The sequence below is a fragment of the Bradyrhizobium sp. 44 genome, from assembly GCF_023073095.1.
Taxonomy (GTDB): Bacteria; Pseudomonadota; Alphaproteobacteria; order Rhizobiales; family Xanthobacteraceae; genus Bradyrhizobium.
On sequence record NZ_JADPIY010000008.1, the window covers coordinates 570,350 to 762,500 of the forward strand.

Here is a 192,151-nt window from a genome sequence, read left to right on the forward strand (position 1 = left end):
CGGGTCCCTCCTGATCAACAACAGCCGCGGCACCGTCGTCGATCTCGATGCGCTGGCGGGAGCTCTGCGCGACGGTCACCTCGCGGGCGCCGCCATCGACGTGTTTCCGGTCGAGCCGTCCTCGAACTCCGATCGCTTCAAGAGCCCGGTGCAGGGCCTCGGCAATGTCATCCTCACCCCGCATATCGGCGGTTCGACTGAGGAGGCGCAGGAGCGCATCGGCGGCGAGGTAGCGCGCAAGCTGGTCGACTTCTTCATCACCGGCTCGACCACGGGGGCGGTGAATTTTCCGGAGGTGCAGCTGCATCTGCGCCCCTCCGGCGCGCGCTTCAGTCACGTCCATCGCAACGTGCCCGGCATGCTGCGCCGGCTCAACGAAGTGTTCCTGCAGCGCGACATCAATATCGCCGCGCAATATCTGGAGACCTCCGGCGACCTCGGTTACGTCGTGCTCGACGCCGACCTCGGCGGCCAGGATTCAGGCGCGCTGCTGCAGCAGATCCGCAGCCTCGAGGGCACCGTCGGCGCGCGGCTGGTGTTTGAGCACTAGCGTCATTGACGGCCGGTCGGAAGGCGCCTTGAATACGGCCTGCTGGCGGAACGAACGAGAACAGAAAGTGCAGGGGGAAACGATGGCGCAAGGGCGTGCGAAGCTGTGTGTATTGCTCGTGGGCGCAGTGACTGCACTGGGCGCGAACTCCGCTGCAGCGGTGACGCTGGCCGAGGATGCGGACGCCGTCTGCAAGGGCCTGGTCGGCGGCACTGACGCCGTGAAGATCGATTCGGCGACGTTGCTGGCGCCGTCGCAACTGGCCGTCGCCGAACGCGGCCCGACGCCGTCGGGGCGCGTCACGCCCGCCAATCCCGGCTTCTGCAAGGTGCTCGGCCATATCGATCCCACCGATCCCAAGGCGCCGCCGATCAGATTTCAGGTTAATTTGCCCGTCGAATGGAACGGCCGCTCGCTGCAATTTGGCGGGGGCGGATTCAACGGCGTGCTGATCACGGGCCTGACGCTGCCGCCGGCCTATCCCTTCGACAAGCCGTCGCCGCTCGCGCGCGGGTTCGTCACCTACGGCACCGATTCCGGTCATGAGTCCAAGCCAGGCGAACCGCCGCAGCTGTTCGCGCTCAACGACGAAGCCTTCGAGAATTTCGCCCATCGCGCCTACAAGAAGGTACGCGATGCCGCCGTCGCGCTGATGCAGCGCGCCTACGGCAAGAGGCCTGAGAAAATGTACTTCATGGGGTCGTCCGAAGGCGGCCGCGAAGGCCTCACCATGGCACAGCGCTATCCCGATGATTTCGACGGCATCTTTGCCCGCGTGCCCGTCATCAACTGGGTCGGCCTGCAGCATGCCGGCACCCGCTCGGGTCTCGTGACCATGGGCGATGGCTGGATCAATCCGGCGCAGGTGAAGCTCGTCGGCGACGCCGTGCGCGCGGCTTGCGACAAGGCCGACGGCTCCGACGACGCGCTGGTGCAAGATCCCGTGTCCTGCAAGGCGGCGTTCAAGGCGGAGACGCTGCGTTGCGCGAGCGGCAAGACGGGCGATCAGTGCCTCACCGACGCGCAGATCAAGGCGATCGACACCCTGCATTCGACCTACAAATTCCCGTTCCCGCTCGCCAACGGTCTCGATGATTATCCGGGCTGGGGCGTGTCGGGCGAGGACACGCCGGCGGTTGGCCCGACCGGCGGCTGGGTCGCATGGTGGCTCGGCACGGCGTCTCCTGCGCAGCCGCCTGCGCCCAATAACGGCATCGCCTGGATCTACGGTGCCGGCGGCATCCAATATGTGTTCGCGCGCGATCCCAAGCTCGACGTGACGACCTATAAGCCCGAAGAGCACAAGGCGCGGCTGCTCGAGGTCTCCAGCCTGATGGATTCCACCGACCCCGACCTCAGCCGCTTCCGCGCTCGCGGCGGCCGGCTGATCATGCTCGAACATATGGCGGACTACGCGCAGAGCCCCTATGCCGGCATCCGCTATTTCGAGAGCGTCGAACGCAAGCTCGGCAAGGCCGAGACGGCCGAATTCGCGCGGCTCTACACCGCGCCCGGGGTCGACCATGTCGGCTCCGGCGCGCCGGCCAATGTCGACATGCTGAGCGCGCTGGTCGACTGGGTCGAAAAGGGCAAGGCGCCCGGCGACCTCGAAGTCGCCGAGCAGAAGGTCGAGGCGCCGTCGTTCGCGACGCTTCGCGCGCTGCCGCTGTGCCGCTGGCCGGCCTGGCCCCACTACAAGAGCGGTCCGGTGACGGCGGCGTCGAGCTTCACCTGCGCGCCGTAGCCGGCGCGCCACTTCGGAGCGTCACCCCGCGGCCATTGCCTGCGCGCCGCCGAGCAGCTGCGCGTTGAGCCGGCCGCCGGAGAACAGCATGTCGTCAAGGGCTTCGTCGATATCGGCGGAGATCACGGTGTTGCCGCCGTCCCGTGCGATGCTTCCTTGCGCCAGCCGCCGCATCAGCTCCTTGATGAAGGCGCAACTGGTGCCCTCGCTGCGTCGGGCAGCCTCCGCAATCACCGCCCCCTCGAGCGGCAATCCCCTGCCGTAGAGCCGGACCAGCTTGCCGCGGCCGGTCTCGTCGGGCAGCGGCACTTCGATGGCTTGATCGATGCGGCCGGGGCGACCCGCGAGAGCTCCCTCGAGGTCCTCCGGCCGGTTGGTGGTCAGGACGAACAGGATGTCGGCGTCTTCCTTCAGCCCGTCCATCTCGTTGAGCAGCTTGTTCAGCATGGATTCCTCACACGGCCCCATGTCATCGCGGTCGCGGGCGATGAGATCGACATCCTCAATCACCACCATCGACGGCTGGAGCAGGCGTGCCAGGCTCATATAGGCGCCGAGCAGACCGATCTGCTCGGCCGTGATGATCAGCGTCGTATGCCCGGGCAAATGCGTTGCGAGATAGCGGATCGTGTGGGTCTTGCCAGTGCCCGGCGGCCCGTACAGCAAGATGCCTTTGCGTGTCGATTGACCCAGCCGGCGCAATTGGTCTCGGGTGTTGACGAAGGTCAGAACGTTGCGATCGAGCAGCCGCAGGGTCTGCTCCGGCAGGATCACCTCGTCGCGCGCGACCTGCGGCAAGCGATGCACCGTGATGCCGCGCGAGCGACCGCGATAGTCGGAGTCGGCATCGAGCGACAGGATCTTGCCGCGATAGGTCCGCGCAGTCTGTACGGCTTCTTCCAATTCATTGAAGCATCGCTGGACGAGAGCCGCGCCTGCGGAACCTGAAGGCACCAGGATCTCGATCCGAATTCCGGGCTCGCGACTGTATTCGCGGTGTGCGCAGAGCAAAACCGCATAGCGGAGATGATCCTGCTCACACAGCCATAGTCCGTTATCCAGACACTTGACCGGGCTCTTCTCGCCTACATCGACGTCGGAATATTGCAGCGGGGCAATCGCGATCGCATAGCGGCCCTCCTTGAGCAGTCGTGGGATCGACAGCGTTTCGTAGCGCTGCTCCTCGTTCAGTCCCACTAGCCGGATGGCCTTGCCGAAGAGCCGGTCGACCGCGGCTTGAAGATCGACCCGCATGTGGCCGGGAAATTGGCGGATCGTGGTCACGAGTTTGCTGCGCGCGGTGCTGGCAAGGTGCCAATCGAGAACGTCGCAAGCAAAGTCGAAATCTTCCTCTTGTTCGTTCGAGGGTTCATCCGCCGCACGCATGCAGTCGCTGCACAGCCAGACCGTTCGGTCGCCGATACGAACGTCGGTCTGTCCCTCAGGCTTGCCACAGAGTTCGCAAGGAGTCTTGACCGCCTCTAGCGTGACCTGCAGTTGGTGGCCGGCCAATTCGATGGATTGTTGCGCAGATTTGAAAAGGGCTTCGGCAACCGATTGCGGGTAAGGCCCGCAAACCGCTTTTTCCTTCTGCTCGATCTGGGTGATGAGCGCGGTCGCTTCACGGTCTGATTTGCCGAAAACCTGCCGAAGCAGATCCATCACGAATTGGTCCGGCGTATCATCGTCATTATGAATTACGAGCTGGGTCGGCTGGTTTTCGCCACGCATACTGTTCATCACGAAAGGTCTCCGGGACAATCTATGATTGAATAGAACGAATAGGGAACACAAAAAGAAGCAACCGTCAAGCTGGGCGGCGGCGAGTAATTGCGATTGGTGGGTGAGGTTCTGGTGCGCCGGTGCGGCCCTGTTGCTCGACGATGCCGCGGCACATCGATCCAGCTGCCGTCCTTTGACATCCCGGGCCGCCTCGACTATATATTTCGCATGCGAAATAAAGCGGCCGGCTCGGGGCATCATCGGCTGATCTACCTGTTGAGCGTGGCCCAACGCCGCGTGCAGCGCTGGATGGCGGGGCAGCCTTCGAGCGAGGTCACGCCGGCGCAGGCAGGACTCCTGTTCATCCTCGGCAAGCAGGACGGCGTCCTGATGGGCGAGGCCGGCGCGGCGCTCGACATGGGGCCGGCCGGCATCTCGGGGCTGGTCGACCGTACGGCGGCGGCTAAACTGGTCGAGCGGCGCGCGGATCACGAGGATGGTCGCGCCTGGCGCGTCTGGCTGACGCCGAAGGGGCGAACGGCGCTGGCGCAGGCGAAGGCCAGCGCAGCAAAGGTCAATGCGGCATTGACGGAAGGATTTACCGGCGCGGAGATCGACGTCGTCGCGCGCTGGCTGACGAGCATTCAGGATAAATTCCCAAGAGGAGCGAACGAATGACTGACCAAGTCCGGATCGAGAACAACGGCGGAATTCTCACGCTCACGCTGGCGCGCCCCGACAAGAAGAACGCGCTGACGGATGCGATGTACGGCATACTTGCCGACGCCGTCGAATCCGCCGAGTCGGATGCGTCGGCCCGCGTGATCCTGATCCGCGGCGAAGGCGACATGTTCACTGCCGGCAACGACGTCGGCGAATTCGCCGCGGTCGCAGCGGGCAAGTCGGAAGGAAGCCGCAACGTCGTGCGCTTCATCCAGTCGCTGGCGCGCTGCGCCCGGCCCTTGGTTGCGGCGGTGCAGGGCCGCGCCGTCGGCGTCGGCACCACGATGCTGCTGCATTGCGACCTCGTCGTGCTTGCCGACAACGCGCAACTGTCGACGCCCTTCGTCAGCCTTGCGCTGGTGCCGGAAGCCGCCTCCAGCCTGCTGATGCCGGCGCGCATCGGCTACGCGCGGGCCTACGAGATGTTCGCGCTGGGCGAGACCGTGCCGGCCAAATCCGCTCTGGAATGGGGGCTCGCCAACCGCGTGGTGCCGCTCGACAAGCTCGATGCCGAAGCGCTCGCGCTGGCGCGGCGTCTTGCCCGTCAGCCGGCCGGAGCGCTCACCGCCACCAAGAAGCTGATGCGCAATGGCGAGGCGCTGGTCGCGCAGATGAATGCCGAAGGCGAGCAGTTCGGACTGCGCCTGCGCACCGCCGAGGCGCGCGAGGCCTTCGCGGCATTTGCGGAGCGCCGCCCGCCGGATTTCACCAAGGTTGCGTGATATCCGGGGCTGTACTGAGGCTCGTCGGGCCGGAACTTCAAGCCCATTCGATTAAAACCTTAACGGAACATTGGCATGTCGCGGGCAAGGTGGCGCTCGAAAGAATAGGCCCCGACACCATGGCGATGTTTAAGAAATCGGTAAGTTCGCTCCTCCTGACCTTGATGGCCCTGCTGGCCGCGGGTGCGCTGGCCTCCACGGCGATCCAGATGGTCGGGGCGTTCGGCCGCTATAGCGACAGCCTCGAGACCGCGCGGCTTGCCGCGGCCGACAAGGCGATCTTCCATGGCGTGCTGGCGCTGCGCAACAATCGCGGCGACGCTCAGAGCGCGATTCTCGGCGAGGATGATCCGCGAGCAAAACTAGAGGCGGCGGAGAAGGCCGAGCAGGGCGGCTATGACGCGATCGGAGCCGCGCTTGCCACCGTCGACTTCGCCCGCCGCGACGAACTCGCCGGCACATTGAAGCAGGGCTGGAGCGCCGCGGCGCCGCAATTCCAGCTGTTCTACGACGAGGCCAAGCGTCCGCGTGCCGAGCGCAAGATCGAGCGCACCAACTCCTGGTATGACGCCGTCACTAAGGTGATCGACACGGCCAACCTCGCCTCCACCGCGGTGTCGAACCGTGCCTGGATGGACGACCCCTTCATCGCACGCATGATCCAGGTCCGGCGCTTCGCCTGGCAGGTGCGCGATCGCTATGGAATCCATTGCTCGTCGCTGCGCTCCAACGTCAACGGCAGCAAGCCGCTCGACGACGTTCAGAAGCGGTCAGTGGCGCAATGGGATGGCACGATCACCTCCGGCTGGGCGGGCATGGCCGAGTTGCTGGCTGCGCCGGGCGTAGCGGCGGAGCTGGTGACGGCAGCGACGGACGCGAAGGCCAAGACCGACGGTGCCCTCAAGCAGATCGGCGACCTCACCAAGAATTTCGACGGCAGCGGCAAGCCCGCGATGCCCGCCGCGGAATGGAATACGCTGTGTCAGTCACCCTTCGCGTCCATCGTCGCGGTGGCGAACAAGGCGCTCGACCAGTCGATCGTCCGGGCGGAGACGGTGCAGGCTAGGGCGCTCACCAATCTCGTCGTGCAGTCGCTCGCGTTCCTGCTCGCGCTCGCCGTGACCCTGGCCGGCGTGTACGTGATCCGCAACCGCCTCATGCGCCCGGTGCGTGCCATCCTGGATGCCATCGCCAAGATCAGCGCCCGCGACTACGCGACACCCGTCCCGCAATCCAGGTATCCCGACGAGTTCGGCACCATGGCCGCCGCGCTCGAAAGCTTGCGCGAGAGCGCGGCGACCGCGGAACGCCTGGGCCGGGAACGCGAATCGCAGCAGGCGCTGCAGCTCGCCCGCTCCGGTACCGTCGATGCGGCTTGCCGCAGTTTCGACGACACCGTGCAAGCCGTCATTCACAGCGTTGCGGCGTCGACGAAGGAGCTCGATGCCACCGCGACCGACGTGCGCTCGCTGGTGTCAGAATCGAGCAGCCAGACCGCGGCGGTCTCGTCCTCCGCCGAACAGGCCACCAACAATCTCGAGACCATCGCGGCCGCAACCGAAGAACTCTCCGCATCCGTCGGCGAGATCTCCGCGCAGGTGCAGGCCAGCGCACGCGAGGCCCGTGAAGCCGTGTCGCAGGCAGCGCAGACCAATGCGACGGTCGAGATCCTCGATCAGACCGCTGGCCGCATCGGCGAGGTCGTGAAGATGATCAACGCCATCGCAGGACAGACCAATCTGCTGGCGTTGAACGCCACCATCGAAGCCGCGCGCGCGGGCGAGGCCGGCCGCGGCTTCGCCGTGGTCGCCGGCGAGGTCAAGAGCCTCGCCTCGCAGACGGCGACGGCGACGGAAGAGATCTCCCGCCAGGTCGCGGAGATCCAGGGCGCGACCGGCCAGGCGGTCACCGCCATCCGCGCGATCGGCGGCGCGATCAGCGGCATCGACGAGAAGATGACGGCGATCGCGGCAGCGGTCGAACAGCAGCGCGCTGCCACCACCGAGATCTCCCGCAACTTCCAGCAGGCCGCGCAGGGAACCCGCGAGGTCACCGACACCATCGGCAGCGTCGCCAGGCTCAACCAGGAAACGGGCAATGCCGGTTCGGTGCTGTCGGTGTCCGTGTCGAAAATGTCCGCCGACGCCGATCGTCTCCGCGTGGCGGTCGAGGGCTTTTTGGGCGCGGTGAGGACCGCATAACTTCGACAATCTTCCCTCCCTACGTCGCGCGATCGGCATTGCCGCAGATGCGCGCGGCGGGTACATCTGTGACGCTCGCGAGCGCCGCGGCAGATGTAAGAGATATCAGGGATGGAGAGTTCGATGCCGGTCACGCCCCAACACAAGGCCCAGCGCCCCTATCGCGGCGTGTTCCCGGTCGCACCCACCATCTTCGACGAGCGCGGCGAGCTCGACCTCGATGGACAGCGCCGCTGCATCGATTTCATGATCGACGCAGGCTCGAATGGTCTATGCATTCTCGCCAATTTTTCCGAGCAGTTCGTGCTCACCGATGCCGAGCGCGAGACCGTGATGCATGCGGTGCTGGAGCACGTCGCGGGCCGCGTTCCCGTGATCGTCACGACCACGCATTTCAGCTCGGCCGTCTGCGCCGCGCGCAGCCAGCAGGCCGAGGCGGCCGGTGCCGCCATGGTCATGGTCATGCCGCCCTATCACGGCGCCACCTTCCGCGTGCCCGAGAAAGGCGTCGTCGAATTCTTCAAGGTGCTGTCGGGCGCGATCAAAATTCCGATCATGATCCAGGATGCGCCTGTCGCCGGCACGCCGCTGTCGGTAGAGCTGCTCGCGCGGCTGGCGCGTGATTTCTCCAACATCCGCTATTTCAAGATCGAGGTTCCAGGCGCTGCGTCAAAGCTGCGCAGCCTGATCGACGCCGGCGGCAGCGATATCGAGGGGCCCTGGGATGGCGAGGAGGCGATCACGCTGCTCGCCGATCTCGACGCCGGCGCAACTGGCGCGATGACCGGCGGCGGCTATCCCGACGGCATCCGCCAGATCGTCGATCCCTATTTCGCCGGCAAGCGTGAAGAGGCCAAAGCCGCCTACGAACGTTGGCTGCCGCTGATCAACTACGAAAACCGCCAATGCGGCCTGATCGCCTGCAAGGCGATGATGCAGGCCGGCGGCGTGATCAAGTCGGACACGGTGCGGCATCCGCTGCAGCCGTTGCACCCGGCGACGCGGGCCGGGCTGCTGGAGCTCGCGAAGGAGCGCGATGCGCTGGCGTTGCGGTGGGGGAAGTAACTCACTCATCGTCGTTGCGAGGAGCGAAGCGACGAAGCAAGCCAGGCTATTTCCGCGGACGCAGTCTGGATTGCTTCGCTGCGCTCGCAATGACGGAGCTTGAGGAAGCTATCTCGCCAACGCCCACTCGCCTACAATGCGAAACCTTGCTCCCGCATCATCCTGCTTGAATAATGCAATGCGATCGATCGCCAGCGCATCAAGCCGGAGCGCCGCGAACCGCGCGCGCAGCGTCTCCAGAATTGGCCTGCGGCGCTCCGCGTCCAGCCGCCCCGTCAACGTCATGTGGAAGCGGAATTCCTCCATCACGTAGGGGTAGCCCCAGCGGTCGAGATAGTCGCGCTGCCGCTCGCTGAGCTTCTCGGGCTTGCGCCGCGCGCGATCTTCCGCCGTCAGGGCGGTGCGAAAGCCATCGAACGCGCGGACGCAATCGGCGGCGAACTCTTGGAGCGCATCGACCGGCTCGGCCGGAATGACCGCGATGAAGCCGCTGATGGCATCGACAATCGGGCGGATCACCGGGATCGACCGCGCCTCGCCAGCGAAGGCCACGCAGGCCGCCAAAAGCTCCGCCTCCGTCCTGCCCGGCGCCAGCGCCATCGGCGCCTTCAGTGTGCCGTGAAAACCGTATTTGCGAGGATCGGCGGTGATGTCGCGCCAGTCCGGCGCGAGATGCGATGCGTCGGCGGGAAAGGGCAGCTCGTTGCCGGTATAGACATCGTAACCGAGCAGCTCCGCGCCGAAGCGGGAGAGGGCGCTGTCGCTGCCTGCGGCAAAATAGATCGCGTAGCGGGGGAAACTTGTCATCGTCCGAGCATAGCGGGTTTATGCCGCGACGACAGCTTCGCGCGGGGTAGCTGCCATGCCAAGCAACCGCGCCGCGTCGGTGAGATGCACGAGCTTGCCGCCCGATATCACGGCGATCAGCCGCGGCCGCAGCGGCACGCTGTCGTCGACCAGCAGAATGTCCGCGCGTCGGCCTTCCGCGAGCACGCCGCGATCGGCAAGGCCGGTCGCGCGCGCCGGCGCGGCGGAGACCAGGTTCCAGGCTTCGGTCAGCGGCAGCACGCCATCGGCGGCGAGGCGGAACGCAGCGAGCAGCTGCGCGGGATAGTAATAGTCCGAGGCCAGCACGGAGCAGAGCCCCTTGGCGATCATGTCGGATGCTTTGGTCCAGCCCGTGTGGCTGCCGCCGCGCACGACGTTCGGTGCGCCGTAGACGATGTCGTCGCCGTGGCTTGCCGCCGCCCGCGCCGTCTCCTCGTTGATCGGAAACTCCGCGATCGCCACGCCCATGGCGCGAAAGCCGTCGCGCATCGCCAGTGTCGCATCGTCATGCGAGAGCATCCGCACCCCGGCGGCGCGGGCAGTCGCAGCAAGCCGCGACATGGAAGCCGGGACCTCGCTGGCGCGCGAAAGCACGTGTCGGACCAGCCGATCGAATTCCTCGCTCGACAGGCCGGTGCGCTCCACCATGCGGTTGCGCTTGCGGGGCTTGGCCATGTCCCCAACCGTGCCGTCCATGTGGTCGTTGAAGGCGAACAGGTCGACGCGGCCATCGCTGAGCCACTGGCTGATCTCGGTTTCGGCGTCGAGATTATAGGTCTCGTGGCGCAGGTGAAAGCGGGTGTCGGCCGCGAATTGCGGGCGCTGCCGTTCGATCGCCTCCATCAGGCCGCGCGCATTGTCGGCGCTGCGCAGGCCCGGCTCCCACGAACAGGTCGTGGCGTGAAACACCGTGGTGATACCGTTGCCGATCGCTTGGCGGTCGCTATCGGCGAGCGCCACGTCGATCGGAAAATCGACCCCGGCGCGCGGCATCATCTGCCGCTCGAAGGCATCGCCATGCAGATCGACGATGCCAGGCAGGACCAGCAGGTCGCGCGCGTCGATCGCAAGCCGCGCCCGGCCGCGAGAGGCATCGATCTCTGCGATGTCCGTTCCGGACAGGGCAAGAGAAGTTTCGACGAGCTCGGAGCCGATCAGGGTTCGGCCGCCCTCAAGGAAAATGTCTGTCACGCGACTGCGCTTGGTTTGCTGCTAACAGAATTGTTGAGAGAACTTGCTCGTGCTTCGTATGTCGAGAGAAAATCTTCAATCCCGAGCTTGCGGAAGTCGGGCAATGCTGCACGCAATTTGTCGTGATCCCAATCCCACCAGGCGAGGCTGGCGAGCCGTCCGGCAACCTCTTCCGAGAACCGCCGGCGCACGATGCGCGCCGGATTGCCGGCGACGATGGTGTAGGCCGGCACGTCCTTGGTGACGATGGCGCCGGCCGCGATCACCGCGCCGGTGCCGATGTTGCGGCCCGGCAGCACGATCGCGCCATGGCCGATCCAGACGTCATGCCCGATATGGACGTGATGCTGGCGCCGCCAGCCGAAGAATTCCGTGTCGTCGCTCTGGCCTTCGAAATAGGCGCCCGAACGATAGGTGAAGTGCGCCTGCGTGGCGCGGTGCATCGGGTGGTTGCCCGGATTGATCCGGGTCACCGCCGCGATCGAGCAGAATTTTCCGATGGTGGTGTAGGTGATCTGGGCGTCGTTCACGACATAGGAGTAATCGCCCATCGTCACCTCGTGCAGCAGCGTGCGGGCGCCAACCTCGGTGTAGGCCCCGAGCCTGGTTTCGTGCAGCTTCGCCGAGGGATCGATGGTCGGCTGGACCGAAAGAGCTTTGGCGGCCATGTTGCATCCGAACGAGAGGGCGGGCGTTTCTCTTCGAGCGGCTTGATGACAATGTCATGACGACGCGATGACAGGGGATGAACAGGGGATGAGGTGTGTAGGATCGCCGCACCGCAACGTCCGTGTCACACAAGTGTCAAGCGCCGGCGTTAGCGGTGGGTCCCAGCTACTCTGGAGCCCTGCATGCTGGTGGTTGAAGGTCTGACGTGTCGCTTCGGCGTGAAAGCCGCGGTGGACGACGCCTCGTTTCAAGTCTCTCCCGGCGGCTTCGTCGGCGTGATCGGACGGTCCGGCGCCGGCAAGTCGACCCTGCTGCGGACCATCAACCGTCTCGCGGCCCCTTCGCAGGGCCGCATCCTGTTCGACGGCCTCGACGTCACGGCGCTGCGCGGCAAGGAGCTGCGGCAGTGGCGGGCGCGCTCGGCGATGATCTTTCAGCAGTTCAATCTGGTCGGCCGGCTCGATGTTCTCACCAACGTCCTGATGGGACGGCTTGCGACGATGCCGGCCTGGCGCTCGCTGTCGCAGACCTGGCCCGAGCAGGACAAGGCGCTGGCGATGTCCGCGCTTGAGCAGTTCGACATCGCCCCGCTAGCAGCCCAGCGCGCCGACCAACTCTCCGGCGGCCAGCAGCAGCGCGTCGCGATCGCCCGCGCGCTGGTGCAGCAGCCCGACATCATCCTCGCCGACGAGCCGATCGCTTCGCTCGATCCGCGCAACACCAAGATCGTCATGGACGCGCTTTTGCGCATCAACAAGCATTTTGGCATCACCGTGCTCTGCAATCTGCATTCGCTCGACCTGGCTCGCAGCTATTGCGACCGCCTGATCGGCATGGCGCAGGGACGCGTGGTGTTCGACGGCGCACCGGCTGAGTTGACCGAGCACGTTGCGCGCGAGCTCTACGATCTCGAAGCCGCCGATGTCATGGGCGGCACGCCCGCACCGGTGCGACAGGGCATTCCGGTGCTTGGAACGGCGGCCGCCGCCTGAGCGGCGCCGCATCAGGACCCACCAGTTTTGCGTCAACCGACCTCAACCAATGAAGAGGCTATCATGATCACTCGCAGATTGATTCTTGCCGGCGCCGCCGCGCTCGCGTTCACGACCTCGGCTTCCGCCGAGGACTGGAAAGCTAGATATCCCGAACTGACCTTCGCGGTCATTCCGGCGGAAAACGCCTCGGGCGTCACCGAGCGCTGGGCGCCGTTCATGAACTATCTCTCCAAGGAATTGGGCGTGAAAGTCACGCTGCGCATCGCCAACGACTACGCGGCCGTCATCGAAGGTCAGCGTGCCGGCAACATTCACATCGCAAGCTATGGCTCAGCGTCGTTTGCCCGCGCCCGCCTGACCGGCGTCAAGACCGACGCCTTCGCCAACGACATCAACTCCGACGGCTCCACCGGCTATTACTCGGTGTTCTTCGTCAAGGCGAGCAGCCCCTACAAGAGCATCGACCAGCTCAAGGGCAAGAACCTCGGCCTGGTCGACCCGAACTCAACCTCCGGCAACAACGTGCCGCGTTTCGAGCTCGACAAAATGGGCATCGCGGACGCCGACACCTATTTCAGCAAGGTCGTCTTCACCGGCAGCCACGAGAACGCGATCCTGGCACTGGCGCAGGGCACGGTCGACGTCGCGGCCAACCAGTGGACCAGCGACGACGATTCGACGCTGGCGCAGATGCTGACCAAGGGCATGCTGAAGAATGCAGATGGCTCGGCGATGAAGAAAGATGATTTCCGCATCATCCACAAGTCGGCGCCAATCATCAACGGCCCCTATGCCTACAATTCTGACCTGCCGGAAGAGGCCAAGGCCGCCATCGCCAAGGCGTTCTTCGACGCGCCGGCCAAGGACAAGGCTGCCTTCGACCGCCTCCAGGACGGCCAGAAGAAAGGTTTTCATCCCGCGACCACCAAGGATTGGGATGGCACGATCGAGCTGATCAAGTTCGTCGATGCACTGCGTAAGAAGAAGGCGTCCTGAGTTTCGGGACGATGCCACTGGAGCCGGGTCGATGGACCCGGCTCTTTCTCTTTGATCGACCACCTTTCCTGATCAGATGACCGTCGCGGTTTCGATCCTTCCCGAGCAGCAGCTCGCCGTGCGCAACGCCGCCTATCGCCAGGCGGTCGCGCGCAAGCGGCTCCGACTCCTGTTCGGAACCGTGGTGTTTGCCGCCGCACTGCTGCTCGCCGCGATCGGCGCGGAAGTGAATTTGCGGACGCTGTTCACCCATTACGGCAACTTCATCAGCTATTTCGACCGCATCCTCACACTCGACAGCGGACAGCGGGTCTGGACCGATGTCGGCGAGTGGCTCTGGGGCTGGCGCAAATGGCTGAGGATGCTGGGCGAGACCCTGCTGATCTCCTATGTCGGCACGTTGATCGGCGCGACTTTTGCCTTCTGCCTGAACTTCTTCGCGGCTGAAAACACCTCGCCTGCGCCCTGGCTGCGGTTCGCGGTGCGGCGCCTGCTTGAATTCGCCCGCACGGTGCCCGGCATCGTGTTTGCGCTGATCTTCGTGATCGCCTTCGGGCTCGGACCGATGGCGGGCGTACTGGCCATTGCGATTCACTCCACCGGCGCGCTCGGAAAGCTGTTCTCCGAGATCGTCGAGAACGCCGACATGAAGCCGGTCGAAGGTGTCCGCTCGACCGGTGCGAGCTGGCTCTCCTGCATGCGCTTCGCCATCCTGCCGCAGGTCACGGCGGGCTATGCCAGCTACGCGCTGCTGCGTTTCGAGATCAACGTCCGCGAGGCCTCCGTGATGGGCTTCGTTGGCGCCGGCGGCATCGGCCAGGAGCTGGTCGTCGCCATCCGCAAGTTCTACTACTCCGACGTCAGCGCCATCCTGCTCACCATCATCGTCACGGTCTTCATCATCGACATCAGCACCGGCTGGCTGCGCGGCCGTCTGTTCGGCAAGGAGGCGCGAACGTGACGGGGCCGCAGGAGATCGACACCGCCGCGCTTCGCGCGCGCTACCCCGATGTGTTCGACCGGCCGGCCTCGGCGCGGCTCGCCATCCCGACGATGATCGTCGCGGCGCTCGCGATCCTGATTTATGGTCTCGTCGATCTCGACTTCTCGCCCTCGCGCTTCGTCGCCGGCCTCAGCCAGCTCGGCTGGATCAGCCTGATGATGATTCCGCCGGATCCCGGCTCGTCGCTGCCGATCTATCTGAAGGCGCTGGGCGAGACGCTGTCGATCGCGCTGCTCGGCACGACGCTGGCTGCGGTGTTCGCGCTGCCGATCAGTCTTCTTGCCGCGCGTAACGTGGTGCCGTCGAGCATTTTGCGCTTCCCGATTCGACGTTTCCTGGATTCGATCCGCGGCATCGACACGCTGATCTGGGCGCTGGTGTGGATCAACGTGGTCGGGCTCGGCCCGTTTGCCGGCGTGCTCGCCATTGCCGTGTCCGATTTCGGCGCCTTTGGAAAGCTGTTCTCGGAGGCGATCGAGGGCGCGGACCAGAAGCAGGTCGAGGGCATCCGCGCCTCCGGCGGCAGTGCGCTGCACGAGATCCGCTTCGGTCTGCTGCCGCAGGTCCTGCCCGTGATCGCCGGCCAGGTGCTCTATTTCATCGAGTCGAACACGCGTTCGGCTACCATCATCGGCATCGTCGGTGCCGGCGGTATCGGCCTCCAGCTCGCCGAGCAGATCCGCGTGCTGGAATGGCAGAAGGTGTCGTTCCTGATCCTGATGATCCTGGTCGCGGTCGCCGCGATCGATTTCGTCTCGGGAAAACTGCGCTTCGCGATTATTGGGCGAAGGGCGGTGGCCTGATCACCGATTTCGTAGGGTGGGTAAAGCGCAGCGTGCCCACCAGTTCAATCGCAGCACTGGATGGATGGTGGGCACGGCGCAAGTGCGCCTTTGCCCACCCTACGACTCCACCAGAAATTCCACCCGCTCCGCCGCAAAGCGCGAATGCTTGGTGACCAGCGGCTTGCCGTCGAGATCGTGATCGGTGGCGTCGACCACCAGGATCGGCCGTCCCAGCGCCAGATCGAGCCGTGCGGCGTCGGTTGCGTCAACGATGCCGGCGGTGATCCGGGTCGCGCCGCGGCGATAGTCGCGGACGCCGTAATGCTCGAGCAATTTCGTCATCGAGCGGGTCGCGGCAAAGACGTCGCCCGCACCCGGAAACAGCTGCGCCGACAGCCACGTCGTGGAGACGCAGATCGGCGTGCGGTCGGCGAGGCGCATCGCCTCGATCCGCACCAGCGGTGCACCGGTCTTGAGGCCGAGTTCCCGCGCGAGTTCGCGGGTCGCGACATCATCGGACGCCTCGATCAACCGGCCATGCGGTTCGCGGCCGTCCGCGCCGACGATCTCGGAGAAACGGGTCCGCGAGCGCAGCGGATAGGCGAGCTTCTGCGCCTCGACGTAGGTTCCGCTGCCGCGTTCGGCCCGCACGATGCCGCGCTCCGCAAGCGCGGCCAGCGCGCGCCGCACGGTGTGGCGGTTGACGCGATAGGTTTCGGCGATCTCCACCTCGCCCGGCAGCTTGTCGCCGGCCGCAAAGCGGCCGTCGGCGATGCCGCGCTCGATGCCGTCGGCAACGAGGCGCCACAATGCGACGCCGGAGGAAGCTGTGTCCTGCATGCTCATGTGGCCGGGAAGCTACTCCAGAAATCACGCCCTTGTCACCAAACAGTCATGGCGCTCCGCTATCAAGTTGTCTAGTATCATAGACAACTTGGATTCGGCAAGTTCTGCAGAAAAGTCGGTGGATGTGGTGACCCAGCACAACAATCAGCAAGCCCAGCGCAAGGCCGCAATGGCCGTGCTGGCGCACGCGGAGGCGGGCGAGATCGCCGCTCGCCTCCGCGCTCTCGCTTTGCCGGCGCATCAGGATCTGCGCGCGCCGGAAAACGGCCTCGTCATGCTGCGCGGCCGGGTCGGCGGCGACGGCGCGCCGTTCAACCTCGGCGAAGCCACCGTGTCGCGCGCCGCGGTGCGGCTTGCGAGCGGCGAGGTCGGCTTCGGTTACACGCTCGGTCGCGACGGCGAGAAGGCGCGGCTGATCGCGCTGTGCGATGCGCTGGTGCAGTCCAGCGATTTCGGCGGCGCGGTGGAGCGGGACATTATCGCGCCGTTGCGTGAGCAGCTGATGGCCAAGCGCAAACAGGTGGCGGCCGAGACCGCCGCGACGAAGGTTGATTTCTACACCATGGTGCGCGGTGAGGGGTGAGATCATGACCACGATTGCGGAACTGCCGCCGGGGTTCGCCGACAAGGTGCTGTCGGCGCAATCGACCTTTCGCTCGGTCATGGACGCGATGGCGCGGCCGGGATCGGTCCAGCGCATCGTGCCGACATCAGGAGCGCCTCAAACGATGATGCGCGGCACGGCCGCGATCGCGCTGACGCTGTTCGACCACGACACGCCGCTCTGGCTCGATGCGCGCATGTCGGAAAGCACCGACGTGACAAAATGGCTGAAGTTCCACACCGGCGCACCGGTGGTGCAGGATCCCTCGATCGCCAGCTTCGCGCTGATCGGCGACGGCGGAGTGCTGTCTTCGCTCGAGCGCTTCGCGCTCGGCACTAGCGAATATCCGGATCGCTCGACCACATTGATCTTCCAGGTCGATAGCCTTGACACCGGACGCAGCTTCGAGCTGCGCGGTCCCGGCATCGACGGCGTCGCCACGCTCCAGGCGTCGATCAAGCCGTTCGACCTGTTCGAGCGTCTGCGCGTCAACGAAACGCTGTTTCCGCGCGGCATCGATGTGGTGCTGGTCGCCGACGATGCCGTGGTTGCGATCCCGCGCACCACGCGCGTCGTGAATAAGGGAAGCTAAGCATGTATGTCGCAGTCAAAGGCGGCGAACGCGCCATCGAGAACGCCCATCGCCTGCTCGCCAGTGCGCGACGCGGCGATCAAAGCGTGCCGGAAATCACGCTCGACCAGATCTCGGAGCAGCTTGGTCTCGCCGTGGACCGCGTCATGAGCGAAGGCTCGCTCTATGACCGCGAGCTCGCGGCGCTCGCCATCAAGCAGGCGCGCGGCGATCTGATCGAGGCGATCTTCCTGGTCCGTGCCTTCCGCGCCACGCTGCCGCGCTTCGGCGCCAGCGAGCCGGTCGAGACCGGCGCGATGCGGGTGCAGCGGCGGGTGTCCTCGACCTTCAAGGACATTCCCGGCGGCCAGATTCTCGGGCCGACCTTCGACTATACCCACCGTCTGCTCGATCCCTCGCTCGCCGAAGGCTTCGTGCCGGAAGCGCCGGCGACGGCCGAAGCATCGACAGTGCCCACCCCGCGGGTGACGGATATCCTCGGCCGCGACGGGCTGATCGAATCCTCGCCGCAGGCGGAAGAGGGCGCCAGCGTCGGCGACCTCACCCGCGAGCCGCTGAACTTTCCGGCGGATCGTGACCTGCGCCTGCAAAATCTCGCGCGTGGCGACGAAGGGTTCTTGCTGGCGATGGGCTATTCCACCCAGCGCGGCTACGGCCGCAACCATCCCTTCGCCGGCGAGATTCGCTTCGGCGAGGTCGATGTCGAATTTTCGGCGGAAGACGCCGGCTTCGCCGTTCCGCTCGGCTCGATCGAGCTCACCGAGTGTCAGATGGTCAACCAGTTCAAGGGCTCCGCGACCGAAGCGCCGTGCTTCACCCGCGGTTATGGCCTCGCCTTCGGCCAGAGCGAACGCAAGACCATGTCGATGGCGCTGGTCGACCGCGCGTTGCGTGCGCGCGAGCTTGGCGAAGAGGCACTCGCCCCTGCGCAAGACGAAGAATTCGTGATGTCGCATTCGGACAACGTCCAGGCGACCGGCTTCGTCGAGCATCTGAAGCTGCCGCATTATGTCGACTTCCAGTCCGAGCTCGGCCTGTTGCGCAAGCTGCGCAAGGAATTCACTGAAGCCAATGCGCCCGACGCCATGAAGGAGGCCGCGGAATGAACGCGCCCGCCTACAATTTCGCCTATCTCGACGAACAGACCAAACGGATGATCCGCCGCGCAATCCTCAAGGCGATCGCGATCCCCGGCTATCAGGTGCCGTTCGCCAGCCGTGAAATGCCGATGCCCTACGGCTGGGGCACCGGCGGCGTCCAGGTCACCGCGGCGATCCTCGGGCCCGAGGACGTGCTGAAGGTGATCGACCAGGGCTCCGACGACACCACCAACGCGATCTCGATCCGCAAATTCTTCGCCAAGACCGCCGGCGTCGCCACGACGACCGCGACTGAAGATGCGACCGTGATCCAGACCCGTCACCGCATCCCGGAGACGGCGCTGCACGCAAATCAGGTGCTGGTCTATCAGGTGCCGATCCCGGAGCCGCTGCGTTTCCTCGAGCCGCGGGAGACCGAGACGCGGCGCATGCATGCGCTCGCCGAATACGGCCTGATGCATGTCAAGCTCTATGAGGACATCGCCCGCTTCGGCCATATCGCGACGGCTTACGCCTATCCGGTGAAGGTCAATGCGCGCTATGTGATGGACCCGTCGCCGACGCCGAAATTCGACAATCCCAAGATGGACAATTGCCCGGCGCTGCAACTGTTCGGCGCCGGCCGCGAGAAACGCATCTATGCGATCCCGCCCTATACGCAAGTCGTGTCGCTCGACTTCGAGGACCATCCCTTCGAGCCGTATCGCTTCAACGCGCCTTGCGCGCTATGCGCCGCGGAAAATTCCTATCTCGACGAGATCGTCACCGACGACAAGGGCGGTCGCATGTTCGTCTGCTCCGACACCGATTATTGCGAGGGCCGCCAGGCCGCCGGCCATCACGGCAGCCTCAGCGCCGCGCCGTACAAGGACAAGGCGCAGGAGGCATCGAATGGCTGATCAAGACATGCTCGAGAACGACGAGCCGCTGCTGGTCGCAAAATCCCTCAGCAAGTCCTATGGCCGCATCGCGGCATGCCGCGACGTGTCCTTTGCGCTCTATCCCGGCGAAGTGCTGGCCATCGTCGGCGAATCCGGCTCGGGCAAATCGACGCTGCTGCAGCTCCTGTCCGGTCAGCTCGCGGCCAGCGGTGGGCACGTCTCCTATCGGATGCGCGACGGCGTCATTCGCGATCTCGCCACGCTGGGCGAGGCCGAGCGGCGCTTCCTGTTCCGCACCGATTGGGGTTTCGTTCATCAGGATCCCGCGCAGGGGCTGCGCATGGCGGTCTCGGCCGGCGCCAATGTCGGCGAACGGCTGATGGCGGTGGGCTGGAATCATTACGGCCGCATTCGCGATACCGCGTCGGACTGGCTGACCCGCGTCGAGATCGACATCGCACGCATCGACGATGCGCCGCGGACCTATTCCGGCGGCATGCGCCAGCGTCTCCAGATCGCCCGCAACCTCGTCACCGAGCCGCGGCTGGTGTTCATGGACGAGCCGACCGGCGGACTTGATGTTTCGGTGCAGGCGCGCCTGCTCGATCTCGTGCGCAGCCTCGTCGCCGAGCTGCACCTCGCGGTCATCATCGTCACCCATGATCTCGCGGTCGCGCGCCTGCTGTCGCACCGCGTGATGGTGATGAAGGGCGGCCGCGTGATCGAGACCGGCCTCACCGACCAGGTGCTCGACGATCCCCGCGAGCCCTATACCCAGCTGCTCGTCTCCTCGATTCTGCCGCCATGAGGCTTCAACGCCATGAGCCTTGCAACAAGAGTTTTCCAATGACCGCCATGATCGACATCGCCGACGCCAACAAGACCTTCACGATGCACCTGCAAGGCGGCATCGAATTGCCCGTGGTCAGCGGCGTGACGTTCCACGTCGATCCCGGCGAATGCGTCGTGCTGTCGGGGCCATCAGGCGCCGGAAAATCGTCGATCCTGAAGATGATATTCGGCAACTATCGCTGCGACTCCGGCCGCATCGGCATCCGCCATCGTGGCGAGGTGATCGATCTCGCCACCGCCGAGCCGCGGCAGGTCCTCAACATCCGCCGCGCGACCATCGGCTATGTCAGCCAGTTCCTTCGCGCGGTGCCGCGGGTTGCGACCGTCGACGTCGTCGCGGAGCCGCTGATCGTCAACGGCCTGGCGCGCGCGGAGGCGCAGGCCCGTGCCGGCGAATTGTTGCATCGTCTCAACATCCCCGAGCGACTCTGGCAGCTGCCGCCCGCGACCTTCTCCGGCGGCGAGCAGCAGCGCGTCAACATCGCGCGCGGCTTCATCTCGGACCTGCCGATCCTGCTGCTCGACGAGCCCACTGCCTCGCTCGACGCAGCCAACCGCGCCGTCGTGGTCGGGCTGGTCGCCGAAAAGAAGCGCCAGGGCGTCGCCATGGTCGCCATTGTCCATGACGACGAAATCCGTCATCAGATTGCCGACCGCATCGTCGACGTCACCAGCTTCGCCGCCGCGGCCTGAAGGAAATGGACATGAACGCCAAGAAGGACATCGTGATCGCCAACGCCAGGATCGTGCTGGCGGAACGGGTGATCGAGCAGGGCTGGCTTGCTCTCGCCGATGGACGTATTGCCGAGATCGGTGAGGGCAGGGTGCCTGCGGGGGCAGAGGATGCCGGCGGCGATCTGATCATGCCCGGCCTGATCGAGCTCCACACCGACCATCTCGAAGCGCATTACGTGCCGCGGCCGAAAGTGTTCTGGAATCCGGTCGCCGCCGTCGTCTCCTATGACGGCCAGCTCGCGACGTCGGGCATCACCACGGTGTTCGATTCGCTCCGGGTCTGGCGCGAGGACGGCGCCGAAGAAGTCGACGGACGCGCCGGCACGCTCGCCGCCGCGATCACGACCGCGCGCGATGCCGACCTGCTGCGCGCCGATCACTTCCTGCATCTGCGCTGCGAAATCCCGATGCCGAGCGTGGTCGAGGAGGCCAGGGAGCTGATCGACCGTCCCGACGTGCGGCTGATGTCGCTGATGGACCACACCCCCGGCCAGCGCCAGTTCCGCGACGAAGGCAAGCTGCGCGACTATTATCGCGGCAAGGGCGGCGGCAAGACCGATGCCGAGCTCGACCAGCTGTTCGCGAAGCGTTTCGAGTATCAGAAGGCCTATGCCGCGACCAACATGCGCGAGATCGTGGCGCTGGCACACAAGTACAAGATCCCGCTGGCGAGCCATGACGATACCACCGAGGAGAACGTCGTGGACGCCGTGCGTGATGGGGTTTCGGTCGCGGAATTCCCGACCACGCTGGAGGCCGCGCGCGGCCTGCACGAGGCCGGCATCGACATCCTGATGGGCGCGCCGAACGTCGTGCGCGGCGGCTCGCATTCCGGCAACATCGCCGCGGTCGATCTCGCCCGCGAGGGCCTGCTCGACATCCTGTCGTCGGACTACATTCCCTCGAGCCTTTTGATGGCCGCGCTGCATTTGCCCGAGCATGTGCCCGCCATCAGTCTTGCGGCGGCGATCCGCACGGTGACGAAGGCGCCCGCGGAGGCCGTCGGCCTGTCCGACCGCGGTGAGATTGCCGTCGGCAAGCGTGCCGATCTGATCCGCGTGCATGTTGCCGGCAGCGTCCCCGCGGTCCGCAGCGTCTGGCGCGAAGGGAGCCGCGTGGCATGAGCGAGACCGTCACCATGGCGGCAGTGCAGACGGGCGCGATCGGGCCCGGGCGGCTCGTGCTCGTGGTCGGTCCCAGCGGTGCCGGAAAGGACACGCTGCTGCGGCTGGCGCGGGCGGCGTGCATCGAGGATCACGACATCGTCTTTCCGCGCCGCGTCGTGACCCGCGAGTCCTCGGCCGACGAAGACAATGTCGCGGTGAGCCCTGACGAGTTCCGCCGCGCGCTCGAGCGTGGGGATTTCGCCGTGCATTGGGAAGCGCATGGGCATTGCTACGCGCTGCCGCGCAACCTCAACGACGATATTCGTTCCGGACGCGCCGTCGTGGCCAATGTGTCGCGCACGGTGATCGGCGCGTTACGCAAAGCTTACGCCAACGTCGTGGTGGTCGCGATCACGGCGCCGCCGGATGTGTTGGCGCAGCGGCTTGCCGCACGCGCCCGGCACAGCGACGGCAATATCACGGAACGGCTGACGCGCAGCGTCGAGGACGCATCGGCGCAGGCCGACGTCACCATCCTCAACGCGGGCAGCGCAGAGTATCACGGCCACCAGCTTCTGCGCGTGATCAAGAACCAGAGCTGGCACGAATAGCCCGCGCAACAAGGAGACTGGAATGTCGGTGATTGAAACGGTCGAGCAGCTCGAGGCCATCTACGGCGTCACCAACGACGCCTCGACCGTGAAAGTCGCCGACCACGTCACCCCGCTCTATCGCGTCTTCATCGAAAGGGCGCCGTTCGCCGCGCTCGCCACCATCGGACCCGAGGGGATCGACTGCTCGCCGCGCGGCGATCTCTCCGGCTTCGTCCGCATTCATGACCCGAAGACGCTGATGCTGCCGGATCGCCGCGGCAATAACCGGGTCGATTCCTTGCGCAACATCGTGCGCGATCCCAGGGTGTCCCTGATGTTCCTGATCCCCGGCTCCGGCAATGCGGTCCGGGCCAATGGCCGGGCGCATCTTTCGATCGATCCCGAGCTGCTGGCCTCGTTCAAGGTCGAAAGCAAGGCGCCGCGCAGTGTCATGGTGATGACGGTCGACGAGATCTACTTCCAGTGCGCCCGCGCCATCGTCCGCTCCGATCTCTGGAATCCCGACAAGCGCATCGACCCCAAGACGCTGCCGACACCCGGCCAGATCCTCGCCGAGATGAGCGAGAACAAGGTCGGCGGCGCGGAATATGATCGCGCCTGGCCCGAGCGGGCGGCCGCGACGATGTGGTGATGCGTCTTCCCTTCTCCCGCAAGGGAAGAACTCATCGCGAGATGAATTCGTTTGCCTGCGCTCGCGCCCGGAGAAGTGCCGATGCGCGCCGGTGGCAATTATGGATGGCCATTTCATTGACCGATCGCGCTAAACGCTCGATATTCCAGGTATCGACACTGCTCCTCGAGCCGAAGCCGCGATATGAGAACCGATCACCAGCGCAGTAACAATGACATGCATGCGTGCATGACGCCGCGCTGTTTCTCAGCGGCCACCGGCGTCTGTTGTTGTTGCTGACCGCCGTCTTCTAGCAGCACCTCACCCAGCAAATCCCGAGACAGGAAACGCCGAGACCCCGGTGGACGAGCAGTCATGTCCAAAATTCAATCGAATGCCTACATCATCGAAATCCACGACCGCGCCGCCGGCATCGTCACGAGGGATACGCGCGGCTTCCGCTTCTTCTCCTCCGAGCGTCTGTTCGACAGCCTCGAAGGCCGGCAGTTCCGCTCGGCGCGCGAGGCCGAGCGTGCTGCACGCGCGGTGTTCTCCGAGCGGAGTCGGCGCGCGAACTGATCAGCTCCGGCGGCGCGCCCTGGTGCGTGCCGCCTTCTTTGCGGCGGTGGAGCGGGCCTTGGCACCCTTGGTGCGGCTTGCCTTGCGCGCGGTGGCTGAACGTGACGCGGCGGATCGCTGGCTCGCGGCACGCTTGCCCTGTTTCGACAGTGCGCTGCGTGATGCGGTCGAACGCGGCTCCTTCTTCAAAACCTTTTCGACGGCCCGCGCCACGCGCGGCTGGCGTTTCGGCGTGCGCTTGCCCTGCCCGACTTCATAGGCGTATTCGGCGCTGCGTCGCGTCGCCTTCTTGACGCGTCCTTTTCGCGGCGGCGGGAGATCGACGCCGGCGCGGCGCGCTTCGGACAGACCGATGGCGATGGCCTGTTTCGTCGAGCGCGCGCCATGCTTGCCCTTGCGGATCTTGTTGATCTGGTCCTTGACGAATTCGCCGGCCTGCGTGGTTGCCGATTTCCCGGCACGCTTGTCTTGCCTGGCTTTGCGAATGACTTCCTGTCTTGGCATGGTCCAGTTCCCTCTGCAATTCACAGGGATGTCTGACCGCAACGCGCAAGACGGACGATTGATCCTGTCAGTTCCTGAGCGCAGCCAGCAGGTCGTCCGGACGTTCGGCCATGATCATGTGACCGGCCCCCGGCACCACGACGGTCTTCGCATGCGGGATCGCTGCGGCAAGTGCCTTGCCGGCCTTCACCGGAGTCATCATGTCCCGCTCGCCGAGGATGAGCGTCGTGGGCACCGTCACGCTCGCGGCTGCTTGAAGCGCATTCGCGTAAGCATTGCAGGCTGATAAATCCCTGAACAGCACGCCCGGCTCGCAATGCTTCAACACGGCCTGCGCGCCGCCATGCATCCACAGGCCCGGCGCGAGGCTGCCGCCGAGCTCGGCGTTGAAGCCGAGGCCCCAGATCGAGACCATGTCGTTTGCATCCTGCGAATTGGCTTCGGCCGCCTTGAGCAGATCCGGGCCGACCGTCATGGTCGCGGCCGTGCCGATCAGGCTGAGCGCGGAGACCTTGTCGGGGTGACGTGCGGCCGTCTCCAGCGAGATCAGCGATCCCATGGAATGGCCGATCAGATGCGCTTTCTTAACTCCGGCCGCATCGAGCAGGGCCGCCGTCCAGTCGGCCATCTCGGCGATGCTGCCGAGCGAAGGTCCGGGGGAGCGGCCGTGACCGGGCAGATCAGGGGCCAGCACACCAAAGCCGTGATGGGCGAACCAGCGCGTGTGCAGCGCCCAGGTCGAATGATCGAAGCCGGCGCCATGGAGGAAGACGACCGCGGGCAGGGCCTTGTCGAAGTCGCGGCCGCCGGTTGCGACCAGCACCTCGGCGCCGTTGACGGAGAGTCTCATGTTGTCAGACCTTTTGCGAGATGCGCAGCGCCTGCGCGAGATCGTCGATGATGTCGCTTGCGGTCTCGATGCCGACCGAGAGCCGCACCAGCTCCTCGCCGATGCCGGAGGCCTTGAGCTGCTCGGCGTTCATTTGCTGGTGCGTGGTCGAGGCCGGGTGGATCACCAGCGTCTTGGCGTCGCCGACATTGGCGAGATGACTGATCATGCGCAGCGATTCGATGAACTTGCGCCCCGCGGGCCGCCCGCCCTTGATGCCGAAGGAGACGATCGAGCCGGCGCCGCGCGGCAGCAATTGCTTTGCGAGCTGGTAGTCCGTGTGGTCCTCGAGCGAGGGATGCAGCACCCAATCCACGGCCTTGTTGGCTTTCAGCGCTTCCAGCACGAGATGCGTGTTCTGGATGTGGCGGTCCATGCGCACGCCGAGCGTCTCGACGCCCTGCAAGAGCTGGAACGCGTTGGTCGGCGACAGGCAGGCGCCGAAATCGCGCAGGCCTTCGGTTCGCGCGCGCATGATGAAGGCGGCGGTGCCGAACTGCTCGTCGAAGACGATGCCGTGATAGCCGCCATAGGGCTCGGTCAGTACGCCGAACTTCCCCGACGCGCGCCAGTCGAAACGGCCGCCGTCGACGATGGCGCCGCCGATCGCGATGCCGTGGCCGCCGATCCATTTGGTCGCCGAATGCATGACGATGTCGGCGCCGAGCTCGATCGGGCGGCTGAGATAGGGCGTGGCAAAGGTGTTGTCGATCAGCAGCGGGATCTTCGCGTCATGCGCGATCGCCGCGACCTTCGGAATGTCCAGCACCTCCAGCCCGGGATTGCCGATGGTCTCGCCGATCACCAGCTTCGTGTTCGGCTTGATCGCCGCGCGGAAGGCGTCGAGATCGCGCGGTTTCACGAACGTTGTGGTGATGCCGAAGCGCGGCAGCGTGTGCGCCAGAAGGTTGATGGTGCCGCCATAGAGCGAGCTCGACGCGACGATATGGTCGCCGGCGTTCAGAAGCGTCGCGATGGCGAGATGCAGCGCGGCCATGCCGCTCGCGGTGCAGATCGCGCCGACGCCGCCCTCCAGCGCCGCGAGCCGCTCCTCGAGCACGCCCGTAGTCGGATTGGAGATGCGCGTATAGATGTGGCCGGCGCGCTCGAGGTTGAACAGCGCGGCGGCGTGATCGGAATCCTGGAACACGTAGGACGTGGTCTGGTAGATCGGCACGGCGCGGGCGCCGGTCGTGGGATCCGGATGCTGGCCCGCATGCAGGCTCAGGGTCTCGAAGGCGGGCGGGTTTGGCGCGGGCATGCGTGGCCTCGTTGCTCGGTCGGCGGAGGCGGCTCTTGTGCCACAAAAAGGCGCGCTGCGTCAGCCCATTGACAGCGGCGCCTAGCCCCGAATGGCCTGCTCGATGATGCGCGCTTCCCGCAGCAAGATCTCCGCGACCTCCTGTTCGCGGCGCGGGCCGAGCCTCGTCCGAACGGCGGAGACGGTCATCGCGGCAGCGGGGCGGCCGTCGGGCGTCTTGATCCAGGTCGAGATCGATTTCGTGCCTTGCACCAGACCAATTTCCCTCATGCCATACCCCAGCCGTCTTGCGGCGGTGACCTGGCCCAGCACTGCTGCGGCGTCGGTCCGGTAGGCCTCCAGTCTCTTCTCGTTGGCCGCGACGATTTTCCGGGCGTCCTGCGCCGGCATCGCGGCGAGGATGGCAACGCCTGCGCTGGAGACGCCGAGCGGTCGACGCGCGCCGACCTCGATCGACAGCACCTGGATCGGATAAACGCCGATCCTGCGATCGACGCACAGCGTGTCGTTGCCGGTCCGCACCGTCAGGAACAGCGTGTCGCCGATCTCGGTCGACGCACGTTGCAGCGACGGATTGGCGGCGATCAGCAGCCGCGACGGCCGGGCCCGTGCGAGCGCGAGCTCCGGCACCTGGTTGCCGATCGCGTAGCGGCCGGTCCTGTCATGCCGTTCGACGATGCCTTCCTCGATCAGCACGTGGACGATGCGGTGCACGGTCGGGCGGGTGAGGCCGGTCGCCCGCACCACCTCGGCCAGTGGCACGCCCTCTTCGCGGCCCGCGGCCAGAATTCGCAGCACCGCGAGCGCGCGCCGGATCGCCTGCGCGCCCTGTCGCGGCTCGGTCATGCGGCGGGTGGATTTTGCGGAAGCGGCCTTGTCCATAATATGGACAAGAACGCCACAATTTCCTCGACAGGTAAAGCGCGCATCTGGAGATTGCGCTCCGAATCGAGATGCCGTGTACGACGTCAGGCAAATCGACGTAAAATTGGAAGCGCCGCCGGGAGGTTAACATGAGATTAATCTGGATTGCCATAGCTGCCGCAGCGGCGATGTTGACGGGACCGGCGTCGGGCCAGCAATGGCCGTTGCGCAACGTCAAGCTGATCGTGCCCTATCCGGCCGGCGGCAATGTCGACAGCGCCGCGCGCATCATCGCCGACAAGCTTCAGGAAAAGCTCGGCCAGCCCTTCATCATCGAGAACAAGGCGGGTGCCGGCGGCATGATCGCGGGCGAGGCCTTCGCGAAATCCGTGCCCGATGGCTACACGCTGTTCGTCGGCGCCAACGGCCCGGTGCTGTTCGCGACCGAAATCAACAAGCGCGACGCCTACAATTGGAAGAAGGACTTCCTGCCGATCACGACGATCTCGATGACGCCTCTGGTGCTCGAGGTGCATCCGTCGGTGCAGGCGACGAATTTCAAGGAATTCATCGATCTCGCCAAGCGCGAGCCCGGCAAGCTGACGATGGCCTCGCCCGGTCCCGGCACCACCAACCATCTGCTCAGCGAGCTGATGCAGTCCAGCCTCGACCTGCAATGGGTGACCGCGCACTATCGCGGCAATGCGCCCGCGGTCAACGATCTCCTGGGCGGGCAGGTGCAGTTCGCGTTCGACCAGCTCACGGTAAGCCTGCAGCACATCAAGGCCGGCCTGTTCCGGGCGCTGGCCGTCACCAGCCCGCACCGCCTGAAGTCGCTGCCCGACGTGCCGACCTTCGCTGAGCTCGGCTACAAGGATTTCGACGGCCAGACCTTCACCGGCCTGTTCGCGCCGGCAGGCACGCCGGCGCCCGTGATCGACAAGCTGCACGAGGCGCTGACCGCGATCCTGAAGGATCCCGCCGTGGTCGACAAGTTCGAGAAGCTCGGCGGCGAAGCCGTCGCGATGACGCCCGACGAATTCAAGGCCTATCTCGAGCGTGAGGACGCCAAATGGATTCCGATCGTGCGCAAGGCCAACATCAAGGCGGATTGATCGATGCGGATCGACCCCACCGAGCTCGGCGCCGAGCGCATCTACCGGCTGATGACCGGCATCGTGGTGCCGCGTCCGATCGCCTGGGTGACGAGCCTGTCGCGCGCGGGCGTGCTCAACCTCGCGCCGTTCAGCGCCTTCACCTTCGTCTCGCAGAAGCCGCCGATGCTCGCCATCAGCGTCGGCCGCAAGGGCGCGGACTACAAGGACACTGCGCATAACATCCTCGACACCGAGGAATACGTCATCCACATCGCCGATACCCCGCTGATGCAGGCCGTGCACGACTCATCGGTCGAGCATCCGCCTGAGATCAGCGAGGTCGCGGAGCTTGGCCTTGAGACGATCCCGAGCGAGCGCATCAAGGTGCCGCGTCTTGGCATTGCACCCGTTGCGATGGAATGCCGCTTCCGGCAGTGCCTCGAATTCGGCGATGCCCGCAGCCGCCTCATCGTCGGCGAAGTCGTGATGTTCCACCTCCGCGACGGACTCGTGAACGACGGCAAGGTCGAGACCGCGGCGCTCGATCCGATCGCGCGCATCGGCGGGCCACGCTACGCCCGGCTCGGCGAGATCGTGACGCTGCGTGGCGTGTTCCAGACCCCCAAATCGAAAAACTGAACGCGCTGCCCGGCCGCACCTCAAGACCATTGGAGAACGACCATGCGACTCATAAGCTATCTCCTGGACGGAGAGCCGCGCTATGGTGCCGCCATCGAAGGCGGTGTCGTCGATCTGACCCGGCGGATCGGCCGCGACTTCTCCGATGTGAGGGCGCTGATCGCGGCCAATGCGCTGGCCGACGCGCAGGAGGCCGTCGCCGGACAAAAGCCGGACTACGCGCTGGACAATCTCGTGCTGCTTCCGCCGGTGCTCGCGCCGGAAAAGCTCTGGTGCATCGGCGTCAACTACGCCGAGCGCAATGCGGAGTATAAAGACAGCTCCGACCTGCCCAAATATCCCAGCCTGTTCGTGCGCAGCATGTCCTCGATGACGGGCTCCGGCCAGCCGCTGGAAAAGCCTCATGTGTCCGACCAGCTCGATTACGAAGGCGAGCTGGTCATCGTGATCGGCCGGGGAGGCCGCCACATCCCGCGCGAAAAGGCCTGGGCGCACATCTTCGGCATGACCTTGTGCAACGAGGGCACGATCCGCGACTGGCTGCGTCACGGCAAGTTCAACGTCACGCAGGGCAAGAATTTCGACCGCTCCGGCAGCATCGGTCCCTGGATCGTCACATCGGACGAGCTCGATCCGCGCGGGCCTCATGACATCATCACGCGCGTCAACGGCGAGGTGCGACAGCAGGACACCACCGAGCGGCTGATGTTCCCGTTCGACTTTCTGATCTCCTATCTCTCGACCTTTGCGACGCTGAAGCCCGGCGACATGATCGTGACGGGCACGCCGACCGGGGCGGGCGCCCGCTTCGACCCGCCGCGCTGGCTGAAGGTCGGTGATGTCGTCGAGGTCGAATCCAGTCGCATCGGCGTGCTGCGCAATACCGTGGCCGCGGAGAGTTAAGCCATGCTGGATACTGCCACGATCGAACGCCTTGCCGCGCGCCTCGACGAGGCCGAGCGCACCAAGACGCTGATCACGATGTTCACCAAAGACTATCCCGATTTCAGCATCGAGGATGCCTATGCTGTTCAGCGCGCCTGGACAAAACTCCAGCTCGGACGCGGCCGGGTCATCAAGGGCCACAAGATCGGCCTGACCTCGAAGGCAATGCAGAACGCGGTCGGCATTTCGGAGCCGGACTACGGCGTGCTGTTCGCCGACATGTTCTATGCCGATGCCACGCCCATTCCGTTCGACCGCTTCCACGCGCCGCGCATCGAGGTCGAGCTCGCCTTCGTGCTGAAGGCGCCGCTGCGTGGGCCCGATTGCACCATCTTCGATGTGCTCAACGCCACCGACTACGTCACGCCCGCACTGGAGATTCTGGAGACGCGCATGCACCGCGTCGATCCCGAAACGGGCAAGGCGCGAAAGGTCATGGACACGATCTCGGACAATGCGGCGAACGCCGCGCTGGTGCTCGGCGGCCGGCCGTTCCGTCCGATGGACGCGGACATGCGCTGGATCGGCGCGCTGCTGTTCCGCAACGGCGAGGTCGAGGAAACCGGGCTGGCCGCCGGCGTGCTCAACCATCCCGCCAACGGCATCGCCTGGCTCGCCAACCGCCTCGCGCCGCATGACGAGCATCTCGCCGCCGGCGAGGTGGTGCTGGCGGGATCGTTCACGCGGCCGGTCGACATCCGCCGCGGCGACACGTTTCATGCCGACTATGGCGCGTTCGGCTCGGTGTCGTGCCAGTTCGTCTGAACCAAAGCAAGAGGGAGCGCATCATGACCGGTCACACGCGGCGCAAGAGCATCCATATCGGCGGCTTCAAGCACGCCAACCCGATTCCGAACGCCTGCCGCATCGGCAATCTCGTGATGTCGGGCGTCATCCTCGGCCGCGATGCGGCTGGCGCAATGCCCGAGAGCCTGGAGGCACAATGCGCCAATATGTTCGCGCATATGAAGGCGACGGTTGAGGCCGCCGGCGGCACCACCGACGACATCATCAAGATGACGGTGTGGCTGAAAGACCGTACGCAGCGCGGGCCCGTGAATGTCGAATGGTTGAAGATGTTTCCGGACGAGCATTCACGCCCGGCGCGCCACGCGCTGCCGATGGACAACATGGATGGCGGCGCGCTGGTGCAGTGTGACTTCACCGCAATGATCGACTGAGGGAGTTTCGCGTATGCCGACCTATCTGCCGTTCGACCCGAACCCGCGCCGCCCGGTCAAGGCGCCGCCGCCCAAAACCGTCGACAGCCAGTTTCACGTGCTCGGCCCCATCGACAAATATCCGGAACGACCCGGTGCGGCCTATCGGATGCCGACCGCGACCTGGGAAGCGGCGCTGCGCGTGCACAAGACGCTCGGCATCGAGCGCGGCGTCATCGTGCAGACCACCACCTATGGCGCCGACCATGCCGTCGTGCTCGACGGTCTCGCCGCGATGGGCCCGAACTATCGCGGCTGCGCCAACGCGCTGGTGTTCGCGGAGGCGAACGACGCATATCTCGCCAAGCTGCATGATGCTGGGGTCCGCGGCGCGCGCTTCAGCTTCCGCCAGGAGCTCGGCGCGGTGCTGTCGGATGCCGATTTCGCCCGCGCCATTGCGCGCATCCGCGAGCTCGGCTGGTACGTCAAGATCCAGCCGGAGAAGGACGGCATCATGTCGAGCGTCGCTAAATACGAGAATCTCGACGTGCCCGTGCTGATCGACCACATGGCACGGCCCGATCCGGAAGCCGGCAGAAACGATCCGAACCTGCGCAAGATGCTGGAGCTGCTCGCCAAGGGCAATTTCTGGGTGATGCTGTCGCTCGGCGAGAAGACCTCGAAGCTTGGGCCGCCCTACGACGACGTCATCCCGATCGCGCGCGCCTATATCGAGGCAGCCGTCGACCGCTGCGTCTGGGCCAGCGACTGGCCGCATCCGGTCTCGGTGAAGCAGCCGCCCAACGACGCCGATCTGCTCGAGCTGATGTACCGCTACGCAGCCGATCAGACCGAGCTGGAGAATATCCTGGTGCACAATCCGGCAAGGCTGTTCGGCTTTCCGGATTAGGACGACCCGTCATTGCGAGGAGCGGAGCGACGAAGCAATCCAGACTTGCTTCCGCAGAAGCACTCTGGATTGCTTCGCTGCGCTCGCAATGACGGACGCGCCATTGCCAAGTCGACCGCGCCAGACTCTGCCCTCACCCCGCCAGCCGATCCCTTACCGCAGCTGCGATCTCGAACGAGCGCAGCCGCGCGGCGTGATCGTAGATCTGCCCCGTGGTCATCAATTCGTCAGCGCTTGTCTCAGCGATCAGCGCCTTCAGCTTCTGTTCGATCACTTCAGGCGAGCCGACCGCCGAGCAGGACAGCGACTGGCCAACCATCGCCTTTTCGGCCGGCGACCACAGCGCGTCCATGTCGTCGACCGGCGGCGGCAGCGGGCCGGGCGTGCCGCGGCGCAGATTGATGAACTGCTGCTGCAGCGAGGAGAACATGCGCTGCGCGTCCGCGTCGCTGTCGGCGGCGAACACGTTGACGCCGACCATCGCGTAGGGCTTGTCGAGCTGTGCCGAGGGCTCGAACCGCGCGCGATACTCCCGCAGCGCCGGCATCATCATCTGCGGCGCGAAGTGTGAAGCGAACGCGAACGGCAGGCCGAGCATGCCTGCGAGCTGCGCGCCAAAAGTGCTGGAGCCCAGGATCCACAGCGGCACCTTCGTCCCCATGCCCGGCACGGCGCGTATGGTCTGGTTCGGCTGCACGTCGCCGAGCAGCGCCTGCAGCTCCAGCACGTCCTGCGGAAAATTCTCGGAGCTGGTGGCGAGATCGCGCCGCAGCGCCCGCGCGGTGAACTGGTCGGTGCCCGGCGCCCGGCCGAGCCCGAGATCGATCCGCCCGGGATAAAGCGAGGCCAGCGTGCCGAACTGCTCGGCGATGACGAGCGGCGAATGGTTCGGCAGCATGATCCCCCCGGAGCCGACCCGGATCGTCTTGGTGCCGCCCGCGACATGCCCGATCACCACCGACGTCGCCGCACTCGCGATGCCCGTCATGTTGTGATGCTCGGCCAGCCAGAAGCGCTTGTAGCCCCAGGCTTCCGAATGCTGCGCGAGATCGAGCGAGTTACGGAACGCTTGTGATGCGTCGCCGCCCTGTCGGATGGGAGCGAGGTCGAGCACGGAGAAGGGGATCATGGGCGGGTCCGGATGGAGCATGCGATCGAAACGTGGACTCGACATGTAGGAGCCGGCCCCGGGAATACCAGCCGAAACGATCATGGTGCTGCGCCGGCGGCTCCATTGCGTGGAGGCGAAGCCATCGCTGCGCTGAGGCATGCGGCAAATTCGCCTGCATGGAAACCGCGGGCCGCATTGCGGCGTTGCCGGCCGGTTTGATCAATGGCTACGATTTTCATTTCGGGGGCTTTCTTTGGACAGATTCAACATCGGCGTTCATGTCGTCGCGCTGGCTGCGGCCTTCGCGCTCGCCGTTCCCATTGGCTGGGACCGTGAGAAGCGGGCGCGAAGCGCGGGCTTGCGCACCTTTCCGCTGGTCGCAATGGCAAGCTGCGGCTTCGTGCAGGCCAGCGAAAGCCTGCTCGTGCATTCGCCTGACGGGATGGCAAAAGTGATCGAAGGCCTCATCACCGGCATCGGCTTCATCGGCGGTGGCGCAATTCTCAAGCAGGGGAATTCGGTGCAGGGGACCGCGACGGCCGCGAGTCTCTGGGCGACCGGTGCCATCGGCGTTTCCGTCGGGCTCGGCGCTTTTGATGTCGCGGTGACGGTCGCCGTGTTCACGTTCCTGACCCTTCGCTTGTTGGCGTTGGTCAAGGAAGACGACGATCACTGATGCAGGTGCGAGCGGTCTGCACCCCCGTTCACAACACCGTCATTGTGACCCGTTGCGGCCCCCGGCCCAACTGGGCGTCGGGCGCCTGTTGTTGTACACTCACTGAGCATTGGACGCTCGCCAGGAGGAACCAACATGACCACGGTCGTACTCAATCGCCGGAGCCTCCTCGCCGCGGGCGGCTCGATCCTCGCAACCGGGCTTTTGGCAACCGGCGTTCCCGGCCTGCTGTTGCCTGTCCGCGCGGCCGGCCTCGCGCCGACCGAGACAATGTCGGGCGGCGCGAACAACTACCGTAAGGGCGCGGCGATCGTGGAGCGGATCGGCAAGGGCGGCTTCTGGATGAGCGGCACCGTGCGCCGCGCCGGCGACGGGGCGCCGCTCGCAGGCCAGCGCATCCAGATCTGGGCACACACCACGGAAGGGCAGGAGCACGAGCCGCAGAGCCATGGCGCCACGCTGACTGACAAGGACGGCAAGTTCCGGCTCGAGATGCCGCAGATCATTCCCATCTTCGGCCAGCCGCATGGCCACCTCGCCTATGACAGCGGTGAGTTCAAGACGGTCTTTCTGCGGCCGATCATGCGGAGCGCAAAGGAAACCAGCCTCGAGGCGCACTTCGTCCTGCAGTCGGCCTGATCGCATTGGAGATGACGGGGCGAAGATCGGCCCGGGCGCCCCTGATCTGGCTCGCCCTTGCCTTGGCCATTTGCGTGCCGATCGCGCTCGCTGCGGGAAGCGAACAGCTCGCATGGCGCGGTCCGGTCTACATCCTCGCGGGCTTCGCTGGCATCGTCGCGCTCGGTCTCGTGCTCGTTCAGCCCCTGCTGATCGGCGGATACCTGCCGGGACTGTCGGCCTATCGTGGCCGGCGCGCCCATCACTGGATCGGTGGCACGCTGGTTCTGGCCGTCATGGTCCACGTCGCCGGCCTCTGGATCACCAGCCCGCCCGACATGATCGACGCCCTGACCTATACGTCACCGACGCCGTTCTCCCCCTTCGGCGTGACCGCCATGTGGGCCATCTTCACCGTCGCGCTTCTGGCGCTGCTCCGGCGGCGCTTGGGATTGCGGCTGCGCACCTGGCGCATCGTCCATCTTCCCCTCGCGGTCATCATCGTCGCAGGCAGCGTGGCCCATTGCCTGCTGATCGAGGGAACGATGGAGACGATCTCGAAGGCGGCGCTGTGCGCAGCTGTGCTTGCGGCGACCGTCAAGGTGCTGGTTGACCTCTGGAGAAGGCGAACGTTGCGCGGCGAGAGTGCGTAGGATGGGTAGAGCGAAGCGAAACCCATCGCACTTGGTCTAGGCGGAAGCATGATGGGTTTCGCAAGTGCTCTACCCATCCTACGAAATTTCGCCGACCGCCTTGTTCCAATACGTTCGGCGTCGTCAGCGCCGATCTGCTCTGCTTGCCGCAGATGGCCATGAAGATTATCCTCACGAGATGGCCGTCAGTGTCCCCGACGTGAAGGCATTCCTGCTCGCCACACCGTTCTTTGGCGGTATTCCGGATCAAAGTCTCGACCTCCTGATGTCGATGCTGGTCGAGTGCCGATTTGATACCGGAGTAACCGTCGTGACGGAGGGCGAGCCTGGACGCTCGCTGTTCATCGTCAAATCCGGTCGGCTGGCGGTGAGCAAACGGGCGAATGCGGGCAACGTCATCCCGATTTCCGTTCTGGAGCCCGGCGACTTCTTCGGCGAAATGACGCTGATCGAAATGCAGAATCGTTCTGCCACGGTCGTCGCGGAGAGTCCGACCGTGCTCTACGAGCTCACCGCCCAGAAGCTCTACGCCTGCTACAAGGCCGACATCCACGCCTATGTGATCATCCTGCAGAACATCAATCGCGAGCTTTGCCGACGGCTACGCCGCTCCGACGATCGCTTCGCCGGACAGAAATTGGGTGAGGACAGTGCGTAGGATGGGTAGAGCACTTGCGAAACCCATCATGTTTCGCCACCGCACGATACTTCGATGGGTTTCGCTTCGCTCTACCCATCCTACGAGTTCGCGATCAAGCATGCTTGGCCACCGAACAATTCCTTAGCTGCGCCAGGACTTGACGAGGCGGGTGGCGCTTTTGGCCCCTGCAACTCCACCCAACGAGGATTCCAAGGAGCACAACGAGCGTCCATCGCTGTGAAATGCCTCCCTGTACGCCACCTAGAAACGAGGTCCCGATCAGCATAGCCGCGAATCCGAGAACGGCTCCGCCAAGCGTGAAGCCCACCAATCGCGCGAGCAGGGCGATCAATGACGTCCGTTTCACGTCACTCATTTTTTGCGATGCCCCATTTTGTGCCCGGCTCCGGGATGATTCGCATTTGGCCAAGCATCCCTTTCCATCCACAGTTCGGACATAGAACCGCGGCTCTTTCGCCGTCGTGAGGATTTGCGCCTCCTTGATAGTCAAAGCCAGGGCTTTGACATTCTGGGCAACAACCCACCCCAATTCGCTTGACGATCTTTTCCCACGCCATTTCAACTATTCCAGATTGTCGAATTTTTGTTGCTCGCAGTGCGCTGAGAAATTCCTGTCCCAGGATTGCGTCTTGAATCCACCGATAATGGCGAAAGGAGTACGCGCAGCCAAGGGCGACCCGTCGGGCAACACACCCGCTTCCCATAAAACCCCGTCAACCCTCCTCCATAAAAATATTCCGCTTTACCGAAATTCGGAATCGCAGTATCAAATCCGCCATCCCGGTCCAGGGAGAGGGGCGGTCGTCCGTCGTAACGAACGTGGATCGGGGGGTGGTGGACGCGGCAGCGTCGGGCACGAAGACGGGACCAGGGCGAGATGAACCTCGTGAGGTCTTGTCTAGCGTGCGGACGACCGGGCGCCAACGCCCTGCGAAGCCCTTTTGGGCGAAGCAGGACGTGTCCGGCGAAGCCTCTTGGCAAAGCCGGATCGCTGCTTACGGCAAAATCGTGTGGTCCTGGCCGTCGTTGCTACGGTCAAGCCTTGCGGAGATGGATCGAGACTCAACCGGGTCTTTGTCCATCGTCAATTCGCAAGGCGACGGTGACAAAAAGGAACTCGTCGCCGGGGAGAGCGCGGCATAAGCCGTCAACCCACTGCGCAGGGAAGGCCGAGTGTTCGGCGTCACCTGTATGCTGCTGTGCGGTCTTTTTGCGCTACATTTTCGCGCAGCGGACCGCGGGTGCCAGCCGGCACCCGGTCTTCCCTGCGCCCTCTCCACGGAGGAGGGGTAAGGAGAAGCAAAACTCGGGCGCTTTGAGCCGCGAGAATGCTGATCTGTGCGTGATTTGACCCAGGGAATGGTGCTGCCAGACAGGATTGAACTGTCGACCTCTCCATTACCAATGGAGTGCTCTACCACTGAGCTACGGCAGCATGTGCTGGGGTAAGAATCGGCCGCCACGAGGGGCCTACCAAGCGGGCCGATATCTGCCACAAGCCCCCCTCCTGTGCAAGCTTGCTAGCTCCGCCAAAGCGATAAAATCGGGTCGATATCGGGGCCAAAGTGCCTGTTTTGGCTCGAAACGGCCGACTTTCCGCGGGTTCGGTTCCGATATCCCCACCCAACTGGCCAGTTGCCCGACGCGCCGGGTTCGATCCATTTCGTTTTTCGCACGATCGGATCGCGCGGGCCTCTTGAGCTGCCTTATTCCTCGGGCATGTTATCGCCGATCGCTGTAATGGACCCCGATGGCTGACGAGAACGACAAGAGCGAGCGACAGGATTCGAGACAGGACTCGCAGCAGGCGAGGGCGTCCCGCGACGACCGGCTGAAATCGGCGCTGCGCGAAAATTTGAAGCGGCGGAAGGTGCAGGCGCGCGAACGCGCCACAAGTGCCGACCCCTCGCAGAATGAAGATGGTTCCCTAGATGAGGGGACCGCCGACAAGACCGGCGGCTAGAATCCGACGGCTGGAATTTCTTTGGAGAGCATGGACGTGGCAATGGGGCAGGACGAATCGCAACGACCCGAGAGTGACGCGCAGATGTCGCGGTTCACCCGCCCTGAACAGACCTTTCCGACGCTGACATCGGCCGAGATCGAGCGGATGAGGCATTTCGGCGAGGTCCGCAACTATGCCGATGGGGAATTCCTGTTCGAGACCGGCAAGCCGGGGCCCGGCATGTTCGTCGTGCTGAAGGGCCACGTCGCCATCACCCAGCGCGACGGCCTTGGCCATGTGACCCCGTTGATCGACCAGGGGCCGGGGCAATTTTTGGCCGAGCTGAGCCAGCTCTCCGGACGGCCGGCGCTGGTCGACGGTCGCGCCGAAGGCGATGTCGAGACGCTGCTGTTGCCGCCGGAGCGGCTGCGCGCGCTGCTGGTCGCCGAGGCCGAGCTCGGCGAGCGCATCATGCGCGCGCTGATCCTGCGCCGGGTCAATCTGCTCCAGGGCGGCGTCGGCGGCGTCGTGCTGATCGGTCCGTCGCATTCGGCAGGCGTGGTGCGGTTGCAGGGCTTCCTCACCCGCAACGGCCAGCCGCATCATCTGCTCGATCCCGCGCGCGATCGCGACGCCGCCGACGTCATCGCGCGTTATTCGCCCAAGCCGGACGACTGGCCGCTGGTCGTCACTCCCGACGGTGCGGTGCTGCGCAATCCCGGCGAAACCGAGCTTGCGCGCGCGATCGGCATGATCGGCGGCCCGCGCAACGACCGCATCTACGACGTCGCGATCGTCGGCTCCGGGCCGGCTGGACTCGCCACCGCCGTCTATGCCGCGTCCGAAGGTCTCTCGGTGGCCGTGCTCGACACCCGCGCCTTCGGCGGCCAGGCCGGCGCCAGCGCGCGCATCGAAAACTATCTCGGCTTTCCGACCGGAATTTCCGGGCAGGCCCTGACCGCGCGCGCCTTCAACCAGGCACAAAAATTCGGCGCGGAGATCATGATCCCGGTGACGGTGAAGTCGCTCGACTGCACGCGCAAGGATGGCGCGTTTTCGGTGGCGCTTGACGGCTGCGACCCCCTGCATTCGCGCGCGGTGGTGGTCGCCAGCGGCGCGCGCTATCGCCGGCCCGAGATCGAGAACCTCGATAAATTCGAAGGCCGCGGCGTCTGGTATTGGGCCTCGCCGGTCGAGGCGAAGCTGTGCGCCGGCGAGGAGGTGGCGCTGGTCGGTGCCGGCAACTCGGCGGGGCAGGCCGCCGTGTTCCTCTCGGGGCACGCCAAGAAAGTGCTGATGATCATCCGCGGCGGCGGTCTCGGCGCCAGCATGTCGCGCTATCTCATCGAGCGCATCGAAGCCACGCCGAACATCGAACTGATGTTCAACACCGAGATCACGGCGCTCGAAGGCGACGAGGCCTCGCTGCTGCGGCGTATCCGCTGGAAAAGCCGGCTGTCGGCCGACGAGGACTTCGCCGACATCCGCAATCTCTTCCTGTTCGTCGGCGCCGATCCCGCCACCAATTGGCTCGACGGCTGCGGCGTGACGCTCGATCGCGGCGGCTTCGTCGTCACCGGCGCGCAGTCCGAGCAGAACCAGGGCCGGCTGGTTGCACCGCTGGAGACGTCGGTGCCCGGCGTCTACGCGGTCGGCGACGTCCGCTCCGGCTCGGTCAAGCGCGTCGGCGGTGCCATCGGCGAGGGCGCGCAGGTCGTGGCCTCCCTGCACGGCTATCTCGGCGACGCCGCAAAGCCGGCGCTTTAGTCAAGTAGAAGACACGCAGATGGCAAGGCGAATGTGACTTGCCATCCCGACGTGTCCCACGGACTATCCCCTCGTCGCGAGGCCAAACGCCCGTGGAAGAACAAAGACTCAAATGGGAGGAACTAAATGGCTGAAATCGTCGTGCTGTATAAAACGCCCACGGATGCTGCGGCCTTCGACAAGTATTATGCCGAGACCCACATTCCGCTTGCCAAGAAACTTCCCGGCCTGAAGAAGTACGCCATCAGCAAGGGGCCGGTCGGCTCCCCCGCCGGACCGTCCGGAATCCATCTGGTCGCCATTCTCACCTTCGACAGCGCGGCCGACATCCAGGCGGCATTCGGCAGCCCGGAAGGCAAGGCGACCGGCGCTGACGTGCCGAAATTCGCCAGCGGCGGCGCCGACCTGCTGATCTTCGACACCAAGGAAGTGTGAGACGTGTGCAGGGGCGCTCGCACCTCGCGAGCGCCCCCGCCTATTCGATTCAACTTTCGTTGAAAGCCAGCCGTCGTTTATGACAGCGATGCAAATAATTCAGCCATGCGTTTTCGATTCGCACGATGACGCATGGCTGCGCACGCATGTGTGACGGCAGCGCGTGTGGCAATCTGATGAGGGCCGTAATATCAATCTCCCGAACTCGATGCAGAGAATAGGAGAGATGTCATGGTTCTTGGGTTGAGCTTGCCCGCCTTCACGCTGGTCCATGTCGTCATCAGCCTGATCGGCATCGCCGCCGGCCTCGTCGTGATGTTCGGCCTGCTCGGCTCGAAGCCGATGCCGGGCCTCACCGCGATTTTCTTAGCGTTCACGATCCTCACCAGCGCCACCGGCTTCCTGTTTCCGTTCAAGGAGCTGCTGCCGTCGCATATCATCGGCATCATCTCGCTGGTCCTGCTCGCGATCGCCTGCATCGCGCTCTACGGCATGAAGCTCGCTGGCGTCTGGCGTCCGGTCTACATCGTGACCGCGATGATCTCGCTGTATTTCAACGTCTTCGTGCTGGTGATCCAGTCGTTCCTGAAGGTGCCGGCGCTTGCCGCGCTCGCGCCCGCCGTGGCCCCGGCGCCGCCCGGAGGCCCCGTGTTCGCCGTGGTGCAGGGCCTCGTGCTGGTGTTCTTCGTGGTGCTCACCGTCGGCGCCTGGCGCCGCTTCAAGCCGATGGCGTTCGCCTGATCATTCAAGGAGCCTGACAATGCCCACCATCACCACCAAGGACGGCGTCGAGATCTTCTACAAGGACTGGGGCTCGGGCCAGCCGATCGTGTTCAGCCACGGATGGCCGCTGTCGGCCGACGACTGGGACGCGCAGATGATGTTCTTCGTGACGCGCGGCTATCGCGTCATCGCCCATGACCGTCGCGGCCATGGTCGTTCGTCGCAGGTCGCCGACGGCCATGACATGGATCATTATGCCGATGATCTCGCGGCCGTGACCGCCCATCTCGACCTGAAGAATGCGATCCATGTCGGCCACTCCACCGGCGGCGGCGAAGTGGTGCATTACATCGCGCGCCATGGCGAGAGCCGGGTGGCGAAGGCCGCGATCCTGTCCGCGGTGCCGCCGCTGATGCTGAAGACGGACGCGAATCCCGGCGGCCTGCCGAAGAGCGTGTTCGACGATTTCCAGGTACAGCTCGCTGCCGGCCGCGCCAGCTTCTACCGCGACATCGCGGCCGGCCCCTTCTATGGCTACAACCGTCCCGGCGCAAAGCCCTCGGAAGCGGTGATCCAGAACTGGTGGCGCCAGGGCATGATGGGCGGCGCGAAAGCCCATTACGACGGCATCGTCGCGTTTTCGCAAACCGACTTCACCGAGGATCTGCAGAAGATCAATGTGCCTGTGCTGGTGATGCACGGCGACGACGACCAGATCGTGCCTTACGCCGACTCCGCACCGCTGTCGGCCAAGCTTTTGAAGAACGGCACGCTGAGGACCTACAAGGGTTTCCCGCACGGCATGCCGACAACGCACGCCGAGACCATCAACGCGGATCTGCTGGCGTTCTTCAAGGGGTGAGCGGCCTCACTCCAGTATCGCCCTGATCGCGTCGAAGGTGCGCTTGACGAAAGCTTCCGGTTTCTCCCGCGCTCCTCCGCCGATCCAGTTCTCGCCGCCGACGCGCATCGCGCCGGTGGCGATCATGGCGACGAGGCGTGCCTTCAACTGGTCCGATTTGTTTCTGGCGCGCTGGGCAAGTCCCTCGGCCAGCGCGCGCTCGAGCTTCTCGTATTTGAGCTGGTCGCGCGCGCGAAGCGCGGGATTATCGCGCTTGAGCCGCGACATTGCCGCGGCCTCCGCCGGATCGATCCGATTGAGCGCCGCCGCGATCGCGTTCTCCGCCGCGGTCAGCATGGTTTCGCCCGCCGGCCGCGCAACGACCTCCGCGACCAGCGCGGCGGCAGCGCCTTCCTGCCAGGCCGCGACGACGTCCTCCTTCGAGGCGAAATAATGGAAGAAGCTGCGTCGCGACACGTCGGCAGCGGCCGCGATATCGTCGATGGTCGTGGCCTCGAAGCCGCGCTCCAGGAAGAGTGCCATCGCCCCGCGGGTCAACCGCTCGCGGGTCGCCTGCAATTTACGCTGGCGCAGGCCGGGGCCATCGGCGGATTTTGCTCCTGCCGGCAATGGCTTGGTGCGCTTGTTGACCGATTTCCCGGCGAGCTTCGAAAGCTTCAAATCATTTCACCACTTGCAAAGTTGCACCCAGTGCACATTTAGACCCGTCGCGGGCCTTTTCCCAGCCCGACGGAGCTATGGCATGACCGACTGGACCACGGCAGACATCCCCTCCCTCAGCGGCAAGACTGCCGTCGTGACCGGAGCGACGGGCGGCCTCGGCTACGAGACGGCGATGGCGCTGGCGGGCGCCGGTGCCATTGTCATACTCACGGGGCGCAACGACGCAAAGGGCCTGCGCGCGATCGATGGCATTTGCGAGCGCTTTCCCAATGCGCTGATCGCCTACGAGCATCTCGACCTCGCCAGTCTCGCCTCCGTCGCCGATTTTACCAGGCGCTTCGCCGCCAGCAACGAGCAGCTCGACCTGCTCGTCAACAATGCCGGCGTGATGGCGCTGCCGAAGCGGCAGCAGACGGCGGATGGTTTCGAGGTGCAGCTCGGCACCAATTATCTCGGTCATTACGCGCTGACGGCGCAGTTGTTGCCGCAGCTTCGCCGTGCGAAGGCGGCTCGGGTCGTCAACCTCTCGAGCCTTGCGCACCGCTCCGGTTCGATCAATTTCGACGATCTGCAGGCTAAGCATTCCTATCGTCCGTGGCGGGCTTATTGCCAGTCCAAGCTCGCGATGCTGATGTTTTCGCTGGAGTTGCAGCGTCGCAGCCTCGCCGCAGGCTGGGGTCTGACGAGCCTTGCCGCACATCCCGGCTACGCGCGGACCGATCTGATTTCGAACGGGCCGGGTGCGAACACGTTCCAGTCGCGCGTGAGCCGCTGGCTGCAGCCCTTCATTAGCCAATCTGCAGCGGAAGGCGCGCTGCCCACCTTGTTGGCGGCGACCTCGCCGGCCGCGGAGCCTGGCGGCTATTACGGCCCGAACGGGTTCTACGAATTGAAAGGGCCACCGCGCCCGGCGAAGATCATGCCGAAGGCAAAGGATTTCGCCTCGGCAGCCATGCTGTGGGATGTCTCGGCGACTTTGACCGGTGTATCCTTCGACGAGATCGCGGCCGCCGCATGAGCCGCGGGCCTGTCGGGGAGGTCCCGATGCAGATCATCATCTTCGGCGCGACCGGCATGGTCGGGCAGGGCGTCTTGCGCGAATGCCTGGTCGATGTCGGCATCGATCGCGTGCTCGTGGTCGGCCGCAGCCCGAGCGGCGTGCGCAACGCCAAGCTCACCGAGATCACGCACGGCGATTTCATGGACTACTCGGCGATCGAAACGCAGCTCACCGGCTTCGACGCCTGCTTCTTCTGCCTCGGCGTCTCCTCGATCGGCATGAGCGAAGAGCGCTACCGTCATCTCACCTATGACCTCACGCTCACAGCGGCGACCGTGCTGGCCCGGCTCAATCCGCAGATGACATTCGTCTATGTCACGGGTGCCGGCACTGATTCCACCGAGCAGGGTTCGCGGATGTGGGCGCGGATCAAGGGCAAGACCGAGAACGATCTGCTCAAGCTTCCGTTCAAGGCGGCCTACATGTTCCGGCCCGGTGCGATCCAACCGCTCCACGGTGCCCGCTCCAAGACCGCGTGGGTGCAGGCCGTGTATGCGGCAACCTGGCCACTGTGGTCGGTGCTGCGCCGGCTCTCGCCGCGGCTCGTCACCTCGACCGAGCAGATCGGCCGCGCCATGATCCGGGTTGCGCGGGAGGGGTATCCGCGAAAGGTGCTGGAGATGGAGGATATCAATAGCCTCTAGTCCGGTGGGGCGTTAGTTTTAGGGAAATTTCGCCGGCCGCCCGCGTTGAGCCCCGTCCGCCCGAAGCAGAAAGCGCCGTCGATGTCTCCCCAGCTCAAACTGATCGCACTCGACGCCGACGACCTCTCCGTGATCTCGGCCCACGTCCAGGACGCCCGCGTGCAGCCCTCGGACATCATCTGGCGCCAAAGCGAAAAGCGGCTGGTCGTCGGCATGAGCCGGTTGGACTGGGAGCAGACGCTGGACGGCGAGGCCGAGCCGCGCAGGCTGGTGGCGGCCCTCCGTTTCGACCGCGTGCTCGCCTGCAAGGCGCGCAACATCGACCTCGACGCGCCGGACACTGTCCTGGACCTCGTCGGCATCGAATTCCACGGCCAGGACGCCCCCGGCGGGAGCGCGCTGCTCCTGTTTGCCCAAGGCGGCGCCATCCGCCTCGACGTCGAATGCCTTGAATGCGAGCTGACTGATCTGGGGGCGGATCAGCTGGGGACGGGGTTGGAGGCTGAAGGGGAGGGGTGAGGTGGCATGCCAAGGCCACGCATTCCGCTTTTGCCAGGACGACGCCGGAGGGGAACGGCCCGGCCCAAGGGTTGACGCAGCTTCCCCGCCGCGCCATTGAGCAGGGGCCTGGTGAGCCAAGCCGGGCCCCCAAAAACCAGTTAGAAGCCAAGATGCCCGTTCGTCTCGACCGCAGCAGCGCCGATTTTGACCAGCGATTCGGGGCCTTCCTCGCCGCCAAGCGCGAGGCCTCGGCCGACGTCGAGGCGGCCGCGCGTGCCATCGTCGACGACGTGGCGAAGCGGGGCGATGCCGCCCTGCTCGAGGCCACGGCAAAGTTCGACCGGTTGACGCTCGATGCATCCGGCCTGCGCGTCACCGCCGCCGAGATCGAGGCCGCGGTGAAAGCCTGCGATGCAGCGACACTGGATGCGCTCAAGCTCGCGCGCGATCGCATCGAGACCTATCACAGCCGCCAACTGCCGAAGGACGAGCGCTTCACCGATCAGCTCGGCGTCGAGCTCGGCTGGCGTTACACCGCGATCGAATCGGCCGGCCTCTACGTGCCCGGCGGCACCGCGGCCTATCCGTCCTCGGTGCTGATGAATGCGGTGCCGGCAAAGGTCGCGGGCGTGGCGCGTCTCGTCATGGTGGTGCCCTCGCCCGACGGCAAGCTCAATCCGCTGGTGCTGGCGGCAGCAAAGCTTGGCGGCGTCACCGAGATCTATCGCGTCGGCGGCGCGCAGGCGATTGCCGCGCTCGCGCATGGCACCGCGACGATCGCGCCTGTCGTCAAGATCGTCGGACCCGGCAACGCCTATGTCGCCGCGGCAAAGCGGCTGGTGTTCGGCAAGGTCGGCATCGACATGATCGCCGGTCCCTCGGAGGTGCTTGTCATCGCCGACGACACTGGCAATGCCGACTGGATTGCCGCCGATCTGCTGGCCCAGGCCGAGCACGACACCAGCGCGCAGTCGATCCTGATCACCGATTCGGCGCGCCTTGCCGCCGATGTCGAAAAGGCCGTCGAGGCGCAGTTGAAGACGCTGCCGCGCGCCGCGATTGCCAGCGCCTCGTGGGCCGATTTCGGCGCCATCATCATGGTGAAGAACCTCAACGACGCCATTCCGCTCGCGGATGCGATTGCCGCCGAGCATCTCGAGATCATGACGCAAGATCCCGACGCGCTCGCCGCAAGGATCCGCAACGCCGGCGCCGTGTTCCTCGGGCCGCATACACCGGAGGCGATCGGCGACTATGTCGGCGGCTCCAACCATGTGCTGCCGACGGCGCGCTCGGCACGATTCTCATCGGGTCTTTCGGTGCACGATTTCCTCAAGCGCACTTCGATCCTGAAATGCGGCCCGGATCAGCTGCGTGTGTTGGGTCCGGCCGCGATGGTTCTCGGTAAGGCGGAGGGGCTAGATGCCCATTCGCGCTCGATTGGATTGCGCCTCAATTTGTCATGACCCAGCCGCCCGAACAGGACGACTCGACCAATCGCATCGTCGGCGTCACGCTCGACGAGGACTCGATCGGCCGTTCCGGGCCCGACATCGAGCATGAGCGCGCGATCGCGATCTACGATTTGATCGAGCAGAATTTGTTCGCGCCGGAGGGCGCCGACCGGAAGGGGCCGTTCACGCTGCATATCGGCATCACCGGCAGCCGGCTGATGTTCGACATCCGCCGCGAGGACGGCACGCCCGTGGTCGCGCATCTGTTGTCGCTGACGCCGTTCCGACGGATCGTGAAGGACTATTTCATGATCTGCGACAGCTACTACCAGGCGATCCGCACGGCGACGCCGGACAAGATCGAGGCCATCGACATGGGCCGCCGCGGCATTCATGACGAGGGATCGCGTACGCTGCAGGAGCGCTTGAAGGGCAAGGTGCGGGTCGATTTCGAGACCTCGCGCCGGCTGTTCACGCTCATTACTGTTCTGCACTGGAAAGGTTAAGCGCGATGGCGGGTCCGCCACGCGCACGCGATCCGCAATCGGTGCTGTTCGCCTGTGCCATGAACAGCGTGCGCTCGCCGATGGCGGAGAGCCTGCTGCGGCACATGTTTCCGCAGGGCCTCTACGTGAAGTCGGCCGGTGCCAGGCGCGGCGAGCTCGATCCGTTCGCGGTGTCCGTGATGGCCGAGCTCGGCCAGGACATCTCCACCCACAAGCCGCAGACCTTCGAGGAGCTGGAGGACTGGGAGGGGCTGAATTTCGACCTGATCATCACGCTCTCGCCGGAGGCGCACCACAAGGCGCTGGAGCTGACCCGCACGCTCGCCGCCGACGTCGAATACTGGCCGACGCAGGATCCCACCACCATGGAAGGCAGCCGCGACCAGAAGTTGGCTGCCTATCGTGACGTCTGCGATCAGCTCCTGCTGCGCATCCGCCGGCGATTTTCGAAGGTGGGCGCGGCAAACGGCTAGCATTCGGCGCCCGTAACACCCGCGTCACAGACTGCGGGCACACGCATCCCGTGCCCGTCGAATCAGTAAAGTCCGGGTTCCCGGGTTGTGAAATCAGCCCCCGTCCGATAGGTTCCGCGCGCAATTCACCCCCTGCTTCATTCCCCAAATCACCTGATGCTCGGCCGCCCCAAATTCGTTCTCGCCTCCGGTTCGCCGCGGCGCCTGTCGCTGCTCAACCAGGCCGGCATCGAGCCGGACGCGCTCCGGCCCGCCGACGTCGACGAGACGCCGAAGCGGGGCGAGCTGCCGCGCGCCTGCGCCAATCGGCTGGCGCGGGCCAAGGCGGATGCGGCGCTCAAATCGGTTCAGCTCGACGACGAGCTGCGCGGCGCCTTCATCCTCTCCGCCGACACGGTGGTGGCGGTCGGCCGCCGCATCCTGCCCAAGGCCAACCTGGTCGACGAGGCCGCGCAATGCCTGCGGCTGCTGTCGGGCCGCAACCACCGCGTCTACACCGCCATCACCCTGGTGACGCCGCGCGAGGCCTTCCGCCAGCGCCTGGTCGAGACCCGCGTCCGCTTCAAGCGCCTCTCGGAAGACGACATCCAGGCCTATATCGGCTCCGGCGAATGGCGCGGCAAAGCCGGCGGCTACGCCGTGCAGGGCATCGCCGGGTCGTTCGTGGTCAAGATGGTGGGGTCCTACACCAACGTGGTCGGCCTGCCGCTCTACGAGACCACCACGCTGCTTGGCGGCGAAGGTTTCCCGATCCGCTTCGGCTGGCTCAACGCCACCGCCATCTGAGCCGACAAGCCGCTCCTGCAAAAAACCTCGAAAACAACCCCATGCACAGTAGAATTGCCCCGCGGGACCTGGCCGGGCCGCCTGCGCCTTCGCCGGAGGAATCCCTTTGGCGACAGGCTCTTGAACTGGCTCGCATGTGTAAGCTGAGCACCTCATGGACTACCCGGTGAAAAAGCCCGCAAGCTCCCTCAAAACCTGCCCGATCTGCGGCAAGCCGCAGTCCGAGGCCACCCGCCCGTTCTGCTCCTCGCGCTGCCGCGACGTCGATCTGAACCGCTGGCTGAAAGGCTCCTATGTCATTCCCGGCCGGGATGACGAGGCAGATGGGGAAGAATAGGCCTGTTCTATCAAGTATTTAAATTGTCGATGCACCGCCACGCGGCGTTGCCTCCGAGCCACGTCCCGCCTTGTGCACAGCCGGGCCGCGCCCCGCGAAGCCATCGGCGAAGCGTGGGTGGACAGGCAGCCTTCAGCCCACTATAAACCGCCCGCTCGATGGGCTTTGGCCCCTCTTTGGAGCACGCCCAGGTAGCTCAGTTGGTAGAGCATGCGACTGAAAATCGCAGTGTCGGTGGTTCGATTCCGCCCCTGGGCACCATTCCGCTCTCCACGGGCAACACTTCCCTAGCGCCAGCCTGGACCAGCCGGCTCGCGCGGCAATCCATTCCGGAACTAGATCGCGCCCGCCCCATTGCTGGCACTCTGCTTGCTCAGCCAGGACCAAAGTCTGGCCTTGGAAGAGAGGCCGTTTCAGGTTGAGGCAAGTGATGCAGGAAATGTCCCGTTCTGGTGCTGCCGGCGAACTCCGGCTCGATGCGTTGGTCGCCGATTTGTGGTGGCGCGTTCGGCTCATCAACACCGACATTCTCGAGGAAGAGGCGAGAGCAGGGGTGTTTGACCCGTTTCAGCCGACATACCCGCTTCTTGCGCTCAATCTTCGCGCGCGACGCGACAATTTGGTCTCGACGATCGGCGTGCTCGAGCAGCGTGCGCGATCAGCGTCGGAAGCGGCTTGAGGGTTCGTTCACATCGGAAACGTCAGCGACGTCAGCTTCGGCGCGCGAATACCAGCTGACGGACGTCGATCTTTTCGGCCCTGAAACCTGCCTCGCAGTAGCACAAATAATATTCCCACAGCCGTCGGAACGGCTCGTCGAACCCGAGTGAGGTCAGGTCCGTCCAGGCATGGCCGAAGCTCGTTCGCCAGACCGCGAGCGTCTTGGCGTAGTCCTGTCCAAAGACCCGCTCGCGGATCAGAGGCATCTGCGCGCGTTCGCCGAGCGAGCGCAGGACATTCGGCGAAGGCAGCATCCCGCCCGGAAAAATGTATCTCTGGATGAAGTCCACGCGCCGCCGGTAGCTGTCAAAGAGCTCGTCGCGGACGGTGATCGCCTGGATGCCGGCAAGACCGCCCGGCTTGAGCCGTTGATGCAGTTGATTGAAGTATGTCGGCCAGAACGGCTCGCCGACGGCTTCGATCATCTCGATCGAGGCGATACGGTCGAACTGCCCGTCCTGATCGCGATAGTCCTGCAACCGGACCTCGACTTTTTCGCCGAGCCCGGCTTCGTGGATTCGCCGGCTGGCGAATGCGTGCTGCTCCTTGCTGATGGTGAGCGCCAAGACCTTGGCGCCGCAAGTTTTGGCGGCATATTCGGCGAAGCCGCCCCAGCCGCACCCGATCTCGAGCAGGGTATGGCCGGGCCGTAGCTCGATCGCCTTCGCCAGTTGTTCGTATTTGTGCCGTTGAGCGGCGAGCAGGTCGGTCGCATCGGGCGAGAACAATGCCGACGAGTAGGTCATGCTCGGATCGAGCCAGGCCGCAAAGAATTCGTTGCCGAGATCATAATGGGCGTGGATATTCAGCCGCGATCCCAGTCGCGTGTTTCGGCGCAACCGATGCAGCGCGCGCCGGCAAAGCCGGACCAGTGCATTGCCGGCGAAGGCGCTGTCGACCAGATCGTCGTTCAGACAGAACACGTAAAGCAGCTGGGAGAGATCCGGTGTGCTCCAATCGCCTCGAATGTAAGCCTCGGCCATGCCGATATCGCCGCCCAACACCAGGCTTCGCGCGAAGGCGTAGCTGTTGAGCTCGATGGTCGCCGACGGCCCCGGATGCGTTCCCCGCAACACCACCGTTCTGCCGTCGGGAAGGCGAACATCTACGGTGCCGAGCTTGAGCCGCGAGGCGAGCCGCAGCGCGAGCCGCGCGAGCAAGGGAACGTCATCGAAACGAGCAGTCTGGTGAGTGGCTGCGAGGTCCATGGCTTCACATTCAGCGTTGGTTCGGACGGGGAACGTAGGGAACATTTTTCAGCCAAAGCCGGATCGCTTCCCAATGGATGGCCGCGACGACCTTGAAGGTGAGAAGTGGCAGGGTGACGAGCGTCGCCAACAGCGAGCGACTGGTCAGCGGGCGACGTTGCCCGGAGAATGCAGCCGTAAATATCACGCCATGCTCATCGGTCTGCACGATTCTGACCTTCACTTGCTGGTCGGGCGGAGCAATGCTGAAGCGATACCGCGTTTGCATTTCCATGAAGGGCGAGACGTAGAACTCCTTCGCCTGACATTGTCGTATGGCACCGCCGGCAGCAGCGTCCCCCACCGGAAGGATGTAGGAATGGATTTCGCCAAAAGTGTTGCGGACTTCGTAGATCAGCAGCGCAAGATTGCCGCAGCTGCCATAGCAGAAGTAGATCGAAAGCGGATTGAATACGTAGCCGAAGAGCCGCGGATAGCACAAAAGGAGGATGCGCCCTCCCGACAGATCGATATCGCGTTGTTCGGCCAGGCGTCGCACATGGTTGCTCAAGGATGCGCCGTCACGCTTGCCGTGATCGGATTCGTGGAAGCTGAAGACCGACGCGCGATTGATGCCGAACAGGCGAGACTGGCGATCCGCTTCATCAAGCCGGTCGAGGTCGATGAGCAGGTTCATGACCCGGTAAGCGAACCTGTGGCGCACGGGTCGCATGCGGGCGTGCATCACCCTGCCCAGGTAGAGCGCGGCCGCAGATGACGTCGCCGTTCGTTCTGGGGCACCCGGTTGCAACATGTTCTACTCAGCAGCCTGCGCCAGCAACGCGCCGGACTGCCGCCACGGCACCGCACTGCCAAGTGCCTCGGCAACGGCGATGCCGGAGCGCAGGCCATCCTCATGGAATCCGTAGCCGGTCCACGCGCCGCAAAACCAGGTGCGGCGGCGTCCCTGGATTTCGGGGAGATTCCTCTGCGCGGCGAACGCGCTTGCGTCATATTGCGGATGCGCGAATGTGAACTTGCCGAAGGTGAGATGAGGCGCCGGCTCAAAAGGAGGATTGAGGCTGACGAACAGCGGCTTGCGGTCGTCGATGCCCTGCAGCCGGTTCATCCAGTAGGTCACGGCGACGTCGTTCTGGGCAGGCGTTTCGCGTTGCCAGCGCAAGAAGTTCCAGGATGCCCATGCATTGCGGCGTTTCGGCATAAGATTGATGTCGCGGTGCAGATAGGCCGTGTTTGGAGCGTAACGGATCGCGCCGAGAATGGATCTCTCGCGTGGGTCGGCATCCGACAGCATCGCCAGGGCCTGATCGCTGTGACAGGCCATCACGACAGCGTCGTAGGAGTCCTGATGGCCGTGACTGTCGCCGATCGTCACGCCGTGCTCGGTGCGATGGATTGATGTGACCGCGCAGCCGAACCGGATGCTGGCCTTGAACCTGGCGGTGAGTTTCTCGACATAGCGCCGGCTGCCGCCCTGGACGGTCCGCCAGAACGGCCGATCCAGATGCAACAGCCGGTGATTGTCGAAAAAGGCGATGAAGTTTTCCGCGGGAAAGGCGAGGATCTCGGCCGAGGGCGACGACCAGATGGCGGCCCCCATCGGTCCCAGATAATCGCTGAACAGGCGCGGGCTGAACGCTTGCTTGCGCAGATATTCGCCGAGTGTGAGGTTCTGGAGCCGGCCAGCCCGCAAGTCGGAGACGCTTTCCTTGTTGAAGCGCCGGACCTCGGCCAGCATGCGAAAATACGACGGGGAGAAGAGGTTACGCGGCTGGGCAAACAGGCCGGAGGCGACCTGCAGGAAGGTCTCGCCGCCGCCCCGCCACTCGAATCGGCCATGGTCGGCCGACATCGCGAAGCTCATGCATGTCTCCTCGGTCTTTACACCCAGGTGCGCGAACAGAGACGTCAATTCCGGGTAGTTCGGCTCGTTGAACACGATGAAGCCGATGTCGACGTCGATCTCTTCGCCATCGTAGTCAACGCGCACTGTATGACTGTGTCCGCCCGGTCGCAATTCGCGCTCGTAGACGGTCACGGCATGACGTTCGGACAGGAGCCACGCGGCGCCATTGCCGGCAATTCCCGTCCCGATCACCGCCAAACGCATGCTTTATCGCCCCCAATACCACCAGCGACGGCCGGAACATCCGGTTTCGGGCCAATGTCGTCCGCCGCCCGGCTCAGGACAGCTCCAATAGCTGACCTGTCCACCCGCGCTTGAGGAAACGTTCCAGCGGACAGCGTGGATCACCCGCGAAACCGGGGCACGGGAGGGACGTAAGGATCCGAGTTTGGGTATGGTGAGGCATGGATTTCCTGCAAATACTGATCGTCGCCGGCATCGCGCTTGCGCTTTCGCTGTTGATGGGGCTGGCCTGGATCGTTCAGCAGCGAACCGGCAATTCCGGGTGGGTCGATACGATCTGGACCTACTCCGTCGGCCTGGTTGGGGCGGTGGCGGCCCTTTTGCCATTCGGCGAGGCTCTGCAAGTGCGTCAGATGCTCGTAGGCGGGCTCGTGCTGCTTTGGTCGGTGAGGCTCGGGACGCATATCGCCCGGCGCGCCGCAGCGGGTATCGACGATCCGCGATATGCAAGCTACGCGCAGGAATGGGGCTCACAGGCGCCGCTTCGCATGTTTGCTTTCCTGCAGTCGCAGGCCTTCGCCTCGGTGCCGCTGCCATTCGCGGTCTTCCTGGCTGCACACTCTCCACGGGCCGCCCTGGGCATTCAGGACTATGCGGGCGCCGCCATCATGCTTGCGGCCGTCGCAGGCGAGGCGATCGCCGACGAGCAATTGCGAAGCTTCAAGCGCAACAAGGCAAACGCGGGCCTGGTCTGCAACATCGGGCTTTGGCGCTGGTCGCGTCATCCGAATTATTTCTTCGAATGGCTCGGATGGCTCGCCTATCCGATGATCGCGCTGTCGCCGGACTACGCATGGGGCTGGGCGAGCCTGATCGCGCCGGCGATCATGTACTGGATACTCGTGCACGTGACCGGAATACCCCCGCTCGAAGTCCAGATGCTGCGATCCCGCGGCCGCCGGTATCGGGACTATCAGGCACGCACCAGCGCTTTCTTTCCACGGCCGCCCAAGAAGGCGCCGGAATGATCGGAGTTCCGGCCGCCGATCTGGCTCAAGGGCGAGACAGGGTTGCGGGGCAAGGCGGAACGAGCGCGCCGCGTGATCCAGCGAGGGCTTCACGTCGTTTACAGCCGATGCCTTTGTTAAACCGGTTGCGACACCGGAGGGGAGACCGGACATGAGCCTGCTTTTTACATATCTGTCGGTGGCTGCGACCTTTGTTGCGCTCGACATGATCTGGCTCAAGACCATGGTCGAGAGACTTTACCGGCCGGTGCTGGGCGACATGTTACGGTCGCAGCCCGACCTCGCCGCCGCTGCAGTGTTTTATCTTGCCTATCCCGTCGGCCTGATCTGGTTCGCGGTGCTGCCGGCTCAGCAGGATGGCGGCGCACTGCGTGCCTTCATGTCCGGCGTGATGCTGGGCTGCTTCACCTATGCGACCTACGATCTGACCAACCAGGCCACGCTGAGGAATTGGTCGACGGCGCTCACTCTCGCGGACGTGGGCTGGGGATCGGTCCTCGCCGGTGTCAGCGCCTGGACCGGATTTCTCGTCGCTCAACGGATGGCGCATTGATTATGGACGGGACGCACGACGGGGCGCTGCGGCACGATGGCGACCGTAAGCGCGGCAGATGGTACCGGTGCGCCGCTTTCCTGTTTCTGGTCCCTGCTGCGGGGATTCTGATCGGGGTCCTGAACCGTCCGGGAGCCTGGTACGCCGCGCTCAACAAGCCATCTTTCAATCCGCCGGATGCGGTGTTCGCACCGGTCTGGACGGCCCTGTTCCTGATGATCGCCGTGGCGGGATTCCGCACCTTCGAGGCGGAGCCGCGCGGAACGACGATGAGAATATGGGGCCTGCAGATGATCTTGAATTTTGCATGGTCTCCCATTTTCTTTTCGCTTCATCGCATGGACGTGGCGCTCGGCGTCATTGTTGCGCTGTTTGCTGTGATCCTTGCCTTTGTCTGGCGTCAATGGGCGAACGATCGGCTGGCAGCGGCGCTTTTCATTCCCTACGCCGGCTGGGTGGGTTTTGCGACCTTGCTGAACATCTCGCTGCTCCGCCTCAATTAGAATCGGCGCGCAGAACTGACTTCACGCGTCGAACGGACGAGCGTGGCGCCGAATCAGGGATCCGTCGCTCCATCGCACTCGTCAAAGGCCTCTCTGGTCGCCGCGATCTTGTCGGAGAGCGATGTGAATGCGATCTGGACACTCCGCTTGGCATCGTCGTCAAGCATGAGGTGCGCAAGATCGACCAGTCGATCGCCGAAGCGCTCCATGACAGCGAGCAAATGATCGAGACCTTCCGCGGGCTGGTTGGCCGCCAGACCGTCGACCTCTCTCACCATCTGCTCGAGTCTCGCAACGGAGGACACAAGCGGATCCTGGTGTCCACGGATGGGGAATTCGATGATCTCTGCGGCCACGCGCGAGTTCCTTGCCTGCTTCAGGCTGCAGCCGATGCGGCAAGGCAGTCCTTGCGTACCGCCAGAAGGGTTCGGTGCAACCAGGTCTTGATGGTGCCGACCGGCACACCGAAGCGCCGCGACAAGCTCGCACGGCTCTCACCCTCGAGATAGGCCAGCGCCACCAGCCTGCGGCGGTCTTCCGGCAAACGAGCCAGCACGCTGCGTGCGATCGGTTCGGCGCGGGCGTAGTCGAAATCGTCGATCGCCGGCTGATCAGCACTTGTCGGAACCAGCAGCGCCTCGTCCAGCTCGTGAGTCGGCAGTCTTCTGACCCGCAGATGGTCGATGGCGGTATTCCGCGCGATGGCGGACATCCAGGTCATCGCCGAAGCACGGTCGCCGTCGAACCGACCCGCGTTGCGCCAGATCTTCAGATAGGCTTCCTGAAGAATGTCCTCGATGTCGTGGGGCGGAGTTCCGACGGCGAGCGCAGTCCTGCGCAGCCTGCTCCGCGTCAGCATGTGCAGCGCTGCGAAGGCTTGTGCGTCGCCCGCCGAAACGCATGCCAACAATTCGGGCAATGTTTCGCTCTGCGCCTGCGTCGGGCTTAAGCCGGCCATGACCTGTCTCCCTTGCGTTTCCTTCGAAACGCTCCGGGCGCGCGTTCGGATCACCCGGCGGAAGAAGGAGGCGAGCGGATCAAAGCCGCACGAATGGCCCGATCAGCCTGCCAAGCAAGCCGTTCATGCGCAGGTCGCCCGTCATTGCGACAAGGCAAACACATGGGCCCTCGTCGCCCACCAAAGGTCGATGGTCGATCTCGTCGTCGCCATAGTCGAAATCACCCGGACCAAACCGGCCGCCCTGGTGGCTGAAGCTGCCCTCGAGCACGAGGGTCAATTCGGTTCCGGTGTGCGTGTGTTCGAGCATGCGCGTCCCCGGCGCGGAGCGAAGCAGAAATGCCCGCGCCGTGCCCGATCCGGACAACTCGATCGGTCGCATGCTCAGACCCGGAGCGATGCGCCTGCGCTTGCCGATGCGGTAGTTTCGCAGCGCCGCCGGAATATCCTGCTCGCTGCCGCGAGCGGCCTCGGAAGTCCGCGCCGCTCGCTCTTCAGGAGCGTCGTGAATGCGCGACATCACCTGCTCGAACGCATCCGATGCGACCGGCACCGGCTCGACATCTTCAAGAGCCAAGCCGCCAAGTTGCTCGATGGCCTGCGCGAAACGGCCGCACCGAGCGCAACCCGCAACGTGCACCCCCACCACCAATTGATGGGCTTCTTCCAATCTGCCGGCCGCAAAGTCGGCCAGAAGATCTTCCGGTGGATGATGGCTGATCGTCATGCTTCTTCGTCCAATATGTCTCTCAGGCGGTTCATCGCCAGCCTGATCCGCGACTTCACCGTTCCGAGCGGAATGCCGAGCAGGCTCGCGATTTCCGGGTGCGGCCTCTCCTCGATGAACGACAATCTCACCACCATGGATTGCTCCATCGAGAGCTGCCTGACGGCCGAATTGATCCGCGCCGCGTCCTGCACGCGGGACATGACGGCGTCCGCGGGTTCCGCAGGATCCGGCGTCTCGGGAAGCTCAGAGGTGCCCCGCAGGCGGTCTGCCCGCGCTCTGCTGCGGAACAAATCGATGCGCAAATTGCGCGCGATGGTGAATATCCATGCCGCTGCCCCGGCCGTCGTAGGATCGAACTGGCCTGCCTTCCGCCAGACGGCGATCAGGGTATTTTGAGCAATCTCCTCCGCCTCGTCCGAACTGCACCCGGCCTTCAGCATCAGTCCCTTGATGCGCGGCGCGAAATGCTCGAACAGGCGCTTGAAGGCCTCCCGGTCTCCGGCCAAGGCGACGCGTCCGATCAGATCAGCCCAATCCACCTTTGTCTTCGGCCCTTTGTTCGCGCCAGTCGACAGCCGCGCTTCGATCCTCCGGGGAAAACCAGCCTTCGCCCGGAATGGCGCATCTAAAGCTCGGATAGCAGCGATCATAGCGCCTCGACAAGCGACCTGTGGGTCTGGGAACGAACGAGGACTGGCCCTGGATCACCGCGGAATGGTCATTCCGACAGGTTCCGGCGCCGTCCGCGCAGAGGTCCGGCCGACCGCGCGCCGTCTCTCCCGGGCCTCACACCGGAAACGTCAGCGATTTCGCGAGCCTGACCAGATCGACCTGGCGCCGGCAGCCCGTCTTTCCGAAGACGTGAATAAGATGGCTCTTCACAGTGCTGACGGAAACGCCGAGCAAGGCCGAGATCGCGTCTCGCGTGTGTCCCTCGCAGATGAGCTCGAAGATGCGAATCTCGGCCGGCGTCAGGTCATAGAGCTGGTTGAGCGCATCGTGAGGCAATCGCGGCGGGCCGGAGGCGGACGTCACGAACACGGCGGCAGCGGCGCTCTGGATCAGACCGGATCGCGTGTGGCTGCGTCGCAACGGCAGAACGTGGATGACGAGGGGCTTATCGCCTTGGCGCGGGATCGGGATGCCGATGCCTTTTTGCCCGAGCGTCGCCTCGTCCTTTGCCGCCTGCGCGACGGCTGATTGCAAAGCGGCCGTGGTCGCTGCGGATTGAACCGCGATCCTGCCATGCCTTGCCACGATCGGATCGCCGGCCGCAAGCATCGCCGCGGCTGCGGCGTTGGTGTGAACGATGTTCGAATCCTCGTCGGCCAGGACGACGCCGACCGTCAGGGCCTCCACCGTCGCGGCGAATGTGTTGGCTTCCACCGTCTTCATGTCGAACAGATTGCTGATCGTCACGGCGCGGCGGATGTGAGGCGCCAGACGGCGCAATCCGTCGACCTGCGCATCGTCAATGCGGCCTGCCGACTCATGCTGGCTGAATATCGCATTTCCAACCATCGTCCTGTCGCGTACGAGGCCGACGGCAACGGCGTCGAACAAGCCCTTGGGCAGGGCCCATTCGCGATAATAGCGGTTGCTGGAAATGACGTCCGGCCGGACCGCCTGGGATTGAACGATCGGCTCGCCGAGCGGGTATTGCTGAATGCGCTCGGCGCCGCCCCAGAGCTCGATGATATCGGGGCCGTAGCCGACCCCGTTCTGGGCCATCTGGGCCAGGTCGGACCCGGACACCGCGTTGACGACGGCCTTCATGTTGGTGAGGCTGGCGACCGAGAGCGCGCCGGTGGCAAAGCCGAACTCGGCGCAAATCTCATCCAGAACGGCGGTCCAGCGTTCAGGCGCGATCACACAATCGTAGACCGCGCCGATGAGGTCAGAGAACTTCTCGACCGAAGCCTGCTGCATTCCAAACCACTCACTTCAAAATCACTGGACGACAAAGCGTACCGTCACCCCGAGCTTCCCTACACCGGAAACGTCAGCGACCTTGCCAGCCTGACCAGGTCGACTTGGCGCCGGCAACCTGTCTTTTCGAAGACGTGCAAGAGGTGACTTTTCACGGTGCTGACCGACACTCCGAGTTGCGACGAGATCGCGTCGCGTGTCTGTCCATCGCAGATGAGCTCGAAGATGCGAATTTCGGCTGGCGTCAGATCGTAGAGCTGGATGAGAGCATCGTGAGGCAGTTGCGGCGGACCGGAGGCCGATGCCACGAACAGAGCGGCGGCGGCGCGCTGGACCAGGCCGGCCCGCATGTGGCCGCGCCGCAGCGGCAGAACGTGAATGACGAGAGGATCTCCGCTCGAGCGGGGGATTGGGATGCTGATGCCTTTTTGGCCGAGTGCCGCCTCGTCCTTTGCTGCTTGCGCGATGGCCGATTGCAACGTGCTGGTGGTGGTCGCCGATTGAACGGCGATCCGGCCATGTCGAGCCAGAAGTGGATCGTTTGCCGCGAGCATGGCTGTGGCTGCGGCATTGGTGTGAACGATCTTCGAATCGTCGTCCGTCAGAACGACTCCGACCGTCAGGGCCTCCACTGTCGCGGTGAATGTCGCGGCTTCCACGGTCTTCATGTCGAACAGATTGCTGATGATCACGGCGCGGCGGATGTGAGGTGCGAGAACGCGCAATCCGCTAACCTGCGCATCGTCAATGGCCCCGTCCGACTGATGCTGACTGAATGTCGCATTGCCGATCATTGTTTTTTCGCGAACGAGGGCGACGCCGACGGCGTCGAACAAGCCCTTGGGGAGAGCCCATTCCAGGTGATAGCGATTGCCGAGGACTATTTCCTCCGGGACCGCTTGGGATCGAATGATCGGTTCTCCAAGCGGATATTGCCGGATGCGCTCAACGCCGCCCCAGAGTTCGACGATATCAGGCGCATACTCGATGCTGGTCTGGGCCATCGTCTGGACAGGGTCGGTCCCGGAGGCGGCATTGACTCCGATCCTCATGTTCGTGAGGCTATATGCCGATAGCACGGCGGTCGCGAAGCCGAGCTCCGTGCGAATCTCGTTTAGAACGCCCGTCCAGCGTTCCGGTGCGATCACGCAGTCGTAGATCGCGCCGATGAGGTCCGAGAACTTCTCGACCGAAGCCTGCTGCATTCCAAACCACTCACTTGAAAATAACGGACGTCACGTGAACGCTAGTTTAGGAGTGGCTTCATCGCCTATGGTGTATTTCACAATCCTGAGGCCGTGATCCTATCACCGTGATTCCGTGGCGCAAACGGGAACACCGAACACAAATGCTTATGGCCTGATTAAAACTGCGGCAGACGCGACGTTGATTGCAAACCGGCAGGGCGTATCAAGTATGCAGGGATTCGACGATGCAATGATATTGGGCGCGAGATGTCCTCGTCTCGGGGCCGCGGGGGCCCGTCCGCCGGGCGTCGACGAATCATAATAGATCGTGAGGGTCGCCGTCCGCCTCTCCTGCGATTGGACGATGGCACGGCTGACAGCGCATCGATCATCGCCGGGTGATCGACGACACATATCATTCGAGCTGATCAATCTAGCTTGGTGTCAGGTGGCTCGCAGTGATCCACCAAGCAAAGGCAAAACTCATGCGCAACTACATTCTCGTGGCTCTTGCAGCGATCGCACTGGCGAACGTGGTGACGCCTTCGAACGCGACGACCATCGTCCGCGACCATCGCGACCCGCCCGTCGTGCGCGACCATCGCGATCAAACCATCGTCCGGGATCACCGGACTCACCCCGAGGTCCGCGACCACCGCCACTAAGCATCCTGGCGGCGGAGCCGAACTGAGGAGGTTCGGCTCCGTTTCGCATCATGGATCGTCTGCGCGTGGCGCCTACGTCCATTCGCGATTGTGAGGCTTGAGACCGAGCCACGCCGGCGCTCTCATGCTATTGCTGCCTCGCAACGACGCGAGGACACCCATGCTCCCCCTTCCCGCCGATATCTTCACCGAGCCCGAGGACGTCTCGCCCGACGGCCTTGCCAATCTCGGCCCGCTCCGCCGTCTCGCCGGTGTCTGGCAGGCCGACAAGGGTATCGACATCAATCCGAAGGCGGAAGGGCCGGAGCGGCGGACCTTCATCGAGCGCATCCGGATGGACCCGATCGATCCCCAGGCCAACGGCCCGCAGCTGCTCTATGGGCTGCGCTATCACATCCATATCAACACGCCTGAGGAAGACATCACCTTCCATGACCAGGTCGGCTATTGGTTGTGGGAGCCCGCGACCGGGTTGATCATGCAGACGCTGGCGATCCCGCGCGGGCAGGTGCTGCTGGCGTCGGGCAAGGCCGGGCCGGACGACAAGGAGATCTCTGTCACGGCCAAGCGCGGCGACACCGCTTACGGGATCTGCTCGACTGATTTTCTGGAACAAGCGTTCCGCACCGACGCTTACCGCTGCGACATCACCTTCAACGACGACGGCAGTTGGACCTATCTGATCCAGACCGAGTTGTTCGTGCGCGGCGCGCCGTTCAACCATCGCGACACCAACACGCTCAAACTCGTCGCGCCGCCAAAGCTCAATCCCCTCGCGGTGATCGTGAACGATCGCGCCACGGGGAGTGAGAAGGGCAATGAGCCGGCCGCCTGAGCGCGGCCCGGAGATGCGCATGAAGCCTTACGTCATCTGTCTGATGCATTCGAGTCTGGACGGCCGCACCCATCCGAGCCGCTGGCGCCCGAAGGGACCAGGATCGGACTGGTTCGAGAAGATCCACGACGAGCTCGGCGGCGATGCCTGGGTGATCGGCCGCGTCACCGGCTCGGAGTTCGCCAAGCGCGAGCCTTATCCGGCGACGACGGACGCGAAATTTCCGCGCGAAAACTGGTTCGCGCGACGTGACGCGAAAACCTATGGCGTCGTGCTCGATGCGAAGGGCAAGATCGGCTGGGGCCGTTCCGATATCGGCGGCGATCCGATCGTCGTCGTGCTGACCGAGAGCGTCTCCGATTCGCATCTCGCCGGGCTCCGCGGCGAGGGCGTGTCCTATATCTTTGCCGGCAAGTCCGAGATCGACCTCGCACTGACGGTGGACATTCTCAACCGCGAGCTCGGCGTGAAGCGCCTGCTGGTGGAGGGCGGGGGCGTCGCCAACGGCGCGTTCCTGCGTGCCGGCCTGATCGACGAGTTCAACCTGATCCTCAGTCCCGCGATCGACGGCGCCAGGGGCGCGCCCTTCGTTTTCGATTCCACGGACTCCGAGGGCGACCGGCGTGCACCGTTGAACGCGATGACGCTGGAGAGCACGCGGGATCTCGGCGGCGGTGTCCTGCTGTTGCGCTATCTGATCCAGAACGATCCGCAGGCCGTGGGCGAGTAACAGCACCGCCATGTCCGTAACATCAGAGCATATCGTCATCGTCGGTGCCGGCGCGGCCGGTCTGATGGCGGCGCGCGAGCTGGCGCGCGCGGGCAAGACAGTGACGATCCTGGAGGCGCGCGAGCGCTGCGGCGGCCGCATCCATCCGCTGCCTGCTTCGGAGTTCGGCTACCCCGCCGATGGCGGCGCCGAATTCGTCCACGGCGAGGCGCCGGTCACGCGCGCGTTGCTGCGTGAGGCCGGGTTGTCCCTTCAGGAGATCGAAGGCGAGCGGTGGGGCTTTGACGGCGCAGACATCGTGCGCGAGGATCGCCACGATCCGCATGAGGCTGAGCTGCACGCCGTGGTTCGGGAATTGAACGACGACCTCACCGTCGCCGATTTCCTGCGCCGGCATTTTGCCGGCGATGAGCACGCGCGGCTGCGCCATGCGATCGAGCGAATGGTCGAGGGCTACGATGCGGCCGATCCCGAGCGCGCTTCGACGCTGGCGCTGCGCGAGGAATGGATGGCTGGCGGGCACTCTCCGCAGGCGCGGGTCAAGGGCGGCTATGGTGCGATGATCGAGTTCCTGACGGCCGAGTGCCGCAAGCTTGGCGTGATTCTTCGCTTCGGCTGCGTGGTGTCGGCGATCGAGGAGGAGGGCGGCGCGCTCGCCGCTCGCTGTGTCGGCGGCGGGGTACATGGCTTCGATCGCGTGATCCTCACTGTTCCGTTGCCGTTGCTGCGCGAGATCGCGCTCCCGGAGAGCGCGCGCGTGAAAGCGGCGTCTGCCGACGACATCGGCTTCGGTAACGTAATAAAAATCCTGCTGCACTTCAGGCGGCCATGGTGGCGCGAGCGCAAGGAAGAGCTTGCGGACATGAGCTTCCTTTTGACCGACCAGGCCATCCCGGTGTGGTGGACGCAATATCCGAACCGGCATCCCGTGCTGACCGGATGGTTCGGCGGCCCGCGCACGGCAGCGCTGACGCAGCTCGACCCGCAAGCGCTGATCGATGCCGGGCTCGTTTCGCTTGCGACCGTCTTCGGCCTCTCGCGCGAGGATCTCGCGCGCGAGCTCATCGCGGCCGTTGCGACAAACTGGGCGCACGATCCCTACGCCAGCGGCGCCTATTCCTGGGCGACGCCGCGAACGCGCGAGGCGCAAACGATCCTCGCGCGCGCCGACGGGCCGGTGCTGTTCTCCGGCGAGGCGCTCTATCGCGGAGCCGACATGGGCACGGTCGAAGCGGCGCTGGCGAGCGGCCAACAGACGGCGGGGATGATCTTGCGGGGATAGGCTGACGCGCAAAAAAAGGCCCGCATTTCGCGGGCCTTTCGTGTTGCTGCCTCTCGTCTTACCAGCGACTGCCGCCGAAGCCGAACGTCACGCTGGGACCGCCGCCGCCATAATATCCGTACGGTCCGCCGCCGTAATATCCGTGGTGCCGCGGATAATAGCCGTAGCTCCGGTAGTGCGGACGATGAAATCCGTGACGGTGGTGAGGACGCCAGTGATGGCGATAGCCGTGATGGTGGTGCCTGTGCTGCGCGCTGATATCGGTTGACTGGGCCGCTGGCGCGTTCTGTTTTGCGCTTGAATGATTGGCCGCGTTCGCCGCGGATCCGCCTGCAAGCGCCGCAGCACCGACGGCCATCGCGACAAAGAGATACTTCATGTCATCACTCCAGTTGAATGTCGTGTGACAACACATGGTCAGCTGGCGCGTTCCGGCCAGTGCGGGCGTCGAAACGACGCAGTTTCATCGGCGCCCGATTCGCGCGGCTGCGTGCGTCTCGTGAGATTTATTGTCGCATCACCAGCGTCGATCGCAACCCTGCCATCACTCTGCCGCGAATGACGCAATCACGTCATCGGTGGTGGCAGGGACCCAATGCCGCACAAGATCCCCTAGAGACATGGGCTCCGGCTCTGCAGCGCACCGTTGAAGAGACGCTGCGCTACGCCCGGGCACGAGAGTCGCGCGAGCGCTCTCCCCTCACGGATGCGGATCGGGAAAGCTGTGACGTTCGGAGAGTGCGCCCAGGATGGCGTCCTTGTCGGCAATGAACGCGCGGCCCTGATGGCTGCCGGTCTGGTGCGGCGAGGTCGCTCCAACCGCCAGCACGAGCAGCGGCAACGACTGGTTCTCCTCGCCAGCCAGCGCGATCACGGCGTGCCGCGGGCGTGGCCACGCGATGCGCTCGACGTCGAGCCTGTCGGCGAGCTGCGGAAACGAGACCAGCAAGCCCTCGATCAGCGCGCAATGCCAGCAATAGAAACGGCGTCCAGGAAAGGCCGGGTCCTCGAAACCAGGTCGCAGCAGAAACAGGCGATCGCGCGTCATGGGTCGCTCCGAGGTACGGCCGCAATGTCAAGACGTGATTCGATGATGTCGCGAAAGGACGCCATGCCGGTGCTGATCAGTCAATCGCTCAACTCAACGTGATCCTCACGCGCGTTGCGCTTGATCCAGCGCAACTCCGGCCAGTGTCTCGCCATGCAATGTCGCCGCGACAATTCGAATTGCGGATCGAGGCAAGACATGAAGGCGTATTTCATCGGTGGCGGCGTTGGATCGCTCGCGGGCGCGGCGTTCCTGGTTCGTGACGCGCAGCTGCCGGGGCGGGACATCGTGATCTACGAGGCGCAGCCGTTGGTTGGCGGCAGCCTCGACGGCGCGCTGCTCGCGAACGGCGCTTATTCGCTGCGCGGCGGACGGATGCTCACGACCGATCACTACGAATGCACCTGGGACCTGCTGTCGAGCATTCCCTCGCTCGAACGTCCCGGCCTCAGCGTGCGCGAGGAAACCGTCGCGTTCAACACCGAGAACCCCGCGCATTCGCAGGCGCGGCTGGTCGATCGCAACCGCTTCAAGCTCGACGTCTCGCATATGGGGTTTTCCGGGCGTGACCGGCTCGAGTTGCTGCGGCTCACGGAGGCCTCGGAGGAGACGCTCGGCAACAGCCGCATCACCGACTGGCTGTCGCCCAAATTTTTCGAGTCCAATTTCTGGTACATGTGGCAGACCACTTTCGCCTTCCAACCCTGGCACAGCGCGGTCGAGCTGAAACGCTATCTGCATCGCTTCATGAACGAATTCCCGCGCATCGAGACTCTCGCCGGCGTCAAGCGCACCGTCTACAACCAGTATGACGCGATCGTGCGGCCGCTTGCCGGCTGGCTTAAAGGGCAGGGCGTGCAATTCGTGCGCGGCACCGCCGTCACCGACATGGCGATCGAGAGCGAGGACGGACGCTTGCGGGTGCGCCAGCTCGTACTCGACCGCGACGGCCGCACCGCCAATGTCCAGCTCGAGGACGGCGATCTCGTGTTCTTTCAGAACGGCTCGATGACGGACGCCTCGAGCCTGGGCTCGATGACCGAGCCGGCTCCGCGCCTGACCAAGTCCGACAGCCGGGGTTGGGTGCTGTGGGAGAAAATCGCGAAGGGCCGTCCAGAATTCGGCAAGCCGTCCGCGTTCAACGCGTCGATCCCTGAATCCTATTGGCAGTCATTCACTGTCACCTGCCGCGATCCGCGCTTCTTCGACAAGATGGAGGCGTTCTCCGGCAACAAGGCCGGCACCGGCGGTCTCGTCACGTTCAGGGACTCCAATTGGCTGATGTCGGTGGTGCTGTATCATCAGCCGCATTTCGCCGGACAGCCGAACAACGTGCAGGTGTTCTGGGGCTATGCACTGCATCCCGATCGCGTCGGCAATTTCGTGGCCAAGCCGATGTCCGATTGCGGCGGCGCCGACATCCTGAAGGAGCTTTGCGGTCACCTGAATTTCGACCCTGCCGTGTTCGAGGATGCGATCTGCGTTCCCTGTCGCATGCCCTACATCACCAGCATGTTCATGCCGCGCACCGCTGACGACCGGCCGCTGCCGGTGCCCAGGAATTCCGTCAATCTCGCCTTCGTCAGCCAGTTCGTCGAAATCCCCGATGACGTCGTGTTCACCGTCGAATATTCGGTGCGCGCGGCGCAGATGGCGGTCTATCAGTTGATGAAGATCGATCGCCCGGTGCCGCCGGTGACGCGGCACGACAAATCGCTTGCGGTGATCTTCGCGACGCTGGAAAAGGCGTTCACGTGACGGGCGGAGCGGCTTGAACGGCAGAGGGCCTCGACTTACGACCGTGCCACAGCCAGCGGCAGGCTGATATGAAAGACGGCGCCTCCCGTCGGCGCGTTCTCGGCCCAGATGCGCCCGCCATGTGCCTCGATGATCGTGCGCGTGATCGAGAGGCCGATGCCCATTCCCTGCGTCTTGGTTGTGAAAAACGGCTTGAAGATTTCGGTTACCTTTTCTGTGCAGATGCCGTCGCCGGCATCTGCGATCGAGATCATGGCCTGATTGTTCGCAAGGCTGGTTCGACCGACGATGCGTCGCCGATCCTCCGGCAGATCGGCCACCGCTTCGATGGCATTCATGACCAGGTTCAGAATAGCCTGCTGGAGCTGCACTTTGTCGGCAGTTACGCGAATATCCAAGGACGATCGATCCGTCGCGAGCGCAACGTCGTAGGTCAGGGCCTGAATGGAAAGGAACCTAAACACATCGCTGACCGTCGCGTTGAGGTCGAGCTCGATCCGCTCTGTGCGGGCCCTCTTCAAAAATGAGCGCACCTGAACGACGATCTCGTTAGCGCGCTTATCGTCTCGGCGAATGTCACTCAGTATCTCGCTGATCACGCCGAGGTCAGGTGCCGGTGTCTGCAACACCTGCTCGGCGGTCTCGGCATTGATCAGAATGGCGGCGAGCGGCTGGCTCAGCTCATGCGCGATCGTCGCGGACATCTCGCCCGCGGTCGCAAGGCGATTCATGTGGGCTAGCTCCGACATGCGTTGGCGTGCCTCGACCTCCGCCTGGAATCGCAGTCTGCGCTCGCGCAGGAGGATGCCGATCATCATCGCCTGCACCAGCACCACGCCGGCGCTGATCATGACACGCCAGTAGTACTGCTCCCAGAAGCTCGGTTCTCGGAAACGCACCTCGCTTCCGGGAGGCAGATGGGCTTCGTCCACATTCCAGAGCTTGAGCTGTCGCCAGTCGAAGATCGGCTTCACGTTATCCCCGGCAACGGGCGGGATGTTCGACGGCGATTCGCCGCCGAGAATCCGCATTGCCAACTGGCCGGCTTCCTGTCCGATGGTTTCGGGCAGCAGCAGGAAGCCGCCAACCCCGGTTCGCCCGAGAAATGTGTCGGAGGTGATAATGATCGGGCGGTTCGCGCGCTCGGCGACGCGCGCAAGCGCCGCGGCCGGCAAATAGTGGGTGCCTTCGCCGTCGGAATACATCGCCGAGGTCAGAATCGCAGAACGAGGGGGCAAGGAGCCGACCCGTTCGCGCACCTCCCGCAGCACCATGCCGGACAGATCGATGATTTCGAGACCCGGCATCGTGGTCGCGAATTCCTGTTTCCAGTGGCCATATATCAGCGGATTTTTCCATGCATCGCCAACGAGGACGACGCCAGTCAAGTCGGGAACGACCGCGCGTGCCGCAGTCAGTATCTGCGCCGGAGACACCTTGGCAAAGATGGCGGTCGTGCCGGGCAGGAACAGCGCGCGCGTCTCGGGCAGATCAGGCACGAAGCCGTAAACCACGGGAGCGGCGGGCCAGATGTCGTGCTTGCGCGCCTGAAGGAATTTCGCCGACGCGACGCCGATCGAGACGATGATGTCGATCGGCCGATGCGCGTATTTGGTCTTGAGATGACCGACCAGGCTCTCCTCGTAGTCCGGTCCCGGGAAACGGGCGAGATCGAGGCTTTCGCCGTAGATCACGGTGTGGATCTGCCCATTTTCCTTCGCAGCCGTGCGGATACCGGCGAAAATCTCAGAATAGAATGGCGAACGAAAGTCTGCGTCTTCCAGCACCAGGATAGAGCGCTGCCCCGGACTGTCGGCTGCAGGGCATTCATGTGCCAGGATTGCGAACAGGCAGGCGATCAGGAGCCGTTTGATCGCGATGACCATCCTCATTGCTGACTCTGTGCCTGGCCTGTGTTTGCAACGGGCGCCTCCTCGGTGAGGACGCATCCGAGCATACCTGCCGGTTCCGAAGTTTCAACGAAAGGATTTGATCCGGCTGTGCCGCGCAGGCGGCGGTTCACCTGGCCCCGCATGCAGAGCGAAGAAGGACCGCTATTTGAACGGATCCTGGATCGACGGCGCCGACTGCCTGATACGACGCACGCTCACGGGCGTGCCGTCGGAGACGAACAGCAGTTCGTAGCGACGGCCTTCGCTGTCGGTGGCAGAGCAGGTGACGTCAGTCACCTTCTTGGCGGCGAAATTGCCGGTCTGGCGGCAGAGGCCGGTGGAGGTCTGCTCGGCCGGCACCGGCAGGCCGTCGACCTTGGGACGGTCCTTGGAGTTGAGCAGCATGCGGTCGATCGGCAGCTCATAGGAGTTGTCGTCGGCGCGCTTGCCGTTCTCGCCGGAGAACGACACGACGTGATTCTCGTCGGCGGGATCGTCGACCGCGACCGTGAAATTGACCCGGCCCCCGTCGCCGTGGGCGTAGGCCACCGTCTTGCAGGCGAAGGTGCGGCCGGCGACCTTCAACGTCTTGCAGTGGCCGGACATCAGCGCCAGCAAATCGATAAAGGCGGTCTGCTGCCCGGGTGGATTGTTGACGGGAATCGGCGCGGAAGACTCGGCAAAACAAGGGCTTGCCAAGAGGACGAAGGTGGGGACGAGGGCGACAGCGAGGATGGGTCGGCAGAGGCGCATCGGAAGGCTCACATGCCAGGGAACCACGGAAAAGTTCCGTCCGACAATCAGCGAACCGCAAATTGGTTGCGATCCCGTTTGCTCAGCCAAGTCCGTCTGAAATACCACCGCGCCACCCCAACGGCGATTCGCCCAGATCGCCCAACCCATTCCCGGCCGGCACTTGCCGCTCGGCCGGTGTTTTTTTCGTGGCGGGGCTATCCCATCGCCGCCTGCCAGCGCGTATCGCGCAGGGACGGGCGGCGGTGCAGGCGGGCGTCGAGCAGCGCGCGGGCGCGGGGCAGGTCGCCGCTGCGCATCAGGGCAACGACAAAAGTGTCCTCGATCAACTCGCGCTGGGCGTGGCTGCCGCCGAGACGCACGACCTCACCGAGAATCGGCGTGAGCGTTTGCACGCATGCCGCGTAGTCCTCGTTGGCAAAGGCCGCCAGTGCGCGGCAGACCGCGGGCACCACGGGACCGGCCGGAAGCTTGCCATCGGCGAGCCTTTGCTCGATCGCGGCAAGACGTGTGGCGAGCGCCTCGCGATTTTGCGTCGCAGCCGCGAACAGCGCCATGTGGATATCGGCGAAGGGCAGGCTCGATTTCGGAAACAGTTTTTGCGCGGCGGCGTCGGCTTCGAGCCAGAGCGCTCTCGGCACGGCGTGGCCGTAAGCCGACAGGCGCCAGAGCAGTGACGCACCGTCAGTGACGAGATTGAGCGGTGGCGCCTGCGTGGCGTTTGGCTGCAGCACGTCGGCATAGATCGCGAGCGCCCGCGCGGCATCGCCATGCTCCAGCGCGCCGAGCGCCTGATGCCAGCGGATGTGGCCGTGCAAGATTCCGGCGCGATGGTAAGAGGGGATCCAGTCGTCGACGAGCCGGTCGGCCGCTTCGATCGAACCGTCCTCGAACATCGCATGCAGCACGGCGTGCGCGGCATGGGCATTCTGCCGGCGCAGGTCGAAGCCGCGTTCGGTGACGCCGCGGCCGCGACCGACATTGCCGTTCTCGGTCATCGCCCAGCCGTACATAGTGAGGAACCACCAATCCTCGCCATAGTGATACGCAACGCGCTCGCACAGCTCCTGCCGCGCGCGGTCGTGATCGGCCATGCCGGAGAACGCGTACAGGCCGAACGCGCCGAGCGGCAGCGACAGCACCAATGCGTCGCGCGGCCACGCCTCGACGTGCGTCATCGTCGCCGCGATCGCCTCGGGCAGCCGGCCCTCGATTGCGAGCGCCAGCGTTTCGACATGCGAGCGCTCGCGTTCCGTGCCGCGTTTCGCCACGAGCTCGCGCGCGAGCGCCGCCTTCTGCCGAGCCAGATCGCCTTGCTGATAGAAGCCATGCACGCGGGCGCGGGCAATATGGGGGAGCGCAAAATCCGGATCGAGCGCAATCGCGCGCTCCAGCGTTTCCGCCGTGCCGGTCCAGCCCGCGAGCATGAGGTCGACGCCCTCGCGATAAGCGGATGCCGCCTCTGGCGAAGAGGTGGAGAGCGGCAGGCCGTAGCGATCTTCGAGGACCATTCCTGTCTCCGGCTCAGGCCGTCCGCGCGCGGCGTCCTTCGATCGGATAGGCCGGGTCGTTGTAGCCCGGCGTCGAGGGATGACCCGGCACGACCAGTCTGTCGATCAGCGCCTCGTCCTCGGCAGTGAAGCGATAGTCGAGCGCGCCGGTGTAGCCTTCCCATTGCTCCTCGGTGCGCGGACCGGCAACGATCGAGGAGACAAAAGCGGAGTTCAGCACCCAGGCGACCGCAAACTGGCCTGCGGTGATGCCCTTTTTCTCGGCATGGGCCTTGATCTCCTGCGCCAGCTGGAGCGATTCCGGCCGCCATTCGGTCTGCATCATGCGCGTATCGTTGCGGCCTGCGCGGGTCTCCTTGTCGGGAGCCGCGTCGGGCTTGTATTTGCCGGTCAGCACGCCGCGCGCCAGCGGGCTGTAGGGCACGATGCCGAGGCCGTAATAGGAGCAGGCCGGGAAGTGCTCGACTTCGGGCATGCGATTCATGGCGTTGTAATAGGGTTGGCTCACAGCGGGACGGTCGATGCCGAGCCGGTCGCAGATGTTGCAGATTTCGGCGACGCGCCAGGCGCGGTAGTTCGACACGCCGAAATAGCGCACCTTGCCGGCGCGGATCAGGTCGCCCATCGCGCGCACCGTCTCCTCCAGGGGCGTAGAATGGTCTTCCTTGTGCAGATAATAGATGTCGATGTGGTCGGTGCCGAGCCGCTTCAGGCTCTCATCCGCCGCTTGCAACACCCAGCGGCGGGACAGGCCGACACGGTTGGGATCCTCGCCCATGGGGTTCGCAAGTTTCGTCGCGAGCACCCAGGCGTGACGGTTGTTGCCGATGGCGCGTCCCACGACCTCTTCGGATGCGCCCTTCGAATAGGCGTCCGCGGTGTCGATGAAGTTGATGCCGGCCTCGTGCGCCTTCGCGATGATCCGCTTTGAGGTGGCTTCATCGGTCGGCCCGCCGAACATCATCGTGCCCAAGCAGATCGGCGACACTTTGAGGCCGCTGCGGCCGAGTTGGCGGTATTGCATGGGGCGCGTCCTTGCTGCTTTTTCGGGCGACAGCATAACCGTCTCACTCCGTCATTGCGAGCGCAGCGAAGCAGTCCAGAGATGCGTCTGCGGCGGCAGTCTGGATTGCTTCGCTGCGCTCGCAATGACGACGTTGGGGAGATGCTTGCTACGCTCTCAGCTGTCATCGCCCGGCTTGACCGGGCGATCCAGTATTCCGAGAGGGCTGTAGTTTAATCGAGAAGCCGCGGCGTACTGGATTCCCCGCCTGCGCGAGGAATGACAGCGGTGGGTATCGCTCCTACCCCGGCCCCTTCAAAATCTTGAACACACCATTTGCCATCACCACGCAACGATCGTCCACCGTCACCTCGGTGCTCATGAAGATCAGGCTGCGCGTCGCGCGCACCACGTGCGGGCGGGAGATCAGGATGTCGCCGATCTGGCCAGCTTCGACGAAATGGGTGTCGAGCTGCACCGTCGCCATGAACTCCTTGCCGGAGACGTAGCGGGCGGTCATGCCGCAGGTACGGTCCGCGAACGTCATCATCACGCCGCCCTGGACCATGCCGCGGCGATTGTGGTGCTTGTCCTCGGTCGCGAGTGCGAATTCGTATTGGCCGTCGATCTTGCGCTCCCACAGCGGGCCGATCAGATGCATGAAGCCCGTGGTCTCCAGAATGGTCCAGCCTTCTGCCTTCAGCCGTGCGGCTGTCTTATTGGTCATGTCGTCCATTCCTGAGCGGGTCGTGCGATTTCATTTCATCGGGGCCGGACGTGGTGTAGTCAAGCATCATGAGACCGTTCGACGATGCCACACGGCGGAATATCGCGGCCGCCTGCGCAGCCTTCACGCGGCTGCCGGAGGACGAAGCGCCGGCGGCGTTGAAGCGTGCCGCGGTGGCAGTTGCGCTGACTGCGGCCAGCGAGAGCGATGAGACGGCGTTGCTGCTCACGCTGCGCGCATCGCATCTGCGCGCCCATCGCGGTCAATGGGCCTTGCCCGGTGGACGCTGCGATGCCGGCGAGACGCCGGTCGAGGCGGCGCTGCGCGAACTCGACGAGGAGCTAGGCCTCCACCTCACCAGCGCGGAGGTGCTCGGCACGCTCGATGATTATCCGACCCGCTCGGGCTATCTGATTACGCCAGTCGTGGTCTGGGCGGCCGATAGTGCCGCGATCAAACCAAACCCGGACGAGGTCGCCTCCGTCCATCGCATCGCGCTTGCGACGGTCGAGCGCTCCGACGCTTTCGATTTCGTCGTGATCCCCGAGAGCACGCGGCGTGTGATCCGCTTTCATCATCAGTCGAGCCTGATCCACGCGCCGACGGCGGCCCTGATCTACCAGTTCCGCGAGGTGCTGGCGGGGCGGCACACCCGCGTCACCGAGCTGGAACAGCCGGTATTCGCCTGGAAGTGACGCGAGGCGCGAAAACGAGGTAAACGACGTGTTAACGTGACGGTTACCGGATGCCTGCTAAGAGGGCAGCATGCATCAATCGATTCGAAATGCCGTGAGACTGGTTCCACTCGCGCTCGTCCTGCTCGCGCCCGCTGCGCGCTGTGGCGAATCCGACGCGCTGCCGCCGGCCGTCCGGAATGCCAAAGCCCAGCTGTTGTCGCAATTTTTCGCGCAAGGCGGTGCGTCGCCCGCCGTGCTGGAATATCGCCGCAAGCTGCAGGAGTATCAGGCGGCGCGTGCGGCCTTCGACGAGGAAGCCGGCGCCTATTGGAGCCAGATCTCCGAGAAGCGGAAAGGTCGCAACGCCAAGCGGCGCAGCGGGCAGCAGATCACGCTCGACGATTACGTGTTGGAGCATCCGCCGCTTTATAACGGGCCGAAACGGCCAGTGAATCCGGAGCCGGAGGAAACCCCGGACCGCCCGACCAAAAAGCCGATCCCCGTGGTCGCCGATCTGCTGCGCGCGGCGCAGGAACTCTACCAATTCACGCCGCAGCGGCCGTCCAACGAAGTCGAATTCAAGCGCGTCTATGCACGCTACGCGCTGGCCTCGGGGCTGACGCGCGAGCAGGCGGTGCGGGTCTATGCGTTCGAGACCGGCGGCACCGGCAGTTATGACGTGCAGGCGGGAATCGAGCATGGCGGCAAGCGCGCCATTTCGACCGCGATGGGCTACAACCAGCTGCTGACGACCAACAGCGTCGAGCTGCTGGCCGAGCAAGGCCATGAGTTCATCCGCGCGCTCTCCGATAAGGTCGCGCGGACCTCGGGCCCGGCGCGCCAGTCGCTCGAGCACAAGCTCACCGTTCTCAAGAAAATGGTGGCGCACGCCAAATCGGTGCCCGACACTTGGTCGGAGCACGAGAAGATCGGCAACACCGCGCAGGGCTGGGCCATGCATGCCATGGTGCTCGACATCGATATCGGGCCGATGCTGCAGACCCATAAGCTGCTGACGTCGGTGCTGTTCGCGCGCGCCAAGGGCTATAGCCGCCCGCTCAGCGCGGCCGAGCTCGAGATGATGAACCTCACCGGCGACGGCACCGGCCTCGACATGGTGACGATGCCGCAGGCGATGCGCGAGCAGGTGCCGACGTCGAACTTCTTCCAGCGCGGCGGCTACGAGCGCAATCCGGTCGCGATCCGCCACAACACGGTGGCGAAGCTGCTGGCGGTGACGGATACGAGGATGGACAGCAACAGCAACAATGCCGGCGCGCGGGAGCTGGCGGGGGCGTTTTAGGCGGCGGTAGCTGTCATGCCACGCGCAGGCGGGGCATCCAGTACGCCGCGGCGTTTCGGTTTAAGCACAACCGCCTCTGGAATAATGGATCGTCCGCCTTCGCGGACGATGACACCGAGTGTGGCGGCGCTGTCGCCCGCCGTCCCGTCCCTACTGATCCGACCCGAACTTGAACTTGCCGTCGCCTTCCAGATACGGGCCGCTGCGCATGTAGAGCTGGCCGTTGTGGCCGATGAAGAACAGCGTGCCTTTCGGTACCTTCTTGGCGCCCTTCAGAAGTTCACCGGCATTGCTGGTGCCCATCTTGTAGGAAAAGGTCTTGCCGTCCTTGTCATAGGCGTAGCCGGTGTCGGGCTTGAGCTCCCAAGGTGTCGCAGCGGTCTGCGCCAATGCGGGCGCAGCAAACGCGCCGAGCACGGCCGTCACCAAAAAGATCTTTGTTGAAATTGCCATCACCCTATCCTCCCCATCGAGGCGCCCGGCTTGAACAAATCACGAACGATGCATCCGGGTCAATTTGCGAAAGCGCCGCAGCGCATCACGTCTTGCCCAGCAGTTTGTGATTTTCCCTTCGTCCCCGCGCGACTATGTTCCGCTTTCCGTCTAGAACGCAATTCGACAAAAACATTGGGTAGGGGATGATTCGAATGAACCTCGTCATTAAAGCTTGCTGGGCCGCCGGCCTGTTGCTGACGGCGCTCACGCCGGCCGCCCGGGCCGATGATTACCAGCTCAGCCACAACCAGCGGATTTCGTGCAGCCGTGGCCTGGCCCCGGGCAAGCTGAACACCGCGACCTGCAAGTCCTACACTTATCTCTTCAACACCAAGACCTCGGAATATTTCCGTTGCCAGGTCTCGCTGGCGCTGACCCGCGACAACAAGGAAGTCATCAACGTCCAGACCGACGGCGCCTGCACCAAGAAGCCGCGCATCTTCGAGACCGATGGCCATTACGATTTCGACGCCACCGAGACCGAGCCTCCGAACACCAATTCGTTCTTCGGCCCCGGCGGCTACTCGGTCTGGGCTGCCGACGTCAGCGCGCAGAAGGTGCGCGGCTGCATCATCATCTCCTCGGGCCTCGGCTCCGACATCTCCAAATGCCTGGACATGACCTTCCAGTGAGGGGCTGCCCCGACCCGGCTGCGCCACCTCGCCGCACCCGCTGAGTTCCCCAAAAATCGAGGCAGGACAGCCATTTACCGCAGTCCTGTTTTGACTTTTGGATGGGTTGACCCGCACCCCTCATCCGGCCAACTTCCCGGCCGGTTTGGGGAGTGGAAAGATCATGAAACGGACGATTTTCGGCGTGGCCGCGGCTCTTGCGCTGGCGGCCTCCGCGCCTTGCGCGCAGGCGCAATCCTTCATCAACGTGCTGACCGGCGGCACCTCCGGCGTCTACTATCCGCTCGGGGTCGCGATCGGGAAGATCTACGGCGACAAGATTCCGAACGTGAAGACGCAGGTGCAGGCCACCAAGGCATCAGTCGAGAATCTGATCCTGCTCCAGCAGGGTCGCGGCGAGATCGCGTTCACGCTGGGCGACTCGCTGAAAGCGGCCTGGGACGGTGACGAGGAGGCGGGCTTCAAGTCCAAGCTCGACAAGCTCAGGACCATCGGCGCGATCTATCCGAACTACATCCAGATCGTCGCGACCGCCGAGAGCGGCATCAAGACGCTGGCGGACCTCAAGGGCAAGAGTCTGTCGGTCGGCGCGCCGAAATCGGGCACGGAGCTCAATTCGCGCGCGATCCTGGCAGCGGCCGGCATGAGCTACAAGGATCTCGGCAAGGTGGAGTATCTGCCGTTTGCCGAATCCGTCGATCTCATGAAGAACCGCCAGCTCGGCGCGACGCTGCAATCGGCCGGCCTCGGCGTGGCCTCGCTGAAGGATCTGTCGACCTCGAGCCCGATCACGGTGGTGTCGGTGCCGAAGGAGACCGTCGACAAGATCGGCCTGCCCTTCATCGCGGCGACCATTCCCGCCAACACCTACACCGGGCAGGACAAGGACGTGCCGACCGCCGCCGTGGTCAACTACCTCGTCACCAGCTCGGCGGTGTCGGACGATCTCGCCTACCAGATGACAAAACTGGTCTACGAGTCGCTGCCCGAGCTCGCCAACGCGCATGCGGCCGGCAAGGAGATCAAGCTCGAGACGGCCGCCAGCGGCAGCCCGGTTCCGCTGCACCCCGGCGCGATCCGCTATTACAAGGAAAAGGGGCTGATCAAGTAATCAGCTTTCGTTATCGGGCGTCATGGCCGGGCTTGTCCCGGCCATCCACGTTCCAGGAGCAGGCGAGAAAGTCCGTGAATGCCCGGGACAAGCCCGGGCATGACGGTCTGGAGGCGTCGTGCAATGTTATAAGCGCTGGACGGTTGGGGTCATATCGATGTTGCAGGCAGAGGGCAGCGAAGCGCCCATCAAGGTCGAGTTCGACAATTTCGAGCACGGTTTTCCAGAAGGCTTTGGCCCGGGCTGGTGGGGCACGCTCGCCTATTGGATCGGCATCGCCTTCGCGACCTTCCAGCTTTATGTCGCGGCCTTCAACTATCTGCCGAGCCAGGTGGTGCGCGGCGTCCATGTCGGCTTCCTAATTCTTCTCACCTTTGGCCTGATCGGCAACTTCACCGCCAAAAGCGATTTCGGCCGTGCGATCGGCTGGCTGATCGGCGGCGCCGGCTTTCTGTGCGGGCTCTATCAATGGATCTTCTATGCGGATCTGATCGCACGTGACGGCGATCCGACGCGCCTCGATCTCGTGGTCGGCACACTGCTCGCCGTCCTGATCTTCGAGGGCACACGGCGGCTGATGGGCGCGGCGCTCCCGCTGATGTGCGGCGCCTGCCTCGTCTACTGGTTCTTCGGCCAGTATCTGCCGTCGCCGCTCAACCATCGCGGCTATGATTTCGACCAGATCGTCACGCATCTGTCGTTCGGCACCGAGGGCTTCTACGGCGTGCCGATCTACGTCTCGGCGACCTACATCTTCCTGTTCATCTTGTTCGGCTCGTTCCTGGAGCGCGCCGGCATGATCCAACTCTTCACCGACGTTTCTCTTGGGTTATTCGGCAGGACCCGCGGCGGCCCGGCCAAGGTCGCGGTGTTCGCCTCGGGCATGATGGGCACGATCTCCGGCTCCGGCGTCGCCAACGTCGTCACCGTCGGCCAGTTCACGATTCCGCTGATGATCAGGTTCGGCTATCGCCGCGCGTTCGCGGCTGGCGTCGAGGCGACGGCCTCGATGGGCGGACAGATCATGCCGCCGGTGATGGGCGCGGTTGCCTTCATCATGGCGGAGACGCTCGGCGTCCAATATTCGGAGATCGTGAAAGCCGCGGCGATTCCCGCGATGCTCTATTTCGCCTCCGCCTTCTGGATGGTGCATCTGGAAGCCGGCAAGCACGGGCTCACCGGCATGAAGCGCTCGGAGATTCCAAGCGCCTGGAAGGCGCTGGTGACGCGCTGGTACCTCGTGTTGCCGCTCGCGGCGCTGGTCTACATGCTGTTCGAAGGCTTTACGCCGCTCTATGCCGGCAGCATGGGCCTTGCGCTGACGGTGGCGCTGATCCTTGGCACCGCCATCACGACGGGCGCGCCTTCGATGGCGATCCGCTATATCTTCTGGATCGGGCTCGCGCTCGTCGTCGCCGCGCTCTCGCGCGATGGCCTTCAGATCGTGCCGGTCGCCTGCGTCGTCGTCGCGCTGATCGTAGTCACTGCGTTCGTGCGCGGTGGATTTTCCGCCCTGCGCGCCTGCCGCGATGCGCTGGCTGAAAGCGCGAAATCCGCCATCACCGTCGGCATGGCTTGCGCCATTGTCGGCGTCATCATCGGAATGATGTCGCAGACCGGCGTCGGCACCATCTTCGGCGGCTGGGTGATCGGCCTCGGCGAGAAGAGCCTGTTCCTGGCGCTGATCATGACCATGCTGCTGTCGATCCTGCTCGGCACCGGCATCCCGACCATTCCGACCTACATCATCACGGCAGCGCTCGCGGCGCCCGCGCTGGCCAAGCTTGGCGTGCCCCTGATCGCGAGCCACATGTTCGCGTTCTATTACGGCATCATGGCAGACCTCTCGCCGCCGGTGGCGCTGGCGGCGTTAGCCGCAGCACCGATCGCGAAGGAGAATCCGGACAAGATCGGTTGGGAGGCGATGCGCATCGCGCTCGCCGGCTACGTCATCCCCTTCATATTCGTCTATTCGCCGGCGCTGATGCTGCAGGGCGGCGATCCCATGGCGGCCAAGCTCGGCTTCTACGGCGCGGTGGCATTGGCGACTCTCAAGGCGATGGTGGCGATCGCGCTGTTCGGCATGGTCGCGATCGGCTTTTTGTTCACGCGCCTGACGTTCCTCGAACGTCTGGTCGCGCTCGGTGCTGCGCTCTGCCTGCTCGGGGACTTCCCGTTCAGCGACACCGCGGGCTTCCTGCTCGCAGCGGCCATCGTGCTGTGGCAGTGGCGTCGGCGTCCGCCGGCGCTGGTCGAGGCGGTGTGAGCCTCTGCTTCGTCACAGCCTCAGGCGTGAAGGCGCTGGCGCTGTCCGCGTTCACGCTGGTGTGGACGCATTCGATTGCGAAGGTCGACTGGCAGGAAGACTGGCGCGTCACCCCCGCCGGGCTTGAACTGACGCAGGCACGCGTGAAGGGCACCGGCCCCGGCATGGAGCCGCCGCCCGAGGCGCGCCTCGTCGACGGCTGGTTTCAATGGAAGCCTGCGCGCGCGCCGATGCCGGAGGTGGTGCTGGGCAATTCGGGCGCAGCTGGCGAATGGCGGCTATGCCACGACGGCAAGTGCCGGACGTTGTCCGAGATTGTCGGTCATCCCATTGGTGCTAACGTCACAAAGATGAGCGTCTGCAAAGATCCGTAGCCGGATGGAGCGAAGCGTAATCCGGGGCCGCCGTTCCCGGATTACGCTGCGCTCCAACCGGGCTACAAGAAAATAAAGGAGAAATGCGATGGGTCGGCTCAAGGGCAAGGTTGCGATGGTGGTGGGCGCCGGCTCGATCGGGCCGGGTTGGGGCAACGGCAAGGCCACCGCGGTCACCTTTGCGCGTGAGGGCGCGCAGGTGTTTTGCGTCGATCGCAACGGCGCAGCCGCCGAGGAGACCGTGAAGATCATCACGGACGAAGGCGGCAAGGCGAGCGCGTTCACGGCCGACGTCTCGCGTGCGCGCGAGGTCGAGGCGATGGTCGCGGCGTGCCTGAAGGCCTACGGCCGCATCGACGTCCTCGACAACAATGTCGGCATCGCCGAGATGGGCAGCGTGGTCGAAGTGACCGAGGAGAGCTGGGACCGCGTCTTCAGCGTCAACCTCAAGAGTGCCTATTTCGCCATGAAGCACGCCATCCCCGTGATGGTGAAACAGGGTGGCGGCTCCATCATCAACATCTCCTCGATCGCCTCGATCCGCCACATGGGTATCTCCTACGTCACGTACGGCACTTCGAAAGCGGCGATGAACCAGATGACCCGCACCACCGCGATCGAGTTTGCGCACCACCATGTCCGCGTCAACGCGATCCTGCCCGGCCTGATGAAGACGCCGATGGTGGAACATTCCGCAGGTCTTGCGAACAGCTATGCCAAGGGCGACGTCGAGGCGATGTGGCGCGCGCGCGATGCGCAAGTGCCGATGGGCCACATGGGCGACGCCTTCGACGTCGCCAACGCCGCGCTGTTCCTGGCCTCGGACGAAGCGAAATATGTAACGGGGATCGAGCTCGTGGTGGACGGCGGGATCACGTGCAAGGCGGGGGCGTAGCTCCTTGCTCGCCGCCCTGGCCTTCGCCAGGACGACGGCTGAACCTTATTGCGCCAGCGCCAGGATCCCGCCGGCAAACGAATGCCACGCCGCGGTCTCGCTGACCGGCCAATTCAGGACCTTCACCGCCAGCATCGCGAGCGTGCCGGTGATGTAGACCGGATGCACCCGGCCTTCGGTGCGCCAGTCGCGTACCATGGCGACGACGAGCAGCAGCGAGGCGACCACGGCCGGCGCGATGGTGACGGGCACCGGCGGCGGCCCGGGCGGTCCCGGAGGCGCGAGGAAGGTGAGAAACCAGCGCGCGATCGCCGCATCGAGGATGGAGACCGCGGCGAGCAGCATCAGGCGTTTGTGAATCTCCGGCTTTCGCGTGTTCATGATCGCGAGCACGAATACACCAGCGAAGAACGCGATCCCGCTCATCGGCACGATCGCGAAGGCGATGCCGGCCTCTTTCTGTCCGAGCGCCGCGGAATGCTGCATCACATGAACGGAGGCGAGGAAGCCGAAGATCGTCATCGCGGTCGCGAGCGAAACGCCGGCGATGCCGAGCGCACGGTGATTGACCACGCGGCCTGAGGCGGCGAGCCAGGTCTGGATCACGAAATAGAGAGACCAGGTGAAGAACAACAGACCGTGGAAATGAATGACGGGGCTTGCGGACAAGGTCCGTTGCGCGAGCGGCACAAAATAGGTCGGTGCGAAGCCGAGAAAAGCGGTGGCCGCGCAGGCCAGTGCCATTTGGAGATAGAAATATCGTGCGGGCGACGCATCTCGCGCGCGCACACGACGGTCGTCGATCACGGTCGTCATGAGGGATGAGTCTGGTGAGGCGGCGTTTGGTTCAAGCCCCTAGCCACCTGTGCAGGGCACTTGTCGGGATGGGATTTAACCCCCTGCGCTCAATTCCGCGCGATCGAGCTCTTCCTCGATCCGATGAAACGCATCGTCGCCGATCACTTCCCTGGCGCGGAGGTCGAAGATCGACTTTCGCGCGGCCGCGATGCCACGGCGGCGCAGCGGGTCGGCGGGCAGTTCGCCGTTGGTGATGCCGCCATGGGGATCGTCGTCGGCCTGCATCAGGATGGCGCGATATTCGAGCCGCAGGATTTCCGCTTCCTCCGACGGATCGTCCTCGATAGCGTCGAGCGCCGCGCGATAGGCGACGGCGCGGGCACGCGCGACCTCGATGCCGACGGGATCGTCGTCCTTGAGGCCGAACGCCAGGATCAGCGGCCGCAACGTCAGGCCCTGCACGACCAGCGTGCCGAGCACGACGGCAAACGCCGAGAAGACGATGAAGTCACGATGCGGAAAGCTCTCCGGCAGGGCAAAGGCGGTGGCAAGCGTGACGAGGCCGCGCATACCGCACCAGGAGATGATGAGGCCGCCCTTGGGCGAGGCGACCTGCTTCGGATCCTTGGGGTGATAGATCCCGTGCGCGATCAGCGCGCGCAGCGTCGTGCGGTAGAATGTGATCCAGGCCAGGCGCACCAGGACCACGGTGAGCAGGATCCAGGCCGCGGCCACGCAATATTCCCAGCGCACGTCTGCATCGAGGCGCGTCCAGATCGGCCGCATCTGCATGCCGATCAGCATGAAGGCGAGCACGTTGAGCACGAACACCATAGTCTCCCACACCGCATAGGAAGGCACCCGCAGCCGCGCCGGCATGCGTGCCCCCGCCGTGCGCGCGATGGTGATGCCGTAGACCACGATGGTGAGGATGCCGGAGAGACCGAGATGCTCGGCGGCAATCCAGACCATGAAGGTGGTGGCGAACTGCACGATGATCGCGCTCGGCGCTTCCTTCACGCGTTCCATGAACAGCGGGATGATGCGGCCTGCGACCAGGCCCGCGACGACGCTGCCGACCAGCGCCAGCGCCATGGTCGGCGCGATCTGGCTCCATGCCAGATGCTCGGTGGCAACCGTGCCGACGGCGATGCGATAGATCAGGAGCGCGGTCGCGTCGTTGAGCAGGCTCTCGCCTTCCAGGACCTTCACCATGCGATGAGGCAGCTTGACCTGGCTCAGGATCGCAACCGCGGCGGCCGCATCCGGCGGGGCCACGATGGCGCCGAGCGCAACCGCGGCGGCCCAGGGCATATCAGGCATCAGCCGGTGCGCGACGTAGGCCACAGCGGCCGTGGTCAGGCCGACGGCGGCGACGACCAGGGTGGAGACCGGAACCCAATTGTTGCGGAGATCGCGCAGCGAGGTGTCGAAGGCGGCATCGAGCAGGACCGGTGCGACAAAAAGAGCCAGTGCCAGGTCGGGCTCCAGCGTCCAGGACGGGCTCGACGGCACAAAGGCGATCAGTGCACCCCCGATCGCGAGAAAGGCCGGGTAGGGGACCTTGATCCGCCGCGCCAGCGCCGATAATCCAACGGCGCCGAGCAGAAGCACGATGATCCATTCGAATGTCGACACGTTGATCCCCGAACCGATTTGAGCGGCGCCACAAGCTAGCACCAATCCGGCCGTATGATGGATAGTGCAGCCCCAAGGCAAGACCTCAACCCGGACCTTAACTCAAGACTTTCCGACTGTGACGAGCATGCGTTTTCTCATTCAATGGTCCGGCGCCGCGGTGCTCTTCGCGCTCTCGTTCGTCGTGGCTCATGCCGCGACCGGCGGCGAACCGGCCGCGGTCCCGCAGGTCGATATCGCGCCGTGCCTCGCGGCCGCCGCAGCCGACGATATCGACAAGGCCGTCACGGCCTGCGCCGCCGTGATCGACAATGAGAAGACGGCGAAGGCGGACCTGATCAAGGCGCTGATCGCGCGCGGCGCGCTGTATGCCCGGCATGATCAGGTCGACCGCGCGATCGCCGACGACAGCCGCGCCCTGGAGCTCGATTCCGGCCTCGCCGATATCTTCAACGCGCGGGGCGAGCTCTGGCTGAGGAAGGGTGACAAGCCCAAGGCGGTGCAGGATTTCGGCGCGGCATTGAAGATCGATCCGAACCACGAGAAGGCCAAGGTCAACCACAAGGCGATGGCGCGCGAGATCGAGCGGATAGGCGCGCAGATGGCGGTCGCGGGCAAGCCCAGCTTCATTTGCAAGGGTGCGCGCCGTCCCGTCGAGAAGGCGATCTGCGCCAACCGCGAGCTCGCTGATCTCGACCGTGAGGTCTTTGCCGCCAACGCGCGCGTGTTGCGCGAAGCCCGCAATGCAGGCGAAGCGAAGGCGCTTCAGCGCGAGCAGGACGATTTCATCGCCCGCCGCAACGCCGGGTTCGGCCGGCCGGGGTACGATTTGAAGAAGGCAATGCAGAAGCGGCTGCAGCGGCTCAACGGGGTGGACGGGTATTGAAGCTTTAGGGCCTCCGCAACCTCAAGCCCGGGCATGACGACTTCTCGTGAGAAGGGCGCTGGTGCGCCCCTGACTGGCTCAATTTTGAACCCATCGCGTCCCCGCCGCGACAATGGTGAAAGCCTGATGTCCCGGAGCCCTATGCCATGTGCGGCACGCATCCTTCCGCGCAAATGCTCTCGTTTGCAAAAATCTCGTTTCGCTCGCTCCTGCTCACCGCGGCAATGAGCGTCGTCCTCGTCGCCCCTGCCTCGGCCGGCGTCGATTGCGTGATGGGGAGCAAGGCCGCTCCGGCTGAGCTGATCCCGGCCTGCAGCGCCACCATTGACCAGACCTCAATTCCATCCTCCGATCGCGCCGCGGCGTTGCTGGTGCGCGCCGACGCCAATGCGCGGACCTCGGGCGGCCTCACGCAGGCGCTGCGAGATATCGATCGCGCCATTGCGCTCGATGGCAAGAACGCAAAAGCCTGGCGCCTGCGCGGCGATCTCCTCCGCGAGGCCGGCGGCGATCTCAACCGCGCCGCGGCGGACCTCAGCAAGGCCATCGAGCTCGATCCGCAGGATTCCGAGTCTTACGAGCTGCGCGGCGTGGTCTACACCAACCAGCGCCGGCTCGACCGCGCGCTTGCCGATTACGACCAGGCGATCAAGCTGAAGCCTGACAATGCACAGGCCTGGTCCGACCGCGGCGTGGCCTATTATCTCGGCGGCGACAACGAGAAGGCGATCCGCGATCTCAGCGAGGCGTTGCGCCTCGATCCGAACCGGCCGCGCAGCTACACCAATCGTGGCGCCGCCTACAAGAAGCTCGGCCAGTTCGACAAGGCGGTTGCCGACGACGGCGAGGCGATCAGGCTCGATCCGAAGGTGCCCGAATATTACGACAATCGCGGGCTGTCGCTGGCCGCGATGGGCGAGTACGACAAGGCGATTGCCGATTACGATCAGGCGCTGCGGCTGGCACCGCGGCCGAATTTCTTCACAAACCGCGGCGATTCCTACCACCTCAAGGGCGAGCTTGGCGCGGCGCTGAGCGATTACGAGGCCGCGCTGAAACTCGATCCGAATTTCGCGCAGACCTACAATAACCGCGCCGTGCTCTACAAGAAGATGGGCGAACGCAGGAAGGCGCTGGCCGACTACGAGACCGCGCTGCGGCTCGATCCCGGCAATGACAACGCCGCCGCCGGACGCCGCGCCATGATCGCGGAGATCGCGAAATTCGGCGGCGAGCCGCTGCGGCCGCTCGCTGCGAATTCCGGCAATGGCCCGTCGTTCGATTGTGCCACTGCGAAGCGCGAGGTCGAGAAGGTGATCTGTGCCGATCCGCAACTGGGTGTGCTCGACCGCCAGATCGCCGAGACCTACGAGCGCGTGCTGAAATCGGCCGGGTCCCGCTCGGCCGGCGAGCTCCGTCGCACCCAACGCGACTTCCTCGCCACCCGCAATACGAGCTTCGGCCGCCCGGGCTATGATCTCAGGAAGGTCATGCAGGACCGGCTGCAGCGGCTCAATGCGATGGATAGCTGAGCACTGTTCTTTTCAGCTTGAACCGCGGCCCGTTCCCGGGAAAATACCCCTCAAACATGGCTGGTACTTGATCCCTGTCATGGCGGGACGTTTGTCCTGCCACAAGGTCAAGCCTAGGCGAATAAAGGGAACGGGAGCGCGGGAATGAACGTCCGAGGGAACGTCGACGGAAAGAGCCTCTATCACGAGGTTTATGCGCGCTCGCTGGCCGAACCTGAGGGCTTTTGGGCCGAGGCGGCTAAGGAAATCGACTGGATCGAGCCGCCGAAAAAGCTCTTCGATCCCTCGCAGGGCGTCTACGGCCGCTGGTTCAGCGGTGGTGTCGTCAACACCTGCTACAACGCGCTCGACCGCCACGTCGAACGCGGCCGCGCCGACCAGATCGCGCTGATCCACGATTCGCCGCTGGCAAATAGCGTCACCAAATTCACCTACGCCGAACTGCTGGCCGAAGTGCAGGCCCTCGCCGCCATCATGCAGGATTTTGGCGTCGCCAAGGGCGATCGCGTCATCCTTTATATGCCGATGGTACCGGAGGCCGTCGTCGCGATGCTCGCCTGCGCGCGCATTGGCGCGGTGCACTCCGTGGTGTTCGGCGGCTTTGCCGCGAAAGAGCTCGCCACCCGCATCGACGATGCCCAACCAAAGTTGATCCTGTCGGCGAGCTGCGGCATCGAGCCCGGCCGGATCGTGCAGTACAAGCCGCTGCTCGACGAGGCGATCAGGCTTGCGGGCGCAAAGCCGAAGGCCTGCATCGTGCTGCAACGTCCGCAGCTCGTCTGCGCCCTGACGCCCGGTCGCGACTATGATTGGGCGGGCCTGCGCCGCAAGGCGATGAACGACGGCAAGCAGGCGCCTTGCGTGCCCGTCGCCGCTACCGATCCGCTCTACATTCTCTATACGTCGGGCACGACCGGCATTCCCAAGGGCGTCGTGCGCGACAATGGCGGCCATCTCGTCGCGTTGAAATGGTCCATGTTCAACCTTTATGGCGTCAAGCCGGGTGAGGTCTGGTGGTGCGGCTCCGACATCGGCTGGGTGGTCGGCCACAGCTACATCGTCTACGGCCCGCTGCTGCACGGCGCGACCTCGATCATGTATGAGGGCAAGCCGGTCGGCACGCCCGATGCCGGCGCATTCTGGCGCGTGATCAGCGAGCACAAAGCTGTCGCCTTCTTCACTGCGCCGACCGCATTCCGCGCGATCCGGAAAGAAGATCCGGAAGGAAAATTCATCCGGCAATACGACCTCTCGACCTTCCGTACGCTGTTCCTGGCTGGCGAGCGCGCCGATCCGCCAACGGTGGAATGGGCGGAGCAGCAGTTGAAAGTGCCTGTGATCGACCATTGGTGGCAGACCGAAACCGGCTGGTGCATCGCCGGCAATCCGGTCGGCTTAGGCCAGCTGCCGGTGAAGCACGGCTCGCCGACGGTGCCGATGCCGGGCTATCAGGTCGACGTGGTCGACGAAGCGGCAAAGCCGGTCGGCCCGAACACCATGGGCTCGATCGTCATCAAGCTGCCGATGCCGCCGGGCTGCCTGCCGACGCTTTGGAATCAGGACGAACGTTTCAAGGAAGCCTATCTCACCGAATTCCCCGGCTACTACAAAACGTCGGATGCCGGCTATAAGGACGAAGATGGCTATATCTTCGTCATGGGCCGCACCGACGACATCATCAACGTCGCCGGCCATCGGCTCTCCACCGGCGGCATGGAAGAGATCCTGGCTTCGCATCCCGATGTCGCCGAATGCGCCGTGCTCGGCGTCAAGGACGCGATCAAGGGCGAGGTACCCTGCGGCTTCCTGGTGCTCAAGGCGGGCGTGAAGCGGGCCCCCGCCGAGATCGAGAAGGAGATCGTCGCGCTGGTGCGCGACAAGCTCGGTCCCGTTGCCGCGTTCAAGCTCGCCATCACCGTCGGCCGCCTGCCCAAGACGCGATCCGGAAAGATCTTGCGCGGCACCATCAAGAAGATCGCAGATGGTGAAGCCTGGACCATGCCGGCGACGATCGAGGACCCCAAGGTGCTGGACGAGATCGGCGATGCGCTGAAGGGGCGGGTGTGAGGTTTGCAATGGGGCTTGAATAGGCCGCATTTTTCCGCTCAATCCTCATCCTGAGGAGCGCGCTTGCGCGCGTCTCGAAGGATGAAAGGCCCCGCTGCTGCAGCTTGGCCTGCATGGTTCGAGACGCCCGCTGCGCGGGCTCCTCACCCTGAGGATGAAGGGCCTGCCATGAATTCGAAGCCGTTTCTAGCGATTGCATTTGCGGGCCTCATTCTCTCCGCCTGCTCCGCGCGCTACCAGACGCCGGTGGCCATGGGCGGCGACGATGACGACGCGGTCTGCCAGAGCCGCGGCTATGCGGCCGGCTCGCCCGAATACGTAGCCTGCCGCAAGGACCGCGACGTCCAGCGCAGTTCCGCGACCACCCGCGCCGACCGCCGCCAGCGCGATCTCGGCGAATACATGCTGAACCATCCGGACCGGCCGTAGAGGCTGCTTTCCACTTATCCGTCATTGCGAGCGCAGCGAAGCAATCCAGGATCTCCCCGTCGAGACAATCTGGATTGCTTTTCGCTGCGCTCGCAATGACGCGGTTGCTGAAGCTTCTTGCGTCACACAAAAAAAGCGGCGGGTTTCCCCGCCGCGCTTGCATTCGATGACGACTGAAGACGAAGGATTACTCCTCCTCCTGGTCCTGCTTCTTGCCGCCGAGTGTCTTCAGCTTGGCGAACACGGCATCGACGTTGAGATCGTCGCTGGACCTCTCCGCGGGTTCGTACTCGTCCTTCTTGGTGGTTTCGGAGGCCGGCAGCAGGGTGGCGCCGCCATAGGCCGCGTCGATCGGCTTTTCCTTGGCCGCGCGCGCGACCTCGAAATCGAGTTCGATCTGCGAGCAGAGGCCGAGGGTGACGGGATCAATCGGCGTCAGCTGGGAGGTGTTCCAGTGGGTGCGATCACGGACGCTGGCGATCGTGCTCTTGGTCGTGCCGACCAGGCGCATGATCTGGGCGTCCTTGAGCTCGGCATGGTTGCGCAGCAGCCAGAGGATGGCGCTCGGGCGTTCGTGGCGGCGCGAGACCGGGGTGTAGCGCGGGCCCTTGCGCTTGGGCTGCGGCGGCAGCACCACCTTGCTCTCCTGGAGGCGGAGCCGGTAGTCCGGGTTGTTCTCGCCCTTCTCGATCTCCTCGCGGGTCAGCTGGCCGTTGGAGAGGGGATCCATGCCCTTGATGCCCTGGGCGGCGTCGCCATCGGCGATCGCGCGCACCTCGAGGGGGTGCATTTTGGTGAAATCGGCGACCTGATCGAAGGTCAGCGCGGTGTTGTCGAGCAGCCAGACGGCGGTCGCCTTGGGCATCAGAGGTGCGTTGCTCATGGCAAATCTCCTTTGTGCTTCGCCCACCCCTTTGGAGGCGAAACCGGTGGTCATCAGCGATGACTGGGAATTCGCGCTATATAAGCCCGGAGGGGGTAGCCACGCAATGGTTCTGCTATAGATAGTGCCTTGACAGCGCCCGAAAGGGGGCCCAATTCCCTCTGAAGTCGCTGTAAGACCGCACCCAAGCCCTATTCATTCATCGACCGCTTCCCGCCCCTCTGGCGAGGTGATTCGGTCCCGAGATCGCTCAATGTCAGCCAAACCAGACCTCAAGATCGTGCTTTGTTCTCCCCGTGGCTTCTGCGCCGGGGTGGTCCGGGCGATCGACACCGTGGAACGGGCGCTCGATAAATACGGTGCCCCCGTCTATGTTCGCCATGAGATTGTGCACAATAAATACGTCGTCGATGGGTTGAAGAAGAAGGGCGCGATCTTCGTCGAGGAACTCGCCGAGATCCCGGAAAACACCACCGCGCCGGTGGTGTTCTCGGCCCATGGCGTGCCGAAATCGGTTCCGGCCGACGCCACGTCCCGCAATTTGTTCTCGCTGGATGCGACCTGTCCCCTGGTCACCAAGGTGCACCGCGAGGCCGCGATCCATTTCAAGCGCGGCCGCGAGATCTTCCTGATCGGCCATTCCCATCATCCGGAGGTGGTGGGCACGCTCGGCCAGCTCCCGACCGGCGCCGTGACCCTGATCGAGACCGCCGAGGACGCGAAGACCATCGCCCCGAAGGACCCGAACAACCTCGCCTTCGTGACCCAGACCACGCTGTCGATCGACGACACCGCGGAGATCGTGGCGCTGCTGAAGGAGCGCTTCCCGAACATCAACGGGCCGCACAAGGAAGACATCTGCTACGCCACCACCAACCGCCAGCTCGCGGTGAAGAAGGTGGCGCCGGTGGTCGATGCCCTGATCGTGGTCGGCGCGCCGAACTCGTCGAACTCGCAGCGCCTGCGTGAGGTCGCCGAGCGTGAGGGCTGCCCGATCGCCGTGCTGGCGCAGCGCGCGACCGAAATCGACTGGAAGCGGTTCGAGAACATCACCAGCCTCGGCATCACCGCGGGCGCCTCGGCACCGGAAGTGATCGTCGAGGAGATCATGGACGCGTTCGCCGAGCGCTTCACGCTGCATGTGGAGACGGTCTCGGCCGCGGAAGAGAACGAGTTCTTCCCGCTGCCGCGCCAGGTGCGCCCCGAAGCCGCCGCCGAGTAGACCTTCATGGCGGTCTACACCGACGTTGCCGCCGACGAGCTTGCGGACTTCCTCAACCAATACGATCTCGGCGAGCTGCTCTCCTACAAGGGCATCGCCGAGGGCGTCGAAAATTCCAACTTCCTGCTGCATACGACCAAGGGGTCGTTCATCCTCACGCTCTATGAGAAGCGCGTGGCGAAGAACGATCTGCCGTTCTTCCTCGCGCTGATGACGCATCTGGCCGAGCACGGCGTCAACTGCCCGCTGCCGGTGAAGGGAACGGACGGCGAGGCGTTGCGCGAGCTGTCGGGCCGGCCCGCCGCCATCATCACCTTTCTCGAAGGCGTCTGGCCGCGCAAGCCGAGCGCGGCCCATTGCGCCGGCGTCGGCGAGGGGCTCGCCAGGATGCATCTGGCAGGTGCGAATTTCGCGATCAGGCGTGCGAACGCGCTGTCGGTCCCGGGCTGGCGGCCGCTGTTCGATGCCGCGTCACAGCGGGCCGACGAGGTGCAGCCCGGCCTGCGCGCGTTCCTGGGCCACGAGCTCGACTACTTCGAGAGTGGCGTCTGGCCGACGCAGCTGCCCGAAGGCGTGATCCACGCCGACCTCTTCAACGACAACGTCTTCTTTCTCGGTGACAAGCTCTCGGGGATCATCGACTTCACCTTCGCCTGCAATGACTGGCTCGCCTATGACGTCGCGATCTGCCTCAACGCCTGGTGCTTCGAGCCGGATCATTCCTTCAACGTCACCAAGGCGCGGGCCTTCCTCAATGCCTATGGCCGCGTGCGAAAGCTGGCCGAGGCGGAAGAGGCAGCGCTGCCGCTGCTCGCGCGCGGAGCTGCGATCCGCTTCCTGCTGACGCGGCTGGTCGACTGGCTCAACGTTCCGCCCGGCGCGCTGGTCAAGCCGAAGGATCCGTTGGAATATGTCCGCAAGCTGCGCTTCCACCAGAGCGTTTCCAGCGTGCGCGACTACGGGCTGATGCCGTCGGGGCTGATGGCGTGAGCGAGCTTCCGATTGTCACGATCTACACCGACGGCGCCTGCTCGGGAAATCCGGGGCCCGGCGGCTGGGGCGCGATCCTGAAGTTCGGCGACAAGGAAAAAGAACTGAACGGTGGTGAGCGCCACACCACCAACAACCAGATGGAATTGATGGCGGCGATCTCCGCGTTGGAAGCGCTGAAGAAGCCGTGCACCGTCGATCTCTATACCGACAGCCAATATGTCCGTCAGGGCATCACCGGCTGGATCCACGGCTGGAAGCGCAACGGCTGGCGCACCGCCGACAAGAAGCCGGTGAAGAATGTCGAGCTATGGCAGCGCCTCGATGCCGCGCTGAAGGCTCATGACGTGCGCTGGCACTGGGTCAAGGGCCATGCAGGGCATCCCGAGAACGAACGCGCCGATCAGCTCGCGCGCGACGGGATTGTGAAGGCGCGGTTGCAGGCACGGGTGGCGGAGTAGCGCGCGGTCGGCGCTCCAGTCTCAACTGTCATCGCCCGCGAAGGCGGGCGATCCAGTACGCCGCGGCCTCTCGATTTAACAACAACTGTCTCTGGAATACTGGATGCCCCGCTTTCGCGGGGCATGACAGTGTCGTTTGTGGCTGAAAGCGGTGGCCGCTTACAGCTGCCCGAGCAGAGTATCGCCGCCGGACACTTCGACCTTGCCCGGCATCGCCTCGAGGTTCAGCTTCTTGACCACGCCGTCCTCGACCAGCATCGAATAGCGCTTGGAGCGGATGCCGAGACCGTTGCCGGAGGCGTCGAGCTCCATGCCAATCGCCTTGGCGAAGTCGGCATTGCCGTCGGCCAGGAAGATGGCCTCGTCGCGCTGGTCGGTGTCGCGCTTCCACGCGTTCATGACGAAGGCGTCGTTGACGGAGACGATGGCGATGGTGTCGACGCCCTTGTCCTTCAGGGCGTAGGCGTTGAGGAAGATGCTCGGCAGATGCATCTTGTGGCAGGTGCCGGTATAGGCGCCGGGCACCGCGAACAGCGCCACTTTCTTGCCCTTGAAGATATCGTCGGTGGTCTTCACCTGCGGGCCTTCCGCCGTCATCACGCGGAATTTCGCCTCGGGCAGCTTGTCGCCAGTCTGGATCGCCATCGTCAGTCTCCCTGAAAATCGGTCCCGCTTTTTAGACCGTGCGGCGGGCCTGCACAATATTGCCGGCACGGATAGTGACCCGGAGGCGGTGAGGGCGGGACCTTCACCTTTATGTCATCAGCCGGCGAACCCGCCGCCGTCGAGGAAGGCCTGCTCGTCCGGCGTGGTGTCGCGGCCGAGCAGACGGTTGCGGTGGGGGAAGCGGCCAAACCGCCGGATGATGTCGGCGTGCTCCCGCGCGTATTTCAGGTTTTCAGCATTGTCGGTGTTTTGAAACAGCGCGACGCAGTGCAATTGATCGGGCAGGTGCTCGGAATGCATGAAGGGCAAATAGAGGAATTCGAGCAGGACCGGGTCGATCCTTTGATCTGCACCCCGCGCAATGGCGCGGCGGGCGACGTCGCGCGCCAAAGCGTCGCTGGCAAAGGCCTGCGACGTGCCGCGAAACATGTTGCGCGGAAACTGGTCGAGCACGATGACGAGCGCGAGTGCGCCCTCGTCGGTCGCCTCCCATGACAAGAGCTCGCCGGCGACCGCCTTCTGCCACAGCGCGAGAAAGCGGCGCCTGACCTCAACGTCGAAGGCGTCATTGCGCTCGTACCAGGCATCGCAGCCGGCCTCGCGCCAGAAGGCGAGGATGCCGGCCGGACTGATGTTGCTGTCGTCGGTCATGAACGAAAGAGGCGCTTACGCCGCCTCCGCCTTCTTCTCGTCGCGCAGCTGCCGGCGCAGGATCTTGCCGACGTTAGTCTTCGGCAGATCGGTACGGAATTCGATGTGCTTGGGCACCTTGTAGCCGGTCAGCTGCTCCTGGCAGAACTTGACCAGGGCCTCCGCCGTGAGGTTCGGGTCCTTCTTGACCACGAACGCCTTCACCGCCTCTCCCGACTTGGAATCGGGAATGCCGATGACGGCGCATTCGAGCACCCCGGGGTTGCTCGCGATCACTTCCTCGATCTCGTTCGGATAGACGTTGAAGCCGGAGACCAGGATCATGTCCTTCTTGCGGTCGACGATCTTGGTGTAGCCCCTCTCGTCCATGATGCCGATGTCGCCGGTGCGGAAATAGCCGTCCGCAGTCATCACCTTGGCGGTCTCCTCCGGCCTGTTCCAGTAGCCCGACATCACCTGCGGGCCCTTGGCGCAGATCTCGCCGGGCTGGCCGAGCGGCATCTCGTTGCCGTCGTCGTCGCGGATCGAGATCCAGGTCGAGGGCACGGGGATGCCGATGGTGCCGTTGAACTCGGGATCGGTCGTGGTGTTGCAGGTCAGCGTCGGAGATGTCTCCGACAGGCCGTAGCCTTCGGCGATGGAGCAGCCCGTGATCGCCTTCCACTGCTCGGCGACCGGACGCTGCACCGCCATGCCGCCACCGTTCGAGATCTTCAGCTTGGAGAAGTCGAGCTTCTTGAAGTCGGGATGGTGCATCAGGCCGTTGTAGAGCGTGTTCACAGCCGGGAAGTTGTTGACCTGGTACTTCGCCAATTCCTTGATGAAGCCCGGGATGTCGCGCGGATTGGGGATCAGGAGATTGCAGCCGCCGGCGCGCACCGCGAGCAGGTAGCAGGCCGTCAGCGCGAAGATGTGATAGAGCGGCAGCGCGCAGACGACCATGAGTTGATCGACATGTGGCGGCGCGGCCATCGCTGGCTGCAGCCAGGCGTCGTTCTGCAGGACGTTGGCGACGATGTTGCGATGAAGCAGGGTGGCACCCTTGGACACGCCGGTGGTGCCGCCGGTATATTGCAGGAAGGCGACGTCGCCGGGCGACAGCTTCGGCTTGTTGAAGGCCAGAGAGCGACCGGCGGAGATCGCGTCGTTGAAGGACACCGCGCCCGGCAGCGACCAGGCCGGCACCATCTTCTTGACGCGGCGGACGACCAGATTGACGATCACGCCCTTGAAGCCGAGCAGGTCGCCCATGCTGCCGACGATGACGTGCTTGACTTGTGTCTTCGCGATCACCTGCTCGACGGTGTGGGCGAAATTCTCCAGCACGATGATGGCTTCGGCGCCGGAATCCTTGAGCTGGTGCTCGAGCTCGCGTGGCGTGTAGAGCGGATTGACATTGACCACGGCGAAACCGGCGCGCAGCACGGCCGCGGTCGCGACCGGATATTGCAGCACGTTCGGCATCATGATCGCGACGCGGGCGCCGCGTTGCAGGCCTCGTCCTTGCAGGTAGGACGCCATCGCCAGCGACATCTGGTCGAGGTCGCGATAGCTGATCGACTTGTCCATGCAGATGAACGCCTTGCGGTCGGCGAACTTGGCGAAGCTCTCCTCCAGAAGGTCGACCAGCGATGAATATTGCGTCGGCTCGATATCGGCGGGGACGCCGGGCGGATATTGCTTAAGCCAGATGCGCTCCATGGAAACTCCCCTCATTGACCAGAGCCCGTTGTGTCTCGGGCTTGCCTCATTGCCGTCAGTATCGAGCCTGCCGGAACGGGTGGCAAGCGGTCGAGCCTTAGGACAAACGTCAGGGAGTGGCTACCGGAATCCTCGCAATGGCGCTGCCGCAACTGCGAAGCGGTCTCGGCTCGCGTCGGCCGTTAACTGTTGTTGGCCGGCTTGGCGGGCTTGGTCGCGGCCTTGGGTTTGGCGGGCTTGGCCGCCTGCTCGCCGCTGGCCGCAGGCTTTGCCGCCGCATCGGGCTTGGCTGCGGCATGCTTGGTACCGGCCGGCTTGGTTGCGGATTTGCCGTCGGCCGGCTTGGCGGCCGCCACCGGCTTGCTGTCGGGCTTTGCCGCCGCCGTCTTGGCATCCTTCGGCTTGTCTGCCGCGTCGGGCTTTTTGGCGACGCGCGACTTCTTGCCACGCGGCTTTGGCGTGGCCTGCTGGTCGGCATCGGCCGCGACCGCCGCGATCAGGGCGGTCCCGGTGCGGGTCGGGCCGGTATACACCAGCACGGGCTCGGCCGCCGCCGGGGCCGAGGCCATCAGCTCGGAGGCCTTCATCAGCGGCGGCTGAAGCCCGGCCGTGAAGAAGGTGACCTGAGCTTCGCCGCCCGTGGCCGAGGCGGACCCGGACGTGCCGCCATTGGTCGCGATCAGTGCGTCGTCATCGTCGCTGGCCGGCCGCTTGCGATGGCCGCCGCACATGTCGTCACGCAGGTTCGGCGGCGAGGCGTCGACCGGCACCAGCTTGTCCACGGTGCCGAGCGAGGGCCGGAGCCAGGTGAGATTGTCTTGCGAGAAGCCGCGCTCCAGCAGCTGCGCCGCCTTCACCGCGCGCGCGGTCCCGGAGTTGGCGCCCAGCACGACGGCGATCAGCCGGCGGCCGTTGCGGGTGGCCGATGCGACGAGGTTGTAACCGGAGGCGCAGATGAAGCCGGTCTTGAAACCGTCGGCGCCGGGATAGCGGCCGATCAGCTTGTTGAAATTGCCAGTGACGCGCTTGCCGAAGCGGATTGCCGGAATATGCACGAAATACTCGTACTCGGGCAGGTCGCGCAGGAACGAGCGCGCGAGAATGCCGAGATCCCGCGCGGAGGTGATCTGTCCGTCGGCGGGCAGGCCGTTCGGATTGACGTAGCTCGTCTGCGTCATGCCGAGCTTCTGCGCAGTGTCGTTCATCAGCGCCGAGAAGCCGTCGATCGAACCGCCGACGCCTTCGGCGAGCACGACGGCCATGTCGTTCGCCGATTTCACCATCATCATCTTGAGTGCGTTGTCGACGGTAAGCTGCGTTCCTGGGCGGAACCCCATCTTCGAGGGCGACTGCGAGGCTGCGGTCGGCGACACCGTGAGGATTGTGTCGAGCGTGAGCTTGCCGTCCTTGACCGCCTTCAGCGTCACATAGGCGGTCATGATCTTGGTGACGGAAGCCGGATACCAGGGAATGGTCGCGTTTTCCGCCTGCAACACCTTGCCGCTATCGGCCTCGATCAGAAGCAGCGCTTCGGCGCCCGCCGCGCGCGGCGCGAGCAATGCGCCGCAGGCGAGTGTCGCGGCGAACAGGTTGAACAGGGATTGACGAAGCAGCGGGCGAAGAGCGTGCACTATCCGATTCCGGTCCTTGGAGACCCGCCGGTTCCGGTCGGCTCTCGTGATCTGATGTTCGGTTCTGAAATCCAGCGCCGCCGCTTGCGGCGCCGCAAACCTATACCGGCTGGTGCGTCGGGAATAGGGGCATCAGCGGGGTATTCCGCAATGAAATGGGCCGAATTTCGACGATATGATGGGGACTTGCCAAGGCGACTTGCCAAGGCGACTTGCTAAGATGACTTGGCGGCCGTCGCGGCAGCCTCAGCCGCTGTCACGCTGGCCCGTGCGTTCTCCTGAACCATGAACTGAGCCCTGGCGAGGTCGGCGAAATGGCCGCCTTTGGCCACGAGTTCATCGAAAGTTCCACTTTCGATCACACGCCCGTTCTCGAACACCAGGATGCGCGTGGCATTGCGGATGGTGGAGAGACGATGGGCGATCACGAAGGTGGTGCGGCCCTTCATCACTTCGTCGAGAGCGGTATTCACCTTCGCCTCGGTGACGGCGTCGAGTGCGCTGGTCGCCTCGTCCAGGATCAGAATCGGCGGATCCTTCAGCAGTGCGCGGGCGATCGACAGCCGCTGGCGCTCGCCGCCGGACAGCATGCGGCCGCGCTCGCCGGCATTGGTCTCGAAGCCGCCGCTGCGCTCGATGAATTCGAGCGCCTGCGCGCGCTCCGCCGCCTTGCGCATCTCGGCCTCGGTGGCGTCCGGCTTGCCGACGCGCAAATTCTCCGCGATCGAGCGGTTGAAGAGCAGCGCCTCCTGAAAGACCACGCCGATGTTCCGCCGCAGCGATGTCAGCGTCACCCCGCGCACGTCCATGCCGTCGATCCTGATGAAGCCGGACTGTGGATCGAAGGCGCGATGCAGCAGCGCAATCGCCGTCGACTTGCCGGCGCCGGTTGCGCCGACCAGCGCGATGGTCTGGCCGGGAAGCGCGGTGAAGGAGAGGTCCTCGACCGCCGGCCGCTTGCCATCATAGGAGAAGGTGACGTCGTTGAATTCGACGAGGCCGGAGAGCCGACCCGCATCGATCGCGTCGTGCCGGTCGTGCACCGCAGGCACCGCATCGAGCACGTTGAAGAACTCGCGCAGGCGCGGGGCTTCCATGAACACGTTGTTGATGAAGCTCACGACCTGCTCCAGTTTCTGGATCAGAAGCGTCGCGAAGCTCACGAACATCACGATCTCGCCGACCGAGGTCAGCCCCTGGTCGTGCAGCGCGATGCCGAAAGTGAAGATCGCGAGCACAGTGATCGTAGTGGAGGCGCGCGTGATGACGGTGACGAGGGCCCACCACGACAGCACCGGCATTTGCGCCGCTAGCAACTCGTCGGCGACGGAACGCAGGCCCTTCACCTCGGAATCGATGCGCACGAAACTCTGCACCAGCGCGACATTGCCAAGGGCGTCGGAAGCGCGCGCGGAGAGCTCGCTGTAGTGCTCCTCCACCTCCATCTGCATGCCGAAAGTTCTGCGCACCACGAAGGTGGTCAGCGCGGTGAAGACGATGCAGAGCACGAACAGCAGGATTGCAAGCCGCCAGTTCAGGTAGAGCGACAGCGGCAGCAGCACCACGACCGAGAGGATCGCGGCAAAATGCTCTCGAAAGAAGCCGACCCATAATCGCCACAGCGCATCTGTGCCGTTCAGCATCACCTTCATCAACCGGCCCGAATGGGTGCCCGAATGGAAGGTCAGCGGCAGCTGCATGATGTGCTCGAAATAGTCCGTCAGGACCGCCTGCCGCTGGCGGTGGGAGAGCCGGTCGGCCTGCAACGCTACGACCGCGCTGCAGGCGATGGTGAACAGCCCGAACGCGACCCATGCAACCAGGAACGGCCAGGCCGAGTTGGAGCCTGCGACCGTCTTGCCCGAGAGCACATCGACGATCCGGCCGAACAGCACCGGTTCGGCGAATTGCGAGCCCGCAAGCAGGAGATTGACGACCGCGAGCAGCCAGCCCAGTCGTGCCTCCTTGCCGAGCAGCTCGAGAACGCGGGTGTAAAGGCGGAGAATGGGCATGGGCGGGGAGCTCGGGCGGATCGAACGGAGTGAGCCCATACTCTAATCAGGGATCGGCTGCGAGATATAGCGGAAGCTGTCGGTTTTGCTCAGTTGATCAACCGCCCTGCAACGGGCGGCAAGAACCCGCCGTCGAAGATGTCGCCCGCCGCCGGCCGTTTGCGGAATTTGAAATCCTGCCCGATCTGGTCGATCGCGCGATCCATGCGCGCCGGGTCGATGTCGCCGAGGCCGTTGCGACGGACCTCGTCGGTCAGGATGTTGTCGACGAGGACGGTGCGCAGGCGCTCCAGCTCAAGATCGCGGTCGCCGTCCTCAATGCGGCTCGCGGCCTCGTCCGCCGCACGCGCCGGCTCCTTGATGGTCGCGTTGATGCCGGCGATCAATGCGCGGACGAAGCCCTTCACGGTGTCCGGCTTGGCCGCGGCGAAAACCGGGTTGACCACGACGGCAAAGCCATAGGCCTCGCAACCATAGTCGGCATAGCGAAGCGCGACGAGATCGCCGCCTGGTACGCCGCGGTCGCGCAGGTTCACTGCCGAGAGATAGCTGAAGCCGGCGACGGCATCGACCTGTCCCGCGGAGAGGATCGGCTCGCGCACCGCGGCGCTGATCTTGTGGAATTTCACGTGAGCCGTGTTGATGCCGTTCTGCTGCGCCAGTGCCGGCCACAGCCGCATCGACAGATCGCTATCGGCAACGCCGACGGTCTTGCCGTCCAGGTCGGGCAGGAGGTGGATGCCACGGCTCCTGCGGGCGACGATCGCGTAGGGCGCGCGGTTGAACAGCACGAACACCGCCTTGACCGGTGTCGCATCCTTGTCGCGGAAGCGGATCAGCTCGTTGATGTCGACGAGCGCGAGCTCGCTGTCGCCCTTGGCGACGCGCGCAAGCGCCTCCGGCGATCCGGCGGCGCTGCTAAAGGAGACGTTGAGACGCTCGGCTCCGAAGCTGCCGTCCTTTGCGGCAAGAAAGAACGGCGCCATGCTCGCATCGATCGGGCGGTCGAAGGTGAAGTGGATTGCAATGGAGGGCGCGGCGGTTTCGGCCGCGGTAGCATCGCGCGCAGTCAGCGCCGCAAGAGAAATTGCAGCGGCCAGCAGGCCGCGAAGAGCGATTGTCGCGAATTCGAACATCAGTGGCGCCGGTCCGGTGTTATGATTTGGTGACGCTCGGAGCGCCGGCTGGCGACAAGCTTGTCCGCGTCAATATGAACGGCGGATGAGCGGCGGTTGCGTCACGATCACGCAACCCCGTTCAGCTTGTGTTGGGGTTGGGGAACCCAACATGGGATGCGGGTGTTTGAGAGACACGAGCCTGTCATCAGGCACCATTCGAGGTCCCAAGGAGGGTCCAGGACATGTTTGACAGATTTTCAGGATTTGCCGGCCGTAAGGCCGTTCTCGCTACCGCCGCGGTGCTGGCGCTGACCGCAATGACCCCGACCGCTTCGTACGCGGGCGGCCGTCATTGGCATGGTGGCGGCGGCGGTGCCGCCTTTGCCGGCGCGGCCATTGCCGGTGCTATCGGCACCGGCCTCGCAATCGCCGCGACCCGTGACGCCTACGCCTATGATGCTCCTGCCTATTACGGCGGCGGCCCGGTCTACTACGACGACGGTCCGGTCTATTACGGCGGCGACTCGTATATCGGTCCGCGCCCGTATCACCGTTGCGGCGGCCCGTACCAGTCCGCGCAGGGCGGCCAAGGCAACCTTTCGACCTGCTACTAGCTTTGGCTAGCAAATGTTGGCCGGCCGTCGCGCTCGCTGCGACGGCCGGCTTTTTTACTTTTGCTGCCGTGCGTTAACGTCCCCGCCACGGGTTTAGAGTAGCTTCGCGTACATGAGTGATTCGCTTGAGCGGCTATATCTGGCTGTGCTCGCGGCCAGGGACCTTGATCCGGCAACATCGCGCACCGCGCGGCTGTTTCAGCGCGGCCCGTCAAAAATGGCGAAGAAGCTGGCTGAAGAGGCTATCGAGGTCGTCATCGACGCGGTCAACGGCGATAGCGAAGCCGTGATCCGGGAAAGCGCCGACCTGCTCTACAATCTGACCGTGCTCTGGGCCTCGGCCGGCGTGCGCCCTGAGGACGTCTGGCGCGAGATGACGCGGCGTGAAGACATGCTCGGCATCGCCGAGAAGCTGCCGAAATCGGCGATGAAACTGCCCAAAGGTGCATCACCGCGTGTCGCCGCCAGGCGGCCAATCGTCGTGCTCGAAGGCCGTACCGCGCGCAAGCGCCACTAGTATTGGCACGAATCGGTCCCATCTCGGCATGGACAAATCCGTCCCATGGTGCTTCATCGCGGCGCCATGCTGAAACGTATCTACGACTGGTGCATCGACGCCGCTCACAAGCCTTACGCGCTCTGGATCATGGGCGCCGTGGCTTTCGCTGAAAGCTCCTTCTTTCCCGTCCCGCCGGACGTGATGCTGATCCCCATGTCACTGGCGCGCCCGCAACGCGCCTGGGTCTATGCGGCGATCTGCACTGCGACGTCGGTGCTGGGTGGCCTGTTGGGCTACGCCATCGGTGCGCTGCTCTTCGACTCGGTCGGCCATTGGCTGATCGAGGTCTATGGCCTCGGCGGCAAGGTCGACGCTTTCCGCGCCTCCTATGCCGAATGGGGCGCCGTGATCATCCTGCTCAAGGGCCTGACACCGATCCCCTATAAGCTCGTGACCATCACGTCCGGCTTTGCCGGCTACAATATCGGGCTCTTCATCCTGTGCTCGATCGTGGCGCGTGGCGGGCGCTTCTTTATCGTGGCGATTCTGCTCAACCGCTACGGCGATTGGATCCGGGTCAAGATCGAGAAGCATCTCGGATTGGTGGTGGCAATCGGCGCCGCGGTGCTCGTGCTCGGCTTTGTCGTCGCAGTCAAATTGATCTAACCCCGAAGGCGCTTTGCCGCTGCGTCTCGTTCGGCTACGGTTGCCGTCATGATGCTTCGATCCGGCAATCCGGTCCTGCGACTGGGCAGGCTGATATTTTCGGCGCTTTCGGTCCTGCTCCTTGCCGGCGGTACCGGATGGCCGCAATCCGCACCGCCGGCGCTCGGCTTGCAGGAGCAAGGACCGCAGGCCGCACCGGCGCCCTCGACAGCCCCTCCGTCGCCGCCGGTGCATGAGGAAAATCCCGGGCTGATCAACGAAATGGGCAAGCTGTTCGACAAGCTGCCCTCGATCCTGCCGCCGATCAAAAGCCCGAGCGAGACCATGAACGATTTGTCGCGCCTGGCGAAGCCGTCGACCATGGTGTCGGGGCGCGTGGCCTGTCCGGCCTCGTCGAACGGCGCGCCCGACTGCAAGCTCGCCGCCGACAAACTCTGCCAGAGCAAGGGCTACACGGAAGGCAAGAGCCTGAATGCCGACTCCGCGGAAAAGTGCTCGGCCAAGGTTCTGATTCCGGGCAGGCAACGCAAACCGGATGACTGCCGCACCGATACCTTCGTCACCAGCGCGCTGTGCCAGAACTGAGGACGTCGCGCGAGCAAGCAAGGAGCGCCCATGAGTCGCACGGAGCAGGACTTCCTCGGACAGCGTGAGATCGCCGACGACATCTATTACGGCGTCCAGACCATCCGCGGGAAGGAGAACTTCCACATCACCGGCATTCCGATGAACCAGGAGCCTTACTTCGTAAAGGCGCTTGGTTACGTCAAGAAGGCCGCCGCCATGGCCAACCGCGATCTCGGGGCGGTGGACACCAAAGTCGCGGAAGCCATTATCGTGGGCTGCGACCGCGTCATTGCCGGCGATATGATGGACCAGTTCGTCACCGACTTCATCCAGGGCGGGGCCGGCACCTCCACCAACATGAACGCCAACGAGGTGATCGCCAATCTCGCGCTGGAATCGCTCGGCTTTGCCAAGGGCGATTACCAGCACGTCAGCCCCAACGATCACGTCAATTACGGCCAGTCGACCAACGACACCTATCCGACGGCCTTTCGGCTGGCGCTGATCCTGCGGCTCGAGAGCTACATGACGGCGCTGCGTCAACTCCAGGAGGCGTTCTTCGCCAAGGGCAGGGAGTTCGATCGCGTGCTGAAGATGGGCCGCACCCATCTACAGGACGCGGTGCCGATGTCACTCGGCGCCGAATTCCGCGGTTGGGGCACCACCATGGGCGAGGAGGTCGATCGAATCTCCGAGGCCCGCGCGCTGCTGCGCGAGATCAATCTCGGCGCGACCGCGATCGGCACCTCCGTCACCGCTGCGCAGGGCTATCCCAAGCTCGCGGTCCGGCATCTGAGCGCGCTCACCGGCGTCGACTTCATCCTTGCAGGCGACCTCGTCGAGGCGACGTCGGATACCGGCGCCTATGTGCAGCTCTCCGGCGTCCTCAAGCGCACCGCGAGCAAGCTGACCAAGATCTGCAACGACATCCGCCTGCTCGCCTCGGGCCCGCGTGCCGGCTTCAACGAGATCAACCTGCCGCAGCTTCAGCCGGGCTCCTCGATCATGCCGGGCAAGGTCAATCCTGTCATCCCCGAGGTCGTCAACCAGACCAGCTTCCTCGTGATCGGGCTCGACACCACCGTGACGCTCGCGGCGTCCGCGGGTCAGCTCCAGCTCAATGTGATGGAGCCGGTGATCTCGTTCGCGCTGTTCTTCTCCATCCGCACCATGGAGCGCGCGGTCAACAGCCTGCGCGAGAATTGCGTCGTGGGCATCACTGCCAACGAGGAGCATACCCGCAACATAGTGCTGAACTCGTTGGGTATCGTTACGGTGCTGAAGCCGCTGCTCGGCTACAAGCAATGCGCCGAGATCGCGCGCGAGGGCTACAAGAGCGGCAAGTCACTGCACCAGATCGTCGTGGTCGAGCGTAAGCTGCTGACGCAGGAGAAATGGGACGAGATGTTCTCGTTCGAGCGGCTGATCAATCCGGACCTGATTGCGTGATGGCGTCGTCCCGCGCTGAATTCCGCGGCTTGGAATTGCGGTAACGCCGTCCTCCACGGCACCAAAACGCACTACTTGACAGTGGAAAGATTGCCTTGTTGGTATGGCTCCCAGCTTCGATTTGACGCCAACAGAGGATCGTCTCGCAATGTCCATGCCTGCCTTGTTCAAGGGACGCCTGTCGATCCCGGTGATCGGTTCGCCGCTCTTCATCATCTCGGTGCCCGATCTCGTGATCGCGCAGTGCAAGGCGGGCGTGGTCGGCTCGTTTCCGTCGCTGAACGCACGGCCGCCGGAGCTGCTTGACGAGTGGCTGGCGCGCATCACCGAAGAGCTCGCGGCGTATGACCGCGCGCATCCCGACAAGCCGTCGGCGCCGTTTGCGGTCAACCAGATCGTGCACAAGTCGAACAACCGGCTCGACCATGACATGCAGCTCTGCGCCAAGTACAAGGTGCCGATGATCATCTCGTCGCTGGGCGCGCGCGAGGAGCTCAATCAGGCCGTGCACGGCTGGGGCGGCATCGTTTTCCACGACGTGATCAACCAGAAATTTGCGCACAAAGCGATCGAGAAGGGTGCCGACGGCCTGATCCTGGTCGCGGCGGGCGCGGGCGGCCACGCCGGCACGATCTCGCCGTTGGCGTTCGTCGCCGAAACTCGAAAATGGTTCGACGGCCCGATCGCGCTGTCGGGCGCGATCGGCAACGGCAAGGCGATCCGCGCCGCGCGCATTCTCGGCGCCGACTTTGCCTATATCGGCTCGGCCTTCATCGCCACCAAAGAAGCCAATGCGGTCGAGAAGTACAAGGAGATGATCGCGGGCGCGACGGCCGATGACATCGTCTATTCCAACCTCTTCACCGGCGTGCACGGTAACTATCTGAAGCCGTCGATTCTTGCCGCCGGTATGGATCCGGAAAACCTGCCGACGTCCGATCCTTCCAAGATGAACTTCGGCACCGACGCCTCCGGCGAACGTGCCAAGCCAAAAGCCTGGAAGGAAATCTGGGGTTCGGGCCAAGGCGTCGGCAGCATCGACGGCATCGTGCCTGCCGCCGAAATGATCGCGCGCTTCAAGAGGGAATACGACGAGGCGGTCGATCCGCCGTTGTGATCTTAGTCGTCCCGGCTAGTGCGCAATTGCGCACTAGGGGCCGGGACGACACTTTTTGCTGAACTCCGCACATGCATCACGGAGAACCGATGACCCCCATCTACCGCGTCGACGGCGACAGCGTCGTCACCAGCCCGGATGCTGCGGGCCCGTGGGACCGGCGTATGCAGCACGGTTCAGCGCCGGCCGCGCTGGTGACGTGGGCGGCGGAGCGCATTCCAACGCCTGTCGCGATGGACATCGCGCGGGTCACCATCGACCTAATGCGCCCGGTGCCGGTGGCGCCGCTCACGATCGCGACCGAGATCTTGCGCGAGGGCCGCAAGATTCAGCTCTGCGGGGTCAAGCTGTTCGCCGACGGCGTACAGGTGGTCGCCGCCACCGTGCTCAAGATCAAGCGCCAGCCGCTGACGCTGCCCGAGGACGTCAAGGCGCTGCCGGTTACGCTGCCGTCCCCGGAGGACTCGCTGCTCGAGGACGGTCATGCCGCCACCAGTCCGTTCGTGCGATCGGTGTCGATGCGTGCCGCGCGCGGCCGCTTCGGCCAGGCCGGCGCCGGTGCGATCTGGTTTCGCGTCGACCATCCCCTGATCGCAGGCGAACCGCTCTCGCAGGCGATGCGCGCCGTGGTCGCGGCCGATTTTTCCAACGGCACCGCCTCGTCGCTCGATTTCCGCGCCTGGACCTATATCAACGCCGACCTCACCGTGAGCTTTTCGCGCCAGCCGATCGGCGAATGGATCCTGCTCGACGGCGATTCCTGGATCGGTCCCGATGGTGCTGGGCTTGCGATGTCGCGGCTCGCCGACCGGCAGGGCTATTTCGGCCGCGCCGTGCAAAGCCTTGTGATCGAGAAGCGGTAAGGGGCGGCGTGGCGTCCCGGGCAGGAGCTACCCCACCATCCGGTCCCGCCCGCTCCAGAATTCCGCGCGCAGCATCTTCTTGTCAACCTTGCCGACGCCGGTCATCGGCAATTGCCTGACGAACTGGATCTGCTTCGGCGCATGGGCCGAGCCTTTTCGCGTCTTCACCAGATTGATCAGTTCATCGGCGTCAGGTTTTGCGCCTTCGCGCAGGACGACGACAGCCGTGACGGCTTCGCCCCATTTCTCGTCGGGGATGCCCACGACCGCCACCATGGCCACGTCCGCATGCTGCGACAGCACGTCCTCGACCTCGCGCGGAAAGATGTTGAAGCCGCCGGAGACGATCATGTCCTTCTTGCGGTCGAGGATGAACATGTAGCCGCGATCGTCCTTGCGAGCGATGTCGCCGGTGTGCACCCAGCCGTTCTTCAGCGTCTCGGCGGTGATGTCCGGCCGCTTCCAGTACTCCGCCATGACGTGTGGAGCGCGCACGCAGATTTCGCCGGCTTCGCCCGTCTTCACTTCCTGGTCGTTGTCGTCGAGGATCTTGACCTCGCACGCCGCGATCGGGAAACCGCATGACAGGAACAGCTCCGGCCTGTTGGGATCGTGATCCGCCTTGCGCAGCACCGAGATTGGATAGCATTCGGTCTGGCCGTAGAGCTGCGAGAACACCGGCCCGATCCGCTCGATGCCCTCGATCAGCCGGCTCGGTGACATCGCGGAGGCGCCATAGAGCACGAGCTCAAGCGAGGAGAAGTCGGTTTTGTCGAGCGCGGGATGATCGAGCAGCACGTAGATCATGGTCGGCACGAACAGCGTGAAGTTGATGCGCTCGCGTGCGATCGTCGCCAGTACCGCCTCGGGATCAAAACCCTTCAGCATGTGCACGGTGCCGCCCCGCATCAAGGTCGGCAGCACTTTCGTGCCGGCGACATGGCTGATCGGTGCCACCGCGAGGTAGCGCGCGCCATCGGGGATCTCGAAGTCGGCAAGGATCGCGGCCGCGGCTCCGGCATTTTCGCGGTGGTAGCGCAACGCGCCCTTGGATTTGCCGGTCGTGCCACCGGTGTAATTCAGGGTGGAGAGATCGTCGGGGCCGGCGAGGCAATGCGCGCTGGCATGGCCTTCGATCTCGATCGCCTGCAAGAGGTCGACGCCGTAGTCAGCCGGTCCCGTGGTGAACACCGCCTTGAGCCAGGCCGCCTGTGCGGCGAGCTCGCCGCCGCGCTCGCGGAAGGAGCCCGCATCGACCACCAGCATTTCGGCCCCGGAATCCTCGAGCTGAAACAGCTGGTCTCCCCGCGATCCCAAAGGATGCAGCCAGGTGACGCAGAGCCGCGACAGTTGCGCGGCGACGCCGGCGCACCAGGTGTCGGCGCGATTGGCGGTGAGGAATGCGACCCGCGCGCCGGGCCGCAATCCAAGCCGCACGAACAGGCCCTGGATGCGCCCGATCAGGTCGGTGGTGCCCTGATAGCTCAGCGATCCGCCGGGCCACGCGAACGCGGTTCGGCCCGGGTAGCGCGACAGCGCCCGCAGCGTCTGCGCACAAGTCGGCGACGATGCATGGAGCGGATCGGACATATGTTTCCTCGCTGCTTTGTCATCGGCTTCCGGCGTGCCAATGTTTGCCGCGACGCTAGCACAGGGAATGCGGGAGGGAACGACTAAGCCCGCGCGAGGGAGGCATGCGTGACGTCAGATCGGCTGCAACGTTTCCACGGTCGTCTCGCCCTGCCGCTGATCGCCGCGCCGATGTTTTTGGTGTCGGGCGTCGAGCTCATGGTCGCCGCCTGCCGCAACGGTGTGATCGGTAGCTTCCCCAGCGCGAATTGCCGTAGCACCGAGCAACTCGATGAATGGCTCACCGACATCGAAGCGCGGCTGCTGCGGCATGAAGATCAAACCGGCCGCAAGGCCGCGCCGCTGTGCCCAAACCTGATCGTGCACCGCTCCAATGCACGGCTGGAGCAGGATCTCGCCGTGTTGCTGCACCACAGGCCGGAGATCGTCATTACCTCCGTTGGATCGCCCGCGCCGGTGTTGAAGCCGCTGCATGACGCCGGCGCGCTGGTGCTGGCGGACGTGGCCTCGATCCGCCACGCCCGGCATGCGGCGGAGGCGGGCGCCGACGGGCTCGTGCTGCTCACTGCGGGCGCGGGCGGCCAAACCGGCTGGCTCAACCCGTTCGCCTTCGTCCGCGCGGTGCGCGCGTTCTACGATGGCATCATCGTGCTCGCGGGGGGTATCAGCGACGGCCAGGCATTGCGCGCGGCCGAAGTGCTCGGCTGCGATCTCGGCTACATGGGCACGAAGTTCATCGCGACCCACGAGAGCATGGCGGATGATCGTTACAAGCGGCTTCTGGTCGAGAGCAGCGCCGACGATATCCTGCTGACCACCGCGTTCACGGGACTTCAAACCAGCATGCTAAAGCCGTCGATCGTCGCCGCGGGTCTCGATCCCGACGACCTGCCGGCGCGCGGGGCCATCGACATCGCCAAGGACATCGACGTTGCCGCACGGGAGAACCGGCCAAAGCGCTGGCGCGATATCTGGAGCGGTGGGCACTCGACATCCGGCGTGACCGACGTGCTCGCGGTTGACGATCTCGTCGCAGGGACGGTCGCCGAGTATCGAGGGGCGGGTGGCCGCGTCTCCCCGTGAAAATGCGCAGGCCGACAGGGCCCGTCGTCCCATCACAGTTAATCGAGCGTTCCTTCGAAGCCCCCACTTAACGGCAGATTAACCAACGCCCGGCAAGAATCCTTCTCACGGCGCCAATCAGGACCGAGAGGGACAGGCGATGGACTTCGACTTTCTCAACGCCAAGACGGCGGCTTCGCTGGACGAAATTCGCATTCGCGTAGCCCATGCGCTGGCCCGCCACCCGCTGTGCCGCAATGTGCGCTTCGACATCGTCAGCGTCCCCCGCACCCGCCGGGGCGGCAATTGGACGGTGGCGCTGCAATCGGTCGAGCCGCGCGGAGTCTGGGAGGCCTCGGAGATCGTGGCCGACATCCAGGACGCCTACGATCTGGCGATAGCTGCCTGATTTTGTTGAGCTTTCTAGGCAATGTCGCCGTAGTCCGCGCGATTGCCGTCGCAATGGCCCGGTTAAGCCTTAATTTTCGCCCAGTTTCCGGGCAGTGATCACGTGGACTTGAAGCCGGTTGCGGAGAGACGTTTGTCGAAAGCCATCACCATCGTCGTGCTGACCTGCTTCCTCGTCCTCGGCGCCGCCACCACCGCCATTCTCGGCCGCGACAGCGTGCCCAGCGTCAGCGCCGAAATGATTACGCAGGCGCCGGCACCCAAGCCGCTTGCAACCAATCGGGCCGCCAAGGCCGATCGTCTGGTTCCGACGCTGGCACTGGCCTCGGCCGCGTTCGACCCGGTCCAGGTTCCTGCCGACAAGCTATCGCAAATGCCCGTGCTGACCGAGCCGCTGCGCCAGGCGTTTGCCGCCGCCACGCCATCCGATTTCCCGATGCCCAAGGCGAGCGTGAACGAGGCTCCGGCCGCTGCAGAGATTCCTGCCGTCGAAGTCCCGGCCAAGCCTAAGGTCGTCGCCAAGCCGCAGCCGCAAAAATCCTATTCGCTGCTCTCCGACGTGCAGATCGCGGGCATCAGGGACCGTCTGAAGTTGTCGTCGTCGCAAGAATATTACTGGCCCTCGGTCGAAACCGCGCTGCGCAATGTTGTCCGCAAGATCTCGGCAAACAAGCTGTCCAATCCGAACGTGCAGGGCGTGCCGATCGATCCCAATTGCGACGAGGTCCAGCAGTTGAAGTCGGCGGCGATGCCGCTGCTGTTCCAGCTGCGTGACGACCAGAAAGAGGAAGTGCGCAAGCTCGCCCGCATCATCGGGCTCGAGAAGGTGGCGCAGCAGATCTAACGGGCAAGTTTCTTCCGGAATCAAGTTCCTCCCGGAACTGCGCCTGTATCGGGAACATCCGGCAATCGACAAGCGTTGCCCGCTCCAAAGAGGGAGTGGACCAATGCGCGCCTCGACAGCCTATTTCGTCGGTGCAGGAACCATCGTCGCAGCCATAGCCATTGGTCTCGGCGGCGGCATTGTCGCCGGCAATATCATGAATCCGGTCTCGCCCAAGCAGGGGCCTGATACCAGCAAGATGGCGCAACGCGCTGACGCCAAGCCCGCTACGACGGACGCGGCATCCGAGCGCCTGCAATATCTCACCGGCTCGCAAGCCTTCGGCGCCATGGTCGCCGCGCCAGCGCAGGCCGAAGCCAAATCCGACGCTAAACCCGAATCGACGCCTGAAGCAAAATCCGAAGCTGCGAACCCCAGCACGCAGACCACTCAGGCCAACGCTGAACAGCCAGCGCAACAGCCCTCGCAAGCGGCTGCGGTAGAGCTGCCCAAGCCAGCACCGGCATCGCCTCCGCAACTCGCGAAGCCTGCTGCACAACAGGCGTCGACAGAGTCGTCATCTCCACCCGACAACGCCTTTGCCAAGGCCAGGGATTCTGACGTCAAGCGGGCCACGTCTGAACGGCGCCGGACGGAGCGCCGTGAGCGCTGGGCCGAGCGCCGTCATTACGATTCCCGCGAGCCGCGTGGGATGCGCGACCGGACCGATTGGGACGACGTCGCGCGCAACATCCGCGAAGATGCCGACGCGCGCGAGGTCCCGAGCCGGCCGCGCGGCGGCTTTCCACAGATCAGGCTATTCGGCGACGACGATTAGGTCCGTCCTCGCCGTCGCGCGCGATCTATGACGGGCGCATCGACGGCTATGGTCTGACGCAACACCGGCGAGATTTGTGTTGTGGACGGCGGCCACTCACCCGCCGTGCGACTCCACGACCTTGCGGCAGCCGTCCGAAAGCTTCGACTTGTTCTCGCGCAGGCAGGCATTCATCTCCGGCGGCTTGCCGATGTGTTCGGCGCAGAATTTGCTCGCGTCGCTTCGGCAGGTCATCTGCTCCTGCGGGGTCGGACCGGATTGCGCAGCGGCGGTCTGGGCGGTCGCGGCGAGCAGCAGCACGGCAAGAACCGAAATCTTCATAAAACACCTCCTTGGGAATGTCGTTGGTCCCGCCTGGGATCAAGCGGGCCGGACCATCTCGCGACCGCCGGGCGCAGGTCCATGCCATGTTCATGGCATCGGCTAGCCCGTCCCGCCGCCGTACCCCCATTTTCATGGCATGTATCAGCGCGCCGTCTTTTGTCATTCAGGCTGCACGTCGGCTGCGAGACCCGGTGATTGCATCGGGACGCCGAACGGCAAGCAGGAGAGCAAGATGTCGAAAAGAGCGGGAGCGCTGAGCGCCGGGTTGACGATTTTGGCGCTGGCAGGTTCGGCGATGGTGTCGCTGGGCACGAGCCCGGCGCAAGCGGTGGTCTATTGCAAGACGGTCGGCATACCCAAAGGCTGCGTGGTGCGACCGGCGGCAGCGGTGAGGGTAGCGCCGGCCGCCGCGGTCGCCGTGGCGACACCCGGGGTCGGTGCGCCCGGTGTCGGCGTGCGCGCGGGCACGCCGATGAATCGCGGTGGTCCGGTCAATCGCGTGGGCGTGCGCTGAGAACAACGAGTTCGGGCGAAGGAGCCGTGCGGACGAACCCCCGTCCTCCGCAGGCAAATCATCCGGCCCGTCCCTCTCTCCGCGCGTCCCACACGTTCGGAGAGGGGGCTTTTCAGCCGACGGCGGCATCGCTGTCGGGGAAAATCTGCGGCAATTGCAGCCGCACGCGCGTGCCTGAGGAATCCGAACCGAGATCGAGCATCGCCCCGCAGCGCGCGGCACGGCTCCTCATGTTGCGAAGGCCCCGCGCGGTCTGGCTCGCGTCGGTGGCCCCGCCGCTGCCGACCGGCGCACAACCGTTCGCAAAGCCCTTGCCGTCATCCGCGACCCTGATCACACCGTACGGTCCCTGACCTCCGTCGACCGTCTCGATGGTGACCGCGATGCGGCGGGCCTCTGCGTGCTTGACCGCATTGGTCACGGCCTCGTCGAGGATGCGCACGATCTGGATGACATGCCATGGCCTGAGCTCGGGATGCAGCGGCAGCCCTTGCGGCGTCGCCACGTGCCAGTCGAGTGCGATGTCGTGTGGTCGCAATTGTGCGGTCGCGCGCTCGCGCCAGGAGCCGAGTGCGAGCATCAGGTCGCCGCCGATGTCGTCCATGGAGTCGATGACGAGGCGGAGGTCTTTCAGCGCCGCACGGGCGGCGTCAGTGATGGTCGCGCCCTCGTGCCCGCGCTCGGACAGTGCCACGATGCTGATGAGCTGGCCGCCGAGGCCGTCATGCAGGTCGCGCATCAGTCGCGTGCGCTCATTGGCAAGCGCGGCGGCCCGCGCACGCTCCTCCTCGCGGGCAAAGCTCGCCTTCAGCCGCTCCTCGGCCTCGCGTACGCGCGTTACGAGCTGGCCGGCAAAGCTGTCGACCTGGTTCAGCGCGCGCGCGAACCGCCAGGTCAAGCCGGCGCCGATCGCGACCAGCATCGCCGAATAGGACAGGCGCGAGAGGAAGATGCGCTCGTCGGTCACGATCTCGAACACCGACAGCATGTCGTGGACCCAGCAGATCAGCACGATGGTCACCGCGCAGCCGAGCGTGAAGCTTGCCGCGTCCTGCCGCCGCACCACTGCGGCAGCTGTGACGCAGGCCATCAGCAACAGGCAGAGCCCGACGGTCGGAATCCCCAACAGGAGAAACAGAATGCGCGGCAGCGGCGGGCCGGCGATCAGTCCGACACCGAACACGACGAGCCCCGGCGCGAACAGCAGCATGCCGTAACGCGGCCAGCGCCAGCCGAAGAACAGCACGCCGAAGACGACGACCAGGGCGCTTTCGATCGGTGCGGACGCGAGCAACACCGCGGCGAGCCGGGACGTGTTGACGGGGGGCACCGGTGGCGGCGCGAAGGCCTGCACTACGCCGAGTACCATCGCTACGGCCAGCACGCCGTAAACCGGCTCGCGGCGGCGCATCAGCCACATGATCGCCAGGATGACGGCGAGGATCGATTGCCAGGCAGAGAACACCACGGGCAACGTGACGAACATCAGCGTGCGTGTCTCGTAGGCCGGCCGCAAGGCCGCATCCGGCCCGACATAGACGGTGTCGAGAAAGCCCTTGAGCGGTCCCCAAACCAACAGCCGCACCGTGATCTCGTTCGCGCCCTCGCGCAGCAGCGAGGACGGGATCGACCCGATCTGCGGAGTGTTGCGGTCGGGCCGGTTGGCGTTGGCATCGCGTCGGGAATCCAGGATGATGACGCCGTTGATTGAGACCTCCACCGCGTTGCTGAAGCGCGGCAGGAATACCGACCATCCCGACGCCACATCGCCGCGGCGGAACGTGAAGGCGCCGGTGTAGAGCGGCGGGTCGGCCAGGGAATAGCGTGATGACGTGAAATGCGGCAACGTCACGGGACGCGCCACGCCGTCCTCGCGCAGCGAGAATTCGCTCAGGGCAAAGTCGTCGGGGTCGCTGGGCTGGAGCAGCCGCAGCCCGAGGACGGTCGCGACCAATATCAGCGCCTGGAGCAGCAGATAGGGCACGAGTCGCGAGACCAGCAGCCGGCGTCGCGCGGATTTGACCGGTGCCTTCGCCGCGATCTCGCTCACAGCTTGATCAGGCCCTGCTGCACCGCTTCGAACACCGCTTCGCTGCGGGTGTGCACTTCGAGCTTGCGATAGATGTTCTTGATGTGGCCGGGCACGGTCTGCCTGGACAGGCCGAGATGGCTCGCGATCTCGGCGTAGCTGAAGCCCTTGGCGATGCCCCAGAGGATGTCGATCTCGCGTGGGGTGAGCCTTGCGGTGTTGAGCGCGGGACCGGGCGGAGGCTCGGCCGCATTCTGCGCGGTACCCTGCGTTCTGCGCACGATGAAACGGGCGATCGAGGCCGAGATTGGCGAATGGCCGGCGACCAGATCGCGCACGGTGGTGGCGATGTCGGTGGGGAACGCATCCTTCAGGAGATAGCCGGTGGCGCCGACCGTGATCGCGGAGATCACACTTTCTTCGTCGCCGAGCGCCGAGATCACCATGATCTCGGTGTCGGGAAAGCGTTGCCTTGTCTCGCGGATCAGCTCGACGCCGAGGCCGTCGGGCAGCCGCAGATCGGTGAGCAGCACGCGCGGCGCCCGGTCGCCGAGCCCGGCGCGGGCCTCTGCGAGCGTGCCGGCGCTGCGCACCTCGTAACCGGCCTTGACCAGCGCGTCGTGGAGCCGCCAGCAGGTCGGCGCGTCGTCCTCGACGAGGAGGATGGTGATGGCTTCACCCGTCTCGCCCTGTTCGGTCATGATCATCGTCCTGCACCGCGTGTCCCCCGCGGCGCAGGGCCAAGTTTAGCTGCGGTGCGGGCGCCGCGACACCCATAATCATGGGGGCGCATTGTCACTCTTCCGCCGTCGCGGACGCCGCCTATCGCTTTGCTGCGGCCGATGGCGTCGGCGGCACTGGCAGACGCGGCACCGTGATTAGCGCCGTGCGGCGTTGCTCGCCCTGGGTTGAGGGGCTGGCGAGATCCTTGCCTCCGTCCAGGATGGCTCCTCTACGAAGCCTCTCCCCGTGGCGGTGGGTATCGCCGGGCCAGCGCCGACAACGGCAAGTGTCGCTCGCCCTCCGGCAGCTCCAGATAGGCGAGCACGAGCGGCCGCTTCCAGTCACCGACGCCGAAATCCATCGCCATCCATTTCTGCGGTTCGGGGCCCTCGAGACCGCGCACCCAGACGAAGAAGCGGGGGACGTCGTCGGCGTCCGTTTCGGTCGCGCGTCTCCTGGCCATCGAAGCTGCTCGCTGCATCAACATAGGTTGCCCCACGATATAGGGACTGGCTCTGCGAAGTCGAACCCGTCGAGGGAGGCTCGTGCAGGGAAGCACGCGGCCCTCTCCTGGCGAAGTGTCCCAAGGATGGGGATGTGAGCCGGACGGCGGCCCGCTCTCGTCACTGCCAGAGTTCGCAGGTCGCAACCCGGTTGATCTCCGCGAGCCGCCGACTAGTGTCGCCCTCGAGATCGAGGCTTGCGACCAGCGCCAGCAGGCGATGATAGGCGTCGTCAGCGACCTCGACGGGCAGCGGAGCCTCTTCGAACGTCTCGACATAGCTGCCGACGAGACCGCTCAACAGACGGCACAGGCCGCGCTGTTCGGGGTCGTCGCGGCCGAGCGTCTCGAGCTTTTGCTGAAAGATCCGGAAGGTGCGCAGGCCGTGGTGCTGTTGCGAAAGCCACGTGTGCAGGTCGTTCATATGAGCTCCTTCGAATTGCGGAAGAAGCTACCGGTTTATACAGGTGGCATGTGACGATTGCTAGGGAGGGGGAGGCCGAGACAGTCCGCCTTCGCCAAGAGGCTTCGCCGGACACGCTTCACCCTTTCGGGCTTGGCGCGGGCTGCGCCACGCGAAGCCCGAAAGGGCGAAGCGTGGTGCCCCTGGCCGGAATCGAACCAGCACTCCTTGCGGAACTCGATTTTGAGTCGAGCGCGTCTACCAGTTCCGCCACAGGGGCCCTCGGTCAGCCCCTAACAGGGCGTCGCGAAGCCGGCGGACTATAGCCATGGACCAAGCGGGGTCAACCCGCGCCAAAGTGATCCCGGCCGTTCTCGACAGCCGCATGAGCCGGGGTTACAGCCTTGGAAAGCGACCCATCGAAAAGAGGCTGCCGTGACGACCCAGAGTGCCGCAATACCTGCATTCAAACCGGCGGCCACGAGCCCCGCGCTGGTCGCTTCGCTCGCGGTCACGCTGATTGCAGCCGCGACCATCGCGGGCGCCTGGTTCTTCCAGTTGGTGCTCGGGATCGTGCCCTGTCCGCTCTGCCTGGAGCAGCGCTACGCCTATTACCTCGCGATGCCGCTCGGCCTGCTCATCGCACTCGCGGCGCGGGGCGGTGCGCCGAGGCCGCTGCTGTTCGCGGGCCTCGCGATCCTTGTGCTGGCGAGCCTCGCAAATGCCGGGCTCGGCACCTATCACGCCGGCGTCGAATGGGGCTTTTGGAAGGGACCGACCGACTGCTCCGGTCCCGTCGTCAATCTCGGCAGCGCCACCGACCTGCTGTCGCGACTCGACACCGTGAAGGTGGTCCGCTGCGACGAGGTGCAGTGGCGCTTCCTCGGCCTCTCGCTTGCCGGCTACAATTTGCTGATCTCGCTGTTGATAGCTGCGATCGCCGCGTGGGGATTCGTTGCGACGGCGAAGCGCTAAGGCTCAATCATCCACATCGTCCTGCGTCCGGCCGAACAGGTGCACGATGCCCGGCGTCGCGATCGTCACGAAGACGAAACGCGAGAGGTGATGGGCGCCGACGAAGATCGGGTCGATGTGCAGCGTCAGGGCCAGCGCCAGCATGGCGTCCATCGCGCCCGGTGCGTAGGCGACCACGACGTCGGAGAATTTCACCTGCGTGGTGAGCGCCACGATGCCGACGAAAATCGCGGAGACGGCGATGGCGACGGCAAACGAGCCCAGCGCCGCGTTGATGTGGCCGGCGAGCGTCTTGATCTGCATCCGCGCGAAGCGGCTGCCGATCAGGGCGCCGATGCCGATCAGCGCCACGCCGCGTACCCAGTCCGGCAGGCCGCCCTCGACCCAGCCTGCGCCATGCAACACGCTCGAGCCGATCATCGCGCCGAACATCCAGCTCGCCGGAAACCTGATCAGCCGCAGGACGAGCGCCGCGGCCAGCGAGGCCGCGACCAGTTCGACGAGGTCAAGCGGCGAGGCAATCGTCGTCGTCAGCGACGGCGCGACGGAGGGTGCGACGCCGGCGAACGCTAGCACCATCGGCAGCGCCGCGGTGAGGATGATTACGCGCATGGTCTGCACCACCGCGATGCCCGGCAGGTCGGCGCCGCGCTCGACCGCCAAAATCGTGATCTGCGACAGCGCGCCGGGGCTGCCGGCGAGGAAGGCCGAGGTGCGGTCCCAGCCGTGGATGCGCTGGAGATAATAGCTCGAGCCGAAGGTCGAGCAGAAGGTCGCGAGCGCGAGCAGCCCGATGGTGAGCGGATAGGCACTGACCTGTTGAAGCAGGTGGCGCGAGACGACTGATCCTAACGAAATGCCGAGCAGCACCAGCACGGTCTGGGTCAGGATCGGCGGCAGCGTCAGCTGGCGACCCGCGATCGCGGCGATCCCGACCGCGATCATGGAGCCCGAGATCAATCCCCCCGGAAGGCCCGCGAGCAGAAACACGAGGCCCCCGGCGGTGCCGATGACAAGCGTTTCCACCGTGCTCAAGATCTTGGCACGGCTCGGCCATTCGAACGGCAGGGAGGCGGTGATTTGCTTCACACCGCCTTATCGCAAATCAGCGAGAGGCGCACAATTGCGGTCACGTCATGCCGCAATGCGCGCGCCTCTCCCGAAGCCGCAGGCAGAGGGAAGGACTTACTTCTTGTCCGCAGCCGGCGCGGCCATGCCGGCCTTGGCAGTCTTGATGCATTCGGAGCGGAATTTCTTGCGCTCCTTGCCGTGCAGGCCCTTGGCGTCGGCCTGCTTGGAGCATTCGAGCGACTCGGCCGAGTGCTCCTTCGGTGCCTTCTTGTCCATGGGGGCGGCGGTTGTGGTCTTGGTGTCGGTCTTTGCTGCCGGCGCGGCGGTCTGCGCGAAGGCAGTGCCGGTGGCGAGCAGGGAGGCGAGAGCGACGACGGCGAGGCGAGATGTGAAGGTCATGATGCTGCACTCTTCTTGCGGGAATTGCGAAGGGCGCGAAAGTCGGCTGGCCTTGCTGAACGCGACATGAATAATTCGAACGTGGAGGATCACTATATTTTGGCGGCAGCAGCCATCGCTTCCTTGTCGCGAGCCGGCGGCACGCTAGGATAGCAATCCTCGGTTCACTTCCCTCGGGGGAAGATCAAGGAGGAGACCAAGGATGACCATGCAATCAAAGTTGCTGTGTGCAGTTGCGCTGTCGGGCTTTGCCGCGCTGGTGGTGAGTGCGCCGGCGCAGGCGCTGACCTCGCAGGAGTGCAGCGCGAAATACCAGGCCGCCAAGAAGGACGGCTCGCTCGGCACCACGAAGTGGAATGACTTCCGCAAGGCCCAGTGCGGCGCGGACGCGACGCCAGCGGCTGCGCCGACCGCGGCCGCTCCTGCTGCGCCCGCCGCTCCCGCCGAGCCGAAGCAGGCGAAGAAGGAGGCCGCCCCGGCTGCCGCGCCGACCCTGCCGGCCGGCCCCGCGATCTATCCGAACGCCGTTGATCCGAAATACGCCAAGGAAACCCCCGGCAAGGGGCGCCTGCACACCTGCGTCGACCAGTACAACGCCAACAAGACCACCAACGGCAATGGCGGCATGAAGTGGATCGAGAAGGGCGGCGGCTATTACAGCGAATGCAACAAGAAGCTGAAGGGCGCCGCCTGAGGCTTCAAGACGACGCAGAGGCCGGAGCCAAGCTCCGGCCTCTTGCTTTAATCCAGTAGCTTCTCGGCCGATTTCGCCACGAGCTGCGATCGCTTGCGCGGGCCGCGCTCGACGAACAGCAGGCTCTGGCCGAAGATGAAGCAGTAGAACAGGAAAGCCTGCGCTTCAGCTGCCTCGGTCTCGAGGCCGGTCGCGCGATAGAGTTCGGCGACGTGCTTCAGCCGCGCCGCGTCCACTTTCGCCACCGCTGCCGCGGCGCCCTCGTCCGAGCGGGCCCATTGCCGGATCGCAAGCTCGATCGCCATCCCGTCCGGATTGAGCCGCTCCGAATAGAGCTGGATCACTGCCCTCAGCCGTTCACGGGGCTCTTGGCCATCAAGGCTCGTCTGCTGCGCGATCGCCGTTGAGCGCCCCTCGCGCCAGCGCTCCAGCATGGCACCGAGCAGCGCGGCACGGTCGGCGAAGCGGCGGTAGAAGCCGCCCTTGGTGACGCCCAGATTCTTGGCGAGCACCTCGACCCGCACCCCCTCGACCCCCGATCGGGCGAGTTCGGTGAACCCTGCCTCGACCCAGACATCGCCTTTGCCGTCACTCATGCAGGCAGCCTCGCCGATTCTTGATACGGTACCGTATTGCTAACGCGGGAGGAGGTTGATACGCTACCGTATCAACAATCAAAGCCAGAAAAGGTCAGGGAGAATTGCGATGGAGCAGGAGGCGACCTATCGCGGCACGGTCTATCCGTGGCAGTGCGATCACGTTGGCCACATGAACATTATGTGGTATGTCGGCAAATTCGACGAGGCCAACTGGAATCTGTTCGCCCGGCTCGGGCTGACGCCGAGCTATCTGCGCGGCTCCGGCCGCGGCATGGCCGCCGTGCAGCAGAACATCACCTACAAGCGCGAGCTGCTCGCCGGTGACATCGTCGAGATCCGCAGTCACCTGCTCGAGATCCGCGACAAATCGATCCGCTTCCGGCACGACATGACCAATGCCGAGACCGGCGAGATCGCCGCGTTCTGCGAGATCACGGGCGTGCACATGGACCGCAGCCAGCGCAAATCGGTGCCGTTCACGGACGACATTCGCGAGATCGCCTTGAGACATTTCGCCGAGCCGGCGGAGGCCTGAGCCATGGCCGCATACGAGCCGAAGAACCCGGGCTACCGCGCGGCTGCCATCGCCATGTTCGATCGCCAGCCGGCAATGCACACGCTCGGCATCGCGATCGTCCGCCTTGCGCCGGGCGAGGCTGAACTCGCCATGCTGCATTCGCCGGCCCTCACACAGCAGAACGGCTTTGTCCACGCCGGCATCATTACCGCAGGACTAGACAATGCCTGTGGTGTCGCTGCCTTCACCCTGATGCCGTGCGAGGCCGATATCCTCACCGTCGAGTTCAAGACCACGTTGCTCGCGCCGGCGCGGGGCGAGCGTTTCGTCTTCAAGGCCGAGGTGGTCAAGCCCGGCCGCACGCTGACCTTTTGCGAGGCAAAGGCATTTGCCGAGCACGAGGGCAAGGTCACGTTGATCGCCATGATGACCGGGACGCTGATGGCAATGCTGCCGCGCGTTGCGGCTGCGCAAGCGCCGCGCACGACCGCTGCACAGCGGCGATTGACAAGACCGCCGGCGCATCCCTTGATACTCCGGTCATGCTTGCAAGCCTTGGTCTAATTCTTCTCTGCCAGTTGATCGGCGAAGCCGTCGTGCGCGGCCTCGGCCTGCCGATGCCGGGCCCGGTGCTTGGCCTCTTGCTGCTCCTCATCCTGCTGCTCGCGCGCGACCGCTTTGCGCTTCTCGCGCGCGGGCCGCTGCGTGATGATGGCGTCGAGACGGCGAGCAAGGGTCTGCTCGCGCATCTGTCGCTGCTGTTCGTGCCGGCCGGGGTCGGCGTCGTGCAGAAGCTCGATCTGCTCGCGTCCCACGGCATCGCCATCATCCTCGTGCTCGCGCTGTCGGTGGTCGTCACCCTGCTCGCAACCGTACTCACTTTCCGCCTGGTCAGCCGCCTGTTGAGGCAACAGGACGCGCGATGAAGGACAATCCGTTCTCGCTCTGGGTCTATCTCTCGCAGTCGCCGCTGCTTTGGTTGACAGTGACGCTGCTGGTCTATGCCGGTACGGACGCGGTGTCGCTGGCGACGCGGCGCCATCCGCTCGCCAATCCCGTGCTGCATGCGATGTGGATCGTCGGCGCGTTCCTGCTGCTAACCGGCACCTCCTACACGACCTATTTCGCCGGCGCGCAGTTCGTGCATTTCCTTTTGGGGCCCGCGACGGTCGCGCTGGCTGTTCCCCTCTACGAGAACCGCAAGCGCGTCGTCGCCTCGATCGTGCCAATGCTGGTGGCGCTGGTCGCGGGATCGGTCACGGCCGTGGTGTCCGTGGTGTTACTGGCCCAACTTGCCGGTCTGCCGCACGAAGTGGTTTTGTCGCTCGCGCCGAAATCCGTCACGGCCGGCGTTGCCATGGGCATCGCCGAATCCCTGCACGCCGATCCCTCGCTGGCTGCGGTTGCGGTCATCCTTACGGGCATTATGGGCGCGATCATCGTGACGCCGCTGATGAACCGCACCGGCATCAGCGATTTCCGCGCCCGCGGCTTTGCCGCCGGCCTTGCCGCGCACGGGATCGGTACCGCGCGAGCGTTCCAGGTCGACGAGATCGCCGGCGTCTTTTCCGGGATCGCCATGAGCCTGAACGCCTTGGTGACCTCCTTCCTGGTACCCTTGGCGGTCACGCTGCTGGTGCGATGACATCGGCGCCGCGACACTCTATATGAGCTGTAACAATTCCCCGTCTCGAACCGTATCGACGGAGATGGGACCGAAATGGAACGAGATATGGCTGGATTCAGGAATAAAGCCGTTGTGCCGACGCGGCGCGCGGCGCTGACGCTGATTGGGGCGGGCGCCCTTGTCGCGGGTGGAATCACCTCGGCGGGCGCGGCGACCGACGAAGACGAGGTGCTGACCGAAGCCAAGGTGCTGCGCGACCCGGATGTTCCCGTCGCCGGTAATCCCGACGGGAATATCAGTATTATCGAATGGTCCGACTATAACTGCCCCTATTGCCGCAAGCTCGAGCCCGAGTTGCGTCAGGTCGTCCAGGACGACGGCAAGGTCAGGCTGGTGATGAAGGACTGGCCGATCCTCGGGCCGGTCTCGGTCACCGCCGCGCGGGCGGCGCTCGCGGCGAAATTCCAGGACAAGTACCACCAGGCCCATGACGCCATGATGGGCGTCAGCTCGCGCCTGACCGAGCCACGCATCAACGAGTTGCTCGCGGCCGCCGGCGTCGACATGGATCGGTTGAAGCGCGATCTCGCCGACCACGCCAAGGACATCGACGCTCTGCTCAAGCGCAACAACGAGCAGGCCGAAGCCTTCGGTTTCCGCGGCACCCCATCCTTCATCGTCGGCAAGTACCGCGTGCCGGGCGTGCTCAGCATGAACGAGTTCGAGCAGGTCATCGCCGACGCCCGCAAGGCCAAGATGAACTGAGCCGAGCGATATTCACCGCGCAAGACGAAGGCGCCGCCGCGGACCCGCGACGGCGCCTCATTTCATTCATGATACCACGTCGTTACTTCGAGGAGATGCGGACCCAGTCCTTGTGCGCGCGATCGCGCAGCGCGTCCCAGTCGGCTTTTGCGACATCCCAGTTCACGATGGTGCGATTGGTCGTCGCGACCTCGCCATTAGCAACCGACGACGTCTGCATGGAGTCATAGACATACACGCCGCAGCCGAGCAGCAGCGCGCCCAAAATCATTCCAAGAAACATCCGCATCGCGAAACCTCCAATGACGGGCGATAACGTCGACCCGGATCGATTGTTCCGCGACAGTGCGGCGCAGGTAAGGAGAGGTCGTTCATTCTCCATTCAGCCACTGCACCAGCTCCGCGTTGATCTCGCGCGGATAGGTATGGCTGAGGTCGTCGATCTCGCGATAGGTGACATTCGCGCCGGCGGCGGCGAGGGCTGCCTGCGTCTGCCGCGCGGTCTGCACCGGAAACATCCAGTCGAGCTTGCCGTGCGTGATGAAGATCGGTAGGCGCTGCAGGCGTGTGGCGTCGGCCATCTCCGCCATCAGCGGGTGGAAGGTCGCCGAGACTGGCGCGAGATGCGTGAAGGGCGAGGCGCCGTCGAGCCCGGTGACGTAGCAGAAGGTGCCGCCGTCGCTCATGCCGGTCAGCAGCATGCGCGAGGCGTCGATGGTCCAGCGGCTGCGCACCGTTTCGAGAATGCGCGTGAGGTTGGGCGTGTCGGAATCGTCACCCATCAGGGCCCAGGTCGGGCCGGTCGCGGTCGGCGCCACCAGGATTGCACCGAGACTGCGGGCGTCGCGCAGCCAGCTCCACAGAAACCCGCGGCCGTTGCCGCTGCCGCCATGCAGCGCCACCACCAGCGGCATGGCGCGATCGGGCGTATAATATTCGGGCACGTAGACCCAAAAGCCGCCGCGGCTGCCGGGCTCGTTGTGATCGTGGATGATGCCGGTGTGCGCGTCCGCGCCGGCTTCGAGCCGCGACAACAGGTCGGCATTCTCGCGCATGGCGGCGTTGAGGAAGAAGCTGCTGACCGGCGGAAACTGCACGGCCAGCGGATAGAGTGCCTCCTGCGCGCGCGGCACATGGCGCAGCGCGCGGAACACCGCGACGAGGTCGCCATTGCCACGCTCAACCTCGCGCAGGCTGGCAAAGGCGGCGAGCGTTTCGTCGCAGGCACGATCGAGCCGCTCGCGCAGTCCGGTGAACTGCCCCGGCCATTCCCCGATTGCCGCGCGTGCCGTTTGCAGCGCCTCGTCGGGAACACCGATCGCGTTCATCACGGAGCCGAAGGCCGGCGGGTGCAGGTTTCGCTGAAAGAATGCGAGCGCTTCCAGCGCATTGAGCAGCGGCGGCAGCACGGCCACGATGTCGTCAACGACGGCCTCGCTCATCGTCGTTTCCCTGCGTCAGTTCGCCTTGTCAGTGCAGCTTCGGCGCCTTCAAGAGCTTGAAGCGATCGGTCGAGGTCACCGTGACGTCGAAGGTGACGCCTTCATGATGTACCGTCAGCGGCACGTCGACCCCGGCGGCACCGAGGCCCCACAGCTTCTTGTAGAAGCCGGTCTGGCTTGTGACCTTCTCGCCGTCGACCGCGAGGATGACGTCGCCGGTCTTGAGCTCGGCGCGGGCGGCGGGACCATTGGCGGAGATTCCGATCACCACCACGCGGTTGTCGATCTCGGTCGAAAAGAGTCCGAGCCATGGCCGTGCCGGCTTGTTGACGCGACCGAACTTGCGCAGATCGTCGAGGATCGGTTTCAACAGGTCGATCGGCACGATCATGTTGACGTGCTCGGCCTTGCCGTCGCGCTCGCGTTCGAGCTGCAGCGAGCCGATGCCGATCAGCTCGCCGCGCTCGTTGAGGAGCGCCGTGCCGCCCCAGTTCGGGTGCGCGGGATGGGTGAAGATGGCCTCGTCCAGCAGATATTCCCAGTAGCCGGCGAATTCCTGCTTGGCCACGATCTGGCTCGCGACCGAACGCGTGCGTCCCCCGGCGCCGCCGACCACGACGCGGTCGCCGAGCCGGGTCTCGGCCGAGACACCGAGCGGCAAGGGGGCGACGTCGAGCTGGCCGAGCGCCTGCACCAGGCCAAAGCCGGTGACGGCGTCGAAGCCGAGCACATGTCCTTCCACCACGCGCCCGTCTCCGACATGCAGCCACACGGACTCTGCTTCGGTGATGAGATAACCGATGGTGAGCACCAGCCCATCGTCGATCACGACGCCGTTGCCGGCGCGTTCGGTCCCCAGTGTCTCGGCGCTGAAGGCGTCCGGCGGGATGATGGCATGCAGGCCGACGACGGAGGCGAGCGCGCGGTCGAGATCGAAATCGTAATCGCTCGCACGCGGTTGATTGGCCGGCGGCACTCTCCATTCGGTCAGGGCGGGCATCGAGTTCTCCTGGCTGAGAGCATCGCTCCGCCGTGGCTAGCGGAACGACGCACGAAGCACGCATAATTTAGGCCGGAGGAGGCCGTCTTGAAAGCCTCGTTCCTAACTATTCCAGAGAACGCCGTGTGAAATCTTTGAAAGGCACAGGACCGGTTATGCACGGTCGGTCGGTCGGGCGGCTCTCCGGCATTGACCGCATGGCTGCTGTCCGGCGAGGTGCTAGGCGCCGTACAATGAAGCTGCTAACCATTGCCGCTTCGTTTGACCTAGAGATCACGGACCGAAGCATGGACAACCGCAGCGACATCTGGCGTGGCATCGACACGATCAAGGCACGTTTCATCGACCTCAGCGACAAGGTCTGGGGCATGCCCGAAGTCTGCTACACCGAGGCGCGGTCCGCCGCCGAGCATCTTGCCGAGCTGCGTCATCAGGGCTTTCGCATCACCGAGCAGGTCGCGGGCATTCCGACCGCGGTGATGGGCGAATGGGGCGAGGGCGGACCGGTCATTGCCTTCATGGGGGAATATGACGCGCTGCCGGGCCTCAGCCAGGAGGCGGGCGTCGCGGAGCATCGTCCGGTCGAGACCGGTGGCCACGGCCATGGCTGCGGTCACAATCTGCTCGGTTCCGCAGCTCTCCTCGCCGCGACGGCGGTGAAGGACTGGCTTGCCGAGAACAAGGTGCCGGGTCGCGTGCGCTATTACGGCTGCCCCGCGGAGGAGGGCGGCGCGGCAAAAGCCTTCATGGTGCGCTCCGGCGCATTTGAAGACGCCGACATCGCCATCACCTGGCATCCGCACAGCTTCTGGGAAGTCGCGGTGACGCCGTCACTCGCCAACACCCGCGCCGACTTCATTTTCACCGGCCGTACCTCGCATGCGGCGGCCTCGCCGCATCTCGGCCGCTCCGCGCTCGACGCCGTGGAGCTGATGAATGTCGGCGTGAACTATATGCGCGAGCACATGCCGAGCGACGCGCGCGTGCACTACGCGCTGCTCGACACCGGTGGCATCGCCCCGAACGTGGTGCAGGCGCATGCGCGCGTGCGTTATTCGATCCGCGCCCGTGATCTGCCCGGCATGAACGAGCTGGTCGGACGCGTGAGCAAGATCGCGGACGGCGCGGCGCTGATGACCGAGACCAAGGTCGAGATGAAGATCATCTCCGCGGTCTCCAACATCCTGCCGAACACGCCGCTGGAGCACGCGCTGCACCGGGTCATGGAAGAGCTCGGACCGCCGCATTTCGACGACGCAGACAAGGGCTTTGCCACGGAGATCCGCGCGACGCTGAGCGACAAGGACATCGAGTCGGTCTATTACGCGATCGGCATGGAGCCGACCGACCGGCCGCTGGCTGACTTCCTGGTGCCACTCGATGCCAAGCGCAATCCGCTGGTCGGTTCGACCGACGTCGGCGACGTGAGCTGGGTGGTGCCGACCGTGCAGGTTCACGCACCCACGGTTGCAATCGGTACGCCCTTCCACACCTGGCAGGTGGTCGCGCAGGGCAAGAGCGCGCATGCCCACAAGGCCATGGTGCAGGCCGCCAAGGCGATGGCCGGCATCGGCATCAAGGCGCTGACGGACCCGGAGCTGATCAAGGCTGCCAAGGCTGACCTTAAGAAGCGGACGGCCAAGACGCCTTACGTCTGTCCGCTGCCAGACCATGTCGCGCCGCCGCTCGACATGTCCGTGGCGTAGAATTCGCCTCGATACTTCGTCTGATCCGGCGATCAAATTTTCTGCAGTGCAGCGCGGAATTCAGCGCGTTTTGATGCTGGATTGCCGAACGGATGGGCTGCGGAATATGATTTTGCCCAACAGACAGTCAGAAGACCGTTTGCATACACACGGTCCCGGTTGACGCGCGGCCCATTCGGTGTGCCATCTACCGCCAGCCAACTTGGTGGTCGCCCCGCGCGACCGCCTGCATCCATACGGGAACCAGACGGGGACAACCATGCTGGATAAAGAACTGCGTTCGATGATCGGTGACGTGAAGGACGGGCGGATGGATCGCCGCGGCTTCATTCAGCGCCTGGCTGCCGTGGGTCTCACCGCGCCTTTGGCCAACCAGATCCTCGCGCTTGGCGGCGTCGCGATGGCTGAGGGCGCCTCGACCTACAAGCCGACCAAGCGCGGCGGCGGTGGTGCGCTCAAGCTGCTGTGGTGGCAGGGGCCCACCCTGCTCAATCCGCATTTTGCCACCGGCACCAAGGACCAGGACGGCGCGCGCCTGTTCTACGAGCCGCTCGCCTGTTGGGATCCCGACGGCAACATGAAGCTGGTTCTGGCCGCCGAAACTCCCTCGATCCAGAACGGTGGCCTCGCCGCCGACGGCAAGTCGGTGACCTGGAAGCTCAAGCCCGGCGTCAAATGGCACGACGGCACGCCGTTCACGGCCGACGACGTCGTCTTCAACTGGGAATATGCCAAGGATCCGGCGACCTCCGCGCTGACGATCGCGACGCTCCGCGACATCACCGTCGAGAAGGTGGACGACCTCACGGTCCGCATCCTCTTCAACAAGCCCACGCCGTTCTGGGCCGACGCTTTTGTCGGGGCTCCCAATACCATCATCCCGAAACATCTGTTCAAGGACTATATGGGGTCCAAGTCGCGGGAGGCGCCGACCAACCTCTCGCCGGTCGGCACCGGCCCCTACAAGTTCGTCGAGTTCAAGCCGGGCGATCTTGTCCGCGGCGTGATCAATCCCGATTATCACATGGCGAACCGGCCCTATTTCGATTCGATCGAGATGAAGGGCGGCGGCGACGCCGTCTCTGCCGCGCGCGCGGTGATCCAGACCGGCGAATATGATTTCGGCTGGAACATTCAGGTCGAGGACGACGTGCTGCTGCGCCTGGAGAAGGGCGGCAAGGGAAAGACCGTCTACGCCGTGGGTGGCGACACCGAATTCATCGCACTGAACTTCACCGACCCCAACACGGAGGTCGATGGCGAACGCTCCTCGACGAAGACCAAGCACCCGCTGTTTTCTGATCCAGCGGTGCGCAAGGCGCTCTCGCTGCTGATCGATCGCGAGTCAGTCAAGAAGGCGATCTACGGCCGCGCTGGCCGTACCACCGCCAACTTCCTCAACGGGCCCGAAAAATTCGTGTCCAAGAACACCTCGTGGGAGTTCAGCGTCGAGAAGGCCTCGAAGATCCTCGACGACGCCGGCTGGAAGCCGGGCGCCGACGGCATCCGCGAGAAGGACGGCAAGAAGCTGAAGCTCCTCTACCAGACCGCGATCAACGGGCCGCGCCAGAAGACGCAGGCGATCGTCAAGCAGGCGTGCCAGAAGGCGGGCATCGACGTCGAGCTGAAATCGGTGGTCGCCTCCGTGTTCTTCTCCTCCGACGTCGGCAATCCCGATACCTATTCCAAGTTCTACGCCGACATGGAGATGTTCCAGATCCCGCTGAGCCAGCCCGATCCGTCGCAGCATATGCGTCGCTACCTTTCGAACCTCGTCGCCACCAAGGAGAACAAGTGGCAGGGCACCAACTTCCCGCGCTGGGTCAACAAGGAGTACGACGCGACCATCCTGGCCGCGGACGGCGAGATGGATCCGGTCAAGCGCGCGGCGCTCTACATCAAGGCCAATGATCTCATGTACCAGGACATCGTTTTCATCCCGGTACAGCACCGCCTGAAGGTCGAGGCGGCCGCCAACAATCTGCGCCCGGTCGTTTCCGGCTGGGCCAACGAGACCGACAATTTGTTCGATTGGTACCGCGAAGAATGATCACGCACGCCTAGAGCGGTCCTTCTTCATGAGCCAGTATGTCCTGCGTCGCCTCCTGATCGCGATTCCGAGCCTGCTCGGAATCTCTCTGGTGCTGTTTGTCGTGCTCGCACTCGCCCCGGGCGATCCTTTCTCGGAGCTGGCGACCAATCCGAACGTGCCGCCCGAAGTCGCTCTCGCGCTTCGGGCGAAGTTCGGCCTCGACGATCCGATCTACCTTCGTTACCTGCACTGGCTCAACGCCATGCTGCACGGCGACTGGGGTTTCTCCTTCGTCAGCCGGATGAACGTCGACACGCTCATTCTCCAGCGACTGCCCACGACGCTCTACGTGATCGGCTCGGCGCAGATTCTGGCGCTCCTGATCGCGATCCCGGTCGGGGTCTATGCCGCGACGAAACCTTATTCGCTGTTCGACCAGGTCGCCAACACGCTCGCCTTTGTCGGCTTCTCGCTGCCGACCTTCTTCACCGGCATCCTGTTCATCCTGATCTTCTCGGTCACGCTGGACTGGCTGCCTTTCGTCTACACGACCGACATCAAGGGCACTGGTATTCACTGGGTGCTCGAGATGATCCGTCAGGCGATCATGCCGGTGGCGGTGCTCGGCCTGTTCCAGGCTGCGTCGATGACACGTTTCGTGCGCTCGGCGATGCTCGACGTCATCCGGCTCGACTATGTCACCACCGCGCGCGCCAAGGGCATCGGTCAGCGGCGGGTGATCATCAAGCATGTGATGCGTAACGCGATGATCCCGGTCGTCACGCTGATTGCGTTGCAAATCCCGGCGGTGTTCGGCGGCGCGATCGTCACCGAGCAGATTTTCCGCATCCCCGGCATCGGCTCGCTGCTGATCTCCTCCATCCTTTCCAACGACACGCCGGTGGTGATGGCCGTCACCTTCGTCTTTGCGTGCCTGGTCGTGCTGTTCAATCTCATCGCGGACGTTCTTTATGGCTGGCTTGACCCTCGCATCTCCCTCCGCTGAGCGGCGCGTCTACTCGCCCTGGCGCGAGACGTGGCGGCGCTATAGCCGGCACAAGCTTGCCGTGGTCAGCGCGTTCCTGCTCCTCGTTCTGATCCTGGCGGTGGTGGTCGGCCCCTTCGTCTGGCGGGTCAAGATCGACGACATCGACATCGTGGCGGGCATGCAGGGGCCGTCGCTGGCCCATCCCTTTGGCACCGACGATCTCGGGCAGGATATCCTCGCCCGCATGATCTATGGCGGGCGCATCTCGCTCGCGGTCGGTCTCGCCGCGATGCTGGTCTCGGTCTTTGTCGGCGTGTTGATCGGCGCGCTCGCTGGCATGTCGCGCGGCGCGCTCGGTCATGGGCTGATGTGGCTCACCGATCTCTTTCTGTCGCTGCCGCAATTGCCCCTGCTGCTGCTGCTGATCTATCTCTTCCGCGACGGGCTGAAGGCCGCTTTCGGCCCCGAGGGCGGCATTTTCATCCTGATCGTGCTCGTGATCGGTGGCTTGCGCTGGATGCCCGTCGCCCGGCTCGTTCGGGCGCAGTTCCTGTCGATCCGTGAGAAGGAATTCGTCGAAGCCGCGCGCGCGCTCGGGGCAAGCCCGGTGCGGCAGGTAGTGCGCCATATCCTGCCTAATGCGCTGGGTCCGGTGATCATCGCCGGCACCATCGACGTGGCCGCCGCCATCATCGCGGAATCGACGCTGTCCTTCCTCGGCCTCGGCTTCCCTCCGGATACCCCGACCTGGGGCCGGCTGCTCTATGATGCCAAGGACTTTCTCGACATCGGCCCGCACTGGGCGCTGTTTCCGGGCGGCGCGATCTTCATCGCGGTGGTCGCCATCAACTTCATCGGCGACGGCCTGCGTGACGCGCTCGATGCGCGGCGGGTGATCTGATGGCGCCGCTGCTCGAGATCAAGGGACTGAAAACCCACTTCTCCACCGACGACGGCATCCTCCAGGCCGTCGACGGTGTCGACATCTCCATCAATCGCGGCGAGACGCTCTGCGTCGTCGGCGAATCCGGCTGCGGCAAGACCGTCACCGCGATGTCGATCCTCAAGCTGATCGCGATGCCGCCGGGCCGCATCGCGGCGGGCGAGATCATCTTCGAAGGCCGCGATCTCGTGCCGCTGACGAGCAGTCAGCTCGACGAGATCCGCGCCAAGGAGATCGGCTTCATCTTCCAGGAGCCGATGACCTCGCTCAATCCGGTGCTGACCATCGGCGAGCAGATCGCCGAAAGCCTGCGCCGCCATGAGAACGTCACCAGGAAACAGGCGCTCGAGCGCACCATCGAGATGCTCAAGCTGGTGCAGATTCCCAATGCCGAAGGCCGGGTGCACAACTATCCGCATCAGTTCTCCGGCGGCATGCGCCAGCGCGTGATGATCGCGATGGCGCTCGCCTGCAAGCCGAAGCTGATCATCGCCGACGAGCCCACCACGGCCCTCGACGTCACCATTCAGGCGCAGATCCTCGACCTGCTCCAGGACATGAAGGAACGTTTCGGCATGGCGGTGATGCTGATCACCCATGCCATGGGCGTCGTCGCCGAGACCGCGCAGCGCGTCGTCGTGATGTATGCCGGCAAGGTGGTGGAGGAGGCGTCTGTCGACGAGCTCTTCGGCAATCCCGGCCATCCCTATACCCAGGGACTGATCCGCTCGATCCCGCGCATCGATCTCGCCAGCGAGCACAAGGTGCGGCTGGAGGCGATCGGCGGCTCGGTGCCGATCCTGATCAATCCGCCGGTCGGCTGCCGCTTCGCGCCGCGCTGCCGCCACGCCATGAGCGTCTGCACCGAGAGGGAGCCGCTGCTGCGCGAGATCGCGCCCGGCCACCGCATGGCCTGTCATCTGGGAGATACGCAGTTGGGAGGCGCAGCATGACCGAGCCCTTGCTCCGCGTCAGCGGCCTGAAGAAATATTTTCCCGTGCATGGCGGCCTGTTGTCTCGTCAGGTCGGCAGCGTTTATGCGGTCGACGGGGTCTCGTTCTCGGTCAATCGCGGCGAGACGCTCGGCCTCGTCGGCGAATCCGGCTGCGGGAAGTCGACGACGGGACGCTGCGTGCTGCGCCTGATCGAGCCGACCGACGGCGAGGTCGTGTTCGACGGCCAGGATGTCGGCCAGCTCGGCGGCACCGATTTGCGCGCGATGCGGCGGAACATGCAGCTCGTGTTCCAGGATCCGTTCGCCTCCCTCAATCCGCGCATGACGGTCGGCGCCATCCTCGGCGAGGCGCTCGTCATCCACAAGCTCGGCTCATCGGCCAAGGAGCGCGAGGATCGCGTTGCGAGCCTGCTGGTGAAGGTCGGTCTCAAGGCCGAGCACATGCGCCGCTATCCGCATGAGTTTTCCGGCGGCCAGCGCCAGCGCATCGTGATCGCGCGCGCGCTCGCGGTCGAGCCGAAACTGATCGTCTGCGACGAACCGGTGTCCGCGCTCGATGTCTCGATCCAGGCGCAAGTCATCAACTTGCTGGAAGATCTCCAGGCTGAATTGAACCTCACCTATCTCTTCGTCGCGCACGATTTGTCGGTGGTCGAGCACATCTCCGACCGCGTCGCGGTGATGTATCTTGGCCGTATCGTCGAGCTCGCCAAGGCCAGCGACCTCTACCGCAATCCGCAGCATCCCTACACGAGGGCGCTGTTGTCAGCGGTGCCGGTGCCCGATCCCAAGCTCAAGCGCGAGCGCATCCGCCTCAAGGGCGACGTTCCGAGCCCGATGAAGCCGCCGTCGGGGTGCCACTTCCACACCCGCTGTCCTATCGCACAGCCGCGTTGCGCGGAAAGCGCACCGGAGCTGAAGGAGGGAGCGGGCGGGCACTTTGTGGCGTGCCATCTCGCCTGACGCCGGGAAAAGCGGAGCGCGCATTCAAGCGTGAAGCAGGCCGTGCTCCGACAGGGCCTGCTTGAAAGCCTCAAACGCAAGCTGCCGGCAATCTCCAGCATCGCAAGATCGGCCTGCATTGAACGGCGTCGCGCCTCGATCCACTCGTCCAGTGACAGCGGATAGCCGATGCGCTCGCCGAAACCCCGCAAATAGTCCGCGGCGTCGAGAGTGCCGGAATCGCCGAGCAGCTCGAAGCCGCTGTCCCAGATCGCCTTGTGGACGGATTCGTTCGTGGTCCCCGCAAGCTTCGCCAGCCATGCGACACGCTTTGCCCTGTCGTAGTCGCAGAGGACATTGTCCATGTCGAAGAGGACGAGTTTGATTCTACCAGTCACAGCGGCACTCTCGGATTGGCCGAACATCCGGCCGTGCTCCAAGTCATAACGCGCTGGGGCGCAGGCGACAAATCCGGCGCAACGGTCGATCCGTCACGCGCTCCTGGCGGGCCAGGGAACGACCTGTCCCGACATCACCAGCCGGTCACGGCCGTTGTCCTTGGCGGCGTAGAGCGCGCGGTCGGCGGCGGCGACCAGCGTGCTGCAGTCCGCCGTGGTTTGGGATGGCAGACTCGTCGCGCCGCCAACGCTTGCGGTCACCAGGCGCGAGGGGGGACTTTGCGCATGCAGCATGGCGAGATCGTGCAGCGCCTTGCGAATCCCATCGCCGACCTCGGCGCAGCCCTCGGGACCGGTGTTCGGCAACAGCACGGCGAATTCTTCGCCACCGTAGCGCGCCGCGAGGTCGGCCGGGCGCTTGGTGTGGGCTGACAGGATCCGGCCCAGCGCGCGCAGGCATCCGTCGCCCGCCAGATGGCCGTAATGATCGTTGAACTTCTTGAAATGATCGACATCGATCAGCAGGAGCGAGAGCTGCGTGCCGTCGCGCCTGGCGCGCGCCCATTCGTCCGCGAGACGCTCGTCGAATGTGCGCCGGTTGGCGAGGCCGGTAAGGCCGTCGGTCGTTGCGAGCGAGGCGAGCTTGTCCTGAAGATCCTTCTGCTCCGTCATGTCGCGCACCACCGCGACGACGCCGTCGATCTCGCCGCTGTCCGACGCCAGGGTCACGTGCAACGCCGCCTCCGCCCAGATCTCGCCCTTGTCGCGGTGACGCTGGCGATAGACGAACCGCGCCTCCTCGGCCTCGCCATTCCTCAGCGCGGCGATAGCCTGCTCGACCCGCTCCATGTCGTCGGCGTGAATGCCGGCCAGGGCCGAGGTGGACAGCAGTTCGTCGGACGACCAGCCGGTGATGCGTACGCACGAGGGGGAAACGTAGAGCAGCCGGTTGTCCAGCCCGATCCGGGTCACCATGTCGCTGGATTGCTCGGCTAACAGACGGAAGTTTGCTTCGTTGACGACGAGGGCCTGGGCCATGCGCTGCCGCTGTACGAGCTGACGGACCAGGTAGAAGCCGATCACCGCGATCAGCAGCACGAGGCCGAGGACGAAGGTGGTGCGCGCTGCCGCGGCTTGCCGCCAGGGCGCCAGCACGTCGTCCCGCGACTTGCTCGCCAGCACCATCAGGGGATAGCGGCTGCTGCGTTGGTAGTAGCTAAGCCGCTGGACCCCATCGAGCGGCGACTTGAAATAGTAGACTGCTGCGGCGGGACGACTTTCCCATCCCTTGAACAAGGGCGCGTTGGACAGGTCGCGTCCGACAAAGGCGCCGCTGTCGTCGCGGCTGCGCGCCAGCATGATACCGCTATCGCTGAGCAGCGACGTCGAGCCGTTCGGACCGATGTCAAACCGCTCGTAGAACTTGACGAAATAGCTGACGTCGATCGTGAGCAGGGCAACGCCGGCGAAGCCGCCGTCGGCATCGTTGATCCGGCGGGACGCGGTGACGACCCATTGGCCGCCGGCTCGACTCTTCACGGGCGCTCCGATCAACGTGCCCATCTCGGGCGAGTCGCGATGACGCTGGAAGTATCCGCGGTCGCTGTTGTTGAGCTTGGAGAAGTCGAGCCGCTCGGTCGTGGCAAGCCACTGCCCGGTCGCGTCATAAACGAAGATGCCGCGGATGCGGTCTGACGATTTCCGTGTCGGCAGATAGGCCTGAAGCTTGGTAATCGTGTCCGGACCCGTGCCGTCGATTTCGAGCCGATGGACCAGCCCGACGAGGATCGTATCAACGAGTTCGAAGGTGTCGTCCGCGTGCTGGATCAGCGAATGCGCCAGATTGGCGACGTCGATCTCGGCGTTCTTGAGATCTGCATCGCGTGTTTCCCATTCACGCCAGGCGCTCAAGCCGAGGATGGCGAAGCAGGTCAAGATGACGAAACCCGCTGCCCAGAGCGGAAGGCGAGTCTTTCCGAGTTCGCGACCCGTGGTCATCAGGCTTGCTCCATTTCGGCGCAAACCTCTCACTTTGGCCTTAACGGCCTGTTGCAACATCCGCGCGGATTGTGCGCTTCCGGTTGGAACAATCCTCGGCAATGGACGGAGCTATTGTCGAGCTAACCAGGCTGGCGTCGGGCGTCGGCTTCGCCCGGCGTTTTCTGCCTTACTCATCCAGCGTGAAGCCGACCCGCAGCGTCACCTGGTAGTGGCGCACGGCACCATTCTCGATATGGCCGCGCGTTTGCACAACCTCGAACCATTTCATCTCGCGAACGGTCTTTGCGGCCCGGCTGACCGCGTTCTTGATCGCATCCTCGATCGAAGTCTCGGACGATCCGACCAGTTCCAGGATCTTGTAGACGTGATCCGTCTCGCTTGTGGCCATCACTATTCTCCCCTTGTGCTGTGGCGGGGCCGGATATGTCTGTCGCGGACAACTGGCGTCCGCGCGACATCCGGCCTCGACTCTGAACGGATGCCGGCGCTTCGAGTTCCGTCCCCGAGGGAGACCCGCCGGTCGCCTGCCGCGCGCGGTGCTCCATTTTTTATAAGTGCACGAAAATCCGGATGGCGTGGGCGGGTGGCGCTCCCGAATTGGCGCGCGGTCGCGGGCCCGCTCTTGCCCGTCCCGATATGGGCGAGCTAACTTCCGCCCTTCCTCTGGCATCTTCGAAGAGCGGTGATGATCGCGCGTTGGACGAGGGGCGCTCTTGCTGCGATCGGTCTCTGCGTAGTGCCTGCGCCGGCCATCGCGCAGGACGATCTCGACGGTGCCCCGGTGAGCATGTCGCTGCAGGTCACGACCGATCCCTCCACCATCGAGTGCCGTCGGCTGGAGGAGGTCAATCCGGCCTCGCTGGTCTTCTTGCCGCTACGCCGGACCTTCAATGAGGATTTTGACGAGCATCCGCTGGCGAACGGACGCTGGGTGCCGCATTACGCTGGCGGTGCGGCCTGGCCGGAGGCGCGCTATTGGGGCGGCGACGGCTCCGAGTTCAAGCGCAAGACCAGCGCCAATGGCGAGCAACAGATCTATGTCGATCCGCGCTACGCCGGGCGCGCGGCGGCGCCGCTCGGGCTCGATCCCTTCAAGGTCAAGGACGGCGTGCTGTCGATCGTCGCCAGCCGCACGCCGCCGGGCTTGAAGCCGGTGCTGTTCGACAACGAGTACATCTCCGGGATACTGACGACCCAGGGCACGTTCGCGCAGAAGCACGGCTATTTCGAGATCCGCGCCAAGGTGCCGGTCGGACATGCGGTATGGCCGGCGTTCTGGATGCTGGCGGATGACGGCGGCTGGCCGCCGGAGGTCGACGTGCTGGAAGGCCGCGGCGAAAAGCCGGGTGATCTCGTGATGACGACGCATTGGCGGATTCCCTCGACCCAGAAGATCCAGTCCTGCGGCTTCGACTTCGCGGTCGGCGACGCGTCGAGCGCATTCCACACTTACGGCGTGCTGTGGGAGGAGGATCGCCTGGTCTATTTCATCGATCGCAGGCCGGTGTCCGACATCAAGGTGCCGATCGGTTTCGACGATCCCATGTACATGATCGTCAATCTCGCGATCGGATCGAAATTCTTTCTCGGCGTCGGTCCGGTCGACGCGGAGTCGCCGCCTACCGTCGCATTCGAGATCGACCGGATTTCTGTCTATCAGGTCGATCTGGAGCAGGCGCGCAGATAGCGAAGCTCGCTGATCTCTCCCGGCGTTGAGCGGCGCGAGTCAACGATGGACTGCCGAGGGCCTGCACGCCGACGCTACGGATCCAGCTCCGTATCCCAGTAGAGATAATCCAGCCAGCTGTCGTGCAGATAGTTCGGTGGGAACAGCCGGCCGTTACGGTGGAGCTGGTGCACGGTCGGCGCGAACGCGTGCTGGCGTGGAAACATCCTGGCCTGCACCGGCGTCAGATTGCCCTTGCGCAGATTGCAGGGCGAGCACGCCGCAACCACATTCTCCCAGGTGGTCTGGCCGCCTTTGCTGCGCGGGATGATGTGGTCGAAGGTGAGGTCTTCGGGCGAGCCGCAATATTGGCAGGCGAAACGATCGCGCAGGAAGACGTTGAATCGGGTGAAGGCAGGGTGGGTGGTCGGCTTGACGAAGGATTTGAGCGAGACCACGCTCGGTAGCTGCATTTGCAGCGTGGGGCTATGGACCGCCTGATCGTAATGCGCGACGATGTTGACGCGGTCGAGGAATACCGCCTTGATCGCGTCCTGCCACGACCACAAAGACAGTGGGTAGTAACTCAGCGGCCGGAAGTCCGCATTCAGCACCAACACCGGCCAATGGCCTTGCGAGACATGTGCGTTCAAGTAACGCTCCTGGCCTCCAATGTACGCTGCGAAGCAGCACGTAACTGACATACTACATGCAGCGTGACGGGATTGTGAAGCCCGTTGAGCGACTTATTCCGGCGCAAGCAACGCGGCCGGGGGGTGGCAAAGCGCGAAAAACGCCGTGATTCCAGGTCCGAGGCCGCGGAGGCAGCGTCGTCCTGACAGCGCGATGTGGATGTGCCGAGGCAGCTACTCCCGCACCCGCTCCAGCTTCTGCAAACATCGCGTCGCGCGCACCGCGGCCGGCATCTCCTCATCCGGAAAGCTGGTCTTCCAGTCGGTGACGCCGACCTCGCCGACATAGATGTCGCCCCTGGAATCCAGTGCAACGCCGTGCGGTGCCAGGAATTTTCCGCTCGCAACGCCCGGGCCTGCCTCGCCGCCGAGCCGCGCGATGCGGTTGCCCTTGGCGTCCACGATCGACAACCGCGGGCCGAGATTGGGTACCTTGCGGTTGACCGCCAGGCCAGGGCCGAGTTCCCCGATAACGAAGGTCGGGCTCTTAGCCCCACCGCAAAGGCATAGCGCACAAGGGCGGTGCAGATTGTTCCACTGCGTCTCGTACTTGCCGTTGCCGTCGAACACCTGAACGCGATGGTTCTCGCGGTCGGCGACATAGACAAAGCCGTCCGCATCGGTGGCGATGTTGTGCACGATGTTGAACTGGCCGGGGTCGGTGCCGGGCTCGCCCCAGCTTGTCATCAGCTTGCCGCCGGGCGTGAACTTGTGCACGCGCGCATTGCCATAGCCGTCGGAGACGTAGATTTCGCCCTTCGGCGACAGCGCGGTGTGGGTACAGCGGTGAAAGGGATCGCCGCTCATGAACGGCGACGGTTTCTCGGGAATGCCGATCGTCAGCAGCACCTTGCCGTCTGTGCTGCACTTGCGCACGGTGTGGTCGCCGTCATCGGTGCAATAGAGATTGTCGTCGGCATCGATGTGCAGGCCATGGGCGCGCGAGAACAGGCCTTCGCCCCAACTGCGCAAGAAATTGCCCTCGCGGTCCAGCACCACCATCGGATGGGCCCCGCGGTTGAAGACGTAGACGCGGTCCTTGCTGTCGACGGCGACCGAAGCGACGTCGGTGAGCTGCCATCCGTCCGGCAGCTTTGCGAAATTTTCAACGACGCGGTAGCGGTGCTCGCCGGTGCCGAGAATGGCTGGCATGGGTGTTCTCCTCTTATTGGTGTCGGCGATGCGCGATCGTTTCCACACTGTCATTGCGAGCGCAGCGAAGCAATCCAGACTGTGTCCGCGGAAAGACACTGGATTGCTTCGCTGCGCTCGCAATGACGAGGAGGCTCAAATTGCGCCCGCCTCACGCCCCAAAATCCCTTCCTCGATCGCCTTGATCTGGAGCGCGAGATATTTCGAGTTGATCCGGCATTGCGCGAGGCTGCCGGCGATGAACCAGAGGCCGGGCTGCCTGGTGCGTGCATACATGTTGCGCAGCTCGAGGCCGTCGCCAAAGCCCCAGATAGGGCCGACCCGGTCGACGACGCCGTCGCCGAACAGTTTCCGCACCAGATATTCCTGCGTCTTGTAGCCGGTCGAGAGCACGATCAGATCGGCGGCAATAGTCGCGCCGTCCTTCATCCGGGCGCCCTCGGCGACGAAGCTCTCGATCTCGGAAAACTGCCTGAGCTTGATCGCGCCTTCGACGATGAGGTTGGAGCAGCCGACGTTGAAATAATAGCCGCCCCCACGGGTGAGATATTTGAACTGCCAGCCGGTGCCGGCCTCGCCGAAATCGAGCTTGAAGCCGACGCGCCGCAAGCCGTCGAGCAGCTCCTTGTCGAGCTGCTTCGACTGCTCCGTCAGCATCACATGGGTCTTCTTCGCAATCGGTGTCGGCATCGAGGTCGCGATCAGATCGTTGTCCTCGAGCGTGCCCTCATTGTAGGTCGCATAAGCGAGTTGGGCCGACGGCTCGATATTGGTGACGAGCGTAGGTGAACGCTGCACCAGCGTCACTTCGGCGCCGCTGGAGTGAAGATCCTGCGCGATGTCGTGACCGCTGTTGCCGGTGCCGATGACGATGGCGCGCTTGCCGGTCCAGTGTTCGCCGTCCTCGTAGCGGCTCGAATGCAGCAGCGTGCCCTTGAAGTTGTCGAGTGTCGGGATGAAAGGCACATTGGCGATGCCGCTGACACCGGTTGCCATCACCACATGGCGCGGGTGCATGGTCCGTTTGCCACCGTCAGCACGTCGCAACGTGACGGTCCAATTGCCCTTGGCATCGTCATAGGCGCCCCCTTCGAATTCGGTGTCGGTCCAGAAGTTGAGCTCCATCGCCTCGACATAAGCTTCGAACCAGTTGGCGAGCTTGTCCTTGGGAATATAGGTCGGCCAGCTCGGAGGAAACGGCATGTAGGGCAAATGATTGACCTGCACCTGGTTGTGCAGGGTCAGCGCGTGGTAGCGCTTGCGCCAATTGTCCCCGATCCGTGCCTCGCGATCGACGATCAGGCTGTCGATCTTCAACTGCTTCAGCCGCGCCGCAATCGCGAGTCCGGCCTGGCCGCCGCCGACCACCAGCACGGTAGGATCGCGAGCGGCGTAGTCGCGCGAGGCGTTGCGCAGGTCGAGCCAGTTCGGTCCACGGAAGTCGCGCGAATAGGCCTGGCCGCGCGGCCGCGAGGTGCCGAGCTGCTCCTCGAAGCCCTTGAGCTCGTCGAGCGCGGTAAGGAGCGTCCACGCTTTCAGGCGGTCGCCGTCGGCGGCGTCGGGCACAAGCCTGACGATGCCGCTGCCGCGTCCCAATGCGGTTTCGAAATTGAAGATCGCCTCGATCGTGTTGGTCCCGGCACGCGTGACCCAGCGCGGCGGCGCCCGGTTCGGCGCGATCTTGAAGCTGCCCGGCGCGACCCGTGCGGCGAGCGTTGTCAGCTCCCGCTTGATCGAATCGCCGCCGGCGATCGTTTGCAGGTTCCAGCTGAGTGCCAGCGCGTCGCGCCAATAGCTGTCGGCGAGGAAAAGACGATCCAGCCCAGCGCCATCGGGTGCGCCAAGCGTGCGCTCAAATTCGTCGAGCCAGGCCTGCGCGGATGCGGCAATATCCTTGGTCCTGTCCAGCATGCGCGACCTCGTGCCGTCTTCGCGGCGTTTCCTCTAGGGTCGAAAGCTATACTGGAAGGAGGGGTATCGAAAGCGCTTTACCCGAGCAGCGAAAGCATGTGGCCCTGCTCAGGCGGAATACGCCGGTGAGCGCTGCGAGATGCCCGCCGCACGCTCGCGGAACGAGAGAGGTGTATGACGAAAAAGGCTCCACCTGAGTGGAGCCTCCTCGTGCTGTCGTTTTGGTTCGCGGATCCTTATCTGCCCCGCATCCCATTGCCGTACAACTCGCGCTCACGGCCGACATCGTCAGGCGACAGCGGCGGGCTTGCGGCATCGAAGCCGTTCCAGCCGGATTTTTGCCAGGCGGTGCTCCGTTCCTGCAGGTTCACGGCCTTTTCGTGCAGAAGAGCATCGAGCCGTGAGCGGTCCTGGTCGGGGACCCGCGCCGATACCAGCGTTCCGCCACGACGGACGCCCTCCGCGTAGCGCGACGCATCGTCCTTGGAGACGCCGGCTTCGGTCAGCGCGCCGACGATGCCGCCCGTCGCGGCGCCGGCCGCGGCACCAACTGCGGTCGAAGCCAGCCATCCGGCGGCAACCACCGGTCCGAGTCCCGGAATGGCCAGCAAGCCGAGTCCTGCAAGCAGGCCCGCCGCGCTTCCGAGGCCCGCGCCGATGCCGGCACCCGTGCCGGCGCCTTCGGCGCGATCGTCGACGCCGTCGCGATCGCGGTCGACCTTGCCGGTGGATGAGCCGTACCAATTATCGGAATTGTTCGCGACGATGCTGATGTCGGAGTGCTGCACGCCCGCGGCCTCCAGGCGGCTGACCGCACGTTCCGCATCCGAATAGGTGTCATAGAGTCGAGAAATGGTGGTGGTCATGTTTTATCCTCCTTACTTGGCGGGGTTCACGTTGCCTTGGAAATCGACGCTCACGTCCGCCTTGGTCCCGGCCTTGTCGGCCTTGCCGCGCCAGACGCCGTTGTCGTCCTTTTGCAGGCCGGAAACATTGGAATAGCCCGCGCCCTCGATCTTCGACTTCGCCTGGCCCTCGGTGAAGCTGTTGCGGCCTGCGACCGGTGCGTTGGAGTTGTTGTGATCAGAGCTGTTGACCGCATTGTTGCCCGGGCCGCTTTGTGCCTTTTGCGACTGCGCGCTTACGGGTACCGATCCGAGCAGCAGGAGAGCCGCAGCGAGCGAAATTAGACGTGACATAGTTTATCCTCCGGCAGTGATTGTGCCGGTCGATAACAGACGAGATTCGAATTGGTTGCTCTTCCATTTTGCGACGGAAGCGCGCGTCTTCAAATTGCTCGATATTGAAGAGGCCCAGGAACGATTGCCACTCGTTCCCGTTAATACGGTCTCGCACTCTCGGACGCGTCGCCTGTTTTCACGTCGCCCAATAGGGCTCCCGCAGCTTGCGCTTGAAAATCTTTCCCGTTGCCTCGCGCGGCAGCGCGTCGCGGAATTCGACGTCCTTCGGCACCTTGAAATTGGCAAGCCGCTCGCGCAGGAACGATCGGACAGCGTCGGCCGAGAGCCCGGCATCCGATTCAGGCTCGACAAAGGCGCACAGCTGTTCGCCGAATTCCGCGTCGGGTATGCCGAACACGGCACAGTCGCGCACGCCGGGCATTCCGATCAGCGCGTTCTCGATCTCGGCGGGATAGATGTTGACGCCGCCGGAGATCACCATGTCGCGCTTGCGGTCGCACAGGAACAGATAGCCGTCCTCGTCGAGGTAACCGACGTCGCCGACGCTGACGAGACCGTCGCGGCCGGCCTCGGCCCTTGCCTGCGTCCTGCCGTGATAGTCGAAATCGGGCACTGCCGTCTGGCGCATGTAGATTTCGCCGACTTCGTTGGCACCGCACGGGCTGCCGTCATCGCGGAAGATCCTGACGATGCCGCCTTCGATGGCGCGGCCGACCGTGCCGGGCTTTTTCAAGGCTTCCTCGGCCGAGTGCCAGACCGGGATCCCGGTCTCCGTGGAACCGAAATATTCGTTGATGACGGGTCCCCACCAGTTGATCATGGCGCGCTTGACGTCTGGCGGGCAGGGCGCGGCGCCGTGCACGACGAAACGCAGCGACGACAGGTCGTAACGCTGCCTGACCGCTTCGGGCGACCGCAGCAGCCGGACGAACATGGTCGGTACCATGTGAATGTGCGTGACGCGGTGGCGCTCGATCAGCGCCAGCAGCTCCTCGGCATCGAACCGCGCCTGGAGGATGATGGTGCAAGCGCTGCGGAACGCCAGCATGCCGTAGGAATGCGGCGCCGAGTGATACATCGGCCCGTTGATCAGCACGATTTGGTCTTCCCGCGGCTTGATGCCATAGGCGATCCCGCCCACGCGTTCCGAGGCGGCCGCCTGTTCGGGCTGCATCGGCATGCGCCGCACACCCTTCGGCATGCCCGTAGTCCCCGACGTGTAGATCATCGCTGCCGCCCGGCGCGGTGGCTCCTGCGCTTGCGGATGGTCGTCGCGCCAGCGGTCCCAATCGGTCAGTCCCACAGGGATCTCGGTCAGCTCCCGAGGGATCGAGAAGGTCGCCGCGAGTTCGGGCGGCGTCGCGACGACCAGGAGAAGGACATCCGCCGGTATGCCGTCGCGGATCTGCGGCAGCAAATCGGCATGACAGACGAGGATCTTCGCCCCGCTGTCGGCCAGGATGTAACGGACCTCCTCGGCTTTCAGATGCCAGTTGATCGGCACCACCGGACTGCCCAGCGCGGCGGAAGCGGCAACCACCTCGAACAGGGCGAAATCGTTGCGCAGCATCATCGCGACCGGCGCTGCCTCCGCAAGCCCCAGGGCACGGAAGCCGCTCATCACCCGCTTGATCCGGGCCCGGATGTCGTCATAGCTGATCTGGCGTTCGCCGCTGATGATCATGGCGTCTCCTCATTCCGCTCGTCTAGCGATCATCCAGCACGTCGCCGAAGCCGACCCAGCTCTTGCCGTTGAAACGCCGGAGCTGAAGCTGCTGGAACGGCAGATAGTCGTCGGGGCCGGTCGCAACAGCCATTCCCGGCAGCAGCAGCGGCAGCTTCACATCCTTCAGCGAGGCCGCCTGGCGCATGATGTTGTCGCGGCTGACATCGTCCTTGCACGCCTTCAGCACGGTCATCAGCAGCGTGGCATAGTGATAGCCCGCGGCGTAGTTGGAGTTGGAGAGGTCCGCGGTCGGCATGTAGCGCTTCATGAAGGCGAAGTATTCCTTTACGCCGGGATCGTCGGCCCATTGCGGGTCCATCGTGTCCTTCTGGTTGCTCGACGAGATCAGACCGACCGCGTTGTCGAGCCCTGCCGGTTCCAGGAAAGAGATCGACGACGCCGAGGTCGGCACGAAGAACAGCTCCGGCTTCCAGCCGATCTCGGCCACGCCCTTGACCATCTGCGAGGTGAACTTGCCGAGCACGACGCCGAACAGCACGTTGGCGCCGGAGGCCTTCAAGGTCGAGAGCTGCGAGCTGATCGTCGGCGCGCTGGTCTCGTAGCTCGCTTCCGCGATGATCATGCTTGCGGCCTTGGGCCCGAGCGCGCGCTTGAACCCCGCGACATAGTCGCGGCCGAAATCGTCGTTCTGCGACAGGATCGCGATCCTGGCGTCGGGCTTGGCCTGCAAAATGTATTTGGCATAGACCACGCCCTCGGATTCGTAGGCCGCCATGCCCGGCATGGTCCACGGGTTCTTCTGCGGATCGGCCCATTTGGTGGCGCCGGAGAGCACGAACAGCTGCGGCACTTTCTTGGCGTTGAGATAGCGCTGCACGGCGCTGTTGGTGGCGGTGCCGAGCGAGCCGAACATCATCAGCACCTCCTCTTGCTCCACCAGCTTGCGGGTCTGCTCAACGGTCTTTGGCGGCGAATAGGCGTCGTCCAGCGTGATGAACTTGATCTTGCGGCCGTTGATGCCGCCTTCGGCATTGACCTTCTCGAAGAACGCTTCCTGCGTCCGTCCGATCGCGCCGAAGCCAGAGGCCGGACCGCTGTAGGGCAGGGTCTGCCCGATGCGAATCTCGTCGCTGCCTTCGGCATGGGCACTGCCGCCGGCGAGCGTCAGCAACGACATGCCGATCAGTGCGGCTGCCAGCTTCATGGTGTCCTCCCGTTTTATTGTCGTTCCGAGTCGTCAGGCGCTGGCGCGCATCAGGAAATCCTGTCGGGCCTGGTCGAATTCCCGTTTCATCCGGTCGACGAGTTCGGCGACTGGCGGCGCGTCTGCGATCTGGCCGATACCCTGGCCCGAGCCCCAGATGTCGCGCCACGCCTTGGATTTCATGTTGCCGCCGGAGCCGAAGTTCATCTTCGTCTTGTCCGCGGCCGGCAGGTTGTCCGGATCGAGCCCGGCCGCGGCGATCGAAGGGCCGAGATAGTTGCCGTGCACGCCGGTGAAGAGGTTGGTGTAGACGATGTCGTGGGCGGCGTGCTGCGTCAGGGCGGATTTGTAGGCTTCGTCAGCATTGGCTTCCTTCGTCGCGATGAAGCGCGTGCCCATATAAGCGAGGTCGGCGCCCAGCGTCAGCGCGGAGGCGATTGCGAAGCCATCGCTGATTGCGCCCGACAGCAGGATCGCGCCGTCGAACCATTGCTTGACCTCACGTACCAGCGCGAAAGGCGAGAGCGTTCCTGCATGTCCTCCAGCGCCGGCGCAGACCAGGATCAGCCCGTCGACGCCTTGCTCGGCCGCCTTGCGCGCGTGCTTGACGTTGATGACGTCGTGGAACACGAGGCCGCCGTAGGAATGCGCGGCCTCGACGAGCTCGGCGGGCGGTCGCAGCGAGGTGATGATGATGGGCGCCCTGTGCTTCACACAGGTCTCCATGTCCTTCATCAGCCGGTCGTTGGAGGCGTGGCAGATCTGGTTGACGGCGTAGGGTGCGACCTTCTTGCCGGGATTGAGCGATTTGTATTCGCCGAGTTCGTCCTCGATGCGGCTCAACCACTCGTCGAGCTTTTCCACCGGACGGGCATTGAGCGCCGGAAACGAGCCGACGATGCCGGCCTTGCATTGGGCGATCACCAGCTCAGGGCCCGAGACGAGGAAGAGCGGCGAGCCGACCACGGGCAGCTCGAGCGAATCCTTCAAGAGAGCGGGCAGCGCCATGATGTCCTCCCGGAAAACGCAGCCCGCCGGCGGGCGGATGACGTGGCGTTTCCCTTTGATCGTCGCGGGCGAGTTGCCGCCCATGTTTCACTTCACGCCATTATAGGGGTTGGAGTGCGGCCTCCCATCGTTCAATATTGAACGGATGACTATTCAGATTTGAACAGAGGCCGCTCATGGACTGGGACCTTTGCAAGACCTTCGTCGCGGTCGCCGATACCGGCAGCTTCACCGGCGCGGCACGCCGGCTGCACAGCAGCCATCCCACCGTCAGCCGCAAGATCGCGGCGCTGGAAGCCCAGCTCGGTACCAGGCTGGTGGCGCGCGCCGCCGACGGCCTGGCGCTGACCGCGGAGGGACGGACGCTGCGCGAGCACGCCGAGGTGATGGCGGCGGCCGCGCTGCGGGCGGAGACGGCAGTCTCGGCCGGAGGGCACAAGGCGCGCGGGACCGTCAAGCTGTCGATCGGCGCGACGCTGGCATCGCATTGGCTGATGCCGCGCCTGCCTGCGTTCCTGCGCGCGCATGATCACGTCCAGCTCGAGGTCATCACCCATCCGTTTCCGGCCAGCGTACGCCGGCGCGAGGCGGACGTGGTGCTGCGGCCTTTCGACAGCGGCGAGGAAAATCTGGTCGGCCGCAAGGTCGGCCGTCTCGGCACCGGATTCTACGCCTCGCGCGAGTACGCCGGCGGGCGGTCCCTGCCGGAACGGCGCGGCGAGTGGAAGGGGCACAGCGTCATCGGTTTCGCCGATCAGGCCTCCAATGCCCAGCTTGCGCGCTGGAGCGACGTCGTCACGCGTCAGGCCAGGGTGGTGATGCGCTGCTCGTCGCAGGGCGACATGCTGGCGGCGGTCCGCGCCGGACTCGGAATCTCCGCCCTGTCGTGCTTCGTCGCCGAAAGCTATCCCGATCTCGTGCGTGTCGCGCCCCAGAAGCTCGCCAGCATCGCGGACCTGTGGCTGCTCGCCCATCCCGACCTCGTCGAACTGCCGGCGGTGCGGGCCGTCATCGACTTCGTCGCCGATTGCGCCCGGACCGATCGCGTTAGGCTGCGGGGCTAAGCTGATCCCGCGATGACGCCTTCGCGTTTTTTTACCGCGCGATAATAGCTCCACCACAGATGCGCCGCCGCGCCGCGCAGGGGGCGCCAGGGTTCGGCGAGCGGCGCCATCTGCTTCTCCGTCGGCCGCGCCTGCAAGCCGAGCCCGATGCGGATGCCTTCCTGCACCGCGAGGTCGCCGGCCGGCCAAGCGTCGCCATGGCCCAGGCAGAACAGCAGATAGACGTCTGCGGTCCACGGCCCGATGCCGGGCAGTGCGATCAGCGTGTGGTGCGCGGCATCGGCGTCTTCTTCTGCGAGCACGTCGAGGTTCAGCCGCTGTGCGGTGATCTCGCGCGCGAGATGTTTCAGCGTCCTGATCTTGGCGGCGGACAGGCCGAGCCGCCCCAGCCGGTCAGTGCGGGCGCGGCGGACCGCCTCGTGATCGAACGGATCGAACGCTGCGGACAGCCGTCCCCAGATCGCCGCGGCGCTCGCGGTCGAGAGCTGCTGTCCGCAGACGATGTGGGCAAGCCCCGTAAAGCCCGGCTCGCGCCGGCGCAATGCCGGCATGCCGGCAGTCGCCAGCACGGGCTTCAGGCGCGGGTCGTGCTTGACCAGCGCATAGACGGCCTCTTCGAGATCGGATTGGGTTTCGAGGTGGATGGTCATCGCTTGCTGAACTCGTTGTGCGCGGACTTGACCCGCGCATCCATCTCCTATCGTAACAGAGTGTTGGAAGATGGATGATCGGGTAAGCCCGGCCATGACGAGATTTGTGCATATGTCGCCACCCGTTTTCCGATTTGCCCCGAGTCCGAACGGTTTTCTGCACCTCGGCCACGCCTATTCAGCGCTGTTGAATTCCGACCGCGCGCGCGAGACCGGTGGGCGGCTCTTGCTGCGGATCGAGGACATCGACGCGACGCGTTGCCGGCCGGAATATGAGACAGCGATCTACGAAGACCTCGCCTGGCTCGGCATCGCCTGGGAGACGCCGGTGCGGCGGCAGTCGGAGCATCTCGACGCTTATCGCGCGGCGCTGGACAGGCTCTCGGCGCTGGGCCTGGTCTATCCCGCCTTCGAAAGCCGCGCCGAGATCACAAGGCTGGTTGCGGCGCGTGAAGCGGATGGGCCGTGGCCGCGCGATCCCGACGGCGCGCCGTTCTATCCCGGCGACGCCAGATCGCTGTCCGCCGACGAGCGAGACCGCCTCATCGACACCGGTGCGCCTTACGCGCTTCGGCTCGACATGGCGGCTGCCTGCCGCCGCGCCGCCGGCCTGAGCTGGAACGAACTGGGCGAGGGGCCCGATGGTGAGCGTGGTGTCGTTCCGGCGCGGCCAGAAGCCTGGGGCGATGTCATTGTGGCCCGCAAGGAGACGCCGACCAGTTACCATCTGTCCGTCGTTGTCGACGATGCGCTCCAGGACATCAGCGAGATCGTGCGGGGCCAAGACCTGTTCCACGCCACTTCGGTCCACCGTTTGCTCCAGGTTCTGCTCCGCCTGCCGGAACCCGTCTACCGCCACCATGGGCTAGTTCGCGACCAGGGTGGCCGGAAACTGTCGAAATCAACCAGCTCGATCGGCCTTCGTGAACTGCGCGCTGCCGGCGCCATGCCGGCCAGTATCCGCCAGTTGGTGGGATTAGATTAAGTTTCTCTGGGGGTTAGCCAAACGCCGCCGTGACTCCGGGTGTTCCGCCGTGCCATGCTCACCTGACGGCCCGGGGGTTCGAAGGGGATACTTCGAAGGGGAGTTATGGCGGCGAAAACGCGCGCAGCGCGCACTACGGGGACGTCCAAGCGAGTGGCTCGGAAGCGCTCCGGGCCGACTGCCCGGTTGCGCAAGCGCAGCACCAAGCGGGTCGAGCCGGACGTCGTCCAGGCCGCGCTTGCCGCCTTTGCCCATGAGGTCCGCACCCCCCTGACCGGCATTCTCGCGATCAGCGACCTGCTCGCGACGTCGGATCTCGGGGAACGGGAAAGACGCTGGGCCGACACGATCAAGGCCGGGGCCGAGCATCTGGCGAACCTTGCCACCCTGTTCGTCGATGCCGCCCGAAGTGGCAAGGGGACGGGGAAGGCGGTCGGGGGTGGAAGCTCGCTGCGGCAGGATTTGTTCGACCTGCGGACGCTCGCACGCAACGCCGGCGATTCGCTGGCCGGTCGCGCCGCGGCCAAGGGTCTCCAGGCCGAGGTCGATATCTCGGAGAAGCTGCCGGGGCTGGTGGTCGGTGATCCCGTTCGCCTCCGCGCCGCGCTCGAGAACCTGATCGACAATGCCGTGAAGTTCACCGAGCACGGCGGCGTGGCGCTCACGGTCGCGCCTTGGCGTTCCGCCAAGAGCAAGAGCAAGAGCAACAGCAAGGGCAGCACCAAGAGCAAAGGCAAAGCAAAGAACAAAGGCAGCGTCGGTGTCGCCTTTGCCGTGTCCGACAGCGGCATCGGCCTCACCATGGCCGAGATCAAGCGGCTGTTCCGGCCGTTTACCCAGGCCAATGTGACCATTGCCTCGCGCTTCGGCGGCGCCGGCCTGGGTCTGTCCTCGGTAAAGCAACTGGCGCGCGCGATGGGCGGCGACATCACGGTCGCCCCTCGGCCCGGCGGCGGCGCCACCTTCACGTTGACGGTGTCGGTGGATGCCACGGGATCGGGCAAGTCCCGCAAGTCGAAGGGTGAAGCCGAGATGGATGCGGTCCCGGCGCTGCGCTTGCTCAGCGTCGAGGACAATCCGTTCGGCCGCGTCGTGCTCAACACCATCCTGACCGAGCTTGGTCATCATGCCGAGTTCATCGGGCGCGGCGAGGACGCGGTGAACCGGCTCGCGCAGGGCGCCTTCGACGCGGTGCTGATGGATATGGTGCTGCCGGGCATCAATGGCGTCGAGGCGATCAGGCGGATCCGCACCATGGCGACGCCGCTGGCTCAGATCCCCATCATCGGGGTGTCCGGCCGCGGCGAGGACGAAGTCGCCTCACGCGAGGCCGGCGCCGACGCCTTTTTGGTCAAGCCTGTGTCTCCGCGGGCGCTAGCGACTGCGCTGCTTGCAGCGACACGCCGTGAGGAAGCCGCGACTTGATGATCGCGGCGTTGAGCTCGCCGCCGAAAACGAAGATCGCCGCGATGAAGTACAGGAACACCAGCGCGATGATCACCGAGGCGAGCCCCGCATACATCGTCACGTAATTGTTGGCGAAGCGCGCCAGATACTGCCCGAACACGATGCCCGAGATCAGCGACGCCACGATGGTGAAGACGATGCCGGGCAGGATCTGGAGGAACCGGCGCCGTCCCGCCGGCAACCAAGTATGCAGGATGATCAGCGCCACGACCAGCGCGCCGACGGTGATGCCGTAGCGCAGCCAGGTGAGGATCCTCTCGTTGGACTCGACGAACAGCGGAATGTGGGCGCGCGCGGCCTCGATGAGGAGCGGCCCGAGCACGATCAGGAATGCCATGGCGAGCGCGGTGATGGCCGCAATCAGCGTGTAGGCAATCGATTCCAGCCGTAGCCAGTACCAGGGCCGCATCTCCACGACCGCATAGGCGCGGTTCAGTGCGACCCGCAGCGCCTCGACGCCGTTGGAGGCGAAGTAGACCGACAGCACCGCGCCGATGGTGAATAGGCCGGTGCGGGTCGTGGTCAGCACGTCGTGGACTTCCCCCGAGATCGAATCCGCGACCTGCTTGGGCCAGACCTGGAGCATCAGGCTTGCGGCCTGGTCCGCGAGTTCCTTGGAGCCGAAGAAGCCGGCGAGCGAGGTCAGCACGATCAGGAACGGGAACAGCGCCATCAGTGTCGACAGTGCAATGTGGCTCGCGATCGCCCAGCCATCGTCGGCCAGGAACGTGTAGAACGCGTCCATCGCAACGACGTAGATGGCACGGATTGCCTTCACGCACCACCTGCACTGCTGTTGTCGTTTCCTCTTCCCGCGCGGGGGAAACGCATTCCGACCTCTCGCCGCAGGCGGGGAGAGGCGAAGAGGACGGGTAATTCGCGCAAATCCAGATTCATCCAGCTAGCTTCTGATATTATTGGCTTAAAAGCCAGATCGGGAACGCCATGGCGGACCGGCGCGGAGGGTGTTATTTACCCTCGAATGGCATCTCTTCTGAGTACTTTCATCCTGCCGATCGCGGTCGGCGCCGTGGCGTTGGTGCTGCTGCTCGGTCTCATCAACATGATGCGCGGCGGCTCGCCGAGCACCTCGCAGAAGCTGATGCGCTGGCGCGTGCTGCTTCAGTTCGTAGCGATCGTCATCGCGATGGTCGCCGTGTGGGCGATGGGGCGTTAACATGGTCGTGCTCAACCGCATCTACACGAAAACTGGTGACGACGGCACGACAGCGCTCGGCTCGGGCGAACGCCGGCCGAAATATGATCTGCGCATCGAGGCCTATGGCACGGTCGACGAGACCAATGCCGCGATCGGCGTGGTCCGGCTTCACACCAGGGATGCGCCCGAGCTCGACGCGATGCTTGGCCGCATCCAGAACGATCTATTCGACCTCGGCGCGGACCTCGCGGTGCCCGAACGTGAGGGCAAGGCGGAGCGGCTACGGGTGGTGGCGAGCCAGGTCGAGCGGCTCGAGCGCGACATCGACGCGCTCAACGACAAGCTGGCACCCCTGACCTCCTTCGTGCTGCCGGGCGGCACGCCGGCCGCCGCCTACCTCCATGTCGCCCGTACGATTTGCCGCAGGGCGGAACGCGTGATGGTGGAACTGGCGGCCCGGCCGGAAGAGCCCGTTGGTGCCGCTGGCATCCAGTATATGAATCGCCTGTCGGACTTCCTGTTCGTCGCGAGCCGCGCCAGTAACGACGACGGCGCCGGCGACGTGCTCTGGGTTCCGGGCCAGAATCGCTGACCCATTAGGCGGCGCATTTCTGGGCGCCAAAATTAGACCCCTTCGGCGCGTTGACCGGGCCGGATCAGGCCTTTAGGTTCCGCGCCAGTTGATAACCCCCTCCCAGATTGAGTGAAAGAGGATCGATGAAGGTCTTGGTGCCGGTAAAGCGGGTGGTCGATTACAACGTCAAGGTCCGCGTCAAGAGCGATGGATCGGGTGTTGAACTCGCCAACGTCAAAATGTCGATGAACCCGTTCGACGAAATTGCGGTCGAAGAAGCGCTGCGCTTGAAGGAAGCCGGCAAGGCGACCGAAGTCGTGGTGGTCTCCATCGGACCGGCGCAGGCCTCGGAAACGATCCGCACCGGTCTCGCCATGGGCGCCGATCGCGGCATCCTGGTGAAGGCTGAGGGCGCGGTCGAGCCGCTCGCCGTCGCCAAGATCCTGAAGAAGATTGCCGACGAAGAGCAGCCGGGCCTGATCATTCTCGGCAAGCAGGCAATCGACGACGACAGCAATCAGACCGGCCAGATGCTGGCCGCGCTGCTCGGGTGGTCGCAGGCGACCTTCGCCTCGAAGCTCGAGGTCGAAGGCAGCGACTTCAAGGTCACCCGCGAAGTCGACGGCGGCTTGCAGACCGTGAAGCTGAAGGGACCGGCGATCGTCACCACCGATCTCCGTCTCAACGAGCCGCGCTATGCCTCGCTGCCCAACATCATGAAGGCCAAAAAGAAGCCGATCGCGGACAAGACCGCTGCCGATTACGGCGTCGATCTCACCGCGCGCCTCGAGGTTCTCAAGACGACCGAGCCGGCGGGCCGCAAGGCGGGCGTCAAGGTCAAGGACGTCGCCGAGCTGGTGTCGAAACTCAAGAACGAAGCCGGGGTGCTCTGATGACGACGCTTCTGATTGCCGAACACGACAATGCGTCGCTCAAGGATGCGACCAACAAGGCCCTGACCGCGGCGGCCGCGCTCGGCGCGGACGTCGAGGTTCTGGTGGCCGGCGAGAACGCCAAGGCTGCAGCGGACGCGGCCGCAAAGCTTGCCGGTGTGAAGAAGGTGCTGCTCGCCGACGGCGCGCTCTACGCGCACGATCTGGCCGAGCCGCTGGCCGCGCTGATCGTCTCGCTGGCGCCGTCCTATGACGCCATCGTCGCGCCCGCGACCTCGCGCTTCAAGAACGTGATGCCGCGCGTCGCGGCCCTGCTCGACGTCATGCAGGTCTCGGAAATCACCAAGGTGGTCGCCCCCGACACCTATGAGCGTCCGATCTACGCCGGCAACGCCATCCAGACGGTGAAGTCGAAGGACGCCAAGAAGGTCATCACGGTGCGCACCTCCACCTTCGCCGCAGCAGGTGAAGGCGGCAGCGCGTCGGTCGAGAGCGTCGCGGCGGCGGCCGATCCGGGCCTGTCGTCCTTTGTCGGCGAGGAAGTCGCAAAGAGCGACCGTCCCGAACTGACCTCGGCCAAGATCATCGTGTCTGGTGGCCGCGCCATGCAGAGCCGCGAGAATTTCGCAAAGTACATCGAGCCGCTCGCCGACAAGCTTGGCGCCGGCGTCGGCGCTTCGCGCGCGGCGGTGGATGCGGGCTATGCGCCGAACGACTGGCAGGTCGGCCAGACCGGCAAGGTCGTGGCCCCCGAGCTCTATGTCGCAGTCGGCATTTCCGGCGCGATCCAGCATCTGGCCGGCATGAAGGACTCCAAGGTGATCGTCGCGATCAACAAGGACGAGGACGCGCCGATCTTCCAGGTCGCCGATTACGGCCTGGTCGCTGACCTCTACCAGGCGGTTCCGGAGCTGACGGCCGAACTCGGCAAGCTCGGCAAGTAAAAAACGCGCTAAAACACCGGCCGGAGCTATAAACTCCGGCCGGTGTTGCTTTTTGAGGCGTTTTCTTTGGCGCGGGACACGCCTTCGAAGCGATCCAATCTAGGTTTCGAGGCCGGGTTCTGATTAAATCAGACCTCCCGGCTCAGGGGGATAGGCAGGCGCGGTTGATAGCGCCGTTCCGGTGGATGACATTATGGCGGCAGTAATCAAGAAGGTCGGCGTGATCGGCGCGGGGCAGATGGGCAATGGCATCGCGCATGTCGCTGCGTTGGCCGGCTTCGACGTGGTGCTCAACGACATTTCGACCGACCGCCTCAAGTCAGGCATGGCTACGATCAACGGCAACCTGACGCGCCAGGTCTCCAAGAAGGCCGTTAGCGAGGACGACAAAGCCAAGGCGATGGCGCGTATCGTGGCCGGCGAGAAGCTGGACGACCTCGCGGACTGCGATCTCGTGATCGAGACCGCGGTCGAGAAGGAAGAGGTCAAGCGCAAGATTTTCCACGATCTCTGCGCGGTGTTGAAGCCGGAGGCGATCGTTGCCTCCGATACCTCCTCGATCTCGATCACGCGGCTCGCCGCCGCCACCGACCGGCCCGAACGCTTCATCGGCATTCACTTCATGAATCCGGTGCCGTTGATGGAGCTGGTGGAGCTGATCCGCGGCATCGCCACCGACGACCAGACCTTCGAGGCGTCAAAGGAATTCGTCGGCAAGCTCGGCAAACAGGTCGCGGTCTCCGAGGATTTCCCGGCCTTCATCGTCAACCGCATCCTGCTGCCGATGATCAACGAGGCGATTTACACGCTGTACGAAGGCGTGGGGAACGTCGAGGCGATCGACGCGGCGATGAAGCTCGGGGCGCACCATCCGATGGGCCCGCTGGAGCTCGCCGATTTTATCGGCCTCGATACCTGCCTGTCGATCATGCAAGTGCTGCATGAGGGCCTCGCCGACTCCAAGTACCGCCCGTGCCCGCTGCTGGTGAAATACGTCGAGGCGGGCTGGCTCGGTCGCAAGACCCAGCGCGGTTTTTACGACTACCGCGGCGCCAAGCCGGTTCCGACGAGATAAGCCGGTCTCGCGCCCCGGCTCTGCGTTGCGTCATTGCATGGCGCGCCGCGTCCGGAACACGGACAAAGCCCACCTAGGGCGTTTCGTGGCAATTCATGTTCCGTTAACCGCTCGCGTCTAGGTTACGGCCGGTACGAGGGTTTGCGTAATGGACATGATGGCGATGGTCAGCAGCATGCTGGCCTCTCAGCAAGGCGCGCTGCAGTCGAATATCTCGGCGACGCTGATGAAGCAGAACGCGGACGCGGAGAAATCCACCGTCCTGACGCTGCTCGGCGCCGGACAGCCCTCGCTCGCCAATGTCGGCGCCGGCGTCGGCAGCAACCTCAACGTCACCGCCTAAAACATCGTCGCCTAGAACGACGCGGCGGCTTTGCCCGTCGCAGCCCGGATCAGCTTGAGCGCATCTTCGCTCGCCCATTCCGCCGGCCCCGCGATCGTCGCGATCTCGCAGCCTTGGGGATCGACCAGCACCGAGGTGGGCATGCCCAAGGCTCGGCCTATCGCCTTAAGATCCTGAAAAACCTTGGCTTTCTGATCGTTGAAATAGCCGAGCCTGATAAGATTGGCCTCTTTCAGAAACGTCTTGGGCTTCTCGGGGTCCCGGGTGTCGATATTGATGGCCACCACCTCGAAGTTCGGCCCCGAAAGTTTGCCCTGGAGCTCGTCCAGCGCCGGCATTTCCTTGCGGCAGGGCACGCACCAAGTGGCCCAGAGATTCACCAGCAGCGTCTTGCCGCGGAAATCCGACAGCTTCTTCGGCCTGCCGTCGGCGTCCTCGAAGGCCAGGTCCGGCAGCTTCAGCGGTGCGGTCGCCATGGTCAGCGCCGCCACCTCGCCATGGGCGAGCGGGGCGATCTTCTGTGCCGTGTTCACCGCCGCCCGGCAGGCGGGATCGCCGGATGGGGACCGGCCCAGGCCGAGCCCGTACAGCGCGGCAAAGCCAGCCAGGCCCCCGACCACCACGGTGGCGATGACGACGGGGATGCGGCGCGTGGCCGACCGCACTTTCCTTTGGTCGAGCCGATCGTTGGGGTCGAGCATATCGTTTGTCATCCGGTCGCAGATATGGCTATCAGAGGCCTCTTAATACGGCTGGCAGCCGTCAGCAAACGTGCGGCGGCAACAGGCAAGGCGTGAGCAGGGGATCATGAGCAACAAGATGTGGGGCGGCCGGTTCTCGGAACGCCCCGACGAGATCATGGAAGAGATCAACGTCTCCATCGACGTCGATCGGCACCTCTTTGCCCAGGACATTGCCGCATCCAAGGCCCACGCCGCGATGCTGGCCGCGCAGGGCATCATCACGGCCTCTGATGCGAAAAATATCGGCAAGGGTCTAGACACGATTTTGTCAGAGATCGGCAAGGGCGGCTTCGAATTCAAGCGCGCGCTCGAGGACATTCACATGAATGTCGAGAGCCGCCTGTCCGAGCTGATCGGCCCCGCCGCCGGCCGCCTGCATACGGCGCGCTCGCGCAACGACCAGGTCGCGACCGATTTCCGTCTCTATGTCCGCGATGTCCTCGATGAGACCGACGCCTCGCTCGCCGCGTTCCAGCAGGCGCTGGTGGAGCGCGCGCTGGAGCATGCCGGAACGGTCATGCCCGGCTTCACGCACCTGCAGACCGCGCAGCCGGTGACCTTCGGCCACCATCTGCTCGCCTATGTCGAGATGGCCGCGCGCGATCGCGGCCGTTTCCAGGACGCGCGCAAGCGGCTGAACGAATCCCCGCTCGGAGCTGCAGCGCTCGCCGGTACCTCGTTCCCGATCGATCGTCACGCCACGGCGAAGGCGCTCGGTTTTGATCGTCCGATGGCCAACTCGCTCGATGCGGTCTCCGATCGCGACTTCGTGCTGGAGACGCTGTCGGCGGCCTCGATCTGCGCCGTGCACATGTCGCGCTTCGCCGAGGAGATCGTGATCTGGACCTCCCCGCTGGTCGGCATGATCCGCCTCAGCGACAAGTTCACCACGGGATCCTCGATCATGCCGCAGAAGCGCAATCCTGACGCCGCCGAGCTGGTGCGCGCCAAGACCGGCCGCGTGATCGGCGCGCTCAATGGGTTGCTGATCGTGATGAAGGGCCTGCCGCTCGCCTATCAAAAGGACATGCAGGAAGACAAGCAGGGCGCGATGGAAGGCTTCGCCGCGCTGTCGCTCGCGATCCGCGCCATGACCGGCATGGTCCGGGATCTCGTGCCTGATGAAGCGAAGATGAAGCTTGCTGCAGGCGAGGGCTACGCCACCGCGACCGATCTTGCCGACTGGCTGGTGCGGACGTTAAAGATGCCGTTCCGCGAGGCCCATCACGTCACCGGCCGCATCGTCGCGAAGGCCGCCGAGGGCGGCGTGGCGCTGCACGAGCTCCCGCTCAAGGAGATGCAGGCGATCGAGCCGAAGGTTACGAAAGACGTGCTTGGCGTGCTCTCGGTCGAATCGTCGGTCAAGAGCCGGACCAGCTTCGGTGGCACCGCGCCGAAGAACGTGGCGGCGCAGGCCAAGGCCTGGCTGAGGCGGCTGGAAAAAGAGCGAAAATTGGGCTGAGGGCAAAATTTCGCTTATGTTTCATGATCATCCGGGTCTCGCCAGAGCGCGCCAATCTCTGTATGGTGCGCCGCGCGTAGTGGGGATTTCGTCGTGACGTCAAAGTTTCGCCCGGCCGGCTCGGGGTGGGCCATCATTGTCTTGAGCCTGACGGCGCTCGCGCTTGCCGGCTGTGGCCGCAAGGGCCCGCTGGATCTGCCGCCGACCGCTTCGAGCGCGTCCACAGCCAACGTCGCACCGCCGACCGACACCGAGGCCGAAGCCCAGAGGACGCCGAGCGTGTTCAATCCCACCTATGGCGCGGACGCCGCACCGGCGGCGACCAAGGGCAGGAAGAAACCGTTTATCCTCGACCCGCTGCTGGACGAAAGACCCAGCCGATAGGCTGGGGCAACTGAGCCAACGCCATGAACCATTTTGACTATCGCAACGGCGTGCTGCACGCCGAGGCAGTGAACCTGTCCGAGCTGGCTGCAACCGTCGGCACGCCGTTCTATTGCTATTCGACCGCAACGCTCGAGCGGCACTATCGCGTTTTCACCGACGCTTTCGCCGGCGAGAAGGTGCTGGTCTGCTACGCCATGAAGGCGAATTCCAACCAGTCGGTGCTGCGCACGCTGGCCAGGCTCGGGGCCGGCGCGGACGTGGTCTCCGGCGGCGAATTGAAGCGCGCGCTGGCCGCCGGCATTCCGGCAAACAAGATCCTGTTCTCCGGCGTCGGCAAGACGGAAGACGAGCTGCGAGCGGCGCTGGCCGCCGACATTCTCTGCCTCAACGTCGAATCCGAGCCCGAGCTCGAGTTGCTGTCGCGCCTTGCGACCGAGACGGGCAAGACCGCGCGGATCTCGATCCGTGTCAATCCCGACGTCGATGCCGGCACCCACGCAAAGATCTCGACCGGCAAGTCCGAGAACAAGTTCGGCATCCCGATCGCGCATGCCCGCGAGGTCTATGCCCGCGCCGCGAAGCTGCCGGGCATCGAGGTCACAGGCACCGACGTGCATATCGGCAGCCAGATCACCGACCTGTCCAAGATGGAGATCGCGTTCCGCATCCTCTCCGAATTCGTGCAGACGCTGCGTGCCGACGGCCACAACATCTCGCATGTCGATTTCGGCGGCGGCCTCGGCATTCCCTATTACATGGACCGCGAGGCGCCGCCTGCGCCCGACGCCTATGCCGCGATGGTCAAGCGCGTCAGCCACAATCTCGGCTGCACGCTGATGTTCGAGCCGGGGCGCATGATCGTCGGCAATGCCGGCATCCTGGTCGCCAAGGTGATCTATGTGAAGCACGGTGACGGCAAGAATTTCGTCATCATCGACGCCGCCATGAACGATCTGATCCGTCCGACGCTGTACGAGGCCCATCACGACATTCTGCCGGTGACACAGCCTGCGAAGGGGGCCGCGACCATGATGGCCGACGTCGTCGGCCCGGTCTGCGAGACCGGCGACTACCTCGCGCTGGATCGCACGCTGCCGACGCCAAAGCCCGGCGACCTCATCGCCATCATGACCGCCGGCGCCTATGGCGCAGTGCAGGCCGGCACCTACAATACGAGGCCGCTGGTGCCCGAAGTGCTGGTGAAGGGCGACCAGTACGCCGTCGTGCGTCCGCGCATCGAGGTCGAGCAATTGATCGCGATGGATACGCCGGCGCCGTGGCTGTGAGGCTGTGATTGTTCACGATGAGCGCAGCTACCGCTGCGCCCATCGCTGCATTGACCCCTACTTCTTGAACCGGTCCTTGATTGCGGCGAGGCCGGAATCATAGACGCCGCCGAGGGCATCGACCGCTTCCTTCTCTCGCCCCGGGTCGGGCGTGTAGATGCCGGTCCATGTCACCACCGACGCGCCTTCACCCTTTGCCGTGACCTTGATGGTCGACTTATACTGGCTCACCGGCAGTGGGCTCGACAGGAACGCGTAGGAATAGCTGTAGTCTTTGTCGTTCCGCGCAGTCTGCGTCTCCACGAACGAAGCCTTGCCGTCCCTGGTGACGAGCGTGCGGGTTGGCGGCGACTTGCCGTCCACAATGCACTGCCCCACCGGCGGCAGCCAATCCTTAATCGCGCAGAACGGCCCGATCACGGACCACACCTCGGCCGCAGCACTGCTGACCTCGATGCTCCTCGTCAGATTGGCTGCGGACGCCGGCATGACGCCGACGCCCAGGCCGAGGGTGCAAATCGCGGCGCTGCGAACCGAAACGAGCAATCTGGAAGCCGCTGAATCGTATTTCTTCATGGTAATCTCCTGTGTCCGGCGGGCCGTGATGGCGGCGGCCGGCTTGCCAATGCCGGTCGAATAGACGCTCACCACCGTCCGCGGCCAGTTCAGAGAATGAATCGCTGCTGATACAGAAACTGAACTAGGAAGCCGTGCGCGGCGGCCCTAAGGTTGCGCCTTCGCTTGTCACGGAGACCCGCATGACCATTGGCAGCTACAGGCAGTTCTGTCCGGTCGCGATGGCGGCCGAGATATTATGCACGCGCTGGACCGTCGTGCTCCTTCGCGAACTCATTGCCGGATCGACGCGCTTCAACGAGCTGCGCCGCGGCGTTCCGCGGATGTCGCCTGCCTTGCTCTCGCAACGTCTCAAGGAGCTCGAAGCCGCCGGCATCGTTACGCGGCGGGCATCGGCTTCCGAGCGCGGTATCACCGAATATCTGCTGACCACAGCCGGACGCGAACTCGGCCCAATCGTGGAGGCGTTCGGCATCTGGGGCCAGCGCCGTATCGAGTCGGATCTGTCGCTTCAGCATCTCGATGTCCAGCTGTTGATGTGGGACATGCGGCGGAATTTGAACACGACGCCGATGCCGACCCGCCGCAGTGTGCTGCAGTTCGCGTATCCGGAATTGCCTTCGACGCAGCGATTGTGGTGGCTGATCGTCGATCCCGACGACAGTGTCGACCTCTGCTCGATTGATCCCGGTTTCGATGTTGACCTTTACGTGTCGGTTGATCTGCGCACCATGACGGCGATCTGGATGGGACTCGATACTGTGCGCGCGGCCGTCGCAAGCCGGCGGATGCTGCTCACCGGCGACCGGCAGCTTGCCGCGGCCATGCAAAGCTGGCTGGGCCTCAGCCCGTTCGCCAAGGAACGCAAGCTGGCGAGCTGATCCAGGGCGGCGCAATTCAGTATTTGTATCGCCCCGCTACAGTTCCCGTACTGGCGAGCCCCGGCCGTGTTCTGGCACCCAAGTGATGCCCGCCCCTATCAAAGCGGAGCTGAACTCGAGCCAGGAGACGCGGCATGACAGCCTATCTGATCGCAGACATCAAAGTGACCGACGGAAAATGGGTGCCGGACTATGCGGCCTCCGTTCACGACCTCGTGCACAAGCACGGCGGCAAGTACCTCTCGCGCAGCGGCAATGTGAAGACGCTGGAAGGTGCCCCTCTCGACACCTCGCTGATCGCGATCATGTCGTTTCCGACGGTGAAGGCAGCAGAGTCCTTCGTCACTGATCCCGCCTACAGCCGCTTCGCGGCAGCGCGCAGGGGCGGCAGCGAGAGCCGCTTCCAGTTGATCGACGATACCGACTTGGCCGGCACGATCCCCTATCTCGCCAAGGCTTGAACTGCGTTCGTCAAAAACTCGGCGCGCAGGCGCAGACCTGCCCGGCCAACACAGGAGATTGGAATGAACGATTCACTCGCGGGCGCCGGCCTGCTTCGCATGCTTTTCGTAGCTTGCAGCGTGGCCTTGCTGCTCGCACTTTCCGGCGTCGCGTCGGCCCGGGTCACACGGTGCGACATTACGTGGGTCAGCTGCAACAACACCTCTGCGAAATGCTCGAGCGAGAGACGGTGCATGCGCAGGTGCGACGAGAAGTATATCAAATGCAGCGGGGCCTCGGCCTCCCTGCAACCGGAGCGGCCGATCGACCTTCTGGAACTTGGGCAGGCGCCGCTCGTAGCAGATCGATCCAAGGAGGACTGCGCAGCGCCGGTCGCCGGCGCTGCGTTTTCGTGTTGGCGCTAGCTGGGTGGCCTGCCGCCAACCACAACGCCCGCCTTCTTCTCGATCGGCTTGATCGCCGCGGTGAAATCGGACTCGGCGCCTTCCGCGCTGATGACCGTCTCCCACAACCGCCCGACCGCATCCGCGACTTCCATCGACAGGCCGAGCTGCTTCATCTCCTCCAGCGCCAGCCGCACGTCCTTCACCATCAGTCCCGTGGCGAAGCCGAAGTCGAAGCTGCGCGGCAGCACCGAGCGCGGAAACTTGTCGCGGCTCGCGGTGTTCATGCCGGAGCCCGCATTGATGACGTCGATCATCACGGCGGGATCGAGCCCCGCCTTGACGCCCATCACCACCGCTTCCGAGGTCGCCACGATCGCGGTGGCCGACAAGAAGTTGTTTGCGAGCTTCATGGTCTGCGCCGCGCCGGGCTTCTCGCCGATGAAGAACACTTTCCCGATGATGTCGAGCGCGGGCTTGAGCAGCTCGAACTCGGTCTTCGGCCCCGAGACCATCACCGCCAGCGTACCCTTCTCCGCGCCGCCGACGCCGCCGGAGACGGGGCAGTCGATCTGCACGATGTCATGCTTGGCGAGCAGGCTGTGAATCTTAACCGCCATCGCGGAGCCGACCGTGGAGAGGTCGATGAAGCGCTTGACGCGGCTCCCCTCGATCACGCCGTTCGGCCCCGTCGCAACCGCGAGCGAAGCCTGCAGCGAGGGCAGGCTCGCCATGACCGTCTCGACCTGGTCGGCGACGTCCTTCGGCGACGTCGCTGCAGTGGCGCCGCGCGCCACCAGCTTGTCGACGACCTCCCGGCGCGTGTCGAACACGACGAGCCGGTTGCCGGCCTCGATCAGCCGCCGCGCCATCGGGAAACCCATGTTTCCGAGGCCGATGAATCCGATGTCCATGGTGTTTCCTTCCCGTTGTCATTGCGAGGAGCGAAGCGACGAAGCAATCCAGACTGTCGCCGCGGAGGGGTTCTGGATTGCTTCGCTCCGCTCGCAATGACGAAGCGATAGAGTTAAGAGCGTTAGTCTAGCTCACGCCTTGCCGTCGATCTCGGCGAACACCTCGCGCGCGATCCGAAAACTGTCGACCGCGGCCGGCATGCCACCATAGATTGCGACCTGCATCAGGATCTCGCGGATCTCGTCGCGGCTGACGCCGTTGGTGAGTGCGCCCTTCAGATGCGCGCGGAATTCGTGCTGACGATTGAGGATCGCGATCATCGCGATGTTGAGCATGCTGCGGGTCTTGCGCGGCAGCTCCTCGCGGCCCCACACCGTGCCCCAGCAATATTCGTTGAGCATCTCCTGAAACGGACGGTTGAAATCGTCGACGCTCTTCAGAGCGTTGTTGACATAGGCCTCGCCGAGCACCGCTTTGCGGACTTCCAGGCCCTTGTCGTGCATCTTCTTGTCCATGGCGTTTCCTTCTTTTTCCTTGGATGGCGGCGCGGAAATTACGGGGTTGCGGCGGGCCAGTCACGTCCTCGTGTTATGCGGGAAAAGGGGTGTCTCCCGTACAGGAACGGATGCCTCAGTGCTGCCGTTGTGGTACGCTTCTCTACCGGGCAACCTGGAGAGTTGATTGAACGGCGTCACCCCCGACCCGTCAGACCCGATCCGCGATGGCGACGCTCTGTCGCGGCTGAAGCTGGCGCAAGCCCTGCAACGGGCCACTTATGCCATCGCGTGGGAGCGTGCCTGGCCAAATTTGGCGCGGCTTCTTACCGTCGTCGGTCTGTTCCTGGTGGTGTCCTGGGCCGGCCTCTGGCTGGCGCTGCCGTCCATTGCCCGCGCCATCGGTCTTGTCGTTTTCGCCGGCGTTGCGATTGCCGTCCTGTTCCCATTGAGTCGCTTCCGCTGGCCGAGCCGCGCGGAGGCTCTGGCCCGGCTCGACCGCGGCTCTGGCATCCGTCATCGGCCGGCCACCACGCTGACGGACACGCTGAGCTCACAGGACCCGGTTGCGCAGGCCTTGTGGCGGGCGCAGCGCGAGCGCACGCTGGCTTCGATCAAGCGCATCCGCGCCGGTCTGCCGCAGCCCCGGCTCGCTCTGCATGACCCCTGGGCGCTGCGCGCGCTGGTCATGGTGGTGCTGGTTGCGACCTTCTTCGCCGCCGGCGACGAGCGTGCGATGCGGCTCGGGGCCGCCTTCCACTGGAACGGCGTACTGGCGCCGACGAATGTTCGCGTTGATGCCTGGGTCACGCCACCGCTCTACACCGGCAAGCCGCCAATCATCCTGTCGGCGGCGAACAAGGAGGCCGCGGCGCTGCCGGCCAGCGGGCCGCTTGCCGTTCCCGCAGGCTCGACCCTGATCGTTCGCTCCTCCGGCGGCAGCCTTGATGTTGTCGTCTCCGGCGGCCTCAAGGAAGTCGCGCCCACAGAAGCCGCGCCCAAGGGTACCAATGAGAAGCATTTTGCCATCAGCGGCGACGGCACTGCGCATGTCCGCGCTCCCTCCGGCCAGCCGCAATGGGTGTTTGCGGCAACGCCGGACCGCGCGCCGACGATCGCGCTGGCCAAGGATCCCGAGCGCCAGGCCCGTGGCGGACTCCAGCTCACTTACAAGGTCGAGGACGATTACGGCGTCACTGGAGCTGACGCGCAAATCGGCCTGCGTACCGTCGATGCCAAGGATGGCGTTAAGGATGGCGTCAAGGAGGCCGCCGCGCGGCCGCTATTCCAGCCTCCGCAATTCCCGCTCGTGCTGCCGAATGCGCGCACCCGAAACGGCGTCGGCCAGACGGTGAAGGACCTCAGCGAGGATCCCTATGCCGGCGCCGACGTCACGCTGACCCTCACCGCCAAGGACGAGGCGGGCAACGAGGCCAGGAGCGAGCCCTTCAACATGCGCCTGCCCGAGCGACTGTTCACCAACTCGCTCGCGCGCGCGCTGGTCGAGCAGCGCCGCATCCTCGCGCTCGACGCCAACAAGAACTCGGATGTCTACGCCGCGCTCGACGCGCTGATGATCGCACCCGAATTGTTCACGCCGGATGCGGGCTGCTATCTCGGCCTGCGCAGCCTGGCGCTGCAGCTGGAAGCCGCCCGCACCGACGACGCGATGCGCGATGTGGTGAAAAGCATGTGGGCGTTCGCGGTCACCATCGAGGACGACGGTGTCGCCGGCAGCGTCAACGCCGCGCTGCGTTCGGCCCAGGACGCGCTCAAGCGGGCGCTGGAACGCGGCGCCAGCGAGGACGAGATCAAGGCGCTGACGCAAAAGCTTCGCGAGGCGATGGCCGGCAAGGTGCGCGATCTCGCCCGGCGCGCCGAGCAGAATCCGCTTGGACCCCGGCAGCCTTTCCCGGCAGAGGTTCAGCTCATCCTCGACAAGTCCATCGAGCTGAAACAAAAGACCCAGAACGCCACGCCCGAGCAGCTCCAAGAGCTGGCGAAGCAGCAGGACGCGCTACGCGAGCAGCTTCAGGCCTATCGCAAGTCGGCGAACAACCGGGCGAAGACGGGCAACGACGGGGCCAACCAGTCGACGCGAGACCGTAAATGCGGAAGTTAGCACGCGTGCCAGTCTTGAAGGCGATCTCGATCGCTTGTCTCGCCTTCCTGTTGGGAGGCGTCTCGCCCGTGGCTGCCCAGCAGGATCAGGATGTTGATGCTCTGCTCGATGGCGCTGAAAAGGCGATGCAGGATTCCGGCGACAGTCTCAGGCAGAAGGAATCCGGCAAGAGCCTGAACAATCAATCCGATGCGATTCAGAAGCTCGAGGACTACAAGCGCGCGACGGAAAAGAGCCAATCCTCCAATCGCGATCGTTCCGTCATCACGCAGCGCGACCTGGACGAATTGCTGAAGCAAATCGAGAAGGCCGCGCGCGAAGGCAACAAAGAAGCGGCCCAGCGCATGCTCGAGCAGCTCGCGCAGATCATGGAAAATCTCCAGATGGCGCAGCCCGGGCAATCCGGCGACAGCGACATGGAGCAGGCGCTCAACGAGCTCAGCGACATGATCCGCAAGCAGCAGCAATTGCGCGACAAGACTTTCAAGCAGGGGCAGGATTCCCGGCGTGAGCGCTCGCGCGGCAAGCAGCAGGGCGACCAGTCGATGTCGGACCTCCAGCAGGATCAGCAGTCGCTGCGCGACCGGCTGAAGAAGCTGCAGGACGAGCTTGCCAAGCGCGGCCTCGCGCAGAAGGGGCAAAAGGGCCAGAAGAGCCAGGGCCAGAAAGGGCAAAAGGGTCAGCAGGGCGAGCAGGGACAACCGGGCCAGGACGGCGATCAGGACGGTGACCAGGGCGATGACGACGGCAGTCTTGACGCCGCCGACGGGGCCATGGGCGATGCCGGCTCGCAGCTCGGCGAAGGCAATTCGGACGGTGCCGTGGACGCGCAAGGTAAAGCGCTCGAGGCCTTGCGCAAGGGCGCGCAGAAGATGGCCGAGGCGATGCAGCAGGGCGATGGCGACGGGCAGGGCGATGGTCCCGGCAACCGGCCCGGCCGTCAGCAGAGCGGCGGCAATCAGACCGATCCGCTCGGTCGCCCCCTTCACGGCCGCGATCTGAGCGACGACTACACGGTCAAGATCCCTGGCGAGATCGACGCCCAGCGCGTCCGCCGCATCCTCGAGGAGCTCCGCCGCCGCTTGGGGGACAGCTCGCGCCCGCAGATCGAGCTCGACTACATCGAGCGGCTGCTGAAGGATTTTTGAGTTCTCTGTCATCGCCCGGCTTGACCGGGCGATCCAGTTCTCCGAGACGGTTGTGATTCAATCGAGAGGTCGCGGCGTACTGGATGCCCCGGTCAAGCCGGGGCATGACAGCGGAATACGTGGCGCCCCGACGCAGCTACCCCTTCTTCGCCGCCAGCGCATCCGCCACTGCCGTGCGGATGTCGGCGACCGAGAACGGCTTGGTCACGACGTCATGCACCAGCGCATTGAGGTTCGAGGCGCGCTCGCGCTGGTCGGCAAAGCCGGTCATCAGCAGAATGGTCAGTTCGGGGAAATCGCGTGCGACTGAAAGCGCCAGCGCGATGCCGTCCATCACCGGCATCTGGATGTCGGTGAGCAGCAGGTCGAATGCGCCGTTCGCGCGAGTCAGAATCTCCAGCGCCTCGGCGCCGTCTTGCGCGGTGACGGTCTCGTGGCCGTCCATGGCGATGGCGCGCGCCACCAGCTGGCGCATCGAATCCTCGTCGTCGGCGATCAGGATCTTGGACATCAGACCAACCTTGGGATCAATCTCGCGACCAACTTTGCCTGCGAGACTTGCGAAATCGATTATACGCTGCCGCCGGCGATGTCGCGCCGGTTGAAGAAGCGAACGTCGATATTTCGGCCCTCCGGCGGCGGCGAGGCCAGGCGCGAGCGGAAAAAGGCGCGCTCGCCGGGCTGTAGCACGGTCTGTTCCAGAACCGCGTTCCAGGCATAGATTTCCGCGCCCTGCGCGTCGCGCACCGCGAAGCGCAACCGGGGAATGTCGAGCGGCTTCTTGCCCTGGCCCACGATCACGCCCTCGATCACCAGCACCTGCTTACCGTCCACGGTCTCGCTGGAGAGCTTGACGTCCTTGAAGGCCAGTGCGCGCAGATTAACTTCAAGGCCGACCATCCTGTAGAAGGCGGACGTCTGCGGCAGCAGCCGCACCATATCGCCGCGCCAGATCACCAACGCCAGCACCAGCGCGCCCATGGCGGCGCAGGCGGTCGGCAGGCCGAAATGGGATTTTCGCGGGGCCGCCTTGGCCACCGGGCGGCGCACTCCCGCGCCGCGGCGACTGCCGAACAGGCCACGGAACCAGGACTGGTGCTGCTCGCCGACGACTTCCTCCTCGACGGACCGGGCGGCCGCGGACCATTCGTCCTCGGCGTCGCTGGTTTCCTGGTCCGGCCAGTCGCTGGCGATCGAGGGGCTGTCAACGACAGGCGCCTCAGCGGCGCCGTCGTCCTGGGCATAGGAGTTCCACTGCTCGGCGAGATCGGACTGGTCGTCGCCCCGGCTGGCCGCGGCCATGGCCGGTACAGATGCCTCCTCGATGGCATCCTCGGCATGGGCGACCCAGGTTTCCTTGCAACGGGAACAGCGCACGGCCCGGCCGTTCGCCCCAAGGCTCGCGGGCTTGATGGCGTAGGATGTCGTACAATGAGGGCAGACGATATGCATGGACGAGCCTTGATGCATGGCCAAGTCGTGACGGTGACACGGTCGCGGAGAACCGAGCGGGAAAGATGCTACCAATTATGCTACAGGACGACCGTTAACGAACCGGAAACCATAACGGCCGCAAAACCCGCTGATCGCGTGTAGCGGAGCACAGCCGTGCGGCCCGCGGCCTCTCTCGAACGGAGCTGAGCTTGGTTCGGTTCGAAAATGTCGGATTGCGTTACGGCCTGGGGCCCGAGGTCCTGCGCGACCTCAACTTCCAGATTCCGGCGCATTCCTTCCAATTTCTCACCGGCCCGTCCGGCGCCGGTAAGACCTCATTGCTGCGCCTGTTGTTCCTGTCGCATCGCCCGACGCGCGGCCTCGTCAATTTGTTCGGTCACGACATCTCGCAACTGGGCAAGGACGAGATCGCAGACTTGCGCAAGCGCATCGGCATCGTGCTCCAGGATTTCCGCCTGCTTGACCACATGACCACCTATGAGAACGTCGCGCTGCCGTTCCGCGTCATGGGCCGCAGCGAATCGAGCTACCGCAAGGAGGTCATCGATCTGCTGAAATGGGTCGGGCTCGGCGAACGCATGGACGCGCTGCCGCCGATCCTGTCCGGCGGCGAGAAGCAGCGCGCGGCAATCGCGCGCGCCGTGATCTCGCGGCCGCAGCTGCTACTGGCCGACGAGCCGACCGGCAGCGTCGATCCGACGCTTGGCCGCCGCCTGCTGCGGCTGTTCATCGAGCTCAACAAGTCAGGCACCGCCGTCATCATCGCCACCCACGATATCGCCCTGATGGACCAGTACGAGGCGCGACGCTTCGTGCTGCACCAGGGACGGCTGCACGTCTATGAGTAGGCCCGACGAGCGCGGCGTGCTGGTCGATCTCGGGCAGGAGGGGCCGCCGCTTCCGGCCCGGGCGCGCAACATGTCGCCGATCGTGCCGCGCGCCTCGATCCACGGCCGCGCGCTCGTCGCCGTCGTCGCCATCATGACCTTCCTGGCGTCGATGACGACCGGCACGGTGCTGCTGGTGAGCGCCTCCGCCGCCGAATGGCAGTCGGATGTCGCGAGCGAGATCACCATCCAGGTCCGCCCGCAGACGGGCCGCGATCTCGAACGCGACACCGCGGCAGTGACCGAGGCCATGCGCGCGCAAGCCGGCATCGTCGAGGTCAAGCCGTTCACCAAGGACGAGAGCGGCAAGCTGCTCGAGCCCTGGCTCGGCACCGGGCTGTCGATGGACGATCTGCCGGTGCCGCGCATGATCATCGCGCGCGTGCAGCCCGGCACGGCGCTCGATCTCGGCGCTCTGCGCGCCCGCGTGACCCAGGTGGCGCCAAGCGCCAGCGTCGACGATCACCGCGCATGGATCGAGCGCATGCGCTCGATGACCAACGCCACCGTGCTCGCCGGTCTCGGCATCCTCGCGCTCGTCATCGTCGCCACCATCATCTCGGTGTCGTTCGCGACCCGGGGCGCCATGGCGGCGAACCGTCCGATCGTCGAGGTGCTGCATTTCGTGGGCGCCGGCGACCGCTATATCGCCAACCGCTTCCTGCGTCATTTCCTCAGGCTGGGGCTGGAGGGCGGCGTGATCGGCGGCGGCGCCGCCATGCTGGTGTTCGGCTTCTCCGAGTCGATTGCAGGCTGGTTCTCCGGCACCCCCGTCGGTGACCAGTTCGCCGCGTTGCTCGGCACCTTCTCGCTGCGGCCGTCCGGCTACATCGTGCTCGCGGTGCAGGCCGTGCTGATCGGCGCCATCACCGCGGTCGCCTCGCGCCAGACGCTGTTCGCGACGCTGAATGATGTCGATTGAGGCCGACAAACCGGACTCCACTTCGCCTCAAAACGTCCTAAAATCATCTCTGGGAAGGGATCACCGACATCACATGACCGCGCCGACCGACGATCGATCGCCGAAACTGCCGCGCGGCTGGCTGCGCGCGGCCGTGATGTCGGCGATTGCGCTCGCCTTCGTCGCCGCGGCGGCGGGCTTCATCGCGTTTCTGTCGCAATTGCGCGGCGCCGAGATCGCGCCGGACCGCAAGGCGGACGGCATCGTGGTGCTGACCGGCGGCTCCTCGCGGGTGTCGGATGCGATGGAGCTGCTCGCTGCCGGCTACGGCAGGAGGCTCCTGATCTCCGGCGTGCACCCGACCTCGACGGCGAGCGACATCTCCCGGACGTTGCCGGAGAACCAGTCCTTCATGCGTTGCTGCGTCGATCTCGACCGCACCGCGGTCTCGACCCGCGGCAATGCCGCGGAGGCGCGGCGCTGGGCCGCGGGACGCGGCTTCAAATCGCTGATCGTGGTCACCTCGAACTATCACATGCCGCGCGCGCTGGTGGAATTCTCGCATGCGATGCCGGAGACGACACTGATCCCGTTCGTGGTGGTCGGCGACAAATGGCGCGAGGAGCCGTGGTGGACCTCGTCGTCCACCTTGCGGCTGCTGCTGTCGGAATATGTCAAGTACATCGCGGCCGAGCTCAGGGTGCGGCTGGAGGATTTCGGGATTGACCTTTCGCCCGAGATGTCGGAGCAGCCTTCCGGGCTGCAGCCGAAGCGGCCCGCCACCGCACAGGCCAATTGATCGGCAACTGATCGGCATTGATCGGATCCTCGATGTTCTTGATTTTCCTGCGATCGCTCGTCTTCAACGTGCTGTTCTACACCGTGCTGGTGTGCCTCGCGATCGTGGCGCTGCCGACCTTCGCGTTGCCGCCGCGCGCCATGCTCACGGTCGCGCAATGGTGGGCGAAGGCGACGCTGTTCCTGATGCGGGCGGTCTGCAACATCAAGGTGGAATTCCGCGGCCTCGACAAGATTCCGACGGGACCATTGGTCGTCGTGGCGAAGCACCAGTCATTCTGGGAGACGTTCGTCTTGCCGGGCTTCTTCGACCGTCCGATTTTCATCCTCAAGCGTCAGCTCATGCAGATCCCGGTGTTCGGTCAGTTCTTGGTCAAGACCGGGATGATCGCGATCGACCGCAATGCCGGCGTCAAGGCGCTGCTGGACATGACGCGGCGGGCGCGCGAGGCGGTGCGCAGCGGCGGGCAGCTCGTGATCTTTCCCGAAGGCACGCGCCGCGCTCCCGGCGCGCCACCGGACTACAAAAGCGGCTTCGCGCAGATCTATTCGTCCTGCGGCGCGCCGTGCCTGCCGATCGCGCTCAATTCCGGCCTTTTCTGGCCGCGCCGCACCTTCATGCGCTATCCCGGCACGCTGGTGGTGGAGTTCCTCGATCCGCTGCCGCCGGGCTTGCCCAAGGACGAGTTTCTCTCTCGCGTGCAAACGGCGATCGAAGACGCGACCGGCCGCCTCGTCGAAGCGGGTCGCAAGGAGCAGGAGCAGCTGATCGGCTCGGCGCCGAGCTATGCGCCGTTGGAGAACTAGCGGTTTTCCCGATCGTCCACCGGAGCCGGGGCGTGCGGAGAATGCGCATCCCCATGCAGCATCATGGCAAGCTGATGCAGCTGCGCGTCGCGAAAGCCTTCGGCCTCGATCGCCTTCACCGTCGCGGTCACGTAGTCGCGGTTGGCGCCGGACTGGCCGTGGCCCTGCAGCACGTGGCGATGCTGGTCGGTGAGAGACAGCCGGCCGGCATATTGCACATGGCCGCGATCGACGACATAGGCGAGCGCGGAGACGCGCTGCCGCGCATCGTTCTCCAGCCACACCGAGCGCATGACTTCGCGATAGACCGACGTCACCTGCTCGCGCGCGCGCAAATAGGCCACGACGTCGGCGCGGTTCTTTTCGGCGACGCGGAAGGCGATGCCGCGGCAGGCGCCGCCGCGGTCGAGGCCGAGCACCAGACCCGGCTTCTCCGGCGTGCCACGGTGGACGAAGGAATAGACGCAGAGCGCGCGGTGCTCGCCGACCAGCCGCGCGGGGACGCGCTCCTCGAATTCGAAGCCCGGCCGCCACATCAGCGAGCCGTAGCCGAACACCCAGAGGTCGCCTTTGGCAGTGGTGACGGAGGGGAGGGTGATTTCCGACATTTCGGGCACGGCTACCAGAACCGCGCCCCCAAGCGAAGAGAATTCTCCGCCTTTCGGAGCAAGCCAACCTCGCTTACATTTGACAAAATCAGGGGTCAAAGGGTCGCCGCATGTCCGATATGACCATTGCCGCACGCCGGCGCTCCCGCTGGGGCCTTTTCATCGCCCCTGTCATCCTCCTGATCCTCGCGGTGGCGTGGAGCGGCTTCTGGTTCTATGCGGCGTCGCAGGCCGAAATCGCCGCCGATGCCTGGCGCGCGCAGGAGGCCAAATCCGGCCGCGTCTATGATTGCGCCAAGCGCTCGATCGCGGGCTTCCCCTTCCGCTTCGAGGTCCAGTGTTCGGGCGCCAGCGTCGCCCTGGTGTCGCAGAGCGCCAGCAAGACGCCGTTCACGGCGAAGCTCGACAACATCCTGGTCGTCGCGCAGGTCTACGACCCCAAGCGCGTCATCGCGGAATTCACCGCACCCGCGACGCTCACTGACGGCGTCACGCAGAGCACCTTCGTGGTGAACTGGAGCAAGGGTCGCAGCAGCGTGGTCGGCCTGCCCGCCGTGCCGGAGCGCGCCTCCATCGTGTTCGAGGAGCCGACCGTCAATCGTGTCGACGGCAGCGTGCAGGTGCCGCTCGCGCGCGCGAAACAGGTCGAGCTGCATGGACGCCTCGCGGATGGATCGCCGTCCGATCATCCCGTGATCGAGACCGTGCTCCAGATCGCGCAGGGCAGTATCCAGGGCGTTCATCCGCTGCTCGCCGAGCCGTTCGAGGCCGACACGCGGGCGAAGATCACCGGACTGTCCGACCTCACGCCAAAGCCGTGGCCGCAGCGCTTCCGCGAGATCCAGGCCGCCGGCGGCCATATCAAGATCGTACAGTCCCGGATCCAGCAGGGCGAGATGATCGCGGTTGCGGCCGGCACGCTCGGGCTCTCGGCCAACGGCCGTCTCGACGGCGAATTGCAGATGACGGTGACGGGCCTCGAGCGCGTGATCCCCGCGCTCGGCATCGAGAAGATGCTGGAGGAGGGGGTGCCGCAGGCGACCCTCGATCGCGTCGCGCCCGGCGTGAAGTCGCAGGACCTCAACAATCTGTTCGGTGCGCTCGACCGCGCCGTTCCCGGCCTCGGCAAGGTCATCAAGCAGAACGCCAATGCCGGCGTGGCCGCCGGCATCAATTCGATCGGCACCGAGAGCACGCTGGAAGGTAGGAAGGCCCGCAGCTTCCCGCTGAAGTTCGTCGACGGCGCCGTGCTGCTCGGCCCGGTCAAGGTCGGCCAGATCCCGCCGCTGTATTAGGTCGTGAATTCATAAATCTGCCGGGCGGACAGCTTGGTCCGCCTGACGCGTTTGAAGCTGTGAACAGATGGCTTCCGAGGAGCTTCTTGTTAGCGCTGGTGATGCAACCCGCGAGGTCCTCTCCGGCGTCGGGCGAGGAGTGTGTCAGTTGCGGCTGGACAGGTAGCGTTCTGCCGCCCTATTGAAGGCCAACTGACGGCTCTAAAGTCGCGCCCAAATTATCTGGGGTTCGGGGGAAACAATGCACGCGTTGAATTGTCTCGTCGCAGCATCGCTGCTCGTCGCCTCGCTTCAGACCGCAACCGCCAGGGATAACGAACATTGGGTGGTGTCCTGGACGGGCGCGGTTCAGGGCCCATACCCCGTCGGCAATCCGTCTGCCCAGCCGGAACAGAAATTCGCGTTTCCCGAGCCTGCGGCCGGTGCGCGGGACCAGACCTTTCGCCTGATCGTTCGGCCGGATATCTGGGGCCGTCAGGCCCGCATTCGGCTCAGCAACGCCTTTGGCACCAAACCCGTCACGTTTGACGGCGTTTACGTCGGCCTGCAATCGGGTAGTGCCGCGTTGATCCGCGGCTCCAACACTCCCATTACGTTCGCCGGCACGCCTTCCGTTACGGTGTCGCCGGGAAATTCGGTCTGGAGCGATGCGATCGCGCTGCCGTTTGCAAAGCGGCCCGATGACCTCGCCGGCCGCGGGCTTGCGGTCAGTTTTCATGTCGCCGGCCAGAGCGGTCCGATGACCTGGCACGCCAAAGCGCTGACCACCTCCTATGTCAGTGCGCCGGGCGGCGGCGCGAAGGGCGCCCTCGAAGACGAGGCTTCCTTCCCCTATGCGACCGCGTCGTGGTTCTTCCTCGATGCGATCGAGATGACTGCGCCTGCGGACGCCTTCGCCATCATGGCGTTTGGGGATTCGATTACCGACGGGACCGCCTCGACCATGAATGGCGACGATCGCTGGCCCAACGTGCTGTCGCGTCGCCTGAAGGCGGTCTACGGCAACAAGGTCGCCGTCGTGAATGGCGGCATCGGTGGCAACCAAATCGCAGGCCCCGCCGAATACGGTCCCGACAAACCGTACGCGGGCGGCCCCGCTTCGGGTCAGCGGCTCGATCGCGACGTGCTGTCGCTGTCCGGCATATCGAGCCTGATCTGGCTGGAAGGCATCAACGATTTCAGCAAGAACGGCAATTTTGCCGCCGACCAGGTCATCGCCGCGATGAAGGACGGCGTCGCGAAACTACGCGCGAAATGGCCGCAAGCCCGGATCATCGGCGCCACCGTCGTTTCGGCACTGGGCAGCACCAGCGCGGCCCATGGTTTTCCCGAGCAGGATGACAAGCGTAAGGCGCTCAACGCATTCATCCGTAGCTCAGGGACATTCGACGCTGTGATAGATTTTGATCGCGCGACGCTCGACCCGGCCTCGGGTGGCCTCAAGCCGGAGTTCGTTCCCGAAAGCACGACAGGCGGCGCCGGCGACAAGCTTCATCCCAACCGCACCGGATATCTGGCGATGGGACAGGCCATCGACCTCGATCTGTTCAAGCCGGGAAAGTTTGTTCGCAGCGCGAAGCAGTAGGAAGAATTCATAGTCGCCTCTCTCCATTCATCGCCCTCAGCTGTCGTAACGCCCTCCATGCGGGTTACGAGCTGAACTCACGGCCGCTTCGCCGGATCGTGATGACCCGCCGGGAATGCGGAGCCGCAAACTCCGCTCTCTCTCCATGTCGGCCGCACGATGATGCGGTCGCCCCAGGCAGGAGAGATAATCATGATCAAGTCCAAACCGTTCGTTGCCGTCGTCGCCATCTCGGCCGCGATCGCGACGCCCGCCTTCGCGCAGTGGCAATGGCAGTCGCAGGAGCCGGCCGCATACGCCTCGATGTATCCGAATGGTGATCGCAACATCTCGAATCCCACGACGCGGGAGACGATGGCATTCGTCCCCACGCCGAAATCACCGCGCCCCACGGTGATGCGCGCGACCAAGGGCAAATAGCCGCCGTCCCACCACTTGCCCCTCGCGAACTGGGCCCGGTCATGTCCCGGCCGGGCCCAATGCGCGTTGCCTTGAACGTGGCTTTGGACGATCGCGCGTGCGGATCCGCAGCCAACGAAAAATATTCCGAACAGGATCGTCAGGAAAACGTGATGCAGAAGATGCACGGCGCCGCGAATAATCGCAGCCGCATTCAAATCACTCCACACCAGGGAAGCATGCATGCGCCGGAGACGGCGCGCGGAATCCAATCCACTTCCCAAATGGAGGAAGCTTCAAGTGCGGATCATCAATTGCGGACTGATGCTGGGTATTCTCGCTGCCTGTTCCGGGCAGGCGCGTGCCGACGACAATGTCACAACCGAAATCCAGTCGCTGAAGGCCAAGCTGAAGGAGCTGCAGCAGCGCGTGGACTCGGAGGCGCGCAAGACGCGGCAGGTTGAAGCGCAGGCGAAGGCCGTTCAGTTGCCGGCAAGTTACAAGGCGCTCGCCGCCGATCCATGTGCGGCCGGCAAGGTCTGCTACAAGGGCGTGACTTTGACCTTCGGTGGCTGGGTCGATCTCACCGGCATCTACCGCTCGCGTAATCTCGCCTCCGATACCGGCTCGGTCTACAACTTCATCCCCTATCAGCAGAGCCGCAACTTCAACATTCCGGAAACGCGCTTCTCCGCGCGCCAGAGCAGGTTCTCGGTGCTGGCCGAGGGCAATGCCGATGCCGACACGCACCTCGCGGGCTATGGCGAGATCGATTTCGAAGGTGCGGCTCAGACGGCGAGCTCGGTTGCGACCAACTCGTTCAATCCGCGCATGCGGCAGCTCAGTCTGGAACTGGACAGCAGTGATCTCGGTCTTCACTTCCTCGCCGGGCAATCCTGGTCGCTCAACGCGCCGACCAAGTCCGGCATCGATCCTCGTGGCGTCGATGCGCCCGGCGTGATCGACTTCGAATCCGTTCCGGGATTTCTTGCGGCACGCCAGCCCGGGCTGCGCGTCTGGCAGGACATCGGACCGGAGTTCAAGCTGGCTGCCTCGGTCGAGAATGCCCAGACAGCGTTCTTCGGCGGCAACGTCCCGGCCGTCGGCACAACCGCCATCGGACCACAGGGCGTGCTGAACCCGAACCTTCAGGTCAATCTGACCGGTCCCGGCGGCAGCTTCTTCAACAACCTCAACAATGTCAGTCTGAATCAGGTGCCCGACATCACCGTCAAGGCAGCGTGGGACCCACGGCTCGGGCCCACCAAGCTGCATGTCGAGGCGTGGGCGCTCTACCGCCAGCTGTTCGATCGCTTCAACAACGCCAACCACACCTACGACACCGGAAGCTTCGGTGGACACATCTTCGCCGAGCTGATTCCGAAAACTCTCGATCTTCAGCTCTATGGCTCGCACGGCGTGTTGGGCCGCTTCACGGCAACGCCGTTCCCTGACGCGGCGGTGGCGCAGGACGGCACCATCCTCCCGCTGACGATCACGGCGGCCGCCGTCGGCCTGATCTGGCACGCGACGCCGAGCCTCGATGTCTACTCCTATGCAGGCCTCGAAAAGGCCAAGGCGAATTTCGCCAATGTTGGAACGGTGCCGTTCGGCTACGGCAATCCGCTCTACAACAACACCGGCTGCTTGACCGAGAACTCGCCGGCCGCGACCTGCAACGGCAACACCAGGGAGGTCCGGCAGATCACGACCGGGATCTACGACACCATCTACCAGGGGAGTTTCGGTACGCTGAAAGCCGGCCTGCAGTATTCCCACACGCAACGGTTCGCGTTCGCGGGCGTCGGCGGCGCGCCGAAGACGGACGACAACGTCGTCATGACGCAGATCCGCTACTATCCGTTCTAGTCACGGAGCCACGCAGGCTCGTAGCCTGGATGGTCTCAAGCGATGGAGGTCCCGGATTACGCTTGCGCTCCATCCGGGCTACTTCAGTGCTACGGCTTGTTGCCGAGCTGCGCGTGCGGCCGGCCGAAGTCGGGCGCAGCCGAGTCCTGGCCGATTTCGACGATGCCGCGGCGGATGGCGCGGGTGCGGGTGAAGTGGTCGAACAGTGCCTCGCCGTCGCCGCGGCGGATCGCGCGGGTGAGCTTTGCCAGATCCTCGGTGAAGGTGCCGAGCATCTCCAGCACGGCTTCCTTGTTGGCGAGGAAGACGTCGCGCCACATCGTCGGATCGGATGCCGCGATGCGCGTGAAGTCGCGAAAGCCGCCGGCGGAGAACTTGATGACCTCAGACTCCGTCACCTGCGCCAGCTCGTCGGCGGTGCCGACGATGGTGTAGGCGATCAGATGCGGCAGATGGCTGGTGATCGCGAGCACGAGATCATGATGATCCGGCGTCATGATTTCGACCTTGGCGCCCATCGCCGCCCAGAACGCACGCAGGCGATCGGTGGCAGCCGCATTAACGCCCTCCGGCGGGGTGAGGATGCACCAGCGGTTGATGAAGAGCTCGGCGAAGCCGGAATCGGGGCCCGAATGCTCGGTGCCTGCGACGGGATGCGCCGGCACGAAATGGATACCTTTCGGCAGATGCGGCGCCATATCCCTGACGATGGCGCCCTTGACCGAGCCGACGTCGGAGATGATCGCGCCGGGCTTGAGATGCGGGGCGATCTCCTGCGCCACCGGGCCGCAGGCGCCGACGGGAATGCAGAGGATAACGAGATCGGCGTCCTTCACGGCTTCTGCATTGGTCGCCACGACCTGATCGACGATGCCGAGCTCCATCACGCGTGCGCGCGTCTTCTCCGAGCGCGCGGTGGTGACGATCTCGGAAGCCAGGCCCTGGAGCTTCGCGGCGCGCGCGATCGAGCCGCCGATCAGGCCGAAGCCGATCAGCGCGACGCGCTGGAAGTGCGGGGTCGCGCTCATCGTCCGGCCATGAAGTCGCGCAGGCCCTCGACGACGAGGCGGTTGGCCTCCTCGGTGCCGATGGTCATGCGCAGCGAATGCGGCAGGCCGTAGTTCTTCAAGCCGCGCAGCACCAGCCCGCGCCTGGTGAGGAAGGCGTCGGCTGCGTCCGAGGTCTTGCCCTCGGTGGGGAAGTGGATCAGCACGAAATTGGCGACGCTCGGCGTCACCTTCAGCCCGAGCTTGCCGATCTCCTCGATCAGCCAGTTGCGCCAGGTCTCGGTGAACTGCTTCGACATGGCCTGGTGCGCGGTGTCCTCGATCGCGGCAACGGCGGCGTACATGGCCGGCGTCGATACGTTGAAGGGACCGCGGATGCGGTTGACCGCATCGATGATGTGCTCGGGGCCGAACATCCAGCCGATGCGCAGTGCCGCAAGACCATGGATCTTGGAGAAGGTGTGTGTCACCACCGTGTTTTCGGTGGTCGCGACCAGCTCGATCCCCATCTCGTAATCGTTGCGCGAGACGTAGTCGCAATAGGCTGCGTCCAGCACCAGCAGCACGTGCGAGGGCAGGCCAGCGCGCAGGCGCTTGACCTCGTCGAACGGCACATAGGTGCCGGTCGGGTTGTTGGGGTTGGCGAGCCAGACCAGCTTTGTCTTCGGCGTCACCGCCTTGAGGATGGCGTCGACATCGCAGGTGAGGTTCTTCTCGGCCGCGATGACATTCTTCGCGCCGACCGCCATGGTCGCGATCGGGTAGACCAGGAAGCCATGCGTAGTCGAGATCGCCTCGTCACCGTGGCTGAGATAGGTGTGGGCGAGCAGGTTGAGGATCTCGTCCGAGCCGGCGCCGCAGATGATGCGGTTGGGATCGAGCCCGAAGGTGCGCCCGATCGCTTCGCGCAGCACGCGCGAGGTCCCTTCCGGATAGTCTTCCAGATGATCCGCCACGTTCTTGAACGCCTCGATCGCCTTCGGCGAGGGCCCGAACGGCGTCTCGTTGGCCGAAAGCTTGAACACCTTGCGGCCGGGCTCTGCCACTGGAGTCTTGCCGGGCGTGTAGGGCGCAATATCGAGAATGCCGGGATTCGGCACGGGGCGGGACATCTTCAACTCCGGACTGGCTTAAGCGGTTCGCGACTTACGATTTCGACCCGGTCGGGGGCACCGTATAGCGCGTTGCGTGGCTGCCGACGAGGGCCGTGGAGCGCACCGAGGCCCCCGCTTCGATCAGGGCAGCCTTGATCTTGTCGATGTTGCTTGTCGCGGTGACCGAGACCAGCAGCGCGGCACCGTCGAAGGCGGTGTCGGGCACCGCCACGATCTCGGCGAGCGGCGACAGGGCGCGCGCGACCTCCGCATTCCACCCAGAGACGCGGACGCTGAAGGTCTCGACCTCCGTCACCAGGGCGCTGTCGGCGACGCGCGAGACCGCGAACACGGGCAACGCCGCCGGATGGTCGGCGCGCTCGACAAAGGGCAGCCGCGCGATGATCTTTGGCGCGCCGGCTTCTTCCAGCGACAGCCACCACGGCGTGCGGCTCGAAGTCGCCGAGACCAGCGCCAGATCGCCCTTGGACTTCGCGACGGCCTCGACCGCCGCCTGCGCGCTGAAATGCGCGACGTAAGGCACCGTGAAGCCGAAATGGAATCGCGCGGAATCGCGCATGGCCGGCTCGCTCGCCGAGATGTCGGCGTGCACCGAGAACGGGGCCTGGACATAGGTGAAGGTCGCGATGATGACGCGCCAGATGCTCTCGACGGTGTCGAGCGGCAGGATGCCGCGATGACGCTGCACGAGGTCGCGCATCATGGAGGCCTCGCGTGCCGGGCGGAACGCCGAGCCGACCTCCTGGGTCTGCTTCACCTGGATCAGGCGGTCGATGATGTCGCCGCGTTGCATCAGCAGGCGATGCATGCCTTCGTCGATCGCGTCGATCTCCTTGCGCAATTCCTGGAGTGATGGTGGCGCGGGCGGACGATGGGACATGTCTGACAGGTGCTGTTGAGAGGCGTTCCAATGCGGATCAGTCGAGCCGTCACCGCTGTGATGGATATCCTGATTAGGCAGTCGGGGCTGCGAAAGCAAAGAGAAATGCAAAGGGAAATCGGGCCCTTTCCGCCCGTGGCGCGACAGGCGAATTTGGCTGATCCGGGCCGTGACTTGACGAAAACCATCCAAGACGGTAGTTTTTACCCGTTCCGTGGTCATTTGAGCCGGCCGGCTTGCAGCCACGTTAAAAAACTCGCTAAACAGGCCGGGGACGCTTTCGATCCCGGCCGAACCTATCGTTCAGGCCGGGTTTTTCATGGCCTGATGTCAATGCGGTCACCACGACGACCGCAAACGAGGTCGATGGTCAGATGGTTGGCGTCCAGTCAATTCCGAGTCCCGCGATCACCGCCGACGAGCGGTCGCACGAGGTGGATCATCCGAGTTCGCACGTCGCGCAGTTTGGCTTGGAACAGCCGCTGCGGCTCGATTGCGGTGTCGATCTCAGCCCGTTCCAGATCGCCTACCAGACCTATGGCGAGCTGAATGCCGATCGCTCCAACGCGATCCTGATCTGCCATGCGCTGACCGGCGACCAGCACGTCGCCAATGTGCACCCTGTCACCGGCAAGCCCGGCTGGTGGGAGACTTTGGTCGGCTCGGGCCGACCGCTCGATCCCAGCGAGTATTTTATCATCTGCTCCAACGTGATCGGCGGCTGCATGGGCTCGACCGGTCCGGCTTCGATCAATCCGGCGACCGGCAAGGTTTGGGGCCTCGATTTCCCCGTCATCACCATCCCCGACATGGTGCGCGCGCAGGCGATGCTGATCGACCGGCTCGGCATCGACACGCTGTTCGCAGTCGTCGGCGGCTCGATGGGCGGCATGCAAGTGCTGCAATGGACGGCGGCGTATCCGAGCCGGGTGTTCTCCGCGCTGGCGATCGCCTGCTCGACACGACATTCGGCGCAGAACATCGCGTTCCACGAGCTTGGCCGCCAGGCGGTGATGGCCGATCCCGACTGGCACCATGGCGGCTATGCCGATCAAGGTATCCATCCGCATCGTGGGCTCGCTGTCGCCCGGATGGCGGCGCACATCACCTATCTCTCCGACGCCGCGCTGCATCGCAAATTCGGACGGCGGATGCAGGACCGCGAGCTGCCGACCTTCTCGTTCGACGCCGACTTCCAGGTCGAGTCCTACCTGCGCTACCAGGGCTCGTCCTTTGTCGAACGCTTCGATGCCAACTCCTATCTCTATCTGACCCGCGCGATGGATTATTTCGACATCGCGGGCGACCATGGCGGCGTGCTGGCGAAGGCGTTCGCGGGAATCCAGACCCGGTTCTGCGTGGTCTCCTTCACCAGCGACTGGCTGTTCCCGACATCGGAATCGCGCGCACTGGTGCACGCGTTGAATGCGTCGAGCGCGCGGGTGTCGTTCGCCGAGATCGAGACCGATCGCGGTCACGACGCGTTCCTCCTCGACGTGCCCGAGTTCTTCGACATCGGCCGTGCGTTCCTGCAGTCGGCAGGCAAGGCGCGCGGGCTCACCGCCAAGAAAGCTTAAAGGACGGCTAGTCATGTCTGTACAGGAAGCGCTGCCGCTGGGCGGCCTTGCGGCCGGGCAGCCCGGTGATTTTCGCGCCGACCATGTGCTGGTGGCCGAGATGGTCAAGCCGGGCTCGAAAGTGCTCGATGTCGGGTGTGGCGAGGGCGACCTGCTCCAGCTGCTGGAAACTCGCGGCATCGACGGCCGCGGCATCGAGCTGTCGCGCGAGGGCGTCAACCGCTGCGTCGCCAAGGGTCTCGCGGTGGTGCAGGGCGATGCCGACACCGACCTCGTGAATTATCCGGATGACGCCTTTGACTACGTGATCCTGTCGCAAACCTTGCAGGCGACGCGGCAGCCCAAGGTCGTGCTCGAGAATCTCTTGCGCATCGGCCGCCGCGCCATCGTGTCGTTCCCGAATTTCGGCTTCTGGAAGATGCGGCTCCAGCTCCTGATCGGCGGCCACATGCCGCGCACGGAGAACCTGCCGGCAAGCTGGTATGACACCGCCAACATCCATTTCTGCACCATCAAGGATTTCGTCGAGCTCTGCGATGCGATCGACGTCAAGATGGAACGTGCCGAGGCGCTCGACCTCTACGGCCGTCCGCTGCGGCTGCGGATGCCCTGGTGGGTGTGGAATCTGTTCGGCGAGCAGGGCGTGTTTCTGCTGACGCGGGGCGGCAGGAAGTAGGCCGGCCCGTTACCCCATCTACGCGACGCAGTACCTGGTGACGCCTTCGCGCTAATGCGCCGCCAGTGACCTCGGGTCGCGCACCGGCCATCTTCCCGCTTCCACCAGCGTGACGAACCGTTCCACAGTTTCGTTGAACAGCGCTGGCTCTTCGAGATTGAGGACGTGGCCGGACTTCGGAAACATGGCGAGCCCTGCCGCAGGCAGATGCTTCTTCAGGAACAGGCTTGCGCCCACGCACGGATCGTCCTCGTCGCCGCAGATGATGAGTGCCGGCGTCGTGGCCGCTCTGATCGCGTCCGTCATCGTAAAGATCGAGGGACGGCCGGCCTGGAAGCCGCGCATCGTCCGCGCCGATCCCTTGGCGTCGTGCCGCGCCAGGGCGGCATAGAAATCGGCGTGGCCGCGCGGGTCCTTCACCAGGAAGGGAATCCGGCTCGGCGCCTCGCGCGTGACTTTTGCGACTTCGGCTGAGCCGAGCATCTCGAATTGCTCCGCGTTGGCGCGGCACTGCTTGCGCCAGGCGTCGAGGTTCTCGATCTCCGAGCCTGAGCCGACGCCGGCGAGCGTCATCGACAGCGCACGTTGGGGCGCGTTGAGCCCGATCTGGAGCGACGAATAGGCGCCCATCGAGAGACCGACGAAGTGCGCGCGATCGATCTTCAGATGATCGAGCACCGCGAGCGCATCGGTATAGAAATGCGTGTAGCCGTAGACCTCGCCATCAGGCACGTCCGATGGCGTGTAGCCGCGCGCCGAATAGGTGATGCAGCGATGGCCGCGCGAAAAGTAGCGCATCTGCGGCTCCCAATTGGTGTAGTCGGCCGCGAATTCGTGCAGAAAAATAATCGGCGTGCCGGTGCCTGCTTCTTCGAAATAGAGGCGACAATTGTCCTTCGTGAGGGCGTGAGGCATCCGGTTTTCTCCCTGAGGTGGCTGCGGCATTGGAATGCCGTCCTGCGGTGAGCGCATACGACCCTAACACTTATTAATCATCGTCGAAAATCTCCGCGGCCGCGTCTTGTTCTCGCCACATCAGGATACTGATACAGCCCGCGGATGTCGGCCACCGCACGGGCCGATTGGGAAGTGGGGGTGTCAACGAAGGATGAAGAATGTTCGAGTTGTTTGCGTCTCGCCTGTCGCGCTGTGTCGTCGCGCTGGCTGTTTTCTTCGCGGCGGTCGCCGCCTTCACTTCTCCGGCGTCAGCACGACCTCATCGTCATAGCGCAGAGCGCCACGCTTACGCGCATCACGCCAGCAGACATCATCATTACCGGCATGCACGCAGCTCGCGTTTCGATCACGGCGCGGCGCAATTGCAGGCGAGCGGCTTCGGCAACACCTTCGCCAGCTATGACCCGAACGCCAATACCGGCGGCATCGCCATGAGCGGCAGCGGTGGAATGGCCATGAGCGGCAGCGGTGGAATGGCTATGAGCGGCAGCGGTGGAATGGCCATGCGGGGCAACGCAGGAATGGTGACCAGCGATAGCAGTGGGAAGATCACGCGCGCCAGCCGTCGAATCGCCACGAGGCGTGGCGGTGGGATGGCCACTAACGCGAATGACGGCGGCGTGGCCACGGGCAGCGGCGGCTTCGGCGGCGGATCGGGCCTCGTGTCCGAGGCGCGCCGCTATGTCGGCGGCAATCCGACCGGCCGCGGCAGCCTGTGGTGCGCGCGGTTCATGAACATGGTGCTTGAGAAGACCGGTCACCGTGGCACCGGCTCCGATATGGCGAATTCGTTCGCCCATTACGGGACGCGCGTCACCGGTCCGCAGGTCGGCGCCATCGCAGTGATGTCGCGCGGCGGCCGGGGCGGTCATGTCGGCATCATTACCGGCGTCGACGCGCAGGGCAATCCGATCATGATCTCCGGCAACAACGGCAACCGCGTTCGCGAAGCACCGGTCTCGCGCGGCCGGATCTATGCGTATGTGATGCCGAACTGACGGCCGTCATTGCGAGGAGCGGAGCGACAAAGCAATCCAGACCGTCTCCGCGGGCGCATTCCTGGATTGTGTCGCTTCGCTCGCAATGACGGGCGGCGCCGGCGCCACGTCACACCAGCTTCGGCTCTTCCAACGCAACCGCGTCGCCCACGCCGATGTCGCCGTCGGCGATCACCTCGGCATAGATGCCGCAGTCCATGTGGCCGAGATTGCTCGAGAGCGTGGTCGGGATTTCGAGATCGCGCCTGGCGGTCTCGGGGTCGACATTGATGGCCGGGCAGCGCTTGATGCGCTTGACCGCTTGCAGCCGGGCCTGTCCGATCGCGAGCGTCTGGCCGACGAGGTCGAGCTCGGACCAGGCCGGCCAGCCCTTCACGTAGAGATTGGCGCGGAAGCGCAGCGGGTGGACGGCGGCGCCGCCGAGCATGGTCTCGAGCGCGCGGACGCTGTCGAGATTGATGATGGACACGACCTTGCGGGCGACGTCGGAAAAGCTGTGGTTGCGGCCGGACAGGATCTTGGGCGGACCTTTCAGCTCTGGCTGAAAGTTCTGGCTGAAGTAGTCCTCGATGGCGGCGCGCCCGGCGGCGGTCTCGAGATCGCCGCTGGCGACGATCTGGCCGTCCTTGCGGATGGTCAGGCGGTTGGTCGCGTCCTCGAACCGGCTGTCGAGCGAAGCCAGCCGCTCATTGCGCGCCAGCATCAGGAACTGGATCTTCGGCTTCCACTGCGGCTGTTCCGGATCGAAGCCGCTGGGGCCGTTCTCAATGGCGTAGCGGCGGTCGGCGGGCAGGGTCTGGCCGGCTCGCAGGGAGACGCGGGGCAGGGGCTCCGGCGTCAGGCCCTTGATCGGATAACGGTAGAGGCCGGTGATCTCGGCGGTCTGGCTGGCTGTCATTGCGCTAGGGGTCATGCCGCTACTTAGGGGATTCGGCCCATCGGCGCCAAGCGGGCGGATCCGCGCACGAAATTGTGAACTCGCCTCTTCCGGTCCGAGGCCTCGCTTCCCACATCTGGGTCAGGCCGGCGCCAGCGCCGGCTGATAAGGACCGTTGCCGGTTGAGAAACGTCAATGCGGTCATCGGAAACCCAATGAAGATGCCGTTTGGAGTGCCTCTGAGGGCTCCAGGGGCAGGCCGAGGGAAAGACCACGATATGAACATCGAAAAATATACCGAACGCTCCAGGGGCTTCGTCCAGTCCGCACAGTCGCTTGCGGTGCGCGAAGGGCACCAGCAGTTTTCGACCCTGCACGTCCTGAAAGTGCTGCTGGACGACAATGAAGGCCTCGCTGCCGGCCTGATCGACCGTGCCGGCGGCAATTCCCGCGCAATCCTGAAGGCGACCGAGGACGTCCTGAACAAGGTGCCGAAGGTCTCTGGCGGCGGAGCCGGCCAGATCTATCTGGCGCCCGAGCTCGCCCGCACCTTCGACGTTGCCGAAAAGGCCGGCGAGAAGGCCGGCGACAGCTTTGTTACCGTCGAGCGGCTGCTGCTCGGCCTCGCGCTGGAGAAGACCAGCGAGGCGGGCGCGATCCTGGCCAAGGGCGGCGTCACCCCGCAAAACCTCAACGCGGCGATCGAGGCGCTGCGCAAGGGCCGGACCGCGGACTCCGCCACGGCCGAGAACGCGTATGACGCGCTGAAGAAATATGCCCGCGACCTCACCCAGGCGGCGCGCGACGGCAAGCTCGATCCGGTCATCGGCCGTGACGAGGAGATCCGTCGCACGATCCAGGTGCTGTCGCGCCGGACCAAGAACAATCCCGTCCTGATCGGCGAGCCCGGTGTCGGCAAGACCGCCATCGCCGAGGGCCTGGCGCTGCGCATCGTCAACGGCGACGTGCCCGAGAGCCTGAAGGACAAGAAGCTGCTGTCGCTCGACCTTGGCTCGCTGATTGCAGGTGCAAAATATCGCGGGGAGTTCGAGGAGCGGCTGAAGGCCGTGCTGCAGGAGGTGACCGGGAGCGAGGGCAATTTCGTCTTGTTCATCGACGAGATGCACACGCTGATCGGCGCCGGCAAGGGCGATGGCGCAATGGACGCGTCCAACCTGCTCAAGCCTGCGCTCGCCCGCGGCGAGTTGCACTGCATCGGCGCCACCACGCTCGACGAGTACCAGAAGCACGTCGAAAAGGACGCGGCGCTGGCGCGGCGTTTCCAGCCGATCTTCGTCAGCGAGCCCTCGGTCGAGGACACGATCTCGATCCTGCGCGGGCTGAAGGACAAGTACGAGCAGCACCATGGCGTGCGGATCACCGATTCCGCGCTGGTCGCCGCCACGACGCTGTCCAACCGCTACATCACCGACCGCTTCCTGCCGGACAAGGCCATCGACCTCATGGACGAGGCGGCCGCGCGGCTCAAGATGCAGGTCGACTCCAAGCCGGAAGAGCTGGATTCGATGGATCGGGAAATCATCCGGCTGAAGATCGAACAGGAAGCATTGAAGAAAGAGAGCGATGCCGGTTCGAAGGGCCGCCTGCAGACCCTGGAGAAGGAGCTGGCCGATCTCGAGGAGAAGTCCGCGGCGCTCACCGCACGCTGGAGCGCGGAGAAGAACAAGCTCTCCGACGCCCAGAAGCTGAAGGCCGAGCTCGACGGCTTACGGGTCGAACTCGCCAACGCGCAGCGGCGTGGTGAATTCCAGAAGGCCGGCGAGCTGGCCTATGGCCGGATCCCCGAGCTCGAAAAGCAGCTTGCAGACATCGAGGCCAAGGAGAACTCCGGCGAGATGATGGAGGAGGCGGTCACCGCCAACCACATCGCGCAGGTGGTCTCGCGCTGGACCGGCGTGCCCGTCGACAAGATGCTGGAAGGCGAGAAAGACAAGCTCCTGCGGATGGAGGACTCGCTCGGCAAGCGCGTCGTCGGGCAGGCCGAGGCCGTGCGTGCGGTCGCGACCGCCGTGCGCCGTTCGCGCGCGGGGCTGCAAGATCCGAACCGGCCGACCGGCTCGTTCATGTTCCTGGGGCCCACCGGCGTCGGCAAGACCGAGCTGACGAAAGCGCTCGCCGAGTATCTGTTCAACGACGAGACCGCGATGGTCCGGCTCGACATGTCCGAGTACATGGAGAAGCACTCGGTTTCGCGGCTGATCGGCGCGCCTCCGGGCTACGTCGGTTATGACGAGGGCGGTGCGCTGACCGAAGCAGTGCGGCGCCGGCCCTACCAGGTCGTGCTGTTCGACGAGATCGAGAAGGCGCACCCCGACGTGTTCAACGTCCTGTTGCAGGTGCTCGACGACGGCCGCCTCACCGACGGCCAGGGCCGCACCGTCGACTTCCGCAACACGCTGATCATCATGACCTCGAACCTCGGTTCGGAGTTTCTGGTGAACCAGCCGGAGGGCGAGGACACCTCGGCCGTGCGCGAGCAGGTGATGGGAATGGTGCGGTCGCACTTCAGGCCAGAGTTCTTGAACCGCGTCGACGAGATCATCCTGTTCCATCGCTTGCAGAGGAGCGAGATGGGCCGGATCGTCGAGATCCAGTTCGCGCGGCTGCAGAAGCTCTTGACCGATCGCAAGATCGTGCTGACGCTCGACGCTGCGGGCCGCGACTGGCTCGCCGCCAAGGGCTGGGATCCCGCCTACGGCGCACGGCCGCTCAAGCGCGTGATCCAGCGTCACGTCCAGGATCCGCTCGCAGAGATGATCCTGGCCGGCGACGTCAAGGACGGCGATACCGTTGCGATCTCGTCCGAAGGCAACGTGCTGACCTTCAACGGCAAGGCGCCGCAGACCGCGGAGATCGCCCAGTTCGAGGCGCCGGTGTCGAAGCGGAAGCTGAACTGAGCGCCGGCAATCCAAGCCTGAAGCAAAAAGCCGCCCCGGAGAGGTCAATCTCTCCGGGGCGGTTTGTTTTGCGGGTTGTTGACGATGTTGCTGCCGGAGTGTGGTCTGGCTAGGACGTGCAATCTTTGCGGTGCGGCCCTGCCGGCATATGCGATCCATCTACAATTTCGACGCGCGGGGACTTATTTCTTCGTGACCTTGTAGATCGCGTTCTCGATGTCAGAAGAGAAATAGATCGTGCCGGATTCCCCGATGCCAACGCCCGTCGGGATATGCGTCGGCAGCCCTCCGGGCGCACCGCTCAGGCCGATCGGGAGATTGGCCGCGATCTCGGTGATCGTGCCGCTCTCCGGTGCGATCTCGATCAACCGCTTCGCGCCGACCTCCGCCACGATCAGCTTGCCGTCGCTGGCGCGTGCGATGCCTTCGGGCATTTTCAGGTCCTTGGCGATGACCGTCTTCTCGCCGTTGCTCTCGATCATCGAGACGACGCCGGAAAAGGCTTCGGTGACATAGACCGCGCCGCGCGATCCCGCGACCAGCCCGACCGGACCCTCGAGTCCGCCGATCAGCGTGGTGCGGTCCTTGCCGTGCTCGCCGCTGACGCGGACCAGCGATTTTGTGCCGAGCTCGGCCACCAGGATGCTGCCGTCCGCGAGCACGAGCGCGTCATGCGGCGCCTTGAAGCCGTGCAGCATGTCGCGCGTGGCGCCGGTCTTGCCGTCGATCACCTGCACCGTGCCGGTGAACCAGCTCGACAGGACCACATCGTTGCCCTTCGCCGTCGCGCTCATCGGATATTCGAGCGTGACGCCGGCGGCGTGCATGCGGGCCTTCTCGGTGACCTCGCCGGTCGCGCCGTCCACCGTGCGATAGGCGAACACGTCGGCGACGTGGATCGTATCCTTGCCGTTCTCCGACGTGACGCCGATGCCGCCGGGCAAAGCGAGCTTGCCGATGATGACCTGCCGCGCCTGGCCGGTCGCGGGATCGACCTCCTGGATGCCGTTGTCGGCCATGTTGGAGACGTAGATCCGGTCCTTGTCGTCGATTGCGAGATTGTCCAGCGACGGCTTCAATTGCGCCATCATGGTCTTGGCGCCCGAGTTCGGATCGAGGCGGACGAGCTGGCCGAGGGCGGTGTCGACCACCCAGAGATTGCCCTTGGAATCGAAGTTCACCGCGGCCGGGACCTTGAAGCCGTCGGCGACGACGGTCAGCTCGGCCTTGTCGACGTCGACCCTTGCGACCTGCCCCTTGAACCAGAGCGGACCGTAGAGCTTGTCGTCGGGACCGAACTCGAAGCCGTTGAGGCCGCCCATCTTCTCCATGATCTGGCGCGGTGGTTTGACGCCCTCGACGTCGATCTCATAGAGCGTGTCGCCGAGGAAGACGGTGGTGGCGTACAGCCTGCCATCCTTGCGGAAGGCGAGCGAATTGATGCCGGGAAGGCCGGAAGCGAGCTTCTTGATCGGGCCGTCGCCCTTGCGCGAGTAGAGATCGCCGGCCAGGAAGCCGGTCCAGGCCATGGTGCCGTCGGGCGCGAATGCGATGTCGTCGGCCATTCCGACCGGAGCGGGGATTGCAACCTTGGCGGTACCGCCGGCGATGTCGACCTCGTAGAGCGCCGCGCCCGCGACGCTGCCGGCAAACAGATGGCCGGCCTTGTCGATCGCAAGCCCGTGCACGCCGTGGAACGCCGAGCCGGGGACGAGCTTGGTGACCTCCCAGTTTTCGGCCGAAACACTGGTGGCGGAGACAATCGCAGCGACGAAGGCTGCGCAGGCGAGCCTGTTCTTCATGGCGAGACCTCCCGTTTTTTGGAAAGTATTCGCTCCTCATGCCGCTTTGGCAAACGAAACTTGACGTTGTGATGCGGCCAAGCGGGCCTCGCGCGACGACGTCAAATCCGGATCATGTTTGAAGATGACCGGCCGATCTCGGCCGGTCATCGGCTTTACCGGTTCGTGACCTGCAACGGACCGCCGGTGGCGTCCGACATCCGGGCGATGGCGCCGGCGCGGCCGCTCATCATGCCGTCGAGCCGGTCGCGCTCCTTCTCAAAGCCGGCCAGCATCGGGCCTTCCAGCGAGCGGCCGCGCGGCAGTTTCACACGCAGCGGATCGACGAAGCGGCCGTTGACCAGGATTTCGTAGTGGACGTGCGGGCCGGTCGACGCGCCGGTCGAACCGACGAAGCCGATCACCTGGCCCTGCCGCACCTTCTTGCCGGGCTCCATGCCCTTGGCGAAGGCCGACATATGGCCATAAGCGGTCTCGTAGCCGTTGTTGTGCTTGATGCGGATGTATTTGCCGTAGCCGCCCTCGGGGCCCGCCTTCTCGATCACGCCGTTGCCGGAGGCGAAGATCGGCGTGCCGTAGGAGGTCGCCCAGTCGACGCCGGTATGCATCTTCACATAGCCGAGGATGGGGTGTCGGCGGCCGCCGAAGCCGGAGCGCATGATGGCGTTGTTGACAGGCTTGCGCACCAGGAACTTCTTCGCGCTCTTGCCGGTCTCGTCATAGTAGTCGACGACGCCGTCGTCCGGGCTCTGGTAGCGGTAGTATTTCTTGGTCTCGCCGCCGAGCGTCAGCGAAGCGAACAGCACGTCGTTCTTTTCGCTCGCGGTCACGCCTTCGTCTTCGCCGGCGTAGAACACGTCGAATGAATCGCCCGGCGCCACCTTGCGCTGGAAATCGACGTCGTAGGAGTAGATCTTGATCATGTCGTCGATGACGGGCATCGGCACTTTGTTGCGCATCGCGGTCTCATAGATGCTCTGGTAGAGCCGCACGCCCGTGCCGTCATCGTCGTCATCGTCGTCGCTGTTGGCGTTCGCCGCCGCGTCGGCAACGGTATTCATGCTGGAGACGTCGACCGCGACGTATTTGCCGAGATCGGACAGCGCCGCGATCGCCTCGACCATGGTCTCGTTGGCGATGACGACGCGGTAGGGCTGCAGACGGGCGCCGGGGCTTGCGGGCGCCATCAGGATGCGCAGCTTCTCGCCTTCCTTCAGACCGCCGTCGCGGCCGCGCGGCCCGAGCGTCGCGGTGATCGCCTTGATCTCCTCGGCCGTGGCGCCGAGATCGCGCAGCACGCCGGCGACGCTGTCGCCCTTCTTGACCACGTGGACGCGTTCGCCGTTGGGATTGCCGCCGGTGATCTGTTCCTTGGTCTTCGGCAGCAGCGTGACGTTTTCCGGCACCACGCGCGTCTCGAAGCCGGCATAGGGATCGGACGGCGACACTTCGGTGGCGTAGGCGCTTCTGATGTCGGACGGGCCGGTCGCGCCGGAGACGTCGGCCGCAGCATTGGAGAGTGCGGCGTAGCGCACCCCGCCATTGCCGCGCCAGTTCGCGGCATCACGGACCCGCATCAGGATGTCGTCGAGCGCCACCACTGCGGAAATCTTGGCTTTCGGCAGCACCTGGGAGAGGTCCTTGGTGACGAAGGAGACCTCGGCGTCGGGTTCGACGGCTTCCGGATTGTTGGGATCCTCGGATGCCGCCTTCGGATCGGAGCCGACATCGGTGAGAAGGCGCTGGGCGTTGAACGGCGGGATCTTCGCCGACAGGTCGCTCGTCGTCATCGACAGATTGCCGGCGATCCGGATGAAGGGACGTACCCGCATCACGTCGCGGTTGCCGACGCGGGCAACCGTCGAGACGCGCACGATGTTGCGCGAGGCCGTGGATTCGTTCGGCGGCGGCAGGCGGTCGCTCTTGTGCAGCGTGGCGGCGCGGTCGGCTGCGCCGAATGCGCCGCGTAGCGCGCCTTCGACGCGCTCCGGCACCTTGGCGAAGGTCATTTCGCCGTCGAGCGATGCGAAAACGGCGCCGCCGATCAGGGCTGCGCCGCAGAGTCCGGTCAAGATTGTCCCGCTGAACCATTGCACCGAGACACGGCGGCGATCGATGACGGCGGCTTCGGAACCATCGACGGACAGCGGCGGCTCGTGGCCGAGATCGATGATCCCGGTCTCACGCCCGTAAGCGCCGCGTGACGTCCTGTGGTTCAACCCAAGTCCCCCAATCAACGACCCGAGAGCCGGTATCGAGCCCCTCCTTACGCCGCCCTCTTCATGGGCGTCGCTCGAAAAAGGCAAGCCGCATAGGCGTCCGCGGTCAGAAGGCCCAGATGACGGACCGGCCGAAATTACGAACAGCTAAGCGGAAAAAGATCTCTCGATGTTTCTCGAACGTCTGAAGAAGGCTGCTTCATCGGATGATCGCCCTCCTCTGACCCCACACAAACCGCCGGCAGCCCCCACTGGCATCCCTGCGATTCAAGCTTTGTCTGTACCAGAACGCCGGGGGATTGTGGCTCAAGTACGGCGCCTAATATGGAAAAGTTTCCCGAACGGCCGGGGGCCGATGGCCTTCCAGGGGCGGGGGCTCCCAGCAGCGTTCAAGGCGCCTCCATGCCGCCTCCGGACCCCCCTCGGGCCCAAACTTTTTCTGAGTTTTTTCTCCGCGCCGGCGCGATCCAGCCGCTCGGCGTCCTTCTAACCCGCTGTAATCGCGCAGATTTTTTCAACAATCCACCGTGCGACGATTTTCTGACAATGGTCGTTGACAACCCCGATGGGTGGGGCCTATAACCCGACCACTGAGCGCGGCGCCGCCGGGTCACTGACCAAGGCGAGCGAACGCGCCACTGATGCTCCTCACCTTGTTGAGTGACACAACAGTCGACGTAAGTCGATTGGAGTTCATTCATCGTCGGTAAGGGTGTCGGAACCCTTCCTCTCTGGAAGGTTGGGGCCTCCTGGTCCCGGGCTGTTTGACAAGTGAAGATGAAGAAAGAGAAACGTGGACGGCGGAGTCCTTGCGCCTCTCGGATACTGAAGAGCTTCGGCTTTTGAGTTCTGAGAGGGGACGAAAGACTTCGGCGGTACACGTTTTAAGGTTACACCATCGTTGCCAGCGATGTGAATCGCGGGCAGCTCATCGACTTCGGTCGATGAAAAATGGTGGGACCTCGTCAAAACGTTGTGATCAGCCGGTTCAAAGTTCAAGTCCAACTTGAGAGTTTGATCCTGGCTCAGAGCGAACGCTGGCGGCAGGCTTAACACATGCAAGTCGAGCGGGCGTAGCAATACGTCAGCGGCAGACGGGTGAGTAACGCGTGGGAACATACCTTTTGGTTCGGAACAACACAGGGAAACTTGTGCTAATACCGGATAAGCCCTTACGGGGAAAGATTTATCGCCGAAAGATTGGCCCGCGTCTGATTAGCTAGTTGGTGAGGTAATGGCTCACCAAGGCGACGATCAGTAGCTGGTCTGAGAGGATGATCAGCCACATTGGGACTGAGACACGGCCCAAACTCCTACGGGAGGCAGCAGTGGGGAATATTGGACAATGGGCGCAAGCCTGATCCAGCCATGCCGCGTGAGTGATGAAGGCCCTAGGGTTGTAAAGCTCTTTTGTGCGGGAAGATAATGACGGTACCGCAAGAATAAGCCCCGGCTAACTTCGTGCCAGCAGCCGCGGTAATACGAAGGGGGCTAGCGTTGCTCGGAATCACTGGGCGTAAAGGGTGCGTAGGCGGGTCTTTAAGTCAGGGGTGAAATCCTGGAGCTCAACTCCAGAACTGCCTTTGATACTGAGGATCTTGAGTTCGGGAGAGGTGAGTGGAACTGCGAGTGTAGAGGTGAAATTCGTAGATATTCGCAAGAACACCAGTGGCGAAGGCGGCTCACTGGCCCGATACTGACGCTGAGGCACGAAAGCGTGGGGAGCAAACAGGATTAGATACCCTGGTAGTCCACGCCGTAAACGATGAATGCCAGCCGTTAGTGGGTTTACTCACTAGTGGCGCAGCTAACGCTTTAAGCATTCCGCCTGGGGAGTACGGTCGCAAGATTAAAACTCAAAGGAATTGACGGGGGCCCGCACAAGCGGTGGAGCATGTGGTTTAATTCGACGCAACGCGCAGAACCTTACCAGCCCTTGACATGTCCAGGACCGGTCGCAGAGATGTGACCTTCTCTTCGGAGCCTGGAACACAGGTGCTGCATGGCTGTCGTCAGCTCGTGTCGTGAGATGTTGGGTTAAGTCCCGCAACGAGCGCAACCCCCGTCCTTAGTTGCTACCATTTAGTTGAGCACTCTAAGGAGACTGCCGGTGATAAGCCGCGAGGAAGGTGGGGATGACGTCAAGTCCTCATGGCCCTTACGGGCTGGGCTACACACGTGCTACAATGGCGGTGACAATGGGACGCTAAGGGGCAACCCTTCGCAAATCTCAAAAAGCCGTCTCAGTTCGGATTGGGCTCTGCAACTCGAGCCCATGAAGTTGGAATCGCTAGTAATCGTGGATCAGCACGCCACGGTGAATACGTTCCCGGGCCTTGTACACACCGCCCGTCACACCATGGGAGTTGGTTTTACCTGAAGACGGTGCGCTAACCAGCAATGGAGGCAGCCGGCCACGGTAGGGTCAGCGACTGGGGTGAAGTCGTAACAAGGTAGCCGTAGGGGAACCTGCGGCTGGATCACCTCCTTTCTAAGGATGGTTCTTCAGAAGCTTGCTTCTATCGAACCGTTTTAGAAACATCAGTGGCCAACGGTCGTCAGGATCGTTGAGCTGCATTGGCGGGATTTCGCCGTCTTCGTTTCTCTTTCTTCGCGGACGAACACGCGCTGGGGCTGCAACCTTGCAGAATCCCTGGTCCTTGACTGGATATGCGTTAGGGGCTTGTAGCTCAGTTGGTTAGAGCGCGCGCTTGATAAGCGTGAGGTCGGAAGTTCAAGTCTTCCCAGGCCCACCACACTCATCGAGTGAGCATTCGTCTTCTGGTTACGGGGCCATAGCTCAGCTGGGAGAGCGCGTGCTTTGCAAGCATGAGGTCGTCGGTTCGATCCCGTCTGGCTCCACCAGATGGTTTGATCACCGACTACTCATACCGTCGTCCGCGAAACATCACTTCGCACTTACTAGTCCGGATGGACAGTAAGCTGCGTGATTTCTGACATCGTAAAGAGGAGATCGATCCGAGTTGGATCGGGCAACAAGTAATTGTTGCGCGATACTCCATTATCTCCGGATCATTTCGGCGCTCGTGCGTCTTTTAGCGTAGCTCACAAGGCTGCATTGAAAGACAAGCGAGTTGTAAATGATCCTTTTAGCGAAGCTTGACCGCCTCGCTATCGGAACGATCTTACGAAGCAAGCTGGTCTTTCTAATCATTGTCCGGCTGCAGATAGCGTTCATCGAGGGCGCGTGCCGCAAGGCAGTTCTGCAGACAACATTCTGCCGAGTGTGTGGACATTGATAATGAGAGCAATCAAGTGCCTTAAGGGTGTTCGGTGGATGCCTTGGCGCTGAGAGGCGATGAAGGACGTGCTACGCTGCGATAAGCCGTGGGGAGCTGCGAAGAAGCTTTGATCCATGGATTTCCGAATGGGGAAACCCACCTTCGATAGCCGGAACTCCAAGACCTCAGTCGAAAGACTGTGGTGTGGGGTTCGAACAGAAATGTGAGATGCCTAAGCCTTTAGATTTCGATCGAAGAGGTTTTGGATTTCCGGTTATCAAAAGAAGGTATGAGACTTCTGAATACATAGGAGGTTTCAAGCAAACCCAGGGAACTGAAACATCTAAGTACCTGGAGGAAAGGACATCAACAGAGACTCCGTTAGTAGTGGCGAGCGAACGCGGACCAGGCCAGTGATACATCAAAGACAATCGGAACCAGTCAGGAAAGCTGGGCCTTAGAGGGTGATAGCCCCGTACGAGTAATGCGATGATGTATCCACGAGTAAGGCGGGACACGTGAAATCCTGTCTGAACGCGGGGGGACCACCCTCCAAGCCTAAGTACTCCTCAGCGACCGATAGTGAACCAGTACCGTGAGGGAAAGGTGAAAAGCACCCCGACGAGGGGAGTGAAATAGACCTGAAACCGGACACCTACAAACAGATGGAGCCCAAGATACGTTCTGGGTGACATCGTACCTTTTGTATTATGGGCCAGCGACTTAATTTAACGAGCAAGCTTAAGCCGATAGGCGAAGGCGTAGCGAAAGCGAGTCTGAATAGGGCGTCAAGTTCGTTGTATTAGACCCGAAACCTAGTGATCTAGCCATGAGCAGGTTGAAGGTGAGGTAACACTCACTGGAGGACCGAACGGGTGTCTGTTGAAAAAGACTCCGATGACTTGTGGTTAGGGGTGAAAGGCCAATCAAACTGGGAAATAGCTGGTTCTCCGCGAAAGATATTTAGGTATCGCCTCGGATGAATACCTCAGGGGGTAGAGCACTGGATGGGCTAGGGGGACTTACCGTCTTACCAAACCCAACCAAACTCCGAATACCTGAGAGTACTATCCGGGAGTCACACAGCGGGTGCTAACGTCCGTTGTGGAGAGGGAAACAACCCGGACCTACAGCTAAGGCCCCTAATTCGTGGCTAAGTGGGAAAGGATGTGGAAATCCCAAAACAACCAGGAGGTTGGCTTAGAAGCAGCCATCCTTTAAAGAAAGCGTAACAGCTCACTGGTCTAAATAAGGGTTTCTGCGCCGAAGATGTAACGGGGCTCAAGCCACGAGCC

195 protein-coding genes, 5 tRNA genes, 2 rRNA genes, 1 pseudogene and 1 riboswitch (2 of these 204 cut by a window edge) are annotated in these 192,151 nt (G+C 64.5%); of the genes and pseudogenes, 124 read left to right on the forward strand and 79 right to left on the reverse strand.

What is annotated here, in order from left to right; all coding sequences use genetic code 11:
- Both serA and IVB41_RS04660 read left to right on the forward strand, forming a co-directional pair.
- Positions 1 to 550: the 3' end of a phosphoglycerate dehydrogenase gene (gene serA / locus IVB41_RS04655; RefSeq protein ID WP_247357694.1), read on the forward strand. The gene continues 695 nt to the left of window position 1, outside the view; the window shows 550 of its 1,245 coding nt (coding positions 696–1,245); its start codon lies off the left edge, out of view; the stop codon is at positions 548 to 550.
- Between the two features lie 82 nt (positions 551 to 632).
- Positions 633 to 2,294, forward strand: a complete 1,662-nt coding sequence (locus IVB41_RS04660) for a tannase/feruloyl esterase family alpha/beta hydrolase (RefSeq protein ID WP_247427211.1) — start codon at positions 633 to 635, stop codon at positions 2,292 to 2,294.
- Positions 2,295 to 2,315: 21 nt separating this feature from the next.
- Here IVB41_RS04660 and IVB41_RS04665 read toward each other — a convergent pair whose 3' ends face one another.
- Positions 2,316 to 4,307 (reverse strand): ATP-dependent Clp protease adaptor ClpS, encoded by a 1,992-nt coding sequence (locus IVB41_RS04665; RefSeq protein ID WP_247427214.1) that lies wholly within the window; start codon positions 4,305 to 4,307, stop codon positions 2,316 to 2,318.
- On the opposite strand from IVB41_RS04665, the gene IVB41_RS04670 reads away from it, so the two are divergent.
- The 4 genes from IVB41_RS04670 to IVB41_RS04685 all read left to right on the forward strand — a co-directional run bounded on the left by IVB41_RS04670 (position 4,245) and on the right by IVB41_RS04685 (position 8,727).
- Entirely contained in the window at positions 4,245 to 4,694 is a 450-nt protein-coding gene (locus IVB41_RS04670; RefSeq protein WP_027565761.1) for a MarR family winged helix-turn-helix transcriptional regulator, read from the forward strand. The two genes, IVB41_RS04665 and IVB41_RS04670, sit on opposite strands and share 63 nt — an antisense overlap.
- The gene (locus IVB41_RS04675; RefSeq protein ID WP_247427216.1) at positions 4,691 to 5,461 is read left to right on the forward strand and encodes an enoyl-CoA hydratase-related protein; all 771 of its coding nucleotides are present in this window, start codon (positions 4,691 to 4,693) and stop codon (positions 5,459 to 5,461) included. Before IVB41_RS04670 ends, IVB41_RS04675 begins: the two co-directional genes overlap by 4 nt.
- Positions 5,462 to 5,580: 119 nt before the next feature.
- A complete protein-coding gene (locus IVB41_RS04680) occupies positions 5,581 to 7,662 on the forward strand; it encodes a methyl-accepting chemotaxis protein (RefSeq protein WP_247357697.1) in 2,082 nt (693 codons plus the stop codon).
- Between the two features lie 123 nt (positions 7,663 to 7,785).
- Positions 7,786 to 8,727, forward strand: coding sequence for a dihydrodipicolinate synthase family protein (locus tag IVB41_RS04685; protein WP_247427219.1), 942 nt, complete (start codon positions 7,786 to 7,788; stop codon positions 8,725 to 8,727).
- A 108-nt stretch (positions 8,728 to 8,835) separates the two neighbouring features.
- Here IVB41_RS04685 and IVB41_RS04690 read toward each other — a convergent pair whose 3' ends face one another.
- The 3 genes from IVB41_RS04690 to IVB41_RS04700 are packed head-to-tail and all read right to left on the reverse strand — an operon-like array spanning position 8,836 to position 11,414.
- Positions 8,836 to 9,534 carry a DUF1045 domain-containing protein gene (locus IVB41_RS04690; protein WP_027565757.1) on the reverse strand — a complete coding sequence of 233 codons (699 nt, stop codon included), beginning with the start codon at positions 9,532 to 9,534 and terminating at the stop codon, positions 8,836 to 8,838.
- An 18-nt stretch (positions 9,535 to 9,552) separates the two neighbouring features.
- Positions 9,553 to 10,746: an alpha-D-ribose 1-methylphosphonate 5-triphosphate diphosphatase gene (locus IVB41_RS04695; RefSeq protein WP_247427222.1), complete on the reverse strand. Its 1,194-nt coding sequence runs from the start codon at positions 10,744 to 10,746 to the stop codon at positions 9,553 to 9,555.
- Positions 10,743 to 11,414: a chloramphenicol acetyltransferase gene (locus IVB41_RS04700; protein ID WP_247427245.1), complete on the reverse strand. Its 672-nt coding sequence runs from the start codon at positions 11,412 to 11,414 to the stop codon at positions 10,743 to 10,745. The genes IVB41_RS04695 and IVB41_RS04700 overlap by 4 nt, the downstream gene beginning before the upstream one ends.
- Before the next feature lie 183 nt (positions 11,415 to 11,597).
- Here IVB41_RS04700 and phnC point away from each other — a divergent pair, with 183 nt between their 5' ends.
- The 4 genes from phnC to phnE (IVB41_RS04720) all read left to right on the forward strand — a co-directional run bounded on the left by phnC (position 11,598) and on the right by phnE (IVB41_RS04720) (position 15,212).
- On the forward strand, positions 11,598 to 12,407 hold the full coding sequence (gene phnC, locus IVB41_RS04705; protein ID WP_247427248.1) for a phosphonate ABC transporter ATP-binding protein: 810 nt from the start codon (positions 11,598 to 11,600) through the stop codon (positions 12,405 to 12,407).
- Between the two features lie 63 nt (positions 12,408 to 12,470).
- Positions 12,471 to 13,406: a phosphonate ABC transporter substrate-binding protein gene (phnD, locus tag IVB41_RS04710; RefSeq protein WP_027565753.1), complete on the forward strand. Its 936-nt coding sequence runs from the start codon at positions 12,471 to 12,473 to the stop codon at positions 13,404 to 13,406.
- A gap of 76 nt (positions 13,407 to 13,482) precedes the next feature.
- Positions 13,483 to 14,367 carry a phosphonate ABC transporter, permease protein PhnE gene (gene phnE, locus IVB41_RS04715; protein ID WP_247427251.1) on the forward strand — a complete coding sequence of 295 codons (885 nt, stop codon included), beginning with the start codon at positions 13,483 to 13,485 and terminating at the stop codon, positions 14,365 to 14,367.
- Entirely contained in the window at positions 14,364 to 15,212 is an 849-nt protein-coding gene (gene phnE, locus IVB41_RS04720; RefSeq protein ID WP_247427254.1) for a phosphonate ABC transporter, permease protein PhnE, read from the forward strand. Before phnE (IVB41_RS04715) ends, phnE (IVB41_RS04720) begins: the two co-directional genes overlap by 4 nt.
- A 99-nt stretch (positions 15,213 to 15,311) precedes the next feature.
- On the opposite strand, the gene phnF is transcribed toward phnE (IVB41_RS04720), so the two are convergent.
- Entirely contained in the window at positions 15,312 to 16,040 is a 729-nt protein-coding gene (phnF, locus tag IVB41_RS04725; RefSeq protein WP_247285655.1) for a phosphonate metabolism transcriptional regulator PhnF, read from the reverse strand.
- 118 nt (positions 16,041 to 16,158) lie between these two features.
- Between phnF and phnG the strand changes: the two genes are divergently transcribed.
- The 10 genes from phnG to IVB41_RS04775 all read left to right on the forward strand — a co-directional run bounded on the left by phnG (position 16,159) and on the right by IVB41_RS04775 (position 23,713).
- Positions 16,159 to 16,623 carry a phosphonate C-P lyase system protein PhnG gene (phnG, locus tag IVB41_RS04730; RefSeq protein ID WP_247427257.1) on the forward strand — a complete coding sequence of 155 codons (465 nt, stop codon included), beginning with the start codon at positions 16,159 to 16,161 and terminating at the stop codon, positions 16,621 to 16,623.
- A gap of 4 nt (positions 16,624 to 16,627) precedes the next feature.
- On the forward strand, positions 16,628 to 17,236 hold the full coding sequence (phnH, locus tag IVB41_RS04735) for a phosphonate C-P lyase system protein PhnH (protein WP_247407090.1): 609 nt from the start codon (positions 16,628 to 16,630) through the stop codon (positions 17,234 to 17,236).
- A 2-nt stretch (positions 17,237 to 17,238) separates the two neighbouring features.
- A complete protein-coding gene (locus IVB41_RS04740; RefSeq protein ID WP_247427259.1) occupies positions 17,239 to 18,342 on the forward strand; it encodes a carbon-phosphorus lyase complex subunit PhnI in 1,104 nt (367 codons plus the stop codon).
- Entirely contained in the window at positions 18,339 to 19,235 is an 897-nt protein-coding gene (locus IVB41_RS04745; protein WP_247427264.1) for an alpha-D-ribose 1-methylphosphonate 5-phosphate C-P-lyase PhnJ, read from the forward strand. Before IVB41_RS04740 ends, IVB41_RS04745 begins: the two co-directional genes overlap by 4 nt.
- Complete coding sequence (gene phnK / locus IVB41_RS04750) at positions 19,228 to 20,025, forward strand: phosphonate C-P lyase system protein PhnK (protein WP_247285660.1); 798 nt, start codon at positions 19,228 to 19,230, stop codon at positions 20,023 to 20,025. The genes IVB41_RS04745 and phnK overlap by 8 nt, the downstream gene beginning before the upstream one ends.
- 38 nt (positions 20,026 to 20,063) lie before the next feature.
- On the forward strand, positions 20,064 to 20,762 hold the full coding sequence (gene phnL, locus IVB41_RS04755) for a phosphonate C-P lyase system protein PhnL (RefSeq protein ID WP_247427268.1): 699 nt from the start codon (positions 20,064 to 20,066) through the stop codon (positions 20,760 to 20,762).
- Positions 20,763 to 20,773: 11 nt separating this feature from the next.
- Entirely contained in the window at positions 20,774 to 21,928 is a 1,155-nt protein-coding gene (locus IVB41_RS04760) for an alpha-D-ribose 1-methylphosphonate 5-triphosphate diphosphatase (protein ID WP_247427271.1), read from the forward strand.
- Positions 21,925 to 22,521, forward strand: a complete 597-nt coding sequence (phnN, locus tag IVB41_RS04765) for a phosphonate metabolism protein/1,5-bisphosphokinase (PRPP-forming) PhnN (RefSeq protein WP_247427273.1) — start codon at positions 21,925 to 21,927, stop codon at positions 22,519 to 22,521. Before IVB41_RS04760 ends, phnN begins: the two co-directional genes overlap by 4 nt.
- Before the next feature lie 22 nt (positions 22,522 to 22,543).
- Positions 22,544 to 23,155, forward strand: coding sequence for a pyridoxamine 5'-phosphate oxidase family protein (locus tag IVB41_RS04770; protein ID WP_247427276.1), 612 nt, complete (start codon positions 22,544 to 22,546; stop codon positions 23,153 to 23,155).
- Between the two features lie 354 nt (positions 23,156 to 23,509).
- A complete protein-coding gene (locus IVB41_RS04775) occupies positions 23,510 to 23,713 on the forward strand; it encodes a hypothetical protein (RefSeq protein ID WP_247427295.1) in 204 nt (67 codons plus the stop codon).
- Here the strand turns inward: IVB41_RS04775 and IVB41_RS04780 are convergent, their stop codons facing one another.
- The 4 genes from IVB41_RS04780 to IVB41_RS04795 form a co-directional block, all read right to left on the reverse strand.
- Complete coding sequence (locus IVB41_RS04780) at positions 23,714 to 24,217, reverse strand: DUF6496 domain-containing protein (protein ID WP_247427298.1); 504 nt, start codon at positions 24,215 to 24,217, stop codon at positions 23,714 to 23,716.
- A gap of 67 nt (positions 24,218 to 24,284) precedes the next feature.
- Positions 24,285 to 25,067 carry an alpha/beta fold hydrolase gene (locus tag IVB41_RS04785; RefSeq protein WP_247427302.1) on the reverse strand — a complete coding sequence of 261 codons (783 nt, stop codon included), beginning with the start codon at positions 25,065 to 25,067 and terminating at the stop codon, positions 24,285 to 24,287.
- Positions 25,068 to 25,071: 4 nt separating this feature from the next.
- Positions 25,072 to 26,367, reverse strand: a complete 1,296-nt coding sequence (locus IVB41_RS04790; RefSeq protein WP_247427323.1) for an O-acetylhomoserine aminocarboxypropyltransferase — start codon at positions 26,365 to 26,367, stop codon at positions 25,072 to 25,074.
- Positions 26,368 to 26,448: 81 nt separating this feature from the next.
- A complete protein-coding gene (locus IVB41_RS04795) occupies positions 26,449 to 27,249 on the reverse strand; it encodes an IclR family transcriptional regulator (protein ID WP_247427326.1) in 801 nt (266 codons plus the stop codon).
- 131 nt (positions 27,250 to 27,380) lie between these two features.
- Between IVB41_RS04795 and IVB41_RS04800 the strand changes: the two genes are divergently transcribed.
- The 6 genes from IVB41_RS04800 to IVB41_RS04825 are packed head-to-tail and all read left to right on the forward strand — an operon-like array spanning position 27,381 to position 31,982.
- Positions 27,381 to 28,346: a tripartite tricarboxylate transporter substrate binding protein gene (locus tag IVB41_RS04800; protein ID WP_247427329.1), complete on the forward strand. Its 966-nt coding sequence runs from the start codon at positions 27,381 to 27,383 to the stop codon at positions 28,344 to 28,346.
- 3 nt (positions 28,347 to 28,349) lie between these two features.
- The gene (locus tag IVB41_RS04805; RefSeq protein WP_247427332.1) at positions 28,350 to 28,967 is read left to right on the forward strand and encodes a flavin reductase family protein; all 618 of its coding nucleotides are present in this window, start codon (positions 28,350 to 28,352) and stop codon (positions 28,965 to 28,967) included.
- 42 nt (positions 28,968 to 29,009) lie between these two features.
- Positions 29,010 to 29,870 (forward strand): fumarylacetoacetate hydrolase family protein, encoded by an 861-nt coding sequence (locus tag IVB41_RS04810; RefSeq protein ID WP_247407057.1) that lies wholly within the window; start codon positions 29,010 to 29,012, stop codon positions 29,868 to 29,870.
- Positions 29,871 to 29,873: 3 nt separating this feature from the next.
- Positions 29,874 to 30,677, forward strand: coding sequence for a 2-oxo-hept-4-ene-1,7-dioate hydratase (gene hpaH / locus IVB41_RS04815; RefSeq protein ID WP_027565731.1), 804 nt, complete (start codon positions 29,874 to 29,876; stop codon positions 30,675 to 30,677).
- Positions 30,678 to 30,700: 23 nt separating this feature from the next.
- Positions 30,701 to 31,093: a RidA family protein gene (locus IVB41_RS04820; protein ID WP_247285675.1), complete on the forward strand. Its 393-nt coding sequence runs from the start codon at positions 30,701 to 30,703 to the stop codon at positions 31,091 to 31,093.
- 13 nt (positions 31,094 to 31,106) lie between these two features.
- A complete protein-coding gene (locus IVB41_RS04825; RefSeq protein WP_247427336.1) occupies positions 31,107 to 31,982 on the forward strand; it encodes an amidohydrolase in 876 nt (291 codons plus the stop codon).
- A 133-nt stretch (positions 31,983 to 32,115) separates the two neighbouring features.
- On the opposite strand, the gene IVB41_RS04830 is transcribed toward IVB41_RS04825, so the two are convergent.
- A complete protein-coding gene (locus IVB41_RS04830) occupies positions 32,116 to 33,111 on the reverse strand; it encodes an LLM class flavin-dependent oxidoreductase (RefSeq protein ID WP_247429028.1) in 996 nt (331 codons plus the stop codon).
- A gap of 235 nt (positions 33,112 to 33,346) precedes the next feature.
- On the opposite strand from IVB41_RS04830, the gene IVB41_RS04835 reads away from it, so the two are divergent.
- The 4 genes from IVB41_RS04835 to IVB41_RS04850 all read left to right on the forward strand — a co-directional run bounded on the left by IVB41_RS04835 (position 33,347) and on the right by IVB41_RS04850 (position 35,698).
- Complete coding sequence (locus IVB41_RS04835; protein ID WP_247427339.1) at positions 33,347 to 33,769, forward strand: MgtC/SapB family protein; 423 nt, start codon at positions 33,347 to 33,349, stop codon at positions 33,767 to 33,769.
- Between the two features lie 135 nt (positions 33,770 to 33,904).
- Positions 33,905 to 34,408, forward strand: a complete 504-nt coding sequence (locus tag IVB41_RS04840; protein WP_247427342.1) for a Twin-arginine translocation pathway signal — start codon at positions 33,905 to 33,907, stop codon at positions 34,406 to 34,408.
- An 11-nt stretch (positions 34,409 to 34,419) separates the two neighbouring features.
- Positions 34,420 to 35,040, forward strand: coding sequence for a ferric reductase-like transmembrane domain-containing protein (locus tag IVB41_RS04845; RefSeq protein WP_247427345.1), 621 nt, complete (start codon positions 34,420 to 34,422; stop codon positions 35,038 to 35,040).
- A gap of 178 nt (positions 35,041 to 35,218) precedes the next feature.
- Positions 35,219 to 35,698, forward strand: a complete 480-nt coding sequence (locus IVB41_RS04850; RefSeq protein WP_247427350.1) for a Crp/Fnr family transcriptional regulator — start codon at positions 35,219 to 35,221, stop codon at positions 35,696 to 35,698.
- A gap of 1,363 nt (positions 35,699 to 37,061) precedes the next feature.
- Here the strand turns inward: IVB41_RS04850 and IVB41_RS04855 are convergent.
- Positions 37,062 to 37,136, reverse strand: a tRNA-Thr gene (locus IVB41_RS04855).
- A 315-nt stretch (positions 37,137 to 37,451) separates the two neighbouring features.
- Between IVB41_RS04855 and IVB41_RS04860 the strand changes: the two genes are divergently transcribed.
- The 5 genes from IVB41_RS04860 to IVB41_RS04880 all read left to right on the forward strand — a co-directional run bounded on the left by IVB41_RS04860 (position 37,452) and on the right by IVB41_RS04880 (position 41,433).
- Positions 37,452 to 37,664, forward strand: a complete 213-nt coding sequence (locus tag IVB41_RS04860) for a hypothetical protein (protein WP_247285688.1) — start codon at positions 37,452 to 37,454, stop codon at positions 37,662 to 37,664.
- A gap of 42 nt (positions 37,665 to 37,706) precedes the next feature.
- On the forward strand, positions 37,707 to 39,413 hold the full coding sequence (locus tag IVB41_RS04865) for an FAD-dependent oxidoreductase (protein WP_247427353.1): 1,707 nt from the start codon (positions 37,707 to 37,709) through the stop codon (positions 39,411 to 39,413).
- Between the two features lie 126 nt (positions 39,414 to 39,539).
- A complete protein-coding gene (locus IVB41_RS04870; protein ID WP_027565721.1) occupies positions 39,540 to 39,848 on the forward strand; it encodes an EthD family reductase in 309 nt (102 codons plus the stop codon).
- Positions 39,849 to 40,079: 231 nt separating this feature from the next.
- Positions 40,080 to 40,589, forward strand: coding sequence for a hypothetical protein (locus IVB41_RS04875; protein ID WP_247427356.1), 510 nt, complete (start codon positions 40,080 to 40,082; stop codon positions 40,587 to 40,589).
- A 19-nt stretch (positions 40,590 to 40,608) separates the two neighbouring features.
- A complete protein-coding gene (locus IVB41_RS04880; protein WP_247427359.1) occupies positions 40,609 to 41,433 on the forward strand; it encodes an alpha/beta fold hydrolase in 825 nt (274 codons plus the stop codon).
- 6 nt (positions 41,434 to 41,439) lie between these two features.
- Here IVB41_RS04880 and IVB41_RS04885 read toward each other — a convergent pair whose 3' ends face one another.
- Positions 41,440 to 42,093: a TetR/AcrR family transcriptional regulator gene (locus IVB41_RS04885; RefSeq protein ID WP_247427362.1), complete on the reverse strand. Its 654-nt coding sequence runs from the start codon at positions 42,091 to 42,093 to the stop codon at positions 41,440 to 41,442.
- Between the two features lie 82 nt (positions 42,094 to 42,175).
- On the opposite strand from IVB41_RS04885, the gene IVB41_RS04890 reads away from it, so the two are divergent.
- From IVB41_RS04890 to IVB41_RS04935, 10 genes are all read left to right on the forward strand, one after another.
- On the forward strand, positions 42,176 to 43,114 hold the full coding sequence (locus tag IVB41_RS04890) for an SDR family oxidoreductase (protein WP_247427365.1): 939 nt from the start codon (positions 42,176 to 42,178) through the stop codon (positions 43,112 to 43,114).
- A gap of 26 nt (positions 43,115 to 43,140) precedes the next feature.
- Entirely contained in the window at positions 43,141 to 43,800 is a 660-nt protein-coding gene (locus IVB41_RS04895) for an NAD(P)H-binding protein (RefSeq protein ID WP_247427383.1), read from the forward strand.
- An 81-nt stretch (positions 43,801 to 43,881) separates the two neighbouring features.
- Complete coding sequence (locus IVB41_RS04900) at positions 43,882 to 44,319, forward strand: DUF2948 family protein (RefSeq protein ID WP_247427386.1); 438 nt, start codon at positions 43,882 to 43,884, stop codon at positions 44,317 to 44,319.
- 152 nt (positions 44,320 to 44,471) lie between these two features.
- Positions 44,472 to 45,767 carry a histidinol dehydrogenase gene (hisD, locus tag IVB41_RS04905; protein ID WP_247427392.1) on the forward strand — a complete coding sequence of 432 codons (1,296 nt, stop codon included), beginning with the start codon at positions 44,472 to 44,474 and terminating at the stop codon, positions 45,765 to 45,767.
- Complete coding sequence (locus IVB41_RS04910; protein ID WP_247427395.1) at positions 45,764 to 46,261, forward strand: UPF0262 family protein; 498 nt, start codon at positions 45,764 to 45,766, stop codon at positions 46,259 to 46,261. Before hisD ends, IVB41_RS04910 begins: the two co-directional genes overlap by 4 nt.
- Positions 46,262 to 46,266: 5 nt before the next feature.
- Complete coding sequence (locus tag IVB41_RS04915; protein WP_007615472.1) at positions 46,267 to 46,734, forward strand: low molecular weight phosphatase family protein; 468 nt, start codon at positions 46,267 to 46,269, stop codon at positions 46,732 to 46,734.
- A gap of 156 nt (positions 46,735 to 46,890) precedes the next feature.
- Positions 46,891 to 47,520, forward strand: coding sequence for a Maf-like protein (locus IVB41_RS04920; protein ID WP_027565713.1), 630 nt, complete (start codon positions 46,891 to 46,893; stop codon positions 47,518 to 47,520).
- Between the two features lie 154 nt (positions 47,521 to 47,674).
- On the forward strand, positions 47,675 to 47,857 hold the full coding sequence (yacG, locus tag IVB41_RS04925) for a DNA gyrase inhibitor YacG (protein WP_247427398.1): 183 nt from the start codon (positions 47,675 to 47,677) through the stop codon (positions 47,855 to 47,857).
- A 185-nt stretch (positions 47,858 to 48,042) separates the two neighbouring features.
- Positions 48,043 to 48,118 (forward strand) — tRNA-Phe (locus IVB41_RS04930).
- Positions 48,119 to 48,287: 169 nt separating this feature from the next.
- Entirely contained in the window at positions 48,288 to 48,536 is a 249-nt protein-coding gene (locus tag IVB41_RS04935; protein ID WP_247429031.1) for a hypothetical protein, read from the forward strand.
- 31 nt (positions 48,537 to 48,567) lie between these two features.
- Here the strand turns inward: IVB41_RS04935 and IVB41_RS04940 are convergent, their stop codons facing one another.
- From IVB41_RS04940 to IVB41_RS04950, 3 genes are read right to left on the reverse strand one after another with little or no spacing between them, the layout of a single operon-like run.
- Positions 48,568 to 49,785 (reverse strand): cyclopropane-fatty-acyl-phospholipid synthase family protein, encoded by a 1,218-nt coding sequence (locus IVB41_RS04940; protein ID WP_247427401.1) that lies wholly within the window; start codon positions 49,783 to 49,785, stop codon positions 48,568 to 48,570.
- 10 nt (positions 49,786 to 49,795) lie between these two features.
- Positions 49,796 to 50,578 carry a DUF1365 domain-containing protein gene (locus IVB41_RS04945; RefSeq protein WP_247427404.1) on the reverse strand — a complete coding sequence of 261 codons (783 nt, stop codon included), beginning with the start codon at positions 50,576 to 50,578 and terminating at the stop codon, positions 49,796 to 49,798.
- A gap of 3 nt (positions 50,579 to 50,581) precedes the next feature.
- Positions 50,582 to 51,895 carry an NAD(P)/FAD-dependent oxidoreductase gene (locus IVB41_RS04950; protein ID WP_247427423.1) on the reverse strand — a complete coding sequence of 438 codons (1,314 nt, stop codon included), beginning with the start codon at positions 51,893 to 51,895 and terminating at the stop codon, positions 50,582 to 50,584.
- Positions 51,896 to 52,095: 200 nt separating this feature from the next.
- On the opposite strand from IVB41_RS04950, the gene IVB41_RS04955 reads away from it, so the two are divergent.
- The 3 genes from IVB41_RS04955 to IVB41_RS04965 all read left to right on the forward strand — a co-directional run bounded on the left by IVB41_RS04955 (position 52,096) and on the right by IVB41_RS04965 (position 53,958).
- Positions 52,096 to 52,902, forward strand: coding sequence for a DUF1295 domain-containing protein (locus tag IVB41_RS04955; protein ID WP_247427427.1), 807 nt, complete (start codon positions 52,096 to 52,098; stop codon positions 52,900 to 52,902).
- A gap of 151 nt (positions 52,903 to 53,053) precedes the next feature.
- Positions 53,054 to 53,455, forward strand: coding sequence for a DUF2177 family protein (locus tag IVB41_RS04960; RefSeq protein ID WP_247427430.1), 402 nt, complete (start codon positions 53,054 to 53,056; stop codon positions 53,453 to 53,455).
- 2 nt (positions 53,456 to 53,457) lie between these two features.
- Positions 53,458 to 53,958, forward strand: coding sequence for a TspO/MBR family protein (locus tag IVB41_RS04965; RefSeq protein ID WP_247427433.1), 501 nt, complete (start codon positions 53,458 to 53,460; stop codon positions 53,956 to 53,958).
- 53 nt (positions 53,959 to 54,011) lie between these two features.
- Here the strand turns inward: IVB41_RS04965 and IVB41_RS04970 are convergent, their stop codons facing one another.
- The 6 genes from IVB41_RS04970 to IVB41_RS04995 form a co-directional block, all read right to left on the reverse strand.
- Positions 54,012 to 54,314 carry a hypothetical protein gene (locus IVB41_RS04970; RefSeq protein ID WP_247427436.1) on the reverse strand — a complete coding sequence of 101 codons (303 nt, stop codon included), beginning with the start codon at positions 54,312 to 54,314 and terminating at the stop codon, positions 54,012 to 54,014.
- A gap of 20 nt (positions 54,315 to 54,334) precedes the next feature.
- Positions 54,335 to 54,916: an RNA polymerase sigma factor gene (locus IVB41_RS04975; protein ID WP_247427439.1), complete on the reverse strand. Its 582-nt coding sequence runs from the start codon at positions 54,914 to 54,916 to the stop codon at positions 54,335 to 54,337.
- 79 nt (positions 54,917 to 54,995) lie between these two features.
- Entirely contained in the window at positions 54,996 to 55,643 is a 648-nt protein-coding gene (locus tag IVB41_RS04980; RefSeq protein ID WP_027565704.1) for a ChrR family anti-sigma-E factor, read from the reverse strand.
- A complete protein-coding gene (locus IVB41_RS04985; protein WP_247429051.1) occupies positions 55,640 to 56,185 on the reverse strand; it encodes a sigma-70 family RNA polymerase sigma factor in 546 nt (181 codons plus the stop codon). Before IVB41_RS04985 ends, IVB41_RS04980 begins: the two co-directional genes overlap by 4 nt.
- Positions 56,186 to 56,432: 247 nt before the next feature.
- Positions 56,433 to 57,575 carry a helix-turn-helix transcriptional regulator gene (locus tag IVB41_RS04990; RefSeq protein WP_247427443.1) on the reverse strand — a complete coding sequence of 381 codons (1,143 nt, stop codon included), beginning with the start codon at positions 57,573 to 57,575 and terminating at the stop codon, positions 56,433 to 56,435.
- A gap of 59 nt (positions 57,576 to 57,634) precedes the next feature.
- Positions 57,635 to 58,780 carry a helix-turn-helix transcriptional regulator gene (locus IVB41_RS04995; RefSeq protein ID WP_247427446.1) on the reverse strand — a complete coding sequence of 382 codons (1,146 nt, stop codon included), beginning with the start codon at positions 58,778 to 58,780 and terminating at the stop codon, positions 57,635 to 57,637.
- A gap of 467 nt (positions 58,781 to 59,247) precedes the next feature.
- On the opposite strand from IVB41_RS04995, the gene IVB41_RS05000 reads away from it, so the two are divergent.
- The 4 genes from IVB41_RS05000 (at position 59,248) to IVB41_RS05015 (ending at position 62,274) form a co-directional block, all read left to right on the forward strand.
- Positions 59,248 to 59,427, forward strand: a complete 180-nt coding sequence (locus IVB41_RS05000; RefSeq protein WP_247427449.1) for a hypothetical protein — start codon at positions 59,248 to 59,250, stop codon at positions 59,425 to 59,427.
- 160 nt (positions 59,428 to 59,587) lie between these two features.
- Positions 59,588 to 60,262, forward strand: coding sequence for an FABP family protein (locus IVB41_RS05005; protein WP_247285716.1), 675 nt, complete (start codon positions 59,588 to 59,590; stop codon positions 60,260 to 60,262).
- A 19-nt stretch (positions 60,263 to 60,281) separates the two neighbouring features.
- Positions 60,282 to 60,992 (forward strand): dihydrofolate reductase family protein, encoded by a 711-nt coding sequence (locus IVB41_RS05010; RefSeq protein WP_247407291.1) that lies wholly within the window; start codon positions 60,282 to 60,284, stop codon positions 60,990 to 60,992.
- Positions 60,993 to 61,002: 10 nt separating this feature from the next.
- The gene (locus tag IVB41_RS05015) at positions 61,003 to 62,274 is read left to right on the forward strand and encodes an NAD(P)/FAD-dependent oxidoreductase (protein WP_247427452.1); all 1,272 of its coding nucleotides are present in this window, start codon (positions 61,003 to 61,005) and stop codon (positions 62,272 to 62,274) included.
- Positions 62,275 to 62,332: 58 nt separating this feature from the next.
- Here IVB41_RS05015 and IVB41_RS05020 read toward each other — a convergent pair whose 3' ends face one another.
- Positions 62,333 to 62,653, reverse strand: coding sequence for a hypothetical protein (locus IVB41_RS05020; RefSeq protein WP_247427455.1), 321 nt, complete (start codon positions 62,651 to 62,653; stop codon positions 62,333 to 62,335).
- A 321-nt stretch (positions 62,654 to 62,974) separates the two neighbouring features.
- Positions 62,975 to 63,322, reverse strand: a complete 348-nt coding sequence (locus tag IVB41_RS05025; RefSeq protein ID WP_247427461.1) for a DUF3088 domain-containing protein — start codon at positions 63,320 to 63,322, stop codon at positions 62,975 to 62,977.
- A 198-nt stretch (positions 63,323 to 63,520) separates the two neighbouring features.
- Here IVB41_RS05025 and IVB41_RS05030 point away from each other — a divergent pair, with 198 nt between their 5' ends.
- Positions 63,521 to 65,080, forward strand: a complete 1,560-nt coding sequence (locus IVB41_RS05030; RefSeq protein WP_247285721.1) for an oleate hydratase — start codon at positions 63,521 to 63,523, stop codon at positions 65,078 to 65,080.
- A gap of 35 nt (positions 65,081 to 65,115) precedes the next feature.
- On the opposite strand, the gene IVB41_RS05035 is transcribed toward IVB41_RS05030, so the two are convergent.
- The 5 genes from IVB41_RS05035 to IVB41_RS05055 form a co-directional block, all read right to left on the reverse strand.
- A complete protein-coding gene (locus IVB41_RS05035) occupies positions 65,116 to 66,972 on the reverse strand; it encodes a sensor histidine kinase (RefSeq protein WP_247427464.1) in 1,857 nt (618 codons plus the stop codon).
- Positions 66,973 to 67,134: 162 nt separating this feature from the next.
- Positions 67,135 to 67,725: a hypothetical protein gene (locus IVB41_RS05040; RefSeq protein ID WP_027565693.1), complete on the reverse strand. Its 591-nt coding sequence runs from the start codon at positions 67,723 to 67,725 to the stop codon at positions 67,135 to 67,137.
- Between the two features lie 197 nt (positions 67,726 to 67,922).
- Entirely contained in the window at positions 67,923 to 69,236 is a 1,314-nt protein-coding gene (locus IVB41_RS05045) for a tetratricopeptide repeat protein (protein WP_247427467.1), read from the reverse strand.
- A gap of 13 nt (positions 69,237 to 69,249) precedes the next feature.
- Positions 69,250 to 70,260 (reverse strand): aldo/keto reductase, encoded by a 1,011-nt coding sequence (locus IVB41_RS05050; RefSeq protein WP_247406901.1) that lies wholly within the window; start codon positions 70,258 to 70,260, stop codon positions 69,250 to 69,252.
- A gap of 280 nt (positions 70,261 to 70,540) precedes the next feature.
- Positions 70,541 to 70,966, reverse strand: a complete 426-nt coding sequence (locus IVB41_RS05055; protein WP_247427470.1) for a PaaI family thioesterase — start codon at positions 70,964 to 70,966, stop codon at positions 70,541 to 70,543.
- A gap of 65 nt (positions 70,967 to 71,031) precedes the next feature.
- Between IVB41_RS05055 and IVB41_RS05060 the strand changes: the two genes are divergently transcribed.
- Positions 71,032 to 71,661, forward strand: a complete 630-nt coding sequence (locus IVB41_RS05060; RefSeq protein WP_407062471.1) for an NUDIX hydrolase — start codon at positions 71,032 to 71,034, stop codon at positions 71,659 to 71,661.
- 70 nt (positions 71,662 to 71,731) lie between these two features.
- Positions 71,732 to 72,946 (forward strand): hypothetical protein, encoded by a 1,215-nt coding sequence (locus IVB41_RS05065; protein ID WP_247427473.1) that lies wholly within the window; start codon positions 71,732 to 71,734, stop codon positions 72,944 to 72,946.
- A gap of 150 nt (positions 72,947 to 73,096) precedes the next feature.
- On the opposite strand, the gene IVB41_RS05070 is transcribed toward IVB41_RS05065, so the two are convergent.
- Positions 73,097 to 73,399, reverse strand: a complete 303-nt coding sequence (locus IVB41_RS05070; protein WP_027565686.1) for a hypothetical protein — start codon at positions 73,397 to 73,399, stop codon at positions 73,097 to 73,099.
- A gap of 194 nt (positions 73,400 to 73,593) precedes the next feature.
- On the opposite strand from IVB41_RS05070, the gene IVB41_RS05075 reads away from it, so the two are divergent.
- The 5 genes from IVB41_RS05075 (at position 73,594) to IVB41_RS05095 (ending at position 78,719) form a co-directional block, all read left to right on the forward strand.
- Complete coding sequence (locus IVB41_RS05075) at positions 73,594 to 74,073, forward strand: hypothetical protein (protein ID WP_247357747.1); 480 nt, start codon at positions 73,594 to 73,596, stop codon at positions 74,071 to 74,073.
- A gap of 163 nt (positions 74,074 to 74,236) precedes the next feature.
- Complete coding sequence (locus tag IVB41_RS05080) at positions 74,237 to 75,184, forward strand: TAXI family TRAP transporter solute-binding subunit (protein WP_027565684.1); 948 nt, start codon at positions 74,237 to 74,239, stop codon at positions 75,182 to 75,184.
- A 157-nt stretch (positions 75,185 to 75,341) separates the two neighbouring features.
- The gene (locus tag IVB41_RS05085) at positions 75,342 to 77,450 is read left to right on the forward strand and encodes a TRAP transporter permease (protein WP_247427476.1); all 2,109 of its coding nucleotides are present in this window, start codon (positions 75,342 to 75,344) and stop codon (positions 77,448 to 77,450) included.
- Positions 77,411 to 77,824 carry a DUF1850 domain-containing protein gene (locus IVB41_RS05090; RefSeq protein ID WP_247285741.1) on the forward strand — a complete coding sequence of 138 codons (414 nt, stop codon included), beginning with the start codon at positions 77,411 to 77,413 and terminating at the stop codon, positions 77,822 to 77,824. Before IVB41_RS05085 ends, IVB41_RS05090 begins: the two co-directional genes overlap by 40 nt.
- Positions 77,825 to 77,912: 88 nt before the next feature.
- Entirely contained in the window at positions 77,913 to 78,719 is an 807-nt protein-coding gene (locus IVB41_RS05095; protein ID WP_247427479.1) for an SDR family NAD(P)-dependent oxidoreductase, read from the forward strand.
- A 45-nt stretch (positions 78,720 to 78,764) separates the two neighbouring features.
- On the opposite strand, the gene IVB41_RS05100 is transcribed toward IVB41_RS05095, so the two are convergent.
- Both IVB41_RS05100 and IVB41_RS05105 read right to left on the reverse strand, forming a co-directional pair.
- On the reverse strand, positions 78,765 to 79,535 hold the full coding sequence (locus tag IVB41_RS05100; protein WP_247427482.1) for a hypothetical protein: 771 nt from the start codon (positions 79,533 to 79,535) through the stop codon (positions 78,765 to 78,767).
- A gap of 75 nt (positions 79,536 to 79,610) precedes the next feature.
- The gene (locus IVB41_RS05105) at positions 79,611 to 81,155 is read right to left on the reverse strand and encodes a sodium:proton antiporter (protein ID WP_247427485.1); all 1,545 of its coding nucleotides are present in this window, start codon (positions 81,153 to 81,155) and stop codon (positions 79,611 to 79,613) included.
- Between the two features lie 127 nt (positions 81,156 to 81,282).
- Here IVB41_RS05105 and IVB41_RS05110 point away from each other — a divergent pair, with 127 nt between their 5' ends.
- The 4 genes from IVB41_RS05110 (at position 81,283) to IVB41_RS05125 (ending at position 86,069) form a co-directional block, all read left to right on the forward strand.
- Positions 81,283 to 82,041 (forward strand): tetratricopeptide repeat protein, encoded by a 759-nt coding sequence (locus IVB41_RS05110; RefSeq protein ID WP_247427488.1) that lies wholly within the window; start codon positions 81,283 to 81,285, stop codon positions 82,039 to 82,041.
- Positions 82,042 to 82,187: 146 nt separating this feature from the next.
- Positions 82,188 to 83,573, forward strand: a complete 1,386-nt coding sequence (locus IVB41_RS05115) for a tetratricopeptide repeat protein (protein ID WP_247427493.1) — start codon at positions 82,188 to 82,190, stop codon at positions 83,571 to 83,573.
- 144 nt (positions 83,574 to 83,717) lie between these two features.
- Positions 83,718 to 85,640 (forward strand): propionyl-CoA synthetase, encoded by a 1,923-nt coding sequence (locus tag IVB41_RS05120; RefSeq protein ID WP_247285748.1) that lies wholly within the window; start codon positions 83,718 to 83,720, stop codon positions 85,638 to 85,640.
- A gap of 168 nt (positions 85,641 to 85,808) precedes the next feature.
- A complete protein-coding gene (locus IVB41_RS05125; RefSeq protein WP_018453135.1) occupies positions 85,809 to 86,069 on the forward strand; it encodes a hypothetical protein in 261 nt (86 codons plus the stop codon).
- Between the two features lie 187 nt (positions 86,070 to 86,256).
- On the opposite strand, the gene IVB41_RS05130 is transcribed toward IVB41_RS05125, so the two are convergent.
- The gene (locus tag IVB41_RS05130) at positions 86,257 to 86,952 is read right to left on the reverse strand and encodes a DUF1013 domain-containing protein (protein WP_027565675.1); all 696 of its coding nucleotides are present in this window, start codon (positions 86,950 to 86,952) and stop codon (positions 86,257 to 86,259) included.
- 253 nt (positions 86,953 to 87,205) lie between these two features.
- On the opposite strand from IVB41_RS05130, the gene ispH reads away from it, so the two are divergent.
- From ispH to rnhA, 3 genes are read left to right on the forward strand one after another with little or no spacing between them, the layout of a single operon-like run.
- Positions 87,206 to 88,174: a 4-hydroxy-3-methylbut-2-enyl diphosphate reductase gene (gene ispH / locus IVB41_RS05135; protein WP_007597506.1), complete on the forward strand. Its 969-nt coding sequence runs from the start codon at positions 87,206 to 87,208 to the stop codon at positions 88,172 to 88,174.
- Between the two features lie 6 nt (positions 88,175 to 88,180).
- Positions 88,181 to 89,164 (forward strand): homoserine kinase, encoded by a 984-nt coding sequence (locus IVB41_RS05140; protein ID WP_247427496.1) that lies wholly within the window; start codon positions 88,181 to 88,183, stop codon positions 89,162 to 89,164.
- Positions 89,161 to 89,625 carry a ribonuclease HI gene (gene rnhA / locus IVB41_RS05145; RefSeq protein ID WP_007597503.1) on the forward strand — a complete coding sequence of 155 codons (465 nt, stop codon included), beginning with the start codon at positions 89,161 to 89,163 and terminating at the stop codon, positions 89,623 to 89,625. Before IVB41_RS05140 ends, rnhA begins: the two co-directional genes overlap by 4 nt.
- A 159-nt stretch (positions 89,626 to 89,784) precedes the next feature.
- Here rnhA and IVB41_RS05150 read toward each other — a convergent pair whose 3' ends face one another.
- The 6 genes from IVB41_RS05150 to IVB41_RS05175 all read right to left on the reverse strand — a co-directional run bounded on the left by IVB41_RS05150 (position 89,785) and on the right by IVB41_RS05175 (position 97,422).
- Positions 89,785 to 90,270: a peroxiredoxin gene (locus tag IVB41_RS05150; protein WP_027565673.1), complete on the reverse strand. Its 486-nt coding sequence runs from the start codon at positions 90,268 to 90,270 to the stop codon at positions 89,785 to 89,787.
- A gap of 117 nt (positions 90,271 to 90,387) precedes the next feature.
- Positions 90,388 to 90,942 carry a DUF924 family protein gene (locus IVB41_RS05155; protein ID WP_247427500.1) on the reverse strand — a complete coding sequence of 185 codons (555 nt, stop codon included), beginning with the start codon at positions 90,940 to 90,942 and terminating at the stop codon, positions 90,388 to 90,390.
- 15 nt (positions 90,943 to 90,957) lie between these two features.
- Positions 90,958 to 92,643, reverse strand: a complete 1,686-nt coding sequence (locus IVB41_RS05160) for a long-chain fatty acid--CoA ligase (RefSeq protein ID WP_027514214.1) — start codon at positions 92,641 to 92,643, stop codon at positions 90,958 to 90,960.
- Positions 92,644 to 92,825: 182 nt separating this feature from the next.
- Positions 92,826 to 94,274: a D-alanyl-D-alanine carboxypeptidase family protein gene (locus IVB41_RS05165; RefSeq protein ID WP_027565671.1), complete on the reverse strand. Its 1,449-nt coding sequence runs from the start codon at positions 94,272 to 94,274 to the stop codon at positions 92,826 to 92,828.
- 215 nt (positions 94,275 to 94,489) lie between these two features.
- Positions 94,490 to 96,286 (reverse strand): glucan ABC transporter ATP-binding protein/ permease, encoded by a 1,797-nt coding sequence (locus IVB41_RS05170; RefSeq protein ID WP_247427504.1) that lies wholly within the window; start codon positions 96,284 to 96,286, stop codon positions 94,490 to 94,492.
- A gap of 89 nt (positions 96,287 to 96,375) precedes the next feature.
- Positions 96,376 to 97,422 carry an ABC transporter substrate-binding protein gene (locus IVB41_RS05175; RefSeq protein WP_247427508.1) on the reverse strand — a complete coding sequence of 349 codons (1,047 nt, stop codon included), beginning with the start codon at positions 97,420 to 97,422 and terminating at the stop codon, positions 96,376 to 96,378.
- Positions 97,423 to 97,646: 224 nt separating this feature from the next.
- On the opposite strand from IVB41_RS05175, the gene IVB41_RS05180 reads away from it, so the two are divergent.
- From IVB41_RS05180 to IVB41_RS05210, 7 genes are all read left to right on the forward strand, one after another.
- On the forward strand, positions 97,647 to 98,018 hold the full coding sequence (locus IVB41_RS05180) for a hypothetical protein (protein WP_027565668.1): 372 nt from the start codon (positions 97,647 to 97,649) through the stop codon (positions 98,016 to 98,018).
- Positions 98,019 to 98,130: 112 nt separating this feature from the next.
- Complete coding sequence (hisE, locus tag IVB41_RS05185) at positions 98,131 to 98,535, forward strand: phosphoribosyl-ATP diphosphatase (RefSeq protein WP_247427511.1); 405 nt, start codon at positions 98,131 to 98,133, stop codon at positions 98,533 to 98,535.
- 45 nt (positions 98,536 to 98,580) lie between these two features.
- Positions 98,581 to 99,183, forward strand: a complete 603-nt coding sequence (locus tag IVB41_RS05190; RefSeq protein ID WP_081747784.1) for a YqaA family protein — start codon at positions 98,581 to 98,583, stop codon at positions 99,181 to 99,183.
- Positions 99,184 to 99,231: 48 nt separating this feature from the next.
- On the forward strand, positions 99,232 to 99,768 hold the full coding sequence (locus tag IVB41_RS05195) for a hypothetical protein (protein WP_027565666.1): 537 nt from the start codon (positions 99,232 to 99,234) through the stop codon (positions 99,766 to 99,768).
- A gap of 30 nt (positions 99,769 to 99,798) precedes the next feature.
- Positions 99,799 to 101,199: an aspartate ammonia-lyase gene (locus IVB41_RS05200; protein ID WP_247427515.1), complete on the forward strand. Its 1,401-nt coding sequence runs from the start codon at positions 99,799 to 99,801 to the stop codon at positions 101,197 to 101,199.
- A 148-nt stretch (positions 101,200 to 101,347) separates the two neighbouring features.
- A complete protein-coding gene (locus IVB41_RS05205) occupies positions 101,348 to 102,316 on the forward strand; it encodes a nitronate monooxygenase family protein (protein ID WP_027565664.1) in 969 nt (322 codons plus the stop codon).
- An 89-nt stretch (positions 102,317 to 102,405) separates the two neighbouring features.
- Entirely contained in the window at positions 102,406 to 103,179 is a 774-nt protein-coding gene (locus tag IVB41_RS05210) for a thioesterase family protein (protein ID WP_027565663.1), read from the forward strand.
- Between the two features lie 27 nt (positions 103,180 to 103,206).
- Here IVB41_RS05210 and IVB41_RS05215 read toward each other — a convergent pair whose 3' ends face one another.
- A complete protein-coding gene (locus IVB41_RS05215; RefSeq protein WP_247427519.1) occupies positions 103,207 to 104,769 on the reverse strand; it encodes an AMP-binding protein in 1,563 nt (520 codons plus the stop codon).
- Positions 104,770 to 104,877: 108 nt separating this feature from the next.
- Between IVB41_RS05215 and IVB41_RS05220 the strand changes: the two genes are divergently transcribed.
- The 4 genes from IVB41_RS05220 to IVB41_RS05235 all read left to right on the forward strand — a co-directional run bounded on the left by IVB41_RS05220 (position 104,878) and on the right by IVB41_RS05235 (position 107,900).
- Complete coding sequence (locus IVB41_RS05220) at positions 104,878 to 105,852, forward strand: nitronate monooxygenase (protein ID WP_247427522.1); 975 nt, start codon at positions 104,878 to 104,880, stop codon at positions 105,850 to 105,852.
- Positions 105,853 to 105,991: 139 nt separating this feature from the next.
- The gene (locus tag IVB41_RS05225; protein WP_247427525.1) at positions 105,992 to 106,240 is read left to right on the forward strand and encodes a hypothetical protein; all 249 of its coding nucleotides are present in this window, start codon (positions 105,992 to 105,994) and stop codon (positions 106,238 to 106,240) included.
- A gap of 132 nt (positions 106,241 to 106,372) precedes the next feature.
- Positions 106,373 to 107,083 (forward strand): hypothetical protein, encoded by a 711-nt coding sequence (locus IVB41_RS05230; RefSeq protein ID WP_027514200.1) that lies wholly within the window; start codon positions 106,373 to 106,375, stop codon positions 107,081 to 107,083.
- 103 nt (positions 107,084 to 107,186) lie between these two features.
- Positions 107,187 to 107,900 carry a hypothetical protein gene (locus tag IVB41_RS05235; protein ID WP_247427530.1) on the forward strand — a complete coding sequence of 238 codons (714 nt, stop codon included), beginning with the start codon at positions 107,187 to 107,189 and terminating at the stop codon, positions 107,898 to 107,900.
- A gap of 96 nt (positions 107,901 to 107,996) precedes the next feature.
- On the opposite strand, the gene IVB41_RS05240 is transcribed toward IVB41_RS05235, so the two are convergent.
- Positions 107,997 to 108,221, reverse strand: coding sequence for a hypothetical protein (locus tag IVB41_RS05240; RefSeq protein ID WP_027565658.1), 225 nt, complete (start codon positions 108,219 to 108,221; stop codon positions 107,997 to 107,999).
- Between the two features lie 235 nt (positions 108,222 to 108,456).
- Between IVB41_RS05240 and IVB41_RS05245 the strand changes: the two genes are divergently transcribed.
- On the forward strand, positions 108,457 to 108,738 hold the full coding sequence (locus IVB41_RS05245; RefSeq protein WP_027565657.1) for a hypothetical protein: 282 nt from the start codon (positions 108,457 to 108,459) through the stop codon (positions 108,736 to 108,738).
- 112 nt (positions 108,739 to 108,850) lie between these two features.
- Here the strand turns inward: IVB41_RS05245 and IVB41_RS05250 are convergent, their stop codons facing one another.
- The 5 genes from IVB41_RS05250 to IVB41_RS05270 form a co-directional block, all read right to left on the reverse strand.
- Positions 108,851 to 110,788: an ATP-binding protein gene (locus tag IVB41_RS05250; protein WP_247427533.1), complete on the reverse strand. Its 1,938-nt coding sequence runs from the start codon at positions 110,786 to 110,788 to the stop codon at positions 108,851 to 108,853.
- The gene (locus IVB41_RS05255; protein WP_247427536.1) at positions 110,785 to 111,468 is read right to left on the reverse strand and encodes a response regulator transcription factor; all 684 of its coding nucleotides are present in this window, start codon (positions 111,466 to 111,468) and stop codon (positions 110,785 to 110,787) included. The genes IVB41_RS05250 and IVB41_RS05255 overlap by 4 nt, the downstream gene beginning before the upstream one ends.
- A gap of 251 nt (positions 111,469 to 111,719) precedes the next feature.
- Positions 111,720 to 111,953: a hypothetical protein gene (locus tag IVB41_RS05260; RefSeq protein WP_247357768.1), complete on the reverse strand. Its 234-nt coding sequence runs from the start codon at positions 111,951 to 111,953 to the stop codon at positions 111,720 to 111,722.
- A gap of 160 nt (positions 111,954 to 112,113) precedes the next feature.
- Positions 112,114 to 112,416 (reverse strand): hypothetical protein, encoded by a 303-nt coding sequence (locus tag IVB41_RS05265; protein ID WP_247427541.1) that lies wholly within the window; start codon positions 112,414 to 112,416, stop codon positions 112,114 to 112,116.
- A gap of 174 nt (positions 112,417 to 112,590) precedes the next feature.
- Positions 112,591 to 112,675: transfer RNA gene (locus tag IVB41_RS05270), tRNA-Leu, on the reverse strand.
- A 155-nt stretch (positions 112,676 to 112,830) separates the two neighbouring features.
- Between IVB41_RS05270 and IVB41_RS05275 the strand changes: the two genes are divergently transcribed.
- The gene (locus tag IVB41_RS05275) at positions 112,831 to 113,370 is read left to right on the forward strand and encodes a disulfide bond formation protein B (protein WP_247427544.1); all 540 of its coding nucleotides are present in this window, start codon (positions 112,831 to 112,833) and stop codon (positions 113,368 to 113,370) included.
- Between the two features lie 3 nt (positions 113,371 to 113,373).
- Here the strand turns inward: IVB41_RS05275 and IVB41_RS05280 are convergent, their stop codons facing one another.
- Both IVB41_RS05280 and IVB41_RS05285 read right to left on the reverse strand, forming a co-directional pair.
- Positions 113,374 to 114,459, reverse strand: coding sequence for an AbrB family transcriptional regulator (locus tag IVB41_RS05280; RefSeq protein WP_027565651.1), 1,086 nt, complete (start codon positions 114,457 to 114,459; stop codon positions 113,374 to 113,376).
- 96 nt (positions 114,460 to 114,555) lie between these two features.
- Positions 114,556 to 114,840: a PsiF family protein gene (locus tag IVB41_RS05285; RefSeq protein WP_007597424.1), complete on the reverse strand. Its 285-nt coding sequence runs from the start codon at positions 114,838 to 114,840 to the stop codon at positions 114,556 to 114,558.
- A 202-nt stretch (positions 114,841 to 115,042) separates the two neighbouring features.
- Here IVB41_RS05285 and IVB41_RS05290 point away from each other — a divergent pair, with 202 nt between their 5' ends.
- On the forward strand, positions 115,043 to 115,534 hold the full coding sequence (locus IVB41_RS05290; RefSeq protein ID WP_247285773.1) for a hypothetical protein: 492 nt from the start codon (positions 115,043 to 115,045) through the stop codon (positions 115,532 to 115,534).
- Between the two features lie 47 nt (positions 115,535 to 115,581).
- Here IVB41_RS05290 and IVB41_RS05295 read toward each other — a convergent pair whose 3' ends face one another.
- A complete protein-coding gene (locus IVB41_RS05295) occupies positions 115,582 to 116,130 on the reverse strand; it encodes a TetR/AcrR family transcriptional regulator (protein WP_247285775.1) in 549 nt (182 codons plus the stop codon).
- A 109-nt stretch (positions 116,131 to 116,239) separates the two neighbouring features.
- Here IVB41_RS05295 and IVB41_RS05300 point away from each other — a divergent pair, with 109 nt between their 5' ends.
- The 5 genes from IVB41_RS05300 (at position 116,240) to IVB41_RS05320 (ending at position 119,042) form a co-directional block, all read left to right on the forward strand.
- Positions 116,240 to 116,668, forward strand: coding sequence for a thioesterase family protein (locus IVB41_RS05300; RefSeq protein WP_247427547.1), 429 nt, complete (start codon positions 116,240 to 116,242; stop codon positions 116,666 to 116,668).
- Between the two features lie 3 nt (positions 116,669 to 116,671).
- Positions 116,672 to 117,214 (forward strand): PaaI family thioesterase, encoded by a 543-nt coding sequence (locus tag IVB41_RS05305; protein WP_247427550.1) that lies wholly within the window; start codon positions 116,672 to 116,674, stop codon positions 117,212 to 117,214.
- Complete coding sequence (locus IVB41_RS05310; protein WP_247406828.1) at positions 117,193 to 117,576, forward strand: CidA/LrgA family protein; 384 nt, start codon at positions 117,193 to 117,195, stop codon at positions 117,574 to 117,576. The genes IVB41_RS05305 and IVB41_RS05310 overlap by 22 nt, the downstream gene beginning before the upstream one ends.
- Complete coding sequence (locus tag IVB41_RS05315) at positions 117,573 to 118,295, forward strand: LrgB family protein (protein WP_027565645.1); 723 nt, start codon at positions 117,573 to 117,575, stop codon at positions 118,293 to 118,295. The genes IVB41_RS05310 and IVB41_RS05315 overlap by 4 nt, the downstream gene beginning before the upstream one ends.
- Positions 118,296 to 118,382: 87 nt before the next feature.
- Positions 118,383 to 119,042, forward strand: a complete 660-nt coding sequence (locus IVB41_RS05320; RefSeq protein ID WP_247427553.1) for a DsbA family protein — start codon at positions 118,383 to 118,385, stop codon at positions 119,040 to 119,042.
- Between the two features lie 82 nt (positions 119,043 to 119,124).
- Here the strand turns inward: IVB41_RS05320 and IVB41_RS05325 are convergent, their stop codons facing one another.
- From IVB41_RS05325 to IVB41_RS05335, 3 genes are all read right to left on the reverse strand, one after another.
- Complete coding sequence (locus tag IVB41_RS05325; protein WP_027514183.1) at positions 119,125 to 119,331, reverse strand: hypothetical protein; 207 nt, start codon at positions 119,329 to 119,331, stop codon at positions 119,125 to 119,127.
- Between the two features lie 82 nt (positions 119,332 to 119,413).
- A complete protein-coding gene (locus IVB41_RS05330) occupies positions 119,414 to 120,484 on the reverse strand; it encodes a phospholipase (RefSeq protein WP_247427557.1) in 1,071 nt (356 codons plus the stop codon).
- A 28-nt stretch (positions 120,485 to 120,512) separates the two neighbouring features.
- A complete protein-coding gene (locus IVB41_RS05335; protein ID WP_027565642.1) occupies positions 120,513 to 121,484 on the reverse strand; it encodes a S1C family serine protease in 972 nt (323 codons plus the stop codon).
- Positions 121,485 to 121,771: 287 nt separating this feature from the next.
- Between IVB41_RS05335 and IVB41_RS05340 the strand changes: the two genes are divergently transcribed.
- From IVB41_RS05340 to IVB41_RS05365, 6 genes are all read left to right on the forward strand, one after another.
- Entirely contained in the window at positions 121,772 to 123,190 is a 1,419-nt protein-coding gene (locus IVB41_RS05340; protein WP_247427559.1) for a M20 family metallopeptidase, read from the forward strand.
- Between the two features lie 259 nt (positions 123,191 to 123,449).
- On the forward strand, positions 123,450 to 125,240 hold the full coding sequence (locus IVB41_RS05345; RefSeq protein WP_247427562.1) for a peptide ABC transporter substrate-binding protein: 1,791 nt from the start codon (positions 123,450 to 123,452) through the stop codon (positions 125,238 to 125,240).
- A gap of 28 nt (positions 125,241 to 125,268) precedes the next feature.
- Positions 125,269 to 126,228: an ABC transporter permease gene (locus IVB41_RS05350; protein WP_007597394.1), complete on the forward strand. Its 960-nt coding sequence runs from the start codon at positions 125,269 to 125,271 to the stop codon at positions 126,226 to 126,228.
- Positions 126,194 to 127,111, forward strand: a complete 918-nt coding sequence (locus IVB41_RS05355) for an ABC transporter permease (protein ID WP_007615333.1) — start codon at positions 126,194 to 126,196, stop codon at positions 127,109 to 127,111. The genes IVB41_RS05350 and IVB41_RS05355 overlap by 35 nt, the downstream gene beginning before the upstream one ends.
- Positions 127,111 to 128,106, forward strand: a complete 996-nt coding sequence (locus IVB41_RS05360; protein ID WP_007615332.1) for an ABC transporter ATP-binding protein — start codon at positions 127,111 to 127,113, stop codon at positions 128,104 to 128,106. The genes IVB41_RS05355 and IVB41_RS05360 overlap by 1 nt, the downstream gene beginning before the upstream one ends.
- On the forward strand, positions 128,103 to 129,071 hold the full coding sequence (locus IVB41_RS05365; RefSeq protein WP_027565638.1) for an ABC transporter ATP-binding protein: 969 nt from the start codon (positions 128,103 to 128,105) through the stop codon (positions 129,069 to 129,071). The genes IVB41_RS05360 and IVB41_RS05365 overlap by 4 nt, the downstream gene beginning before the upstream one ends.
- A gap of 74 nt (positions 129,072 to 129,145) precedes the next feature.
- Here IVB41_RS05365 and IVB41_RS05370 read toward each other — a convergent pair.
- The 3 genes and pseudogenes from IVB41_RS05370 to IVB41_RS05380 form a co-directional block, all read right to left on the reverse strand.
- A pseudogene (locus tag IVB41_RS05370) lies at positions 129,146 to 129,475 on the reverse strand (HAD family phosphatase); the annotation flags it as partial.
- A 66-nt stretch (positions 129,476 to 129,541) separates the two neighbouring features.
- Positions 129,542 to 131,446, reverse strand: coding sequence for a sensor domain-containing diguanylate cyclase (locus IVB41_RS05375; RefSeq protein WP_247427586.1), 1,905 nt, complete (start codon positions 131,444 to 131,446; stop codon positions 129,542 to 129,544).
- A 169-nt stretch (positions 131,447 to 131,615) separates the two neighbouring features.
- Positions 131,616 to 131,837: a dodecin gene (locus tag IVB41_RS05380; protein WP_018453224.1), complete on the reverse strand. Its 222-nt coding sequence runs from the start codon at positions 131,835 to 131,837 to the stop codon at positions 131,616 to 131,618.
- A gap of 297 nt (positions 131,838 to 132,134) precedes the next feature.
- On the opposite strand from IVB41_RS05380, the gene IVB41_RS05385 reads away from it, so the two are divergent.
- Positions 132,135 to 133,136 (forward strand): family 16 glycosylhydrolase, encoded by a 1,002-nt coding sequence (locus IVB41_RS05385; RefSeq protein ID WP_247427589.1) that lies wholly within the window; start codon positions 132,135 to 132,137, stop codon positions 133,134 to 133,136.
- A 74-nt stretch (positions 133,137 to 133,210) separates the two neighbouring features.
- Here IVB41_RS05385 and IVB41_RS05390 read toward each other — a convergent pair whose 3' ends face one another.
- The 8 genes from IVB41_RS05390 to IVB41_RS05425 all read right to left on the reverse strand — a co-directional run bounded on the left by IVB41_RS05390 (position 133,211) and on the right by IVB41_RS05425 (position 141,971).
- Positions 133,211 to 133,768, reverse strand: a complete 558-nt coding sequence (locus IVB41_RS05390) for an HNH endonuclease (protein WP_247357783.1) — start codon at positions 133,766 to 133,768, stop codon at positions 133,211 to 133,213.
- 213 nt (positions 133,769 to 133,981) lie between these two features.
- Complete coding sequence (locus IVB41_RS05395) at positions 133,982 to 134,959, reverse strand: peptidyl-alpha-hydroxyglycine alpha-amidating lyase family protein (protein ID WP_247357784.1); 978 nt, start codon at positions 134,957 to 134,959, stop codon at positions 133,982 to 133,984.
- A 135-nt stretch (positions 134,960 to 135,094) separates the two neighbouring features.
- Positions 135,095 to 136,870, reverse strand: a complete 1,776-nt coding sequence (locus IVB41_RS05400; RefSeq protein ID WP_247357785.1) for an NAD(P)/FAD-dependent oxidoreductase — start codon at positions 136,868 to 136,870, stop codon at positions 135,095 to 135,097.
- A gap of 236 nt (positions 136,871 to 137,106) precedes the next feature.
- Positions 137,107 to 137,736 carry a hypothetical protein gene (locus IVB41_RS05405; RefSeq protein WP_247427593.1) on the reverse strand — a complete coding sequence of 210 codons (630 nt, stop codon included), beginning with the start codon at positions 137,734 to 137,736 and terminating at the stop codon, positions 137,107 to 137,109.
- A gap of 12 nt (positions 137,737 to 137,748) precedes the next feature.
- The gene (locus IVB41_RS05410; RefSeq protein WP_027565631.1) at positions 137,749 to 138,069 is read right to left on the reverse strand and encodes a PepSY domain-containing protein; all 321 of its coding nucleotides are present in this window, start codon (positions 138,067 to 138,069) and stop codon (positions 137,749 to 137,751) included.
- Between the two features lie 178 nt (positions 138,070 to 138,247).
- Entirely contained in the window at positions 138,248 to 139,756 is a 1,509-nt protein-coding gene (locus IVB41_RS05415; RefSeq protein WP_247427596.1) for an acyl-CoA synthetase, read from the reverse strand.
- A 22-nt stretch (positions 139,757 to 139,778) separates the two neighbouring features.
- The gene (locus tag IVB41_RS05420) at positions 139,779 to 140,963 is read right to left on the reverse strand and encodes an ABC transporter substrate-binding protein (protein ID WP_027565629.1); all 1,185 of its coding nucleotides are present in this window, start codon (positions 140,961 to 140,963) and stop codon (positions 139,779 to 139,781) included.
- A gap of 33 nt (positions 140,964 to 140,996) precedes the next feature.
- Positions 140,997 to 141,971, reverse strand: coding sequence for a nitronate monooxygenase family protein (locus IVB41_RS05425; protein WP_247285803.1), 975 nt, complete (start codon positions 141,969 to 141,971; stop codon positions 140,997 to 140,999).
- 176 nt (positions 141,972 to 142,147) lie between these two features.
- Between IVB41_RS05425 and IVB41_RS05430 the strand changes: the two genes are divergently transcribed.
- Positions 142,148 to 143,035, forward strand: coding sequence for a LysR family transcriptional regulator (locus IVB41_RS05430; RefSeq protein ID WP_247427599.1), 888 nt, complete (start codon positions 142,148 to 142,150; stop codon positions 143,033 to 143,035).
- Here IVB41_RS05430 and IVB41_RS05435 read toward each other — a convergent pair.
- A complete protein-coding gene (locus tag IVB41_RS05435; RefSeq protein WP_247427602.1) occupies positions 143,032 to 143,685 on the reverse strand; it encodes a DNA-3-methyladenine glycosylase in 654 nt (217 codons plus the stop codon). The two genes, IVB41_RS05430 and IVB41_RS05435, sit on opposite strands and share 4 nt — an antisense overlap.
- Before the next feature lie 112 nt (positions 143,686 to 143,797).
- Here IVB41_RS05435 and gluQRS point away from each other — a divergent pair, with 112 nt between their 5' ends.
- Both gluQRS and IVB41_RS05445 read left to right on the forward strand, forming a co-directional pair.
- The gene (gene gluQRS, locus IVB41_RS05440) at positions 143,798 to 144,670 is read left to right on the forward strand and encodes a tRNA glutamyl-Q(34) synthetase GluQRS (protein ID WP_247427607.1); all 873 of its coding nucleotides are present in this window, start codon (positions 143,798 to 143,800) and stop codon (positions 144,668 to 144,670) included.
- Positions 144,671 to 144,775: 105 nt separating this feature from the next.
- Entirely contained in the window at positions 144,776 to 146,095 is a 1,320-nt protein-coding gene (locus IVB41_RS05445; RefSeq protein ID WP_247427610.1) for an ATP-binding protein, read from the forward strand.
- Here IVB41_RS05445 and IVB41_RS05450 read toward each other — a convergent pair.
- Positions 146,022 to 146,915, reverse strand: coding sequence for a YihY/virulence factor BrkB family protein (locus IVB41_RS05450; protein WP_027565623.1), 894 nt, complete (start codon positions 146,913 to 146,915; stop codon positions 146,022 to 146,024). The two genes, IVB41_RS05445 and IVB41_RS05450, sit on opposite strands and share 74 nt — an antisense overlap.
- Positions 146,916 to 147,119: 204 nt before the next feature.
- Between IVB41_RS05450 and IVB41_RS05455 the strand changes: the two genes are divergently transcribed.
- The 6 genes from IVB41_RS05455 (at position 147,120) to IVB41_RS05480 (ending at position 151,125) form a co-directional block, all read left to right on the forward strand.
- Positions 147,120 to 147,314 carry a twin transmembrane helix small protein gene (locus tag IVB41_RS05455; RefSeq protein WP_247427614.1) on the forward strand — a complete coding sequence of 65 codons (195 nt, stop codon included), beginning with the start codon at positions 147,120 to 147,122 and terminating at the stop codon, positions 147,312 to 147,314.
- A gap of 1 nt (position 147,315) precedes the next feature.
- Entirely contained in the window at positions 147,316 to 147,888 is a 573-nt protein-coding gene (locus IVB41_RS05460; RefSeq protein ID WP_247285810.1) for a cob(I)yrinic acid a,c-diamide adenosyltransferase, read from the forward strand.
- A 125-nt stretch (positions 147,889 to 148,013) separates the two neighbouring features.
- A complete protein-coding gene (locus IVB41_RS05465) occupies positions 148,014 to 148,763 on the forward strand; it encodes an electron transfer flavoprotein subunit beta/FixA family protein (protein WP_018453239.1) in 750 nt (249 codons plus the stop codon).
- Positions 148,763 to 149,707: an electron transfer flavoprotein subunit alpha/FixB family protein gene (locus IVB41_RS05470; protein WP_027514159.1), complete on the forward strand. Its 945-nt coding sequence runs from the start codon at positions 148,763 to 148,765 to the stop codon at positions 149,705 to 149,707. Before IVB41_RS05465 ends, IVB41_RS05470 begins: the two co-directional genes overlap by 1 nt.
- A 193-nt stretch (positions 149,708 to 149,900) precedes the next feature.
- A complete protein-coding gene (locus IVB41_RS05475; RefSeq protein ID WP_007597339.1) occupies positions 149,901 to 150,782 on the forward strand; it encodes a 3-hydroxybutyryl-CoA dehydrogenase in 882 nt (293 codons plus the stop codon).
- A 148-nt stretch (positions 150,783 to 150,930) separates the two neighbouring features.
- Entirely contained in the window at positions 150,931 to 151,125 is a 195-nt protein-coding gene (locus IVB41_RS05480; RefSeq protein ID WP_007615312.1) for a hypothetical protein, read from the forward strand.
- Positions 151,126 to 151,136: 11 nt separating this feature from the next.
- Here IVB41_RS05480 and tlpA read toward each other — a convergent pair whose 3' ends face one another.
- Complete coding sequence (gene tlpA / locus IVB41_RS05485; RefSeq protein WP_247427616.1) at positions 151,137 to 151,826, reverse strand: thiol:disulfide interchange protein TlpA; 690 nt, start codon at positions 151,824 to 151,826, stop codon at positions 151,137 to 151,139.
- Between the two features lie 106 nt (positions 151,827 to 151,932).
- Here tlpA and argH point away from each other — a divergent pair, with 106 nt between their 5' ends.
- From argH to lysA, 3 genes are all read left to right on the forward strand, one after another.
- A complete protein-coding gene (argH, locus tag IVB41_RS05490) occupies positions 151,933 to 153,330 on the forward strand; it encodes an argininosuccinate lyase (RefSeq protein WP_247427619.1) in 1,398 nt (465 codons plus the stop codon).
- A gap of 93 nt (positions 153,331 to 153,423) precedes the next feature.
- Positions 153,424 to 153,714, forward strand: coding sequence for an LPS translocon maturation chaperone LptM (locus IVB41_RS05495; RefSeq protein ID WP_247285814.1), 291 nt, complete (start codon positions 153,424 to 153,426; stop codon positions 153,712 to 153,714).
- A gap of 23 nt (positions 153,715 to 153,737) precedes the next feature.
- Entirely contained in the window at positions 153,738 to 155,003 is a 1,266-nt protein-coding gene (gene lysA / locus IVB41_RS05500; protein ID WP_247404345.1) for a diaminopimelate decarboxylase, read from the forward strand.
- 57 nt (positions 155,004 to 155,060) lie between these two features.
- Here lysA and IVB41_RS05505 read toward each other — a convergent pair whose 3' ends face one another.
- The gene (locus tag IVB41_RS05505; protein WP_247357797.1) at positions 155,061 to 155,651 is read right to left on the reverse strand and encodes an SRPBCC family protein; all 591 of its coding nucleotides are present in this window, start codon (positions 155,649 to 155,651) and stop codon (positions 155,061 to 155,063) included.
- A 110-nt stretch (positions 155,652 to 155,761) separates the two neighbouring features.
- On the opposite strand from IVB41_RS05505, the gene IVB41_RS05510 reads away from it, so the two are divergent.
- Positions 155,762 to 156,460, forward strand: a complete 699-nt coding sequence (locus tag IVB41_RS05510) for a helix-turn-helix domain-containing protein (RefSeq protein ID WP_027565615.1) — start codon at positions 155,762 to 155,764, stop codon at positions 156,458 to 156,460.
- Positions 156,461 to 156,594: 134 nt separating this feature from the next.
- A complete protein-coding gene (locus IVB41_RS05515) occupies positions 156,595 to 156,921 on the forward strand; it encodes a DUF1330 domain-containing protein (RefSeq protein ID WP_027565614.1) in 327 nt (108 codons plus the stop codon).
- Positions 156,922 to 157,322: 401 nt separating this feature from the next.
- Here the strand turns inward: IVB41_RS05515 and IVB41_RS05520 are convergent, their stop codons facing one another.
- On the reverse strand, positions 157,323 to 158,219 hold the full coding sequence (locus IVB41_RS05520) for an NAD(P)-dependent oxidoreductase (RefSeq protein ID WP_247427622.1): 897 nt from the start codon (positions 158,217 to 158,219) through the stop codon (positions 157,323 to 157,325).
- Positions 158,220 to 158,351: 132 nt separating this feature from the next.
- Positions 158,352 to 158,735 carry a carboxymuconolactone decarboxylase family protein gene (locus IVB41_RS05525; RefSeq protein ID WP_027514149.1) on the reverse strand — a complete coding sequence of 128 codons (384 nt, stop codon included), beginning with the start codon at positions 158,733 to 158,735 and terminating at the stop codon, positions 158,352 to 158,354.
- A 166-nt stretch (positions 158,736 to 158,901) separates the two neighbouring features.
- On the opposite strand from IVB41_RS05525, the gene IVB41_RS05530 reads away from it, so the two are divergent.
- Entirely contained in the window at positions 158,902 to 160,836 is a 1,935-nt protein-coding gene (locus IVB41_RS05530; RefSeq protein ID WP_247427625.1) for a TIGR02302 family protein, read from the forward strand.
- Positions 160,824 to 161,984, forward strand: coding sequence for a DUF4175 family protein (locus IVB41_RS05535; RefSeq protein WP_247285827.1), 1,161 nt, complete (start codon positions 160,824 to 160,826; stop codon positions 161,982 to 161,984). The genes IVB41_RS05530 and IVB41_RS05535 overlap by 13 nt, the downstream gene beginning before the upstream one ends.
- 136 nt (positions 161,985 to 162,120) lie before the next feature.
- Here the strand turns inward: IVB41_RS05535 and IVB41_RS05540 are convergent, their stop codons facing one another.
- Complete coding sequence (locus IVB41_RS05540) at positions 162,121 to 162,495, reverse strand: response regulator (RefSeq protein ID WP_247427628.1); 375 nt, start codon at positions 162,493 to 162,495, stop codon at positions 162,121 to 162,123.
- Between the two features lie 59 nt (positions 162,496 to 162,554).
- Positions 162,555 to 163,436, reverse strand: coding sequence for an MJ0042-type zinc finger domain-containing protein (locus IVB41_RS05545; protein ID WP_247429054.1), 882 nt, complete (start codon positions 163,434 to 163,436; stop codon positions 162,555 to 162,557).
- 191 nt (positions 163,437 to 163,627) lie between these two features.
- Between IVB41_RS05545 and ftsE the strand changes: the two genes are divergently transcribed.
- The 4 genes from ftsE (at position 163,628) to IVB41_RS05565 (ending at position 166,832) form a co-directional block, all read left to right on the forward strand.
- Complete coding sequence (ftsE, locus tag IVB41_RS05550) at positions 163,628 to 164,287, forward strand: cell division ATP-binding protein FtsE (RefSeq protein ID WP_008135325.1); 660 nt, start codon at positions 163,628 to 163,630, stop codon at positions 164,285 to 164,287.
- Positions 164,280 to 165,248, forward strand: coding sequence for an ABC transporter permease (locus IVB41_RS05555; RefSeq protein ID WP_027514144.1), 969 nt, complete (start codon positions 164,280 to 164,282; stop codon positions 165,246 to 165,248). The genes ftsE and IVB41_RS05555 overlap by 8 nt, the downstream gene beginning before the upstream one ends.
- Positions 165,249 to 165,321: 73 nt before the next feature.
- On the forward strand, positions 165,322 to 166,026 hold the full coding sequence (locus tag IVB41_RS05560; protein WP_247427631.1) for a YdcF family protein: 705 nt from the start codon (positions 165,322 to 165,324) through the stop codon (positions 166,024 to 166,026).
- Positions 166,027 to 166,058: 32 nt separating this feature from the next.
- Positions 166,059 to 166,832, forward strand: a complete 774-nt coding sequence (locus tag IVB41_RS05565; protein ID WP_027565607.1) for a 1-acyl-sn-glycerol-3-phosphate acyltransferase — start codon at positions 166,059 to 166,061, stop codon at positions 166,830 to 166,832.
- Here the strand turns inward: IVB41_RS05565 and IVB41_RS05570 are convergent.
- Positions 166,829 to 167,440, reverse strand: a complete 612-nt coding sequence (locus IVB41_RS05570) for a gamma-glutamylcyclotransferase (RefSeq protein WP_247427634.1) — start codon at positions 167,438 to 167,440, stop codon at positions 166,829 to 166,831. The two genes, IVB41_RS05565 and IVB41_RS05570, sit on opposite strands and share 4 nt — an antisense overlap.
- Positions 167,441 to 167,550: 110 nt before the next feature.
- On the opposite strand from IVB41_RS05570, the gene IVB41_RS05575 reads away from it, so the two are divergent.
- Both IVB41_RS05575 and IVB41_RS05580 read left to right on the forward strand, forming a co-directional pair.
- Complete coding sequence (locus IVB41_RS05575; protein WP_247427637.1) at positions 167,551 to 168,735, forward strand: DUF2125 domain-containing protein; 1,185 nt, start codon at positions 167,551 to 167,553, stop codon at positions 168,733 to 168,735.
- A gap of 241 nt (positions 168,736 to 168,976) precedes the next feature.
- On the forward strand, positions 168,977 to 170,320 hold the full coding sequence (locus IVB41_RS05580; RefSeq protein WP_247427640.1) for a GDSL-type esterase/lipase family protein: 1,344 nt from the start codon (positions 168,977 to 168,979) through the stop codon (positions 170,318 to 170,320).
- Between the two features lie 77 nt (positions 170,321 to 170,397).
- On the opposite strand, the gene IVB41_RS05585 is transcribed toward IVB41_RS05580, so the two are convergent.
- Entirely contained in the window at positions 170,398 to 170,991 is a 594-nt protein-coding gene (locus tag IVB41_RS05585) for a hypothetical protein (RefSeq protein WP_247427643.1), read from the reverse strand.
- A gap of 28 nt (positions 170,992 to 171,019) precedes the next feature.
- On the opposite strand from IVB41_RS05585, the gene IVB41_RS05590 reads away from it, so the two are divergent.
- Complete coding sequence (locus IVB41_RS05590) at positions 171,020 to 172,588, forward strand: hypothetical protein (RefSeq protein WP_247427646.1); 1,569 nt, start codon at positions 171,020 to 171,022, stop codon at positions 172,586 to 172,588.
- Between the two features lie 89 nt (positions 172,589 to 172,677).
- On the opposite strand, the gene IVB41_RS05595 is transcribed toward IVB41_RS05590, so the two are convergent.
- From IVB41_RS05595 to IVB41_RS05605, 3 genes are read right to left on the reverse strand one after another with little or no spacing between them, the layout of a single operon-like run.
- Positions 172,678 to 173,616: a prephenate/arogenate dehydrogenase family protein gene (locus IVB41_RS05595; RefSeq protein WP_247427649.1), complete on the reverse strand. Its 939-nt coding sequence runs from the start codon at positions 173,614 to 173,616 to the stop codon at positions 172,678 to 172,680.
- A complete protein-coding gene (gene hisC / locus IVB41_RS05600) occupies positions 173,613 to 174,707 on the reverse strand; it encodes a histidinol-phosphate transaminase (protein ID WP_247427652.1) in 1,095 nt (364 codons plus the stop codon). Before hisC ends, IVB41_RS05595 begins: the two co-directional genes overlap by 4 nt.
- Before the next feature lie 34 nt (positions 174,708 to 174,741).
- On the reverse strand, positions 174,742 to 175,590 hold the full coding sequence (locus IVB41_RS05605) for a chorismate mutase (protein ID WP_247427655.1): 849 nt from the start codon (positions 175,588 to 175,590) through the stop codon (positions 174,742 to 174,744).
- 204 nt (positions 175,591 to 175,794) lie between these two features.
- A riboswitch (SAM riboswitch) is annotated at positions 175,795 to 175,874 on the forward strand.
- 90 nt (positions 175,875 to 175,964) lie between these two features.
- Here IVB41_RS05605 and IVB41_RS05610 point away from each other — a divergent pair.
- Positions 175,965 to 177,167, forward strand: coding sequence for a homoserine O-acetyltransferase (locus IVB41_RS05610; RefSeq protein ID WP_027565598.1), 1,203 nt, complete (start codon positions 175,965 to 175,967; stop codon positions 177,165 to 177,167).
- Positions 177,168 to 177,180: 13 nt separating this feature from the next.
- On the forward strand, positions 177,181 to 177,843 hold the full coding sequence (gene metW, locus IVB41_RS05615; protein ID WP_247357813.1) for a methionine biosynthesis protein MetW: 663 nt from the start codon (positions 177,181 to 177,183) through the stop codon (positions 177,841 to 177,843).
- A gap of 51 nt (positions 177,844 to 177,894) precedes the next feature.
- Here metW and IVB41_RS05620 read toward each other — a convergent pair whose 3' ends face one another.
- Complete coding sequence (locus IVB41_RS05620) at positions 177,895 to 178,758, reverse strand: alpha/beta fold hydrolase (protein WP_247427658.1); 864 nt, start codon at positions 178,756 to 178,758, stop codon at positions 177,895 to 177,897.
- Positions 178,759 to 178,958: 200 nt separating this feature from the next.
- Here IVB41_RS05620 and IVB41_RS05625 point away from each other — a divergent pair, with 200 nt between their 5' ends.
- Entirely contained in the window at positions 178,959 to 179,798 is an 840-nt protein-coding gene (locus tag IVB41_RS05625) for a TIGR02594 family protein (protein WP_247427663.1), read from the forward strand.
- Positions 179,799 to 179,907: 109 nt separating this feature from the next.
- On the opposite strand, the gene IVB41_RS05630 is transcribed toward IVB41_RS05625, so the two are convergent.
- On the reverse strand, positions 179,908 to 180,696 hold the full coding sequence (locus tag IVB41_RS05630) for an MOSC domain-containing protein (RefSeq protein ID WP_247427666.1): 789 nt from the start codon (positions 180,694 to 180,696) through the stop codon (positions 179,908 to 179,910).
- 257 nt (positions 180,697 to 180,953) lie between these two features.
- Here IVB41_RS05630 and clpB point away from each other — a divergent pair, with 257 nt between their 5' ends.
- Positions 180,954 to 183,593 (forward strand): ATP-dependent chaperone ClpB, encoded by a 2,640-nt coding sequence (gene clpB / locus IVB41_RS05635; RefSeq protein WP_247427669.1) that lies wholly within the window; start codon positions 180,954 to 180,956, stop codon positions 183,591 to 183,593.
- Between the two features lie 182 nt (positions 183,594 to 183,775).
- On the opposite strand, the gene IVB41_RS05640 is transcribed toward clpB, so the two are convergent.
- Both IVB41_RS05640 and IVB41_RS05645 read right to left on the reverse strand, forming a co-directional pair.
- Positions 183,776 to 185,395 (reverse strand): hypothetical protein, encoded by a 1,620-nt coding sequence (locus IVB41_RS05640; protein WP_247427673.1) that lies wholly within the window; start codon positions 185,393 to 185,395, stop codon positions 183,776 to 183,778.
- 155 nt (positions 185,396 to 185,550) lie between these two features.
- The gene (locus tag IVB41_RS05645) at positions 185,551 to 187,614 is read right to left on the reverse strand and encodes a M23 family metallopeptidase (RefSeq protein ID WP_027565592.1); all 2,064 of its coding nucleotides are present in this window, start codon (positions 187,612 to 187,614) and stop codon (positions 185,551 to 185,553) included.
- Positions 187,615 to 188,616: 1,002 nt separating this feature from the next.
- On the opposite strand from IVB41_RS05645, the gene IVB41_RS05650 reads away from it, so the two are divergent.
- The 4 genes from IVB41_RS05650 to IVB41_RS05665 form a co-directional block, all read left to right on the forward strand.
- Positions 188,617 to 190,105: ribosomal RNA gene (locus IVB41_RS05650) — 16S ribosomal RNA — on the forward strand.
- Positions 190,106 to 190,293: 188 nt separating this feature from the next.
- Positions 190,294 to 190,370, forward strand: a tRNA-Ile gene (locus IVB41_RS05655).
- A 33-nt stretch (positions 190,371 to 190,403) separates the two neighbouring features.
- Positions 190,404 to 190,479: transfer RNA gene (locus tag IVB41_RS05660), tRNA-Ala, on the forward strand.
- A gap of 405 nt (positions 190,480 to 190,884) precedes the next feature.
- Positions 190,885 to 192,151, forward strand: a 23S ribosomal RNA gene (locus IVB41_RS05665); it runs 1,606 nt beyond the window's last position.
- Together the 16S and 23S rRNA genes with 2 tRNA genes alongside form the textbook arrangement of a ribosomal RNA operon.

Bases quoted from the DNA above. Each gene is read 5' to 3' on its own strand.
- IVB41_RS04660 (WP_247427211.1), top strand. From the start codon at position 633: ATGGCGCAAGGGCGTGCGAAGCTGTGTGTATTGCTCGTGGGCGCAGTG.
- IVB41_RS04670 (WP_027565761.1), top strand. From the start codon at position 4,245: ATGCGAAATAAAGCGGCCGGCTCGGGGCATCATCGGCTGATCTACCTG.
- IVB41_RS04675 (WP_247427216.1), top strand. From the start codon at position 4,691: ATGACTGACCAAGTCCGGATCGAGAACAACGGCGGAATTCTCACGCTC.
- IVB41_RS04680 (WP_247357697.1), top strand. From the start codon at position 5,581: ATGGCGATGTTTAAGAAATCGGTAAGTTCGCTCCTCCTGACCTTGATG.
- IVB41_RS04685 (WP_247427219.1), top strand. From the start codon at position 7,786: ATGCCGGTCACGCCCCAACACAAGGCCCAGCGCCCCTATCGCGGCGTG.
- IVB41_RS04690 (WP_027565757.1), bottom strand. From the start codon at position 9,534: ATGACAAGTTTCCCCCGCTACGCGATCTATTTTGCCGCAGGCAGCGAC.
- IVB41_RS04700 (WP_247427245.1), bottom strand. From the start codon at position 11,414: ATGGCCGCCAAAGCTCTTTCGGTCCAGCCGACCATCGATCCCTCGGCG.
- phnC (WP_247427248.1), top strand. From the start codon at position 11,598: ATGCTGGTGGTTGAAGGTCTGACGTGTCGCTTCGGCGTGAAAGCCGCG.
- phnD (WP_027565753.1), top strand. From the start codon at position 12,471: ATGATCACTCGCAGATTGATTCTTGCCGGCGCCGCCGCGCTCGCGTTC.
- phnE (WP_247427251.1), top strand. From the start codon at position 13,483: ATGACCGTCGCGGTTTCGATCCTTCCCGAGCAGCAGCTCGCCGTGCGC.
- phnF (WP_247285655.1), bottom strand. From the start codon at position 16,040: ATGAGCATGCAGGACACAGCTTCCTCCGGCGTCGCATTGTGGCGCCTC.
- phnH (WP_247407090.1), top strand. From the start codon at position 16,628: ATGACCACGATTGCGGAACTGCCGCCGGGGTTCGCCGACAAGGTGCTG.
- IVB41_RS04740 (WP_247427259.1), top strand. From the start codon at position 17,239: ATGTATGTCGCAGTCAAAGGCGGCGAACGCGCCATCGAGAACGCCCAT.
- IVB41_RS04745 (WP_247427264.1), top strand. From the start codon at position 18,339: ATGAACGCGCCCGCCTACAATTTCGCCTATCTCGACGAACAGACCAAA.
- phnK (WP_247285660.1), top strand. From the start codon at position 19,228: ATGGCTGATCAAGACATGCTCGAGAACGACGAGCCGCTGCTGGTCGCA.
- phnL (WP_247427268.1), top strand. From the start codon at position 20,064: ATGACCGCCATGATCGACATCGCCGACGCCAACAAGACCTTCACGATG.
- IVB41_RS04760 (WP_247427271.1), top strand. From the start codon at position 20,774: ATGAACGCCAAGAAGGACATCGTGATCGCCAACGCCAGGATCGTGCTG.
- phnN (WP_247427273.1), top strand. From the start codon at position 21,925: ATGAGCGAGACCGTCACCATGGCGGCAGTGCAGACGGGCGCGATCGGG.
- IVB41_RS04770 (WP_247427276.1), top strand. From the start codon at position 22,544: ATGTCGGTGATTGAAACGGTCGAGCAGCTCGAGGCCATCTACGGCGTC.
- IVB41_RS04775 (WP_247427295.1), top strand. From the start codon at position 23,510: ATGTCCAAAATTCAATCGAATGCCTACATCATCGAAATCCACGACCGC.
- IVB41_RS04780 (WP_247427298.1), bottom strand. From the start codon at position 24,217: ATGCCAAGACAGGAAGTCATTCGCAAAGCCAGGCAAGACAAGCGTGCC.
- IVB41_RS04785 (WP_247427302.1), bottom strand. From the start codon at position 25,067: ATGAGACTCTCCGTCAACGGCGCCGAGGTGCTGGTCGCAACCGGCGGC.
- IVB41_RS04790 (WP_247427323.1), bottom strand. From the start codon at position 26,367: ATGCCCGCGCCAAACCCGCCCGCCTTCGAGACCCTGAGCCTGCATGCG.
- IVB41_RS04795 (WP_247427326.1), bottom strand. From the start codon at position 27,249: ATGGACAAGGCCGCTTCCGCAAAATCCACCCGCCGCATGACCGAGCCG.
- IVB41_RS04800 (WP_247427329.1), top strand. From the start codon at position 27,381: ATGAGATTAATCTGGATTGCCATAGCTGCCGCAGCGGCGATGTTGACG.
- IVB41_RS04805 (WP_247427332.1), top strand. From the start codon at position 28,350: ATGCGGATCGACCCCACCGAGCTCGGCGCCGAGCGCATCTACCGGCTG.
- IVB41_RS04810 (WP_247407057.1), top strand. From the start codon at position 29,010: ATGCGACTCATAAGCTATCTCCTGGACGGAGAGCCGCGCTATGGTGCC.
- hpaH (WP_027565731.1), top strand. From the start codon at position 29,874: ATGCTGGATACTGCCACGATCGAACGCCTTGCCGCGCGCCTCGACGAG.
- IVB41_RS04820 (WP_247285675.1), top strand. From the start codon at position 30,701: ATGACCGGTCACACGCGGCGCAAGAGCATCCATATCGGCGGCTTCAAG.
- IVB41_RS04825 (WP_247427336.1), top strand. From the start codon at position 31,107: ATGCCGACCTATCTGCCGTTCGACCCGAACCCGCGCCGCCCGGTCAAG.
- IVB41_RS04830 (WP_247429028.1), bottom strand. From the start codon at position 33,111: ATGATCCCCTTCTCCGTGCTCGACCTCGCTCCCATCCGACAGGGCGGC.
- IVB41_RS04840 (WP_247427342.1), top strand. From the start codon at position 33,905: ATGACCACGGTCGTACTCAATCGCCGGAGCCTCCTCGCCGCGGGCGGC.
- IVB41_RS04845 (WP_247427345.1), top strand. From the start codon at position 34,420: ATGACGGGGCGAAGATCGGCCCGGGCGCCCCTGATCTGGCTCGCCCTT.
- IVB41_RS04850 (WP_247427350.1), top strand. From the start codon at position 35,219: ATGGCCGTCAGTGTCCCCGACGTGAAGGCATTCCTGCTCGCCACACCG.
- IVB41_RS04860 (WP_247285688.1), top strand. From the start codon at position 37,452: ATGGCTGACGAGAACGACAAGAGCGAGCGACAGGATTCGAGACAGGAC.
- IVB41_RS04865 (WP_247427353.1), top strand. From the start codon at position 37,707: ATGGGGCAGGACGAATCGCAACGACCCGAGAGTGACGCGCAGATGTCG.
- IVB41_RS04870 (WP_027565721.1), top strand. From the start codon at position 39,540: ATGGCTGAAATCGTCGTGCTGTATAAAACGCCCACGGATGCTGCGGCC.
- IVB41_RS04875 (WP_247427356.1), top strand. From the start codon at position 40,080: ATGGTTCTTGGGTTGAGCTTGCCCGCCTTCACGCTGGTCCATGTCGTC.
- IVB41_RS04880 (WP_247427359.1), top strand. From the start codon at position 40,609: ATGCCCACCATCACCACCAAGGACGGCGTCGAGATCTTCTACAAGGAC.
- IVB41_RS04890 (WP_247427365.1), top strand. From the start codon at position 42,176: ATGACCGACTGGACCACGGCAGACATCCCCTCCCTCAGCGGCAAGACT.
- IVB41_RS04895 (WP_247427383.1), top strand. From the start codon at position 43,141: ATGCAGATCATCATCTTCGGCGCGACCGGCATGGTCGGGCAGGGCGTC.
- IVB41_RS04900 (WP_247427386.1), top strand. From the start codon at position 43,882: ATGTCTCCCCAGCTCAAACTGATCGCACTCGACGCCGACGACCTCTCC.
- hisD (WP_247427392.1), top strand. From the start codon at position 44,472: ATGCCCGTTCGTCTCGACCGCAGCAGCGCCGATTTTGACCAGCGATTC.
- IVB41_RS04910 (WP_247427395.1), top strand. From the start codon at position 45,764: ATGACCCAGCCGCCCGAACAGGACGACTCGACCAATCGCATCGTCGGC.
- IVB41_RS04915 (WP_007615472.1), top strand. From the start codon at position 46,267: ATGGCGGGTCCGCCACGCGCACGCGATCCGCAATCGGTGCTGTTCGCC.
- IVB41_RS04920 (WP_027565713.1), top strand. From the start codon at position 46,891: ATGCTCGGCCGCCCCAAATTCGTTCTCGCCTCCGGTTCGCCGCGGCGC.
- yacG (WP_247427398.1), top strand. From the start codon at position 47,675: ATGGACTACCCGGTGAAAAAGCCCGCAAGCTCCCTCAAAACCTGCCCG.
- IVB41_RS04935 (WP_247429031.1), top strand. From the start codon at position 48,288: ATGCAGGAAATGTCCCGTTCTGGTGCTGCCGGCGAACTCCGGCTCGAT.
- IVB41_RS04940 (WP_247427401.1), bottom strand. From the start codon at position 49,785: ATGGACCTCGCAGCCACTCACCAGACTGCTCGTTTCGATGACGTTCCC.
- IVB41_RS04945 (WP_247427404.1), bottom strand. From the start codon at position 50,578: ATGTTGCAACCGGGTGCCCCAGAACGAACGGCGACGTCATCTGCGGCC.
- IVB41_RS04950 (WP_247427423.1), bottom strand. From the start codon at position 51,895: ATGCGTTTGGCGGTGATCGGGACGGGAATTGCCGGCAATGGCGCCGCG.
- IVB41_RS04955 (WP_247427427.1), top strand. From the start codon at position 52,096: ATGGATTTCCTGCAAATACTGATCGTCGCCGGCATCGCGCTTGCGCTT.
- IVB41_RS04960 (WP_247427430.1), top strand. From the start codon at position 53,054: ATGAGCCTGCTTTTTACATATCTGTCGGTGGCTGCGACCTTTGTTGCG.
- IVB41_RS04965 (WP_247427433.1), top strand. From the start codon at position 53,458: ATGGACGGGACGCACGACGGGGCGCTGCGGCACGATGGCGACCGTAAG.
- IVB41_RS04975 (WP_247427439.1), bottom strand. From the start codon at position 54,916: ATGGCCGGCTTAAGCCCGACGCAGGCGCAGAGCGAAACATTGCCCGAA.
- IVB41_RS04980 (WP_027565704.1), bottom strand. From the start codon at position 55,643: ATGACGATCAGCCATCATCCACCGGAAGATCTTCTGGCCGACTTTGCG.
- IVB41_RS04990 (WP_247427443.1), bottom strand. From the start codon at position 57,575: ATGCAGCAGGCTTCGGTCGAGAAGTTCTCTGACCTCATCGGCGCGGTC.
- IVB41_RS04995 (WP_247427446.1), bottom strand. From the start codon at position 58,780: ATGCAGCAGGCTTCGGTCGAGAAGTTCTCGGACCTCATCGGCGCGATC.
- IVB41_RS05000 (WP_247427449.1), top strand. From the start codon at position 59,248: ATGCGCAACTACATTCTCGTGGCTCTTGCAGCGATCGCACTGGCGAAC.
- IVB41_RS05005 (WP_247285716.1), top strand. From the start codon at position 59,588: ATGCTCCCCCTTCCCGCCGATATCTTCACCGAGCCCGAGGACGTCTCG.
- IVB41_RS05010 (WP_247407291.1), top strand. From the start codon at position 60,282: ATGAAGCCTTACGTCATCTGTCTGATGCATTCGAGTCTGGACGGCCGC.
- IVB41_RS05015 (WP_247427452.1), top strand. From the start codon at position 61,003: ATGTCCGTAACATCAGAGCATATCGTCATCGTCGGTGCCGGCGCGGCC.
- IVB41_RS05020 (WP_247427455.1), bottom strand. From the start codon at position 62,653: ATGAAGTATCTCTTTGTCGCGATGGCCGTCGGTGCTGCGGCGCTTGCA.
- IVB41_RS05025 (WP_247427461.1), bottom strand. From the start codon at position 63,322: ATGACGCGCGATCGCCTGTTTCTGCTGCGACCTGGTTTCGAGGACCCG.
- IVB41_RS05030 (WP_247285721.1), top strand. From the start codon at position 63,521: ATGAAGGCGTATTTCATCGGTGGCGGCGTTGGATCGCTCGCGGGCGCG.
- IVB41_RS05035 (WP_247427464.1), bottom strand. From the start codon at position 66,972: ATGAGGATGGTCATCGCGATCAAACGGCTCCTGATCGCCTGCCTGTTC.
- IVB41_RS05040 (WP_027565693.1), bottom strand. From the start codon at position 67,725: ATGCGCCTCTGCCGACCCATCCTCGCTGTCGCCCTCGTCCCCACCTTC.
- IVB41_RS05045 (WP_247427467.1), bottom strand. From the start codon at position 69,236: ATGGTCCTCGAAGATCGCTACGGCCTGCCGCTCTCCACCTCTTCGCCA.
- IVB41_RS05050 (WP_247406901.1), bottom strand. From the start codon at position 70,260: ATGCAATACCGCCAACTCGGCCGCAGCGGCCTCAAAGTGTCGCCGATC.
- IVB41_RS05055 (WP_247427470.1), bottom strand. From the start codon at position 70,966: ATGACCAATAAGACAGCCGCACGGCTGAAGGCAGAAGGCTGGACCATT.
- IVB41_RS05065 (WP_247427473.1), top strand. From the start codon at position 71,732: ATGCATCAATCGATTCGAAATGCCGTGAGACTGGTTCCACTCGCGCTC.
- IVB41_RS05070 (WP_027565686.1), bottom strand. From the start codon at position 73,399: ATGGCAATTTCAACAAAGATCTTTTTGGTGACGGCCGTGCTCGGCGCG.
- IVB41_RS05075 (WP_247357747.1), top strand. From the start codon at position 73,594: ATGAACCTCGTCATTAAAGCTTGCTGGGCCGCCGGCCTGTTGCTGACG.
- IVB41_RS05080 (WP_027565684.1), top strand. From the start codon at position 74,237: ATGAAACGGACGATTTTCGGCGTGGCCGCGGCTCTTGCGCTGGCGGCC.
- IVB41_RS05085 (WP_247427476.1), top strand. From the start codon at position 75,342: ATGTTGCAGGCAGAGGGCAGCGAAGCGCCCATCAAGGTCGAGTTCGAC.
- IVB41_RS05095 (WP_247427479.1), top strand. From the start codon at position 77,913: ATGGGTCGGCTCAAGGGCAAGGTTGCGATGGTGGTGGGCGCCGGCTCG.
- IVB41_RS05100 (WP_247427482.1), bottom strand. From the start codon at position 79,535: ATGACGACCGTGATCGACGACCGTCGTGTGCGCGCGCGAGATGCGTCG.
- IVB41_RS05110 (WP_247427488.1), top strand. From the start codon at position 81,283: ATGCGTTTTCTCATTCAATGGTCCGGCGCCGCGGTGCTCTTCGCGCTC.
- IVB41_RS05115 (WP_247427493.1), top strand. From the start codon at position 82,188: ATGTGCGGCACGCATCCTTCCGCGCAAATGCTCTCGTTTGCAAAAATC.
- IVB41_RS05120 (WP_247285748.1), top strand. From the start codon at position 83,718: ATGAACGTCCGAGGGAACGTCGACGGAAAGAGCCTCTATCACGAGGTT.
- IVB41_RS05125 (WP_018453135.1), top strand. From the start codon at position 85,809: ATGAATTCGAAGCCGTTTCTAGCGATTGCATTTGCGGGCCTCATTCTC.
- IVB41_RS05130 (WP_027565675.1), bottom strand. From the start codon at position 86,952: ATGAGCAACGCACCTCTGATGCCCAAGGCGACCGCCGTCTGGCTGCTC.
- ispH (WP_007597506.1), top strand. From the start codon at position 87,206: ATGTCAGCCAAACCAGACCTCAAGATCGTGCTTTGTTCTCCCCGTGGC.
- IVB41_RS05140 (WP_247427496.1), top strand. From the start codon at position 88,181: ATGGCGGTCTACACCGACGTTGCCGCCGACGAGCTTGCGGACTTCCTC.
- IVB41_RS05150 (WP_027565673.1), bottom strand. From the start codon at position 90,270: ATGGCGATCCAGACTGGCGACAAGCTGCCCGAGGCGAAATTCCGCGTG.
- IVB41_RS05155 (WP_247427500.1), bottom strand. From the start codon at position 90,942: ATGACCGACGACAGCAACATCAGTCCGGCCGGCATCCTCGCCTTCTGG.
- IVB41_RS05160 (WP_027514214.1), bottom strand. From the start codon at position 92,643: ATGGAGCGCATCTGGCTTAAGCAATATCCGCCCGGCGTCCCCGCCGAT.
- IVB41_RS05170 (WP_247427504.1), bottom strand. From the start codon at position 96,286: ATGCCCATTCTCCGCCTTTACACCCGCGTTCTCGAGCTGCTCGGCAAG.
- IVB41_RS05175 (WP_247427508.1), bottom strand. From the start codon at position 97,422: ATGTTCGAATTCGCGACAATCGCTCTTCGCGGCCTGCTGGCCGCTGCA.
- IVB41_RS05180 (WP_027565668.1), top strand. From the start codon at position 97,647: ATGTTTGACAGATTTTCAGGATTTGCCGGCCGTAAGGCCGTTCTCGCT.
- hisE (WP_247427511.1), top strand. From the start codon at position 98,131: ATGAGTGATTCGCTTGAGCGGCTATATCTGGCTGTGCTCGCGGCCAGG.
- IVB41_RS05190 (WP_081747784.1), top strand. From the start codon at position 98,581: ATGGTGCTTCATCGCGGCGCCATGCTGAAACGTATCTACGACTGGTGC.
- IVB41_RS05195 (WP_027565666.1), top strand. From the start codon at position 99,232: ATGATGCTTCGATCCGGCAATCCGGTCCTGCGACTGGGCAGGCTGATA.
- IVB41_RS05200 (WP_247427515.1), top strand. From the start codon at position 99,799: ATGAGTCGCACGGAGCAGGACTTCCTCGGACAGCGTGAGATCGCCGAC.
- IVB41_RS05205 (WP_027565664.1), top strand. From the start codon at position 101,348: ATGTCCATGCCTGCCTTGTTCAAGGGACGCCTGTCGATCCCGGTGATC.
- IVB41_RS05210 (WP_027565663.1), top strand. From the start codon at position 102,406: ATGACCCCCATCTACCGCGTCGACGGCGACAGCGTCGTCACCAGCCCG.
- IVB41_RS05215 (WP_247427519.1), bottom strand. From the start codon at position 104,769: ATGTCCGATCCGCTCCATGCATCGTCGCCGACTTGTGCGCAGACGCTG.
- IVB41_RS05225 (WP_247427525.1), top strand. From the start codon at position 105,992: ATGGACTTCGACTTTCTCAACGCCAAGACGGCGGCTTCGCTGGACGAA.
- IVB41_RS05235 (WP_247427530.1), top strand. From the start codon at position 107,187: ATGCGCGCCTCGACAGCCTATTTCGTCGGTGCAGGAACCATCGTCGCA.
- IVB41_RS05240 (WP_027565658.1), bottom strand. From the start codon at position 108,221: ATGAAGATTTCGGTTCTTGCCGTGCTGCTGCTCGCCGCGACCGCCCAG.
- IVB41_RS05245 (WP_027565657.1), top strand. From the start codon at position 108,457: ATGTCGAAAAGAGCGGGAGCGCTGAGCGCCGGGTTGACGATTTTGGCG.
- IVB41_RS05255 (WP_247427536.1), bottom strand. From the start codon at position 111,468: ATGACCGAACAGGGCGAGACGGGTGAAGCCATCACCATCCTCCTCGTC.
- IVB41_RS05260 (WP_247357768.1), bottom strand. From the start codon at position 111,953: ATGGCCAGGAGACGCGCGACCGAAACGGACGCCGACGACGTCCCCCGC.
- IVB41_RS05265 (WP_247427541.1), bottom strand. From the start codon at position 112,416: ATGAACGACCTGCACACGTGGCTTTCGCAACAGCACCACGGCCTGCGC.
- IVB41_RS05285 (WP_007597424.1), bottom strand. From the start codon at position 114,840: ATGACCTTCACATCTCGCCTCGCCGTCGTCGCTCTCGCCTCCCTGCTC.
- IVB41_RS05290 (WP_247285773.1), top strand. From the start codon at position 115,043: ATGACCATGCAATCAAAGTTGCTGTGTGCAGTTGCGCTGTCGGGCTTT.
- IVB41_RS05295 (WP_247285775.1), bottom strand. From the start codon at position 116,130: ATGAGTGACGGCAAAGGCGATGTCTGGGTCGAGGCAGGGTTCACCGAA.
- IVB41_RS05300 (WP_247427547.1), top strand. From the start codon at position 116,240: ATGGAGCAGGAGGCGACCTATCGCGGCACGGTCTATCCGTGGCAGTGC.
- IVB41_RS05305 (WP_247427550.1), top strand. From the start codon at position 116,672: ATGGCCGCATACGAGCCGAAGAACCCGGGCTACCGCGCGGCTGCCATC.
- IVB41_RS05310 (WP_247406828.1), top strand. From the start codon at position 117,193: ATGCTTGCAAGCCTTGGTCTAATTCTTCTCTGCCAGTTGATCGGCGAA.
- IVB41_RS05315 (WP_027565645.1), top strand. From the start codon at position 117,573: ATGAAGGACAATCCGTTCTCGCTCTGGGTCTATCTCTCGCAGTCGCCG.
- IVB41_RS05320 (WP_247427553.1), top strand. From the start codon at position 118,383: ATGGCTGGATTCAGGAATAAAGCCGTTGTGCCGACGCGGCGCGCGGCG.
- IVB41_RS05325 (WP_027514183.1), bottom strand. From the start codon at position 119,331: ATGCGGATGTTTCTTGGAATGATTTTGGGCGCGCTGCTGCTCGGCTGC.
- IVB41_RS05330 (WP_247427557.1), bottom strand. From the start codon at position 120,484: ATGAGCGAGGCCGTCGTTGACGACATCGTGGCCGTGCTGCCGCCGCTG.
- IVB41_RS05335 (WP_027565642.1), bottom strand. From the start codon at position 121,484: ATGCCCGCCCTGACCGAATGGAGAGTGCCGCCGGCCAATCAACCGCGT.
- IVB41_RS05340 (WP_247427559.1), top strand. From the start codon at position 121,772: ATGGACAACCGCAGCGACATCTGGCGTGGCATCGACACGATCAAGGCA.
- IVB41_RS05345 (WP_247427562.1), top strand. From the start codon at position 123,450: ATGCTGGATAAAGAACTGCGTTCGATGATCGGTGACGTGAAGGACGGG.
- IVB41_RS05350 (WP_007597394.1), top strand. From the start codon at position 125,269: ATGAGCCAGTATGTCCTGCGTCGCCTCCTGATCGCGATTCCGAGCCTG.
- IVB41_RS05355 (WP_007615333.1), top strand. From the start codon at position 126,194: ATGGCTGGCTTGACCCTCGCATCTCCCTCCGCTGAGCGGCGCGTCTAC.
- IVB41_RS05360 (WP_007615332.1), top strand. From the start codon at position 127,111: ATGGCGCCGCTGCTCGAGATCAAGGGACTGAAAACCCACTTCTCCACC.
- IVB41_RS05365 (WP_027565638.1), top strand. From the start codon at position 128,103: ATGACCGAGCCCTTGCTCCGCGTCAGCGGCCTGAAGAAATATTTTCCC.
- IVB41_RS05375 (WP_247427586.1), bottom strand. From the start codon at position 131,446: ATGACCACGGGTCGCGAACTCGGAAAGACTCGCCTTCCGCTCTGGGCA.
- IVB41_RS05380 (WP_018453224.1), bottom strand. From the start codon at position 131,837: ATGGCCACAAGCGAGACGGATCACGTCTACAAGATCCTGGAACTGGTC.
- IVB41_RS05385 (WP_247427589.1), top strand. From the start codon at position 132,135: ATGATCGCGCGTTGGACGAGGGGCGCTCTTGCTGCGATCGGTCTCTGC.
- IVB41_RS05395 (WP_247357784.1), bottom strand. From the start codon at position 134,959: ATGCCAGCCATTCTCGGCACCGGCGAGCACCGCTACCGCGTCGTTGAA.
- IVB41_RS05400 (WP_247357785.1), bottom strand. From the start codon at position 136,870: ATGCTGGACAGGACCAAGGATATTGCCGCATCCGCGCAGGCCTGGCTC.
- IVB41_RS05405 (WP_247427593.1), bottom strand. From the start codon at position 137,736: ATGACCACCACCATTTCTCGACTCTATGACACCTATTCGGATGCGGAA.
- IVB41_RS05410 (WP_027565631.1), bottom strand. From the start codon at position 138,069: ATGTCACGTCTAATTTCGCTCGCTGCGGCTCTCCTGCTGCTCGGATCG.
- IVB41_RS05415 (WP_247427596.1), bottom strand. From the start codon at position 139,756: ATGATCATCAGCGGCGAACGCCAGATCAGCTATGACGACATCCGGGCC.
- IVB41_RS05420 (WP_027565629.1), bottom strand. From the start codon at position 140,963: ATGAAGCTGGCAGCCGCACTGATCGGCATGTCGTTGCTGACGCTCGCC.
- IVB41_RS05425 (WP_247285803.1), bottom strand. From the start codon at position 141,971: ATGGCGCTGCCCGCTCTCTTGAAGGATTCGCTCGAGCTGCCCGTGGTC.
- IVB41_RS05430 (WP_247427599.1), top strand. From the start codon at position 142,148: ATGGACTGGGACCTTTGCAAGACCTTCGTCGCGGTCGCCGATACCGGC.
- IVB41_RS05435 (WP_247427602.1), bottom strand. From the start codon at position 143,685: ATGACCATCCACCTCGAAACCCAATCCGATCTCGAAGAGGCCGTCTAT.
- gluQRS (WP_247427607.1), top strand. From the start codon at position 143,798: ATGTCGCCACCCGTTTTCCGATTTGCCCCGAGTCCGAACGGTTTTCTG.
- IVB41_RS05445 (WP_247427610.1), top strand. From the start codon at position 144,776: ATGGCGGCGAAAACGCGCGCAGCGCGCACTACGGGGACGTCCAAGCGA.
- IVB41_RS05455 (WP_247427614.1), top strand. From the start codon at position 147,120: ATGGCATCTCTTCTGAGTACTTTCATCCTGCCGATCGCGGTCGGCGCC.
- IVB41_RS05460 (WP_247285810.1), top strand. From the start codon at position 147,316: ATGGTCGTGCTCAACCGCATCTACACGAAAACTGGTGACGACGGCACG.
- IVB41_RS05465 (WP_018453239.1), top strand. From the start codon at position 148,014: ATGAAGGTCTTGGTGCCGGTAAAGCGGGTGGTCGATTACAACGTCAAG.
- IVB41_RS05470 (WP_027514159.1), top strand. From the start codon at position 148,763: ATGACGACGCTTCTGATTGCCGAACACGACAATGCGTCGCTCAAGGAT.
- IVB41_RS05475 (WP_007597339.1), top strand. From the start codon at position 149,901: ATGGCGGCAGTAATCAAGAAGGTCGGCGTGATCGGCGCGGGGCAGATG.
- IVB41_RS05480 (WP_007615312.1), top strand. From the start codon at position 150,931: ATGGACATGATGGCGATGGTCAGCAGCATGCTGGCCTCTCAGCAAGGC.
- tlpA (WP_247427616.1), bottom strand. From the start codon at position 151,826: ATGCTCGACCCCAACGATCGGCTCGACCAAAGGAAAGTGCGGTCGGCC.
- argH (WP_247427619.1), top strand. From the start codon at position 151,933: ATGAGCAACAAGATGTGGGGCGGCCGGTTCTCGGAACGCCCCGACGAG.
- lysA (WP_247404345.1), top strand. From the start codon at position 153,738: ATGAACCATTTTGACTATCGCAACGGCGTGCTGCACGCCGAGGCAGTG.
- IVB41_RS05510 (WP_027565615.1), top strand. From the start codon at position 155,762: ATGACCATTGGCAGCTACAGGCAGTTCTGTCCGGTCGCGATGGCGGCC.
- IVB41_RS05515 (WP_027565614.1), top strand. From the start codon at position 156,595: ATGACAGCCTATCTGATCGCAGACATCAAAGTGACCGACGGAAAATGG.
- IVB41_RS05520 (WP_247427622.1), bottom strand. From the start codon at position 158,219: ATGGACATCGGATTCATCGGCCTCGGAAACATGGGTTTCCCGATGGCG.
- IVB41_RS05525 (WP_027514149.1), bottom strand. From the start codon at position 158,735: ATGGACAAGAAGATGCACGACAAGGGCCTGGAAGTCCGCAAAGCGGTG.
- IVB41_RS05535 (WP_247285827.1), top strand. From the start codon at position 160,824: ATGCGGAAGTTAGCACGCGTGCCAGTCTTGAAGGCGATCTCGATCGCT.
- IVB41_RS05540 (WP_247427628.1), bottom strand. From the start codon at position 162,495: ATGTCCAAGATCCTGATCGCCGACGACGAGGATTCGATGCGCCAGCTG.
- IVB41_RS05545 (WP_247429054.1), bottom strand. From the start codon at position 163,436: ATGCATATCGTCTGCCCTCATTGTACGACATCCTACGCCATCAAGCCC.
- IVB41_RS05555 (WP_027514144.1), top strand. From the start codon at position 164,280: ATGAGTAGGCCCGACGAGCGCGGCGTGCTGGTCGATCTCGGGCAGGAG.
- IVB41_RS05560 (WP_247427631.1), top strand. From the start codon at position 165,322: ATGACCGCGCCGACCGACGATCGATCGCCGAAACTGCCGCGCGGCTGG.
- IVB41_RS05565 (WP_027565607.1), top strand. From the start codon at position 166,059: ATGTTCTTGATTTTCCTGCGATCGCTCGTCTTCAACGTGCTGTTCTAC.
- IVB41_RS05570 (WP_247427634.1), bottom strand. From the start codon at position 167,440: ATGTCGGAAATCACCCTCCCCTCCGTCACCACTGCCAAAGGCGACCTC.
- IVB41_RS05575 (WP_247427637.1), top strand. From the start codon at position 167,551: ATGTCCGATATGACCATTGCCGCACGCCGGCGCTCCCGCTGGGGCCTT.
- IVB41_RS05580 (WP_247427640.1), top strand. From the start codon at position 168,977: ATGCACGCGTTGAATTGTCTCGTCGCAGCATCGCTGCTCGTCGCCTCG.
- IVB41_RS05595 (WP_247427649.1), bottom strand. From the start codon at position 173,616: ATGAGCGCGACCCCGCACTTCCAGCGCGTCGCGCTGATCGGCTTCGGC.
- hisC (WP_247427652.1), bottom strand. From the start codon at position 174,707: ATGTCCCGCCCCGTGCCGAATCCCGGCATTCTCGATATTGCGCCCTAC.
- IVB41_RS05605 (WP_247427655.1), bottom strand. From the start codon at position 175,590: ATGTCCCATCGTCCGCCCGCGCCACCATCACTCCAGGAATTGCGCAAG.
- IVB41_RS05610 (WP_027565598.1), top strand. From the start codon at position 175,965: ATGGTTGGCGTCCAGTCAATTCCGAGTCCCGCGATCACCGCCGACGAG.
- metW (WP_247357813.1), top strand. From the start codon at position 177,181: ATGTCTGTACAGGAAGCGCTGCCGCTGGGCGGCCTTGCGGCCGGGCAG.
- IVB41_RS05620 (WP_247427658.1), bottom strand. From the start codon at position 178,758: ATGCCTCACGCCCTCACGAAGGACAATTGTCGCCTCTATTTCGAAGAA.
- IVB41_RS05625 (WP_247427663.1), top strand. From the start codon at position 178,959: ATGTTCGAGTTGTTTGCGTCTCGCCTGTCGCGCTGTGTCGTCGCGCTG.
- IVB41_RS05630 (WP_247427666.1), bottom strand. From the start codon at position 180,696: ATGACAGCCAGCCAGACCGCCGAGATCACCGGCCTCTACCGTTATCCG.
- clpB (WP_247427669.1), top strand. From the start codon at position 180,954: ATGAACATCGAAAAATATACCGAACGCTCCAGGGGCTTCGTCCAGTCC.
- IVB41_RS05640 (WP_247427673.1), bottom strand. From the start codon at position 185,395: ATGAAGAACAGGCTCGCCTGCGCAGCCTTCGTCGCTGCGATTGTCTCC.